At 34.1% G+C, this 199,934-nt stretch carries 184 protein-coding genes and 1 pseudogene; 58 read left to right on the forward strand and 127 right to left on the reverse strand.

Annotated features, from left to right (window positions below; genetic code table 11):
- Window positions 1-362 (forward strand): transposase (locus LY01_RS10560; protein WP_146080415.1); only part of this gene is annotated, 362 nt, incomplete at its 5' end.
- A gap of 47 nt (window positions 363-409) precedes the next feature.
- Here LY01_RS10560 and LY01_RS10565 read toward each other — a convergent pair.
- The 16 genes from LY01_RS10565 to LY01_RS10650 form a co-directional block, all read right to left on the reverse strand.
- Complete coding sequence (locus tag LY01_RS10565; protein ID WP_104515824.1) at window positions 410-1,345, reverse strand: two-component regulator propeller domain-containing protein; 936 nt, start codon at window positions 1,343-1,345, stop codon at window positions 410-412.
- Between the two features lie 512 nt (window positions 1,346-1,857).
- Window positions 1,858-2,244 (reverse strand): barstar family protein, encoded by a 387-nt coding sequence (locus LY01_RS10575; protein WP_211289295.1) that lies wholly within the window; start codon window positions 2,242-2,244, stop codon window positions 1,858-1,860.
- A 298-nt stretch (window positions 2,245-2,542) separates the two neighbouring features.
- On the reverse strand, window positions 2,543-3,460 hold the full coding sequence (locus LY01_RS10580; RefSeq protein ID WP_245890703.1) for an AraC family transcriptional regulator: 918 nt from the start codon (window positions 3,458-3,460) through the stop codon (window positions 2,543-2,545).
- A 267-nt stretch (window positions 3,461-3,727) separates the two neighbouring features.
- A complete protein-coding gene (locus LY01_RS10585) occupies window positions 3,728-4,399 on the reverse strand; it encodes a hypothetical protein (RefSeq protein WP_104515827.1) in 672 nt (223 codons plus the stop codon).
- Between the two features lie 77 nt (window positions 4,400-4,476).
- A complete protein-coding gene (locus LY01_RS10590) occupies window positions 4,477-5,079 on the reverse strand; it encodes a hypothetical protein (protein ID WP_104515828.1) in 603 nt (200 codons plus the stop codon).
- 227 nt (window positions 5,080-5,306) lie between these two features.
- A complete protein-coding gene (locus LY01_RS10595) occupies window positions 5,307-6,335 on the reverse strand; it encodes an MATE family efflux transporter (RefSeq protein WP_104515829.1) in 1,029 nt (342 codons plus the stop codon).
- 196 nt (window positions 6,336-6,531) lie between these two features.
- Window positions 6,532-6,885, reverse strand: a complete 354-nt coding sequence (locus LY01_RS10600) for a hypothetical protein (protein ID WP_104515830.1) — start codon at window positions 6,883-6,885, stop codon at window positions 6,532-6,534.
- A 102-nt stretch (window positions 6,886-6,987) separates the two neighbouring features.
- Window positions 6,988-7,215, reverse strand: a complete 228-nt coding sequence (locus LY01_RS10605) for a hypothetical protein (RefSeq protein ID WP_104515831.1) — start codon at window positions 7,213-7,215, stop codon at window positions 6,988-6,990.
- A gap of 638 nt (window positions 7,216-7,853) precedes the next feature.
- A complete protein-coding gene (locus LY01_RS10610; RefSeq protein WP_146080416.1) occupies window positions 7,854-8,477 on the reverse strand; it encodes a hypothetical protein in 624 nt (207 codons plus the stop codon).
- A 300-nt stretch (window positions 8,478-8,777) separates the two neighbouring features.
- On the reverse strand, window positions 8,778-9,203 hold the full coding sequence (locus tag LY01_RS10615; RefSeq protein WP_104515833.1) for a hypothetical protein: 426 nt from the start codon (window positions 9,201-9,203) through the stop codon (window positions 8,778-8,780).
- A gap of 589 nt (window positions 9,204-9,792) precedes the next feature.
- The gene (locus LY01_RS10620; protein ID WP_104515834.1) at window positions 9,793-11,679 is read right to left on the reverse strand and encodes a ligand-binding sensor domain-containing protein; all 1,887 of its coding nucleotides are present in this window, start codon (window positions 11,677-11,679) and stop codon (window positions 9,793-9,795) included.
- Window positions 11,680-11,825: 146 nt separating this feature from the next.
- Window positions 11,826-12,629 (reverse strand): hypothetical protein, encoded by an 804-nt coding sequence (locus tag LY01_RS10625; protein WP_104515835.1) that lies wholly within the window; start codon window positions 12,627-12,629, stop codon window positions 11,826-11,828.
- 378 nt (window positions 12,630-13,007) lie between these two features.
- The gene (locus LY01_RS10630) at window positions 13,008-14,270 is read right to left on the reverse strand and encodes a DUF6236 family protein (protein ID WP_104515836.1); all 1,263 of its coding nucleotides are present in this window, start codon (window positions 14,268-14,270) and stop codon (window positions 13,008-13,010) included.
- 1,082 nt (window positions 14,271-15,352) lie between these two features.
- Window positions 15,353-15,739: a hypothetical protein gene (locus tag LY01_RS10640; protein ID WP_104515838.1), complete on the reverse strand. Its 387-nt coding sequence runs from the start codon at window positions 15,737-15,739 to the stop codon at window positions 15,353-15,355.
- Between the two features lie 200 nt (window positions 15,740-15,939).
- Entirely contained in the window at window positions 15,940-16,713 is a 774-nt protein-coding gene (locus tag LY01_RS10645; RefSeq protein WP_104515839.1) for a S1/P1 nuclease, read from the reverse strand.
- A gap of 85 nt (window positions 16,714-16,798) precedes the next feature.
- Complete coding sequence (locus LY01_RS10650; protein WP_104515840.1) at window positions 16,799-17,584, reverse strand: M90 family metallopeptidase; 786 nt, start codon at window positions 17,582-17,584, stop codon at window positions 16,799-16,801.
- 285 nt (window positions 17,585-17,869) lie between these two features.
- Here LY01_RS10650 and LY01_RS10655 point away from each other — a divergent pair, with 285 nt between their 5' ends.
- The 3 genes from LY01_RS10655 (at window position 17,870) to LY01_RS10665 (ending at window position 20,342) form a co-directional block, all read left to right on the forward strand.
- Window positions 17,870-19,204, forward strand: coding sequence for a histidine kinase (locus LY01_RS10655; RefSeq protein WP_104515841.1), 1,335 nt, complete (start codon window positions 17,870-17,872; stop codon window positions 19,202-19,204).
- A gap of 3 nt (window positions 19,205-19,207) precedes the next feature.
- Complete coding sequence (locus LY01_RS10660; RefSeq protein WP_104515842.1) at window positions 19,208-19,498, forward strand: 2TM domain-containing protein; 291 nt, start codon at window positions 19,208-19,210, stop codon at window positions 19,496-19,498.
- A 61-nt stretch (window positions 19,499-19,559) separates the two neighbouring features.
- The gene (locus tag LY01_RS10665) at window positions 19,560-20,342 is read left to right on the forward strand and encodes a LytR/AlgR family response regulator transcription factor (RefSeq protein WP_104515843.1); all 783 of its coding nucleotides are present in this window, start codon (window positions 19,560-19,562) and stop codon (window positions 20,340-20,342) included.
- A gap of 120 nt (window positions 20,343-20,462) precedes the next feature.
- On the opposite strand, the gene LY01_RS10670 is transcribed toward LY01_RS10665, so the two are convergent.
- The 3 genes from LY01_RS10670 to LY01_RS10680 are packed head-to-tail and all read right to left on the reverse strand — an operon-like array spanning window position 20,463 to window position 22,844.
- Window positions 20,463-21,092 (reverse strand): superoxide dismutase family protein, encoded by a 630-nt coding sequence (locus LY01_RS10670; protein WP_104515844.1) that lies wholly within the window; start codon window positions 21,090-21,092, stop codon window positions 20,463-20,465.
- A 58-nt stretch (window positions 21,093-21,150) separates the two neighbouring features.
- Window positions 21,151-21,639, reverse strand: coding sequence for a YdeI/OmpD-associated family protein (locus LY01_RS10675; protein ID WP_104515845.1), 489 nt, complete (start codon window positions 21,637-21,639; stop codon window positions 21,151-21,153).
- The gene (locus LY01_RS10680) at window positions 21,639-22,844 is read right to left on the reverse strand and encodes a bifunctional alpha/beta hydrolase/OsmC family protein (protein WP_104515846.1); all 1,206 of its coding nucleotides are present in this window, start codon (window positions 22,842-22,844) and stop codon (window positions 21,639-21,641) included. Before LY01_RS10680 ends, LY01_RS10675 begins: the two co-directional genes overlap by 1 nt.
- Before the next feature lie 120 nt (window positions 22,845-22,964).
- On the opposite strand from LY01_RS10680, the gene LY01_RS10685 reads away from it, so the two are divergent.
- Entirely contained in the window at window positions 22,965-23,495 is a 531-nt protein-coding gene (locus tag LY01_RS10685) for a SixA phosphatase family protein (RefSeq protein WP_104515847.1), read from the forward strand.
- 721 nt (window positions 23,496-24,216) lie between these two features.
- A complete protein-coding gene (locus LY01_RS15275; RefSeq protein WP_262497520.1) occupies window positions 24,217-24,435 on the forward strand; it encodes a VF530 family protein in 219 nt (72 codons plus the stop codon).
- Between the two features lie 207 nt (window positions 24,436-24,642).
- Here LY01_RS15275 and LY01_RS10695 read toward each other — a convergent pair whose 3' ends face one another.
- The 7 genes from LY01_RS10695 to LY01_RS10725 all read right to left on the reverse strand — a co-directional run bounded on the left by LY01_RS10695 (window position 24,643) and on the right by LY01_RS10725 (window position 33,250).
- Window positions 24,643-25,218, reverse strand: coding sequence for a hypothetical protein (locus LY01_RS10695; protein ID WP_104515848.1), 576 nt, complete (start codon window positions 25,216-25,218; stop codon window positions 24,643-24,645).
- A 152-nt stretch (window positions 25,219-25,370) separates the two neighbouring features.
- Window positions 25,371-28,502, reverse strand: coding sequence for a WD40/YVTN/BNR-like repeat-containing protein (locus tag LY01_RS10700; protein ID WP_104515849.1), 3,132 nt, complete (start codon window positions 28,500-28,502; stop codon window positions 25,371-25,373).
- Window positions 28,503-28,584: 82 nt separating this feature from the next.
- The gene (locus LY01_RS10705; protein WP_104515850.1) at window positions 28,585-29,154 is read right to left on the reverse strand and encodes a hypothetical protein; all 570 of its coding nucleotides are present in this window, start codon (window positions 29,152-29,154) and stop codon (window positions 28,585-28,587) included.
- A gap of 68 nt (window positions 29,155-29,222) precedes the next feature.
- Window positions 29,223-30,479, reverse strand: coding sequence for a hypothetical protein (locus LY01_RS10710; protein ID WP_104515851.1), 1,257 nt, complete (start codon window positions 30,477-30,479; stop codon window positions 29,223-29,225).
- A 41-nt stretch (window positions 30,480-30,520) separates the two neighbouring features.
- Window positions 30,521-31,417: a hypothetical protein gene (locus LY01_RS10715; protein WP_146080417.1), complete on the reverse strand. Its 897-nt coding sequence runs from the start codon at window positions 31,415-31,417 to the stop codon at window positions 30,521-30,523.
- A 25-nt stretch (window positions 31,418-31,442) separates the two neighbouring features.
- Entirely contained in the window at window positions 31,443-31,817 is a 375-nt protein-coding gene (locus LY01_RS10720; protein ID WP_104515853.1) for a VOC family protein, read from the reverse strand.
- Window positions 31,817-33,250: a S41 family peptidase gene (locus LY01_RS10725; RefSeq protein ID WP_104515854.1), complete on the reverse strand. Its 1,434-nt coding sequence runs from the start codon at window positions 33,248-33,250 to the stop codon at window positions 31,817-31,819. Before LY01_RS10725 ends, LY01_RS10720 begins: the two co-directional genes overlap by 1 nt.
- Window positions 33,251-33,431: 181 nt before the next feature.
- Between LY01_RS10725 and LY01_RS10730 the strand changes: the two genes are divergently transcribed.
- From LY01_RS10730 to ychF, 5 genes are all read left to right on the forward strand, one after another.
- Window positions 33,432-33,941: an RNA polymerase sigma factor gene (locus LY01_RS10730; protein WP_104515855.1), complete on the forward strand. Its 510-nt coding sequence runs from the start codon at window positions 33,432-33,434 to the stop codon at window positions 33,939-33,941.
- Window positions 33,938-34,402: a hypothetical protein gene (locus tag LY01_RS10735; RefSeq protein ID WP_104515856.1), complete on the forward strand. Its 465-nt coding sequence runs from the start codon at window positions 33,938-33,940 to the stop codon at window positions 34,400-34,402. The genes LY01_RS10730 and LY01_RS10735 overlap by 4 nt, the downstream gene beginning before the upstream one ends.
- A gap of 40 nt (window positions 34,403-34,442) precedes the next feature.
- Complete coding sequence (locus LY01_RS10740) at window positions 34,443-34,973, forward strand: DUF4252 domain-containing protein (protein ID WP_104515857.1); 531 nt, start codon at window positions 34,443-34,445, stop codon at window positions 34,971-34,973.
- Window positions 34,974-35,017: 44 nt separating this feature from the next.
- Window positions 35,018-35,674: a DUF4252 domain-containing protein gene (locus LY01_RS10745; RefSeq protein ID WP_104515858.1), complete on the forward strand. Its 657-nt coding sequence runs from the start codon at window positions 35,018-35,020 to the stop codon at window positions 35,672-35,674.
- A 149-nt stretch (window positions 35,675-35,823) separates the two neighbouring features.
- Window positions 35,824-36,918 carry a redox-regulated ATPase YchF gene (gene ychF, locus LY01_RS10750; RefSeq protein ID WP_104515859.1) on the forward strand — a complete coding sequence of 365 codons (1,095 nt, stop codon included), beginning with the start codon at window positions 35,824-35,826 and terminating at the stop codon, window positions 36,916-36,918.
- Window positions 36,919-37,266: 348 nt separating this feature from the next.
- Here the strand turns inward: ychF and LY01_RS10755 are convergent, their stop codons facing one another.
- From LY01_RS10755 to LY01_RS10775, 5 genes are read right to left on the reverse strand one after another with little or no spacing between them, the layout of a single operon-like run.
- A complete protein-coding gene (locus LY01_RS10755) occupies window positions 37,267-37,758 on the reverse strand; it encodes a hypothetical protein (protein WP_104515860.1) in 492 nt (163 codons plus the stop codon).
- Between the two features lie 10 nt (window positions 37,759-37,768).
- On the reverse strand, window positions 37,769-39,463 hold the full coding sequence (gene gldG, locus LY01_RS10760; protein WP_104515861.1) for a gliding motility-associated ABC transporter substrate-binding protein GldG: 1,695 nt from the start codon (window positions 39,461-39,463) through the stop codon (window positions 37,769-37,771).
- Between the two features lie 2 nt (window positions 39,464-39,465).
- Window positions 39,466-40,194, reverse strand: coding sequence for a gliding motility-associated ABC transporter permease subunit GldF (gene gldF / locus LY01_RS10765; protein WP_104515862.1), 729 nt, complete (start codon window positions 40,192-40,194; stop codon window positions 39,466-39,468).
- Complete coding sequence (locus LY01_RS10770; RefSeq protein WP_104515863.1) at window positions 40,191-40,487, reverse strand: putative quinol monooxygenase; 297 nt, start codon at window positions 40,485-40,487, stop codon at window positions 40,191-40,193. Before LY01_RS10770 ends, gldF begins: the two co-directional genes overlap by 4 nt.
- Window positions 40,484-41,320, reverse strand: coding sequence for an SAM hydrolase/SAM-dependent halogenase family protein (locus LY01_RS10775; protein WP_104515864.1), 837 nt, complete (start codon window positions 41,318-41,320; stop codon window positions 40,484-40,486). Before LY01_RS10775 ends, LY01_RS10770 begins: the two co-directional genes overlap by 4 nt.
- 150 nt (window positions 41,321-41,470) lie before the next feature.
- Here LY01_RS10775 and LY01_RS10780 point away from each other — a divergent pair, with 150 nt between their 5' ends.
- The 3 genes from LY01_RS10780 to LY01_RS10790 all read left to right on the forward strand — a co-directional run bounded on the left by LY01_RS10780 (window position 41,471) and on the right by LY01_RS10790 (window position 45,330).
- Window positions 41,471-42,421, forward strand: coding sequence for a PhoH family protein (locus LY01_RS10780; protein ID WP_104515865.1), 951 nt, complete (start codon window positions 41,471-41,473; stop codon window positions 42,419-42,421).
- Window positions 42,422-42,582: 161 nt separating this feature from the next.
- A complete protein-coding gene (locus LY01_RS10785; protein ID WP_104515866.1) occupies window positions 42,583-43,548 on the forward strand; it encodes a phosphoribosylaminoimidazolesuccinocarboxamide synthase in 966 nt (321 codons plus the stop codon).
- Window positions 43,549-43,977: 429 nt separating this feature from the next.
- Entirely contained in the window at window positions 43,978-45,330 is a 1,353-nt protein-coding gene (locus tag LY01_RS10790; RefSeq protein ID WP_104515867.1) for an NAD-dependent succinate-semialdehyde dehydrogenase, read from the forward strand.
- Between the two features lie 120 nt (window positions 45,331-45,450).
- On the opposite strand, the gene LY01_RS10795 is transcribed toward LY01_RS10790, so the two are convergent.
- The 5 genes from LY01_RS10795 to LY01_RS10815 form a co-directional block, all read right to left on the reverse strand.
- A complete protein-coding gene (locus tag LY01_RS10795) occupies window positions 45,451-47,871 on the reverse strand; it encodes a M43 family zinc metalloprotease (protein ID WP_104515868.1) in 2,421 nt (806 codons plus the stop codon).
- 399 nt (window positions 47,872-48,270) lie between these two features.
- On the reverse strand, window positions 48,271-48,657 hold the full coding sequence (locus LY01_RS10800; RefSeq protein ID WP_104515869.1) for a hypothetical protein: 387 nt from the start codon (window positions 48,655-48,657) through the stop codon (window positions 48,271-48,273).
- A complete protein-coding gene (locus LY01_RS10805; protein ID WP_104515870.1) occupies window positions 48,654-48,911 on the reverse strand; it encodes a hypothetical protein in 258 nt (85 codons plus the stop codon). The genes LY01_RS10800 and LY01_RS10805 overlap by 4 nt, the downstream gene beginning before the upstream one ends.
- Window position 48,912: 1 nt before the next feature.
- Window positions 48,913-50,586: a CRTAC1 family protein gene (locus tag LY01_RS10810; protein WP_170034606.1), complete on the reverse strand. Its 1,674-nt coding sequence runs from the start codon at window positions 50,584-50,586 to the stop codon at window positions 48,913-48,915.
- A complete protein-coding gene (locus tag LY01_RS10815; protein ID WP_104515872.1) occupies window positions 50,579-51,241 on the reverse strand; it encodes a DUF6796 family protein in 663 nt (220 codons plus the stop codon). Before LY01_RS10815 ends, LY01_RS10810 begins: the two co-directional genes overlap by 8 nt.
- A 487-nt stretch (window positions 51,242-51,728) precedes the next feature.
- Between LY01_RS10815 and LY01_RS10820 the strand changes: the two genes are divergently transcribed.
- From LY01_RS10820 to LY01_RS10850, 7 genes are all read left to right on the forward strand, one after another.
- Window positions 51,729-53,585 (forward strand): DNA topoisomerase IV subunit B, encoded by a 1,857-nt coding sequence (locus LY01_RS10820; RefSeq protein ID WP_104515873.1) that lies wholly within the window; start codon window positions 51,729-51,731, stop codon window positions 53,583-53,585.
- Between the two features lie 21 nt (window positions 53,586-53,606).
- Window positions 53,607-53,831 (forward strand): hypothetical protein, encoded by a 225-nt coding sequence (locus tag LY01_RS10825; RefSeq protein WP_104515874.1) that lies wholly within the window; start codon window positions 53,607-53,609, stop codon window positions 53,829-53,831.
- A gap of 98 nt (window positions 53,832-53,929) precedes the next feature.
- Window positions 53,930-56,581 carry a DNA gyrase/topoisomerase IV subunit A gene (locus tag LY01_RS10830; protein WP_104515875.1) on the forward strand — a complete coding sequence of 884 codons (2,652 nt, stop codon included), beginning with the start codon at window positions 53,930-53,932 and terminating at the stop codon, window positions 56,579-56,581.
- A gap of 110 nt (window positions 56,582-56,691) precedes the next feature.
- Complete coding sequence (mscL, locus tag LY01_RS10835; RefSeq protein ID WP_104515876.1) at window positions 56,692-57,129, forward strand: large-conductance mechanosensitive channel protein MscL; 438 nt, start codon at window positions 56,692-56,694, stop codon at window positions 57,127-57,129.
- Window positions 57,130-57,292: 163 nt separating this feature from the next.
- The gene (locus LY01_RS10840) at window positions 57,293-58,600 is read left to right on the forward strand and encodes a hypothetical protein (protein WP_146080418.1); all 1,308 of its coding nucleotides are present in this window, start codon (window positions 57,293-57,295) and stop codon (window positions 58,598-58,600) included.
- A 323-nt stretch (window positions 58,601-58,923) separates the two neighbouring features.
- Window positions 58,924-60,216, forward strand: coding sequence for a hypothetical protein (locus LY01_RS10845; protein ID WP_104515878.1), 1,293 nt, complete (start codon window positions 58,924-58,926; stop codon window positions 60,214-60,216).
- A 173-nt stretch (window positions 60,217-60,389) separates the two neighbouring features.
- The gene (locus tag LY01_RS10850; RefSeq protein ID WP_245890704.1) at window positions 60,390-60,701 is read left to right on the forward strand and encodes an EF-hand domain-containing protein; all 312 of its coding nucleotides are present in this window, start codon (window positions 60,390-60,392) and stop codon (window positions 60,699-60,701) included.
- A gap of 79 nt (window positions 60,702-60,780) precedes the next feature.
- On the opposite strand, the gene LY01_RS10855 is transcribed toward LY01_RS10850, so the two are convergent.
- From LY01_RS10855 to LY01_RS10865, 3 genes are read right to left on the reverse strand one after another with little or no spacing between them, the layout of a single operon-like run.
- Window positions 60,781-61,596 (reverse strand): TerC family protein, encoded by an 816-nt coding sequence (locus LY01_RS10855; RefSeq protein WP_104515879.1) that lies wholly within the window; start codon window positions 61,594-61,596, stop codon window positions 60,781-60,783.
- 13 nt (window positions 61,597-61,609) lie between these two features.
- Complete coding sequence (locus LY01_RS10860; protein ID WP_104515880.1) at window positions 61,610-61,981, reverse strand: DNA topoisomerase IV; 372 nt, start codon at window positions 61,979-61,981, stop codon at window positions 61,610-61,612.
- A 38-nt stretch (window positions 61,982-62,019) separates the two neighbouring features.
- Window positions 62,020-62,475 (reverse strand): helix-turn-helix domain-containing protein, encoded by a 456-nt coding sequence (locus LY01_RS10865; protein WP_104515881.1) that lies wholly within the window; start codon window positions 62,473-62,475, stop codon window positions 62,020-62,022.
- Window positions 62,476-62,855: 380 nt separating this feature from the next.
- Here LY01_RS10865 and LY01_RS10870 point away from each other — a divergent pair, with 380 nt between their 5' ends.
- The 4 genes from LY01_RS10870 (at window position 62,856) to LY01_RS10885 (ending at window position 65,687) form a co-directional block, all read left to right on the forward strand.
- On the forward strand, window positions 62,856-63,941 hold the full coding sequence (locus LY01_RS10870; RefSeq protein ID WP_104515882.1) for a M14 family zinc carboxypeptidase: 1,086 nt from the start codon (window positions 62,856-62,858) through the stop codon (window positions 63,939-63,941).
- 83 nt (window positions 63,942-64,024) lie between these two features.
- Window positions 64,025-64,498: an Lrp/AsnC family transcriptional regulator gene (locus tag LY01_RS10875; RefSeq protein WP_104515883.1), complete on the forward strand. Its 474-nt coding sequence runs from the start codon at window positions 64,025-64,027 to the stop codon at window positions 64,496-64,498.
- The gene (locus LY01_RS10880) at window positions 64,498-65,019 is read left to right on the forward strand and encodes a DinB family protein (protein WP_104515884.1); all 522 of its coding nucleotides are present in this window, start codon (window positions 64,498-64,500) and stop codon (window positions 65,017-65,019) included. The genes LY01_RS10875 and LY01_RS10880 overlap by 1 nt, the downstream gene beginning before the upstream one ends.
- 119 nt (window positions 65,020-65,138) lie before the next feature.
- Window positions 65,139-65,687: a type 1 glutamine amidotransferase domain-containing protein gene (locus tag LY01_RS10885; RefSeq protein WP_104515885.1), complete on the forward strand. Its 549-nt coding sequence runs from the start codon at window positions 65,139-65,141 to the stop codon at window positions 65,685-65,687.
- Window positions 65,688-65,758: 71 nt separating this feature from the next.
- Here the strand turns inward: LY01_RS10885 and dnaN are convergent, their stop codons facing one another.
- The gene (dnaN, locus tag LY01_RS10890) at window positions 65,759-66,874 is read right to left on the reverse strand and encodes a DNA polymerase III subunit beta (protein WP_104515886.1); all 1,116 of its coding nucleotides are present in this window, start codon (window positions 66,872-66,874) and stop codon (window positions 65,759-65,761) included.
- 385 nt (window positions 66,875-67,259) lie between these two features.
- Between dnaN and LY01_RS10895 the strand changes: the two genes are divergently transcribed.
- Window positions 67,260-67,925: a DUF2461 domain-containing protein gene (locus LY01_RS10895; protein ID WP_104515887.1), complete on the forward strand. Its 666-nt coding sequence runs from the start codon at window positions 67,260-67,262 to the stop codon at window positions 67,923-67,925.
- Here the strand turns inward: LY01_RS10895 and LY01_RS10900 are convergent.
- Window positions 67,920-68,330 carry a glyoxalase gene (locus LY01_RS10900; RefSeq protein ID WP_104515888.1) on the reverse strand — a complete coding sequence of 137 codons (411 nt, stop codon included), beginning with the start codon at window positions 68,328-68,330 and terminating at the stop codon, window positions 67,920-67,922. The two genes, LY01_RS10895 and LY01_RS10900, sit on opposite strands and share 6 nt — an antisense overlap.
- Window positions 68,331-68,543: 213 nt before the next feature.
- Between LY01_RS10900 and priA the strand changes: the two genes are divergently transcribed.
- Window positions 68,544-70,997 (forward strand): replication restart helicase PriA, encoded by a 2,454-nt coding sequence (gene priA, locus LY01_RS10905; RefSeq protein ID WP_104515889.1) that lies wholly within the window; start codon window positions 68,544-68,546, stop codon window positions 70,995-70,997.
- Window positions 70,998-71,142: 145 nt separating this feature from the next.
- Here the strand turns inward: priA and LY01_RS10910 are convergent, their stop codons facing one another.
- Window positions 71,143-71,847 (reverse strand): LytR/AlgR family response regulator transcription factor, encoded by a 705-nt coding sequence (locus LY01_RS10910; RefSeq protein WP_104515890.1) that lies wholly within the window; start codon window positions 71,845-71,847, stop codon window positions 71,143-71,145.
- 439 nt (window positions 71,848-72,286) lie between these two features.
- Between LY01_RS10910 and rpsF the strand changes: the two genes are divergently transcribed.
- The 4 genes from rpsF (at window position 72,287) to LY01_RS10930 (ending at window position 73,972) form a co-directional block, all read left to right on the forward strand.
- Window positions 72,287-72,631: a 30S ribosomal protein S6 gene (gene rpsF / locus LY01_RS10915; RefSeq protein WP_104515891.1), complete on the forward strand. Its 345-nt coding sequence runs from the start codon at window positions 72,287-72,289 to the stop codon at window positions 72,629-72,631.
- Window positions 72,632-72,634: 3 nt separating this feature from the next.
- On the forward strand, window positions 72,635-72,931 hold the full coding sequence (rpsR, locus tag LY01_RS10920) for a 30S ribosomal protein S18 (RefSeq protein WP_104515892.1): 297 nt from the start codon (window positions 72,635-72,637) through the stop codon (window positions 72,929-72,931).
- An 18-nt stretch (window positions 72,932-72,949) separates the two neighbouring features.
- Window positions 72,950-73,399, forward strand: coding sequence for a 50S ribosomal protein L9 (rplI, locus tag LY01_RS10925; protein ID WP_104515893.1), 450 nt, complete (start codon window positions 72,950-72,952; stop codon window positions 73,397-73,399).
- A gap of 78 nt (window positions 73,400-73,477) precedes the next feature.
- Window positions 73,478-73,972, forward strand: coding sequence for a DUF6495 family protein (locus LY01_RS10930; protein WP_104515894.1), 495 nt, complete (start codon window positions 73,478-73,480; stop codon window positions 73,970-73,972).
- A gap of 82 nt (window positions 73,973-74,054) precedes the next feature.
- Here LY01_RS10930 and LY01_RS10935 read toward each other — a convergent pair whose 3' ends face one another.
- From LY01_RS10935 to LY01_RS10950, 4 genes are all read right to left on the reverse strand, one after another.
- On the reverse strand, window positions 74,055-74,645 hold the full coding sequence (locus tag LY01_RS10935; RefSeq protein ID WP_104515895.1) for an NUDIX domain-containing protein: 591 nt from the start codon (window positions 74,643-74,645) through the stop codon (window positions 74,055-74,057).
- A gap of 71 nt (window positions 74,646-74,716) precedes the next feature.
- The gene (locus tag LY01_RS10940) at window positions 74,717-76,021 is read right to left on the reverse strand and encodes an amidohydrolase family protein (protein WP_245890705.1); all 1,305 of its coding nucleotides are present in this window, start codon (window positions 76,019-76,021) and stop codon (window positions 74,717-74,719) included.
- 10 nt (window positions 76,022-76,031) lie between these two features.
- Window positions 76,032-78,992 (reverse strand): amidohydrolase family protein, encoded by a 2,961-nt coding sequence (locus LY01_RS10945; RefSeq protein WP_104515897.1) that lies wholly within the window; start codon window positions 78,990-78,992, stop codon window positions 76,032-76,034.
- Window positions 78,993-79,207: 215 nt separating this feature from the next.
- Window positions 79,208-80,266 (reverse strand): DUF3810 domain-containing protein, encoded by a 1,059-nt coding sequence (locus LY01_RS10950; RefSeq protein ID WP_104515898.1) that lies wholly within the window; start codon window positions 80,264-80,266, stop codon window positions 79,208-79,210.
- A gap of 96 nt (window positions 80,267-80,362) precedes the next feature.
- On the opposite strand from LY01_RS10950, the gene LY01_RS10955 reads away from it, so the two are divergent.
- On the forward strand, window positions 80,363-81,535 hold the full coding sequence (locus LY01_RS10955) for a GlmU family protein (RefSeq protein WP_104515999.1): 1,173 nt from the start codon (window positions 80,363-80,365) through the stop codon (window positions 81,533-81,535).
- A gap of 430 nt (window positions 81,536-81,965) precedes the next feature.
- On the opposite strand, the gene LY01_RS10960 is transcribed toward LY01_RS10955, so the two are convergent.
- Complete coding sequence (locus LY01_RS10960) at window positions 81,966-82,364, reverse strand: hypothetical protein (protein WP_104515899.1); 399 nt, start codon at window positions 82,362-82,364, stop codon at window positions 81,966-81,968.
- Between the two features lie 103 nt (window positions 82,365-82,467).
- On the opposite strand from LY01_RS10960, the gene LY01_RS10965 reads away from it, so the two are divergent.
- Both LY01_RS10965 and LY01_RS10970 read left to right on the forward strand, forming a co-directional pair.
- A complete protein-coding gene (locus LY01_RS10965; protein ID WP_104516000.1) occupies window positions 82,468-84,864 on the forward strand; it encodes a zinc-dependent metalloprotease in 2,397 nt (798 codons plus the stop codon).
- A gap of 211 nt (window positions 84,865-85,075) precedes the next feature.
- On the forward strand, window positions 85,076-86,116 hold the full coding sequence (locus LY01_RS10970) for a flavin-containing monooxygenase (RefSeq protein WP_104515900.1): 1,041 nt from the start codon (window positions 85,076-85,078) through the stop codon (window positions 86,114-86,116).
- A gap of 83 nt (window positions 86,117-86,199) precedes the next feature.
- On the opposite strand, the gene LY01_RS10975 is transcribed toward LY01_RS10970, so the two are convergent.
- The 9 genes from LY01_RS10975 to LY01_RS11015 all read right to left on the reverse strand — a co-directional run bounded on the left by LY01_RS10975 (window position 86,200) and on the right by LY01_RS11015 (window position 100,487).
- The gene (locus tag LY01_RS10975; RefSeq protein WP_104515901.1) at window positions 86,200-88,044 is read right to left on the reverse strand and encodes a PLP-dependent aminotransferase family protein; all 1,845 of its coding nucleotides are present in this window, start codon (window positions 88,042-88,044) and stop codon (window positions 86,200-86,202) included.
- A gap of 394 nt (window positions 88,045-88,438) precedes the next feature.
- Window positions 88,439-88,822: a DUF3037 domain-containing protein gene (locus LY01_RS10980; protein ID WP_104515902.1), complete on the reverse strand. Its 384-nt coding sequence runs from the start codon at window positions 88,820-88,822 to the stop codon at window positions 88,439-88,441.
- The gene (locus LY01_RS10985) at window positions 88,812-89,591 is read right to left on the reverse strand and encodes a HipA family kinase (RefSeq protein WP_104515903.1); all 780 of its coding nucleotides are present in this window, start codon (window positions 89,589-89,591) and stop codon (window positions 88,812-88,814) included. The genes LY01_RS10980 and LY01_RS10985 overlap by 11 nt, the downstream gene beginning before the upstream one ends.
- 157 nt (window positions 89,592-89,748) lie before the next feature.
- Window positions 89,749-90,510, reverse strand: a complete 762-nt coding sequence (locus LY01_RS10990) for a hypothetical protein (protein ID WP_104515904.1) — start codon at window positions 90,508-90,510, stop codon at window positions 89,749-89,751.
- Between the two features lie 149 nt (window positions 90,511-90,659).
- Complete coding sequence (locus LY01_RS10995) at window positions 90,660-91,397, reverse strand: SDR family oxidoreductase (RefSeq protein WP_104515905.1); 738 nt, start codon at window positions 91,395-91,397, stop codon at window positions 90,660-90,662.
- A gap of 8 nt (window positions 91,398-91,405) precedes the next feature.
- Window positions 91,406-92,203 carry a haloacid dehalogenase type II gene (locus LY01_RS11000; RefSeq protein WP_104515906.1) on the reverse strand — a complete coding sequence of 266 codons (798 nt, stop codon included), beginning with the start codon at window positions 92,201-92,203 and terminating at the stop codon, window positions 91,406-91,408.
- 55 nt (window positions 92,204-92,258) lie between these two features.
- The gene (locus LY01_RS11005; RefSeq protein WP_104515907.1) at window positions 92,259-92,861 is read right to left on the reverse strand and encodes a TetR/AcrR family transcriptional regulator; all 603 of its coding nucleotides are present in this window, start codon (window positions 92,859-92,861) and stop codon (window positions 92,259-92,261) included.
- A 222-nt stretch (window positions 92,862-93,083) separates the two neighbouring features.
- Window positions 93,084-98,678: a reverse transcriptase domain-containing protein gene (locus LY01_RS11010; protein ID WP_104515908.1), complete on the reverse strand. Its 5,595-nt coding sequence runs from the start codon at window positions 98,676-98,678 to the stop codon at window positions 93,084-93,086.
- A gap of 66 nt (window positions 98,679-98,744) precedes the next feature.
- A complete protein-coding gene (locus tag LY01_RS11015) occupies window positions 98,745-100,487 on the reverse strand; it encodes a sodium:solute symporter family protein (protein WP_104515909.1) in 1,743 nt (580 codons plus the stop codon).
- 116 nt (window positions 100,488-100,603) lie between these two features.
- Here LY01_RS11015 and pfkA point away from each other — a divergent pair, with 116 nt between their 5' ends.
- The 3 genes from pfkA to LY01_RS11030 all read left to right on the forward strand — a co-directional run bounded on the left by pfkA (window position 100,604) and on the right by LY01_RS11030 (window position 103,668).
- Window positions 100,604-101,590, forward strand: coding sequence for a 6-phosphofructokinase (gene pfkA / locus LY01_RS11020; RefSeq protein ID WP_104515910.1), 987 nt, complete (start codon window positions 100,604-100,606; stop codon window positions 101,588-101,590).
- Window positions 101,591-101,726: 136 nt separating this feature from the next.
- Complete coding sequence (gene gap, locus LY01_RS11025; protein WP_104515911.1) at window positions 101,727-102,731, forward strand: type I glyceraldehyde-3-phosphate dehydrogenase; 1,005 nt, start codon at window positions 101,727-101,729, stop codon at window positions 102,729-102,731.
- 70 nt (window positions 102,732-102,801) lie between these two features.
- Window positions 102,802-103,668, forward strand: coding sequence for an N-acetylglucosamine kinase (locus tag LY01_RS11030; protein WP_104515912.1), 867 nt, complete (start codon window positions 102,802-102,804; stop codon window positions 103,666-103,668).
- An 80-nt stretch (window positions 103,669-103,748) separates the two neighbouring features.
- Here the strand turns inward: LY01_RS11030 and LY01_RS11035 are convergent, their stop codons facing one another.
- The 10 genes from LY01_RS11035 to LY01_RS11080 all read right to left on the reverse strand — a co-directional run bounded on the left by LY01_RS11035 (window position 103,749) and on the right by LY01_RS11080 (window position 114,988).
- Complete coding sequence (locus tag LY01_RS11035) at window positions 103,749-104,264, reverse strand: CIA30 family protein (protein WP_104515913.1); 516 nt, start codon at window positions 104,262-104,264, stop codon at window positions 103,749-103,751.
- A 116-nt stretch (window positions 104,265-104,380) separates the two neighbouring features.
- Window positions 104,381-105,082 (reverse strand): hypothetical protein, encoded by a 702-nt coding sequence (locus LY01_RS11040; protein WP_104515914.1) that lies wholly within the window; start codon window positions 105,080-105,082, stop codon window positions 104,381-104,383.
- Between the two features lie 79 nt (window positions 105,083-105,161).
- Window positions 105,162-107,330, reverse strand: a complete 2,169-nt coding sequence (locus tag LY01_RS11045; RefSeq protein WP_104515915.1) for a DUF349 domain-containing protein — start codon at window positions 107,328-107,330, stop codon at window positions 105,162-105,164.
- Between the two features lie 64 nt (window positions 107,331-107,394).
- Complete coding sequence (locus LY01_RS11050; RefSeq protein ID WP_104515916.1) at window positions 107,395-108,186, reverse strand: shikimate dehydrogenase family protein; 792 nt, start codon at window positions 108,184-108,186, stop codon at window positions 107,395-107,397.
- Window positions 108,161-109,180: a DUF368 domain-containing protein gene (locus LY01_RS11055; RefSeq protein ID WP_104515917.1), complete on the reverse strand. Its 1,020-nt coding sequence runs from the start codon at window positions 109,178-109,180 to the stop codon at window positions 108,161-108,163. The genes LY01_RS11050 and LY01_RS11055 overlap by 26 nt, the downstream gene beginning before the upstream one ends.
- Window positions 109,181-110,140, reverse strand: coding sequence for a DUF368 domain-containing protein (locus LY01_RS11060; protein WP_104515918.1), 960 nt, complete (start codon window positions 110,138-110,140; stop codon window positions 109,181-109,183).
- Window positions 110,141-110,211: 71 nt separating this feature from the next.
- On the reverse strand, window positions 110,212-111,483 hold the full coding sequence (locus LY01_RS11065) for an adenylosuccinate synthase (RefSeq protein ID WP_104515919.1): 1,272 nt from the start codon (window positions 111,481-111,483) through the stop codon (window positions 110,212-110,214).
- Between the two features lie 2 nt (window positions 111,484-111,485).
- On the reverse strand, window positions 111,486-111,950 hold the full coding sequence (locus LY01_RS11070; RefSeq protein ID WP_104515920.1) for a Fur family transcriptional regulator: 465 nt from the start codon (window positions 111,948-111,950) through the stop codon (window positions 111,486-111,488).
- Between the two features lie 3 nt (window positions 111,951-111,953).
- Entirely contained in the window at window positions 111,954-114,155 is a 2,202-nt protein-coding gene (locus tag LY01_RS11075; protein ID WP_104515921.1) for a RelA/SpoT family protein, read from the reverse strand.
- Window positions 114,156-114,262: 107 nt separating this feature from the next.
- Window positions 114,263-114,988 (reverse strand): phosphodiester glycosidase family protein, encoded by a 726-nt coding sequence (locus LY01_RS11080; RefSeq protein ID WP_104515922.1) that lies wholly within the window; start codon window positions 114,986-114,988, stop codon window positions 114,263-114,265.
- Between the two features lie 146 nt (window positions 114,989-115,134).
- On the opposite strand from LY01_RS11080, the gene LY01_RS11085 reads away from it, so the two are divergent.
- Window positions 115,135-117,579 (forward strand): zinc-dependent metalloprotease, encoded by a 2,445-nt coding sequence (locus tag LY01_RS11085; RefSeq protein WP_104515923.1) that lies wholly within the window; start codon window positions 115,135-115,137, stop codon window positions 117,577-117,579.
- Window positions 117,580-117,670: 91 nt separating this feature from the next.
- On the opposite strand, the gene LY01_RS11090 is transcribed toward LY01_RS11085, so the two are convergent.
- The 3 genes from LY01_RS11090 to LY01_RS11100 form a co-directional block, all read right to left on the reverse strand.
- Entirely contained in the window at window positions 117,671-118,969 is a 1,299-nt protein-coding gene (locus tag LY01_RS11090) for an MFS transporter (RefSeq protein WP_104515924.1), read from the reverse strand.
- A 77-nt stretch (window positions 118,970-119,046) separates the two neighbouring features.
- Window positions 119,047-119,607: a hypothetical protein gene (locus LY01_RS11095; protein WP_146080419.1), complete on the reverse strand. Its 561-nt coding sequence runs from the start codon at window positions 119,605-119,607 to the stop codon at window positions 119,047-119,049.
- 563 nt (window positions 119,608-120,170) lie between these two features.
- Window positions 120,171-120,731, reverse strand: coding sequence for a DUF3244 domain-containing protein (locus LY01_RS11100; protein WP_170034608.1), 561 nt, complete (start codon window positions 120,729-120,731; stop codon window positions 120,171-120,173).
- A gap of 208 nt (window positions 120,732-120,939) precedes the next feature.
- On the opposite strand from LY01_RS11100, the gene LY01_RS11105 reads away from it, so the two are divergent.
- Window positions 120,940-121,809 (forward strand): AraC family transcriptional regulator, encoded by an 870-nt coding sequence (locus tag LY01_RS11105; protein ID WP_104515927.1) that lies wholly within the window; start codon window positions 120,940-120,942, stop codon window positions 121,807-121,809.
- A 61-nt stretch (window positions 121,810-121,870) separates the two neighbouring features.
- On the opposite strand, the gene LY01_RS11110 is transcribed toward LY01_RS11105, so the two are convergent.
- Window positions 121,871-122,920, reverse strand: a complete 1,050-nt coding sequence (locus tag LY01_RS11110; RefSeq protein WP_104515928.1) for a hypothetical protein — start codon at window positions 122,918-122,920, stop codon at window positions 121,871-121,873.
- Window positions 122,921-123,144: 224 nt separating this feature from the next.
- Here LY01_RS11110 and LY01_RS11115 point away from each other — a divergent pair, with 224 nt between their 5' ends.
- The gene (locus LY01_RS11115) at window positions 123,145-124,524 is read left to right on the forward strand and encodes an NAD-dependent succinate-semialdehyde dehydrogenase (RefSeq protein ID WP_104515929.1); all 1,380 of its coding nucleotides are present in this window, start codon (window positions 123,145-123,147) and stop codon (window positions 124,522-124,524) included.
- 160 nt (window positions 124,525-124,684) lie between these two features.
- Here the strand turns inward: LY01_RS11115 and LY01_RS11120 are convergent, their stop codons facing one another.
- Entirely contained in the window at window positions 124,685-125,683 is a 999-nt protein-coding gene (locus tag LY01_RS11120) for an NAD-dependent epimerase/dehydratase family protein (RefSeq protein ID WP_211289296.1), read from the reverse strand.
- Between the two features lie 61 nt (window positions 125,684-125,744).
- Window positions 125,745-126,314 (reverse strand): Crp/Fnr family transcriptional regulator, encoded by a 570-nt coding sequence (locus tag LY01_RS11125; protein ID WP_104515930.1) that lies wholly within the window; start codon window positions 126,312-126,314, stop codon window positions 125,745-125,747.
- Between the two features lie 431 nt (window positions 126,315-126,745).
- On the opposite strand from LY01_RS11125, the gene LY01_RS11130 reads away from it, so the two are divergent.
- Window positions 126,746-127,174 carry a hypothetical protein gene (locus tag LY01_RS11130; RefSeq protein WP_104515931.1) on the forward strand — a complete coding sequence of 143 codons (429 nt, stop codon included), beginning with the start codon at window positions 126,746-126,748 and terminating at the stop codon, window positions 127,172-127,174.
- Window positions 127,175-127,272: 98 nt separating this feature from the next.
- A complete protein-coding gene (locus LY01_RS11135; RefSeq protein ID WP_104515932.1) occupies window positions 127,273-127,632 on the forward strand; it encodes a hypothetical protein in 360 nt (119 codons plus the stop codon).
- A 516-nt stretch (window positions 127,633-128,148) separates the two neighbouring features.
- Here LY01_RS11135 and LY01_RS11145 read toward each other — a convergent pair.
- The 5 genes from LY01_RS11145 to LY01_RS11165 all read right to left on the reverse strand — a co-directional run bounded on the left by LY01_RS11145 (window position 128,149) and on the right by LY01_RS11165 (window position 136,618).
- Window positions 128,149-129,012, reverse strand: a complete 864-nt coding sequence (locus LY01_RS11145) for a hypothetical protein (RefSeq protein WP_104515933.1) — start codon at window positions 129,010-129,012, stop codon at window positions 128,149-128,151.
- 111 nt (window positions 129,013-129,123) lie between these two features.
- Window positions 129,124-132,765, reverse strand: a complete 3,642-nt coding sequence (gene purL / locus LY01_RS11150; RefSeq protein WP_104515934.1) for a phosphoribosylformylglycinamidine synthase — start codon at window positions 132,763-132,765, stop codon at window positions 129,124-129,126.
- A 117-nt stretch (window positions 132,766-132,882) separates the two neighbouring features.
- Window positions 132,883-134,115 (reverse strand): acyloxyacyl hydrolase, encoded by a 1,233-nt coding sequence (locus tag LY01_RS11155; protein WP_104515935.1) that lies wholly within the window; start codon window positions 134,113-134,115, stop codon window positions 132,883-132,885.
- Window positions 134,116-134,257: 142 nt separating this feature from the next.
- Window positions 134,258-135,349 carry an endonuclease gene (locus LY01_RS11160; RefSeq protein WP_104515936.1) on the reverse strand — a complete coding sequence of 364 codons (1,092 nt, stop codon included), beginning with the start codon at window positions 135,347-135,349 and terminating at the stop codon, window positions 134,258-134,260.
- 60 nt (window positions 135,350-135,409) lie between these two features.
- On the reverse strand, window positions 135,410-136,618 hold the full coding sequence (locus LY01_RS11165) for an RsmB/NOP family class I SAM-dependent RNA methyltransferase (protein ID WP_104515937.1): 1,209 nt from the start codon (window positions 136,616-136,618) through the stop codon (window positions 135,410-135,412).
- Window positions 136,619-136,755: 137 nt separating this feature from the next.
- Here LY01_RS11165 and LY01_RS11170 point away from each other — a divergent pair, with 137 nt between their 5' ends.
- On the forward strand, window positions 136,756-137,838 hold the full coding sequence (locus LY01_RS11170; protein ID WP_104515938.1) for a WD40/YVTN/BNR-like repeat-containing protein: 1,083 nt from the start codon (window positions 136,756-136,758) through the stop codon (window positions 137,836-137,838).
- A 312-nt stretch (window positions 137,839-138,150) separates the two neighbouring features.
- Here the strand turns inward: LY01_RS11170 and LY01_RS11175 are convergent, their stop codons facing one another.
- The 4 genes from LY01_RS11175 to ppk1 form a co-directional block, all read right to left on the reverse strand.
- Window positions 138,151-140,352: a B12-binding domain-containing radical SAM protein gene (locus LY01_RS11175; protein WP_104515939.1), complete on the reverse strand. Its 2,202-nt coding sequence runs from the start codon at window positions 140,350-140,352 to the stop codon at window positions 138,151-138,153.
- A gap of 83 nt (window positions 140,353-140,435) precedes the next feature.
- A complete protein-coding gene (locus tag LY01_RS11180) occupies window positions 140,436-141,383 on the reverse strand; it encodes a tRNA dihydrouridine synthase (RefSeq protein ID WP_104515940.1) in 948 nt (315 codons plus the stop codon).
- A 104-nt stretch (window positions 141,384-141,487) separates the two neighbouring features.
- Window positions 141,488-142,369, reverse strand: coding sequence for a substrate-binding domain-containing protein (locus LY01_RS11185; RefSeq protein WP_104515941.1), 882 nt, complete (start codon window positions 142,367-142,369; stop codon window positions 141,488-141,490).
- A 25-nt stretch (window positions 142,370-142,394) separates the two neighbouring features.
- The gene (ppk1, locus tag LY01_RS11190) at window positions 142,395-144,446 is read right to left on the reverse strand and encodes a polyphosphate kinase 1 (protein WP_104515942.1); all 2,052 of its coding nucleotides are present in this window, start codon (window positions 144,444-144,446) and stop codon (window positions 142,395-142,397) included.
- 138 nt (window positions 144,447-144,584) lie between these two features.
- On the opposite strand from ppk1, the gene LY01_RS11195 reads away from it, so the two are divergent.
- The gene (locus LY01_RS11195) at window positions 144,585-144,914 is read left to right on the forward strand and encodes a hypothetical protein (protein WP_104515943.1); all 330 of its coding nucleotides are present in this window, start codon (window positions 144,585-144,587) and stop codon (window positions 144,912-144,914) included.
- A 5-nt stretch (window positions 144,915-144,919) separates the two neighbouring features.
- Here the strand turns inward: LY01_RS11195 and LY01_RS11200 are convergent, their stop codons facing one another.
- The 5 genes from LY01_RS11200 to LY01_RS11220 all read right to left on the reverse strand — a co-directional run bounded on the left by LY01_RS11200 (window position 144,920) and on the right by LY01_RS11220 (window position 149,094).
- Window positions 144,920-145,786, reverse strand: coding sequence for a nucleoside phosphorylase (locus LY01_RS11200; protein ID WP_104515944.1), 867 nt, complete (start codon window positions 145,784-145,786; stop codon window positions 144,920-144,922).
- Window position 145,787: 1 nt separating this feature from the next.
- Complete coding sequence (locus tag LY01_RS11205) at window positions 145,788-146,186, reverse strand: Rid family detoxifying hydrolase (RefSeq protein ID WP_104515945.1); 399 nt, start codon at window positions 146,184-146,186, stop codon at window positions 145,788-145,790.
- A 138-nt stretch (window positions 146,187-146,324) separates the two neighbouring features.
- The gene (locus tag LY01_RS11210; RefSeq protein WP_104515946.1) at window positions 146,325-147,461 is read right to left on the reverse strand and encodes a peptidylprolyl isomerase; all 1,137 of its coding nucleotides are present in this window, start codon (window positions 147,459-147,461) and stop codon (window positions 146,325-146,327) included.
- Window positions 147,462-147,533: 72 nt separating this feature from the next.
- Window positions 147,534-148,085: a gliding motility-associated peptidyl-prolyl isomerase GldI gene (gene gldI / locus LY01_RS11215; RefSeq protein WP_104515947.1), complete on the reverse strand. Its 552-nt coding sequence runs from the start codon at window positions 148,083-148,085 to the stop codon at window positions 147,534-147,536.
- Entirely contained in the window at window positions 148,069-149,094 is a 1,026-nt protein-coding gene (locus LY01_RS11220; protein WP_104515948.1) for a DHH family phosphoesterase, read from the reverse strand. Before LY01_RS11220 ends, gldI begins: the two co-directional genes overlap by 17 nt.
- Before the next feature lie 139 nt (window positions 149,095-149,233).
- Here LY01_RS11220 and LY01_RS11225 point away from each other — a divergent pair, with 139 nt between their 5' ends.
- Window positions 149,234-149,653, forward strand: a complete 420-nt coding sequence (locus LY01_RS11225; protein ID WP_104515949.1) for a nucleoside-diphosphate kinase — start codon at window positions 149,234-149,236, stop codon at window positions 149,651-149,653.
- A gap of 111 nt (window positions 149,654-149,764) precedes the next feature.
- Here the strand turns inward: LY01_RS11225 and LY01_RS11230 are convergent, their stop codons facing one another.
- The 4 genes from LY01_RS11230 to LY01_RS11245 all read right to left on the reverse strand — a co-directional run bounded on the left by LY01_RS11230 (window position 149,765) and on the right by LY01_RS11245 (window position 152,670).
- Window positions 149,765-150,346 (reverse strand): Maf-like protein, encoded by a 582-nt coding sequence (locus LY01_RS11230; protein ID WP_104515950.1) that lies wholly within the window; start codon window positions 150,344-150,346, stop codon window positions 149,765-149,767.
- Window positions 150,347-150,351: 5 nt separating this feature from the next.
- The gene (locus LY01_RS11235; protein ID WP_104515951.1) at window positions 150,352-151,272 is read right to left on the reverse strand and encodes a geranylgeranylglycerol-phosphate geranylgeranyltransferase; all 921 of its coding nucleotides are present in this window, start codon (window positions 151,270-151,272) and stop codon (window positions 150,352-150,354) included.
- 116 nt (window positions 151,273-151,388) lie between these two features.
- Entirely contained in the window at window positions 151,389-151,922 is a 534-nt protein-coding gene (locus tag LY01_RS11240; RefSeq protein ID WP_104515952.1) for a KdsC family phosphatase, read from the reverse strand.
- Window positions 151,912-152,670 (reverse strand): Rossmann-like and DUF2520 domain-containing protein, encoded by a 759-nt coding sequence (locus tag LY01_RS11245; RefSeq protein ID WP_104515953.1) that lies wholly within the window; start codon window positions 152,668-152,670, stop codon window positions 151,912-151,914. Before LY01_RS11245 ends, LY01_RS11240 begins: the two co-directional genes overlap by 11 nt.
- Before the next feature lie 87 nt (window positions 152,671-152,757).
- Here LY01_RS11245 and ccsA point away from each other — a divergent pair, with 87 nt between their 5' ends.
- Window positions 152,758-156,090, forward strand: coding sequence for a cytochrome c biogenesis protein CcsA (gene ccsA, locus LY01_RS11250; protein ID WP_104515954.1), 3,333 nt, complete (start codon window positions 152,758-152,760; stop codon window positions 156,088-156,090).
- 38 nt (window positions 156,091-156,128) lie between these two features.
- On the opposite strand, the gene LY01_RS11255 is transcribed toward ccsA, so the two are convergent.
- From LY01_RS11255 to LY01_RS11300, 11 genes are all read right to left on the reverse strand, one after another.
- Window positions 156,129-156,851 carry a hypothetical protein gene (locus tag LY01_RS11255; protein ID WP_104515955.1) on the reverse strand — a complete coding sequence of 241 codons (723 nt, stop codon included), beginning with the start codon at window positions 156,849-156,851 and terminating at the stop codon, window positions 156,129-156,131.
- A 29-nt stretch (window positions 156,852-156,880) separates the two neighbouring features.
- Window positions 156,881-157,378 (reverse strand): YehS family protein, encoded by a 498-nt coding sequence (locus LY01_RS11260; protein ID WP_104515956.1) that lies wholly within the window; start codon window positions 157,376-157,378, stop codon window positions 156,881-156,883.
- 121 nt (window positions 157,379-157,499) lie between these two features.
- Window positions 157,500-158,003, reverse strand: coding sequence for a DUF6787 family protein (locus tag LY01_RS11265; protein WP_104515957.1), 504 nt, complete (start codon window positions 158,001-158,003; stop codon window positions 157,500-157,502).
- A gap of 14 nt (window positions 158,004-158,017) precedes the next feature.
- A complete protein-coding gene (locus tag LY01_RS11270; RefSeq protein ID WP_104515958.1) occupies window positions 158,018-158,431 on the reverse strand; it encodes a DUF6146 family protein in 414 nt (137 codons plus the stop codon).
- Between the two features lie 153 nt (window positions 158,432-158,584).
- Window positions 158,585-159,241, reverse strand: coding sequence for a DUF937 domain-containing protein (locus tag LY01_RS11275; protein ID WP_104515959.1), 657 nt, complete (start codon window positions 159,239-159,241; stop codon window positions 158,585-158,587).
- 119 nt (window positions 159,242-159,360) lie between these two features.
- The gene (locus LY01_RS11280) at window positions 159,361-160,446 is read right to left on the reverse strand and encodes a serine hydrolase (RefSeq protein ID WP_104515960.1); all 1,086 of its coding nucleotides are present in this window, start codon (window positions 160,444-160,446) and stop codon (window positions 159,361-159,363) included.
- 70 nt (window positions 160,447-160,516) lie between these two features.
- Complete coding sequence (locus tag LY01_RS11285) at window positions 160,517-160,912, reverse strand: hypothetical protein (RefSeq protein WP_104515961.1); 396 nt, start codon at window positions 160,910-160,912, stop codon at window positions 160,517-160,519.
- Window positions 160,913-160,961: 49 nt separating this feature from the next.
- Window positions 160,962-161,105: a pirin family protein gene (locus LY01_RS15395; protein WP_346222332.1), complete on the reverse strand. Its 144-nt coding sequence runs from the start codon at window positions 161,103-161,105 to the stop codon at window positions 160,962-160,964.
- A 160-nt stretch (window positions 161,106-161,265) separates the two neighbouring features.
- Window positions 161,266-162,219: a D-2-hydroxyacid dehydrogenase gene (locus LY01_RS11290; RefSeq protein ID WP_104515962.1), complete on the reverse strand. Its 954-nt coding sequence runs from the start codon at window positions 162,217-162,219 to the stop codon at window positions 161,266-161,268.
- A 156-nt stretch (window positions 162,220-162,375) separates the two neighbouring features.
- Window positions 162,376-163,437 carry a 3-phosphoserine/phosphohydroxythreonine transaminase gene (gene serC / locus LY01_RS11295; RefSeq protein WP_104515963.1) on the reverse strand — a complete coding sequence of 354 codons (1,062 nt, stop codon included), beginning with the start codon at window positions 163,435-163,437 and terminating at the stop codon, window positions 162,376-162,378.
- Between the two features lie 75 nt (window positions 163,438-163,512).
- Window positions 163,513-164,631, reverse strand: a complete 1,119-nt coding sequence (locus LY01_RS11300) for an acyl-CoA reductase (protein ID WP_104515964.1) — start codon at window positions 164,629-164,631, stop codon at window positions 163,513-163,515.
- 35 nt (window positions 164,632-164,666) lie between these two features.
- Between LY01_RS11300 and LY01_RS11305 the strand changes: the two genes are divergently transcribed.
- From LY01_RS11305 to LY01_RS11320, 4 genes are all read left to right on the forward strand, one after another.
- On the forward strand, window positions 164,667-165,017 hold the full coding sequence (locus tag LY01_RS11305) for a 4Fe-4S dicluster domain-containing protein (RefSeq protein ID WP_104515965.1): 351 nt from the start codon (window positions 164,667-164,669) through the stop codon (window positions 165,015-165,017).
- Window positions 165,018-165,142: 125 nt separating this feature from the next.
- Window positions 165,143-165,859: a DUF6503 family protein gene (locus LY01_RS11310; protein ID WP_104516002.1), complete on the forward strand. Its 717-nt coding sequence runs from the start codon at window positions 165,143-165,145 to the stop codon at window positions 165,857-165,859.
- A gap of 68 nt (window positions 165,860-165,927) precedes the next feature.
- Window positions 165,928-166,638 carry a hypothetical protein gene (locus LY01_RS11315; RefSeq protein ID WP_104515966.1) on the forward strand — a complete coding sequence of 237 codons (711 nt, stop codon included), beginning with the start codon at window positions 165,928-165,930 and terminating at the stop codon, window positions 166,636-166,638.
- A complete protein-coding gene (locus tag LY01_RS11320; RefSeq protein ID WP_104515967.1) occupies window positions 166,622-167,413 on the forward strand; it encodes a porin family protein in 792 nt (263 codons plus the stop codon). The genes LY01_RS11315 and LY01_RS11320 overlap by 17 nt, the downstream gene beginning before the upstream one ends.
- A gap of 5 nt (window positions 167,414-167,418) precedes the next feature.
- Here the strand turns inward: LY01_RS11320 and LY01_RS11325 are convergent, their stop codons facing one another.
- The 8 genes from LY01_RS11325 to udk all read right to left on the reverse strand — a co-directional run bounded on the left by LY01_RS11325 (window position 167,419) and on the right by udk (window position 174,896).
- Window positions 167,419-168,033: a hypothetical protein gene (locus LY01_RS11325; protein WP_104515968.1), complete on the reverse strand. Its 615-nt coding sequence runs from the start codon at window positions 168,031-168,033 to the stop codon at window positions 167,419-167,421.
- Between the two features lie 96 nt (window positions 168,034-168,129).
- Complete coding sequence (locus LY01_RS11330; protein ID WP_170034610.1) at window positions 168,130-169,254, reverse strand: OmpA family protein; 1,125 nt, start codon at window positions 169,252-169,254, stop codon at window positions 168,130-168,132.
- Window positions 169,255-169,437: 183 nt separating this feature from the next.
- A complete protein-coding gene (gene scpA / locus LY01_RS11335; protein ID WP_104515970.1) occupies window positions 169,438-171,564 on the reverse strand; it encodes a methylmalonyl-CoA mutase in 2,127 nt (708 codons plus the stop codon).
- Window positions 171,557-171,964 carry a hypothetical protein gene (locus LY01_RS11340; RefSeq protein ID WP_146080421.1) on the reverse strand — a complete coding sequence of 136 codons (408 nt, stop codon included), beginning with the start codon at window positions 171,962-171,964 and terminating at the stop codon, window positions 171,557-171,559. The genes scpA and LY01_RS11340 overlap by 8 nt, the downstream gene beginning before the upstream one ends.
- Before the next feature lie 49 nt (window positions 171,965-172,013).
- Window positions 172,014-172,436, reverse strand: coding sequence for a hypothetical protein (locus LY01_RS11345; protein ID WP_146080422.1), 423 nt, complete (start codon window positions 172,434-172,436; stop codon window positions 172,014-172,016).
- Window positions 172,437-172,561: 125 nt separating this feature from the next.
- Window positions 172,562-173,941 (reverse strand): methylmalonyl-CoA mutase subunit beta, encoded by a 1,380-nt coding sequence (locus LY01_RS11350; protein WP_104515973.1) that lies wholly within the window; start codon window positions 173,939-173,941, stop codon window positions 172,562-172,564.
- Window positions 173,934-174,269 (reverse strand): FtsB family cell division protein, encoded by a 336-nt coding sequence (locus LY01_RS11355; RefSeq protein WP_104515974.1) that lies wholly within the window; start codon window positions 174,267-174,269, stop codon window positions 173,934-173,936. The genes LY01_RS11350 and LY01_RS11355 overlap by 8 nt, the downstream gene beginning before the upstream one ends.
- 18 nt (window positions 174,270-174,287) lie before the next feature.
- On the reverse strand, window positions 174,288-174,896 hold the full coding sequence (gene udk / locus LY01_RS11360) for a uridine kinase (protein WP_104515975.1): 609 nt from the start codon (window positions 174,894-174,896) through the stop codon (window positions 174,288-174,290).
- Window positions 174,897-175,068: 172 nt separating this feature from the next.
- Here udk and ung point away from each other — a divergent pair, with 172 nt between their 5' ends.
- Window positions 175,069-175,734, forward strand: a complete 666-nt coding sequence (gene ung / locus LY01_RS11365) for a uracil-DNA glycosylase (protein ID WP_104515976.1) — start codon at window positions 175,069-175,071, stop codon at window positions 175,732-175,734.
- 199 nt (window positions 175,735-175,933) lie between these two features.
- Window positions 175,934-177,001 carry a methyltransferase gene (locus LY01_RS11370; RefSeq protein ID WP_104515977.1) on the forward strand — a complete coding sequence of 356 codons (1,068 nt, stop codon included), beginning with the start codon at window positions 175,934-175,936 and terminating at the stop codon, window positions 176,999-177,001.
- A 19-nt stretch (window positions 177,002-177,020) separates the two neighbouring features.
- On the opposite strand, the gene LY01_RS11375 is transcribed toward LY01_RS11370, so the two are convergent.
- Complete coding sequence (locus LY01_RS11375; protein WP_104515978.1) at window positions 177,021-177,236, reverse strand: hypothetical protein; 216 nt, start codon at window positions 177,234-177,236, stop codon at window positions 177,021-177,023.
- Between the two features lie 137 nt (window positions 177,237-177,373).
- The gene (locus LY01_RS11380) at window positions 177,374-178,237 is read right to left on the reverse strand and encodes a sigma-70 family RNA polymerase sigma factor (protein ID WP_101014111.1); all 864 of its coding nucleotides are present in this window, start codon (window positions 178,235-178,237) and stop codon (window positions 177,374-177,376) included.
- Window positions 178,238-178,566: 329 nt separating this feature from the next.
- Between LY01_RS11380 and LY01_RS11385 the strand changes: the two genes are divergently transcribed.
- Entirely contained in the window at window positions 178,567-179,250 is a 684-nt protein-coding gene (locus tag LY01_RS11385) for a DUF2490 domain-containing protein (RefSeq protein WP_104515979.1), read from the forward strand.
- 81 nt (window positions 179,251-179,331) lie between these two features.
- Here LY01_RS11385 and LY01_RS11390 read toward each other — a convergent pair whose 3' ends face one another.
- The 5 genes from LY01_RS11390 to LY01_RS11410 form a co-directional block, all read right to left on the reverse strand.
- Window positions 179,332-179,763 carry a hypothetical protein gene (locus tag LY01_RS11390; RefSeq protein WP_104515980.1) on the reverse strand — a complete coding sequence of 144 codons (432 nt, stop codon included), beginning with the start codon at window positions 179,761-179,763 and terminating at the stop codon, window positions 179,332-179,334.
- On the reverse strand, window positions 179,760-180,140 hold the full coding sequence (locus tag LY01_RS11395; protein ID WP_104515981.1) for a DoxX family protein: 381 nt from the start codon (window positions 180,138-180,140) through the stop codon (window positions 179,760-179,762). The genes LY01_RS11390 and LY01_RS11395 overlap by 4 nt, the downstream gene beginning before the upstream one ends.
- Entirely contained in the window at window positions 180,125-180,508 is a 384-nt protein-coding gene (locus LY01_RS11400) for an alkyl hydroperoxide reductase (RefSeq protein ID WP_104515982.1), read from the reverse strand. The genes LY01_RS11395 and LY01_RS11400 overlap by 16 nt, the downstream gene beginning before the upstream one ends.
- Window positions 180,509-180,627: 119 nt before the next feature.
- A complete protein-coding gene (locus tag LY01_RS11405; protein ID WP_104515983.1) occupies window positions 180,628-181,746 on the reverse strand; it encodes a GNAT family N-acetyltransferase in 1,119 nt (372 codons plus the stop codon).
- A gap of 3 nt (window positions 181,747-181,749) precedes the next feature.
- Window positions 181,750-182,730, reverse strand: coding sequence for a transporter (locus LY01_RS11410; protein ID WP_170034612.1), 981 nt, complete (start codon window positions 182,728-182,730; stop codon window positions 181,750-181,752).
- Window positions 182,731-182,813: 83 nt separating this feature from the next.
- Here LY01_RS11410 and LY01_RS11415 point away from each other — a divergent pair, with 83 nt between their 5' ends.
- Genes LY01_RS11415 through LY01_RS11430 form a run of 4 tightly spaced genes read left to right on the forward strand, consistent with a single transcriptional unit; the run spans window position 182,814 to window position 188,323 of the window.
- Window positions 182,814-183,083: a DUF4834 family protein gene (locus LY01_RS11415; RefSeq protein WP_170034614.1), complete on the forward strand. Its 270-nt coding sequence runs from the start codon at window positions 182,814-182,816 to the stop codon at window positions 183,081-183,083.
- A gap of 29 nt (window positions 183,084-183,112) precedes the next feature.
- Window positions 183,113-185,581 carry a YfhO family protein gene (locus LY01_RS11420; protein WP_104515985.1) on the forward strand — a complete coding sequence of 823 codons (2,469 nt, stop codon included), beginning with the start codon at window positions 183,113-183,115 and terminating at the stop codon, window positions 185,579-185,581.
- A gap of 4 nt (window positions 185,582-185,585) precedes the next feature.
- Entirely contained in the window at window positions 185,586-186,881 is a 1,296-nt protein-coding gene (locus LY01_RS11425; RefSeq protein ID WP_104516004.1) for a glycosyltransferase family protein, read from the forward strand.
- Window positions 186,872-188,323 (forward strand): oligosaccharide flippase family protein, encoded by a 1,452-nt coding sequence (locus tag LY01_RS11430; RefSeq protein ID WP_104515986.1) that lies wholly within the window; start codon window positions 186,872-186,874, stop codon window positions 188,321-188,323. Before LY01_RS11425 ends, LY01_RS11430 begins: the two co-directional genes overlap by 10 nt.
- A gap of 48 nt (window positions 188,324-188,371) precedes the next feature.
- Here LY01_RS11430 and LY01_RS11435 read toward each other — a convergent pair whose 3' ends face one another.
- The 11 genes from LY01_RS11435 to LY01_RS11480 all read right to left on the reverse strand — a co-directional run bounded on the left by LY01_RS11435 (window position 188,372) and on the right by LY01_RS11480 (window position 198,599).
- Window positions 188,372-189,601, reverse strand: a complete 1,230-nt coding sequence (locus LY01_RS11435; protein WP_104515987.1) for a hypothetical protein — start codon at window positions 189,599-189,601, stop codon at window positions 188,372-188,374.
- Window positions 189,602-189,826: 225 nt separating this feature from the next.
- On the reverse strand, window positions 189,827-190,477 hold the full coding sequence (locus LY01_RS11440) for a hypothetical protein (protein WP_104515988.1): 651 nt from the start codon (window positions 190,475-190,477) through the stop codon (window positions 189,827-189,829).
- A gap of 76 nt (window positions 190,478-190,553) precedes the next feature.
- On the reverse strand, window positions 190,554-192,017 hold the full coding sequence (locus LY01_RS11445; protein WP_245890706.1) for an FAD-dependent oxidoreductase: 1,464 nt from the start codon (window positions 192,015-192,017) through the stop codon (window positions 190,554-190,556).
- Between the two features lie 139 nt (window positions 192,018-192,156).
- Entirely contained in the window at window positions 192,157-192,630 is a 474-nt protein-coding gene (locus LY01_RS11450) for a hypothetical protein (RefSeq protein WP_104515989.1), read from the reverse strand.
- Between the two features lie 90 nt (window positions 192,631-192,720).
- On the reverse strand, window positions 192,721-193,095 hold the full coding sequence (locus LY01_RS15030) for a hypothetical protein (protein WP_146080423.1): 375 nt from the start codon (window positions 193,093-193,095) through the stop codon (window positions 192,721-192,723).
- 268 nt (window positions 193,096-193,363) lie between these two features.
- Window positions 193,364-194,278 carry a glutaminase gene (locus tag LY01_RS11455; RefSeq protein WP_104515990.1) on the reverse strand — a complete coding sequence of 305 codons (915 nt, stop codon included), beginning with the start codon at window positions 194,276-194,278 and terminating at the stop codon, window positions 193,364-193,366.
- 333 nt (window positions 194,279-194,611) lie between these two features.
- Complete coding sequence (locus LY01_RS11460) at window positions 194,612-195,031, reverse strand: S1 RNA-binding domain-containing protein (RefSeq protein ID WP_104515991.1); 420 nt, start codon at window positions 195,029-195,031, stop codon at window positions 194,612-194,614.
- 147 nt (window positions 195,032-195,178) lie between these two features.
- A complete protein-coding gene (locus LY01_RS11465) occupies window positions 195,179-196,147 on the reverse strand; it encodes an alpha/beta fold hydrolase (protein ID WP_104515992.1) in 969 nt (322 codons plus the stop codon).
- A gap of 9 nt (window positions 196,148-196,156) precedes the next feature.
- The gene (locus tag LY01_RS11470; RefSeq protein WP_104515993.1) at window positions 196,157-197,137 is read right to left on the reverse strand and encodes an alpha/beta fold hydrolase; all 981 of its coding nucleotides are present in this window, start codon (window positions 197,135-197,137) and stop codon (window positions 196,157-196,159) included.
- A gap of 89 nt (window positions 197,138-197,226) precedes the next feature.
- Window positions 197,227-197,973, reverse strand: a complete 747-nt coding sequence (locus tag LY01_RS11475; RefSeq protein WP_104515994.1) for an SDR family NAD(P)-dependent oxidoreductase — start codon at window positions 197,971-197,973, stop codon at window positions 197,227-197,229.
- Window positions 197,974-198,035: 62 nt separating this feature from the next.
- Complete coding sequence (locus tag LY01_RS11480) at window positions 198,036-198,599, reverse strand: TetR/AcrR family transcriptional regulator (protein WP_104515995.1); 564 nt, start codon at window positions 198,597-198,599, stop codon at window positions 198,036-198,038.
- 381 nt (window positions 198,600-198,980) lie between these two features.
- Here LY01_RS11480 and LY01_RS11485 point away from each other — a divergent pair.
- A pseudogene (locus LY01_RS11485) lies at window positions 198,981-199,934 on the forward strand (IS110 family transposase); the annotation flags it as partial.

Raw genomic sequence — 199,934 nt, forward strand, 5'->3', positions numbered from 1 at the left:
CTGCTTTAATGTTAGTTGTTTTAACCGATGGATTTGAGCGTTTTAAAAGTGGAAGTGAGCTATGCAGTTATGCTGGATTAACACCTATAATAAGGCAAAGCGGAACGAGCATAAATGGAAGAGCACGTATAAGTAAAATAGGTAACCAGAAGTTAAGAAACCTACTGTTTATGTGCAGTTTTAATGCTTGTAAATACAACAAAGCATGCAAGGCAATTTACGATCGAATAGTAGCCAAAGGAAAGAGTAAAAAACTAGCTTTAATAGCTGTCTGTAATAAGCTCTTAAAACAGGCTTTTGCTATAGCAAAATCAGGATTAATATATGATGACGGATATAGAAGTGTATTGGTTAGAAATTAAGTGAAATTCGCTTGTTTTTTACCACAGTTCTTTGTTGTAAAACGTTTTTATAATTCTATTTTAAACAATCCATAACCTGTAGCAATCCAGGCAATGTTATTTTCAATTGCTATGTCCATAATTGCATTTCCTCTTTGTCGGAAAAATATAGATTGTATTTTGTCGTTTGTAGCAATATTTAATCCATCGTTTGTCGCCATCCAATAATTTCCATTATCATCGATTTCGATATCTCTAACCATATTATTCGATAAATCAGAATTTTCTTTGTTCACGTGATTCCATTTATCATTTTTTAGGATTGAATATCCTCCAGTTAAATTTCCTCCATAACCAATGTAAAGTTCGTTGTCATCATATAATCTTAAAGCACGAACATATTGTTGCAATTCAGAATTTTCGGTTGTCAATGATTCCCATTTTGTATTTTTATAAATAAGCAATCCGCTATTATGTCCTACGTAAATTTCTTTGTCGCTTTTAACAGCCAATGCTCTTATGGTAACACTTTTCGGTAGTTTAATTTTTTTCCATTCAATACCATTGAAAGATGTCAATCCGTTAGAACCTCCAAAATATATTATTCCGTTTTCATCTTCTGTTATATCGATGATTGAAATTTTAGATAATTTGATTTCGCTTGAAGAATAGGTCGTCCAATCTTTTCCGTCAAATTTTGCTAAACCATTTGGTTGCGAAAATGATACCCAAATATTATCTTTTGAATCGATAAAAATTGGGGAAATGTATTTTCCTTTGATAACAGAATTATTGGCGTCAAAAGTTGTGAATTTTTCGCCATCAAATTTTATAAGTCCAGATTTCGCACTTCCTAGCCATTTATTTCCATCTTTATCAACTGCGATTCCCCAAAAATCATCATCTGTCAATTCAGAGTTTTCTTTTGTAAAATGCTCGATATTTTGTCCAAAACTAAATTGGATAAATAGAATTATTAATATGGTCGATAATGTTTTTCTCATATGTGCTACAACGTTGTTGTATATGGTTTGTTGCGTGGTTTAGCACGTAATTTAGTAAATAAAAACCGAATAGAAAATCCGCGAGGATTTTCGTAATTAGGCTAGAACTAGCAATAAATTATATATGGTGTTGTAAGTAGTTTTTTATTCAGTTTATAATGTATTTGTTATTTCCTTTTCGTAAAATTTTCCTCTATCGTCAGTCGCAATAACTTTTGGTCTTTTTCCATTTTCCCAAATTAGTTCAAATGATTTTAGAGAGTCAAATTCCACATTTTGTGATTTGAAATGCTCATTTATGTTATCATACTAATACCCAATTGATTTAGTAATTCGGTCAGAAATCATTGTCTTTGGTTGGAATTTTTTAGTTTTCCAATCAATTTTTATGTCATAATTCTTTCCACTTATTTTATTCAATTCATCAATTACGAAATCAGAATCAACATAATTTTCATAGCTTAAAAAACTATGTCCAAAATTGTGAATTGCTGAAGGAATATTTTTGTATTTCACACCTCTGATTTTTCCACTATTAAATCTACGAATTCAGCGTTTCTCAATAAATCTAGAATAAAATCAAAATCATCTTTCCCGAATACTTTTTCCAGTTTTTCAGTTCCGATTATTTCTATAATACAATCTCCTGGAAAACCTGGTCCTTCTGCTGTTATAGCGTCATTAAAAGCATCAAGATTTTTTCCAAAATGTTTTACCGATTCAGAGTCTATTTCCGCAACGTATTTATTCCAAAAATCTTGTTTAGATTCACAAAATTCTCCGTTTATAAATATTTTTCTCTTGTGTCTCGTTTTTCCATTTTCGTCTGTTACAATACTTACAAAAGTGTCTTTTCCATAAGCCATTTTATCAAAGACTTTAGAATAGCCAAGATTCAACCATCTTTTATAAATCAATTTTCCATTGAAATATAAGTAAAGTTCATTGTCATTCTTTATTTCCTTTCGTATTATCACGGTTTGTTTAAATTACTTACAACGGGCAAAGGTATAAGGCGTGTGAGGCGTTTTACACCTTTGCCTGTTCAGGCCAATTAGTAGTTTGGGAGTCTTAAAACAGGCTTTTGCTATAGCAAAATCAGGATTAATATATGATGACGGATATAGAAGTGTACTTGTTAGAAATTAAGTGAAATTTGCTTGTTTTTTACCACAGTTCTTTGTTGTACAGCGTTTTTTATTCAATCGGTATGCAAAAATCAACAATTGCTTTCTTTTGAGGGTGTTCGTTAAGGTTATTATGATAAATCTCAAAAGGATTTCCTTCGCCTTTTTTATAACCATTTTCGTTCATCCAGATGAATAACCCAGTCCAAGATTTTTCGAATTCGTTTAGTCCGATTTCAAAACTACCAACAATAAATTTTCCTTCTTTAATTGATGTAAGTCCAATTTCTCCATCAGTTTCAACAGACTGATTTAATAGGATACAAGCACTCATTCTTACTTTATTCGCTTCTGTGACTTTAAAACTATCGTGGTAAATCGTAACCATTTTAGTTTGTTCATTCATTAAACCTTTTGGTGTCGTCCATTGCATTAATTTTTGGTAAGCATTTCCAAGGTTTTGAGGACCAATACTTGATACATAAGCCAATTCCATTTTTGGCATTTCTTTAATTTCAATTTTTGCATTCATTTTTATCCAAATTTTAAGATTATTAATGACGCAAATATATTTGTCATAGTCAGGATACTCTTGACCATTCTTGCTTTCCAATTGACGTATCTTGCTAAACTTATTTGGATTTTGTTTTCTAAATTCAGTCGGACTTATTCCATAATATTTTTTAAAGGCTCTTGTAAATGAAGAATTATCGTTAAAACCACATTTAAGAGATATTTCTGAAATTCCAACATTTTTATGGATTAAATCTAATGCTGACTTTTCTATTCTTCGCCTTGTCACATATTCGTTCAAAGTTTCTTCTGTGATAAACTTAAATATTCTATGGAAATGGTATGGTGAAAAGAAAGCAATATCAGAAATAGTATTTAATGACAGGTCAGAATCTAAATTTTCGTCAATATATTGGAAAACTCGATTTATTCTGTTTTGGTAATCTATTTGTATTTCTTTATCTAAAATTTTCATTGGTTGTCAAATGCTGTACAACGGTCTTGTATATGGCTCGTAGCGTGTAAATTATGAACTTATTTTCGGTTAAGCACGAGCCAAATTTTTAATTTTCTTATTATCTTTTTTTATCAATAAGCCAAATTAAAAAATTTGGCGGACTAGCAAATATACCTTAACTTTGATTAAGCAACTAACTAGCTATGAGCTATATACGTTGTTGTGGTGCGTTTTTCCTGCGCTTAATTTACGTTTCCGATTTTTTAATTTCCGTAATAAGTGCTTTTATTTTCTAACTATTTTCCAAACAATAAATCCGACTAATAAAATTCCTAAAATTATTCCGATATATTTAATTGCATTATTATCGTTCAGATTGTTATTTTGAATTTGGTTTAAATGTTCGTCCACAATGCCTTTTGTTTCCGTAAATGTCTTTTGAAATTCGTATTTTTCTTTTATAATTTGTTCAGTTTGTGGGTCAAATCCAGTAAATCCGTTTTCGATAAGAACATTTGTAATAGTTTTTATCTCTTTGTTAATTCCGTCATTGCTATTCGAATCCCAATAAGGTAGAGAAATTGCTATTTGACTATTAAACATCGAAATTTGATAAGTCGGAAAATTCAGTTCAATATAATCCTCAGTTTTGCTTTCAAAAACTTCAAAACTCAATCCTTTTTCATTTAAGATTGTCTTAATTTCCAGCATTAAATCTTTAGACACAAAGAGTTCGTCTGATTCAGTTGGTTTCGCAGATTCCAGAATTGAATTAGCGTTTTCCGCTTTAAGGTCTTTCTTTTTTATGAAATATATATCGTAACTCACAATGTTTGTCTTAAATGCACCACAACGTTCAGTATAAGGAACGTAGGGCAGATGATAAGCTATACGTTTCGGTTTGGTACTAAGCCAAATATAATATTTTGCTTTTATCTTTTTTATTGAAAATGCCAAATTTTATATTTGGCGACTTTGTAAATAAACACAGACCTCTCGGTTTAGCACAAACTCCCTATGTTTTTTATACATTGTTAGCAGCTGTTTTTTAATCGTTTGTATTCATTTCCGCAACTTTCCTCAAAGTCTTTTAGATTCTCAAAAATATTCAGTCCAGCCATTCCTGTTCCGTGAGGTGCAGTTATTGTTTCGGTTATTATATTTCCGTTTTCTAATTCCAAAAAACCTGCAGAATCATAGTCCTCAAACATTATGAAATTCACGATTTTTAGATTCTGAAATTTTTTCATTTCGTTGTCAATAATCTCTGTCGATTTTGATTTATACTTTTTAGGAATTTCGTTTTTAATTCCGAGTTTATATTTTAGTCGCCCGAATAAAGTTGAGTTTTGATTCCTTTTAACATCTTCTCTTACGTCTTTCCAAGTTTTGCCCTCTGGAAAATTAAATTCAGTTGATTCAATTCGGATTTTATCACTTGATTTCATTACTAAACTTTCAGATTTAGCTATCGGTTTAGTCTCAATATTTTCAGATTCGAAATCCCAGGGAATCGAAACTGTTTTTCCATTAGTTAATTCAATAAAAACTTGTCCTTGGTCAAGTCCGCCAACTTCCATTTTTGACCAAACGAGAATATCTTTAATTCTTTCTCCAAGTAATTCTTTCGTGTTCATTTTTTCAAATTGATGCTAACGGTCTTGTATATGGCTCGTAGCGTGTAAATTATGAACTTATTTTCGGTTAAGCACGAGCCAAATTTTTAATTTTCTTATTATCTTTTTTTATCAATAAGCCAAATTAAAAAATTTGGCGGACTAGCAAATATACCTTAACTCCGATTAAGCAACTGGCTAGATATGAGTTATATACGTTGTTATACACCGTTTATTTTCGCAAGATATTATTTAGGAAGAAACCTTTGATGATCATACAATTTCTCCATTCCAATATAATGCTTTATCAGATCAGCTTTTTGATCTTCTGATAAATTTTTACCATATTTACTTTCTATAATAATTCTTAATCTTTTTAGTTCGCTGTCCGATAATTTCTCGTAATAAGAAAAAACTTGCTCCTTATTTTCTATTTCATCGAGATTTACAATTGGTGCAATTTCAAATATCATTTGTTCTTTTTTTTCAGCTTCATAAGTTTTATTTGATTGAGTAAAACTCTTTACATCATTTTCTTTTTGAGCTGACGGTAATTCAGTTATTTTAATTTTTTGCTTTAATTTATCAGCTTTATAGACCTTTTTAGATTCTAATTGTAGGTTAAGCTTGGTATAATCCATTCCATAAATCTTTCTTATAATTAAACCAACCAATATTGCTAAAATAGCTCTTAAAATAAAATGCAAAGTGTCATTTTCGATTACGAACATTATGAGAAATTCAACAATACCGTAAACTATAAAAACAAACCCTAAAATTCTGAATAAAGTTTGCTCAACTACGTCAATCTTTCGAAAATTATTACCTAGCAAAATACAAAACAAAATATTGATACCATTTGAAATAAATATTAAAGCAATACTTAAGAATGAGGAAATAGCAAAGGCAGATAAGGTATTAAATCCAACAGGATCCTGAAGTGAAAAATATAAGTTTACGGATTTATACATCACAATTCCCATCAAAATTGCTGGAATTACTAAAAAAATCATATAAAAATTGATTAATAAATTTGCTTTTTTATAGTTAATTACATTATTTAAAAAACGTTTAAAAAAAAACATAATTATTATCCATAAGAAACTACTAAATACCGCAAAGCCGTTAGCCGTAAATCCGTGAAACCAAGTTCCGTCAACGTAAAAGAACTGATTATAAATCGCCATTACGATTAATATTGCGGAATAAAAGAGTGCTATTACTCCAAAAACCTTATAAATTTTTGGAATAACTATTATTTGCTCGGAACTACTCATATATAATTTTCTTTAATGATTTGGTTTTAGCCGTAATGTTCTTTTTTAAATGGTGTATAACGATTTTGTGTATGATTAGTGGCGTGTTTAAGCACCTAATTTAGCAAATAAAAACCGAATAGAAAATCCGCGAGGATTTTCGTAAGTAGGCGAAAACTAGCCATTAATTATACACGTTGTTGCCATTTCGTTGTTTTTATTTTCTTAAATTCAAAAGTCCGATTATAATTAACGGAATGCTGAATGGTATCATAAATGCTAAAAGTTTTTTGTCGGGAATATAAATCCATAAAAAAGTTGTTGAAATCACAAAAATTATTATTTCTCCATATACATTTTTCAAATCGTATTTTTTGAAAATAGCACCAATTAATACAGGGATAATCATTCCTAGAGAAATTCCTGAAATCATCAGTCCAGATAGGAATAGTCCAGTTTCCATTCCGTTCATATAACTCACAAAAATAAACAATGGAATAACCCAAAGAAACCAGGAATTAGTTTTTAAAACTGACTTTAGTTTATTCCGATTTATTTCTGCTTTATTCATAATTTTTCAATTCCGTTCGAGTAAGTATTTCCATAACAGGCTAAATTCAGAATTTGAGTTATAATTCAACTTTTTATTTGTCAAAAATCAGTTATTGAAAGCCTATCGATATTGATTAAAAATATTTACATTAATATCCATAATCCCGTATTTTTCATTGGTCGAATATTTTTTCGCATCCAAGTCTGTTAATTTGAGATTAGGAATATCATCCGTGAATTTTTTATTTCCAATTGGGTCGTCAATAAAGTGTGGACACACAATTTTAAAATCACTTGAATTTTTGATTTGTTTTTCTGATTTGAGTTTTAATGCTTCTTCGAAATTCATATATAATTATTTTAAGCAAAGATAATTAGGGTGTTTCGAAAGAAAAATTCTGTCACAAAAACACAAATCCCATATCCTTTTTTCCATTCAGAGTGCGTTCCGCCAATGAATGGCAACGGGCAAAGGTATAAGGCGTGTGAGGCGTTTTGCTTTGTATCCCAATGTTAGAGATGTTAATTTAGGATTTTAAAGATAGACTAAATTTGAATTATACAGCCTCACAGGTAGCCTTTAAAACGCCTGATACGCTTTATGCTTTGTTCACGCCAGTTATTTGTGGCAGCATGACAAAAGCAAGTATGCACCGGATTTAAGACGAGGCGTTTTACACCTTTGCCCGTTCAGGCCAATTAGTAGTTTGGGAGTCTTAAAATTGTTAATTTGTTTATCCTAGAGATTTCTTTATATTTTTCATGGCTATGGAGTAGAGTAATTTTAGTTCGCAATAGGAATAAATTAAAATTTTATAGCGTAGAACTACGGCCGCAGGTAATTGGCCTGAACGTTGTTGTATAAGATTAGTTGCGTGATTTAAGCACTAAAGTTAGCAAATAAATCACAAATAGAAAGTCCGCGAGGACTTTCGTAAGTAGGCTAGAACCAGCAATTAATTTTATACGGTGTTGTACACAGTATTTTTAATTATTATAAGGGTCCATAATTCCAATTGGTTTATGACCTTGTTCTTTTTTCAATTGTCTTTTATTAAAACTACCTTCAAATTCATTCGAGTATATTGTCAAATTTTCATTAATGTAAAGTTCAAACCTGAACTTTGTTTTAATTTTCCCTTTCACGCAAGGTGCTGAAAAATCCCAGTATTCATTCGGTTTTATGTAAACACTATGATAACTATTTCCACACCAACTACTTGGTAGATATTCTATGTCTCTCCACTCATTTTTATAGAACACTTGTCTTTTCAAATATAATCTACTGTCTTGTGCTGGTAATTCTGATATTGAATCCGATTTATTAATAATAAATACTTTAAAACCTAAAATTCCTTTTTCAAATTCAGCAGTCAATTCAGGTTTTACAATGATTTCTAATTTGTTTGATTTTGAATATTCCGATATTTCAGATGTTAGGTTTTTAGGTGAATTTTTATCTTCGTAAAATCCACCAAGAGCAGTCGAGTCAACTTGACTTGTTCCAGCATAAAAATATCCACGTAGTTTAAACTTTACATTCAAACATTCTTGTCCAAATGATATTTGAGATGCGAATATTCCAAGTGCAATAAGAATTACTTTTTTCATAAGTTTAAGTTTTGATTCAAACATATTGGATTATTATTATCATTTCAAGTTGAATTTAGTCAAAGTACACTTTCGATGAGTGAGTGCGCCGATATTGTGTACAACGGCTCAGTGTATGAAACGTAGCGTATAAAAATACACTACATTTTGGGTTTATCACAGAGCCAATTTTTTATATTTTGATTTAACTACTCAGTTTTAAAGCCAAATTAAAAACTTGGCGGTCTCAGCAAATAAAACACAAACTTTTCGATTAAACACTTAACTAGCTATGTTTTATACACCGTGTTGTACCTAGTTTTATTTTGGAAGTGAAATATCAGCCACTTTTTTGATATCACAGCCAATAACGAATATTCGTGTCCTCATGTCTTCAAATCCTCCATATGGGATTTCGTCAGTCCAATATTCAATGTTGCGTTTTTTTAATTCAGATATTATTTCATTTAATCGATGCTTTTCTTTTATCATTCCGATATAATTCCGATTTGCATATTGGTCAGATTTTATTTGGTCAAATGCATAATTTACTGCTTCTTCCTCAGTTTTGAAGTATTTTAAGGTTCGTCTTTCACCACGCTCTGTATAATACCAAGAATATAAACCACCATTATTATCAAGTCCAAAACCATTGTGGATAAAACTTCCATTAATGCTATAACTGTTAAAAGTATAACAATTAGATTTCATCCATTGTTCAAGTTCTATTTCTGTCTCTATTTTCATTCAGTATTTAATTGGGTACAACGGGCAAAGGTATAAGGCGTGTGAGGCGTTTTGCTTTGTATCCCAATGTTAGAGATGTTAATTTAGGATTTTAAAGATAGACTAAATTTGAATTATACAGCCTCACAGGTAGCCTTTAAAACGCCTGATACGCTTTATGCTTTGTTCACGCCAGTTATTTGTGGCAGCATGACAAAAGCAAGTATGCACCGGATTTAAGACGAGGCGTTTTACACCTTTGCCCGTTCAGGCCAATTAGTAGTTTGGGAGTCTTAAAATTGTTAATTTGTTTAGCCTAGAGATAGCTTTATATTTTTCATGGCTATGGAGTAGAGTAATTTTAGTTCGCAATAGGAACAAATTAAAATTTTATAGCGTAGAACTACGGCCGCAGGTAATTGGCCTGAACGTTCAGTATAAGAAACGTAGGGCAGGTGATAAGCGATACGTTTCGGATTGATACTAAGCCAAATATAATATTTTGCTTTTATCTTTTTTGTTGAAAATGTTAAATTTTATATTTGGTGACTTCATAAATAAACACAGACCTTTAGGCAAGCCTAATCTGCCCTATGTTTTTTATACACTGTTATGTAGCGTTTATTTTTAGTCTAATTTTAGCTCCAAATCCTTTAACAGGTTTGTTTCTGTAACCTATCGCATTTTTATTTAATGTTTTGACGAAATAATCATTCAAGTCTTTTTTCGCAACATTTTCTCTGTTTCTCTTGACGTTTTTTGTTTCATTAAACTCAATGATTAAATCTGATTTACTAATTTTAATGATTACAGAATCAATATCTGTAACAAGTCTTTCGTTGGGTGATTTCGAAAAATCGTAAATATTAATTCTGCACATTGAACAGATTATATAACCATCATATTCTTTAGGAATCATTTTTTCAATTTGCTTTATTTCAAATTGTCTGTCTTTATTCGTTTCAAAAGTTAAAGCTTTTTTTATGTTAGAATTTATATTGTTAAACTTTAAATCATTTAATTTTATTCCAACCAAATTGTATGGAACATTTGTGTCTGTTATTTCGAAGGTAAATTTAGAATCTAAGAAATAGGTAATTATTGAAGATAGTAAAGCCCTAAATGCAGGTAATATTTTTTTATTAATCTTTTCCAGCACATCGGAACCTAAGAAACCAAGAGAATTTTGAATAATTTCGTCTATTTCAGATTCTGAAGTTATTTTTTCTTTTAATTCTTCTGTTAAACCAGATATAAGTCTTTCATATTGTTTTATTTCATTGTTTACGGTTTCCTTTATTTGATTTTCTAATATTTGACAAATATTAAAAATAAAAATAGGTAAGTTGTTTTTTTTGAATTTTTTGTCAATAAAGAAATCATAAACTTTTTCATTCGTTTTAGGATTGAAATCTAAAGAAGCTTCTACAGGATTACATTTCCGTTTTACTGTTTGAATATTTCTATATTCATTAAGAATAGATTTACGTTTTATATTATTTTCTTTGATTTTAAATCTAAAAAAATGTGTTAGTTCAATATCATCACTTTCCCTTAACCCTTTGTCAAATGCTTTTTCTAATATTTCTCTGTAATTCTTTTTTTTCGCAGGTAAAGATTTAATAAAATTAAGACTATTAAGTTCGTATTCTTTTTGTTTGGTTAAAACTTCTTTATTTAAATAAACTTCATTTATTAATACTGAAACTAAAGGGTCTAATACATTAAAGACACTTTTGTTTTTTAATTTACTTTCATAGACATCTACAGACATCAATGTAGATAATGGGTTTATAGTAAATGGAATATGTGTATTATGACCATCAATAGAAATTATAGCTATTTCTCTTGCGTAATAAGCTAAATGCTTAAGTAACTCTAACTTTGTTTGATTTACTCTTGTAGTTGTTTTACCTAATAAGAATAACTTATAAATTTTAATTATTTGCTTTTTCTTTGTGACACTTTTAATCTTTTTGTTAATTCTCCATAGAGTAAGGATGTGATGGAAATTAGGGTAATCAAATGAATCGATAACATTTAAAGCATAATCTTTTAAATCTTTATCATCTATACTATTAATCAATTCAGATTTAAAACCTCTTCTTTCATTAGTAAATAATAGAAGTGCTTTTTCGTCTCCAATGGTTTTAAAAGTATGACCGAAGTTTGAAAGTAAAAACCAAGTTTTGATAAGTGAGTTCCCAAAATATTCTTTTCCGTCAATTTTGATAGACCCGATTGCATTTGGTGTTCCTTTGTATGTGTTTTCAATTACGTCAATCAAGAAACATTGAAGCATTAAATATTCATATCTTGAATGGTTTGAACTTTCTAAAACATCAGCAATAACACCTAAATGTTTCATAGACTTTTGCCTCTCAAATTCTAATTCTTTTTCATAGATTTTAATTATTTCAGAGGATATTCCATAAAAGTTTATTCTAATATTACCAATAAAAGATAGGTTTATTTTTTTTGAATAAGAATTTTTCATAGTCTTTTTTGGTAATGCTACATAACGTTGTTGTATATGGTTTGTTGCGTGTTTTAAGCACCTAATTTAGCAAATAAAAACCGAATAGAATATTCCGCAGGAATGTTCGTAAGTAGGCTAAAACTAGCAATAAATTATATACGGTGTTACCACACGTTTTTTATTTTTTCAATTCGTTCGGGATATTTTCCGTTTTCTAAAAATTCGTTAAATTCTTTTCCAGTAAATTTTACATTCCCAGAATTTATTGTTGTGTTTTTCCAATTTGAAACTATTAATTGAATGGAATTAAACAACTCTTTATTTTCGTCTCCATTTTCAATTCCTATTCGTAATTCTCCATTTTCTAAACCGATAAATTTGAAAAACAAACCTTTTTGAGTTTCACTTATTTTATTTAGAGTTTGGATAAAATATCCACTATAATCTGGATATGGAACATTTTCGGATTGAATAAGTTCGCTCGCAAAATATCTAAAACCTGTTTTAAAACCATATTCTTCAAGTTTTTCAATCCAATAATTGGCTGTTGGAACTTCTTTTTCGGTTGTTGTGATATAAATCTCACGGTTACTAATCCAAGGTTTTGTATAGGTTTGAGTGATTTTCGGTTCGCTAATTTCTATGGATTCACAATTCAATTCAAACACACTTTCTGTATCGAATTTTAAACCAATTCCTTTTTCCGTTAAGTCAATTCCGTTAATACAAGATTCTTTTGTTGGTGAGAATTGTTCTTTTTTATAAGTCCAATTCGTAAGTCCGATTGGTTTTAAACTAAACTCCTTTAATTCTTGTTTTTCTCCTGCGACATATGTTCCAACTGTTTGATATCCGACGACAATTTCAAGTCCGCTTTTTGAATCATTAATTTCAGATATAAATCCGTCTTCAAACCAATAATTTTGGTCGAGCCATTTCTCTAATTTAGTTCTGTTTTCGATGTTCATTCAAATGTGTGGTAACGGGCAAAGGTATAAGGCGTGTGAGGCGTTTTGCTTTGTATCCCAATGTTAGAGATGTTAATTTAGGATTTTAAAGATAGACTAATTATGAATTATACAGCCTCACAGGTAGCGTTTAAAACGCCTGATACGCTTTATGCTTTGTTCACGCCAGTTATTTGTGGCAGCATGACAAAAGTAAGTATGCACCGGATTTAAGACGAGGCGTTTTACACCTTTGCCTGTTCAGGCCAATTAGTAGTTTGGGAGTCTTAAAACAGGCTTTTGCCATAGCAAAATCAGGATTAATATACGATGACGGATATAGAAGTGTACTGGTTAGAAATTAAGTGAAATTCGCTTGTTTTTTACCACAGTTCTTTGTTATTCGAAGTATTTTTTTGCTTTCAGTAGATAATATATTCCATCTTTTTTATTTTTTTTGTTATTAGAATAATATTCAAATGCTGTATTAAAACTAATTATTCCGATACTCACTAAATAAATTAGGGTATTTGATATATCGTTTGATAGTGTAAGTAGAAGTGGGGAATATGATCTTGGATCACGGATTTCAGTTATTAGAGATTTAGCAACTGTCAGCTTTGTATCACCAAGTTTCTCAGATAGATTTTCAATCAGAGGTTTGACTTTTAGTTCTACGATCTTTTGAGCGTTTAAAGAAATAAACTCTGAATCATAATTTGATAAAAGATTTAAAGTGATTTCCTCAAGAGTTAATTTAAATTCCTTCAACTCATCTTTAGATTTGTTTCTAAATTCTAATATTTCGTGTGTAGGTATATTACTTAAATTTGGAATTCCAATTTTTATAGCTTGATGTACTAAAAATGGATTTACCTGAAATTGATTCTGAAATTCATTTTTTACTTTCAAAAAATGGGCATCTTGTGATGTATTAAATATAATTTCATTCATTATATTACTCGTAGTAATTGTACTATGTCCTAAGCTGTTAGCATCTATGTAAGATTGAATTAATTTACCTAAATATTCTTTTACCTCAAATAAATCATCTTTGTAAGTTGATTTAATGTCTTCAAATGTATTAGAAGTAGCTGTTCTTCTAAGATGTGGACTATTTAAAATTAAATTATGGAAAGCTCTTTGCTTTAAAATTTCTTTTTTTAGATACGATATCTCAGAGCTAAATATATTGGAAGAAGTAAGAGAGTTTATTTGAGTATTTAATGCATCGTTATTTATAAAATATACTTGTTCATTAGGATTTTTTGGTAAGATCTTTTTGTCATCTCCATAAATTAACTTTGATTTTTGTACTGGCACAAACGGTTTGCGATTAACCTTATAGTATTTTGTAGGAATATTTATTAATTCGCCAAAATCAATACTGTACTCAATTAGATTTTCATCTTCAAGTGGTTTTAAATGAGTTTTAAACTCGTCACTTAAAAAATCACCTGATTTAATGATAGAATTCTGTTTGTAAAATTTCTTTTTGCCTAAAGAATCAATTTTTTCGATGATTTGAGAATTTTCATCTTCAACGGAATGTATATATGGCTGTTCTACGATATCAATACGATCGAAGTATAATGCTAAAGCTTTAACATCATTATAATCTTCATTGAATTTGTGAGAAATATATTTTACTTTATTATCCATATGAGTATTTTGATATTTCGCATAACGGTTAGGTATAAGAGCAGTAAGCAGATAATTCCGAAGGAATTGCTGCCACGCCCTAAAAATAGCAAAAGCGCAATGAATTTCGAAGAAATTCAGCAGTGCTTATTGCTTTTATGCGGTGTTATGCAATGGTGGCGCTCTCAATATTGTCACGTTTAGATTCCGCTGTTGGGGCGTTGCTAGTGTAATATTCCTCATTGCCGCTTTACTTGTCAATTCCGCCTGAGTGGGAGAGAACCGCTTAAATTTCGCAATCGTTTTCAGATCCGCAAAGTTTTTATAAATTCCGCCCGCATTCCATTTATTAGTTTGCTTGCGGTTTGCGAAATTGCAACTCACATTCTCATTTACAACGCCACAAAACTCCATCACAAAATCGCAATCCTGCCATCTTGCATAACGGTAAGGCTATGATTCGTTTCAGTCATCAAGCCTTACCGTAAATTCTTAATTGATGGCTCTAAAGATATTACTTTGATCTAAATTACTGTTCTATCTTTAAAATGAATTATAGCGAGTGTTGTGAAATGTCAAGCATTTGCCACACTGCCATACATAATAACAAAACTTCATAAGGAATCTATGCCCTTTATACCTGAGTATAAGGGACGTTGATTCCTGTAAGATCATTCTGTATCTGACATATTAACAGCATGTTACTTTGGAATTCAATACTGAAAATACTAACTTTCAAGTTGTTTGTACGTTCTTACGTTCTGAAAATACGAGTTTTCAACCATGCAATCGAAACAACTTGCAAGGTCTTTCAACAGTTTTTATATCCATAATAGCATAGCTATAATAAACCTAGTTATAAATGAATCGGTGAATTTCAATGTTGCGAAATCTTTGATTTTTTGCAACGGTTGAGCTATGAACAGTACGGGAGCAAACTGGCGTTTGCTTTCCGCCAAGCACATAGCGAAATCTTTTGGTTTTGTTTTTTCTTTTTTTGTTCAAAAGCGAAATCCCAAAGATTTCGCGACCTCATAAAAATACGCAAACCCTGCGATTAAGCCCGAAGCCCGTATTGTTTATAGGTTTTGTTGTAAAACGTTTTATTCCGCTTGAGTTATTAACGGTTTGCCATTATCTATAACACTTATACAATCATTTATTCCAAGAATCAAATATTCCGTGTTTTGGCTTGAGTGTCCACTAACAAATCCGTTTCGGCTTTTTTCTAGTTCAAACCACCCTCCGTGTTCTATTTCCCAAATCCATCCGCTGGCTCTTTTTTCATTATCCCAGAACTCGAGTAGGTCTCCTTCATCCAATACTCTGAATCCTATAATATTTTCAAAAGTCACGTAAACAGGCTCTTGTTGTTCCTCAAAATTTAAAGTTATAGTAAGTCTCCATAAATCGTAATTGATATTCACAATTTCAGGAACCCCTTTAGATTGAAGTTCAATTTTATGAGAGGATACTTTGAGAGGATTCATTTATGCGAATGTATTTTTAAATGTTTTACACCTTTGCCCGTTCAGGCCAATTAGTAGTTTGGGAGTCTTAAAATTGTTAATTTGTTTAGCCTAGTGATAGCTTTATGTTTTTCATTGCTATGGAGTAGAGTAATTTTAAGAATAGGTGGTGTTTAGGTTCCTCTTTCGCGAAAGCGGAAACCCCATCCAACTCTTTTCATTTATCCCAGTACTTCATTTAAAAGAGCTGCAAGACGCACGCCTCCTTTTTGTAACTGTCCACGTAATTTATTAAAATAGGCGTACATGTAACGGTAGCTTAGTTTTTCTCCTACCTCTGTATGTGCATAGATATCTTTTACAAGTACGCGGCTGTCTGCTAGCCACTCTCTATGGGTACCGCTGCCCATTGCTTTGCGTTCTTTTTTAGTTAATTGTGGCATGTTGCTAGCCAGTTCTGTATAAGACATGCCGTAGCTTTCTATCATTTGAGAATCCCAAACGCGGTGCAGGTTAGACCCATCTCTAAACCAGCGTACCTGAAAATCGTTACCACCTTTATCTTCACTTATACCGGTGTGTAATGGCTGGTGCAGGTCGCCTATAAAATGTACGAGCATGCGCAGTTGAAATGCTTTTTCTTCTTTACTAGCCGTTTTTGATTTAAGCGTTGCTATACAGGTGTCTATGGCTTTTATAATGTCGCCACGCTCACTTTTTTCATGACTGTCATAGTCTGCCTCAAAGGGTATGTTTACATAGTGATGTGGTCCATATTTTCTATAAAGGGTATCGCTCTTTATATCGTCTGCATAGGTAGAAACCAGTGCTAGAGACTCACCGTCTAGCAATTTTGAGATGGCTTTTCTAGCTTTTTTATTAAGGTACTGTTGTGCGATGGCACCAGTGGTGCGGTGGCCTGTTTTTCCCCAGTCGTCTGCAAGGGCAGGAGCGGTGGTACATAGAACTACTAGAATAAATAAGAAATGACGCATGATTATTTTTTTAATGGGGACTAAGGTAACTTGCAGGTCTGGTTTTAAGGTTATGTGGACGTTAAAATTAAAGGTCTTTTAAGTTTTAATTTTTAGGTTTTTTTCTTTTTTGTGGGTTAAAGCACAGGTCCAGCATATTATATAATTCTGGGTGTTTTCTTCTCATTAATTTGGGTCTAGAAAAAAAGTACTCTGCAGTAACAGCAAAGAATTCTGCCTGGTTAGTTGCCCCATAAGATCTTATGTCAGACTCATCTCGGTCTATGGCGTCCATCTCTTTGTGCATGAGATTGATCCACGGCAGTACATAAGATTTATCTAGAAATGCCTCTGGTATACCGTTAGTCTCTCCATCTATTTTATCTAGCAGGTGGACAAATTCATGGATGCCTGTGTTGTGTTTATCGGTATCGTTTTTAAAACCGTGATGCAGGGCTGTTCTAGAGAGTATCATTTGTTTTTCAAAACGTCCTGTACCTACCAGTCCACCTATCATGCGGTCTGGATGGTCATCTCCATAACCTAGGTCTTCATTAAAATTATCTGGATAGATTATAACGCCTGTAAGGTTGTTATAACTCCATTCTTTAAATTTAAAAACAGGTATGACGGCACTGGCCGCGACTAGAATTTTATCGAGTTCTTCTATCTCAAAACCTACGGCGTCTACATAGGTTTCTTCTAGAAAGGCTACCATGCGCTGTCTAAATATCTTTTGATCCTCTGTAGTAAGTTGCTCATAAAAAGAGACATACTTTTCTAGTGCAGCATGCCACGATGGATGGTCCTTTTTTCTTTGTGGAGCAGATTCTTTAAAGACTAAAAAATAAAGTACGACTGCTGCTATTAAAGGAATGATAAGGTAAAGCATGTAGGTAATTATGGTTAGTAATGTAAAATGGTAATAGAGGTGTAAAGTAAACTTAAATAGATCAAAGAAGGCGGCTACTGATGCATTTTTATATATTGTTTACTAGTATGCGTGGCGGCAGTTACGATTTTATTGTTTTATAAAGTAAACTGGGTTGTGCGTGGATAACAGTTGGGTGGCTGTTTATTACAATTGAGTTGTTTTGATTTTGGCTTTTTGTTTTCTGTTCTCATTTTTGTGGTGTTCTAAGGGAATAAATTACTTTTAGAATTCTAAAACAGATTCATGACTTTTAAAAGGTTCATAAAATTTATAATTGCGAGTATCCTTATCTCCATAGGGATTAACCTTATTACTGCCTACCTGCGTGGTGATTTTTTAGTATGGGAAAAAGAGTTAGAGGGTTTTGGTATCAACTTTTTGTTTGCCACGGTTTTAAGTATAGGTAACCAGTGGTGGTTTGATGTGATGACTAAAAAGTTTTCATGGCAAGAGAATATGATGAAACGTGTCGTGTACGGTGCTATAGGTTCTGTGTTACTTACTTGTTTACTGTTGTTTTTACTCAATGGCATTACCTATGTGTTTATTTATAATAACAGTTGGGATAGCTTTATAAAAGGGCAAAGGTTAAGTAGGTATCTATTCGGCATGATTGTAACGCTGGTGGTAACACTTATTTATCATGCGATATATTTTTATAAACTGTCGCAGACACAAAAGGTAAATGAGCAAAAGATAATTGCAAGAAGTGCCACAGCGCAATTTGACGCGTTAAAGAATCAGCTAGATCCACATTTTTTATTCAATAGTTTAAATGTATTGGTTTCTCTAATAGAAGAGAATCCTAAAGCCGCAACAAAGTTTACGACATCTTTATCAAAAGTATATAGGTATGTACTGGAACAGCGCAATAAAGAACTGGTCTCTGTAGAAGAAGAGCTGGCATTTGCCCGTACTTATGTAGGGTTGCTCAAAACCAGATTTGAAGATAGTATCACGATAGATATTCCAGATCATGGGTCGCGTACAGACGCTATGGTCGTACCGCTATCGCTACAACTGCTTATAGAAAATGCCGTAAAACATAATATAGTAAGCGATAGTAAACCGCTGCATCTCAAGATATATGAAAAAGATAACCTGCTGGTTATAGAAAACAACCTGCAAAAAAAGCAAGTCATTAAAAAGAGCACCGGTGTAGGACTGCAAAATATAGCCAGTAGATATGGACTGCTCACAGATCATAAAATGACCCTAGAAGAGACCAGTACTTCTTTTATAGTCAGCCTGCCTATTCTCACACAAGAAACCATACATATGAAGACTCTAGAATTTACTACAGAAAATCTAGAAGATAAAAAACTAGTACAGGCAAAAACGAAGGTCGCTGCCATAAAAGACCTTTATGATAGCGCGCTCAAGATGATTTTAATAATCGCTTTTCTAGCTGTAATTAATGCGTTTACAGGTGGTTTTCCTTGGGTTATATTTCCTGCTATAGGTATGAGTATAGGATTGTTTTTTCAGTACCAGCGCACCTATGATAAGAGTTTAATTTTAGGTAAAAAGTGGGAAGAAGAAAAGATCAATAGTTTAATGAACGATAAAAACTTTTAAGAGATGAAAAAAGAAGAAACCTACCAAGAGAGATATACCAGGGCAAAGGCTCGAGTAGAAGAGATAAAAGCATTTTACAGTCATTTAACGGTCTACATTATAGTTAATATAGGTATCGCAGGTTTAAATTATTACCAGAATGGTTGGGAAGAGCCATGGTTTCTATTTCCGCTAGGTGGTTGGGGTATAGGTGTGGTAGGGCATGCGATAGGCACCTTTGGTAGTAATCCGTTTACGAGTAAAAATTGGGAAGAACGCAAGATTCAAGAACTTATGGATAAAGAAGGATCTTAAATACCATTGCTCACCTTATTATACCTAACCAGCCATTAACACATCATTTACCTACCATCACATGAGTACATTTAAAGCCATTATCATAGAAGATGAAAAACCAGCAGCGCGACGTCTACACCGCATGCTAGTAGAAATAGGAGTAGAGCCAGAGGTCATGCTACACTCTGTACAGGAGTCTGTAGAATACCTACTCAATAATGAGGCGCCAGACCTTATATTTCTAGACATACAGTTAAGTGATGGACTCTCTTTTGAAATCTTTGATCAGGTAGACATACATAGTGCGATTATTTTTACTACTGCTTATGACGAGTATGCTTTGCAGGCTTTTAAATTAAATAGCATCGACTATCTATTAAAACCTATCGATCAAGAAGAGTTAGAAAAGGCAGTAGATCAATTTAGGTTACGCTTTCGCGAAAGCGAGAACAAAAACAATAAAGCTGCGACCATCAATTTTGAAGACATAGCAAAATTACTAGGCAATCCCATAGAGCGCAATTATAAAAAACGATACACAGCAAAAGTAGGCGAGCACCTAAAACTGTTTCATACCGACGATGTGAAACTGTTCTATTCTGAAAATAAAGGCACCTACTTGCATCTAGAAAATGGGCGCAACTATTTAATAGACTCAAAATTAGAATCTCTAGTAGAAGAACTGGACCCAGAGCAGTTTTATAGAGTCTCTAGGCAGGCTATAGTAAATATAAATGCCATAGATGACATGATTTCTTATACTAATTCTAGAATACAAATTAAAATAAATTCTTTTAAAGAAATGGATTTAATAGTTAGTAGAGAGCGAGTTAAGGATTTTAAAAGCTGGTTAGAACGCTAGTTTAAACGTTCAAACATATTATTTATTAAAACAACCATCACAGCAATTGTTTTTAAATATATAAACGCCTGACTATAAGAATAGTCAGGCGTTAAAGTTTTAAGTAATAGAATTAATACATTATTCAATCACACCACAAGCGACACGAGCACCAGCTGCACCACTAGGTTGAGATTTAAAATCGTCTGCACTAGCGTGTACGATAACTCCTTTTCCTACTATGTTTCTAGTCTCATCGTCACAGTCTATACACCATTTATCTGTTGTAAATTCTAGGGTAGCTTTACCGTCCTCAGCAACTTCTAGGTTACCTATGTCTCCAGAATGAAACATTCCTTCGCCCCATTTTCCATGATCTTCACTAGTTGGATCCCAGTGTCCGCCGGCGCTTTTACCATCGTCAGAACTACAGTCTCCATTCTGGTGTATATGAATAGCGTGTGTTCCTGCAGTTAATCCTGCAAGGTCTGCATTCATAGTAACACCTTCTTCGGTTTGCATAAACTCGATAACACCGTTTACATCGCTACCACTTTTTGCAGACATGGTTACCATAATCTCTTTACCTACCATTAAAGTAGTGTCATCATGATTTGCATGATCGTCGTGTTCTCCATGATCGTGAGAGCCGTCATCTGTGTGCTCGGTTTCATCAGTGATTTTTTCTGTTTCTTTACCTTCTTTACAAGATGTAACACCTAGACCTAGTGTTAAGGTAAGCGCGATTATTCCTATTGCAATTCTTTTCATAATTTGGTTATTTTAGGTTACTTAATACTTTAAAAGTAAGAAGTTAAAAATAACTTTATCATAAGAGTTTCTCAAATTTCATAGGGTTATGATTTCCTACCTTTAAATTTTCCATGGCATTTAATGCTAGATCTACTTTTTTCTGAGAGCCTTTTGCATTGTAAATCATAAAAATAATATTGCGCTGTTTACCAGGTAATAGACTTTCAAAAATCTCGTAGGCTTCATAATCACTTAATAAAACAGCCTCTAATTCTTCAGTCATAGGCGCTTGATATTTGCTCGTATCTTCTTGCATGATTACATTCATAGCGTCTCCATGATTGATAGCTAGTTTTTTCTGGTTAGCCTTTGAAAACATAAGATATACAGAGCCGTGTTTTTTTACTACACCAGCGTATAAAGTAATCTGGTTCTCACCAGTACTTATTTGTGCCACGACACGTTTAATTTTATCTAGTGCTAGCTGTCCGGCAATATCTTCAGGTATAGGCAGTGCACCCATGAAACCACCTGTATTAAGATAGGTGTCAAATTCAAAAACCATTAACTCATCAATTTAGTAACTACTTGTGTTTCTGAATGTAGCGTTTTATGCACAGGGCACTTATCTGCTATTTGTAATATTCTTTTTAATTGTTTCTCGTCTAGATCGCCAGTTATTTTAATTTCTCTTGTAAATGTGTCTATTTCCACACCATCTAGATTACCGTTTATAGGAAATTGTTTGTCATAATTCACGTGGCATTGTACGTTATCTACTTTCCATTCTTTGCGACGGGCATACATTTGTATAGTCATTACAGTACAAGCGGCTAGACCACTAGAAAGTAAATCAAAAGGAGTTGGGCCGAAGTTGTTACCACCTACGCTTTCTGGCTCGTCTGCGGTAAAGTAATGATTACCAGCTTTCATTTGAGTAGTGAACACGTCTTCGTGATTAAGACTAGCGGCAACGTTATCTTTAGAGTTTAGTACCTCTTCTTTAGGTTCTTCCATATATCTAGAAGCCCATTTTGCGATTACTTCACCTATATATTTAGAATCAGTTTTATTCATTAATAAATGGTCTGCACCATCTAGACTTATAAAACTTTTAGGATGTACGGCAGCGTGGTATAATTTTTCGGCATGTTTTATACCTACCGTATTATCTTGTGGAGAATGTGCAATTAGAATAGGTTTTCTCAACTCCTTTAATGTATTGGTCACATGTTGCTCGTTGATATCCTTGAGGAATTGTTCCTTAATTTTAAAAGGTCTACCGCTTAATTGTACGGTAGCTTCTCCATTTTCTGTAATGGCATTAATTTGATCTCCAAAAAGATGACTCACATGTTTAGTATCACTAGGTGCGCCTATAGTTGCAACAGCTTTTATGGAGCTCGCTTTCGCGGAAGCGAATATAACAGCAGCACCACCTAAACTATGACCTATTAATAGAGTAGGAGCTTTATAGTTAGTCTCTAGAAAGTCTATTGCAGCAAGAAGATCGTCCACATTTCCAGAAAAATTAGTATCTGCAAAATCACCGTCAGAATCTCCTAAACCTGTAAAATCAAAACGTAAAACACCATATCCAGCAGTGGTTAATGCTCTAGAAATATTCTTTGTGGCGCTGAAGTTTTTACTACAAGTAAAACAATGTGCAAAAACAGCATAGTTATGAGGATGGCGATTTGCAGGTAATTCTAGCCTACCGCTTAATTCATATCCTTGTGCGTTTTTAAAATTTATCTTTTCAAAGTTCATGATCGTGATTTTGTATAAAAATAATACCTTTTTATCACAGCAATATTGCATTAACTAATTATTGTAATAGTTACAGTCATTCTTTTTAGATTCTATACTTTTACAACAGATATATTTATTATGAAAAATCTATACTTTTTACTTGTTCTATCGCTGGTTTCCTGCATGAATAACTCATCTGATAAAACACCAGAAGAGCAACAGAAAGACCAGCTTACTACCTTTTATTTTATACGTCATGCAGAAAAAGCTGTAGATCAAGGTAGAGATCCAGAGCTTACTGAAGCTGGCAAAAATAGAGCAAGTCAGTGGGTAAATTATTTCTTCATTAAAGATGTAGATCACGTCATATCATCAGACTTTAAAAGGACTAGAGAGACCGCCGCACCACTGGCAAAATCTAAGAAACTGCCAGTAGAATTATATGATGTAAGCAAAGTAGATGGAGTATCTTTATTAGAAACTTATAGAGGTAAAACGGTTGCTTTATATGGACATAGCAACACCATAAATGTTTATGCAAACGCGTTGCAAAAAGATAGTATCTATAAAGAACTAGAAGAATCAGATTACAATCACTTTTTTATCGTGCGTGTCGATAAGGATGGAAATTCTAATGCTACAAAAGAGTCCATGGACTTCATGGAGTAAGCACAGTTAGTAAACCATCACCTATTAATAGTATCAACTACCTTTTTTATACCATATGAAAATTTTAAGCTGGAATGTAAATCGCCATGATGGGGATCTAGAACATCAATCAAATGCAACACGCAAAGAACTAATTCTTGAGCATGATGCAGACATAGTAATACTTACTAATACAAGGCTTAAATTTCATTTAGGAGATTCTTATAAGAGAATTTATACTACTGAGATGCCGCAAAGACACGACGGTATAGCGTATAAAGCTGGAGAGAATAGAGTAGCTATTTTTACTAAGTTTTCTTTTAAGAATAAAGTAAAAACCTATGACGATTATTCTAGTGTGTGTCAAATGCTAGAAACACCTCTAGGTAATCTTAATGTGTATGGTACTATAATCGGCGCTCAAAAAGATCTTTTTGAATCTGACTTTGTAGAACAAAAAGATGATCTAGAGCGCATACAAGGTGCTATATGTTATGTAGGAGATTTTAATATGTCCTTTGTAGAACCATTCTTACCTAGTGAGGATAAGGTAAAGGATATGAATAGCTTTATTGAAGAACAAAAAATGGCTGTCCTTACTGCCGATTTTGAAAATCTAAAGAACCATGTTGCAGTAAGTAAGTCTTTCTTAAAAGGTAATACCACACAGGTAGAGCTTTTTGAAGTACCTAAAGAAATCTCTGAAGAAGAAATAATCGTAGTAGAAATCAAAGAAAAAGAGATTAAAAAACAAGTTAACAACCCTTTACATGGTGTTAAACTAGCTTATATGTTAGAGAAACTTGTCGATCACTACGGTTGGGACGAGTTAGGAGATCGCATAAGAATCAACTCTTTTAATAGCAATCCTGGTATTAAATCGAGCCTTAAGTTTTTACGTAAAACAGACTGGGCAAGGAAGAAAGTAGAAGATATGTACTTGCGTACGTTTGTGGATTAGGGGTTTACCTTATTTATACAGAAAAGGGTGGAATTTATTCCGCCCTTTTTTTGATACAATAGATTCTGATTTAAACTCCAACCGTAAAACCCTTTTGGTTGCTTTTACGGTTGCGCCGCTATCGTCGCCAACCTGTTTACCCTTTAAAAAAGGGAAATGCTTTTTGTTGTGAGGTATTTTGGGTTAGGGGATTTTTTTTAAACTGTTTTAAGGTAACATCCAAAATCTCCAACCATTCCAGTAGTCACTATAGTTTTTACCAAATGTTTGGAATGTTTCTGGCATTGCTAGATGGTTAACACTAGCATGATGGATATAATCTTCTTCGCTTTTAAAAAACGTAACATAGTTAGTTTTTACATTCCATAAGAAATAGGGTAGTGGTCTATCAACTGGGCTTACAGCTGTTGTACCTACTACAACATCTTCCATGATAGAAAAGCTTTCTATACTCATAGCTCCATATGGATAATTTACAGGTTCAATATTAGTTTCTATCCAGTTGGTATTATCTATCTCTTGAAAGTGGGATAAAGGAATTCTAGCGCTATCGCCTAAACCATGATCTCCCCAAAAAGTAAATGAATAACCAAATAACAAAATAGAAATTATAAAGCCACTAGTGAACCACAACGACTTCTTATTTTTTAATAAATTTTCAAATATCCTATCAGGAAAGAACTTTGCGAGTATTATAATTATCAATACCACTAGTGTCGCATAAACACTGCCCAAAATAGCTATTTTAATAAATAAAGCTATTAAACCTACTAACGCTTCCATCTTAAAAGGATTTTATTTATAAAGGTTAAGATAAATATTGCATTGCATTTTGTTAAGAATATTTTACTCCATCTTTTAAATAAAGCACAAAAAAATAGGCAGAAATTATTCTGCCTATTTTTAAAATATAATTTTACTCACGAACTCAAAGACTATTCCTCAAACATATTCACAGTAACGAGTTTCATTTCTGCTACAAATGCTTTCCATTCTGTATTTAAAAAGTTTTGAGCTTCTATATTGACTTCTTTTGCAAGCGTTTCTGCTTGTTGGTACAATTGCTTCTCTGTTGCAGTTTGTACTCCCTGACGGCTTCTTATATAGCCAGACGCACTTCTCACACGATTTAAAACAGTAACCTCAGGATTGCGAGTGATTCCTTGACGCTTGTCAGGAGTACCGAAGTATTTATTCTGTAGTTTTTCTATTTGTTTTACTATAGAATCTGTAGTTTTTATTTGTTCTTTAAAAGCTTTTTTATCTTGAGATTTTAAAAGTTTTTTAAAGCTATCTGCTGTTTTTTTGTTTTTAGCCAGTTGACTAGTTACCACCTCGATATCACTCATTAAAGTCTGTAATTGATCTTGTGCAGCGCGCATTTCTTTGCGATTAGCTAGTGTGAATTCATCAATACGTGGGTCTTCTTTTACCTCGATCATGGTCTCACTGGTTAGGTCTCCATAATGCAATATGGCTTTGTATGTACCAGGTAAAACGCTATTGCCACTTGGTTCTCTTTTAGAATCATTTACACCTCGTGATGGAGATTTTGCACCTTTTTCATCCAGTCTCCAGGACCAGTTATGGATGCCTTTTTCTTTAGGAACTTTACGATTTAGTGTTCTGATTAACTCTTCTCCTTTATAGATTTTTAAGAATAAAGAATCTGTTTTTGTAGTGTCAGATTTTGCCTTTAGATCTTTATCAAAGAAGTATTTGAACTGTCCTATAGGTCGGCTTCTGTTCTCTCCACGGAACATAGCATCTGCGCCAAATCTACTACCTGTAGGTTGCTGGTAACGCGCAAAGTACGCTGTAGGAGGCTCGTATAATGCGATAGATTGTGTAGGTCTCGCTTTCGCGAAAGCGGTAAAAGGAGCAAGGTCATCTAGAACCCATGCAGCTCTACCGAAGGTACCTATGATTAAATCGTCCTCACGTGGGTGAATTACTAGATCTTTTACAGAAACGGTAGGAAAACCGTTAGTGTATTTAGTCCAACTATCACCAGCATCTATACTAACATAAAGCCCGTCATCAGTACCTAAAAAGAGTAGGTTGTTTTCTTCTGGATGCTCGATAATACAAAGTGCATAACTAATCACGTCGTCTTTATCCACGATGCGAGTCCAGCTTTTACCATAGTTAGTGGTGCGGTAGGCATAAGGCTCAAAGTTAAACCTGCGGTAATCGTTTGCAACGAGTAGGGCATGGCCTTTCTTAGTTTGAGAAGCTTTGATCTGTGTGATCCAGCTACCTTTAGGCAGGCCGCGTAAACCACTAGTGATATTATCCCAGCTATCGCCACCGTTTTTAGTTATATGAACAAGACCGTCGTCAGACGCAGCATAAAGCACATCTTTTTCTACAGCACTAGGCTCTATTACTAGTATGGTGGTGTGATTTTCGGCACCAGTGGCATCCATAGTTAAACCACCAGATTCTGATTGTTTTTGTTTTTCAGGATCGTTAGTGGTAAGGTCTGGAGATATTACCTGCCATGTAAGTCCTTTATCGGTAGATTTATGTACAAACTGACTACCAAAATACAGGGTAGAATTATCAAAAGGATCGATGTTAATGGCACTGTTCCAGTTGAAACGTAGTTTAACGCTAGCGTCTGGATGTGTAGGTTTTACACTATAGTTATTACCAGTTTGCCAGTCATAACGTTGTACAGAGCCTTGCTGGCTCATAGAATACCCATAACGGCTGTTATCAGGATCTGGAACGACATCAAATCCATCGCCAAAACTGATTTCTTGCCAGTAACTGTTTCTTATAGATTGTGCTCTCCATGAGTAAGCAGGACCGCGCCAGCTACCATTATCTTGCATACCACCATATACATTATAAGGAGTTTCCATATCTACATTGATATGGTAAAACTGTGCTACAGGTAGATTACCTATAAAACGCCATGTTTTACCACGGTCGCGAGTAATGTTTAAACCACCATCGTTACCATCAATTATGAATTTACCATTCTTAGGATGAATGTACCACGCGTGGTGATCTGGATGGACGCCATTATCAACACCGTAAGCTGGCATTAATTGGGTGAAGTTTTTACCACCATCTTCTGAAACGTTGATGTAAGTAAAAACAGAATACAGACGATTCTCGTTTTGAGAATCTACATAAATTTCAGAGTAGTAAAAAGGACGGTTACCTATGTCGCTTTTATTGTTGATCATTTTCCACTTAAAACCACCATCGGTAGATTTATACAATGCATTTTTCTTTGCCTCTACTAGTGCATACACTACACTAGGGTCGCTAGGAGCAATGGCAACACCTATTCTACCTAATTCACCTTTAGGAAGTCCTTCTTCACTAGTTATTTTTTTCCAGTTTTCTCCACCATCGTGAGTGATGTACATTCCAGAACCTTCACCACCAGATTTGAAAAACCATGGATCACGTTTGTGTTCCCAGATGGCAGCAATCAGTTTATTAGGATTTGTAGGATCCATAACAAGGTCTGCAGCACCAGACTTATCGTTAGTGTATAATATCTTTTTCCAGGTTTTACCGCCATCTATAGTTTTAAAAACACCACGTTCTGGATGCACGCCCCATGGAGAACCTATTGCTGCTGCATATACGATATTTGGATTTGTAGGATCGATAATCACACGATGGATGTTGCGTGTTTTTTCAAGTCCCATAAGTTTCCAGCTATGACCGCCGTCTAGAGATTTATAAATACCGGCACCACCGTTTAGTGAATTACGTGGGTTACCTTCTCCAGTTCCTACCCAAATAATGCTAGGGTTAGACTGTTGTACGGCAACTGCACCTACAGATGCTGTTGCCTCGTTCTCAAAAATAGGTTTCCATGTGATACCACCATTTTGAGAATTCCATAATCCACCACTGGCTGTACCTGCAAATATGTTTTCTGGATTTTCATGAACCACATCTATAGAGGTGACACGGCCAGACATACCGCCTGGGCCTATATTTCTAGGTTCTAGATTTTTTACAAGATCTAAATCTAGTTTCTGGGCAAATGCTTGAATGGATAGTAAGCACAATGCGAGCAGTAAAATACGTTTCATATTGGTTTTTGTTGAAACCATAAAGGTAAAACCTAAATATGGAACCTTGAAGAATTTAGCAGATTGTTAAGATTATCAAAATCTAAACCTGATCAAATAAATTAAATATTCCAATCATTATTCCCCATGCTAGACCATTAACTCCCAAAACTAATCCTACGATAGAACTTATTCTTTCTAAGATAGTAAGCCCGTCTTTGATACGTATTTTTAGAAACTGACTATCCGTAGGTTTACTGAATAAATTCTTAATTAATAATTGTGATTGATAAGACTTTACATCTGTTATATGTTCCATTTTTAAGGTGTAGGTACCTGGTTGACTAATTTTAAAGCTCCAATATTCAACTCCATAAATACCATTAGATCTAGTGACTATATTGGGAAAACTTACTTTGAGCGGTATAGATTCATTAGTTTTAGAATGAAACAAACTTATAGTTGTGCTGCCTATTTTAATATGTCTGCAGCCTATAAAGGATATTTTATAAAACCCTGCTGCGTTAAAAACGATATCATGAGCTTGAGTATCTAGCGCAAACTCTGCAATTTGTTTGCATCTATATACTTTGATTAAAATTTTAATCGAATAGTATAGCAGTAAAATGCTTATCAATCCTATTCCTAAAAAAAGTAGTTGTGTATTGCTCATTTAATCAGTTTTATAGTATACGGATCTCTTTGTAATCTCGCTTTCGCGAAAGCGGAATTATCCTAGAATTATTTTGAAGGATTAAAAATATTAGGAGGTTTTATCTCTTCTTTAGATAATAATAAGATGATAGGTTTTCTGTTGGAACTCTTACGAAGAAAACTCTCTTTACCATTCCTGAGTCGTCTTAAGTTTAAATTATCAGAATGCTCCTTATCTAAGGTATACAGCTTCCCATCTGGATATATTATAAGATTCACACCATTTACTGCAGGTCCGAAAGTGGAAACTCCTTTTCTTACGGCGTCCTTAATATCGTACACACAACCTTCAGGTATATACAGAGAACCGGCCTGTGCCATCCATACTAATTTTATAGAGTCATATTTATCTACCTTATCTTGTAATTGTTCACGAGTTTGATTTTCATTATAAAAGTCTTCGTAATCATTGGTATACAAATGAAAATCTAAAATTATCGTATCATTTCGTTTGATGGTTTGCCCAGTTAATTCAGTGAAGTATTGAGCATAAGAATTTCTTAATACGGTATCTATTTTTGTTTCTCTTTGATCTTCATGTATGACTTTAAATAGTTGTCCTTCATCAAGATTTAAATATTCTATTCTACTTATAGGTTTTGAAAACGTAGATAAATCTATTTTCTTCAGATTTTTATCTACCGTAACTAAACTGTCTGGGCTACTATCTTTTGTAACTCTCAGATACTTTTTGGTATTGATTACCGTATAATTCTGAATGAAATCTATAGGCTCAGTAAAGGTGTTTTCTTCAGAGATCCACAAAAAGGAATGTGTCGCAATGTTAGAATTGAAATAAGTGAGCTGAAAAAAAAGTAAATCGTCATTATAAATTCCAGGTAGTTCAATTCCATTACCGTTAGGTGCAGACACGATAAGTGTATTGCCTAGATTTTTTTTAATGCTTTTAAATATTATTGAGTTTTGATAGGTGTACCAGTGTTTTGAATACAATATTTCATCTCGTACTAAAGTTGCTTCTTCAATAGAAGGGTAATATAAAACGAGTAATGGTGTTTCTGTATCAAAATTATTACCAGTGATTTGATTTATAGAGATGATTTCATCTTTGGCACTTAAGATTTTTACAGGTTTCCTTTTTAGAAACAGTTCATTAATCTCTTGATCATAGGAAGAAATAGCCATCAAAGTATCTCTTCCTTTTCTTTTTAATTTCCTGAACTCTTTTTTAGTAATTTCCACACCATTCTGATTAAGGTACAAATTCTGGCTAGTTGCTATTGCTGTTAACAATACTATGATGAGAAATACTATTTTTTTCATGGCTATTTTAGAATTGAGGTTTTAAAATTAATGGACTTGGTTTATTTCTTAGCTTTTTCTTCTTGATGATCCATTATCTTATCCCATGCTTTTTTAGTAAGTATCAATAAAGTTTCTTCTTCTAGGTTTAAAATAGATACGTACTTTTTACTTACTACAATATGTTTATTTATACCAGTATAATCTTTGTAAAGTAACAGCGTGCATACATCTGTTACGTCTATAAAATCAGACACTACATGAGAATGAAAAGAAGATTCTACGTTTTCATTTTCTGTATAATCAAATGTCAAAATGCTCTTATGCAGTTTTTTACGATCCTTAATTTTGTTTCTCTTATTAAAAGTTATTTCGTAATCATTACCTATCAACATTTTAGGTTCATTGCTGCCAGAAATTATATATACTTTTTTCTTTCCTTCAAATATGATAGGTATTAAATTAGGATTTACTTTTTCATAGAAAGAATAGAATCCTTTTTTATTATCCACCATATCTTCAAATGCTGTTTTTCTCATTTCTAGTAAATCAGCTTCTAGATCGGTTATTTGTAAATTTTCGGTATCGACAAATAGACGCTCTGGAGATGGAATACCTTTAAATAAATATCTAGCTAGAATTAAGTCCTTACCTTCTCCATAGAATACAGAGACGAGGTCATTATCTTTATTTACATAAGAAAAATAGCCTCTAATTAAGTTTTTCTTATCTGGATAAGTGGCAAGAAAATTATCTGTAGCGTGCCAAGATGCTTGCTCCATTACCAGTAACTCTTTGGCTTCTTTTAAAATAGCATCTGCTTTTTCTTGCAAATTTTGAGAAGAAACAGAAAGACTGATAAATAAAAAGGCAAGGCTTAGAAAATATTTCATGAACTTAAATTTAGAATAAATTGTGTTGGTATTCCGCTTTCGCGAAAGCGGGAATTTACAATTCATTAATTTAATTTAAATATATGAAAGATTATTTCCTCCACGGCGGATTTTTTCTATTCTCACCTGCGCGATACAATACCAAATGATTGCCATCTGGGTCGTATAAGTGCGCCTCTCTCCATAACCAGGACTGATCTATGGGATCATTTTTAAACACCACTCCTTGTGTTTTTAAATAGGTGACCTTTTTATCTAGGTCATCACATTCAAAAAAGATTTTAATACCATCGCCTTGCGGCACTTGATTTACCTTAGAAAGACTAAGTGTAGCATCTCCATGAGGTAGTTCTAACCTAGCGTAAGAGTCATGGGTATGAACTATCAAATTTAAACCTAGAGATTCATAAAACGCAATGGATTTAGGAATGTCTAAAACAGGTACCGTGATTTGATTGAGGTTCATTAATTATTTGAAATTTCTTTCCACATCTCGTTACCAAAAGGTTTCAACTCATTACTACCCATAATCTCTTCATAAGTAGTAGTAGGGAAGGACTGTCTAGAAGCACGACCGTTTAACATAATGTCATCTAGACAACGTGCTAGAAGTGGTTCATTGATATCTCCTAAGATTCCTAAGTTTTCAAAATCTTCTCCTTGAGCTATATCTGGCGCAAGACCGTCAAAGTAATCTGTGTTTCCTACTGAGTTTAAGCTTTTAAGAATTAACGGTTGCATGGCATATCTGTGAGCAGGGTTTGCACCAGACCTTGCAAAGTTTGCACTATCGTATAAAGTAGTACTTGCTTGAAATTTACCAGCCGTATCATCTCCTACTTGAACTACGTTGATATAAGGATCTAAGGAGTTTATGACTAGTTCACTTGCACTAGCACTGTTACCAGTAGTAATAATATGAACCTGACTTAAGTTTAATGTGTTAAGTGTAGAGCCAGCACCAGTTTGATTTCTAAATAGATTGATTAATTGGTCAGGATTACTCGCTTGTAATTGTGCTTGTACATCTGGATTCCATTCTTCGGTAGAGTAGACGTCAGTTACTGGATTACCAGATATTAAACTACCTAGAATAATAGCACTGTTTACAGAGCCACCACCATTATATCTCAAATCAAGAACTAGATGAGTAACACCTTGCGCTCGAAAGTCTGCAAAAACTCCATTAAGTTGCTCGTCAAATTGAGATAAGAAACTGTTGTACATTAAATAACCTACTTTTTGAGTTCCTTGATCGATAACCTGACTTACTAGAATAGGGTTTTCTTGAATAACAGCTTTGGTTAATGTAATCTCATTACCGTTAGAAGTAGTTACTCCAGCACTTAAAGAAGCAAGGCCTATCGTATAAGTGTTTTGAGCTAATAAGGTAGCTACGTTAGTTCTGCTTAAACGTATACCGTTAATGGAGTTAAAAATCATACCACGCTGCACATTTTCTGTTGCAGCACTGGTATTAGGGTGCACATATCTTACATATCCATATACATCTGTGGAGCTACCTGTTTCACCTACCAAGCCAAATTCCATACCGTTGTTAAGCGTGTTACCAGATAAAATATTTTCTAGAGCAACATAATCACTGAAGATAACACTAAAACGATCTGTTCTAGGTCTATCAAAAACTAGAGATTCAAAAAACGTTTCAGGAGAATCAAACTGATCGTGAAAAGCTTCTAATTCTCCTTGGTTTGCAAAGCGATCATCAGCAAGAACATCAACGTCTGCTTTGTAAAGGTAAAAAGCATTCATACCTCTATATATAAAATTATTGACCTCACTTTTACCTGCAAACACGTCATCATTATCTTTGAAACAACTGGATAAAGTAGTGAATGCCACTAGAGCGAGTAATGTGTATTTAATAGACTTCTTCATGTTCTATGCTTTATTTGAATCAAAAATAGGGAAAAGGCGTCACAAAATAGTGTCAATATAATGATAGCTTATATTATTAGAACAGATAATAAGGTTTTGTATTTTATATGAAGCAGAAAAAAAATAACATAACCTTGTAACAATTAAAAAGCAGTCTCGTCATGAGAGTATAACCAACCCAATGAACCAGAAAACATTTGTAAATACCTTTAGGGACGTACAGCAAAAAATGTACTTTCTTTCTAAACGTCTTCTTACCTCACATGAAGAGGCGGCAGACGCAGTGCAAGAAGTCATGGTGCGACTCTGGGAAAAGCGTTTTAAACTAGAAGAGGTTAAGAATAAAGAAGCCTATGCCATGCAAATGGTAAAGAATTATTCTCTAGACCGATTAAAAAGTAAACAAGCTAGTCATTTAAAAATAGTACATACTAACTATGATAATGAAGAACGCAACGTAGAAGAAGAACTAGAAAGAATAGGCAAAGTAAAACTGGTACAGAAAGTGATTAATGAATTACCAGAACAGTATAAAATGATTATCCAGTTAAGAGATATACAGCGATATGATTTTGAAGCGATAGAAAAAATTATGGACATGAAGGCTACAGCAGTAAGAGTAGGGCTGAGCAGAGCAAGAAAAATGCTTAAGGAAAGAATAGAAGAACAATACAAAACAGAAATCGCATGAACGATTTATTAGAAAAATACTGGAACGGTGACACTACACTGGTAGAAGAGCAAAAACTTAGAACCTATTTCAGTTCTGAGAACGTATCTCCAGAGCATGAAGTGTACCGCAGCGTGTTCAACACTTTTGAGTTAGAACAAGTAATGGAAGAAGGAGATTTTGATGCTTTTGCAAAAGTGAAACAAAAACAATCTCAAGATAATAAATTCCAGAAAAAGACATGGAAAGGACTTGCTATAGCTGCTGGATTTGCTTTACTCATGACAGTAGGAGCAGGCTATTATAACAACCAGTCACAACCGCAACCTGACTTAGGAACTTATGAAACACCAGAAGAAGCTAGAGAAGCAGCATTAAACATGTTAGAACTAGTAAGTGCAAAATTCAATAAAGGCCGCAATAATATGGCACCTATAAATACACTAGATAATAAAACTGCTTCAGTTTTTAATCTTAAATAATAACAATAGAAATCTCAATCACAATTTAATAAAAGTCAACATGAAAAAAATAATCCTAACCCTAGTACTAGCAGTAATGGCAACACCATTATTTGCTCAAGATGCCTTTGAAAAAATGGGTAATCTTAAAAACATATCTGAAACAGTAGTTACTAAAGACGCCTTTGAACTCCTTGCCGAAATAGACATGGACATAGATGATGACGGTATAAAAGCTGGTAAAGGTCTTCTAGACAGCCTTAAAGATGCACGTTTCTATTCTACTTCTAATGCAGACAGTGCAAAGAAAATGATAGCCATGGCAAATTCTTACATATCTAGTAATGGACTTGTAAAATTAATGAGCGTTAAAGAAGATGATCAACTGTTCTCTTTTCACGTTAAGAAAGGCTCTAACTCTAAGAAGGTAAAAGTACTTGTAATGGTAATAGACGAGACTATGAATGCAGGTAATCCAGAGGCTCTAGTAATGAAAATTACAGGAGACATCGATCTAGCACAAATCTCTAAGATCACAAAAATGATCAACGTACCTGGACAGAAACAAATAGAAGACGCTACCAAAGAATAGTAGCGTCTTTTAAAACCTATAACTAACCCCATTAAACACTAACTATGAACAAGATCATTTTAAAAGTCGTTTTTTTAAGTATCGCTATTATGGCCGCACTTACTTCATGCGATGCAGACCCAACATTACAAAGTTATATAGTAGACAGTGGTGATAAAGAAGGATTTATCAGTACTTCTATACCTAAAACTATTCTAGGAATCGATGATAATCAACTATCACCAGACTCTCAAAAAGCATTTAGATCCATTAAAAAAGTAAATGTTTTAATGTACCCTAAAACAGACGAGAACACGGCGACATTTGAAAAAGAAAGCAAACAGTTGAGCAACATTCTTGATAATGAAGATTATAAATTATTGATGACTCATAATGGTAATGGAATGAAAGTGAAGTTTCTATATGAAGGTGATAAAGATTCTATCGATGAAATTATCGTTTTCGGTACTTCAGATCAAATGGGTATGGGCGTTGCTCGTATTTTAGGGGATAAAATGAACCTGTCTGGTGTAATGAAAATGATGAAAGAACTAGAAAAAGCAGATATTAACCCTGCAGGTATGAAGAGTATTCTAAGTGGTATGGGAGCTGATTTAGGTATGGATTTAAATAATGATGGTAAAATTGATCCTGATTCTACAAAAGCTATCCATGATTTAATAGGAATTGAAGATATTGAAGTTGATTCTGACGAAGAATAAAATCTCTAGTTTAAATAGAAAAAATCTGCATCATCTCGATGCAGATTTTTTTATGCTCAGCTCCTTCATTTTATCATATAAAAATGAATCGCAAAGAGTTATATTTGCACGCTTTCGCGAAAGCGGAACAATAACAAATAACATTACACATGAAAGCTGGAATCGTAGGACTACCTAATGTAGGTAAATCAACTCTTTTTAACTGTTTATCAAATGCAAAAGCGCAAAGTGCAAACTTTCCTTTTTGTACTATAGAACCCAACGTAGGAGTGGTAAATGTACCAGATCCTCGTCTTAAAAAATTAGAAGAACTGGTTAATCCAGAACGCGTGATACCTGCTACTGTAGAGATAGTAGATATTGCAGGTCTTGTAAAAGGAGCAAGTAAAGGAGAAGGACTAGGGAACCAATTTCTAGGTAATATACGTGAGACAGACGCTATTATTCATGTATTGCGTTGTTTTGATAACGATAACATTGTACACGTAGATGGTAATGTAGATCCTATACGTGATAAAGAAACTATCGATATAGAACTGCAATTAAAAGATCTAGAAGCTGTAGATAAAAAGCTGGAAAAAGTAAAAAGAGCTGCTAGAACTGGTAATAAAGAAGCCATAAAAGAAGAAGAGACTCTATTAAAACTTAAGGATGCTCTAGAAGCAGGTACTTCTGTACGTGCGGTAGAATTAAGTGATGAGGTAAAAGAAGAGTTTGTAAAACCACTTCAATTAATTACAGATAAGCCTGTAATGTACCTTTGTAACGTAGATGACGAGTCTGCAGTATCAGGAAATAAATATGTAGATTTAGTAAGAGAAGCTGTAAAGGATGAAAATGCTGAGGTTCTTGTACTAGCGGTAGGAACAGAAGCTGATATTACAGAATTAGAAGACTATGAAGAGCGTAAAGAATTTCTTGCAGACATGGGGCTAGAAGAGCCAGGTAGCGCAAAATTAATACGTAGTGCTTATCAGTTATTGAATCAACAAACATACTTTACTGCTGGTGTTAAAGAAGTAAGAGCATGGACAGTCAATATAGGTTCTACAGCGCCACAAGCTGCTGGTGTGATCCATACAGACTTTGAAAAAGGATTTATACGTGCTGAGGTGATTAAGTACGATACTTATGCAGAATTCGGTTCTGAAGCAAAAGTAAAAGAAGCTGGAAAGTTAAAAGTAGAAGGTAAAGAATATATCGTACAAGATGGTGATATCATGCACTTCTTGTTTAACGTGTAAATAGGGATGAGGTATGAGGAATGTGGGATGAGGTTTTTTACTCTTGCTCCATGATCATTCAATCACTTAGTCATAAACGATATTTAAAGCTCTTTTCTTTTAGAAAGGAGCTTTTTTGTTGCTCCTGTTTTCCCTAAGGGTAGAATTAATTCTACCCTTAGGGAAATGATATCAGATGTGAAAAGGTTTTGTTTTGATGGTTTTAGAGATCAACAGGCTAAGTTTTTATCTTGGCATGTTTGGTTGAAGTTGGGAACTTGTTTTCTTAAAATAGTATTTCAATTATCTATAGGTTCGGACTTGTGTCCGCAATTATAAATATGCGGCTAAATAATGAGGCGAAACAGTTTAATAAATAATCTCAATAAATGAATTTCCATCTTTCTTAAATAGAAATTCGTATTCAAGTCGTTCTGTTTGTTCGTTGTTAGGTTGATCTGTTCTAAATCTTCCAATGTAAGGTTTTAAGTTTTCTTTAGAAACAGCAGTACCGCTAGTACACTTAAAATTGTAATAAAATATAGTTGTTCCGTCTCTTACTTCAATACAAGTAATCGGGCTGAAATGTTCCGTCAAACTTGATTCCATCTTTGTTTTTAATAAATATAGAAAGTTATCGTTAGGATAATTTAAATCGATCCAACTTTCAGAACTTAAGCCAACGTACGTTTCCCCATCAATCTTAAATTTTGAAATAGCAATACTTCTAGAACCAATAGATTCTTGTAAAGCGATTATAGTTTTTTCGATTGTGTTATTAGAATCGGTTTCAAATATCTCATTTTGAGAAAATGAAAACTGACAGATCAAAACTGACACTATAGTAATGATGATTCTCATATCTTTTCATTTACGCATACTTCCTCTTCCTCAACCAAAGAAAAACAAACCCAAATCCAGCGACAAACAATAAGGGTAGCACCACATTAATCGCTTGCCATTTAAACTTTTCATCTATTACTTTTTCAGTATTTAGAAATGGTACGTTTATGTTCTTGTTGCGCAATTTGATTAAACCGGTATCATCTAGTAAATAGTTAATAGTATTCATTAAGAACTCTTTATTACCATACAGCTGTCCTGTTCTCATGTCATAACCTAGTTCTTGTGCTTGTCCACGATCTACTTGGTTTTTCATAATATCACCATCGGCTATAAGAACTATGGCTGCATCTTTTCCTTGATCTAGATTGCCTTTTAAATTGATAGGTTTTACACGGTTTTTATAAGCGCTGGTAAAAGAACCTTCGGCAAGAACGGCCAGTGGTAGGTTAGATCTATTATAGGTTTCTGGGTTTATTTCTTGTCCTATTTCGTTTAAAGAAACTACAGCAGGTAACGTGATTACTTGTGTACGGTCAGACGTGCTTAATAGAATAGTCTTTTTAATTCCGTTTTTTAAAGTATCTATTGTTCCTGTGTATTCAAATTTTACGTCTTCTAGATTTTTGGTAATAAATTGTGCTGTAGCACTTGTATCTAGAGATGTTTTTGAAATAGGGTAGTAGGGCCATGCATAAGCTTCGTACTGTGTATTTCTACCTTGGCCAGAAGCTAGAGCAATAGGACCATGATTCATATCTTTTACCAGTCCATTATTAAGACGTAAGCCGTATTTAAAAAGCATATCGTCTAGATTTAGTTTTCTAGGTAAAGGATAGGCTTTTGCTTCTTCATTGGACAGACTATCGTTTTCTATAACAATAGGGTCTGCCGCGAGAAGTAATTTACCGCCTTGCATTAAATACTGATCTAGAATATATTTTTTAGTCTCACTAAAAGCAACGGTAGGTTTAGGATCTACGACCAGATCAAATTTATTCAGTGATTCCAGAACCTGCTGTGGCTGTATAGAATCGCTAGTCGTTACAAACTCTATCCCAAAAGGCGCTGCACGATAATACTCCTGCACACCTTGTATAAAATCGCGAATTTTTAAATCGGATAACGTACCACTGTCTCTTAAAAACGCAACTGTTTTTGTTTTTTCTTGTGACGCTTTACGTAAACCGTCTGCAAATTGATATTCTAGTTGCTGTATGCTAGAATTAACACGTTCTTCCGTACTGGCACGAGCCACAGTTTTTAATAACGGTACGGCAGTTGTTTTTCCATCATATAAAACCAGTGCATATGGGAAAATAGTCACATTGGTACTTTTACCACCTTCTTGTATAGTGGCAACAGCGCCTTTTACACCGCTTTTTGCGAGTTGTGCTGTAATTTGATCTGCCTCTTGTTGCGATGTGTTTTCAATAGGATTTATAAAATCATATTTAAGATTAGGGTGTATCGCCGCCATTTCTTCTAGAAACTGTCCAGTCTCTAATTTCAGTTTGCGGAATTCTCCAGGAAGTTCACCATCTAGAAATACGTCTATTATTATAGGTTTATAAGCTTGTTCTAGAATTTTTTCAGTCTCCTTACTTACTGTATAACGACTGTCTTTAGTTAGGTCAAAACGTTTATAAATAGATCGTGATGCTACGTTCACAGCGATTAACGCTATTAAGATCACGACAAAGCTGGTGTAGGTTTTTTTCATGATTAACGTTTTGAGAAGATTGATTTTAGTGAAATTTCGCTTAAAGCGAAAAACAAAACAGCAACACTAACAAAGTAAATCACGTCACGAGTATCGATAACACCTCTAGCCATACTCTCATAGTGATATTTAAGACCTAGAGAGGCCAGAAAATCACTGTCAGATAAATAACTAGACAGACCATCAAAACCAAAATAAAGAATAAAACAAAGTACCGCAGCGAGTAAAAATGCCACGATCTGGTTAGATGTAACGGTAGAGCTAAAGATACCTATAGCCGTGTAACTAGTCGCTAACAATACAGCACCTAGGTAACTACCTAATGTACTACCATAATCTAGATTGTTAGTAATTTCTCCTAACTGTCCAACGCTTAACACGTAAATTAGGGTAGGAATCAATGCAATAATAATTAAAATTAAAGCAGCTAGATATTTACCACCTATAAGACCTCTAGTAGAAATAGGTCTGGTGGTAAGCATTTCTAAAGTTCCTAGATTGCGTTCTATAGTAAAACTGCGCATAGTAATGGCAGGAATTAAAAACATGAATAGCCAGGGAATAATTAGAAAGAAAGGAGCAAGGTCTGCAAATCCATAATCTAGCACGTTATACTCGCCTTTAAAAACAAATACAAAGAGACTAGTTATCAATAAAAATATACCTATCACTAGATAACCAGTCAGACTAGAGAAAAATCCTGTGAGTTCTTTGAGGAAAATTGCTTTCATAAAAGGCTGTGAATTTTCACCACAGAGTTGGCTTGCGGTTTTTCATCAAACATGGCTTTAGTCTGTGGCCATACTTCTTCAAATAACGTACTTTTTCTATATTTATTTAAAGCCTCTTCATTTTCCCAATAACTATAGGTGTAAAAGCGCTGTGCATCATCCTTATCTTGATATAATTCTAGAAAACTACAACCAGGCTGATTTCTTATTTGTTCTTTATATGCGTCGAACATATTTTGAAACTTACCTACAGAGGTTTCTTTAAAATGCATGTTTACTATACGTACTATCATTCTTCTATAAAAGTTATAATCACAGGAGCATTAATTTGTAGACCGAATAAGGTACTAGCACTGCCCACCGTAAGCGGATTTGATTTATATGTAGCCAGTTCTAAATAACCAGCACTGTTAAAAATAACGAGACCTTTACCATCTACATCTCGTTTCTTCTGTTCATCGTCAAAGTTAACGATATCACTATACTTTTTAAAGATCTTATTAAAATGCTCATTACGAGCAGATATCTCAAATTTGCGACCTTTTCCTACCTCATTAAAAATATCTTCGGTAATATTAGAAACAGAGTTTCCATAATTATCAATATAAATAACCTGACCATGGATCACGTTTTTATTATCAGAGATTTTAGGAGTAACACCAGATAGTGCTCTAATTCTAGAAATAGGTTTACCTATAACCTCAAGAGTACCGCCACGAGCTATGTGACACGCAGTACTTACAAAAGCGTTTAACGTCGTAAAATTAGAAGAGATGCGATCATGAATATTAATCTCTACTAGTTTTTCAGGATGTAGCTTATTCATGATTAATGCCAGCACACCGTTATCTGCACATATAAAATAATGGCCGTTAAGTAAAACGGCTATGTGTATATTTTCTACCGTATGCTCTGCATCAACACCTATAATATGTATCGTACCATCAGGAAAAGAATGGTAAGCATTTTTTATAATGTATGCAGCCTCAGCAATATTAAAAGGCGACACTTCATGAGAAATGTCTACTATGTTCACGTTTTCTATCTCTTTATAAATAGCACCTTTTACCGCACCCACATAAGGGTCTTTCCAGCCAAAATCGGTCGTAAGGGTTATTATAGGCATAAAGAATATAAATGTTGTTAATTAAATTATGGTTAAAAAATAGGCGAGATACCTATTTAACGATCGATTTTTTACTACTTTCAAGCTGTCTATCATCGATAAACAAAATTATAAAATTAAACACGTAATTACTTATATAATTTACTGCTTTTGAACGAACTTATCATTGACCTGTCAGAATCTAATCCAGGAGAATTTTTTGGAGTTAAAAATAAAAACCTTGCTTTCTTAAAATCTCATTTTCCAAAACTTAAAATAGTCGCTCGTGGTAGTACTATGAAGGTTTTTGGAGATGAGGAACAGTTAGAAGAATTTGATAAACGCATACAGATGCTTCTTGCGCATTTTGCAAAGTATAATAAAATGGACGAGAATGTCATCGAGCGTCTTCTTACTACTGATAGCAATGATGCAGACCTAAGTAAGAACCATGACGACATCTTAGTACATGGTAATTCTGGTATGTTGATACGTCCCAAAACACCTAACCAGCGCAGGCTAGTAGCACTTGCAAAGAAAAACGATATGGTCTTTGCCGTAGGACCTGCAGGAACTGGTAAAACCTATATAGGCGTAGCACTAGCTGTAAGAGCACTTAAAGAAAAGCGTGTAAAACGTATAGTAATCACTCGTCCAGCAGTAGAAGCAGGAGAGAATTTAGGGTTTTTACCTGGAGATCTTAAAGAAAAACTAGATCCATACATGCAGCCTATTTATGACGCATTGCGAGACATGATTCCTGCAGAGCGACTTGCTACTTATATAGAAAAAGGGACGATTCAAATTGCACCTCTTGCTTTCATGAGAGGTAGAACGCTAGATAATGCTTATGTGATTCTAGACGAATCTCAAAATACCACTCATGCCCAAATGAAAATGTTCTTAACTCGTATGGGTAAGGACGCAAAATTCTTCATTACCGGCGATCCAGGACAGATAGACTTACCTAGACGTGTAACTTCAGGACTTAAAGAAGCACTTCTTGTTCTCAAAGATATAAGCGGTATCGGTATGATGTACCTAGACGACAGCGATGTAGTACGTCACAGACTTGTTAGAAAAGTCGTTTCTGCCTACAAGAATATTGAGAATAGTAATTAATAGAATAATAATTAATAGAATAGTAATTCCGCTTTCGCGAAAGCGGAACTATTAAAAACCCCATTGCTCATATCTAGTAGATAACTTGATTAAAAAAATAGAGATACATACTCTAAAATCAAACTAATTGTAGAAATTTGCTTAAGACAAAATATCTAATCATGGCAACCAAAACAGCTGCAACTATTACCGATACTAATTTCAACTTTCCTAACCAGAAAAGTGTTTATAAAGGAAAAGTAAGAGAAGTTTACAATATTAATGACGAGTTGTTAGTAATGATAGCGAGTGATAGATTGAGCGCATTTGATGTAGTAATGCCTAAGGGAATACCTTTTAAAGGACAAATCTTAAATCAAATTGCTACTCAAATGATGGCAGCTACTGTAGATATAGTACCTAACTGGTTAATCGCTACTCCAGATCCTAATGTAGCTATAGGACATCTTTGTGAGCCATTTAAAGTAGAAATGGTGATACGTGGTTATATGTCTGGTCATGCAGCTAGAGAATATAAAGCAGGTAAAAGAATGCTTTGTGGCGTTGCTATGCCAGAAGGTATGAAGGAGAACGATAAATTTCCTACACCTATCATCACGCCAGCTACTAAGGCAGAGATGGGTGACCATGACGAAGATATTTCTAGAGAAGATATCATTTCTAAGAACATAGTCTCTCAAGCAGATTATGAAGTGCTAGAACAATATACTAAGGCTTTATTTGAACGCGGTACAGAACTAGCGGCACAAAGAGGTTTAATTCTTGTAGATACTAAGTATGAATTTGGTAAAACTAAAGATGGTAAAATAGTCTTGATAGACGAGATTCACACACCAGATTCTTCTAGATATTTCTATGCAGACGGTTATCAAGAACGTCAGGAAAAAGGAGAAGCTCAAAAGCAATTGAGTAAAGAATTTGTGCGTCAGTGGTTAATTTCTAACAACTTTCAAGGACTAGAAGGTCAGACAGTTCCAGAGATGAGCGATGAATATATAGAATCTGTAAGTGAACGTTATATTGAACTTTACGAGAACATAACAGGACAGAGTTTTGAAAAAGCAAACACAACAGACATTATGACTCGTATAGAGACTAATGTAGTGGAGTGGATGAAAAACAATTAATATTACCTCTATACCTTTTAACTTATCAGAATAACCTGTTTTCCCTTCGTCTGAAGGGAAAACAGGTTATTCTGTTTTGCTGAAAACCAAAAGGGTTAGATGCGATTTTTGAATCGATGATAAAATTGGTATTCTTTATAATTTCCATCACCGCAAACCCCTTATTTAATTCGCAAGCAAATTAAATTTCCCCCTTTACAAAAGGAGAAAGCTTTGGACTAAGGTTTTAAAAGCTTTTATTTTTTTGATGGTTATTTTTATCTGAAAGAGAACCGTTTAGGTTTCATGGTCAGAATTCAGAATTAAACAGAAAAAAAACATTAATTAACTGTTGACTATTCAGCTGTTAATTTATTTAAAATCTATAGTTAAACCCTTCTAAACATTTAGTTTCCAAACCGTTTCTATTTGTATTTTTAAAATAAAAAAATGATAACAACCATAAATCCATATACAGGTAAAGAACTTAAAGATTATCAAGAGCTTAGTAAAAAGGAAATAAAAGCAAAGTTAGATATAGCTCAGTTAGCTTTTGAAGACTGGAAAAATACGAGTTTTGAACATCGTGCTGAGCATATACGTAAGGTAGGAGAGTTGCTTAGAAAAAATACAGACAGCTATGCTGCTCTAATGACTGACGAGATGGGTAAGCCTATTGCACAATCTCGAGCTGAGTTAGAAAAATGTGCCTGGTTATGTGATTTCTATGCAGAAAAAGCAGAAGGTTACCTAGCTAAAGAACACGTAGAAACTGAGCATTTTAAATCATATGTAACTTTTGAGCCTATAGGTGTAGTACTAGCTGTAATGCCGTGGAATTATCCATTCTGGCAGGTATTCCGTTTTATTGTGCCTGCATTAATGGCTGGTAACGTGGGTGTTTTAAAACACGCTAGTAGCGTTATGGGTTGTGCAGAGTTGATAGAAGATATATTTCTAGAAGCTGGTTTTCCTGAAGGTTGTTTTCAAAACTTTGTTATTAATAGTGATGAGGTAGAAGCGATCATAGAAAGTAAAATTATAAAAGCGGTTACTCTTACAGGTTCAAAACCTGCTGGAGCAGCAGTGGCATCTACTGCAGCAAAAAACATTAAAAAAGCAGTCCTTGAATTAGGTGGTAATAATGCACTAGTCGTTTTTAATGATGCAGATATTGATAAGACAGTACAAACTTGTGTAGAAGCTAGATTTCAAAACACAGGGCAAAGTTGCATAGCCGGTAAACGCCTGTTACTACAAGAAAATATTGCTGACGAGTTTCTAGAAAAATTCACTAACAAAGTAAAGGAACTGACATCAGGAGATCCTAAAGATGAGGACACTTATATAGGAGTAATGGCTAGAGAAGATCTGGCTGAAGAGCTAGAAGAATTAATGAATGCCTCTATAGATAAAGGTGCAGAATTGCATTATGGTGGCTCTAGAGACAAGGCTTATTTTGCACCTACCATCTTAACAGATGTGACTAGTGATATGCCCGTTTTTAAAGATGAAACCTTCGGCCCACTTATGGCGGTAAGTACCTTTAAAACAGAGGCAGAAGCTATTAAAATGGTGAACAATTCAAAATTTGGTCTAGGAGCAAGTCTTTTTTCTCAAGATTTGAAAAAAATGGAAAGCCTAGCTACACAAATTAAGGATGGCGCTGTTTTTATAAATCATAAAGTAGCGAGTCATCCAGCATTGCCTTTTGGAGGTACTGGTATTTCAGGTTTCGGTAGAGAGTTGTCTCATTACGGTATCAGAGAGTTTGTGAATATCAAGACCGTAGTGATCGCATAGATTTTTAATAATTCCGCTTTCGCGAAAGCGAGATAATCATACATATCTCTTTAGAAAAGAGTAAAAAAAAGCCTGTCAAAATCAATTGACAGGCTTTCTGAATTTAAAAGATAATTAGAATTACTTCTTGATAAACTTTTTAGTTACTATTTGCTCACCGTCATTGATTTGAATAAGGTAAACATTTGATTGAAGAGCAGCCACATCGATAGACTTTTCATTTACCACGCCAGCAGCAACTCGCTGACCAGTTAAATTATAAATCGTATAAGTTACTTTTTCACCAGTCGCTGTGGTGAATAATTGAGAACCGCTTACAGGGTTAGGGTAGATGTTAATCTCATTACCTGGTATAGCGACTTTGCTTGCCGTTACCGCAGTTCTTGCTGTACCACATTCTCCTAAATTTACCCACGAAGAAACTTCTCTCTCAAAAAGAACATTTTGATATACTACTTGATCTCCTACAGAGTAGCTGTTTGCACTGTTGTAAGCTGGTACACCATCACACTTATCAGTAGACGCAGCACCATTAGTTATTTTAAGATCATCTACAGCGATATCACCTTGCCATGAAGTACTTGTGTTTACTGTTAATCTTAACTGTAAATTATCACCAGCGTAGGCTGCGAGGCTAACAGTTGCCGTTTTCCATGCCGCACCTTGATCACCAGACTGAGTGAATATAGTTGTATATGAACCACCTGTACTCGCTTCTACTTTTAAAGTACCTACGGCATTACCAGTCATTTGGTATTGAAAAGATAGTGTCGCATTACTCTCACTAGAAAGATCAAAACAAGGAGAGTCTAAAGAAGCTGTCTTACTGAAGTTAGGGTCAGATGCCTCAACATATATATAATAAGAACCTTGTGCAGCGGCACTAGGACCTGTGCTAGAAGATGGAGTTCCTCCAGTTCGTAACGACCAGTCTAGAGAATCACTTCCATTTTGAGACCACTGTCCAAGAGTATTTTCAAAACCTACAGAATAAGGGAAGGAAGAAACGCCATTTACACAACCGGTAGAACCACCGCCACCAGAAGTAGCTGTTGTAATGCCAAATGCATCTACCGCAATATCACCTTGCCATGAGCTTGCTGTATCTACTACGAGTCTTACTTGTGCTGTATTTGCTGATAAACCAGCACTAGCTGTTAACCAGGCTGCACCTTGATCACCAGATTTAGTAAATACAGTAGACCATGATGTAGAGCCACTTGCTCTAGCTTGTAATCTTAAAGTACCTACTGCGTCTCCAGTCATCTGGTATCTAAATGTAGCGGTAGGAGTAGAACCGCTAGCAAAATCTAAACATGGAGAGTTTAAAATAGCAGTTTTGTCAAAATTAGGGTTAGATGCCTCTACAAATACATAGAAAGAACCTTGGTCTGCAGCGCTAGGACCAGTACTGCTAGAAGGTGTCCCGCCAGACTGTCTAGTCCAGTCTAGTGAGTCGCCAGTGTCTTGTGTCCAGCCACCTAGAGAGCTTTCAAAACCGTTAGAGTATGGGAAACTATCTATAGTACTATTGCAACCAGTATCATTACCGCCACCACCAGATGGAGGTGTACATTTAGTTGATAATGCAAGAGCAGAATGAAAACCACCATTTAATAAATTAGCTCTCATACGTGCTTTTTGTCCTACCGTGAATAAGTTCATACAAGAGTCGTTAGAATAATCCATGTAATTTTGCACCATATCTACAGATCCACAAGAAACATGTCCTGTGTTACAACCGCCGTTAGAAGCGTCAGATTCTGGTGTGTCGCTTACAAAGTCATCAACACCACAACCACCGTCGCCCCAAATATGGCGCAATCCAAAAAGATGACCTACTTCATGAGTAGTCGTTCTACCACCATCAAAAGGAGCAGATACAGCACCTGTACGACCGAAGTAATTATAACCCATTACCACACCATCTGTTGCGCGGTTGCCACCAGGAAATTGAGCATAACCTAGAATACCTGCCTGACCGTTACTATTTAAGGCAGATACTGTCCACATGTTAAGATATTGTGTGGTGTCCCATGGTGTAACTCCACCTGTTGCCGAATTTTTCATTCTGTTTTGAGTAGTATTCCATGAAGTTACCGACGAAGCTTTTCTTGTTATACCATTTGTTGCATTTCCATTAGGATCTACTTGCGCTAGACAGAATTCTATTTGCATATCTGCAGCTTGTGACCAGGTATTATCTGCATCGCTATTTGTTCTTCTAAAATCTTCATTAAGAACATCTATCTGAGACTGTATTTGAGCAACACTAATGTTTTGAGTTGAATTTGCATAAAGTACATGAACGACTACAGGGATAGTGATCACGCTACCATTTACAGATTTTTGAGTGAGCAATTGGTTTGCTTTTTGTTGAGTAAACCGCTCTGCATTTGCTACGCTTCTTGCTAGTGCAGGGTCTTGGGACATAGCGAGAACCAGGTCGTTATGAGTCGAGCATTCTCTTTGTTGAGCAAAACTAACCGCAGTAAAAAGAACTGCTATTAGAAGTGCTAATTGAGTAAAGTTTTTTTTCATTATAGGGGTTTTAATTAGTATATATGTTGCCTAATGTATAACCTTTTGATAATAATGCAATGAAAGTATCTATTATGCTATGAATAGTGTATTAAATAAGCTTACTAATTATCAATTTGATATTGAAGCTGCGCGCTGTTTATTAACCTACTGATTTAGTAGGTTAATATGTTTGTTTTCAGTTTGTTAAATTTATATTAATAAACGTGTCTAAAACTCTGACTTTCAAAAAGAAGATAATATTCTACTCCATAATTAATTTAAATTTTAACTTTATCCGTGTGTATTTCATCGATGTATGATATCGTTTCATCTTGTTTGATTGATGAATTGACTTTGTGATGTAATGTTTGTTGTTGAGACTAGAGTTGTTGTAATCTCGCTTTCGCGAAAGCGGAACTACTTATATTGCAATGATACTTTTTGCTCTACGTATTTAAGTATGATCAGAGTAGAAAAAATAAGAAGTGAAATATAGCACATAGGAGTAAGATTTGCCATTTTAGGGCATTGTGCTAGATCGTTAAATTGTAGATATGATGCTACTGCGGCTATACCAAAAGCAAGTGCTGTGAAGAGGTAGTAAAATACTGTTTTCTTACTTGTTAAGTGAGATAGGGCTGGTATTAAAAAGCAGAAAAATATAATGATACAAGCTGGTATCAAGGCTATTTTAGGACAGCCGTTGCCCGTTTTTAACTCTTCTAAAACCAGTCCGCCTGCTCCCCATAATCCTATGAGTAGCAGGAGAGTGATAAGGTATGATAAGAATGTTTTGAATATCATTTACTTGAATTAATCACACAAGTTGGACATTCAGATCCATTAACGGTGCTTTTTAATTTAATACCATTAAGATGAGTAACCATAAACTCTTGAATAAATGCATATCTCTCGTTGTGGTTATTTACATCTATTTGAGAGTCTTTAAATTTTTTTCTTACAAGGTTACCATATTCTTGATCACCCCAGCAGTTAGGGCAATATCCTTCTAGAACTTCGTCTTTTTTACTACCTGTTAGTATCGATATCAAATTCATGTTATAAAGTGTTTTCGTTTAAATCTAAGTCTGTGTTTGAATCAGTGTCTTCTATATCTTGTACTTTTTGAAGTGCAACATTAACCACTGTATTTATAGCAGGATTGTTAACAGTATCTATAGTACCGTCTATGTATTCTATAGTTATTTTTTCTATTTGAGTGTCGTTTTTTAAACCAAAATGAACTAACGCTGTTTGATCACTTACGAGTCCTTCTCCGGTAACGAGCCAGTCTGTTAATTTTCTATCCTTAAGATATACGGTGATTTTTGCTCCTATTTCTTTACCGGTATCTGCAAGGTGTACTTGAACATAATTGTTTTTATTATTTCCTTTATTGATAAAGGCTTTGGCCTGATCATTAATGTTAACCCATATAAGATCTAAGTGTCCGTCTTTATTAAAGTCACTAACTAGTGGAGTGATAGCATATGTAGGATTAGTAGCACCACCTTTCTTAATACCTGGAGCAAACGTATGATCTTCTTTCTGGATTAAAAGACGTCCATCTAATTTAAAGATTTTACTCATAGGGAAATCTATGTAGTTTTCGGCAACCATTAAGTCTTGAAGACCGTCGTTATTCATATCGGCAAATGCCGCACCCCATGAAAATTCATAATCGGCTATTAAAGCTTCTTGGGCAACGTCTTTAAATTTAAAGTCGCCTTGGTTTTCAAATAAAATCCATTTCTCAGTGAATAAAGAGGCATCTTTTATATCTCCTTTTACTATAAAGACAGGAGCGGTACTACCTGTGTTAGAAAACATGAAATCTACAAGGCCATCATTATTATAATCTCCTATAGCAAGCCCCATAGGGTAAGCAAACCTATTTGTGATAGGGTTATCTACCATGGTATAAGTAAGATCTCCATTGTTTTTATAAGTTCTTACTTCTCCAGTGTCATGCACAGCGATTATATCTAACCAAGAATCATTATCGATATCAATCAAAGAACCTTGAAAAGTATTATGTATATAATCTAGTCCAGCTTCTTTAGTGATACTTTTAAAAGTATTGTCACCATTATTAAGTAGCAATTCACTTGTAGAACCATAGGTATAGTCTTCAAAAATGGTCTGACCTTCCATTAATTCTTTGCGTAAATAGGTAGACAAGAAAATGTCTAAGAGTCCATCTTTATTAATATCACCTACGGTAATACCTACTGGTGTAGATTTTTCATTAACAGGCGTGTCTATTACAGTCTCTGTGAATTTACCGTTTGTGTTGTAAAAAATTACCAATCCGTTTTCACGGCTTATCATTAAATCGGTAAAACCATTGTTGTCAAAGTCTGCACTAACTGCAGCTAGAGTAGTAGTGCTATCTATTTTTTTAGGTAGATTAACAGTTGCGCTTATTTCAACAAATTGTCCATCACGGTAAGCAAATAAAGCATCGTCTTGAGACATTCCACCACCGAAGAATAACTCATCTACATTATCATTGTCAATATCTATAAGAGCCGAAGATGCTAGAGGTAATGATTTCTCACTATTGTGTTTGTGAGTAAAATTTATGGCAACAGATTCAAATAGCGGTATTTGATCTTCAGCAATCTCTACATCATATTTGTCGGTAGTGGCATCGAGCCAAAACTTACCGAAAATGAAAATTAAAGCAATAACAATTATTGCGAGTAGGGATAAAGCTATTTTTTTAAACATGGCGATTGTTTTTGTAAAGTTGAATAAGTGAAATGGTAAATAATATGAAATGAGTAACATTCATGAGAATAGGGATGATATGCTGTCCTATACTAGGTAAAGCAAAGCCTATTAAAACGAGTGCAATTAATATGGTAATAGGGTTTAAGATGGCCATCCATTTTTTGTATTGCGTACTTCCTTTAAGTATGGCAATAATAAAGAGGATAGAAAGAAGAGCAATAACTATTCTCAGTACCTGAACCAGTACTTCCATGTGTGCCGTATAATGATCTATGAGATTTTTATAATCTGTAGGATTGATACTGTCTTGTAGGTGTACGATATTACCAATAGAAGCTCTAGATCCTATCCATACACCACCTATGGCAAATGCTATAAAACCTGTTGCAAGTACTAGTTGTGCGAGTAATTTATTACCAGTTTTAAGCATGTAATAAATATGAAAATACCCAGCAAAATAAAAAGGTAAACCTATCATAGCTAGGGTATGTCCTAAACTTAGATTACTTAAAGGGACGTAAGAGAAAAAGTTATAATTTTCAGATTCTCCCATAATTTGTGGAGAGTAATGAAGTAGGTATTCTCCAGCTCCTACAAGTATAGAGGCTAGAATACCTAAAAAGCCTAATATTTGGGCTGTTTTTGTAGTCATTTATTTGAATTTTAATTATTTAGTAATGATGAATTAATTACCACTACGCTACAATGATACAATAAAAATCAAAAGGTATTTGTATATACATGTAAAGCTAACCTACTTATAGAGGAGTTTTTAGATCAAATTTGCAATACATAATTCAACATATCACAAAGAGATCGCATATGTCGTTAAAAAAACGGTTTTTAGAGTTTTTTATCACAAAAACATAACAAATTTTGTGAATAAAAATTTACTATTTTTATTTTTAAAGTTGTCGTCTAGACGACTGTTGAATTCAAATGAAAAGGATTAATGACTATCTTTAAATCGATCAAATAGCAATTAAGTTGATTCTAAATCACCTCAAATTCCTAGCTATAATGATTAACTATTTTTATTCACAGTAATAACTTAAAATATGTTAATTAAAATAGCTTTTTAGACTAGGAATTAAAGCAGTACAATTCTTATATTTCCACATACCACAGATTTTACTTTAATGGACGGAACAACACAATATACCGAGGATAATATACGCTCACTCGACTGGAAAGAACACATAAGAATGCGTCCCGGAATGTATATCGGGAAGCTGGGAGATGGCTCTAGTGCAGATGATGGTATTTATATCTTACTTAAAGAAGTTATAGATAACTCTATAGATGAGTATGTCATGGGTGCAGGTAAAACTATCGAAGTATCCATACAAGGAGAACGTGTTATAGTACGTGATTACGGTCGTGGTATACCTCTAGGTAAGGTCGTGGATGTAGTTTCAAAGATGAATACTGGTGGTAAGTATGATTCTAAAGCATTTAAAAAATCAGTAGGTTTAAATGGTGTAGGTACAAAAGCTGTTAATGCTTTATCCTCTTATTTTAGAGTAGAATCTTCTCGAGAAGGTAAAAGTGCTAGTGCAGAATTTGAAAGAGGTGAGTTAACCGGAAAAGATTTTCTAGAAGAAACCACAAGACGCAAGGGTACAAAAATGACTTTTGTGCCAGATTCTGACATATTTAAAAACTTTAAATACAGGCCAGAGTACGTAGTACGTATGTTAAAATACTACGTATACTTAAATCCAGGTCTTACTATTATATTTAATGGTGAGAAATTCTTCTCAGAACATGGTTTAAAAGACCTACTAGGAGAGACTATAACAGAGACAGATAGATTATATCCTATCATACATTTAAGGTCTGAAGATATTGAGATCGCTATGACACATAGTAGAACTCAATATAGTGAAGAATACCACTCCTTTGCAAACGGTCAGAATACGACGCAAGGTGGTACACACCAGGCAGCATTTAGAGAAAGCGTGGTAAGAACCATAAGAGAGTTTTATAATAAGAGTTATGACGCTAGTGATATACGCAAGTCTATAGTTAGTGCCATTGCTATAAAGGTAATGGAGCCCGTTTTTGAATCACAGACTAAAACTAAGTTAGGCTCAACAGAAATGGGAGGAGATTTACCTACGGTAAGAACCTTTATTAACGACTTCATTAAAACAAATTTAGATAATTATTTACACAAGAATCCAGATGTAGCAGAGGCTTTACAGCGCAAAATTATACAGGCAGAAAGAGAACGTAAAGAACTGTCTGGAATTAGAAAGCTAGCTCGTGATCGTGCAAAAAAATCTAATTTACACAACAAAAAATTACGTGACTGCCGTGTACATTTAGGGGATACTAAAAAAGCAAATAATCTAGATAGTACTTTATTTATTACCGAGGGAGATAGTGCAAGTGGATCGATTACAAAATCTCGTAATGTAAACACTCAGGCAGTATTTTCTTTAAGAGGTAAACCATTAAACTCTTATAACATGAGCAAGAAAATTGTTTATGAAAACGAAGAGTTCAATCTATTACAGGCAGCCCTAAATATAGAGGAGAGTATGGAAGACCTGCGTTACAATAAAATAGTAATCGCAACAGATGCCGATGTAGACGGTATGCACATACGTTTGTTATTAATAACGTTCTTTCTTCAGTTTTTTCCAGAATTGATTAAAAAAGGACATTTATATATTTTACAAACGCCACTTTTTAGAGTAAGAAACAAGAAAGAAACTAGATATTGTTACACACCAGAAGAAAGAGCAGAAGCTCTTGCCGAGTTAGGTAAAAACCCTGAGATAACTCGATTTAAGGGACTTGGAGAGATAAGCCCAGATGAATTTGTGCATTTTATAGGAGAAGATATACGCCTAGACCCTATCATGCTGGACGACGGTATGAGTATTGAAGATTTATTAAAATTCTATATGGGTAAAAACACACCAGATAGACAGGAGTTTATTATTAATAACCTTAAGGTAGAGCTTGATGTTGTTGAAGATCAGTGATATATAACTTATTATTTAACAATGATTAAATATAAACACATAGTAATAGTCGCAGTGATAGCTGTATTGTTCTATATAATTGGAGCATTATTTAAGATATTGCATTGGGCATTTCCTTTAGGTGAAAACAGTCATTTTGGTGGGCCAGAATTAATTGTAATTTCAGTTATGTTTTGGGCTATTGCTGCTGGGCTGCTTATCTTTAAAGCAATTACTGCTAGAGGTGATGATTTTTTAAATAAATAGTGGTTTAATTAATTCCGCTTTCGCGAAAGCGGAACGATAATAGAATAAACAGTTATTAATTAACTGAAGAGAATTAACTGATAACGGACTAGTGTCCTATGAGTGAAGAAAACGAAGAGTTAGAAAATTTAGGAGAAAACGTAGAAGAGCAATCTACAGAAACCATAACACGTGTCACGGGCATGTACAAAGAATGGTTTCTAGATTATGCCAGTTATGTTATTCTAGAACGAGCTGTACCTGCTATAGAAGATGGTTTTAAACCAGTACAACGTCGTATCATGCAGTCTATGAAAGATTTAGATGACGGTCGTTATAATAAAGTAGCAAACATAGTAGGGCACGCAATGCAGTACCACCCACATGGTGATGCGAGTATAGGTGATGCGATGGTGCAAATAGGTCAAAAAGACTTGTTGATAGACATGCAAGGAAACTGGGGTAATATCCTTACTGGAGATCCTGCTGCAGCATCTCGTTATATAGAAGCCCGTATATCAAAATTTGGTCTAGAAGTACTCTTTAATCCTAAAATTACCGAGTGGCAATCTAGTTATGATGGACGTCGTAAAGAACCTATTAATTTACCTGTAAAATTTCCGCTTTTACTTGCCCAAGGAGCTGAGGGAATCGCCGTAGGATTATCTACAAAGGTCTTACCACACAACTTTAATGAATTAATAGATGCTTCTATAAAGCATTTACAAGGTAAGCGCTTTAAAATTTATCCAGATTTTCCAACTGGTGGAGAGGCAGATATCTCTAATTATAATGATGGTTTAAGAGGTGGAAAAGTACGCGTGCGTGCAAAAATGCATTCTCCAGAAAAGAATAGTATTGTTATTACTGAAATCCCTTTTTCCACAACGACTAGTTCTTTGATAGATTCTATTCTTAAAGCAAATGAGAAGGGAAAGATCAAGATCAAAAAAATAGAAGATAATACGGCTGCAAACGTGGAGATTATGATCCATTTACCAGCAGGTTTATCTCCAGATAAAACTATGGATGCTTTATTTGCATTTACTAACTGTGAGGTGAGTATCTCTCCTTTAAGCTGTGTAATTGAAGATAACAAACCATTATTTGTAGGTGTGTCAGAAATGCTGAGACGCAGTGCTGACCATACTGTAGAATTACTAAAAGCAGAATTAGAAATATTACTACATGAGGTAGAAGAGCAATGGCACTTTGCATCACTAGAACGTATTTTTATTGAAAACCGTATCTATAGAGATATAGAAGAGGAAGAAACTTGGGAAGGTGTTTTAAGTGCCATAGACAGAGGTTTAAAACCTCATATAGGTCATTTAAAACGTGAAATTACCGAAGAAGATATAGCAAGATTAACAGAGATACGTATCAAACGTATTTCTAAATTTGACATAGATAAAGCACAACAAAAAATAGATGCTTTAGAAGACCGCATTGCAGAGTTAAGACACCATCTAGAGCATTTGATCGATTTTGCTATTGATTATTTTGCTAAACTTAAAAAAGATTATGGTAACGGTCGAGAACGTAAAACAGAATTAAAAACCTTTGACGACATCGTAGCTTCTAAGGTGATTATACGTAGTACAAAGCTCTATGTGAATAGAGAAGAAGGTTTTGTAGGTACGGCACTTAAGAAAGATGAGTATGTAGGCGATGTGTCTGATATTGATGACATCATATGCTTTACAAAAGAAGGAACTATGATGGTTACTAAAGTAGATGCAAAAACTTTTATAGGTAAAAACATCGTTCATGTAGCTGTTTTTAAGAAAAAAGATAAGCGTACCATATATAATGTCATTTATAGAGATGGTAAAACAGGACCTAGTTATATAAAAAGATTTGCAGTAACTAGTGTTACTCGAGATCGTGAATATCCTATGGGTAAGGCAGATAAAGGTTCGCTCATGCATTATTTTAGTGCAAACCCTAATGGTGAGGCCGAGGTGGTGACGGTAAGCCTAAGGCAGCAAGGTAGCATCAAGAAGATCAAGTGGGATATAGATTTTTCGGACATCTTAATTAAAGGTCGTTCTTCAAAAGGTAATCTAGTAACTAAGTATAATATCAAAAGAGTAGATCTTAAAGAAGAAGGAGTTTCTACATTAAAACCACGTAAAATATGGTTTGATGATACAGTGCAACGTCTTAACGTAGATGGAAGAGGTGAGTTATTAGGTGAATTTAGAGGAGAAGATCGTTTATTGATTATAACTCAAAAAGGTATTATTAAAACTATTATTCCTGAGGTTACAGCAAGATTTGACGACGATACGATAGTTCTAGAAAAATGGATACCTAATAAACCACTTACCGCTATTTATTTTAATGGAGAGCGAGATTTGTATTATGTAAAACGTTTTTTAATGGAAAATGAAGAACGTGAAGAGTCCTTTATTCCAGATCATGAAGGGTCGTATCTAGAAGTAGTCTCGACAGATTATAAACCCATGGCCGAACTTGTTTTTAACAAGCCTAGAGGTAAAGAACAACCTGATAATGAAGAGATCAATCTAGAAGAATTTATTGCTATAAAAGGAATAGCTGCCCAAGGAAATATGCTTACTAAGGCTAAAGTAAAGCAAATAAATTTATTAGATCCCATACCTTTTACACCAGTAGAGGCTATTCCAGAAGAGGTCGTTGAGGAAGAAATAACTCCTAAAAGGGATACTACTGATAGTGATGTTCCTAAAGATCCTAATGCTCCAGATCCTGAAATAGATGATACTGGACAGTCTATTTTATTTTAAGATTATTATAAAATTTTTAAAAGCGATAAATTCTATATTTATCGCTTTTTTTATTTCAATACCGCTTTCGCGAAAGCGAGATAATTACAACTTATAAAACACTTACATTAATGGGGTTATTAAAAGAATTCAAGGAATTTGCAGTTAAGGGAAACATGATAGATATGGCGGTAGGTATCATAATAGGTACAGCCTTCAATAATGTAGTGCAAACTCTTGTAAAGAAAGTGCTATTACCACCCTTATCTTATTTAACAGATGGAGTAAATTATGAAGATAAAAAGTATGTTTTAAGAGAAGCTATTGAAGGAGCTACCGGAGATCGGGCTAAAGAAATAGCAATAAATTATGGAGAGCTAGTAAATGTGAGCATAGATTTTCTAGTAATAGGTTTTACGGTTTTTATAGTCATAAAATTAATGAATAGGTTACGTAATAATGCTCAAGATCCTAAAAATAAGAAAGTCGTAACTCCTAAGGATATAGAATTACTTAATGATTTAAAAGAGTTAATGAAGGAGCAGAATCAATTGTTGAGTAAAAAATAATTTAAAATGGTTTTTTATCTAGCTTTAAAAGTAGGAATACACTTATTATTAGTGATTTAAACTGTTAAATTAACATATTAACGTTTTTATGTTTTTTTTTAATTTGATTATCAGAGATTACTTAGTCTGTGCTGTAAGTTTGCATGCTATTAAATCTCAAAAAATGAAATTTGTATTAAAAGCTATACTTCTAATAATACCTTTTTTAAGTATAGGACAAGTAGGTGTAAATACTATAAACCCCAAAGCAGACCTTGATATAACGGCTACGGCGCCAGGTTCTCCGACTAGTGATACTGGAATGTTGTTGCCTAGAATATCTAATTTTCCTGCGGTAAACCCATCCACTGAGCAAAATTCTATGTTAATTTATCTAAGTACAGATATTACTAGAAATATAACCGGATCTAATGAATTATATAAAAAAGGCTTTTATTATTGGGATGATAATCTAGGAAATTGGTTACCTTTTAACAGTTCATCTTCTGAAGGCTGGAAAGTAAATGGAAATAATGGGTTAACTTCTGGAACAAACTTTATCGGTACCACAGATGATGTAGAGCTAGGTTTTAGAGTTAATAATCAAGAAATTTTCAGAATGTCGTCCAAAGGACAACTAGAAGTATTATCTATTGTTGATAACATCTTAATAGGTGAAAAAGCAGGAGAAACACTTTCTGGAGGTAGAGAAAATGTAATTATAGGTCAAGACTCAGATGTTAATGGGACAGGATTCAGAGAAACGGTAGTGGTAGGAAATGGTCTAACAGCTTATGGAGATAATGCAACTATTATTGGATCAAGTGGATCTAGAGCTACTACTGATGGTGTTTCAATAGGAAGAGCTGCAAAGAGTACAGCAACAGAAGCTATATCAATAGGTTACTTAAGTGAAGCGACTAGAAATGGTGCAATAAGTATAGGTAAAGGAGCTATTACTAAAACGTCAGAATCAATTTCCATAGGTGTAAATGCAAGAGTTGAATCAGGATTTGATAGATCTATTGCTTTAGGACCAAATGCAAACGTTACTAAAGATAATCAATTGATGTTATCTAATGATATTAAGGAAGTAAGTGCTGAACAGGCAACTATTAGAGCTAGAAGTTATGTAGCTACTGCATCTAGCACTACTTATGCAGATTACGTTTTTGATATCTATTACGATGGTGTTTCTGAGCTTAGTAAAACATATAGTTTTCCAACTCTAGAAGAAGCAGAAGCTTTTGTAAAAGCAAATGGACACCTAATAGGTGTAAAATCTATAGAAGATATTAAGAATCAAGGAATGACGGTTAATGTAACTGATACGGCTCTTAAAAATTTAGAAAAGTTAGAAGAGCAGTTTTTATATATTACAGAACTTAATTCTAAAATAAATAAGCAAAATCTAAGAATCGAAACTTTAGAAGCCCAATTAGATAAGGTAAGCGAATTAGAGAAACGTATAATGGCTTTAGAATCTAAATAAGGATTTCATTCTCTCAAAGAGAAAAGGACAGTATCATTCATCGATATTGTCCTTTTTTTTTGTTTCAAACCTTACGTGCAATTAATTAAAAGCAATCTGTTTGAAGATGAAAATAGTATAAAATGGATTGTTTTGAATTATTAAAATACAATACAATTATCTGATTGTACGATTTCTTAGTCTTTAAATGGTTTGATAAAAGACGAGATTAGATCATTTCAACCGATTAAAATCACGTTTAATCCCATCTTTATTTTTATAAATTCTCTTTTTTACCAAAAGTGTAAAAGGACAGTAAATTGCAGAGAATTAAAAATTTATAGATGAAAACTTTATTGAAATCTTTCTTGTTATTTATACCACTTTTAAGTCTTGGACAGGTGGGAATTAATACCATTGACCCTAAGGCAGATTTAGAAATAGTAGCTGCGATTCCAGGTTCTCCGACCAGTGAAACTGGTATGTTGATTCCTAGAATAAATAATTTTCCTAATACGAACCCTGGAGTTGCACAACATTCAATGCTAGTATATCTAAGTGATAATGTAACGAGGAATATAACTGGATCTAACCAATTTTATGAAAGAGGATTTTATTACTGGGATAACAATCTTGATAACTGGATACCCTTTAATAATTCTAGTGTAAGCGGTGATGGATGGCAAACAGAAGGGAACTCTGGTCTTTCCTCAAATTCAAATTTCATAGGTACAACGGACAATGTAGAATTAAATTTTAGAGTTAATAATCAAGAAATATTTAGAATGTCTAATAAAGGTCAATTAGAAATTTTATCAAATGTTAATAATATTCTTATTGGAAAAAATGCTGGAGAAACAATTTCTGGAGGTAGAGAAAATGTAATTATTGGTCAAGATTCAGATGTTAATGGGACTGGTTTTAGAGAAACGGTGCTGTTAGGAAATGGTCTTACTGCATACGGAAATAACGCAACAGTTATTGGATCTAATGATTCTAGAGCAACCACTGACGGTATTGCGATAGGAAGAGCTGCTAAAAGTACAGCAACAGAAGCTATATCGATAGGTTACCTGAGTGAAGCTACTAGAAATGGAGCTATAAGTATAGGTAAAGGAGCTATTACTAAAACGTCAGAATCAATATCGATAGGTGTGAACGCAAAAGTTGAATCTAATTTTGATAGATCTATTGCTTTAGGAGTAAATGCAAACGTTACTAAAGATAATCAATTGATGCTATCTAATGATATTAAAGAAGTAAGTGCAGAACAAGCAACTATTAGGGCTCGTCAATTTGTAGCAACCGCATCAAATTCTACCTATGCAGATTATGTTTTTGATATGTATTATGATGGTACTTCTGATCTTAATAAAACCTATAATTTTCCAACTCTAGAAGAGGCAGAGTCTTTTACCAAAGCTAATGGTCACCTAATAGGAGTAAAGTCTATAGAAGATATACAGTCTCAAGGAATGACGGTAGATGTAGCTGAGACGTCACTTAAAAATTTAGAAAAAATAGAAGAGCAGTTCTTGTATATAACAGAGCTCAATTCTAAAATAAAAGAACAAAATAAAAGAATAGAAGACTTAGAGGCTCTTTTAAATAAGGTTATTGAATTGAAACAACTTTAAGAAATAGAAAAATGAAAGTTTATTCTTTCTGAATATAAGTTAAGAGCGGTATCCTAGATACTGCTCTTTTTTTTATTTTAAAGTTTCGCTTTCGCGAAAGCGGAATATATACCAAACCTGTTTTAAACTTTACACTAATTAAAAAGTCTTAATTATAATAAAACACTCTAACTATGAAAATTTTAAAAATAACTATTTGTGCAGCTGCAGTAGCTATTATGACATCATGTGGCTCAAAAGATGAAGTAGCGTCTAAAACGGCCAACTCTAAGATTTCTAAAGCAACTACAGAATTAATGACTAAAATGGATGCCAATAAAGATGGTAAGTTATCTAAAGATGAAGTAAAAGGACCTTTATCAAATGACTTTGATAAAATAGATACCAATGAGGATGGTTACATAAGTCTAGAAGAATTAAATAATGCACCCAAGCCAGAACGTGGTGGCAACCGTCAGGGGCCGCCTAGAGGTGGTAGACAGTAGTGTGATAACTCAACATCATATCGCATAAAAAAAAGCGTCAGATACTATCTGACGCTTTTTTAGTTTAATGGAAAAGTATTTATGAAGAAATATTGTTCTTAGCTTCATTCTCTGCTATCAACTTCTTTTGATAGCGTCCTTGTACGACATCCACGATAACTAATACTACGATTACAAAGTAGAAAGTCGTCTTACTCATAGGGACTATTTCATTACCAAAGAATTCTAGATGAGCTAGATGGCCACCTTCAGTTACTAGCATGATACCTACTATAAAAAGTATAAATAACCCTAGTACTTCATACATTCTGTTTTTGTTTAAGAATATAGAAATTCTATCTGCTAAGAATAACATTAGTAAACCACTACATACTATCGCTATAGCCATAATAATAAATGCTACTACAGAGTTTTCAATATCACTAGTCAGTCCTATAGCGGCTAGAATAGAGTCAAAAGAAAAAACTAGGTTCATAATAACGATACTAGTAATTACAGCATTTGCGGTTTTCTTTGATTTGCCATCTGGATTTTCTCCTATAGATAAATCAGGAGAGGAGATCATGTGCCATATTTCTTTAATAGCGGTATAGATTATAAAACCACCACCAGCAAGAACTATAAGGCTATGACCATTAAAAGCAAAGTGCACGATATCATCTATTCCACCAGATAAGAATGAAAAAGGATCTTGGAAAAAGTCAATAATAGAAACCAATACAAAGAGTAAAACGATTCTTAAAACGATGGCTATAAGAATCCCCACTTTACGTACTCTTTTCTGGTCTGCCTGAGGAGCTTTCTTAGATTCTAATGAAATGTATAAAAGATTATCAAATCCTAAAACAGCTTGTAATAGGACTAACATAAGTAGGGTAAAAATGTTTTCTAACATTATATAGGGTTGTTTATTGTTTAACGGCAGTTCCTTTGTAAATCTGGTCGCGACCGGACTGCTTAAATTCAAAGGTATATGAATCTTTGCTAGTTGTCAATATTTTAAAGAGGTATGCACGACTTTCTGCATTTGATTTAGGGTCGATAGGAATGACTCTCCATTCACAATCATTAATCCACTCTATTCTCGATGTGTCTACTTTATTTTCAAATCTCTCGATTTGTAAATCTTTGGTTCTAGTAAATTCTGTCTTTAATAGTTTACCACCACTTTCTTGTTCCCATATAAAAGTACCTACTTGAAAATCTGTACAGTCTCTTGTGTTTTCATAACAGCTGGTTAAAGAAAATAGGAGTAGTAAAAATAGAGGTGCATACTTCATGTAATAATTTTTCACAAAGTTAATTCTTGGAAGGTGAGTTATGGTATAAAATATTCAAAACTTCCGTCGTCATATAGTAAAATTACCTTTTGTATATTTTTCCCTTTATTTTTTTTAATAGGTAAAGGGTTATTGTCTGTATAAGGAGCAGAGAACAGGTCGTTAGTCTCTGCAGGTATAGGTTCTGTTTTTGTAGTGCTGGGTTCTTTTTGTAAAGGTGTTGGAGCAGGATTGTTTCTTGTAGGTGGAGAGATAGGAGCCTCGTCAGATTTAGGATAAGTACCCTTACCGTTAAGTAACCAGTATAGGTCTACTTCTGGAAATTCCTTCACGGTATTTACTACAAAATCAAGACTAGGTTTGTTACGACCGGACAGTATATGAGAGATAGAACTACGTCCTACATTAATACGTTCTGCAAAGGATGAAGCGTTTAAATCGTTTCTATCCATGATTTTTTGCAATCTTTTTGAAAAATCTACTGAATTCACCATAGGTTACAAAAGTAAACTAAATCAAGTTTACAAATGTGTTTATTATTGTAAACATATCAAAAAGTTACATCTGTATCTATGTACTCATAGTTACTTATGTATAATGTATTACCTTACTTCAGATGCTATAATAAACTGAAAAATAGTAGTAAATGATTATTAAGAATATTGTTATTGTTAAAATATACTAAATAGAATCGATTGTTACATTAATCAACATCTGATATGTCTCCAATTGTAAACAGACTAAGGCTGGACATTGTTTACAATTGTAACAAGCGCGGTGTTTACATTTGAAAACAGTATAGAGTTTACATTTGTACAGTCCGATTACAGTTGTGTATAGGCGATTTTTCAACTCTTATAAACTTTTATCATTTATGCTATCTAGATACTACTCTTACCTTCAATTTGAAGATGCTTTAAAAACGATCTTAGAGACTCTTGGACAAAAAAGCTTGTCAGATATTGAGATAGGTAAATCAGTTAATGGACGTTCTGTATATGGTATAAAATTGGGTACTGGAAAAATTAAAGTGTTAGTGTGGTCGCAAATGCATGGTAATGAATCCAGCACTACTAGAGCGCTTTTTAAACTGTTTAAAAGCGATAGTTTTAATAGTTTACTTAAAAATATATCATTGTATATTATTCCTATTTTAAATCCCGATGGATCTGAAAAGTGGACACGTGTAAATGCAAATAATGTAGATCTTAATCGAGATGCGATAGATTTAACTCAGCCAGAAAGTCAAATTTTAAGATCTGTTTTTGATGATTTTGCTCCAGATTATTGTCTTAATCTTCATGGTCAGCGTACCATTTTTGGATCTTTAGATGGAGACCAGCCTGCTCAAATTTCATTTTTAGCCCCTGCAGGAGATTTAGAAAAAACCATTTCTCAGGCTCGTTTAAAGTCTATGCAGATTATTAATGCTATCCATGGCCAACTTAATAATAGGGTTAGTGGTATAATAGGTAGATACAGTGATGACTTTAATATTAATTGTGTTGGTGATTATATGACCAGTAAACAGGTGCCTACGGTCTTATTTGAAGCCGGTCATTCTGGAGATGATTATTCTAGAGATCAAGTTACAGACCTTATGTATGAGTCTTTAAAAATAGCTTTTAAGACTATTCAAGATAGTCTCGTTGTAAATGAATCTAATGTGGTAGATGCTTATAACTCTATACCGCATATGAGTAAAGCTTATGTAGATGTTCTAGTTAAGAACTATAGATCGGTATCTGGATTACAGACACTAAGTGTGCAATACCATGAACAGGTTAAAGAAGGTGTCCTTTACTTTGTACCTATATTAATAGGTATAAATAGAGAAGATGTTTTAAACGGTCACAGAGTAATAGATTTAAACGATTTCCCTCATTATAATGACGATTTAATCATTGAAGGAAACCTAGAAATAAGGTCTAAATCTTTGGATATCGAAATTTTTTACTAATAATTTGTGAAATCACGAATTTTGTTAGTTTATTATCAGCTTTTGTCTTTATTTTGCAGAAAATTGACAGTAAAAGACTAATTATGGCAAAGATTGATGATATAGATAAGCAAATTTTAGACGTGCTTATAGAAAATACGAGAACCCCATTTACAGATATAGCTAAAAGATTGAGTATAAGTGCTGGTACAGTGCATGTTAGAGTTAAGAAGATGGAAGAATCTGGTATTATCCATGGATCTTCTCTTACAGTAGACTACCACCAGTTAGGTTATACCTTTATCGCTTACATAGGTGTCTTTCTTGAGAAAACTAGTGCAACACAGTTTGTGTTGAGTAGAATTAAAGAGATTCCATTTGTAACAGTAGCACATATTACAACAGGTAAATTCAATATATTTTGTAAAATACGTGCTAGAGACACAACTCATGCAAAAAGAATTATCTTCATGTTAGATGATATTGATGGTGTGAGTCGTACAGAGACTATGATTAGTCTTGAAGAAAGCATTAATGATAAAAAGAGATTGTTACACAAAGTATTTCAAGATCTATAATGGTGTATTTAAAAGATATACCGTCTGACGAGTACACTTCATATTTTGATACTTACTTGAACCTTGTTGATAAAGAGAGTAACATAAATAATGTATTGCAACAGTCGTTAGATAAAACACTGGATTTTATAAATTCTATTGACAAGCCGCTAGACTATCGCTACGAATCTAGTAAATGGTCTATAGGGCAAGTAATCCAGCATAATATTGATACAGAGCGTGTCTTTGCATATCGTGCATTACGTTTCCTTAGAGGTGATGATACAGCGTTATCTGGTTTTGATCAAGATGTCTTTGTTGATAGTTTAGGAGATTACGCTTTCGCGAAAGCGGAACTTTTAAAAACAACAGAGAGTACTAGAAATGCAACTATAGCTTTATTTGAAAACGTAACTGCAGATTCTCTCTTATTCAAAGGAAATGCTAGTGGAAATATAATGACCGCAAGAGTGATCCCATTTTTAATAGCTGGACACAACTTACATCACGAGAATGTTATAAGAGATCGTTATTTAAGTTAAATTAAGAAAAACATCTCATATTTAAGAGCCTGCTAAGAATATCTTAGCAGGCTCTTGTTATTTAAAAGACTTCTATCTTTTCATCTTTGTACTATAATAATTTAAACAAATATATAGACATGAAAAAGAGAGTAGCAATTTTAGCCACAGACGGATTTGAAGAAATAGAGTTAACTAGTCCTAAAAAAGCTCTAGAAGACGCAGGAGTAGAGGTGGGTATTATAAGTCCTAAAAAGGATTCTATAAAAGCTTGGGATAATGATAACTGGTCCGATACTTACAAGGTAGATAAACAGGTGAGTGAGGCAAATGCAAATGATTATCATTCATTAATGCTTCCTGGTGGTGTTTTAAACCCAGATCAGTTGCGACAGGATAAGGATTCTATAGAGTTTATTAAAGCCTTTTTTAAGCAGAAAAAGCCTGTAAGTGCTATATGTCACGGTATACAGCCGTTAATAGATGCAGACGTGCTTAATGGACGTAAATTAACCTCATATCCTTCTTTACAAAGAGATGTAGAAAATGCTGGAGGTAATTGGGTAGATCAAGAAGTGGTAGTAGATGAAGGTTTTACCACTAGCAGGACGCCAGATGATCTAGATGCGTTTAATGCAAAAATGGTAGAAGAAGTGCGTGAAGGAAAACATGAATTACAACACGCATAATTAGAAATAGTTTTAAACTTAAAAAGGCTCGCAAATTGCGAGCCTTTTTTATTTTTATAAATTATGTCAGTTTACTGGTTAAGCATAACTGGCATTACAAGCATGGTTACGTTTTCACCTTCGTCTAGTCCATCTACAGGTGTTAAAATACCGGCACGGTTAGGTAGCGACATTTCTAGAGATACGTCGTCACAAGTTAGGTTATTTAGCATTTCTATTAAGAACCTACTATTAAAACCTATTTGCATATCATCTCCTTGATAGTCACAAGTTAGGCGCTCGTCTGCTTTATTGCTATAATCTAGATCTTCAGCACTTATATTAAGCTCTGCACCAGCCATTTTAAGTCTTATCTGGTGTGTTGTTTTATTAGAGAAAATGCTAACACGTCTTACAGAGTTAAGAAGTTGTGTTCTAGAAATAGTAAGTTTGTTAGGGTTTTCTTTAGGTATAACAGCCTCGTAATTAGGGTACTTTCCGTCGATTAGACGACATATGATAGTTGTACCATCAAAACTGAATTGTGCATTACTATCATTATATTCTACTAATACCTCAGACTCGCTTCCTTGCAGCATTGCTTTAAGCAAGTTAAGAGGTTTTTTAGGCATGATAAACTCTGCAGTTTCACTTGCAGCGATATCTTCTCTTTTATAACGTACAAGTTTATGTGCGTCTGTAGCGACAAATGTTAGTGAATCACTTGTAAACTGAAAGAATACACCACTCATTACAGGTCTTAAATCGTCATTACCAGCTGCAAATATGGTTTTGTTAACCGCAGTTGCTAGTGTATCACCCATTATGGTGGTACTGCTAGGCTCAGATATAGTTACTGCTTTAGGAAATTCTTCAGCAGCAGCGCAAGCTATTTCAGATTTACCTTTATCATGACTTACAGTAATCATAGTGCCTACTGCATGAAAAGTTAATGGTTGTTCTGGAAATGTTTTTAAAGTGTCTAGAAGTAATTTTGCTGGTAAGGCGATGCTACCGTCATCTTCACTTTCTACCTCTAGTTTACTAACTATGGTAGTTTCCATATCGCTGGCAGAAACCTTAAGCTCACTACCTGTTAATTCTAGAAGAAAGTTATCTAGAATAGGTAAGGTATTATTGTTATTAATTACTCCACCTAATAACTGCAGGTGTTTTTGTAAATATGAACTAGATACTATAAATTTCATCTTGGTGTTGTTATTTTGTGATGATAATTCCGGCTATTTAATTAAACGGAATTATTAAAATAGAACTCCATAAAATACGTGTATTCAATGTCTGTTCTGCAATTACAAAGATATTTTATATATAATTAGTAACATAACATACTTATTAACAATTAAGCCCTTTTTATAAATAAACTCATGACTTGCAAGGTGTCTTTACGAGATACAGTTCTTTTGCGATCATTTTTCTTGAACTTATGATTTTTTAATAGGTGGATTTTAAGAGGTCCACCTTGTGATTAAGCTGTATAGAAAGGAGTTTTTTATTATTACAAACTTGTTAAATAGACTTCTTACATTTTAAATAATCAATAACTTGCCATTTGTTAAGTAAAGTCTCTTTATTATGATAGATCCAGCATTATTAGAATTTTTAAAAGAACTAGCGCAAAATAATAACAAGCCATGGTTTGAAGAGCGCAAAGCAGATTTTAAAAAACTAGATAATGAGTTTAAGGATTTTACGGCTGCCGTAATGGTAGAGTTGAATCAAAACGATGTGATCGAAAAAGCAAAAAACTATAGAATTTATAGAGATATTAGATTCTCTAAGGATAAAACACCATTTAAAGCACATCGCAGTGTGAACTGGTTAAGAGCAGGAGCAGATAGGCGCGGTAGTTATTACATGCGTATAAAACCTAATGAAAATGTAATAGGCATAGGTTTTTTTGGACCAGAGAAAGAAGATCTTTTAAGAATAAGAAAAGAGCTAGAATTAGATGCTCAAGAAATGAGAGATATTATTTCTAGCCCTTCATTTAAATCTTGTTGGGGAGAATTACAAGGAGAGCAGCTTAAAACAGCACCTAGAAATTTTGATAAAAACCACCCAGACATTGATTTAATTAGGTTCAAAGCTTTTTATTTTATGAAAAGCTATACAGATAAAGAAGTTACATCTCCTGATTTCATGGATAAAGTCATAGAATCCTTCCATACTGGCCGTACATTTCTTGATTACATGACAGATGTACTTACTACAGATTTAAACGGAGAATCGCTGTTATAAATCTAATTGCGGCTTTTCAAATACTTGAATACTACTTATTAATCTTTCACGTACTAAATTCATCATGCGTTTATTCAATGCGCTAGAATTAGTGATGTAAGTACTGTATTCTGCAATAGTAAAATGTCCCATCATGATTCCTTTTAGAGAATTTCTAAATTTTTGGTCTCTATTTACTGCGTTTTCTATATAATCAATACGTTTATGAGCAGTCAGGCCATAAAAGACATTTTTGTGCTTTTTTATGTAGTTTCTAAAAACCGCAATGATAAGATCGTGTTGTAATTTTGCGATAGGACGCAAGGTTACATTTTGAAAACGTTCTTCTTCACTCATTTGCTCATCTACACGTATACTGGGTATTTCTGGTCTTAATGCGACTAGATACTCGTCTCGATTATTCATAGTTTTAGGGTTTTAATAAAGGTAGTAAAGCTGTGTTCTAATTGTATATGCTATCGATCTAGTTTTCTCAACATGTTTTTAACAGTGATATTTATAGTGTAAATAGTTTTGATGGAGGTCTCGCTTTCGCGAAAGCGGAACTATTAAAAACTACTATATAATTTTTCTTACTGTGGCTTTAAATGTAAAAAGAGCTTCTTATTTTTACATCTTATGCAACACTTCATTGATGTCATATTACCGCTTCCATTAGAGCGCTTTTTTACCTACACTATTAACCCTGCAGAATCTGAGTTTCTTAAACCTGGAATGCGAGTGGCTGTGCCGTTTGGTAAATCAAAAATCTATACAGGTATAGTGCATAAAGTCCATCAAGAAAACACAGCGACTTATGAGGTAAAAGACATAGAGTTTATAATAGATGAGCAGCCGGTGGTAACTGCAGGTCAACTCAAATTTTGGGAATGGATAGCCTCTTATTATTTATGCGCTGTAGGAGAAGTAATGAGGGCGGCGTTACCTAAATCTTTTCTATTAGAAAGTGAAACTATAATACTCAAGAAAGATTCTGGTTCTATAGAAGAACTAGATCTAGACGATCGTGAGTACTTGGTTATGGAGGCTCTTAATAATCGCAATGCATTAAAAGTGCAAGAGGTAATGGATATTCTGGACCGTAAAACGGTTCTTCCTATACTTCAAAAAATGATTAATAAGGACTTGATCCTCTTGCAAGAAGAACTTTACAGTACTTATAAAGCAAAAAAGAAAAAATTCATCTACTTACATCAGGATTTTAAAGAAGAAGATGCACTTAAAACCCTTTTAGATACGTTAAGTAGAGCGCCTAAGCAAAGGGATGCTGTCATGACTTTATTCATGATGCAAACTGGAGCGACTAAGGATATTGCAAAAAAAGATCTTATTGAGCGTGCAAATGTGACCAGTACTGTCATTAAAAGTCTTATCAATAAAGATATTTTAATAGAGATAGAAAAAGATGTAGATCGAGTTAAGGATGATGTAGAAGATGGTCAGGATTTATATAATCTTAATGAAGACCAGGTAAGTGCCCTAGCGCAAATTAAATCTAGTTTTAAGATTAATAAAACGGTATTGTTGCATGGAGTGACTTCTAGTGGTAAAACGCAGTTATATGTGCAGCTTATTAAAGAACAATTAGAAAAGGGGAATCAGGCACTTTATTTACTTCCTGAGATAGCGCTTACTACACAATTGATATCTAGGCTCAAAGCTTTTTTTAAGCACCAAGTGTTGGTTTATCATTCAAAATACAACCTTAATGAAAGACAAGAAGTCTGGCATCATGTTCTAGAACAAAAAGAACCTTATGTTATTATAGGAGCGCGTAGTGCGATGTTGCTGCCTTTTCAAAAATTAGGACTTATCGTTATTGATGAAGAGCACGAGAGTAGTTTTAAGCAATTTGATCCAGCCCCTAGATACCATGCAAGAGATGCTTCTATTGTTTTAGGGTACATGAAAAAAGCAAATATTCTTTTAGGTAGTGCTACACCATCTTTAGAGAGTTATCACAATGCAAGTACGGGAAAGTACCAGTTGGTAGAGCTTAAAAGGCGTTATGGTAATGTTCTTATGCCCGAAATTAATATGGTGAATATTAAAGAAAAGCATAAACGTAAAAGAATGAATGGTCATTTTTCTGATACGCTTATTGAGCATATGACAGAGGCTTTTAAGGATAAAAAGCAAGTCATTTTATTTCAGAATAGAAGAGGTTATGCGCCTATTATGGAGTGTGATACTTGTGGACACGCACCACAGTGTCCTAATTGTGATGTTAGTCTTACGTATCACAAATATAAAGGTCAGTTAAGATGCCATTATTGTGGTTACCACACATTTGTCCCTAAGGAGTGTCCTGCTTGTTCAAGTACAGCTATAGATACCAAAGGATTTGGGACAGAGCAAATAGAGCAGGAGTTTAGAATGTTGTTTCCTAATCATACGGTGGCGCGTATGGATCTCGATACTACCAGAGGTAAAAATGCCTATGAAAAGATAATTAATCAAATGGATTCTGGTGAGATAGATTGTCTGGTAGGTACACAAATGATTACTAAAGGGCTAGATTTTAGAAATGTAAGTCTCGTAGGTGTTCTTAATGCAGACTCTATGCTTAATTTTCCTGATTTTAGAGCGCATGAAAGGTGTTTTCAATTACTTACTCAAGTAGCTGGTCGTGCAGGTCGTACTAAAGAAAGAGGCAAAGTGTTGATACAGAGTTATAATCCAGATCATATGATTTTGCAACAGGTCAGTTCTTATGATTATGGTACTATGTATAGGGAGCAAGTAGAGGAGCGTTATCAATTTAAATATCCGCCGTTTCAACGGTTAATTAAAATCACTTTTAAACATAGAGATTATCAGACCACACTAGATTCTAGTCAGTGGTTCGTAGATGCTTTAAACCAGATACCACATGGAGTAGTGGTGTTAGGGCCAGAGTTTCCTGCTGTATCTCGTGTGCGCAATTTGTATAATATAAATGTGATTATTAAAATGAACAGACAGCAAAAACCTGATGTTATTAAAAACTATATCACCAGAGTTAAGAAGAGTTTTGAATCTATTAAATTGTATAGGTCTGTACGTTGTAATATAGATGTAGATAGTTACTAGGCTATTGGTTGTTGAGAGTCCGCTTCCGCGAAAGCGGAATTAAAACAAGTATCTTATAAAATAAAAAGCTTTCTAGATGGCATTTTTAATACAATAAAAAGCCACTCTAAAGAGTGGCTTTTTATTGTATAAATGAAATATGTAACTAGAATTGAGATAATGCCTCAACCAGTTCTGATTTTCTATTGCGACTTAAAGGAAGTACCTCAGAGCCTAATTCTACGGCTTTAGAGTTGAATTTTTCTACTTTTCTTAGATTTACGATATATGATTTGTGAATACGTAAAAAATCTTCGGATGGTAGAGTGCCTTCAAATGATTTCATAGTAGAAAGTACGATAAGGCTGTCTTCATCGGTAATTAGTTTTACATAATCACCTAGAGCCTGTATGTATCTTAGTTCTTTAAGGTATACTTTACGTTTTTTAAGGTTACTCTTTACAAAGATGAATTCACCACGATCTTCGATCATTTCTGTCTTCATCTTGTGAGATAGAAGAGCGCGCTCTACAGCATAAAGAAAACGATCTTTCTTAATAGGTTTTTGTAAATAATCTATTGCGGCATAATCAAATGCCTTAAATGCATACTTAGTCTGACCAGTAACAAAGATAACACCTGGTTTTTCAGTAATATCGTCTAAAAGATCAAACCCTGTCAGGATAGGCATTTCAATATCTAAGAAAATTAGATCAACGGTAGTTTCCTTTAAGGCGGCTTTAGTTTCTACAGCGTTACTAAATTCACCTACTAATTTTAAATTAGGGTGACCTTCTATCATCTTTACGATAGCTAGTCTCTGTATACTAGAGTCGTCAACTACAAAACAGTTAAGGATGGTGTTACTCATTATTATTTATCAATAGTTATAAGACAATATTAAACTGTTTACAGATGAAATACAAGTTAATTTATCTTTTTGTCGGATATTTTAACGACTTAGCGAATTTATCACGGTTTTAATAATATGTAAATATTTAGTTTGTAGTATTTTAGGTGTGTATTTCGTCGATGTTTTTAATGAAGATAATTTTGGTCTTCATTAAATGAATGTATGAAATTACTGAAAAACAAGTCTTTAGATAACTTTATATTTAACTTATGTTAAGTAAATAATCTTTTATCATTCTTTAAAAGCTGTTTAACTTTTGTTTTTAATTGTGTTTTGAAAGTTTTTTTTAAATGATGTTATAATAAGGTAATGAATAATAAGTAATAATGGTTTAAAGTAAAGTTGTGTGTATAAAGGAAAAAGAGTATTTTTGCAGCCGTTTAAAACAATATTAATTATGAATCAATACGAAACTGTTTTCATTTTGAATCCCGTTTTATCTGATGATCAGGTAAAGGAAACAGTAAAGAAGTTTGAAAATTTCCTTACTGACCGTGGTGCTAAAATGATAGCCAAAGAAGATTGGGGCCTAAAAAAACTGGCTTATGCAATCGAAAACAAAAAAAGTGGTTTTTACCACCTTTTTCAATTTGACGTACCTGGTGAGGTAATCAACGACTTCGAAGTAGAATTCCGTCGTGATGAGCGTATCATGAGATACCTTACTGTAAAACTTGACAAGTATGCTGTTGAGTGGGCAGAGAAGAGAAGAGTGAAAATGTCTAAAAAATCTAAAGCTTAAAACATGGCATCATTACAACAACAAGCTAAAGGAAAGAAAGATGGTGACATCCGTTACCTTTCTCCTTTAAAGATCGAGACTCAAGAAAGAAAGAAATACTGTCGTTTCAAACGTAGTGGTATCAAATACATCGATTATAAAGATGCTAATTGGTTATTCGGATTTGTAAATGAGCAAGGGAAATTACTTCCACGTCGCCTTACAGGAACTTCTTTAAAATACCAACGTAAAGTAGCAGTAGCTGTAAAACGTGCTCGTCACATCGCTATCATGCCTTATGTAGGTGATTTACTTAAATAATAAAATCAGATTAACAATATGGAACTTATATTAAAGAAAGATGTAGAACATTTAGGTTTTACTGACGATTTAGTGAGTGTTAAGCCTGGTTATGGTCGCAACTTCTTAATCCCTAATGGTATGGCTGTAATGGCTACATCTAGTGCTAAGAAAATGCTAGCCGAAACACTTAAGCAAAGAGCTCATAAAGAAGCTGCAAATGTAAAAGCTGCTCAAGAGCAAGCTGATCAACTTGCTGCTCTTGAATTAAAAATAGCTGCAAAAACTGGTGACGGAAACAAATTATTTGGTTCTATTACTACTGCAGATGTTTCTGACTTACTTGCAAAGAACGGTATCGAAATAGAGAAGAAATTCATCTCTGTTGCTGGTGGTTCTATCAAGAGATTAGGTCAGTATGATGCTGATGTACGTTTTCACAGGGATGTGACTGCTAAAGTTACTTTTACTGTTGTAGAAGATAAATAAGACTTATTCTTATCATTATAAAGCCGTTTCATTAGATTGAAACGGCTTTTTTAATTTCAACTTTTAATTAAGGGTTTTATGAAATATAGAAGACTTACTAAAGAACAACTGGATGAAATGCATCCAGAATTCATTAACTTCCTTGCTACTCAAACTATTACAGCCAAAGAATGGGATGATTTAAAAACTAATCAACCAGAAGTAGCAGAGCAAGAAATAGACGTATTCTCTGACCTTGTCTGGGAAGGTGTTCTAAACAAAGCAGAGTTTCTAGAACATATATCTGCTAGGACCATGAATTTATTCTCTCTAGGAGAAAAAGAAATGGAATTGATATCAATTATGGTAGGAGACGAGCTAATTGATATAACCACACCAGAAGGTTATCAGTGGCTTCAAAAAAACCTGCTCGATGATGAAGTGAAAATTTTTACTGCAAAAAAAGCGTATGGAGAAGATCCTAATGCTGATAAATTTAAACTGATTGAGTCTGGTGCAATTATTACCAAAGGTCAATTGTTCAACTACTTTGACGACCTGATGGAGCTAGGTAAAGAAACTAATGGTTTCTAAATATGAAAAGAATTTATTATAACAAAAGCCGACTCTCATGAGTCGGCTTTTGTTATTTAATAATGCTAGGTGTTTACTTATTCTACAAGTTGATTTTATTATACTGAACCTTATTCAACAAATACCATTGTAAACTTATAATACTTATAGAATTATTGAAAAATCGATTATTAAGCTTCTGTTTAATGTCGTTTCTAGGTATTTTAATTAATTCTATATCTTCATTTTCTGAAGTAGCGCCTCCACCTCGTAGTGTTTTTTGACTAGAAGCAACTTCACCATAAAAGATGCTTATTTGCTCTGACAGCATTCCAGGTGATGGAAAGTATTCTATTATAAACTCAAGGCTTTCTATTTCATAGCCTATTTCTTCCTTAACTTCTCTAATAGCAGCTTTCTCTGCCGATTCATTTTTATCAATAGCTCCGGCTGGTATTTCTACGATCCAGCCTTGATCACGACGCGAACTAGGATAGCGGAACTGACGTATAAAAAGAAAGCTATCGGTATCTTTTTCATAAAGTAACACAGCAACCGTATTACCACGGTCTAAGGCTAGGCGAGTGCTGTTAATCTCTTTTTTACCATCAAAGCTATCTTGAGTAACTTGAGCCTTATATATTTTAAGAAACTGATCAAATACTTTCTCTTCTTGGTTTATGGTATGTTTCATACTAGATAATTTTAAATAAAAAAATCGTCCATTAAATGAATAATGAACGATTTGATATACTATAAATGAGATTATCTTTTAATCTCAGCGCCAAATTTATTCATGTAACGCTCATATAATTCTGTTTGATGAGAATTAAGAGAAATGTCTCTACCGTCTATAAATGCACGTGTAATTTGGTTACCACGCATGTCTAGCGCATTTCCTTTAGAAATGAATAGAGTAGCACTTTTACCTTGCTCTAAAGAACCATATTCTTTATCGATACCTAATATTTGTGCAGGTGTAAGAGTGATCATTTTTAAAGCCTGTTCCATATCCATTCCATAACCAGCAACGGTACCAGCATAGAAAGGGAAATTACGTGTTTGGTGTCTTTCCATATCTCCAGAATTTTCTAGACCTACCATAACGCCTTTGTCAGCTAGTAGTTTAGGAAACTTATAAGGCATGTCAAAGTCTTCATCTTCACGAGAAGGAAGACCGTGTACACGACCTGCTAGAACAGGAATATTCATTGCAACAAGTTCTGTTGCTACTTTATCACCTTCACGACCACCTACAATAACAGGTTTCTTAATTCCGTTTGCTTTAATAAATTTCAAAACATCTCTGATGGCTTTTTCTCCATCTACATGGATGTAAAAATTCTCAGTACCATTAATAGCAGGTTGTAATGCAGCATATTTTAAGTTTAAACCAACTGGTTTTGTCGTTGCATTATAGGCCTTTGCATTATTTAAGAAATCTGTTAATTCAGTAACTTGCTTTTCGTAATCTTTACTAGGCTCTATAGGTCCTGGCTCATACCATGTACCAGTTCTTCTAAAACTAGATGGCCAGTTTACATGTACACCTTCATCCGTACGTATAGAAGCGTCTTCCCAGTTCCAAGCGTCTAATTGTACGACACTAGATTTTCCAGAAATACGACCTCCACGAGGTACGATTTGAGCGATAAGTACCCCATTAGGTCTCATAGACTCTATCACTTTACTCTCTGCATTATAAGCGATAATAGATCTTATGTGTGGGTTATAGGTTCCCATCTCACGCACGTCAGAACTCGCGTTTACCGCATCTATTTCTACTAGACCTATAGTGGCATTCATAGCAATTAATCCAGGATAAACATGCATGCCAGATGCGTCTATTCTTTCTCCTTTAATATCCATTTTAACCACTGTCGCGTCTGCAATTGCAGTAATAGTACCGTTTTCTAAAACTATTATAGAGTTATCTATAACCTCACCATTACCTATGTGGGCAGTGGCATTCATAATCGTGTAAATACCTGTTTGTGCAGGTGCTGGTGTCTGTTGTGCAGTTGCAGTCATGGCAAACAAGGCACAAATCGTATAAAATAAGTTTTTCATTGTCTTCATATTACCAGTGAATAGTTTCGCATTCATATAATGTTTTGTCTTTCTTTTTAGGCGTCTGGGTTTTCATCCCTTTGTTTTTGGCCATGATCATTTCATTAACAAGTTCTTGTCTTTCTGCTTTTATGCTTTCGCGAAAGCGTAAGTCACGTTCTTTATCAAAAAACACAATTCCATCTATCATTGTGATTTCTGGCCTAGCAGTCACGCTCAATGGATTAACATTCCATAAAACAAGATCTGCATCTTTTCCTTTTTTGATACTACCTGTACGGTCATCGATGTGTAAAAGTTTTGCAGGGTTTAAAGTCACAAACTTCCATGCATCTTCTTCACTAACGCCACCATATTTCACAGCTTTTGCAGCTTCTTGGTTTAAACGTCTAGACATCTCAGCATCATCAGAATTAAAAGCAACTACCACACCTTGCGAGTGCATAATGGCACCGTTATAAGGAATAGCGTCATTCACCTCATATTTATAAGCCCACCAGTCGCTGAAGGTAGATCCACCTACGCCATGTTCGGCCATTTTATCTGCTACTTTGTAACCTTCTAAAATGTGTGTAAATGTGTTGATACGGAAACCGTGTTTCTCTGCTACTTTCATTAACATATTGATCTCACTTTGTACATAAGAGTGGCAAGAAACAAAACGTTCACTTTCTAAAATTTCTAGAAGTACTTCCATCTCTTCATCATAACGGAAGTCTTTACTTCCTTTAGCATTTGCATAAGCACGAGCTCTTGAGAAATAATCTTCAAAAACTTGTTCTACACCCATTCTAGTTTGTGGGAAACGCACACCATTTTGATAACGAGATTGTTTTACATTTTCACCTAGAGCAAATTTGATAAATTTAGGAGAGTTAGAATAGATCATCTCGTCTGCTTTGTAACCCCATTTTAATTTAATGATAGCGCTACGACCACCTATAGGATTTGCACTACCGTGTAGTAGTTGTGAGGTAGTAACACCACCAGCAAGGTCTCTATAAATATTTACATCTTCATGGTCTACAACGTCTTCTATGGTAACCTCTGCAGTAGAGTTGTGACCAGCCTCATTTACACCATTATCTATAGCGATGTGACTGTGCTCATCAATTATACCACTAGTTAAGTGTTTTCCTGTAGCATCTATTACTCTTGCATTACCAGCACTTAGATTTTTACCTATTTTAGATATCTTACCATCTTTAACGAGTACATCCGTATTTTCTAAAATACCATCTTTCTCATTAGTCCATACTGTAGCATTGCGGTATAAGATAGTTTCTTCGGTAGGTTGGGTTTCACTACCGTAACCTACGTTAGGAAAAGTCATGCGACCCATTTTTTTGATTTCTTTAGAATCGCCTTTTTTATTTCCATCCTTACCATTTGTTTTTGAATCTGTAGGTTCTTTTACAGCTACAAAGGCAGGTTCCTGACCATTAGGTAGGTAAGCGATACCATGAAAATTATTATCATCACTTATTACACCTAATAATCTGGTATAAGATTTATCTTCTTTATCTTTTTGAGTAGTGATAATATTGATCCAGTTACCGTCATAAGTTATTTTAGAACCTAGAGTCGTACTGTCTATTTTTACCGTAGATTTTTTACCGTTTCCTTTAATAGATATATCATATTTTACTCCATTTAAGGTAGCTACATAAGAGCCATCAATATCTTTAATGCTTCTGTTTTTGATTACTTGTTTAGATCCTTTTACCCAGTTTTCATAGATTTCTGTGTCGTCTTCAAATAATTTTCCAGATGTAATAATGAAGTTTGCTAGTTTTCCTTTTTCAAGAGTACCTACCATATCATTTACTTTTAAGATACTTGCCGGAGTAGTAGTAAGAGCAGCTAAGGCTTGATCTTCAGTAAGACCATATTCCATAGCTATTTTTAATTTCTTCATTAATTCTGCAGGAGATTTTAAGTCCTTAGTAGTAATGGCATAAGTAATACCAGCTTGAGATAACATCATTAAGTTACCAGGAGCTTGTTTCCATTCTCTCATGTCACCTAGGTTTACAAACCACTCTAGATTAGGGTTAGAAACATCATATGCATTAGGGAAGTTAATAGGTACAATTAGTGCCGCGTTAGTTGCTTTTATATCTGCTATCATTTCATAAGCATCTTCTCCACCTACGATAACAAATTGTTTACCTACACGATCACCCAGTTTGTCTACTCTTAGTACATTCTTTTTATCTCCAGCTTCAATTATCTGAACAAGATTTTTCTTTGTGTTTAATGCTTCTAGAGATAGATCTTTTGTTTTAGAATGTCCATTTGCATACCAGTCTGCATCAAAATGTGTCTGACGTAATAAAGCCAGCGCACCCATAAGAGATGTAGGATAACTCTGTCTAGACTGACGGCTTTTACTCAATGAAAAGAAGTTACCACTCTCTTGTTTAAGAATACGGTCTGCATCAGTTCCTGTGTTATCTAGAGCGATTAACATACCATTACCACGAGCGATACCATCTTGAAAGTGAGTTTGTACGGTACCAAAACCGGCATCAATATACTTCTTAGCTTCTTTAGAGTCGTATTCAAAATGATCCATAGCGCTTTGTTCTGCTCTTATGTGATCATTCCAGTAATATCCTTTGCGACCTTCGTCATATTGCGCTGTTCTACTACCAGCAGCTCTTTTAGGAGATTTCATAGCTATGTTTCCATAAGACTCTATAAAAGAAGGGTAAATGTAATTACCTGCAGCGTCTTCAATAACAGCATTTTTAGGAATAGAAATACCACTACCTATAGCTTCTATCTTACCATTTTTAATGATAATAGTACCATTAGATATCATTTTACCAGGACTGGTTATTATGGTAGCGTTAGTAATTGCACGAGTGACATTGCTTACCGCACTTATGTCATCGTTGTTAGGAAAATACTCTTGAGCCTGCATGGAAAAACAAGCTAAAAGCATGAGAGATAATAATCTTTTCATGAATATAGGTTTAGTCCATAAAGATAGATCAAAGTCCTATAAAGTCGTTTCTTAAAGATTTCATAAAAAGCTAATAGTTATATGAGGTAATTAACAAATGTGTTCTGTATAATCTCTTCCGTTTTTTTTATGACGTTAAACGGTATAAAGTCCTTGTGTCTAACTTATACTTCATAACTTAAAGAGAGAAAACTCACCGATGCAGTAGTCTAGATTTACTTATAATAATTAACTAATAAGGCTACTACATAGCTATAGGTCTCCATACCACCAGGTTGATTATTAGCTTTTAAATAAGTATTGTAAGTAGCTTGTGATACATCTTCTATAACTCCTTCATATTGGACCCAGAAATCTCGCAACTCTTTATAATTCTTAAAAATACCATCTTTAATTATAGGTCTTATTTCTTCGTAAGCTGCTGGATCACGGCGGTACAAGTCATTAATACAATAGCGTAAGGCAAAAATACTCGCGCTGTATTGAAAATGAAGGTCGTCATGATTCATACCTGCTATTATGGCTATAAAATTGGCTTCGTTTTCCTTTGCAAACCCTAACTGGTGAGACATTTCATGTAAAGTAAGGACTGGTGTTTTATAGTTGTTGATCCAGGCATTAGTATGCGCCTCTCCAGTAATAGGGTTTAAATAACCGCTGTATCCCATGTAAGAAAGTGGCATGGTGAGCAATGATTTTTTAATACTCGCATTTCCATAATCCAGTGCAGGGTAAACATGATTTATCTTTTCAAAACCCTGTGGTGCGAGATCAAAAATTTCTGACTGAGAACGTGTAAATGTGACTGGTAAGGAATCTATTTTTTGTAATTGCTCGTGTAATTTATTAGAGGTGTAAACCAGTTGTTGTACCACGGTTTTCAGTTCTTCGGTAGTGTACTCGTTATCTAGTTCTAGTACTTTGTGCAGTGGTTCTCTGTAATAATTAAAACCCCACATGCAATGAAATAATGCGATAATTATATTTAGGGAAAGGAATAGTTGTGTGTACCGCTTTCGCGAAAGCGAGATCAAATCCTTCTTACTTATCCACAACCATCTTATGATCATGATAATAGCAATGCTGTACACAAGATCGCCAAAGGAGAACGGCAACCAGCCTAACCCAAATCTCATAGCTTTGGATATATAAGGATAAATACCTGTGCTATATAACGACTCTACTACAGCGGGAAAAAACCTTAAACTGTAATAAAATGCAAGTTGTGCTAATAGTAGAAATAGGGCAAGAAGTAAGGATCTATTTTTATGCATAGGGCTAAGTTATTAATTAAAGTAGAATAAGTAGGAAATGAAAATGTAAAATGAGAATAGTTTTACGACCTTTGAATTCTGAAAAGAATGACCATCATGAATTTTATCCTAGCAGACTTTAATAAACACCAAGCATTATTACCTTTTACTTATACACGACCTACTTGCGAGATACGTTGTGGAATTATTACACTACGTGAGAAATGGGAAAAGCAACTAGGAGAGAGCGTGAGTTTCCAGACAGAGGACTATTTACAGGCTAAATATCCACTGGTAGAGACAGATGATAATGTAGTAATCGCAGGAAATGTGTTTGCAACTGCTTCATTGTGTAAAGCTATTAAAGCATTAAAACCTCAACAGAAATTACTAGCAGGAGATGCTATAATCGCTTATAGAGTTAAAGATTTACATACCCCTACTATAGAGTTAGAACAGGTACTTTTCTTAGAAGAAGAGGTAGATGCTATTAATTTTACTTGGGATATTTTTTCTAAAAATGGAAAAGCTCTAGAGGCAGATTATGACCTTATTACACAAGGTAGAAAATCGCAGCCTATACCAGCAACGGTTCAGTCTATAAATGAAGACCGCATTTTTATTGAAGAAGGTGCAAAATTACAGTTTGCTATCTTAAATGCTTCTACTGGTTCTATATACATAGGTGAAAATGCAGAGGTTATGGAAGGTTCGATCATACGTGGTGCATTTGCTTTATGTAACAATAGTGCAACAAAGTTAGGGACTAAAGTATACGGACCTACTACGGTAGGACCACATTCTAAGATAGGTGGAGAGGTGAGTAATTCTGTGATTTTTGGTTATTCTAATAAAGGACATGAAGGTTTCTTAGGAAACTCTGTTCTAGGAGAATGGTGTAATATAGGTGCAGATTCTAACACAAGTAACCTTAAAAACAACTATGCCGAAGTAAAACTATGGAATTATGAAACCAGCCGTTTTGCAAAAACAGGATTGCAGTTTTGTGGTCTCATGATGGGTGATCATTCTAAGTGTGGTATCAATACTATGTTCAATACAGGGACTGTAATAGGAGTGAGCGCAAACATTTATGGAGCTGGTTATCCACGTAATTTTATTCCATCCTTTAATTGGGGCGGTCCACAAGGTAATATGACCTATAAAACTAATAAAGCATATGAAGTGGCCGATGTGGTTATGAAACGTCGCGGTCTTTCATTAGAACAAATCGATATCGATATTCTAGATCAAGTTTTTGAGAAAACTGCTCAGTATCGCAAGGATTAATTATGAATTTTATATAAATTGGAATTACTGATACACATACTATCGTGGATTTTTCTACTACTATTATCCGTAATTCCATTTTTAATTCTTCAAAGTATTTTAAAGAGAAATAATCTAAAATTTAAGTTTTGGATTTATTTTATATTCACTTTAATAGTAGGCTCGGTTATCATTTCATCTTTTGCTTATTATGTTCATTTATCAAACGGTTTTTTACTAACACATTACGGTTATAATAATGATGGCATATCAATATCTGAAAGATTTACAGATGTTTCAACGAACAATAATGAAGTCATTGAAAATCTATTGATTTCTCAATCAGGAATAGGATGGCCTTTGAAAGCAGTTTTTGGAATAATCTTTTATATGCCGTATTTACTGATAACTTACCTCTTTTATCTAATTTATTTTAGATATAGAAGAAGGATTAATTTACCCTAACATAGCGCTCACCACAAGGTTCAATGCACAAGTGTGAAATTTCTATCGTATCTGCATCAATAAAAATGTAGGTTCCTATACAATTTTCTACATCGATAGTTGTGGTCATTACGTCATAAGTACCGGTGCTTGTAGCTTGTGTCAAACTACCGAAGCAGAAACTTACATTACAATTCACAACACCTTGATCTGTAAAATTTAAACTTTTACCACTAGCTGGTTGAAAGGTACCGCTACCATCGCCAGGATCTGCAAGAGTTGCAGTTAGATTCCAGTTTCCTACTATACTTAACGGTGTTATACTGTCATTACCATCATCATTATTGCAGGAGATGAAAGCTATTGCAATAGTTAAGATCATTAAAATCTTCTTCAAGTATTTCATGGCGGTTGAGTTTATAATAAGATGCAAATCCTAATAATAGGTTGCGTGGTTAGATTCATTTTTTATTTTTATGATTTATCTTTCTGACCTTAAATACCTATACATGAAAAGCACCTGTTATATTTTCTCTTTGTTTTTATTTGTTTCCGCTTTCGCGAAAGCGCAATCTACATCTAACACTCAACAATTTACAGGCTATTATAACTTTACTTATCAAGAAGATAAAGGTAGTATAACGCTAGTGGTCAAAGATCTAGATAAAGAGTTTCTATATGTACATTCTTTAACTAGTGGTCTAGGATCTAATGATATAGGACTGGATAGAGGTCAATTAGGTGGTGGTGTCGTAGTAAAATGGGTGAAGAGTGGTAATAAACTATTACTCATGCAACCCAATTTAAAATACCGTGCGAGTTCTTCTAATGTTGATGAAAAAGCATCTATTGAGCAGGCATTTGCAAGATCGGTATTATTTGGTTTTGAAATTAAGGAATCTAAAAATGGTGCTTATACCATTGATTTGACACCATTTTTAATGCAAGATGCTCACGGCGTGGCAAAACGTTTAAAAGATCGCAGACAAGGAACATATAAACTTGATAAATCTCGTAGTGCTTTATGGATGGAGAATACCAAGAGTTTTCCAAAGAATTCAGAGTTTGAAGCTATGCTCACTTTTACAGGTACACCTACAGGTCGTGATGTAAGAAGTGTTGCGCCAGATGCGAGTAGTATATCTGTAATTCAACACCATAGTTTTGTAAAATTACCAGATGCTGGTTATGAACCTAGAGAATTTCATACACGTAGTGGTTCTTTTTATACCAGTTATATGGATTACAGTACACCAGTTTTTGAACCTATACAGAAACGATTTATTACCAGACATAGACTAGAAAAGAAAAACCCTAATGCAGCACAAAGTGAAGCTGTTGAGCCTATTGTTTATTATCTCGACCGTGGTACACCAGAACCTATACGTGCAGCATTATTAGAAGGTGCAGGATGGTGGAACGAGGCTTTTAAAAGTGCTGGTTATATAGATGCTTTTCAGGTAAAAATGTTACCAGAAAATGCAGATCCTATGGATTTGAGATATAACGTGATTCAGTGGGTACATCGCAGTACACGTGGCTGGAGTTATGGCGGTAGTATAACCGATCCACGTACAGGAGAAATTATTAAAGGTCATGTAAGTCTAGGTAGTTTAAGAATAAGACAAGATTTTTTAATCGCACAAGGTTTACTTAAAGAACCTTTTAAGAATAGTGATGATAATTATAAACCTATGATGGAAATGGCGCTGGCTAGAATCAGACAGTTAGGCGCTCATGAAGTAGGTCATACACTAGGTTTTGCACATAATTTTGCCGCAAGTGTAAACGATCGCGCTAGTGTTATGGATTATCCGCATCCTAAGTACGACATTCTTAACGGTGCGATTTCTCTAGATGATGCTTATGGAGTAGGTATGGGAAGTTGGGATGACCTGATCGTTCAATATTCTTATGGAAATCCAAATGGTAACCAGTCTGAGTCAGCTTATTTAAAATCTATTATTAAAAAGGCTGATTTTGCAGGTTTAAAATTCATATCTGACAGTGATGCAAGAGCTACTGGTGGTGCGAGTGCGAGTGGCCATTTATGGGATAATGGATCTAGCCCTAGTGAAGAGTTGGATCATATATTAAAAGTACGTGAAATTGCAATGAATCAATTTTCTATTCATAACATAAAGTCAGGTGAACCTCTAAGTGTTTTAGAAGATGTTTTTGTACCAGTTTATTTTGCACATCGTTACCAAGTAGAGGCTGCAGTAAAATTAATAGGTGGAGTAGAGTATGGGTATTTAACTAAAGACGAGTCACAAAATTTTAAAGTAGTAGATGTTACATTACAACGTCAGGCTCTACAAAGTATCTTGAGAAGTATAGAACCTGAAACATTAAAGATACCAAGTTCTGTTCTCCAATTATTCCCACCAAGAGCTTATGGGTATGGAAGAACTAGAGAAAGCTTTAAGTCTGAAACTGGTGTCAGCTTTGATGCACTTAATGCTGCAGCAACTAGTGTAGATATGACTTTTGATTTATTGTTCCATCCGCAACGTGTGAATAGAATAGCAACGCAGAATTCAACAAGAATGAGCGGCAATAATGATAATTACTTGGACTTATCTACTGTGATTAAAGGTGTATCAGAGATTGTTTTTGATTCTAATAATGGAATTGATTCTTATGAAACATCCATTGCACATAGAAGTCAAGAATTGTTCTTAAATCACTTAATGAATCTTATAGCAAGTACGCGAACTAATATAGAGGTAAAAGCTGCGGCAAGAAATGAGTTGAATTCTATTGAAAAAGAGTTGAATAAGCGTGATTCTTTTGAAAACCAACTACTTTCTCAAATTAAAAATTTCAACACGCATCCAGAATTATTTAAAGTAAAGCAATTACCTAGCATCCCTGATGGTAGTCCGATAGGATTTGATTACTAGAGTATTTTGGTTAACATGAGGTTTATGAACTGATCTTTTTGAAATATTAATCAATTCAAAAGGATGATTGTTTATTGTTGATTATTCAACTATTTCAACTTGTTGTTATCAATTTATTGTTTAATCTGCTTAAAATGTCTGTTTAATTAGGGTATCATCAAAGGATTCTTAATTTTGCAAGAACTTTTATAAAATTGTAATGAATAGTAAGATGTTAGATTATGTGATAATAGGTGGTGCACAAGCAGGTCTAGCTATGGCTTATCATTTAAAACAAATGAATAAAAAGTTCATAGTTCTTGATGGAGAAAATGAAATAGGTGCCTCCTGGTTAAATAGATGGGATTCCTTAAAGCTTTTTACCCCTACAGAATATAATCACTTACCAGGACTAGACTTTGACGCTCCTAAAAATCATTATCCTTCTAAATTTGAGGTAGCTAACTATTTTAAAAATTACGTAGATAAATTTGAAATTCCTGTTCAGTTAAACACGCTAGTTACTTCTGTAAAAAAGAAAGAGAAAACTTTTTGTGTAGAACATAAAGATGGTGTCATAGAAACTAAAAATGTAATCGTAGCAACTGGTCCTTTTCATATACCGTACACACCACCATGTCACGTAAAAGCATCAGACAGTATATTGCAAATGCACAGTAACTATTACAAAGGAATCGATCAATTACAAGATGGTGATGCACTAGTAGTAGGTGGTGGAGATTCTGGTTATCAAATTCTTAATGAACTATCTAAAGACGGCACGCGCAAGGTCTATTTTTCTGGTGATACGACTGTAAAATCATTACCGCAAAATTTCTTAGGTAAAACGCTATGGTGGTGGTTTACTAAAATAGGTTTTTTAAGCTATAACAAATACAGCTGGATAGGGAAGAAGATCAATTCTTCTACGCAACCAGTTATAGGTACTGACGTAAAGGGTATTCTAGCTAGAGAGAATGTATTTCCTGTAGGGAGAACAAAAGATGCTTTGAAGGAAAAGATTTTCTTTGAATCTAAAAACGTTTCTACCATTAAAAATATAATTTGGGCTACTGGTTACCGCCCTAACTTTTCATGGATAGAAGGTCTAGAACTCGATGCAGATAATTATCCTAAAAACTATAGAGGTGTCAGTAATATAGAAGGACTTTATTTTATGGGCTTGCCATGGATGTACACTCGTGGATCTGCAACACTAGGTGGAGTTTCTAAAGATGCTAGCTATCTGGCAGGTATCATGTCTAAAAAGTAATAAATAATCTTCTTATTAATAGAAAATAGAAACGCCGCTTCATTTTACATGAAGCGGCGTTTTAAGTAAAAGGTTAAAAACTCTTAGATAGAATCTACAAATTTAGAAAACACTTTTTTATGTAATTCAAGATCTAGGTTAGGAGATAGTGATGCACGTACGATGTAATCTTTATCACCTTCTTTAGTCGTTCCTTGTGTAGACGTTGCTGGTATAGTCCAGTAACAGCCTTTTAACTGTCCATAGCTCACACAAAATTTACTTTCGTCAGGAATCTCTGTAATCATCAAGTTAATTAACTTAAGGTTTAATTCCCTTTTATAAGCTTCTTTCTCTTCAGCATTAGCGCCTTTTGTAGGTAAGTCTAGTGAAAATACAGAAGGAGTAAATCCTTGCTGCGCTAATTCTTCTGATACAAAATTGATTTTTGCACCAGGTAGAGCCTCGTGAATATAATTTACAAATTCGCGAGTATTCTTATACGCATCTGTAATTCTTTGATTCATGGACGGCAGTTGCTCTGCAAGTATTTCATATTGAAGATCTGTAGCTTCATTATCACAAATACCTAGGTGCAATTCTATTTTTTCCATTAAAGCAGTAGTTTTCTTATTTCCTACACAGTAACCAGCCGTACAACGACCACCACTAGGAAATTTAGAACCACTAGCAAAAGATATAGTTCGCACACCTGATAGCATATCATCTTCTCCTAAAAAGTGAACATTAGGACAGAAGGTTTGATCAAGAATAAATACAGGATCTATCGCAAGATCTCCATGAGGTGTTTTACGTTCTTTAGTTAAAACCTCTTTTAATTGAACTAGGTCCGGTACCTCAACTCTAGGATTAGTAGGTATTTCGGCAATAATGTAAGGTATCGCGTCTTCCTTAGCAATTTGATTTAAAACGGTATCGATACTTTGTACCATATCATTATCACCATCTACTAGTAAATCTACAATATCTACATTATCAATACATGCCGCGACTCTTCTTGCCTGGTCATTTGTACCACCATAACAGTTAGGTGGTACAACTATTTTAATCGCTTTTCCTTTATGATTTTCCTTGGCATCGTTAATAAGCCCCATCATTATAGCATACTGAATCGATAAACCACTAGAACCTACTAGAGGTGTAGTACTCGATCTTGTAATCTCTTTAATAGAGTTTAAAACGCTTGCTTTGTCACTAACTACAGTAGTTTCTTCTACTTTAAAAGCAGTTTGTGATACTAAGGATTGTATAGCTATAACAGAGTTTGCAGGAGTCATCGCAATCGTTTCTCTTCTACGCACATGTTGTATGTCTGCAACATAACTTTCATTCTCCTGACCATTTATAACCAGTACACTACCTAACTTACCGTGCAGGCTTATATAAAAATCTATGTTTTCATGTAGCTCTATAGCACCTATTTGTTCTTCATTCTTGATAAAGATCGTACTACCGTCAAAGGCAGGAACATCTTTAATAGAATCTACCTTTTTTAATTCAAATTGGTATCCATAAACTCTTTCTATTGCTTGTGCATCAAAGGAGTCAGGTAAAGTACCAGTATAAATAATTTGGGTATTCTTATGGTCAAAAAGATTTTTTCTCAATACGGCTAGAACAGGTACTGTCTTTGAAGAAAAGCTAATTACGTTCTCAGATTTAAGTCCATCTAATTGTGCAATTCCCCATTCTAGAACACAAGATAATGGATGCCCTAATCTTATATAATCATAAGCTGTAGGTAATATTTCTAGTGCAGACTTCTCTGAATTATTATCATTATATAAAGCTTCAAATTGCTCTAGAAACTGAGTTTTTGCAAGTTCTTCATTATAAATATCTAGTCTATGCGTTGTAATATCCACCCAACCAGATGGCATATTATCTAATACGTCTTTAATATAACTTAGCATTTTATTCTTTTCCATAATTTTACCATATTAATGGTCAATAATATACGTTAATTTCAATTGTTACCATCCAGTATATAAGCTTTGAAATACTTATCATTACTCATTTTGATAGCCATTTATTTTACAAAGGGAAGCTAATTTATTTTAGTTACCCAGCGAGGACTTTTAAACTTTTCCTAATGTTTATTTTATCTAATCATCACCTGTCAAAACTAGTGTTTTAAATCATTGACTTATAGAGTCGTATTTAAACGTTAGACATAACTGCCTTTGCTCATCATACTGGTCTCTTAGTTGGTTTTAGATTCGCTTTCGCGAAAGCGGACCTCATAACAACCTTTTTTTATTAATTTAAAACTCATAACAGTAATCCAGTAGGGCAGTAGCATCATTTACCTAACGATATGATCTAGAGAACTTGTTTTTTAAATAATTCTTCTAGCGTCTGTTGTGGATCTTCACACAGTCCGGAGTGTGTATTTGAGCTTTGGATAATCGTGCTTCTACAAGCGGTTAACCATCTAAAACGGTCAGATAATTCCATTGCGCCTATTTTGCCACCAGCAGGCGAGCCATCGCATACTTTTATCCAAGCATTTAAATAATCCTCAAAAACTTCTATATCTACATCAGGAGAAAAAGCCTTTAATTTTTCTGGATTGATGTAATATTTCATGCCCACAAATTTCTTGCGTTTACAAAATAAAATAACACCTACATTAATAAACTCTTCTCGCTCTACCTTAGGTACCACTCTTATCGTAGCATACTCAAATGTAAATTTATCTTGCATCTTGAGCTTCTTTAATAAGTAAATCTATCTTAGATAGGCGCGTGTTTAAAAACAGGTTATACGCCTCTCTTATCTGGTCGCTAGTCATAGCGTCAGACTCATTTATAAGCCAGTCTTCTGGTATGTTAGAGATTATTTCATTAATTCTTTCTGGAGTAAAAAGCGGTATAATTTCTTTAGAAGCGTCTTCTAATTGGGTAGCTTTTTCTAAAAGCACATGATCTTTTATCAAAGGAAATGTTCTGGTCAAATGATTTTCCCATGTTTTCCAATCGTGATGAAAATAGAAACTAGCACCGTTATCAATAATCCACAGTTCTTTATTCCACTGCAATAGATTGGTATTCTTTGCGGTTCTATCGATGTTGCTTATAATGCTGTCCAGTAAAACGACTTTAGAAGCAGTTAAAGAATCTACCTCACTAACTAGTGGATCATAGGTTATAGAACCGGTTAAGAAGTGAAGCCCTAGGTTTAAACCTACGCTAAATTTTAATAAATCCTGTATCTCTTCATCTGGCTCGGTTTTACTAAAAGAGTCGTCTAGATTCATGAAAACTATTTCAGGAACGTGTAAGCCTAATGTGCGAGCTAGTTCACCACCTATAAACTCTGATATAAGTGCTTTTTTACCTTGTCCTGCGCCTCTAAACTTGATTACGTATAGAAAGCCATCGTCTGCTTTTACAATAGCAGGCAATGAGCCGCCTTCTCTTAATGGCTGTACATATTGCACCACATTTACAGTGCGAATATCAATTTTATTCATAGAAACCAAAATTACTAAATTTAGAAGTGCTTATTCTGATTTTTAGTATTCTTATAAGGCATAAAAAAACTCACCGTATCTAATAAAAGAAACGGTGAGTGATAAATTAAAATACTATGTAAAAACTAGAGAATTTAAAGCATTAATAATTTGCTCATTATTTACTCAAAGGAGCTTTAAACCAAAACTCTATAGAGACCGGTTCTCCTTGCGATTGTGCTCTATCGCCACGACTGCCGCCACCTTGACCACGACCACCTTGTCCGCGTCCACCGCCGCCTTGACCACGACCGCCGCCACCTTTGCCGCCTCTTTTACCTTGAGATGCACCTTCTTTATTTTGCCCTTCAGACTTTCTTTCCAGCTTATTAGTCATAACACCTATTAATAGTTGAGAAAAATCTGCTGTACCGTTAGCATCTATTCTTGTTTTAGGAATTTTTAAATCATATTCAAAAAGTTCTCCTGTAACCTTATAACCTAGTGCGATGTCATACGCATTAAGATCTTTATGAAACTGCTGTCTTTCTTCAAAGTAAACGTATTCAGCCTCACCAGGTAAGTCTGCTATGATGGTATTTAAATCTATAGATGGCTTTTCGTCACTGTCACTATCTTCTTTAGATGGTTTAGGCATGCGCACCGGTTTTGAATCGTATGGATACTTTACATAAACACCTTTATCTTCATTTCCTTTTACATCAAAGTAAATCGATAGACCATGTCTTAAAATAGACATAGAGGTTTTCTTATCCTCTGTACTTATGTTCACATAAACATAGTCTGCGTCATCATGTACTTTATAAACGACACGATCATTTGTAACCACTACAGGATCTGTAACTAGATATGTTTTATCACTTGTTTCAGGAGTTGTAAATGATGCTAAGGCAATAGATAGGAATAACAGAAACTTCATAAAATGTTTTTTATATTCTATGAGACCCTAGATTAATAGAAAGGTTTAAACAGTAGCGGTGATCTAATTAAAAAGCTCATAAAATCAAGGAAATGATTTTATGAGCTTACTAACTAAAATGGGTAAGAGCAGCCTACCTGAGATATCTATTACACTAAAGCGCCATTTGCACCTATCACTTGTCCAGAGATCCACTTAGAATCGTCAGATGCTAGAAATAAAACCACCTTTGCAATGTCCATAGGTTTTGCTAGTCTATTAAACGCATTCATAGAACTTAATTTATCAATTTGTTCTTGCGACTTACCGTCTAGAAATAATTTAGTTTCTGTAGCTCCAGGTGCTAGTGCATTAACAGAAATACCTCTTCCTATTTCTTTAGAAAATACACGAGTCATTTGCTCTACCGCAGCTTTGGTAGCCGAGTAAATAGAGTAGGTGGGCAACATTAATTTTGTAGTACTAGAAGAGAAGTTGATAATAATACCGTTATCAGCTAGTTTGCTATCTGCTTCTTGTAGTGTGTTAAAAATACCTCTCACATTAACGTCAAATTGTTTTGTAAAATCTTCCTGAGTAGTATCCTTTAATTTTTTAGAGATCATGGTACCAGCATTGTTTACCAGTACATCTATTTTGCCATATGCCTCAATCGCTTTGTCAAATAACATCGTTACCTGTTCTCTATCGCTTACATCTGCTTTAATCGCAATGGCATCACCACCATTTTTAATAATAGTAGCAACCGTATCATTTGCTTGTTCCTCACTGTTAGAATGATTAACAATAACTTTGGCTCCATTTTCACCTAATAGAATAGCTGTTTCTTTACCTATTCCTTTAGAAGAACCAGTAACTATAATTACTTTGTTTTCTACATCACTCATAATTTCTATTATTTTAATGCGATTAATTGATTTGTAATTAACTTTAAATCTTTTTCATTGAATTCAGGGTTAGGAGCAAGCGGATATAACTGTGCCCCAGGTCTACCTATAAAAGCACCTCTCCATTTTGCCCATAAAGCACCAGCAATATCCCAACCATGCGCCGCTATTAACATACACTCTTCAGGTTGTACACCCATCATTCTAGCTGCCCAATCATAAGCATCTGTATGCGGTTTATATTTACCTAGGTCTTCTATACTTAAACGCTCATCAAAATACTCTATTAAACCAGCATTTTCAAACTGTGTTTTTACACCTATGTTAGAAGAGTTAGTAAAAGAAACTAACTTATAACCAGCTTTTCTTAAACGAGCAAGAGATTCCTTTACCTCAGGATGTGCAGGTATAGAACGCAATGGGGTTAAAATAGCAGTTTTTGCCTCTTCTTCGCTTATCTTAATTCCATGGTTAGCAGCAACCATTTGTAAGGCTGCCGCACCTATAATACCAAAATCATTATACTGTCTCCCCACCGTAGTTACTAGAGAATACTGTAACATAGTCGTAAACCATAAAGGCAATAAATCTGGTCTATTACCTAGTGCATTTCCCACGCTAGTCTTCATGGTCGTTAAGTCTAATAATGTCTCGTTAACATCAAAGAATAACACTTTAGGTCTCGTTGTGTTTTCTAAGCCATTAGAGGCTGTTCTCGTTGAGGTAGCCGCCATTGCTGGTGCTGCTGCTAGACCCATTCCTAATACGGCAGTTTTCTTGATAAAATCCCTTCTATTGTTACTCATTTATACGCTGTTTTTTAAAACATACCTAGTGGTATGTTTTTAGTTAAAAAAAATATTAGACTTTAATTTGTTTTAGATACAGTTGTAAACCAGATAGATAGTCTACTAGAATAGCGTCGTTATCATATAGTTTTCTGATACCTCTTATACCTTCAAAAGAGCTTATCAAATACACCGCAACCGCCTGATTAGATATTTCTTGTTTTATACTATTCTCTCGCTTACCTCTTTCTATAAGTTCTATTAAGGCAGCCTTCCATTTTTCAATAATACTTTTAAGCGCAGTTTGATATAACACCTCGTTATCACCCAGTTCATTAATAAAATTATTCATGGGGCAACCATGCTGCTTATCATAAAAAGGAAACTCCTTAAGTCTATTGATAAAAACAGACTCTAAGATATCAAATGCGTTACCAGGCTCTTTTAAAGGAGCTATCATACCATCTACAACTCTCTTTTGTACCTTAAGCTGAATCACCTCTAGACCCAGTTCTTTTTTACTTTTATAATGATGGTAAAAAGCACCTTTACTCAATGCCGTTTCCTTCATTATTTTATCGATGCTCGTCGTTTTAAATCCATGTTCATAGAAAAGGTTAAATGCCTTATCTATAATAAGTTGCTTAGTAAACTCAGATTTTAATTCTTGTTGCATGCGGTAAAGGTATATAAAAATACCAGTTAGTATGTTTTTGTTATGTTAATTAAAATAATTTCGCTTTCGCGAAAGCGAGACCAAAAAAAACTCACAGAATCTAGTAATAGATTTTGTGAGTGGAATAGGGCGGAGGTAGTTGTTATTTTAGTTTTTGTTATTGGTTCTGTCTATATTTTCTCGTTGATCCAAAATAACTTTGACATTGTGGTTGGTAATTTGTTATCTCTTCCAATTTCCCACATAATCTAATAAAGGTAATGCACCATTTTTAGGCTTTAATGATAATAGTTGAATATGCCTTGAAGGTAAAGAACCAATTCTTAATAAAGTATTGCTTTCGTCTATAATATCATCTGATTTAACTCCATTTTTATAATTAGACCATTTACTATCACAATTAAAAATTTTTTTTAATAATTCACGGTCTTTAAGTAGTGTGTAAATTATTTTTTTGTGTCTTTCATTAAATGATTTTTTACCAATTGAATAATCCGGTTTTTCTAATATTTTATTTTGAACAAAATTTATATTACCATCAACTCCATATTCTTTTAATTTTTTAGATATGTTAGTTTTGAACTCTTTCGTAATGACAGGTGAAATGAATATTATTTCTTTTACTTTTATAAAGTTTTCTTTAAGAGTTTTAAGTTTATGTTCTTCGTTAATATAAAAATACTTTTCTTTTTTATCTTCTCGCTTCGCTGTCTCTCCTTTGAACTCTTCAAAATCAGTATATTCAGTTAGGTAATATTCTAAAGCCTTACTTGTTTGAGTACCACTAATTAAAATATCATTTGGTATGATTAATGTTTTATTACTACAATCTTCGGTGAAAATAATTTCAGCATACTTTTCAAAATCAATATCTCTTGGTTCTATAGAACATTTTTCTAATAGCCTAGCTAATCCATTTTTTCCATCTCTGCCAGTGTGTTTTAATGGAAATATAATAAAGTCATCTGATAAATGGTATTTTTCTAATTCTTTAGAGAAAAAGCTCACATCATCATTCGTAATAGGAATATGTTTCTTTAATAAATCAATAATAGCACTGTACAAATTCTCAATTTTATAATCATTTTCTTTTAAATCAAAAAAATCTTTTAATTTAGAACCTGCAATGTTTTCCTCATTAAATAGACTTAGCCAATTAATAATTCTCTCTTTTGTTTCTATAGAATCTTTATAGTGATTTTTAAGATTTGACTCTAGTTCCAATGTATCTTTTGCTTCATAGAATTCAGTTGCCTTTTCTAGAGAATTACTTTTGGGAAACAACAATAAAGCCTTTTGAATATCAAGGTCGTCACCCTCTTGAAGTGAATTATAAATCTCTATTCTATCTTGAATTCTATCAAAAGATTTATCTATTTCATTTTCGGCTATGTAAACATAATATTTATCGCCTTGTTCTTTAATAAAAGAATATTTATTATCAGTTAATAAAGGGATTTTGTCTTCATCTATATATTCGAAACAACTGGTTGAAGAATTATATAATAAGATATCGGCTAACGAGATATTAATGTCATTAATAACTATTTTATTTTCCCTTTTAGTAGTTGTAGCATTAAACACTTTAATGGTTGTGATTTTTTTATTAGAAAAATCCCTTGAAATTAATTTCTCTTGTGGAAAGTTTTCATTTTGCACTGTCAAAAGAGATTCTTCGATTGATTTTATATAATGATTAAAAGTTTTACTTATTAAAGAGCCTTGATTAGTCAACTGTAGTTCAAACTTTAGTATTGAATCATATATCGAATTAAAAAAACTTTTTAATGTTGTATCATTAGTATTTGAGTATTCATTTATGCAAAATAAAATATCTTTTATCTCATCTCCTTCTTTAAAATGAGTGAAATGTATATTGAGATACTTAGTAAGCAAAAATTTATCTTCTTTTAATAATTCTAAAATTGTTGTGGACCAGTAATATTGAAAATCATTAATTGATTCAATATTTGCATCTTTAACTATATCACTAAACTGTTTGATAAATTTTACCTTATCACTTCCAGAACCAGATTCTATTATTAATTCAGATTGAGGAAAAAAATTAGCATCAAAATACTTTACAGAAAAATTATAGTCGTTATCTTCTGATACTATTTTGATATTTGCATACCTACTTTCTTTCTTAATTATATAGAATAAGTTATGCCAATAATAATTAATATCATTTTCATTTATTTGCCCTTCTGCAGTTATCGCCTTATTATTCTTTATTGAATAAAAGGGAACTAATGGTTCTCCTTTTTTTAAATAAACAGGAGTGTAAAGTACTGGGTAATTGACCTTATAATCCTTTTTGAATTTTTCGTGTTTAGTGATTTTACTACTTAATGATGTTATAAATTTCGCAAAGCTAGTAGACTCTAATTTTTCATGAATCAATTCAAAATCTTCTTTTGAATATTCAAATTCTCCCTTGTCAGATTCTAAAGGTTTTATGAAGGCAAACATTGAGGGATCAATGTCATCATTAAGGCTTTTGATAAATATTTTTTTCTCTCTCCTGTTTTCTAAAACAATCAAACCATTTACAGCCAAGTTTTGCATACAGATTTTATGATCCTCAGGATATAATGTGACTTGTTTGTTTTTTAACCATTTGTAAAATAATGAGTCATTTTTGTAGACATCTATGTCGTCAATAAATTCATCAAATGAATCTTTCCCTGAGAAAAGCCTAAACATTAATACATTATTAAACTTTTTGACTAAACTACTAGTGCTTTTGTATTCTCCAAACGCACTTCCGGCAGTGTCAGCTAATAAAACATTATAGCTTCCACTTGAAAAATCAGAGTTTTTAAAATTATCCAATTTAGTTAGCCAATTAAACTCAACTTTTTCATCAATTTTTATCTCATCAGCTTTTGTTAATAATATTAACCAAGATTCACTTAAATTTTTATGTTCTTTAACATTGTAAAATAGCGTGAAATAAGAAATACAATGAAAGTAGATTAATAGATTTTTTTCATCATTTAAAAACAAGGTTTTGTCAGGAGATTCGCTCCATTCAGTCATTCTAGTAAAAGAATATTTAGCCAACTTATTTGCTACTTCTAAATCTAATTCATTGTGATTAATTATTTTGTACAGCTCTTTTATAAAATATTCACTATCGTTTATTTCTTTTAGTACACTCTCTAAATTTGAGTAATTCTGCATTGAATATTTAATATTTGGTGTTTCTATTGCTAATTTTTTAATATCTACCGGAAGTTTTTCTATAAAGATGTCAGGTAAACTTAAATTTTTCCTCATTGCTATTACAGTAATTAATAATTTGTCTGCACGACTGAGGTCTACTTTTTCTGTAGTTTTTTCAATTAGATTCGTGAAATCTGTTATAGTAAAATTAATTTTATCCCATTCTAATAGAATAGTATTGAGGTAGTGGGTAAGTGATAATCCTTTTACTTTATCTAAAATTTTAATTAAGTCAATAAAAACATTAGGTAATGTAGCTATTAGGTCTTTATAAAATATCATATATAATGTGCCTCGTCCTTCTTTAGAAAACGGTAAGATTTCAGCAAGTCTTTTGCGTATATATGTTAATCTATTATCATCTTTGAACTGGAAATAAAAAAAACGAAGATTATCTTTCAATCCGAATCTTGCATCTATTGTTAAATTGTCTAATAGTTTTATAGTATCATTTATTTCCTTATCTGATAATACGTTCTTAGTCTTATTAACTTTATTGATTGTGTATTTTACATCATCTTTGTATCGACTGAATCTATCTGATTCTCTGTATTCTTTAACATTACATATTTCAGTTTTAGATTGATTTAATAATAAATCATTAATATTAAGCCATTTTTCAATACTAGCGTATAATTCAATAGCTCTTTCTTCATCTTCAAGAAATATGTATGCGTCATCTACAAAACGATAATAAAATTCTCTTCCTTGATTTAAACTGATAAAATTTTCTATAATTTTATCTAAACCAAGTAAATATATTTCAGCAAGATATCTTGCATAAGCTGGTCCTTGTGGTAAACCTTTTTCATTATTATTAGTAGTTAACTTACTAAGATTAATAAGATAGCTTACTATGTTTTTATATTTGACTTGATCTTCAGGAGCCAATTCATTTAAGACTGTTTTTATATTTCCTGGAGCTTCTTCATAAAGTTTAATGGAGAGCCTTTGAATATTTACGTTATCGTAAAATCCTTTTATATCAATTTTAATAAGGAAATGATTGTCAAATTCTTGATTAAAAATTACTTGCTCAATATTTTTGGAAAACTTACCCCAATTAACGAACCAGTTAGTGAAAATATTCTCATTATAAAAACTTGGCGAAAGTTCGTAACCATATGAGAAATTAGATATTTCAGTATAAAAAAGATTATTTAATACAAAAGTAAAATATGTAGATATTATATTATTATGATGTTCTAAATTATATAAAATTCTTGTTTTTTTTCCTTCAATCCTCTCAAATTTAAAACCTTTATCTTCAATTGGAAATTGACCATTTAGCACTTCTTCTATTAAAGATTGAATTTCGAGTTCGCTAGTAAATTCAGTTTTTTCTATTTGAGTAAATAATGGAACTTCATCATTTGATCTAGAATATTTATTTAAAGCTTTTTTTAAATTATAAAAGAGTTTACTATCAATATTTTTTATTTCAAAACTTGGTTTATCTTCTAAGATTACTCCATCTATCAATTCAATGGGTGATTTTATGTTATTCTTTTGACAAGAATCACAATTGCCTAAAGACTTACAGGTAACAGGTGATAAGTATTTTATATTGGCTAGTTTCTTTATAGTAATCTCTTCATTAAATCCTTTAATCTTAGAAAATAATTCTAACAATATATTTCTTCCAAAATCTGGATCATTATGTGTCTTTAAGTTACCTAGTAAACCACACAATATATTTCGTTCCCTATTACCTAAACCTTTTTGATAATCAGTTAATATTATTTTTAGATGCTCACACTTCTTTAAAGAATTTAATATTTTATCAAGAGTTATATCTTCAGATAAATATGTATCTTTTTTCACTTGAGATTTCGAGTATTTTTCTTCTACTGAGTTGTTTAATTTAAAGTCAGATATTAAATTTTGAATGAACTTTTTAGAAACACTTTTATTATTATTTAATATTTGATATTGCCTCTCAAGAAAGTCAGCATTAGGTACAGACAACCATTTATTTTCATCAAAATTAAATTCATTTTTATCATCAATGAAAAAAGACAATTTATTAGACCCTTTATTTTGTGATAAAGGTAGTTTAACACCTTTTCCAATACCTTTTGAATTTTTACTCACAGTAGATGAAGCAGGGAACTTATCGGCAATAATATTTTTTTGTAATTGAGTATTTGATAAAATATATTGAATAAGATAATATCCATCTTCTTTACTTAACAATTCTTCAAATGTTATCCATATATGAAAGCCTCTTCTTCCTGAAAATTCTAATAAATATGGTATTTCAATTGTTTTTAGAAAAGAACAAATTTCATCAGCAGATTTTTTTACAAGTTTTAGATTCTCTTTATTGACCGTATTTAAATCAATCTCTTGCTTAGAGATGTCTAAATCAATACAAATCCATTTAATGTTGGCATCATTCAGTGTATGTAACTCCTGATAGGTTAAAAGACTTTTACTTTCTTTTAGCATATCTTCAATCGTGACTGATGTAATCCTTTGTTTTATTAACCTATAAGAACCGTCAGATAACTGCTTTCCATATTTGTAATCATCGACGTAGAACGTATTAAAAAGTTTTTCAGAAATTTTTTTTTGTATATCATCCATCTTTAATCGAAGATAATTTTTTAAGATTCAAATTTTGATATTTTATTATAATTTTCTTATTTTTTTCTAAAACAACTTTTTCCTTAATGCTATGACACTGGTGGCACATACAGTAAAAACGACGAGTAGGGACAGTCCCATGGTCAGGTCGCCATAGAGTAATTTACCGGTGGCAAATAAAAGGCTATAGATTCCTATAACGCCTAGTAAGAAACCGAGAGTCTTGTACTGGAAATTATGAAACTTAGATTCTGCCCCAAAGATGGCTGCTTGAAATTTATCTAGGGTATTCTGGTCGCTTTTTTCGGTGATGAAGGTAACGGCTAGCCATGCGATACTGGTAATAAGTACGTTAATGCATATCATGTGCCAGTTGAGCAACTCACCAAATAACTGTCCTTCTAGCCCTAATAGCTCGCTAGAATTAATAAAGAAAAGTACTGCCATGGTAAAGGATACTGCCATAGCGGTGATCTCTGACCATGGGTTAATGCGATACCAGAACCATCTAAGGATAAATAATAATCCTGATCCTGCGCCTATTTGTATAATAAGGTCAAAGGCAAATTTTGCTTCTTCTAACACAAAGGATAGTGCTGCTGCGGCTGCCATCATGATTATCATGGAGAGGCGTCCTGTGATTACTTTTTCCTTTTCGGTGGCGTCTTTATTTATAAATCGGGCATAATAATCGTTTACTACATAACTAGAACCCCAGTTTAAATGAGTAGAAATGGTGCTCATAAAGGCTGCGATTAATGAGGTAACGACTAGTCCTAATAGTCCTGCTGGTAAAAAGGTAAGCATGGCTGGATAACTGAGGTCGTCTTTTATGAAACCTGGTTCTAGTTCTGGAAATGCTATGGCAAGTGATTCTAGGTTGGGATAAATGATAAGTGACGCGAGTCCTATGATAATCCACGGCCATGGACGTAGGGCATAATGGGCTAGGTTAAAGAAAAGTACCGCCCAAGTGGCGTTTTTTTCATCCTTTGCAGCGAGCATGCGTTGTGCGATGTAACCACCACCACCAGGCTCTGCTCCAGGATACCAGGTGCTCCACCATTGTACGGCTATGGGAACTATAAATATACCCATGAGTAAATCGGTGTTTGAGAAATCTGGTAATAGATCTAGTTTGCCTTGTACATTAGGATGTGTGATAAGATTTGCCATTCCATTAATTTCTGGTAGGTCGAGTATGTACCAGGTAGCCCATATAGAACCTACCATGGCGATTATAAACTGTACAAAATCTGTTATTAGAACACCTTTTAAACCACCTAATAAGGAATAGGCTAGTGTAATGATAGAGGCAAAGGTAAGTGTGGTCCATGCATCAAAACCGAACATAACGTGTCCTATCTTAATAGCAGCAAGGCATACGGTAGCCATAATGATGATATTAAAGACTACACCTAGGTAAAGGGCTCTAAAACCACGTAGGAATGCAGCGCTCTTACCGCTATATCGCATTTCATAGAACTCTAGGTCTGTAGTGATACCGCTGCGACGCCATAATCTAGCATAAAAGAATACGGTAAGCATACCGGTAAGTAAAAATGCCCACCAGACCCAGTTACCAGAAACACCGTCTGATCGCACGAGACCTGCAACAAGGTTGGGCGTGTCTGCTGCAAATGTGGTTGCGACCATAGAAACTCCTAAAAGCCACCACGGCATATTTCTACCAGATAAATAAAAGGAAGAGCTGTCTTTGGAACTTTTTTTAGAGACTATTAAACCTATGGCTAGTGATATTAAAAAGAAGACAATAATGATGCAAATGTCGATTAATTCTAATTTCATGAATAAAAGTTATTAACGATAACGTTTGAATTTTATTAAAAAGCTAAATATAGAATAAATGACTGTTTATAATCGCAAAACTTTAATAGATTAGCGTAGTTATTATCAAAAAAACAATGGATATCAAGATAAATAAAATAGGTGTGATGACTTCTGGAGGTGATTCTCCTGGTATGAATGCCGCGATAAGAGCCGTAGTTCGTACGTGCGCATTTCATGAAATAGAATGTGTAGGTATTTACAGAGGTTATCAAGGTCTGATAGAAGGTGATTTTAAACAAATGAATGCTCGTAGCGTTAATAATATCATCAATAAAGGTGGTACTATATTAAAGAGTGCTCGTTCTAAAGAATTTATGACTAAGGAGGGACGTGTGACCGCTTACGCGAAAGCGAAAGAAGAAGAGCTGGATGCTCTAGTAGTAATAGGTGGAGATGGTAGTTTTACTGGTGCGATGGTATTCTCTCAAGAATTTGATTTTCCTGTAATGGGAATTCCTGGTACTATTGATAATGACATTTATGGAACGTCTTCTACTCTAGGATATGACACAGCACTTAATACTGTTGTCGAGGCGATAGATAAAATACGTGATACGGCTAGTTCTCATAATAGACTATTCTTTGTAGAGGTAATGGGTCGTGATGTAGGTTATATAGCTCTTAATGCTGGTGTAGGTGCTGGTGCTGAAGAGATTTTAATCCCAGAAGAAAATTTAGGTAAGGAACGTCTTATAGAAAGTCTTAAAAGATCTAGATTATCTGGTAAGTCTTCTAGTATAGTAGTCGTTGCCGAAGGTGATAAGACTGGTGAGAATGTTTTTGAACTTAAGGATTATGTAGAAGAAAATTTACCTGAGTATGAGGTAAGAGTATCTGTATTAGGTCACATGCAGCGTGGTGGTTCTCCATCATGTTGGGATCGTGTTCTTGCTAGTAGAATGGGTGTGAAGGCTGTAGAAAGTTTGCTAGAAGGTAAAACTAATTTTATGGTAGGTATAAAAGATACTAAAATGGTTTTATGTCCTATAGATAAGGCTGTAAAAGGTAAGACAGACATAAATCTAGAGTTATTGCGTGTAAGTGATATCATGACCACTTAAAAAAGGGGCTAATAACTAGTACAATGAATTAACAGACTCTAACTGTATAAAAAGGAGAAACTAAAAAAGTAAAAGGCAGTTTTGCTGCTTTATAGAGTACTTAAAAAAGATTGTTAAAAAATTTAAATATAAAAAGATGAGTAAAAAACTTAGATTAGGAATTAACGGATTCGGTCGTATAGGTCGTATCGTTTTTAGAGCTACATTAAAAAGAGAAAATGTAGAAGTAGTAGCTATCAATGACCTTGTAGATGTTGAGCAACTTGCATACTTACTTGAATATGATTCTGTACACGGTAAATACGGTGGTACAATAGAGATTAAAGATGGTAACCTAGTTATCGATGGTGTCGAAGTACGTGTTACTAGTGAGCGCGATCCTAAGAACCTTAAATGGAATGAAGTGGACGTAGATGTGGTTGCAGACTGTACAGGTATCTTTACAGATTTAGATAGCGCACAAGCTCACCTAGATGCTGGTGCAAAGAAGGTAGTAATATCTGCTCCATCAAAAACGGCTCCTATGTTTGTAATGGGTGTTAATGATTCTGAATTAACTGCAGACCATAAGATCGTTTCAAATGCATCTTGTACCACTAACTGTCTTGCGCCAATGGCAAAGATTCTTAATGACAACTTTGGTATCAAAGAAGCATTAATGACTACTATACACGCAGCTACAGCGACTCAACAAACTGTAGATTCACCTAGTAAGAAGAACTACCGTCTAGGACGTAGTGCTTTAAATAACATCATTCCTGCAACTACTGGTGCTGCTGTGGCAGTAACTAAGGTAATTCCAGAATTAGCTGGTAAATTAACTGGTATGGCTTTCCGTGTACCTGTAGTGGATGTGTCTGTTGTAGACCTTACTGTTAAATTAGAAAAAGAAACTAGCATAGAAGAAATTAATGCTGCATTTGAAAAAGCTTCTAAAGGTGATATGCAAGGTGTAGTAGGTTATACTACTGAGGCTGTTGTATCTCAAGACTTTGTAAGTGATGACCGCACAAGTATCTATGACGCAAGTGCTGCAATAGAGCTTAATCCTACTTTCTTTAAATTGGTAAGTTGGTATGATAACGAGTTTGGTTATTCTAACAAACTAGTTGACCTAGCAGAGAAAGTTAACTCTTTATAAAATAATTATCAAAGCTGTTAGGTAATCATCTAACAGCTTTTTTATTTTTACACAAAATTAAATATTACTTATGATCCTCATAACAGATAGTGGTTCTACTAAATGTGACTGGATAGCCATTAATAACGATGGTGAGCAGTTATTTAAAGTACGTACTCAAGGTTTAAATCCAGCTATTTTAACTGTTGAGCAACTACAAGAACGTATTCTGGCTAGTGATGAGCTAGTTGCTGTAAAAGAAAAGGTAGAAAGGGTTTACTTTTATGGAGCAGGATGTGGTACTGAAAAACCACGTGCTACACTAGAAGGTTTGCTACAGTCCTATTTTAATAAGGCAAGCGAGGTAGTCGTGAGAGAAGATACAGCTGCGGCCGTGTTTGCAGCGGTAGGAGACAAGCCTGGTATCGTTTGTATTCTAGGTACAGGATCTAACTGTTGTTACTCTGACGGTAAAAAAATCCATCAAAAGGTAGTATCTCTGGGATATACAATTATGGATGAGGCTAGTGGAAACTGGTATGGTAAAGAACTGATAAGAGATTACAGCTTTAAAAGAATGCCAGAAATTATTAGAGAGCGATTTGCAGCAAACTATAATCTAGAATGTGATTATATGAAACGCAATCTTTATAAAGAACCTAATCCTAATGCATTTCTAGCTTCTCATGCCGAGTTTATTTTTCAAAATCTAGACGAACCTTATATTAAAAAGGTATTACGTCGTGGTTTGAGAAAATTCTCTAGAAATATGATTCTTCAATTTCATGAAGAGATAAAACAGTATAAAGTTCACTTTGTAGGTAGTATTGCGCATTTTGCAGAGCGACGTATCAAACAAGTTGCAGACGAGTTTGATTATGAAGTAGGTAATATAGTACGTAGACCTATTGATGGTCTAGTAAAATACCATATCAATAAATTGAAAACAAAACAATAGTTTTCATACCTATTAAAAACAAAAGCCGTTTCTATTTTTAGAAACGGCTTTTGTTTTATAATGTATTGTAAATAGAGTGATTAGAAGAATTTAATAGACTCTATTTCTATTTTAAAATCACCTACTATTCCTTCGGCTACATAGAAATTATACCTAAGAATATGTTTTAAAACAGAAAGATCTACGTCATAATCTACTATTTCACCAAACTTTACATGTTGAAAATCTGCAATGGGAAAATGTACGGTAGTCCAGTTATCTGGTAAAGTATGTATCATGAAACCTATTTTTTCATGTTGCCATCCTTCATTGTATTCTATTTCAAACGCATAAGGACGTCCATCTGTCTTAAGTTTTATTTCTATAGAAGTGTACTGACTTAAATCTTGATCTATTTTATTAGACCTTATACAGCTCCATGCACTATTATTTATATTTCTTATGGTACCACTATAAGTAATGTGGTTATCATGCTGTTCTATTATACTAGAAGATTTACCTCCAGTTACTCGATCATCAAAGGGCAACCATTGATATCTCAATTGCTCCTTACCAAATGTAATCTCGGTAGGAACGATTTTATTAACTTTAATCATTCAGGGGAATTTAAAATTAGAGGTGTACAAAATTACTCCACAACTTCACATTATACAAGTCTAACGTTTATTAATCATCAATATTTTATGCCCTAGTTGTAAATTTCCTTAATAAACTATGCTTTTTGTTCCATTATTAATAGTTCTTGGGTGGTGAGATCTTTAAAAAAATAAATAGAGTATTCCTTTTCATTCACTCTATATTCCATTAAAAATTCTAGATTTTTTAACTTTCTAAAATCTACATCATTTACACGCCATTGAGGATAACCGCCCATTAAAACAGGTGCAGTGGTAGGTTTAAAAGTTTCTTTAACCTTTTTGTAAAGTGTCCATGGATGGTTAGGTTCCATAGTGGTTATAGCTTTATGTATATCTGGGAATCTGTGAATTACTTCTTCCCAAATAGGAAGACTTTCTTGTTCTATTTTCTCAATATTAGACAGCTCTTGTTTTAAGGTATCAGGTAGATTTTCTTTTTTATGTACCACATAGTCATATTTCTTTTTATCATTAAAACCTTTAGTTAGATCTATGTATAAACTTATAGCTACATTTTCAAATAGATAGGTACCTGTGTATAAAAATGCTATTTCTTTTTTATTCTGTGGGATAGGATAAATATCAGCGAGAGGATAGGAGTCAAAGGACATGGTTTCCTTTTCTAAGGCATATGCTTTTAGAACATGAGGTTTCAATGCATTCACTATGGTGTCTATCTCTAAAGCAGTAATCTCGGTATGTTCTTTTTTACTAGCCATTAAGTTTTCATAATACCTAATGGGTTTACCTAATAATTTTTCTAAATATTTAAACATAGTGATCTGCTTTAAGAGGTTTAAAACTAAAAAAAGCGCTGATGTAAATCAGCGCTTTTTGAAACATTTTTAATAAATATTACTCGTTTTCTTCTGAAGCTTCACTTTCGTTAGCTTTTTCTGCCGCTTCAGCTTCAGCAGCTGCGGTTGCTTCTTCTTCCTGTTTTACCATTTGTCTTTGAAGAATGTTCAATTGCTTTTGCTTTTCTTTGATAACATCTAGTTCTTTAGAAAGCTCTGCAATGTTTTTCTTAGTTTGAACTAAGAATGGATTCTTATCATCCTTTGCGTTGATAAACTGCAGGTTGTTATCCAGTTGTCTAACTTCATCCTGTATTTCATCACGTCTTTTCTTTAGGTAAAAACGCTCGTTTTTGAAATCATTTGCATCACCATTTTCTAGACTAGCTAGTTTATTTTGATACTTCAACATTTCAGCATCTACAGCATTTAAGCCGGCAGCTTTTAACTTTGCATGAAGCAGTTTTTCAAACTTTTCTTGAATCATGCGTTTGTTATAAGGTACACGACCTATAGCAGCCCATTGCGACATGTGTTGCTCAACATCTGCAAGCATTGCTTTTTTATCATCTTGAGGAATCATTTCTTTTAATGCATCATAGACTTTCATCTTTGCATCAAAGTTCTCAAGCTCTTCTTTACTGTCCTCTTTCTTTTGAGCACTTTTCTTATCAAAGAACCCATTACATGCCTTTTGAAAACGTTTCCAGATTTTATCACTGTCTTTTCTAGGGACATGACCTATTTGTTTCCACTCAGCCTGTATACGCTTCATGATTTGAAGTCCTTCAGCAAAATTCTCGTTATCTTGATGCTCTTCAGCGATCGCGATTAACTTCATTTTTGCGTCTAGATTATCTTGTTGCTCTTTCTTAAGACCTTTATAGAAATCATTTTTTGCTTTATTGAATTCTCTAGTACCGTTTCTAAACTGGTTCCATAATTCATTATTTACCGCTTTAGGTGCAGGACCTGTTTTAGTAAATAATTCTCTTAAAACATTAATTTCTTCTAGTCTGTCCTGCCATTCTTTATGATTTTTGGCACCTTGGTGCGTAATCTTCTGAATTTCGGCAACGATATTCTCTTTTACTAGTTGGTTTTGAGCACTCATTTTATCACGCTCTTCATAATAAGCTTGTCTCTTATCATGAATAATTTTTGTAGCAGCGCTGAATTCGTCCCATATAGGGTCACGCTCTTCCTTTGCAACAGGGCCTGCATCTTCTTTCCACATGCGGTGTAACTCTTGTAACTCTCTAAGTGCTTTGTGTATATTTTCTTCGGCACCTAATTCTACAGCACGAGCTATAATTTTCTTTCTGAAATCAAGATTACGTTCAAAATCTTTATCTCTTAACTCCTTACTTAGATCTATGTAATCATAGAAATTTTGAGTAGCAAGTCTGTAATCTTCCCAAGTAATGTTATAAGCATCGTGTGGTATGTTACCAGTAGCTTTCCATTCATCTTGATAATTATGGAACTTTTTAAATGTAGTCCCTATGTTTTCTTCTTGGTTGATCAATTGCTTGATTCCTTCAATGATCTGGCGACGCTTCTCAAGGTTATCTTCTTGCTGCTTGCGCTTATCTCTTTGAAATTGACCTTTTTGTTTTCTATATAAAGAATGCAGCTCATAAAATTGAGTTGCTAGTTCATTTTTGTATTCAAATACAGGTGCAGGCTCGTCTTCTACAGGAGGATTTTCTTCTGTAAATTTTGCTAGCGCTTCTTTTTTTGCATCAGCATCTGCAGTTTCAAATGCTTTTTTGATATCATCAGCTTGTGTTCTAAAACTGTTGATAGGGTATTCCTGCATTAACTCTCTAAGCTCTGCGATAAGAGCTGGCATTTCCATTGCATTATAATCCTTTTCAGGAATTTCTTTTATACTATCATCTTGTGGCTCGTTATCATCATCATCTTCATCCACTTCTACGATAGGATCTGTCGTGTTTGCAACAGTATCTTTTTCTTCTACAATAGCATCTTCATGAGTAGTAGAGACATCTTCTACCTTTTCTTCTACTTTATTACTACCTTCTTTAACAGGCTCGTCATTTAAGCCGTCACTGTCTGTTGTTTCTTGACCTTCAAGTGTTTGCCTAGGCGTGGTAGATTCTTCTACCATTGCATTTTCAAGAGAATCTTGTGCTTCCATATGTACATTATCCATTTCTGGTTGGTTTCCGTCTGCGTTGTGCAGGTTGTCATTCTTATCCATTATCTATTTTTTAATAGTAGTGGCAAGATAAATAGATTTTCTTGAACCACAATTCTATAGCTGTTTACTTATTCCATAGTTCCCAAGCTTTTTCTGCTTGGTGAACTAACATTTGATATCCATTAGTCACTCGAGCCCCTTTTTGCTGTCCCAATTTCATAAACATGGTTAACGCAGGGTTGTACACCAGATCATAAAGAACGTGAGATTCATTAAGGTATTCATAAGGAATATTAGGTCTTAATTCTACATCTGGTGTCACACCTAGTGGTGTTGTGTTTACTATTAGACTTACCATTTCCATAACTTCTTTAGTAATAGATTTATAATCTATAGTAAATTCGTCTTTTGGGTCTCTACTCACAAATAGATACGGTACTTGTAACGCCTCTAGAGTATAGGCTATTGCCTTAGAGGCACCGCCAGTTCCTAAAATCAGAGCATTTTTTTGTATAGGTAGAAAAGGTTCTAGACTTTTACCAAATCCATAACAGTCTGTATTATGACCAGTCCATACGTTATCTTCTATAGTGATAGTATTTATGGCGCCTATTGTCTTTGCCTCGTCACTTAGCACATCTACCACTTCTAGCATGTCTTCTTTATAAGGAATAGTCACATTGAGACCTCTTATAATTTCAGATTTGCTATTTGTGGTGCGAGATTCTTTGTTGTAGGTTACGCTTTCGCGAAAGCGAGACAGCAAAAACTCTCTACTCATTTCAAAATTTCTATAATGATGATCATCTAGTTTTAAATTCTCAAATTTTTCTGAGAAGTAGGCGCGTGAAAAACTGTAATCCAGTCGTTCTCCTACTAATCCAAAAACACTAGATGGGATTTGCTTTATTTCCATAACGGTCTAATATGTATACACTTAAAAACCCTATTATAACCATTATTATGGCTATCCAGGTTTGAGTTTCATTAATTTCTGGCCAGTAACGGCTGTAGTTTTCTAATATTTTTTCACCACTAGCATCTATGGCTATACTGCCAGAGTTAGTGAGCTGATATATTTCTTTTTTCCATGGCCATACTACGCCCAAAGATCCTGCTATAAAACCTATAATCATGGCATTAGTCTCATTGCGATAGTGTTTAATAGTCCAGCCTAAAAGATGGGAAAGGCTTATAAGGCCTACTATAGAACCTAGAACAAATGAGGTAAGTATAGCCAGCATATCCATGTGTGCTGTGTTATACCACCATGAAAAATCACCTTGTACAACAGCGACCATAGTGTCAAAAAAGGTGTTGATACTGTCTACTAATAATAAGACATAATTACCTAATAAAATTAGTATAAAGCTACCACTGAGGCCAGGTAGAGTCATCCCAGAAATACTCACCATACCGCAAAAGAAAACAAATATAAGATTGGGGTTTTCTCTAGCTGGGTCGAGTAGGGAAGTGCCTACACCTATGGCTATACCTATTATAAGAATGATTACATTATTGCGTGTCCACTCTCCATAACTTCTAGATATATAATAAATAGAGCCTAAAATCATACCGAAGAAAGTAGCCCATACGAGTATAGGATAATACTGTATCAATAGATCAAAACCTTTACTTACGGTAAAATAGCTTATTGCTTCTCCTAAAATTAAAAGAGTGAGAAAACGACCATTTATATAATGGAAGAATGTCGCATACCTTCCAGAAATAAGTAATTTAAAAGCTTTGAGATTGAGTTTTTGAAGAGAGTAGATAAATTCTTCATAAAAACCACCTACATAAGCTACTACACCACCGCTTATACCAGGAACCTTATTTGCGGTTCCCATGGCTACTCCTTTTAGAATAAGGAATAGTTTATCGGTAAAGCTTCTCGTGGATTGTCTCAATTAGTCCGTTTTTTTATGAGCCCATTTTTCTAGGGCAAGTATCAATAAAAAGCCAGTGATGGTAAGTAAAATTACATATAATATTTGTGGATCGCCATTAAATGAAGAAGGTGATATGCTTTTTTCTAAAAATGGTACTTCTACACCATGACTATCTATACGTGTCTTAATGACTTGTTTCCAAGGCCATAATTTATTTAGAGAACCTATCATAAAACCAGTAAGTAAGGCTAGAGTTAGGTTCTTCTGATTTTCAAATAGCCAGGTTAGTATTCTAGAAAAGACTTTTAATCCTACTATACAACCTATGGCAAATAGAAATAAATTTACAAAATAATTCCATGCCGCGGTCCAGTCTCCAGCAAGAATAGCTTCTAGAAAGCCAGATATAGAGCCTAAAACGGTTTTATAACTACCTAATAGTAATAGTAAAAAAGCACCAGAGACTCCAGGTAAAATCATAGCTATAATGGCTATGAAACCAGAAAAGATAATATACCACCAGCTATCTGGAGATCCTAAAGGCTCTGCAACGGTGATGTAATAAGAAATCGCGGTACCTATAATAATAGCTATTAACACGGTTATGTTCCACTTAGTAATTTGTTTACCTATATATAGCACACTAGCTAGCACAAGTCCAAAGAAAAATGCCCAAACTAATACAGGAAAGGTGTGTAGTAAGTAAGTGATAAGCTTAGAAAGGCTCAATATACTTATGGCTATACCTGCGAGAAGACTCAATAAAAAGCCGAGATTATATTTTACAAAGGTGTTCTTAATTCCTACTTTAAAGAGATCTTTAAACACATTAAAATCGAGTCCATCTATAGTTTTTATTAACTCTTCATAGATCCCTGTTATAAACGCTATGGTACCACCAGATACTCCTGGAACAACATCTGCCGCGCCCATGAGTAGTCCTTTTAATACGGTAGTGATATTTTTATTTAAAGACATAATGGTTGTTTAAAATGAAATCCCAAGTTTTGACGCTTGGGATTTAAAATAGTTATATAAGAAAGAACGGTTTATCTATGGATAGTTTGTGTTCTATCTGGACCTACACTTACTACTTTGATAGGAATTTCTAATTCTTTTTCTAAGAAGGCTATGTAGTCGTTTAATTCTTTAGGAAACTGAGAAGGTTCTCTCATTTTAGTAAGATCTTCTTTCCAGCATTCAAACTCAGAATAAATAGGTTTTACATTTTCTGGTTCTATGTTATAAGGTAAGTGATCGATTACTTCTCCTTTATATTCATAAGCCGTACAGATTTTAAGTTTATCAAAACCAGAAAGTACGTCACCCTTCATCATCATTAATTGAGTTACCCCATTTACTTGACAAGTGTATTTAAGAGCCACAAGATCTAACCATCCACATCTACGTGCACGACCAGTTACAGCGCCAAATTCATGACCTACCTTTGCCATTTCTGCACCTACTTCATCAAAAAGCTCTGTAGGGAATGGTCCACTACCTACACGAGTTGTGTATGCTTTAAAGATTCCATAAACTTCACCTATTTGATTAGGTGCAACACCTAGACCAGTACATGCTCCAGCAGCAGTGGTGTTAGAAGATGTTACAAATGGATATGTTCCAAAGTCTATGTCTAATAAAGATCCTTGAGCACCTTCGGCAAGAATAGTTTTACCATTCTTTTGTGCTTTTTGTAAATACTCTTCAGAATCTATGAAGGTTAGTTCTTTAAGCAATTCTACTGCTTTAAAGAATTCTTCTTCCATCTCTACAAGATTGTATTGAATATCTACGTTGTGAAAAGCGATAAGTTCTTCATGCTTGTTAGCAAGAGCTCTGTATTTTTCTTTCCAGCTGTCTAGTTCTAGATCACCTATTCTAATACCGTTACGACCAGTCTTATCCATATAAGTAGGACCTATTCCTTTAAGAGTAGAACCTATTTTTGCTTTTCCTTTAGATGCTTCAGATGCTGCATCTAGTAAACGGTGTGTAGGCAAGATGATGTGAGCTTTTCTTGAAATAATCAATTTACTCTTGATATCTAAATCAAATTGTTTTAACCCATCTAGTTCTTGTATAAAAACTACAGGGTCTATAACCACACCATTTCCTATCACATTAGTAGATTTCTCATGAAAAATACCTGAAGGAATAGTTCTTAATACGTGCTTAATACCGTCAAATTCTAGTGTGTGCCCAGCGTTTGGACCACCTTGGAATCTTGCAATAATGTCATAATTAGAAGTTAGAACATCTACAATTTTACCTTTTCCCTCGTCGCCCCATTGAAGACCGAGCAATAAATCTACTGCCATTTTTACTGTTTTTCAGTTGTGTTTTTAACGCCGTAAAAGTATAAAGAATGATTGGTAATCTTTACATTAAATACCTCTTCAATTGTCTTTTTTATCGACTCTATTCTTGGATCGCAAAATTCGATCACTTCACTAGTATCTGTAAGAATTAAATGATCGTGCTGTCTGTCAAAATATGACTTCTCATAATGAGATTGATTTTGACCAAATTGATGCCTTCTTACCAGTTTACTTTCTAATAATAATTCTATGGTATTGTAAAGAGTAGCGCGGCTTACACGGTAGTTTTGTTCTTTCATTTTACCGTATAATGACTCTACATCAAAGTGCTCTTCACTAGCATAAATCTCGTCTAGAATCGCATAACGTTCTGGTGTCTTGCGATGCTTGTTTTCACTTAGAAATTGAGTAAAAACATTCCTTACTATTTCCTGTTCTTTTTCCAGTGTGTTAATAATTTCACTCATATTTTATGATCTGGTTACCTTATCGATACCATTTATTTTATTTATGTTTTGTATAAGAGACGTAAGTAAATTCTTGTTAGGAACTACTACGGTGATTTCTCCTGTAAATATGCCATGATTACTATTAAAAGAAATGTTTCTAATATTCACATGCATACTCTCTGATATGAGCTTGGTAATTTCTTGTACCAATCCCATTCTATCTATACCTGTTAATTTTAATTCTGCTTTATACTCTCTTTGAGTAGAATCTATCCATTTTGCACTGATAATTCTGTAAGCAAATTTACTTTGCAAACTTATAGCATTAGGACAGTTATTCTTATGTACTTTTATCCCTTCACTTACTGTTGTGAAACCAAAAACAGAATCGCCAGGAATAGGGTTACAACACTTTGATAAGGTGTAATCTAGTGTAGCACCTTCTTTCCCAAAGACTAGAGCATCATAATTCTCTGTTACTTCTTCTTTATTAAGGTCAGGATTTTCTTTTGGTTTTCTAATCTTATTTTTAAGAAAGGAGTAAAGAGCATTGCTGCGGCTACTCGCATATTCTTTGATAGCTTTGTTATCTATCGTTCCATTTCCAACTCTGTAAAAAAGATCGTGACTGGTTTTTAACTTAAAGAAAGTAACCATCTGGTTCACACTAGTCTCATCTAGGTTGATTTTCTGAGATTTTAATTTTCTTGCTAAAATCTCTTTACCATCTGCCGCGATAAGCTTTTGATCTTCTTTAAGAGCACCTTTTATTTTTGCCCTAGCTCTTGCTGTTGTGGCATAGTCCAGCCAGTTCTTTGTAGGTTTTTGATTTTCGGACGTGATAATATCTACTTGATCACCACTCTTTAATTCATGCGATAGTGGAACTAATTTACCATTAACACGTGCCCCACGAGTGTGCAAGCCTACTTCTGTGTGTATAGAAAAAGCAAAGTCTAGTGGTGTAGAATTTTTAGGTAATGACTTTAATTCTCCCTTTGGTGTAAAGACAAATATCTCTTTACTGTAAAGATTCAATTTAAATTGTTCTACAAAATCTACTGCATTGCCATCTTGATTTTCTAGAGCTTCTTGCAGTCTGTTTAACCACTCTTCTAGACCGTCTTCTTTACTACCTTGTTTATATTTATAATGTGCAGCATAACCTTTTTCGGCTATTTCATGCATGCGCTCAGATCTTATTTGTACTTCTACCCATCTTCCATCAGGTCCCATTACAGTGATGTGTAATGCCTCATAACCTGTAGATTTAGGAGAACTTATCCAGTCTCTTAATCGTACCGGATTAGGTGTAAAGTGGTCTGTAACTACAGAGTATATTTTCCATGCAAGAAACTTCTCGTTTGCACGATCACTTCTAAAAATGATACGTACCGCAAACTTATCGTACACCTCGTCAAAGGTGACTCCTTGTTTCAACATCTTACGACGTATGGAAAAAACAGATTTAGGTCTACCAGAAATACGGTATTCTAGACCTTCTCTTTGTAAACTGTCATCTATAACGTGACTAAAATCTTCTATATATGCTTTTTGTTCTTCTTTACTCTCTACTATCGATTTTTGAATATCATTAAAAACCTCTGGTTCTGTATATTTTAAACCTAGATCTTCTAATTCTGTTTTAATATTATATAAACCTAGTCTGTGAGCAATAGGAGCGTAGATGTATAAAGTCTCACTAGCTATTTTAACCTGTTTATAATCAGGCATGCTGTCCATAGTCTGCATGTTGTGCAGCCTGTCGGCTATCTTAATAATAATAACACGTATGTCATCATTAAGAGTAAGCAACATCTTACGGAAATTTTCTGCCTGTTGCGATATATCTGCATCTTTCTTAAGGTGCGCTATTTTAGTAAGTCCGTCTACTATACGTGCTATGGTCTCACCAAATAGTTGTTCAATATCAGATAACGTGTACTTTGTATCTTCTACAACGTCGTGTAGTAACGCTGCAGCGATAGCAGTGGCATCTAGACCTATCTGTTTTGCAACTATTTTTGCAACCGCAATAGGGTGAAAGATATAGGCCTCTCCAGATTTACGGCGCTGTGGTGCGTGTGCTTCCACCGCGATGTCAAAAGCCTTTCTAATCAGCTTTTTATCTTCATCGGTGAGCATTTGATAACTTATCTTTAATAGGTCCTTATAACCTTTCGCTATCTGCTTGTTTTCCTCTTTAATCTCGACATCAGTCATATATAGTAAAGTTAAGCTACTTTGTGGATATGAGCAATTATTTTATGCTTTCTAGATAGGTATTTTTATTCCGCTTTCGCGAAAGCGGAACCGACATACTATTTATCTTATTTATAAACAGCTATCAGCACACCAAAATTACCATCCATTTGTTTTATGTTGTTATCTAAGTCGTAAACTCGTGACACATATCCATCTAGATACAAAGCATTTTTACAATCTTGTTTTTTAAAAAATGTAGCCAGGTCATAAAAGTTTATTTTTTCCTTAGAAAGAGCAAAAAGCAATTTGCCATCTGGTAAAATACCTACTGCATTGCGTATATGAACATTTTTTGAACCTTCATTAAATGCGTCATGTATTTTTCCATCTATCACAAGCATGGGACCAGATTGTGTGGCATATTTTAAATCTTCTATTTGAATAGCGGTGCTGCTTTGTATAATTGCCTTGCCATTTTTTTGAATCCCAAAAACTCCATTAGGTTGAAGATAAAAGTTACCAAAGGCTTTTTGAACAGTGTCGAGTGCTTTAATAATGCGACCGTTTTCAATGTACAAACCTTGCGGTGAGTGGTCTTTTAAGTACATACCACCATTCATGGCGTAGTTGAGTTTTTGATCTTTAAGTTTTAAGTGCTTTTCAAGATTGGTAAAAGTGTTGACCTTGTTTCCATTATCATCTTTCCAGAAAAAGGCTAGATTTTCATTATCTAGGTCTACTGTTTTCAAATGGAATCTAGGGTCTTTTATGGTTAGCTCTTCTTTTTCTTGGGCACAAGAGTATAATAGTAGGGTAAGACTTAGAATTAAAATGAAGTAGTTCGTTTTCATATCACAAGATCGAGGTTCTAAATTTATAAGAAAAATCTGCCAAATGGTAGAGCATTTCTTAGATTTTTGTTAAGCTTTTAACATCTCAAATTATAGATGAGATTTATGCTCTATTTTGTCATCCAATTAAACTTTACCCTATACAAATGAAAAGAACTATTATTACTAGTATGTTGCTATCGCTCATTTTATTATCGAGCAGTTGTAAAACGACTAGAGATGCTGTTGCTGCAAAAAGTAAACCATCTACCGAAAAAAGTAGTAAGAAGAAGCCTAAGTTTAAATCGTATTCTAAAGTTATTACGAGCGATGCCGTTACTGATGACGGTTTATTTAAAACGCACCAAGTAGATGAAGATTTTTTCTATGAGATCCCAACTGACTTATTAGAAAAAGACATGTTATGGGTTACTCGTATTGCACAAATTCCTTCTAACTTAGGTGGTGGTTATATGAATGCCGGTAGTAAAACTAACCAGCAGGTGGTGTCATGGCAGCGTTTTCAAGATAAGATTTTACTTAAAGTCAAGTCTTATTCTGAAGTAGCACTAGATGAAACTGCGGCGATTAACAACTCGGTTAAGGTTAATAATTATGAGCCTACTATGTATGCGTTTGATATACAGGCTTTCAGTAAAGATTCTACAGCTGTAGTAGTTAATGTGACTAAGTTTTTCAATTCTGATGTGCCATCTATAAGTGGTTTAAGTCCTAGATTGAGAAAACAATATAAAGTAAGAAGCCTGGATAAGAGCAGGAGTTTTATTAATTCGGTTAAATCATTTCCAGAAAATATAGAGGTAAAGCAAGATTTTACATTCACAGCTTCAGAGCCGCCATCTAATGGATCTGTAGGTTCTATAAGTATGCAAGTAAATCAATCTATGATTTTATTGCCAGAAGTAGCCATGCAGCCTAGATTATATGATCCTAGGGTAGGTTTCTTTACGGTAGGGCAAATAGATTACTCTAGCAAGGCTCTTAAAGCAGACGAGAAAACATACATACGTAGATGGAGACTAGAACCTAAAGACCCAGAGGCTTATGCTCGTGGTGAGTTAGTAGAACCTATTAAACCTATCGTTTATTATCTAGATCCTGGTACTCCAGAGAATCTTAAGGAATATATTAAACAAGGTATTGAAGACTGGCAGAAACCATTTGAAACTGCAGGATTTAAGAATGCTATTATAGCAAAAGATGCACCTACACTTGAGGAAGATCCTGAATTTAGCCCAGAAGACATACGTTACTCTGTAGTGCGTTATGTAGCAAGTACAACGCGTAATGCGGTAGGACCATCTGTAAGTGACCCACGTAGTGGTGAGATAATAGAGAGTGATATTATATGGTACCACAACCATTTAAGATCTTATAGAAATAGATATTTACTAGAAACTGGTGCTGCAAACCCAAGTGCAAGAACACTGGATACAGATGCTAAGGAAATAGGAGAGATGATGCGCCAGGTAATAGCGCATGAAGTAGGTCACGCACTAGGTTTTCCTCATAACATGGCAGCTAGTTATGCTTATGATGTAGAAGATTATAGAGATGGTGAGTTTACTCAAAAGAACGGTATCGCAGCAAGTCTTATGGATTATGCACGTTATAATTATATCGCACAACCAGGTGATAAGAACATAAGATTTGTGCGCCAGATGGGACCTTATGATCATTATGCAGCAAACTGGGGTTATAGAGTTATACCTAACGCAACGTCTCCAGAACAAGAAACGGCAACGTTAAATGGCTGGATTATGCAAAAGGCAAACGATCCTGTGTATAAATTTGGTCGTCAGAGCAGTAGATTTGATCCACAATCACAGACTGAAGCTATAGGTAATGATCCTATTAAAGCGAGTACTTATGGTGTGAAAAACTTAAAGTATGTAGCTTTAAATTTACCGCAATGGACATCACAAAAAACTGATAACTATGACGACCTGGAAGAGCTTTACAGAGAGCTTTTAGGTGTGTACTCTAGATATGTGGGGCATGTTGTGACTAATGTAGGTGGTGTAAATGAAGATCTTAAAAAACCTACACAGTCCGGTCCAGTGTACAGTACAGTAGATAAGAAAACTCAAAAAGAGTCTGTAGAGTGGATTAAAAATAATGTGATAGAAACACCTACGTGGTTAGTAGATAAGAAAATCGTTCAAAACATAAATCCAGATGGATATTTTGATGTACTTAGGTCTGTACAGGTAAGACATTTAAATAGTCTTTTGAGCCATGATCGTATAGGTAGATTGATCAACTCTGAGACTGTAGATACAGATTATTATAGCGCACTAGATATGTTACAAGATGTAAGAAAAGCAGTATTTTCTAGTTCTAAAGTAGATATTTATAAGAGAAATATTCAAAGAGCATACGTAGATAGATTGAACTATTTAATGACAGAAACGCCTAGACGTTCTACGTATAATGTAGCGCAAAGCGATGTGAGAGCGCTAGTAAGAGGAGAGCTTAAAGCATTACAGTCTACATTGCGTAGCAAAAGAAATGCTTCGTCGAGTAAGGTAAACCGTTACCACTATGAAGATTTATTAGCTCGTGTAGATTTAATTTTGAATCCTAGATAGAGATAAAAACTTATTTTATTATTTAAAAAGCAATCTGAGAAGGTTGCTTTTTTTTGTGTTCCGCTTTCGCGAAAGCGGAATAAACATCCATTTAACTAGACACTTTTTTAGTATTGATATAATGAAAAGCATAAGAGGCTATAAAACCAATGAGTGCAAATATGGAAAGCATTAAAAATACCTTTTGAAAACCGAGTTCTCCAGGAGAATTATCTATTAAAATCCCCATGATAGGGCCCATAAATATATCTGGAGTAAATCCTACTATAGACATTAAACCTACTGCAGTACCTGTGACTGCCATAGGTATCTTGCCTTCTTGTATAGCAGAGAAATATAGGGTTCTAAAGGCATAAACACCGGTTGCAACGGTGATAATGGTAAAACCAAATAGGAGCGTGGTATGAGGTTCTATCTGACCAGAAGCAAATATTAAAGCGCCTAAAATGGTTATGGCAAAGCTTATTATCATCATAAAGGAAGAACGAGTTTTATCTGCCAGTAAACCTATGATAATTCCTATAATAATACGTATACCTAAGAGGTTACTACCTATAGCAGCAGACTCTGTTTCACTATATCCCATGACCTCGTTTGCATATTGTGAGTATATGTCGGTAATTTTATAACCTGTGTAAGCACATAGAATAATGACCATTAATAACCATACCGATGGGATTTTTAATACGGCTATATAATTTTTAAGAATTTGTCTATTAGATATCTTAGGAGATCGTGCGGTATCGCTATCATTATCTTTTAAAATAAAAATTAATAAAATAGCTATTAGTGCGACAATTATGGAAGTTATAATGACTACATATTGATATGCGCTTTTACGTTCTAATAGACTTGCGGTTTCTGTTCCATCTATAAAAAGAATGGAGAATATAAGTATACCTAGCCAGCCGAATGCAAAGGAGACTAAACCACGACCGCCATCTAACAGTCCAAAAGCTAGTCCTTGTCTAGATGTACCACCCCAGACTCTAGTTGCTTTAATCATAGCTGCCCAGAATAAAAATATAGTGGTAAATCCCCAATATCCATAAAGAATGCTGAGTCCTAAATAGGAAGGATAAGTAGACATATAAATACCGCCTAGTGAGGTAAGGAGTAAAGAAATAGCCATGAGATAACGCGGCTGGTACTTATCTGCAAGGCTACCACCTATAAGATAGGATACAAATGCTACTATACCGTATATAGAGAAACAGGCTCCTAGTTCTAGGTTAGTGAGTTCAAAAACATCTAAGACGGTAGGTCTAAAAATACGTGCTAGTACAAAAGGAAGTATAAAGTTAGCTTCTCCTGCTAGAATGAGGAGAATGATATTAATTAATTTTTGTCCTTTACTTAAAATATGAATTCTATTTAGGGTAAATGTAATAAATAGTTATCACAGAAAATAGGGCACAAAAAAGGCTACTCATTACAAGTAGCCTTTTTTAAATGGATAATGTGTTCTTATAAAGTAAATGACTTATAAAAAGTATTTCCTGCAGATTTCATTATGATAAAGTAATCTCCTTTTTTATCTGGAGATAATTGAAATATACGCTTTAAATTAGAAGAGTTAGAAATCGCTTCTTGATGTATCAACTCATCGTTGTAATATATGTTTACATCAAGGACTTCGTCATTAGAGGCTAGTTGAGAGATAAATAATTGATTTTCTCTAGCAACTGCTACAGGCTTATAAAAAGTGTTTTCTACAGAGAATTTTACAATACCATTTGTTACATTAAAAGATTTAGTAAGGATCTCACAGTCTTTATTTAATTCAATACTATAAGTACCGTTTTCTAAAGTTGTTAAATCAAACTGTTGTGTATAATTACCGTTTTCTTTAATCTTCTCACTATATAAAGTAATATCAGCTGCATCTTTAATAGTCAGTTGATGTCCTTTTTTCACGTCGTTAAATTGTACTACAGTAACACTTTTAGGTGGTACGATAGATGTTGCGTTTGCTGCATAGCCTGTTAACACGGTTAACATAAGTGCTATAAATAATAGGTTTTTCATTGCTTTCATCTTGTTAATATTTTAATGATGATTTACATGACAAATGTAGAACAGTATGCAAGTTTAGAAAACATCGTATTTGATCTAATTATATGCTATATTAACTTTATTAAAACATCTATAACGTTATAGTGTGAATATAGTGTAATTAAGGGGCTGAAATCCATTTTTTTTAATGTTTAAATTGATAGTTTTATTCATTATTTTCTTAGAAAAAATCTTAATTATTTACGGTAAGATTAAGGTGTGTTTCTATTTAATAATGGAGAAATAAGGAAGGTGGATAAAGTGAAAGATGAACTATTATCTATATAGCTAAAAGAGCTAGCTCATTTACTAGATTAATTAGAGAAAAGAGTCGAGAAGAAAAGAAGGCGGGAAAGAGAGGTGTTAAATACAAATAGATGCTCAGTGAATAAAGAAGGTACAGTAAACTATTACTTATTTTCTATATGAACTAGGTAATTACTCTATAAGGTGGTAATAAATTTTAAACTCAAAAATATAGGCATAAAAAAAGGCTACTTAAAAAAGTAGCCTTCACCTAAAATTTTTATTATTTCCTATAAAGTAAATGTCTTATAAAATGATTTCCCAGCAGATTTCATTATAATAAAGTATTCACCTTTTTTGTCTGGAGATAATTGAAATACACGTTTTAGATCAGATGAGTCCGAAATAGCTTCTTTATGCACTAATTCATTATTATAGTAAATCAATACATCAAGAACTTCGTCATTAGAGCTTAATTGAGAAACAAATAATTGATTATTTCTTTTAGTTGCTACAGGCTTGTAAAATGTCATTTCTGTAGACAGGTTTACAATTCCGTTTTCTACATTAAAAGATCGAGTTAATACCTCACTATCTTTATTTAATTCAATAGTATAACTACCATTTTCTAGAGTAGTTAAGTCAAATTGTTTTGTATAGTTACCAGTAGACTTAATAGTCTCATTATATAAAGTAACGTTTTCTGTATCCTTAATAGTTAATTGATGACCTTTCTTTACGTTGTCAAATTGTACTACAGTAACACTTTTAGGTGGTACGATAGATGTTACGTCTGTTGCATAGCCTGTTAACGCGGTTAACATAAGTGCTATAAATAATAGGTTTTTCATTGCTTTCATCTTTTAATTATTTACTGATGATTTACATGACAAATTTAGAGCAGGAGTAAGGTTTAGAAAACAACATTTTTGTCCTAATTGTATACTATATTAACTTTATGAAAACAACTATAACGTTATAGTGTGAATATAACATAATTATAAAATTAAAAAACGATATTTGCAGTGGTATAATTGATCGTTTTAATCTAGATTTTACATGTTATATAAGAAAGCTACCTTAAAAAAAATACAACCAGAATTCGGTGGTTCTGTGTTTGTACAAAAAAGTACAACAGAAAGAGGTGAGAACAAGCCTTTCTGGCATTTTCATCCAGAGATAGAGCTGGTTTATGTAAACGAGGGAAAAGGAAAACGACATATAGGAAACCATATGTCCTATTATAATGACAGCCAGTTATTACTTATAGGCTCTATGTTGCCACATATAGGTTATACAGACAGACCTAATCATGGATCTGAATTACTGGTGCAGTTTCTTCCTGATTTTCTAGGAGAAGGTTTTTTCACCGTGCCAGAAATGATGCCAATTAAACAATTATTTGAACGTGCAAAGAATGGGTTGCTATTTAAAAAGGAAACAATAGAACGATTAGGATCTCAAATACACGATTTAAACGAGGTTCATGGTTTTGAAAGAACTATTCTGTTATTGAAAATCTTACATGATCTCGCTACTACTGATGATTATGAAATATTAAATGCAGAAACCTTCACTTTTGAAACAGAACTACAAGACAATTCTAAGACAGAAGTAATATATAAATACATCAATCAGAATTATAAAGAGCAAATACCTCTAGAAGAAATAGCAAGTAAGGTAAGCATGACAGTTCCTGCTTTCTGTAGGTACTTTAAAAAGACATCTGGTAAGACCTTTACTAAAATAGTAAATGAATATAGAGTAGTGCACGCCACAAAGTTATTATCTGAATCTCAAATGAGTATAACTGATATTTGTTTTGAATGTGGTTTTAATAACTTCTCGCACTTTAATAAAATATTTAAAGAGATAACTGGTAAGAGTGCTAGTAAATACCGCAAAGAATTAAAGCAGATTTTAAATTAATAAAAAAGCATGCTCAGTCTGTAGACCGAGCATGCTAATAATCGTTTACGTTTTAATTTAATTAAGGACAGGTTTCTACAGTAACACTTATTTCTACAACATAAAAGGTGTTTTCTACAGTATCATAAACTCTTACATAGAATATTTCTGTTTCTATACTGTTCATAAAAGGAACAGTACTATCTATTGGGTTGGTTTCCATATCAGCATCTGCCTCAGAACTGTAGTAGGTAATATCTATTAAGTTATCGTCTTCTTGTAAAATTTCATAGATACAGTTATCGTATTCACTCAAAGTCAATTCTGTAAAACCTGGTGTAGCAACATCTTCACACGCTGTAAAATTAAAGTCATAACAATCATCATTAGGTACGTTACAGTATTTGTGTATAATCAGTTCATCCAGTCCGTCAGTAAGCCTCATGGAATCTGAATCTAGAATTTCAGCTTTCCAGTTGCGGTTTAATTGTGTTTCTGTATCCACATCGCCATTTAAGCTTATGTTTACGTGTAATTGACTTTCTATCATGATAGATGTCCATGACCCTGTAGCGGTTTCAGAGTAGTAACTAAAGTTCATCACTCCATTATCTACAAAGAATGAGCCGCCTAGGTAGTCGTTAGAAGAGGTTTTAGAATATCCTACTTCCCAAACACATTCATCTAATAAGCCCTGACAGTAACGTATAAGTTCTAACTCTTCTTCAATACAATTATCTATACTTTCTTTTAATTGCTCGTTAGTGGTTATGTCTATAGAGCTTCCATCTGTTAATGTAGCAGCGATAGGGTAGCTTATACTTATAGAGTTAGTACTAGGTAGAACATCTAAAAAATCACGGAAGGCTTGATTTCCTATAATAAAGGTATTAGCGATTTCAATATCGTTGGAATCGTAGGTAAATATATTGATAGGATAAATAACCTGTATACAAGAGATCGTATCCTCATCAGTTTCAGGATCACTGGCAACATCTGTTAGCAATTCATATAATTCAGAGTCTACTGCTATTAAATCTTTTGATATGGAGTCGTCATAATCTTCATAAGTACAGGAAACGATACTTAATGCAGTTATGAATAAAATGATAATTTTTTTGAGGTTTTTCATAGCTTATAATTTAGGTTACATCTTATAGTATAAAACTCATTGTAATGGTTGCGTCCTAATTGTCCATGATTATACAGGATGAAATATTAAAACCATTAACGATTCACATCACCTTTGTTAATAGTCTTTTAATAGCTTGTTAATTAAAGACTATAATAAGAAGTCTTGATTTTTTATTAACGCTATTACCGCAATTCCACCCATACCTTTAAATAAAAAACAACATGAGTACTAACGTAACAACAATAAACCCAGCAACAGGAAAAGAGATTAAAACATATGAATTAATGACAGAAGAACAGACTTTAAAAGCTGTGGAAAAATGTCATGATGCTTTTACTAAGTGGAAAGCCACTCCTATAGAAGAAAGAGGTAAAATTATTCAGAACATAGGAGAAAAATTCAAAGAACAAAAAGAAGAGTTTGCACAATTAATGACCGAAGAAATGGGTAAGATTATAGCCCATGGAAATGATGAGTTAGATCTATGTGCAGCAATTTGTGAATATACCGCAGCAACAGGAGCAGAAGAACTTGCAGATGAAGAAAAGGAACTTGCCGGCGGTGGTAAAGGAATTGTTTCTTACTCACCTCTAGGCGTTATATATGGTATACAACCTTGGAATTTTCCAGCCTATCAAGTTGTGAGATATTCTATCGTTAATTTAATGGCAGGTAATGGTATACTACTTAAGCATGCAGCAAATGTTACTGGTAGTGCATTGAAACTGAAAGAGATTTATGAAGAAGCAGGATTACCTAAAGATTTATTTTCCGTACTAATTATTGATCATGATGTAAGTGAAAAAATAATTGAGCATGATCTAGTGAGAGGTGTGACCTTCACTGGTAGTGCAGGTGCTGGTCGTAAAATAGGGGAGCAAGCTGGTAAAAATATTAAGAAGACCGTATTAGAGTTAGGTAGTAACGATGCCTATATCGTACTAGAAGATGCAGACGTAGAGCTAGCTATTAAAACATGTACAGAAGGTCGTATCTATAACAACGGAGAAACCTGTGTTGCTGCAAAAAGATTTATTGTAGTAGATGCTGTGTATGATCAGTTTAAAAAAGGCTTTGTAGAAAGCATGAATAATATAAAGTTAGGTGATCCAACAGACGAGAACACGCAGTTAGGTCCTATGGCTAGAAAAGACTTGAGAGAGAAAATTCACAATCAAGTTAAAGAAAGTATAGAAAACGGCGCTGAGGTATTGTGCGGTGGTGAAATACCTGAAGGTGATGGATATTATTACCCATCTACAGTTTTAGGAAATGTAAAACCAGGACAACCAGCTTATGATGACGAGCTATTTGGACCTGTAGCTTCATTAATCAAAGCAAAAGACCAAGATGATGCCATGCGCATAGCAAATGACAGTCGTTTTGGACTAGGTGGCGGAATATTCAGTAAAGATGAAGATAAAGCAATAGAGTTAGCTCAAAATCACTTTGACACCGGTATGGTGTTTATCAATTCATTCGGTATCGCTCAAGTTGATATGCCATTCGGTGGAGTAAAAAATTCAGGTTTCGGTAGAGAACACGGAGGATTCGGTATTAAAGAATTCGTCAATGCAAAAGGAATCAGTATTTTAAAATAATGATTGCACATCAGTAATAGAAAAAACCACTGTGAGAGCAGTGGTTTTTTTTTGTGTTTATAATTTCGCTTTCGCGAAAGCGTAATCCGGTTATTTTATCACAACCTAATAGATAATTAAAACCATACCAGAAGTCTCTGTGATAATTACATTCCTAACTTTATTTCCAATCGGTTTTCAAATATTTCAAAGCATCTTCCAAAGCTTCTCTTGATGATTTTGGGTTGTAACCTAATTCTTTTCTAGATTTACTAATATCATAATCTTGTTTTAAGCCATAAAACATATCTACGTAATGTCTCATTAGTAAAGGTTCTTTTCCTGTCAACTTACTGCTAAATTCCATTAATCCAGCAACAGAATACAGTAGACATTTTGGTACTTTTTTAGGTGTTTTTAGTTTTAGTTCAGGGTATAATTCTGATGCTATTTTTACTGTTTCTTGCATCGTAGTGTGATGTTCGTTGGATAAAATATAACGTTCTCTATTTCTACCTTTTTGCATTGCTTGATAAGCACCAAAAGCAACGTCTTTTACATCCACCCAATTTAAAGTCATGTTTGTATCCACAGGAATCTCTCCATTTAAAGCTTGGTGTACTAAATTATTACTATAACTTAATTTATGAGCTTCACTTCCTATCATAGCAGAAGGCAAAATTACAACGGTTCTGATTCCGTATTTTTCACTCAATTCTAATGCTAATTTATCTGAATCATTTTTAGAGTTGTAATACCAGTTTCTTCTGTCTTTGTTATATCCATTGTCCACATTTGCTGGTAATTTTGTAAAATCCAAGCTAGCTACTGAACTTACATAAACAATGTTTTTAACACCACATTCTTTTGCCATTTGAAACACATTTTGTGTTCCTTGCATGTTGTTATTATAAATTTCCTCTTTTGGATTCTTAGCCCACATACTAAAGTTAGCAGCTACTGCGTATAAGTTGGTAACTCCTTGAAATGCTTTTTTAAGTGATGTTCTATCCATAAGATCTGCCTGTACCACTTCACAGTCTAACCCATTAAAAGGGTCAGTGTTATTTATGTTTCTTACAGTAGTTCTTACTTTTTGGTTTTCGGAAAGTAAAAGTCTAATTAGGTTGTTTCCTAAATGTCCATTTCCACCAGTTACTAATGAAATTTCTTCGCTCATAATTCTTGAATTTTGTTTAAACAAATTTCAATACCTCTCATGAGATTAAAAATAACATTTGTTAGAAAGTGATTTGTTTTCTAATACGGCTTAAAGATTGAGGTTCCATTCCTAGAAAAGAAGCGATATTATCAATAGATACATTCAAAGCTAATTTAGGAAACTGATTTACAAATTTTAGATAACGTTCTTTACCAGTTAAGGTTTGAAAATCTTTAACACGTTCTAATTTGCAACTTAAATGTTCGTTGGTTACTTCTTTGACAAAGATTGCCCAAAAATTTGTTTCCTTTTGTAAAATATCAAAATCAGGTTTCGATATTTTTAAGACTCTGGACTCGGTAATAGTTTCATAATAATCTAATGACGGTGTTTCTGTCATAAAACTATCTAAAGAGGTGAAAAGATCTTGTTCTGCTACAAGATGCTGCACAACTAGCTTTCCGTCAATATTTTGATATCCTTTTACAATTCCGGTGTCTAAGAAATAAATATACCGTTCCACTTTTCCTGCCTTTAATAGATTAGTTTTAGCTGAGACTTCTTCTGAAACAAAATATTTTTTGATTAGATCAATATCTTTTTGAGTTAAAAGAACTCTCGATTGTATGTAATTAATTAGATTTTCCATTTTGTTTTGTATTTAATGGCAATAGCACAAGATGAGTGAGTTCAATTTACACTCTCTAAAAAATGACTAGATCACAAATCATACAAATATTCCTTCTAGACGATTTTTCAAAAATAAACTAGTCTATAATCTATGCTCCATATTCTTTCTTATCATATCTAGAATCTAATCTCTTGATTCTTGACTCCCGTCTATTTTGTTATTTGTTTTTCTTCACCTTTTTTTGCCATTATCGTTACATAAGGTCGCAAAGGTAGTGGTTAAATAGGCAATTTTTTCTATTATCTTATGTAAGGTGATAGGAGTTGGACATTATTTGAAATATACCCTGAAAAGGGTATTTATCATCTTTTGAGAGTAGTTTTGTATCAGTTTTATATAATTTGACTTCAATTTTTTATAATATTGACATTATTAAAAATCTAGTTAATATGAAGTTTTTTCAAAAATTAAGTTTAGTAGTAGTTACATTTCTGTTGTTAAATTCATTTACAATTACCGGAGAAGATGTTCTTGTAGGTAAATGGAAAGGAACAGATAAAGGAGAGGTAGGTTATTTTGATTTTACTCCAGATGGATATGTTACTTTCGAACTAGGAGGACAAATTATGGGAGGAAAATCCTTTAGTCTTGAAGGGATGACAGCAAAATCGACTTATGTGGTAGATAGAACACAGTATCCTATGACTATCGATTTAATTTTTACTGATTTATCTACAGATAGCGAATTAGCGCGTTTATTAGGAATATTTGAGATGAACTCTAAAGATGAAATGCATATTGCTATTAATTTTTCAGGAACAATAGAACGCCCTGCAGATTTTAATAACAATGACTTAATCTTACATCGTGTAAAATAAGATCATTTAATAGCCTATTTGAGAGCAATTAATTAGATTTTCCACACCTTTCTTTCATACATTTAATAATTTATCGCGGTTATTTGAACTAAAATTATATGAACGTAGAAGACCTGGTAGGTATTTATAATATAAAAGGACACAATCAAGATGTTTCTCAAAGCAGGTATGAAGGGATCTTAGAATTATCGCTGGATCAACATAAGAGAATTATCGCCTCATGGATTATTAGCGGCAACCAGCTACAAAAAGGAACTGGCTTCTTTAAAGATAATATTCTAGTGATCAATTTCAATTACCAAAATGAGGAACAGGAAGTTTTTAAAGGCGTTGTGGTCTACAAATGCCTTTCTAAAGATGTACTCGATGGCTTCTGGTCAGAGAAGCATGGCCACCCTGCATTTTTAGGTCTAGAGCAGGCGTTGAGAAAAGAAAAGAATAAGTTGCATTTGAACTAGTTGGTTGAGGAGTCCGCTTTCGCGAAAGCGGAACACGTATCTGATTTCTCGAAAAAAAATAATGGAATATGTAACCTTTAAAAAGTCTGGTCTCTAAGAAATAGATATACCGTTCCACTTTTCCTGCCTCTAATAGATTAGTTTTAGCTGAGACTTCTTCTGAAACAAAATATTTTTTGATTAAATCAATATCTTTTTGAGTTAAAAGAACTCTCGATTGTATGTAATTAATTAGATTTTCCATTTTGTTTTGTAATGGTATTTAACGGCAATAGCACAAGGTGAGTGAGTCGTTTTAGCCGGTGCATGTAGACCCTTTAGGTAGTTCTTTAAAGAAGTAAAGTTACAGAAATTAACATACATATAAGTAGCGCTATAATTTCAAATTTATCGATACTAGAAAATTAAAAAAGACTCTAGAATTAATAAATCGATTCTATTGGCCTAGATATGAGTGTATACAATTAAAAAGAGGTTGCGTTGTTTTCAACTACTTTCTTTGTTACCCACAATTATTTATTTTAATTCACTCGACAATTTATTTATTGATTCAATTACTTTTTTTAGCTTCAAAGGTGCTTTAGCAAATGAATAATTATTTAATTCATATTGTTCAACCATATTGGTGATAACTAAAGATGTAATTCTTGAGCATAATAATATCACAGTCGAAAATGAACTTTCGTATTGAGAATTATCATCTATCGCAGATTTTAATTGACGAATGCTTATGTATTCCGAGTGAATATGATTTGAATACAAAGAATGAGTTCTTGATAAGTTACCAATTTTTATTAATGGATATATTTCGTACAATTTAATTAATCTTGCCAATGATGGATTTATAAATCTTTTTCTTTTAGAAAAAGGAACTCTTTTGAATTCATCCAACTTTCGAATTTTCCATAATTCTTCAGCCAGTTCATTCCTCATTTTTTTAATTGGATCAAAATCTTTTGGATGCTTTTTAGTGAGCTCAATTTGTTTCCTCAATCCTTGTATTTTGTATACATATGCTCTTATTTCTTTAGAATATTCAGAGTCAATAAAAAATATGTAGGATAGATTAATGAATGTTTCAATTTGAAGTCTTGCAATAGAGTAAACTGTAGTTAGGTCATTGATTTTTAGTTTCTTATCTTGAATTTTAATTAATTTCCCATTTGTAAGGCTTAAAAGTGTCTCATTATGAAATATTATTTGAAATAGCAATTTTTCACAAAGTCCTGCATCCTCAAATTTTATTCTATTATCATATAAATCTTGTGTGCATTCTGTAAGAAGGGAATTTAATTCAGTAAGAATTGCTTTTTGACTAGACAAAGACAAGTCATTAACTAATATTAAGGCTTCTATGCTTGTTCTTTGTTGTTCATTCATAAATATTTGTCAACTAGTTAAATCAACCCAAATATACTCTTTATCTAAAAAGAAAAACGGATAAGCCCTTACTTAAAAGCGACTTATCCGTTTCTCAAAAAGCTTAAAATATTACTTTTTACCTAACCAAACACGAGCATTTACAAATGCTTCTAACCATGGTGTTACTTCGTCGTTCTTGCGGTCAGTAGGGTAGTGTGCCCAGTTCCATGAGAATGTAGATCGCTCTAGGTGTGGCATCATGACTAGGTGACGTCCATCTTCACTATTCAACATTGCTGCGTTATAGTCAGATCCATTAGGGTTTGCTGGATAACCTTCATAAGCATAGGTTGCAGGGATTTGGTAATCGCTGCGGTCTTTAGGTAACTGGAATTTACCTTCTCCGTGTGCTGCCCATATTCCTAGTTTGCTACCTTCTAGAGATTGTAGCATGATAGAATTGTTTTTGGCAATCTCTACACTTGTAAAGTTACACTCAAACTTACCAGAATCATTATGTAACATCTTTGGCTTTACATCGTGATTTGGGTTAATTAATCCTAATTCTACAAATAGCTGGCAACCGTTACAAACACCTATACTCATGGTGTCTGGTCTTGCAAAGAAGTTCTTTAAAGCCGTATTTGCTTTTTCATTATATAAGAATGCTCCAGCCCAACCTTTGGCACTTCCTAGTACATCACTGTTAGAGAATCCACCTACTGCGGCTATAAATTGAACATCTTCTAGCGTTTCACGACCAGCGATGAGGTCTGTCATGTGTACGTCTACAACTTCAAATCCTGCTAGGTACATGGCACGTGCCATTTCTCTTTCAGAATTACTTCCTTTTTCACGTATTACAGCAGCTTTTACTCGTTTTTGAGGTAATTCTGGTAATTCACCTGTGAAATGTGTAGGGAATTTAAATTCTAACGGCTGGTTTTTATAGTTTGCAAAACGCTCGTCTGCTTTACCATTAAAAGATTGTTTTCTATCTAATAAGTGAGAAGTTTGATACCACTCATCTCTCAATGCATTGATATCTAGTTCTAAGTCATTAATCGTTAAAAATGGTTGATCTGTAGCTTCACCTAGGTGATAGTATTCAACATCTGCGGCTAGTAAGGCGCTTTCTACAGAGGTGTCTGTTACTTGTAAGATAACACCTGCATTTTCTGCAAATAATACTTTTACAAGATCTTCATTTACGTTTTCTAGATCAATGTCCATTCCCACATTTTGAGAAGGGAAACACATTTCTAATAAACTAGTAATAAGTCCACCACTAGCAATATCATGTCCTGCAAGTACTTTTCCTTCTTTTATTAGATTTTGGATGGTTGTCCACGCTTTCGCGAAAGCGAAACTATCAACAATATCTGGGCACTCTGAACCTATTTTATTTTGAGTTTGAGCAAAGCTAGAACCACCTAATTTATGGTCGTCACCACTCAAATTAATGTAATAAATAGGCGCTGAGGTGTTGCGCTGTAAAACAGGCTCTACTATATTACTGATGTTATCGCAAGAACCTACAGTACTTATAATCACCGTTCCAGGTGCAAGAACATCCATATCTGGATATTTTTGTTTCATAGAAAGACTGTCTTTACCTGTAGGAATATTGATGCCTAGGTCTATGGCAAATTTACTTACCGCTTCTACAGCAGCGTATAAACGAGCGTCTTCTCCAGGGTTATTGCAAGGCCACATCCAGTTGGCACTTAAACTAACACCTTTAAGTCCTTTTTCTAAAGGAGCAAAAACGAGGTTAGTTAGCGACTCTGCAATAGCGTTGCGAGAACCAGCCTCTGCATCTATTAATGCAGCAACAGGAGCGTGACCGATAGTGGTTGCTACTCCATTTTTACCGTTATAATCCATGGCCATTACACCTACGTTGTTTAACGGTAGTTGTAACTCGCCACAGGTCTGTTGTTTTGCAACGCGACCAGTAACGCATCGATCTACTTTATTTGTTAACCAGTCTTTACAGGCTACGGCTTCTAGCTGTAATACCTGAGAAATGTATTTTTTAATCTCACTTGCGTTATAAGTAACGGCGGCATACTTGCGTTCTATGGTTTTATCGTCCATGATAGTTTTAGGACTAGAACCGAACATGTCTTCTAGAGCAAGATCCATAGGACTGCGTCCATCTTTCTCGCTGAATGTGAATTTATTATCGCCAGTTACTTTACCGACTTTATATAATGGTGAGCGCTCACGAGCTGCTATTTCTTCTAGGATAGGAGTGTCTTTTGCATCCATAACTAGTCCCATACGTTCTTGTGACTCGTTACCTATCAACTCTTTACGAGATAGAGTAGGGTCTCCAGAAGGAAGTTTATCGGTATCGATAATACCACCAGTTTCTTCTACCAGTTCTGACAGGCAGTTTAAGTGTCCACCTGCACCATGATCATGAATAGATTTTATAGGGTTGTGCTCACTTTCTACTAGTCCACGTATGGCATTTGCAGCACGTTTTTGCATTTCTGGATTAGAACGTTGCACGGCATTTAATTCTAGACCAGAGTCTAGTGCGCCAGTGTCTGCACTACTTACGGCAGCACCACCCATTCCTATTCTATAATTATCTCCACCCATAACGATGATGTCATCGCCAGCGTCTGGAGTTTTCTTTAAAGCTTGTTCTTTTTTTCCATAACCTATACCACCAGCTTGCATGATCACTTTATCAAAACCTAGATTTTGATCACCTTCTTGGTGCTCAAATGTCAATACAGATCCTGTGATTAATGGCTGTCCAAATTTATTTCCAAAATCACTCGCACCGTTGGATGCTTTGATAAGAATATCCATAGGTGTCTGATACAACCACTTACGTGCGTCAAAACCATTTTCCCATGGGCGTTCTTCATTTAATCTAGAGTAACTAGTCATGTAAACTGCTGTACCTGCTAGAGGTAGAGAACCCTGTCCACCTGCAAGTCTATCACGTATTTCTCCACCAGATCCTGTTGCAGCACCATTAAATGGCTCTACGGTAGTAGGGAAGTTGTGAGTTTCTGCCTTAAGAGATATTACAGAATCGAATAAACTCGTCTGATAGACATCTGGCTTGTTTGCTGTTTTAGGGGCAAATTGCTCTGCCTTAGGACCTTCTACAAATGCTACGTTATCAGAATAAGCACTTACTATATCGTTAGGGTTTTGTTTTGAAGTTTCCTTAATTAATTTAAATAAGGAAGTAGGCATCTCCTCACCATCGATAATAAAAGTACCGTTGAATATTTTATGACGACAGTGCTCAGAATTTACTTGTGAGAAACCAAATACCTCACTGTCAGTTAATTTACGATCTAGTTTTTCTGAAAGAGCTATTAGATAATCGATTTCATCGTCGCTTAATGAGAGTCCTTCTTGCATATTATACGCAGCAATGTCATCTATTTCTAGAACACCTTGTGCTTGTACATTTACATCATATTGAGACTGGTCTAGTCCATCAAATTTTTGAAGTAACATTTTATCATAAGAAGAATCTTCTTCACATTTGTGAAATTCTTCAATACGTAAAATACCCTTAATTTCCATGTTTTGGGTAATTTCTACAGCATTTGTAGACCATGGAGTAATGGTAGTCGCACGAGGTCCTGTGAAATGACCAGATAAAGTACTGGCATCTAGTTTAGGAGCATCGGCAAAAAGCCATTGTAATTTAAGATCATCTTCTGCAGAGATCGGTGCTTGGGTTTGAACTGCGTAAACTGACTTGGACGGATTTCCGTAAAAATGGATCATTTGAGCGCTTTTTTGGGCTGCTGCAAAGATACTTTTTTAGTATGATAATTGTAGCTCTTCCGCTTGCGCGAAAACGTATTTATTAACGGACTTATTTACAATTTTATGATATTAATTTTATCTGATAAATTCGTAAACATACCCCAATCGCAATTCGGTAAAATCTGCCTGACCATAGTTGGCATTAATATGTGCGCCTATATAGAAATTATGATTTTTAAAATCATTGGTTCCTAATGGATAATAATTGATACCTACACGAGAATTGATAAGATGCCTCATTTTGTATCTCGTATCTAGATCGGCAAATTGCCATCCATCAGGAAATTCTCTTGGTGGATTATCCCAACCTTCATTTATAGAATAATCTATTTTATAAGCTGGTTTATAAAGATTTGCACCTATAGCTAGTTCTATGCCTATATAGTTTAATAATAATTCTCCTTTAAGATAAACGCCTATGTTAGTTGCATTAGAAAAAGCTTTTCCATTTATATCAGAAAACCGCTGATTTTCTCGTACTAGATATTCATTATCATTTATGTAATCGTGATAATGCTGGTAGAATCTGTAAAAAGCTCCTATTCCTAGTTTCCAATTTCTGTTATACGTTTTACCGTATTCAGCACCTACTGTATAGACTTCTTTCTTACGATTAAAATAAGGAAGATCACTGAAAACTTGAAGTCCTGTACCTTGGTAAACTGATAGATAAGATGTTTTTATACGTGATGAAGTAGTGGATTCTAGATGTAAGACATCTTCTTTAGGTAGGTAAGTAGCATTTATGGATACTAAGAAGGAATTAAATCCATTATTGGGTAATCTGGTATGACCGTTAGAATGATGCACGACACTTAAACCTGTGCTGTAATTCCATTTTTCAGTTTTAAGTAATTGATAATTAAGTTGAGCTCTAAATGTCCAAGTTACATCAGTACTTATGGCATGATTTAAAGGATTATCTACGGCATCATATTTCTTTGTAAAGTAAGAAGCCCCTAGACCTAAATAGGTTTTTAATCTGTTATTATTAAAGCTCTTAAATTTTATAAAAGGCAAAATGGAGTAGGAGCCACCTAGAATTTTATTATTTCCATAATTAGAATAACCTAAGCTTATCCCTGTTTCTGGAAACTGTAATTTTTGATGCCACTTAATTTCAGGATGGTTTTTCTGTTGTGAAACATGAAACCAAAGTTGAGATTGTAAAGCGCGATTAGGGAACTCTTTATTAGAAGGCAGGCTTTGACCCAAAGCGATTTCTCCACCATAAGAATATTTTTGTGCCGTAGTTGAAAAGCAGGAAATACAGAAGATTAAAAATGTAAAACGTTGTACCAGGCTCATTAAATTTATTAAAGTCGCTAAAATACATTTTAATAGAATAGGGTAAGTTGAAATTCCGCTTTCGCGAAAGCGAGATCAAAAGCAATCCATAAAAAAAGCCGCTTATTACAGCGGCTTTAAAATCTTGTTTCTTCAATAAGTATTAATTCACAATTACTTTAAATGACTTAGATTGATCACCGTTTCTTAAGCGAACTATAAATATTCCAGTAGAATTGATTCTGAACTGGTTGTTGTCTAGTTGTAGTTTTAACTGTCTTCCAGAAATATCAAAAATAGATATGTTTTCAATAGCTATTCCTGCATCTTTAATATAAAATGTACCGGTAGATGGGTTAGGATATATAGAGATGTTAGATAAAAGTACGTCTTCATTACTAGCTGTAGTAGTCCATATCATATTAACATACTGCGGATTATCTACGTATGGATTTCTATTTCCTTGATATACATAAATATCATTATTACGGTCTATTTCTTTCTGACTTACAGGATCTGCATTGTGCCATGAAAGTAAAAGATCTACGTACCACTGCTCATAATACTGACCTTGAGAACCATCTCTAGGATCGTTTAATGCTGTAGGGCTGTCCCAAGTACTATCATCGTATTCATTTTCATATCTAGTAGCAAAATAAAGCAACATTCTAGCGATGTCTCCTTTAAACTCGTCTATAGGTTCAAATACAGTAGTGGAAAAACCAGCAGTTGTATTAGGACCTACCTTACTACCATTACGAGATGTAAAGGTTGGACTGTTCACCTCTCCAAAAGGAAAGCTGCTTCTACGACCATTTACCTGACCATCTGTAGGTATTACATGATGGGCATCGGTACGCATAGGGGTTCTACTATTAAATCTACCTTGTGGGAAAACGTGTTCACGATTATAACAAAAACCTTCATTACTACTTACATTACCACATCTATCGGTAAAAGTAAAGTTATAAGGATCTGTCCCTGTAGGATTTTCAGAATACATATCTACTATGGTAGTAGTCTGGTCAGTTATACCTTCTCCTTGATTAGGATAATAGGTATCGTTATCAGACGTGTCGTATAAATTAAAAAGTGCACTGTAACCTTGATCTGTATGACCATTTTCTATAATGTTGCGCAACTCAGACTTTAATGGATAGCCGGTAAGGCCACTAGCGCTATTGTAATAACCTGCAGGTATTTGTGCAAAACCCACTGCAGATAGTAATAGTAATAATAGGGTAAAGTTTTTCATATATAAAAATTCTGTACGGTAATAGTATAAGGGGATAACTGTCCTCTACAGTAAAATAATTTATTTCTTTTTCATTCTAGCCATAAAGAATCCGTCAAAACCGTCTCTATGTGCATAAAGTGTTTGAGAGTCTTCTAGCTCAAAATCTGCACCAGCTTCTGACTTTAAGAAAGTGTCTACTTGTACCTCATTTTCTGAAGGGAAAATAGAACAAGTCGCATACACCATAGTACCGCCAGATTTTACCACACGGCTATAAGATTGTAAAATCTCTTGCTGTGTCGCTTTAATTTTATCAATAAATTCTGGTTGTAATTTCCATTTTGCATCTGGATTACGTCTTAAAACACCTAGACCGCTACATGGCGCATCGATAAGAAGACCGTCCATTTTACCAGCTAGTTTCTTAATGGTTTTAGTAGATTCTAATAAACGAGTTTCTATGTTGTGCACACCTGCGCGGCGTGTACGTCTTTTAAGTTCATTTAATTTGCTTTGATAGATATCAGTAGCGATAATTTGCCCTTTATTCTCCATCATAGCCGCTAGATGAAGTGTTTTACCACCGGCACCTGCACACGCATCCATGATACGCTCACCTGGTTTAGGATCTAAGTAAGATGCTATTAATTGAGAACCAGCATCTTGTACTTCAAATAAACCGTCAGTGAATAATTTTGTACGGAAAACGTTTGCTCGCTCATTAAGAATTAAAGCATCAGGAAAACGCTCGTCAGTAGTAGTCATGACTTCTTCACCTACTAGTTTTTCTTTAAGAGAGGCTACATCAGTTTTAAGAGAGTTTGCTCTCAATACTACAGACGCTTGTTTGTTAAGCGCAGTAATTTCTTGATCCCATAGACTACCTAATTCTTTTACACCCATTTCATCCATCCAGTCAGGAATAGACTCACGCATCTTGCGATTTTTTCTTACTTCGTCCAGTTTACCTCTTATACGCCTTACTGGTGTGTTGTAATACTCATCCCATGCAGGAAGATCATAACCTTTTAAAACTATCCAGACACTAGTTAGTCTCCATAGGTCTTCTTGTTTAAATGGCTCATTTACATTTGCAATAGAAGCGTATAATCTCTTGTATCTTACGATGTCGTAAGTAGTTTCTGCAATGAATCCTCTATCTCTAGAACCCCAACGTGTATCACGCTTTAGGATTTTTTGAATAGCTTGGTCAGCATACTTGCCGTCGTTGAATATATTGTGCAAAGCATCTACAGTAGCTTGCACTAAGTTATGGTGAAATCTCATTTTGCAAAAGTACAGCTATTCCTCAGTAAGTTATAGAATAGGGGCCTGTTTTTTCAATGATTTTTAATTGTTATCTCGCTTTCGCGAAAGCGGAATTTTAAATACCTTATTTATTAATTCTGACTTATTTTTACAACATGAAAAAATTACTATTTATGGCTTTGATTTTATCGATCACAGCCTGTAAAAACGATTCCCAAAAGGAAGAAATTAAAGAAGTTAAAACCTTAACACGCACAGATGTAGAACTGCAGTTAGAAACCGTTTCTAATGATTCTATAAGTGTGAGAGCGCTAGATTATGGAGATGGAGAGTACTGGTTCTCTGGTAGTAATGGGCAGTACGGTAGGATAGATGCTGCTACAAATGTGGTGACAAATTCTAGGGTTACTTTAAATGAAGATGAGAAAATAGAATTTAGATCCATCGCGGTGACACCACAATACACCTATATATTAAGTGCTGGTAATCCTGCATTAATTTATAAAATCACTCAAGCAAATGACGAGGTGAAATTAGTTTACACAGAATTTGAAGAGCGTGTTTTTTATGATAGTATGAAATTCTGGAATGATGAAGAAGGAATAGCCTTTGGTGATGCTACAGAAGACTGTCTGTCGGTTATAAAGACATTTGACGGTGGTGAGACTTGGGCAAAATGTAAATGTACTTATCTACCAGAATTTATTAAAGACGAAGCGGCATTTGCAGCAAGTAATTCAAATATCGCTATTTATGAAGATAATGTATGGCTTGCAACTGGTGGTGCAGCAGCACGTATTTTACACAGTCCAGATAGAGGTTCTACCTGGGAGGAGTATTCTACACCTATGATAGCAGGTAGTGAGATGACAGGTATTTATGCTATAGATTTTATAGATGCACAACATGGTGTTATGATAGGTGGTGACTGGAATAAGAAAGAAGATAATATGTATAACAAAGCAATTACTCGCGATGGTGGTAAAAGCTGGAAACTTATGGACAACGGTAACGGTCCTGGTTATAGTAGTGACATTATTTTTGTTCCAGAAACAGATGGTAAAGAGATTCTTGCAGTAGGTTCTCAAGGAATATGGTGGAGTGGTACAGAAGGAGATTCTTGGAAAAAACTATCTAACGAAGGCTTCTATACTGTTAAGATGATTAATAAGACTCAAGGCTACCTAGCAGGTAATAATGAAATAGCTAGTTTTACTCTTTCAGTACCAGCTATATAGTGTCGAGAGACATAATTAATCGATAAAATACATGTTTTGTGTATTTGCAAAACATTGTTAATGAATCATTTAACTTTTAATCGATAAAAATATCGTTTAAAAGTGTTTTTATTTTTCTTAAACCTAGAAGTATGTACTACTTTTAACACGGTTTAAGTAAATAAGCAAGTAGTTATAAAGACAAGTTGTTTATTAAAAATAAAGCGGTGGAGACTGCTTAAAAAAGAGAGGAGGAGTCTTCTCTTTTTTTTTGCACTAAACTTAAATGATGATTTATTTTCTAATTTATTTTTTGAATAGCCCTCTATAATTTTATAAAATTAATAATCCATTGGCTCTCAAAGTTTCTATTTCTTCTCCATACCAGAAAGGCTCAAAGGCATCAAATAAATTTTCATAAGAAGCTTTTACTTGAGAAAACGTTTGTATTTTAAGACTAGGATCCCATAATTCTAGTTGATCTAGTAGCCAGTTTGCGAGGTCTTCTGGCAGTTCTATATTAAAAGATGTCGATTTATCATGAAATATGAGATCTAGATAAGTAACTTCTATACCTTTTTTTACTTTGGTAAAAGAACCTACTAATGGAAAAGTACCTAACCACACTATTTTAGAATTGGACTTCATGGCTTTAAAGTTTTCTTTATTGAGGCAGTCTTCAATATAAAAAGGAGCGATAGAAGTACTAGGTATTTTAAAGTCAAACCATTCTTCTAAGGATAGATCAAAACCGATACCGTGCATGTAATTAAATAGCGATTTCTTTAAACCATCACTAAATTTACTGTGGTCTATACCGGTAGAATCGGCAAATTGCACATCGTTATTTGCAAACGTAATTTCTTTTAAATGTGGTGTTACTCCATAATCCTGCGTATTCATACCTACGGGACTATGTGCAGTAAGAGCAAACTGATGCCAGAAACCACTTTGAATAATACCTAATTCAAATAACTGTCTAGTCATTTCTAGACTGTCTACAGTTTCTTGAATAGTTTGTGTAGGATAGCCATACATGAGATAGGAGTGAACCATGATTCCAGAAGCAGTAAAATTTTTAGTTACTTGGGCTACTTGTTCTACAGTTACACCTTTGTCTATAAGTTTCAATAATCGATCTGAAGCTACTTCTAGACCTCCAGAAACAGCTATACAACCAGATGCTTTTAATAAATGACACAGATCTTGAGTAAAGTTTTTCTCAAAACGTATGTTGGTCCACCAGGTTACGGTAAGTTTTCTTTTAAGAATTTCTAACGCTACAGATCTCATTAAAGCTGGTGGAGCAGCCTCATCCACAAAATGAAAGCCACGTTCTCCTGTTTGCTCTATTAATTGCTCCATACGATCTACAAGAACGTTTGCCGCAACCGGTTCATAAAGCGCTATGTAATCTAGTGAGATGTCACAAAACGTGCATTTACCCCAGTAACAACCATGTGCCATCGTCAGTTTATTCCAGCGTCCATCGCTCCATAAACTGTGCATAGGGTTTGCTACTTCTATTACAGATATATATTTATCTAGTAATAAATCACTGTAATCTGATGTACCTACTTGTAACTGTTTATAATCTGCTTGAGTGGTATTATTTTTATAAACTACCACATCGTTTTCAAGAATAAAGGTTCTTTTTAATTCAATTTCTTGACTAGCTTTTGCAGGATGATTTAATACATAATCAGTTACCAATTCTAGAGGTAACTCACCGTCATCAAGACATATAAAATCTACAAATTCAAAAACACGTGCATCTTTTAAAGATCTTAATTCTGTATTAGGAAAACCACCACCCATGGCTATTTTAATATGAGGGAAGTGTTTTTTAATATGCTGACAGGATCTTAAACCACTGTATAAATTACCAGGAAATGGTATGGAAACTACGACTAGTTTAGGTTGCGTTTCTTTTAATTGCGCGTCTAAAATAGCAACGGTTATCTTATCTATATATGATAAAGGCTGTTGTAGCGCTTTGTACAGCTGGTCAAAGCTATTGGCACTCATCCCTAAACGCTCTGCATAGCGGCTGAAACCAAAGTTGTCATCTATACATTCTTTTATAAAATCAGAAAGGTCTTCTAGATATAAAGTGGCTAGATGTTTTGCCTTGTCCTGTAATCCCATATTACCAAAAGCCCAGTCTAAATCATCAACCTGATCAAAACGAGATGCTTGTGGTAAGAAATTATCAAGACATATCTGTCTCGCAAAGGTGTCGTTATTTCCCTGTAAAAAGGAAATAATTTCATCAAGTGGTTGTAAATAATGATCTTTTAATGCATAAATACGCTGGCTGTTCTCGCTTAGAATATTACCATTATCTATAGCATAATCAAATAATTGCGTCATTCCTTTTTTAGAAAAAAGCTCTAAAATGACCTCTATTCCTAAATCCATTTGAAATGATGTGATCTCTTTAGTATTTAAAAATCCTTTTATATAAGCCGTTGCTGGATACGGTGTATTCAGTTGGGTAAAAGGTGGCGTGAAAAGGAGTAGATCTTTTTGCATGGATATTTATGGAATGCAAATTTAAGGTTTGTGTTTGTTCCGCTTTCGCGAAAGCGGAATTCTTATTCTAAAACTTATAAAAGTTAAGACACTGTTTTCAGGTTATCATTAACCGCTTGTTGATAGGCGCGAGGGTTATTTGCTTTTTTAATGGCTTTAAAAGCTTTTTGCGGATTGGGAAATGTCAAAGCCCAATATTCCCAAAAACCTTGCATTTTCATCTTTATAGGTGTTGGACCTTGTAAAAAGTCATCATATTGCTGGTATATGGTGTCATGGAATTCTCTAAAGATCTCCCAACGATTTTCTGGATATACTTCAGTATCTGCCTTTATCATGCTGGGTAAAAAAGGATCGGCTATGAGGCCGCGACCTATCATCCAGTGATCTATTTTAGGAAATTGTTTTTGCATCGCTCTAAAACCGGCTACACTAGTTATGTCACCGTTGTAATACAGTTTGTGTTTTGAGGTGTCCAGACATTTTTGAAACGATTCGAGATCTACACCACCTTTATATAATTGTTTACCTATGCGTGCATGGATGGCGATGTTCTTAATAGGATATTTTTCTAGAATAGGGAAGGTACCTAAAATTTCTGTAGGTTCTAAATATCCCATTCTCATTTTCATCGAGACTACTACATCTGTCTCTGCATGAACTCGTTCTAGAATATGATCTATCTTTTCTGGATCACAAATAAGTCCAGATCCCATACCTTTTTTAGTCACCATAGGATAAGGGCAACCTAGATTCCAATTTAATTCTTTGTAACCTAATGATCTTATGTACTCTACAGCGATAAGAAACTCGTCTGCACTGTTAGTCATAACCTGTGGTATCAAATCTGGCACCTCGTTATTTTCTAACTGCAAGTCACGCTGGTATTTACTACTTATAACTGGCTTATTATTAAACCGGATATAAGGAGCATAAAAAGTATCGATACCACCAAAGTATTTATGTACCGCATTACGGAATCTAAATTCTGTAAAGCCTTGTAGTGGAGAAGAAAGTAGGGTAAATGACATGTGTTATAATTGCAGTGCAAAGTTAGTGTTTGCGCAAGTAGAAAATATAGCTTTCTACTATTATTAAATCAGCTCGCATTGCACAACTAAGATACTTATGTTATTTATTCCTCTTCGTCTATTTTGGGTAGGTTGTAGACTAAATCTTCTAGAGCAACCTTTTTTTCTATAATTCCTACTGCGGTAAATTCTTCTATAATCTTATCTACGGTACTTTCCCATAACTGGTCATCACTAAACTCTGTACGTAACAGCCATTGCTGTACATCACCTACTTGTAGGTCGTAATGTGATGCTATAGTGCGATCTATACTAGGTATGTGTTTAAAGTCTGATGTGTAGGTATTAATGATGTGAAGCATTTTTGCAAGTGCTTCTTCTTTTTCTGAAATACATTTTTCTGTCGCAGCGATTACAAAACTAGGCCATGGTGTGGCTATAGTTTCTAGGCGTTTAAAAACACCTTGATCTACTATGGGCTGTGTCATATAACGTTCCCATAGAAATAGTTGCGCTTTATTTGCACTTAAAGCTTCTACAGCGCCATCTAGTGTATTAATTAATTCAAATTCTATGTCTTCGGTATCCCAACCATGTCTTTTGGCTAGTAGATAACTCATTAAATGAGAGCCGCTTCCATAGCGACTTATGGCTATTTTACCATCTTCTAGTTGCTCTGTTCTATCTGCTTCTATATTACCAGGTGCATGCACGCCCCATAGTAGAGGAGAGGATACATATACTTGTAAAATACGCGACTTATTCCCAGCGATAATATCTTTTACGATTCCATCGGTTAGAATACAGGCTACGTCTAGTTGCTCTTCACGCAATAGTTTGCTCATGCGACCAGTTCCCTCTGGTACGTCTTGCCATTGTAGATCTATTCCCGCTTTCGCAAAAGCGTTATCCTCAATTGCTAGGTGCCATGGCAAATTAAAATGCTCTGGTACACCGCCTATTTTTATGGTTATCTTTTTTTCCATAGCTTACAAATATAGCACAGAAGCGTTAACTATGCTTTTGTTCTAGGTATTTATAAATTTCTTCTTGTGAGCGAATTTTCTTCTCTCCATCCTTGGCTTGCACCATTGGGTTGTTTTCTTGTGGCGTATGTATGCGTGCTTTTACATTATCTCTCAATTGAAGGTCTAGAATATCATCGAGCTCTGCATATATATCTGGATCATTGATAGGTGTTAACACTTCTATTCTACGATCTAGGTTACGACTCATCCAGTCTGCGCTACCTGTATACATAATAGGATCTCCTGCATTGTGAAATTTATAAATACGACCATGTTCAAGGAATCTGTCTACTATAGAAGTGATTTCTATATTTTCACTTATACCTTTAAGTTGCGGCACGAGACTAGAGAATCCTCGTACTATAAGACGTATATGTACACCAGCCTGACTGGCCTGGTACAATAGATGAATCATGCCACGATCTTCTAGCTGATTCATTTTTGCTGTGATGTAGCCACCTTTACCGTTTTTAGAATGTTCTATTTCTTGACGTATTAATGATTCAAAAGTACTTCTGGTAGTAAATGGGCTTATAAGCAGGCTACTGGCACGTGGTATAATTAAATCACCTTGCAAGACTTTAAAGGTTCTTAAAAGGTCTTTAGTTATTTTTTTATCTGCAGTAAATAATCCGTGATCACAATAGTTTTTAGAAGTTTTGGCATTAAAATTACCGGTACCTATGTAAGCATATCTTTTTTTCTTATCGTTTTCTCTACGTAAGATAAGCAGCACTTTGCTATGTACTTTTATACGTGGATAACTATAAATAACACGAGCGCCGTGTTTTTCAAATATGCGTCCCCATTTGATATTGTTTTCTTCGTCAAATCTAGCTTTTGCTTCTACAAAAACGGTTACTTTTTTACCGTTTTTAAGTGCTCTTAATAATGCATCTGTAAGCGCAGATTCGTTTGCAACGCGATATAAAGATATTTTTATTTCTTCTACTTGCTCATCTTGTGATGCTTGGTCTATAAATCGTTGCACATAATCAAAGGACATAAAAGGAAAATGTACGAGCTGATCTTTTTTTGCAATTACTTCAAAGTAAGAACTTTCCTTTTCTAATACTTTATGCTTTATAGTCTTTAAAGGAGCTGCCTGTAGCTCTTTGTTTTTAGTTGGGTTAGGGAAACCAAAGAAGTCATGGAAGTTATGATACGTACCGCCAGCTACCATATCTATTTTACCTAAGCCTAGACTTTTTCTTACGTTTTTCCTAACATCTTTAGGCATGCTCTCATCATAGAGCAATCTAGTAGCTTGTCCTACCTCACGTTGCGATAAAGATTTGTGAATCAAGTCTGCCAGAGTTCCATCTATCTCTTGATCTAGATATAATTCTGCATCTCTAGATAGTTTAATAGAGTAGGTATTTGATATTATATTTTCAGGGAAAATATCTTCAATATTAGCTTTTATGATATCATCTAAAAAGGTTATAACATGTTGATCACCTTCTTTTTTAAGTTCTATAAAACGACTAGTTTCTGATGATGGGATATTTACAATACCGTATTTTTTTTCATCCTGAAAGGTTACTAACAAATAGAGGTGTTGGTTTTCTAAAAATATATCACTGGACTTTGAAGCCTCTACGATATCGGTATGTAATATCTTTTTGAGATGTGTTTTATAATATTCATTGGCTAGCTGTAGGTGGTTGTTTTTAAGAGTTTTGAGATCTAATAAGTGGATGTTGTTATCCTTTAATTCAGGGACTATATGATCAAAGAAAATCGTACCTAACTCTTCTTGTTGAGATTTTACTTTAACCAGTAATTGCTTTACAAACTTAGAAGGACGTAACGCTAGTTTTTTTCTAATGCTTTTATCAACTCTTTTAAGCTGACGCATTTGAGAAACTCGTACTCTAAAATACTCATCTAGATTTGATGAGAAAATAGCGATAAATTTAAGACGCTCATAAAGAGGGTTGCTTTTATCTGCAGCTTCTTGTAGCACGCGGTCATTAAAACTTAACCAGTTGATGTCTCTATGCTGGTAAGGATATTTTTGATGTTTCTCCATCTGTTAAAATTAAGAGGTTCTAGGAGTTTGTTTTATCAAATTAAGGTTAAAAGTTCCTAATATGTTGTAGATTTAAAAACCAATCTACAATTCACTTAAACTATGAAAAAGTACTTTCCACTTATTGTCCTTTGTTTTTTGACCATTTCATGTTCTGATGAGTCCAATGATGATATCCAAGTAGAGAGAAATATGACCTTAAATATAAATGAAGAACATAACGAACTTCTAAGTCTTGAGAGAGATCAAAGAACTCATACTATAACGAGACAGGCTAACATATTTGAAACAAGTGAAATTATTCAAACTTTAAATGCCTCAGATGAGGAAATGTCATTCTTTACTTTCAAACCACAAGATTCGTTTACAGGCGAGGAAACAGTAATCATTACCACAATTGAAACCTCAAGCGAGAATGTAAATAACAGTCGTAAGATCACTACAACATATAACTTTACTGTACAGTAATAGTTTTAAGTAACAATAGAATCTAAAGTGAATTTAATTAGTTTCTCTACTAACTCTTTAGGCTTTGTAGAAAACTCACCAGTAGCTCTATTTGCAAGAATAGCATTTAAAGATACAGCTCTATGACCTAATAACTTTGACATGGCATATATACCAGCGGTTTCCATTTCTAGATTAGTTATTTTATGTCCTTCAAAATTGAAGTCTGCAATGTGTTGATTCAAATCATTTTCTGCAGGTTGTAATCTTATTTTACGACTTTGTGGCCCATAAAATCCTACATTAGTAATGGTATTTCCATTAATCATCTCTACGGTCTGAAATTTCTTTGCAAGGTCTGCATCGCAGTTTACTATGTAAGGGGTAGAATGTAATTTTGATCGTGGAATTTGTTGGGTAACCGCTTTCGCAAAAGCGAGATCACCACCATCACTTTCATACCAGTGCATTAAACTATCAAAACCTATCCCGCGTTGTGATAATAAAAAGCTGTCTATGGGAATGTCACTTTGCACCGCTCCACTAGTTCCAACACGTATGATATCTAGAGATTTAAGCTCTTCTTTTACTTCTCTAGTTTTAAAATCTACATTTACTAACGCATCTAACTCGTTAAAAACGATGTCTATATTATCCGTTCCTATACCGGTAGAAACCACGCTAATGCGTCTGTTTTTATAAACACCAGTATGGGTGTGAAACTCGCGTTTTCCTACTTTTAACTCTATAACGTCAAAGTATTTTGAGACTTCACTGACACGCTCTGGATCACCTACTGTGATTACTGTGTCTGCCAGTTGATGTGGTTTAAGATTTAAGTGATAGATGCTACCATCTGGATTTATGATAAGCTCTGAATTTGCTATAGGCATATTAAAAATCGTGTTTTGCGATGAGTGAAATTTCTACATTCACATATTTAGGCAGGTTTGCTACCTCTACAGTTTCTCTAGCAGGAGCTGTTTCTTCTTTAAAGTAACTTCCATAAACTTCATTAACCGTAGCAAAGTTGCCCATGTCACTTAAAAAAATACTTGTTTTAAGTACGTTTTCAAAAGTCATGTCTACCTGTTTAAGAAGGCTCTCTAGGTGCTTCATTACTAGATGTGTCTCTTCTTTAAGGTCGTCTATTTTAAGTTCTCCAGTAGCAGGATCTATCGCAATCTGACCGCTAGTGTATAATGTCTTTTCAAAATCATTACTGTAATATACAGCCTGATTGTAGGGACCTATAGGCTTAGGAGCAAGGTCTGTGTAGATAATTTTTTTCATGATACTAATTTAAGACTTATTAAAGAGCTTCTTGAAACTGTATAATAAGTTTTTATTTAAGAATATGTTAAATGAAAAAGCGCGTTGTGTAAAACAACGCGCTTTCTATTAAATATGGAACTTTAAGTTCTATATGATTTATTTTGTGATCTTCATTTCAAAAACAAGATCAGTGTTAGGAGGTATAACACCACCAGCGCCACGCTCACCATAAGCAAGGTCAGATGGTATAAATGCTACTATCTCGTCACCGTAATTCATAGATAACATAGCGTCTTTAAATCCTTGAACCATACCTACAGAAGAACTGTATTGAACTGGCATAGGGGCATAAGCATTCATTTGTGCTTTTCTCTCGTTTACGTTATCATATTTTTGAGCTATCTCTAATACAGAAGAGTCAAATAAAGTACCGTCCATAAAGAAACCACTATAATCCATCATTACAGAAACGCCATCAGCTGGTTTTTCACCGCTTCCTACTTTCTTTACATAAACCATTACATCGCTATTAGGTAATTTAGTAGCTTTAAGTTTTAGAGCAGCAAGGTCAGTTGCTTTAGCCGCTTTATTTGCAGGTGCAGAAGCTTTTCTTTCGGTAGCAATCTTTTCTGCTTCTTCTCTTTTTGCTTTTGCAGCACTTAATGCGTCTTCAAATGTTTTAACAGCATCCCATTTTCTAGCTTCTTTACCTTTACGGATTATAGATATTTTTTGCATGATCATATCTTCTACAGGCTTCTGTCCGTTTACTGGAGTAGTAGCAATAGAATCAACAACTTCAAGGCCTTTTACCACTTTACCGAATACGTTATAACGCATATCCAGTCCAGGGTTTTCTTTGTGCATGATAAAGAACTGGCTACCGTTAGTATCTGGTCCAGCATTTGCCATAGAAAGGATACCTTTAGAATCGTGCTTTAAAGAATCGCTTACTTCTTGATCAAATTTGTAACCTACATCACCACTTCCAGTACCAGTGATATCTCCACCTTGTATCATAAAGTCTTTAATTACTCTATGAAAAATAAGACCATCATAAAAAGGTTTACCTTTAAGAGAATCGTTCACTAATGGGTGTTTACCTTCAGCGAGAGCGACAAAGTTAGCACTAGACACAGGAGCATCCTTGTAATACAATTCTGCAAACATGGTTCCTTTATTCGTTTGAATTTCGGCATATACACCATCCTTAACGTCTGGATATTTGTCTTCACAAGAAGATGCCATAAATACTAGGGCAAGTATTGCAAGTAGTCCGTGGATTTTTTTCATTTTACTAATTTATTTTTTGTTTAAAATTATTTTGGATTTTGCTTTCGCGAAAGCGGAACACTTATCCCACTTTTAGTTTTCTACATTTATACCTAATAATCTTACACGACTTTTAAAAGGTGTGTTGGGTCCTATTAGATTTTGGTCTCCATAATAGCCATAAGCTGCATAAGATGGGAAAAATACGATCATCTCCTCATTGGTTTGCATTAACTTTAACGCTTCTCTCATACCTCTAAAAACACCATATTCTTGCTCTAGGCTCTTTGTGATAGGAGATAGGTCTTCTTTATTATAAATAACCTCTCCATTTAAAGAGGTAACATCATATTCAAAAGTAACTCGATCACCGAATTTAGGCTGGATACCGCTTACAGAATCTTTTTTAGTAAACATGTAATAAAACCCAGTTGAACCGCGCTCAAACTGTTGATCTAAATCCTTAATAATGGTTTCTATCGCCTCCTCTTCGGCAGCGTATAGTTTTTTATTAATTTCAATAGATTCTTGTATGGTAGAACTAGTCGTGTTAGTAATAGGTTTTCTAGGTTCTACTTTTTTACTACAACCGTAAAAAGAAACTAGAATAACAACTACTAAAACCGTTTTATATAACCACTTCATGGAGCTCTTTTTCATAAGAGGGCAAGATACTAATTAATTTTTTCACTGTATCGTCCATAGAAAGATCAGATTTACCACCGGCTGCATTTTTGTGGCCGCCACCTTCCCAGTTATCTCGTGCTAGTTGATTCACATCAAAGTCCCCCTTAGATCTTAATGATGTTTTAATGATAGACTCGCTTTTTTTCTCGATTAATATTTGTGCAAATACAATACCGTCTAGACTTAATGCATAGTTTACAAAACCTTCTGTATCACCTTTTTTAAAGTTATTGTCATCCAGTTCTTTTTGAGTAAGAGTGATAAAAGCAGTGCGGTATTTTTCTAAAATAACCATGTTATTAAGTGCAACACCTAGCAACTTCATTCTAGAAGGTGTGTTTACATCATGAATCTTGCGATTTATACCTTCACTATTAGCACCTTTATCTACCAGATTTGCAGCAACACGTAGGGTAGTAGAAGTGGTAGAACGGTATTTAAAACTACCAGTATCTGTTAATATACCTGTGTACATAGCAGTAGCCATGGCAGGAGTTATTTTTTCAGTGTCGCCTAGCATTTCTAGAAAGTGATAAATCATCTCGCAGGTAGAACTCATAGCTGTGTCACTATACATATAGGTAGCAAAATCATCTGGTTGCTGGTGATGGTCTATCATAACAAAGGTAGATTTTACCTCGCTAAGAATAGTTTCCATATTTCCTGCGCGGTGAAAAGCGTTGTGATCTAGGTTAAAAATAAGATCGGCTTCATTGATAAGAGCATCTGCTTTTTTACTTTCTTGTTCGTAATTGACAAATAAATCACTGTAATCCATCCATTTTAAGAAGGTAGGAAAATCGTTAGGACTTATCATAGTTACCTTGTGACCTAGCTGGATTAAATAACCGTAAAGCGCAGTTACAGAACCTACAGCGTCACCATCTGGATTTTTATGTGGTACAATAACAATATTTCTAGGAGAGGAAAGCTCTTTTTTCAGGCCTTCAATTTGATCTTTATTCATAGGGTAACAAAAGTAAAGTTTTCTCAGGCTTTAACAAGTATAATGGTCATTAAGCTAGAGGACAGTTTTATTTTTTATTTAGGAGGTATAATTTTATGTCAAAGTATTACTTTTGCAGCGCATTTTAAAAAATATAAAAATGGCTACTAATAGAACATTTACAATGATTAAGCCTGATGGCGTTGAAGACGGTCACACAGGTGCTATACTTGATAAGATTACAGCAAGCGGTTTTAGAATCGTTGCTTTGAAAAAAACTCAAATGACTGTTGCAGATGCACAGGCGTTTTATGAAGTACACAGTGAGCGTCCATTTTATGGTGAATTAGTAGAATTCATGAGCCGTGGTCCTATAGTAGCTGCAGTTCTTGAAAAAGAAAACGCTGTTGCAGATTTCCGTACTTTAATAGGTGCTACAAATCCTGCTGATGCTGCCGAAGGTACTATTAGAAAGATGTTTGCAAAGAGTATGGGTGAAAACGCTGTTCACGGTAGTGATAGTGATGAGAACGCTGCTATAGAAAGTGCATTCCACTTCTCTGGTCGTGAAATGTTCTAAGAAACAGACTCTTTATAGTAGTTTACTACTTTAAATTATATAGAAAAGCCACTTCATAAGAAGTGGCTTTTTTTGTTGGTTGTTTTTATCGCTTTCGCGAAAGCGAAACAATTAAAATTCTTTTAAAAATTTATACACTTTAGGTAATGGCAATCCCATGACGTTATAATAGCAACCTTCTAAACGTGTGACGGCTGCATACCCTAACCAGTCTTGTACACCATAGGCGCCAGCTTTATCAAAGGGTTTGTAATTAGTAACGTAGTAGTCTATTTCTTCTTCACTAAGAGGTGCAAAATGTACCTTAGTAACATCATTAATAACATGCTGACGTTGCGATGTTGTAAAGCAAACAGATGTGTAAACTTCATGAAAATCCCCACTCATAGAGTTTAACATCTCTCTAGCATGTGTAGCACTTTTAGGCTTTTCTAATGGAGCGTCATTAAACCATACTATGGTGTCACTAGTTATTAATAGTTCGTTTTCCTTTAAATCATTCTTAAAGGCGCTAGCTTTTAGAATAGAAAGGTAGTCTGTGATTTCATGACCTTTTAAACGGTCACTGTAAACCTCGTCTACAGGTCTGGTTTTTATTTTAAAATCTAGATCTAAACCTTTTAAAAGCTCTTGTCTACGTGGTGATTGAGACGCGAGAATGATCTCTGTATCTTTAAATTTATTTGCTAGCATAGCTGTTAATTGAAGTAATAATTGATTCTAAAAATTCCTATAGATAGTATTCCTAATAGTAAAACTACCTTGAGTATAGTAGACAGTATATGAAATTCTCTTTGAGACGCAGCTGTCCATAATTTGATCATGACATACATTAACGGTCCCATGATTAAGAATATGAAATAATAGGTAGCAATTTCATTTAAGTAAATATATTCATAAACGTACCAGCCTAATAGAACTAGAATAGCTATTATAAAAATAGAAGTAAACCTTGCTGCACGAGTTCTACCTAGAGCAATGGCCAGAGTGTTTCTACCACCAGCTTTATCACCATTTACATCTTCACAATCCTTAACCCATTCTCTAACTAGATTGATTAAAAATGCCATTAAGGCAAATTCTAATAATCGTGCCATGATAAATCTAAAAGCAACTTGTGTCTCTGGAGTGATGACAGGAAACATTTCAAATACTCCAGTGATTAATAGGACCAATGCAACTAATATAGAGATGATAATATTACCTACTAGTAGAATAGATTTAAGCGAGCTCGCATAAAGGTAAAGTACAAAAGCCACTGCAATAAATACACTAGAAAGCACAGGTTTCCCTAAACTGTTTGATAAAACAAATCCACAAATGACAGCAGTTATGGTAAGAGTAAAGTATAAATTATAAGCACTCTTTTCTGAGATGCTCTTTGTTACTAGTAGCTTTTCTGGTTTATTGACTCTGTCTATTTCTACGTCATGAATATCATTAATGACATTGCCACTTGCGGTGAGTAGGGCAGTCGCTGCTATTAATAGAAGCAATTGCCACCAGTTTAAAGCAGGTACCACATTAGATGGTATAAGCATGCCGTATATAATGACTAGTTGCGGTATAATAGTCATTAATACGTTGGGCCAGCGTATAATTTTAAGGAAAACAGTCATTTTAAATAGAAGGAAAATTTTAAAGCTATTGAGGTAAAACTAAGTGATTCCGCTCTATAGCGGAATCACGATGTCAACTTATGTATTTGTGTCTGATCTCTTAAAGTCCAAGATCATTAAGTAGATTTAACGCTTTTACCATCTTGTACGTTCCATTTACCTTGTACTTTCATGACTTGTTCTATGATGTCACGTACACAACTATCGCCACCATTTTTATGAGATATATATTGACTTACCGCTTTTACTTCAGGAATTGCGTCTTGTGGACAACAGCCCACACCAGCAAATTCTAGTGCTGGAACATCGGGCATGTCGTCACCCATGTAGACTATGTTTTCAGGCTTTAAATTATGTTTTGCAACATATTCGTGCATTTGCACCATCTTATCACTGGCATTTAGAAAAACGTCTGTAACGCCTAGACCTACTAGTCTAGATTTTACACCTTCATTTCTACCGCCTGTAATAATACATACGTTAAATCCATTATTAAGAGCTGTTTTCATGGCATAGCCATCTCTTGCATTCATGGTACGTAAAAGTTCTCCAGATTCAGAAATAAGCATGCGACCATCGGTAAGGACGCCGTCTACGTCTAGAATAAAAGTTGTGATATCGTGTAGTAATTCTTTATAGCTAGTTGCCATGTGTTTTTTGTATGGAGTTAGTAATAGATCGGTACATATCGCGATCTTCATTATCAAGCATTTCTAAATGCTTTTCTATAGTTTTTATGTCGTTTCTCATCGCTGGACCAGTCTGTGCCTTTTGAGGAGATAAATCTATTGCTTTAGCAAGTGTTTCTTGCATTAACGCGTTAAGCAATTGTGTGTCTATCGCGGCATCTTGCATTATTTGGTCAGCCTTAGTATAACAGTGATTTACAAAGTTATTCATGTAAACAGCCGCTAGATGGAGCTTTTTACGTTGATTAGAATTGATTTGTTCTCGCTTTCGCGAAAGCGTAACAGCCACCTGCTCTAACACATTATTTACAGCCTCACTGCTAGATTCTAAACATAAAGTAATGTCTTCAAAGTTAGGTTTTCTGGTCTTACTAAAGCTTTGTGGCATATAAAAAACGCCGTGATGTTCATGTTTTTCTAAGGCTGTAATGGATACACTACCGCTGGTATGAGCTACAATAGCTTGTGAAGTAGGTAATAGGTTTGCTGTTTTATTTACGGCATCATCTGGTACTGCGAGTATAATAAGATCGCAAGCGGGCAAATTTTCTATTTGAGAAAGTAAAGGGGCTTTTATATCTGATAGCTTTTTTTGAGCTCTATTATAATATCCTACAAGAGAAATTTTATTTGATAAAGTAGCTTTTTCAAAGGCATGACATAAGTGCATTCCTACATTACCGGTTCCTATAATAATAATCTTAATCATAATGTAAAAATACGTACTTCAAAGCGACTCACAATACATGGTGTTGCGGCTTTTGTGAAGTATCTTTGCAGCCTGTAAAAAAGTCCTATGAAAGATAGATTAATTGCCTTGCTTTTTGGTACTCGTACAATGACATTTTTGCTGCTAGCATTTGCAGCAAGTATGGCAGCGGGAACGCTTATAGAAAACTCCTATGATACTCCTACTTCTAAGCTTTGGGTATATAATACATGGTGGTTTTCATTAATCATGTTCTGGTTAATGCTCAATTTTATAGGGAACATAAAACGTTATGATTTATTACAGTGGAAAAAGTGGGCGACGCTTACTTTACACTTGTCATGGGTTCTTATTATTATAGGAGCAGGAATAACACGTTATATCTCTTTTGAGGGTATGATGTTGATACGTGAAGGGCAAACTGCAAATACTTTTTTAAGCGACGAGACTTATTTCAGTGCTATAATTCAAGGTGACGATGAAAACGGTAACCCTATGCAACGTAGTGTAAAGGAAGGTTTATTAGTCTCGCAATATGATTATAAGACTTCTAGGGATTTTGATTTTTATGACAAGAATGTAAAAGTAACTATAGACAGCATGATTTATGATGCTGTAGAAGGTTTAAAACCTGGAGATGAAAATAGCGATCGTTATTTAAAGATCGTAGAAGCTGGTGAGGGAACGAGACATGATCATTTAATTAAGGATGGAGAAGAAGCGAGTATTCACAATGTGCTCTTCGGTGTGAATATAGATCCTGTGGTAGCTGCTCAAAAAGGTCTTATTAATATCACAGAAAACTGGAACGGTTATACGATACAGACACCATATGCTGGAAATTACTTGCGCATGGCAGACCAGCTAGAAGGAGAAGTTTTTGGAGATTCTATACAAGAATTAAAATTAAGATCATTGTATTCTCTTGCTGGAATGCAATTTGTGATTCCTGAGCCTGTTACCCAAGGTGAGGTAGGAATAATTAAAAGCCCTGAACCTACTAAGGCAAAGGCACACGGTATTCTCGCTACGGTAACTAGTGGTGAAGAATCTCAAAAAATAGAATTATTAGGCGGTAAAGGGATTATATCAAATTTTAAAGACATCGATATTAATGGCCTTAAGTTATATTTAAAGTATGGCTCTATTGCGAGAGAATTACCTTTTAGTATACAATTAAATGATTTTATAGCTAGTAAACAACCAGGAACAGAAAAGTCGTACTCTGCTTTTGCAAGTGAAGTTACTGTTATAGATTCTATGGGTAAAACACCAGAACGCATTTATATGAATCACGTATTAGACAAAGAAGGTTATCGTTTTTTTCAAGCAAGTTTTGATCCAGATGAATTAGGTACACACTTATCTGTTAATCACGATTTCTGGGGTAAAACGATTACCTACATAGGTTACTTTTTACTTTATTTAGGTCTTATGGCATTGCTATTTGATCCTAATACCAGATTTGGTGAGTTAAGAAGATTAATTAACCGTGTTAAAAAACGCAAGGCAAAACAGCTAGTAATGATTGCGATGTTGTTTTCTATAAGTATAGCTGGTGCGCAAGTGCAAGAAGAAGATCATACTGGGCATAATCATGCTGCAGGAGAACATTCTACAGCTATAGATAGTAGAGAAGGTGTAAGTACAAATCAAGATGAGGCTGTTGTAGATACAACTGCACCAGATATAGATCTTGCAGATACTAAATTACCACCTATACCATTAAAACTAGCAGATAGTATTATAGTGGCTAATATGGTACCACTTGTACAAGCAGAACGTTTCGGTAGAATAGTAGTACAGGATAACGGTCGTATGAAGCCTATGTCTACACTTTCTAGTGAGATATTGCGTAGACTGTCAGAAAGAGATTATTATGAAGCCAAAGTAGGTGATAGTGTTGTAAGGTTAACACCAGAGCAAACGATGATAAGCATGATTCAAAATAGAGATCTATGGTTTGATGTGCCACTTATTAAATTGAATTATAAGAATGATTCTTTAAAAACTATTATAGGAGTAGATAAAAGTACCAGTTATGCTCGTGGTATGGACTTTATAAGAAGAAAAGACAGTACAATAGGTAGCTATAAAATAAGCCCTTATCTAGACGAAGCAAATGCAGCGGACGTGAAGTCGAGCATACATCAAGGTTTTATAGATATTAATTACTCTGTAGGTTTGCTAGATCAGGTACTAACAGGTTCGATATTCAAGATCTTCCCTAAAAAAGGAGCTGAGAATAATACTTGGTATTCTGCTCCAGATATAGAAAAGGCTGCTTATACAGAAGAACGTGATCATAACTTTGTTAGAGACTTCTTTCCTGCTTATAATGCTTTATTACATCAAGGAAATGCTACTGGTGACTATGTAAATGCAAATGCAGCATTGAACAGTTTATTTGAATTTCAACGTTATCATGGTGCTGATATAATTCCTAGTGAAGATAAAATTGAAGCAGAGATTCTTTACAACAAGTACAACGTTTTTAAGAGCTTGTATAAATGGTATGCATGGTTCGGTGTGATGATGTTGATTCTTTTAATAGTAGAGATTATCAAACCGATGAAAGAAATAAGATGGACTATTGAGTTTCATAAATGGGTCATCTTTGGATTATTCTTAGTACATACTGCTGCGTTAATCATGAGATGGTACTTAAGTGGTCATGCACCATGGTCCAATGCTTATGAATCGTTGATTTATGTGGCGTGGGCAACGATGCTCTTTGGACTCATGTTCGGTAGAAAGAGTCATATGACTATTGCTAGTACCGCATTTGTAGTAGCTATAATACTATGGGTAGCACAGTTAAACTGGTTAGACCCATCGATAGGTAATTTACAGCCTGTTCTCGATTCTTACTGGTTAATGATACATGTATCTATAATTGTAGGTAGTTATGGACCGTTTGCACTAGGAATGATTTTGGGTCTAGTGACTATGATTCTTATGATATTCTCTACAGAGAAGAATAAGAAAATTATGGATCTTAATATTAAGGAGCTTACTTATATCAATGAAATTTCACTTACCGTAGGATTAATAATGCTTACCATAGGTAACTTCTTAGGAGGTATGTGGGCAAATGAATCTTGGGGACGTTACTGGGGCTGGGACCCTAAGGAAACTTGGGCATTGATAACTATATTTATTTATGCTTTTGTATTGCACTTAAGACTTGTTCCAGGTTTAAAAAGTAGATGGACGTTTAGTTTATGGTCAGTACTAGCATTTATAAGTGTATTGATAACATATTTTGGAGTAAATTTCTACTTATCAGGGCTACATAGTTATGCAAGTGGAGATCAAATCATCTCTTATCAATTTGCAATGATATCGTTATCAGTGATTTTTGTTATAGCAGCTATTGCTAGATACAGAGAGAATAAAATTTACGGTAAAAAGAAATAGTAGTACAACTGCCGTTTTCATTAAAGCTCTATACAGAATTACTTATTTGTATAGAGCTTTAATTTTTTGATAGAATCTTTGCTCATGCTATAGTTTGCTATTGCTTTAATTATCATACCGCAACCTACTATAATTGCACCATAAAATATTAATGAAATATTATTACTAGCTAGAGTAGTAGATATACCTATTACAGCTAATAGCAAACCTAATAAGATCATTATATTTCTCCTAGATTTCATCTTTTTAAGGATCGAGTCTAATACTTCTATAACTTTAGCTTTGTAAGAAAGAGGAATTTGAAGATCACGATCATAAACACCTGCATATAGTGCTAGAAACTCTTCTTTAGAAAACTTATCTGTATTATGATGCTCATCTTTATTCTTTAAAAAGACATCAATTATAGAGGTGAATTGATTAAGTAAATCTTCATCATTTAAATGAAGTTGTTTTCTTGAGGTTTCTAAGCTGTGCTTTTTCTGTTGTTCAAAAGTAGATTCTTCTCTCAGTCTAGCTTGCTCGTCTGCATAGAGTTCGTCTAGGAGAGAGCTTTTCTCATCAACAGATTTGTGTTTAGGCGCATTGTCATACTCTCTTATTTCTTTCCATTGATTTACATCTATGGATCGTTTTTCTAAGGTAATTTGTGCAGCATTCCAGGCGACAGGAGTATATTTTTCTTTATCTATAGTAAGAATATGAATCAATTCTCGATCAGAAAAATCGGCATATAGTTTAAGAAGTTGCTCTTGATTCATTTAATTATTATGCTGATAGTTAGATCTCTTTAGTCTTTAAATGAATTCCTGTAAGCTTCTTTCTCACGTTGTGTTTTACGTTGTATCTGGAAACCTTTTAAGAATTTACGTAAATACTGATCATTTAAATATTTGAATTTAGGATGTGTTCTTTTTCTGAAGAAGGCACTCAATTCTGTTTCACTTATCACAACATCTGCCTTTTTCCAGATATAGAGTAATTCTTTAGATGTAAAATTAAAGGCAATTTTAAGTTTACGTAGGATAATGGTATTATCTAGTTCTGTCTCTGCGACAGGAATTTGACCATCTTTTTTACCTCTATGGTTAACTATAAGTCCATTAAGAAAAACAGCTAGATTTTCATCTACGACTACATCAAAGTCTTCATCTTCTTCTTTTTTGAGCCAGTTGCTTATTTCTGCTCTAGAAACAGGTTCACCACCTTTGGCATATATATCTATCATCGCATCATCACTCAAGTTTAGAGTAAATCTCAATCTTCTTAATATATCGTTGTTATCCATTTCTTTTATTTATAGACTAGTTTAAGGCTACAAAGGTACGATTATGATTGCCTTTAAGAATATTTTATTGGGTTTGTTCCACTTTTGCGTAAGCAGAAATCAATTAATAATGTTTTTACTTTTATAATTTAATACCAAATCTAGAGAGCATCTTCTTTTCAAATTTCCAGAAAAAGTCAAATTGACCAAATAACCAGCCCATTGCTACTAATAAAATTTGATAAATAGGGAAGAGTATAAGTATACGCAACGGCCAGAATAGCCATCCAGACATAGATTCTCTGCTCAAGCCTATGTATTCCATAAATGGGCCTGATAAACGTGCAGATAAGGAACCAGTGATGGCAAATACTATAAACATGGCAATTAATTCCCATCTATATGTAACTTCCCATCTGGTTTTTAATTTTGAAAACAACCACATGGTTATTTTGTAAAATATATAGGCTAGAATTAAAGTCACGATTATGGTAAAAGCATACTCGTAGGTAATGTCTTCAAATGTGGTAGGTAAAATGCGCACGGCTATAAAATAACCACATGCTAGTAAACCTATTATTCCTAAAAGGATGTAAATGAATTGCCAGTTTTGGGTAATCTCCCAATTCTTTTTTAGTTTTTGCATATTGCAAAAATAAGTTACTTCAACTTCTGATTATATTTTTGTTCAAAGAAAAGGAAGTAGTTGTACAGTAAATAATTCACCTCATAGCCATAATCTGTTCTACGATTGTAATCTATGGCAAATGGGTAAAGATGACGGCCATATTTTATAGGGTTTCTAGATCTAATATTATAAGTAGTAACTTTAAAAGCATTACTTATTTCCATAGCAGATTGAGAATAATAACCTCTAGGTGGTTGTGTACCTAACCAAGAATTAAATCCAGGTTCAAAAATTATAATCTCGTATTCTAGACTATCGTTTACGATACGTATTGTGTCGTTTTTTACAGAACTATTAGAAGTTAGTTTTTTATTTTTTCCTGTATCCATGGTGCTGCATCCTACGATAGCTACTATCACAAAAATGCTGTATATAAATGTTTTCATAGGATAAAAATAGAGTGCTTGTTTCCTTAAATGAAGTAAGAATGAGTTAACGATGCAACTCGTTGAGTAAACAAGTACTTACTACATTAAAGGTACAAAAAAAGCGATCACTAAAGGAGTGATCGCTTTTATAATAATAAAGAGTTGGGATTGTTATTTGAATAAACCTCCTAAAATACCACCTATACCGCCACTTTGTTTTTTATCACCACCTAGAACCATTCCAGCAACGTCGTCTATAATGCTACCATCACCGTCTGCATCTAGAATTTTTTCAATAAAGCTTTGTTCTCCTGCTGCAGCACCAGACTGACCACCTAGAACAGAACCTATAAGGTCACCTATACCATTAGATCCAGAAGCAGTTGTTTGAGATTGATTTTGTTTTGCAAGTACACCCATAACTACAGGAGCAGCCATTTTAATAATTTGACTTACAGATCCCATGTCCATACCACTAGTTTGTGATAACGCACTTTCTACCTGAGTTTGTTTTGAACCTAAAACATGATTTAATATTCCAGCACCATCAGACTCTAATTGCTCTGGGCTACCTGCACCATCACCAAAAATACCACCCAACATATCCATTACACCACCACCGCTATGACGTGGGTCGTTTAATGCATTGTTAAGAGATTCTGCACCTTCAGGAGTAGCTGCATTACGTTGCATAGCTCCTAAAATAAGAGGCATTGCTTGAGATAATAGACCAGAAGTTTGGTCTGCTGATTGTCCTGTTTTTTGAGAAAGTCCTTGGATTAAAGTTTTTCCAGTATCAGATTGTAGTAAGTCTAGTATTGATGACATAAGTAGTTGTTTATTTTAATTACAGCACAATTTACATAATTTTATTGGTAGTATTAAAAAAGGCTAGATTTTAGTTTCGCTTTCGCGAAAGCGCAATTATTACCGACCAATAACCTTAATTAATCGGTATAATACATTTTTATGGATTCTGTCATTTTGCGATTTCTGAGTACGGCACGATCAAAATCATGCATAGACATGGTTAGTTTTTTACGTTCTTGAGCATTTAAGTCATTAAAGAAATAAGCCATCTCTGTAGTGTTACCCTTTTTATCTGTCGCATAGAGTGACATATTCATTATAAATAAGGTAGAGCCACCCTTGCTACCTAAATGCTCATAATACTCCTTAGTAGAATTATAGACCATACTAGTTTCTATAATATCATCTAGGATAACTTGTGTAGTTGTATCGAAGTAGGTTTTAGAATTGAGCTTTTTCATTATAGAGATATAGTCACTCACACTGCCGGCGGGCAACCTGTCGGACCATATACGTTGTATCGCTTCATTTAAATCCAGTTTTTGATTTCTATATTCAGTATCTTTCTTCAACTTTTCATGAATACGAAGAGAATGAATGGTGTATTCATTCATGGATAACGAGTTTACTTTTTTTACAACAGCATCAGTTTCTAGATCAGGAAATAAATCTGTAGTAATAAATAAGGAGGAAACAAAAGGATAAATCTCTGTATGGTCTTTTAATTCTAGCTTTTCTAATTGCTTATTAATATTTACCAGACCAAGCTTTTCCATTAACCATTCAGAATTTGCATTAGAGCTGTATTGCATCATCCCTTTGGCTATGTGTTGTAAAGGAATGCTATCTCCATATTCTAGAGTTTCATCACTGTCTGACCACTTTTCATGAGCACCGCCGTCTGTGTTAGGAACATAGTAATTAAGAAGATCACTTTTCAATATTTTTTCTTGAGCATCTATGGTTCCATTAGAAGCTTGCTCTGCAAATTCAATAGCAATAATAAATTTTACCGTACTAGCCAGAGGCATTTTCTTGTGTATGTTGCGCTGTGCGATAACGGTATCGTTGCGCACTAGCATAAAGGCCGCTTTATCTGGATGGTTTAAGGCAAACGTTGCTACATGATCATCTTCAGGAAAAAAGGAGTAAATAGCATATCCACCTGCGGCAATGGCTATTATAAGAATGAAGACCATTCCTAATATTATCTTTTTAAGCATCTTATTTAGTTTTGGGTATGCTTATGTGACGAGTATTGGGGTATAATTGTTACATAAATTTTAATTAAAACTAGAAGTAACTGGCTATTTTTATAAAGGTTAGAATTAAAATACTCAACAGTAATAAGAAAATTCTAAAGTTCTTTTGCTGCCTAGCCTTACGATCAAATCCATCTTTTTTTAATTCCCATGAAAAAATAATTTCTATGAGTGTCAATGTCGGTGAAAATATAAAATCAAATATATTATAGCTTTCTTTTTCTTTTTTTAGAGCTTTAATTTTTTCTTTTTTTGATTCTAAGTAAGTAGCCATCTCGATTTTTCTAGATGGAATTTTTCTAGATTTCAGTTCGATAATTGATAGGTTTACAGCGTCAGTTGTCCATTTTTGAGGTGCACCAACTATTTGCAATAGCTCTTGGTCTGTTCTACTTTTTATAGGTGGTATAAAATGGTCTTCTAACATTTATGAGTGAAATTGAGAAAAATCTATGTACAATAATAAAATGATAATTTTATTTCATAGGCACTTCCATTAATAAAACTTCAACATTGTCTGACATGGACTTCATGTTAAATGATGGTGTATCCCAAATTTCAAAACCATCTTGACTACTTAATTCTTGATCATTTGCAAAACTAAATTTTTTATAACTGATTAACTAGCATTGATTTGCATGACCACGAGAATCTGCTTTATATAGTATTGTTTTAATAGCTGCAAATTTATTGTAGGTACTAGTATTGTTGTGTTAATAGAATCAAAAAAACCGCAATCGATAAGATTGCGGTTTTTTTTTAATGAATATCTAGAACGTATTACCCTAATATCTCAATAATCTGATCAGCCAGCTCAGTTCCTATACGGTCCTGTGCTTCATTAGTTGCAGCGCCTATATGTGGACTTAATGAAAGTTTATCATTCATTAACAAGACTATTTCTGGTTGTGGTTCTTTTTCAAAAACATCTAGTGCAGCAAAAGAAATATGCTCTGTCTCTAGCGCATTTACTAGAGCAACCTCGTCTAAAACACCTCCACGAGCAGCATTAACTATAGCAGCTCCTTGTTTCATTTGTGCTAATTCTTCTGCGCCTATCACATAATTCTCTTGTGCAGGAACATGAATAGTAACGAAGTCTGCAGTTTTAAGTAATTCTTCTTTTTCTACAAGAGGAATTTCTACTTGTACTGTCTGTCCATCAAAAAGATCCCAAGATACAGTAGGAGCCTTATCGGCAAAACTATCATGAGCAACTACTTTCATACCTACACCTGCTGCAATTTTTGCAACTTCTTGCCCTATGCGACCTATACCTATAATTCCTAAAGTTTTACCACGTAATTCAGAACCTTTTGCATATGCTTTCTTTAAACCTTTGAAGTTACTATCTCCTTCTAGGGGCATGTTTCTGTTTGCGTCATATAAGAACCTTACACCACCGTAAAGGTGACCAAAAACTAACTCGGCCACACTGGCGCTACTTGCCGCAGGAGTGTTAATTACTTTAAGTCCTTTTTCACGTGCATAAGCCACATCTATATTATCCATACCAACACCACCGCGTCCTATAATCTTAAGACTTGGGCAGTTGTCAATTAACTCTTTACGAGCCGTAGTTGCAGATCTTACTAAAAGTACTGCTACTTCATTTTTATTTATATATTCTTCTAATTGTCCTTGTGCGACATTAGTAGTAATTACCTCGTGACCAGCTGCGGTTAATTTATCAATTCCGCTTTGTGAGACACCGTCGTTTGCTAGTATTTTCATTTTAGTTTCTTTTGTTTCCGTTTCCTAACCTTAAAAGGGTGCAGAAACAGTTGACTTATTATATTAAACTTTGAGTCAAATTTAAGTTCTAATGAAATCTCACCCTTTAGGGTTGGAGAAAAGATTTCGTTATTAAAAATCTATGATTATTAATTCTTAAGCATTTTTTTCTAACTGCTGCATTACATCTACAAGAGTTTGTACGCTCTCTAGAGTTAATGCGTTATACATGCTTGCACGATAACCACCTACAGATCTATGACCGTTTAAACCATTGATTCCTGCTTCTTTCCACATAGCATCAAATGCTGCAGTGTGTGCGCTATCATTTAAAACAAATGTAGCATTCATAGCAGATCTGTCTTCTTTCTCTTTTACAAAACCATTGAACAACTCATTGCGATCTATTTCATTATAGATTAATGCGGCTTTCTGGTTATTTAATTTTTCTATAGCATCTATACCGCCATTTTCTTTTAACCATTCTAGTGTAAGCATACTTACATAAATAGGAAATACTGGTGGAGTATTGAACATAGAATCTTTTGAGATATGTGTTCTATAGTCTAACATAGAAGGTATTTGTCTAGAGACTTTACCTAAAATATCTTCTTTTACAACGATTAAAGTAGTTCCTGCTGGACCCATATTTTTTTGAGCACCTGCATAAATCAAATCGTATTTTTCAAAATCACGTTGTCTTGAAAATATATCACTACTCATATCACAAATTAATGGAACAGACACATCTGGAGTGTACTGCATTTGAGTACCAAAAATGGTATTATTAGTCTGAAAATGGAAATAATCCACATCTTCAGGGATTACATAACCTTTAGGAATGTGATTATAATTATCTGCTTTTGAAGAAGCTACTTCTATAACCTCACCAAACATTTTAGCTTCTTTAATAGCCTTATCTGCCCAAGTACCAGTGTTTAAGTAAGCTGCTTTTTTCTCTAAAAGGTTATAAGCAACCATTAAAAACTGCATACTTGCTCCACCACCTAAGAATAATGCTTTATAACCTTTGCCAGTTAAACCTAAGTGTTCCAGCGCTAGGGATTGAGCTTTTTCCATGACCGAAACAAAATCCTTACTACGGTGGGAAATTTCTAGGATACTTAAATCGTTGAAATTAAGAACAGCTGCCGCTGCTTTTTTAAAAACTTCTTGTGGCAGTATGCATGGTCCTGCGCTAAAATTGTGCTTAAGCATTGTGTGTCATCTTTTGAATGAATTACAAAAATGCAAAATAGAACGCCAAATTATGTTATATAATCGATAAGGTTTTTAAGATAATGTCAACAAAAAATGAATCGTATCCACACCGTCTGCATAGTCTTGTAATCCAGGTGTTTGTGTAGAACCGAATTCTACTATCTGTGGTGCAGTCAGTTCTCCTAACGAATTACTTACAGTACTGGCTGCTGGTCCAGATGCTACAACGCATTGTAACTTATCTGCATTTTCTTGAAACTCTGTCGCTAGGTCTTCTAAATTATCGTAATAACTATAGCCTAAACTAGCAATAGGAGAGGAGTAGCTGTCATTTTCTTCTTTGATTAATAAGAACTCGTTATCTAATAAATCAAACTCGCTCATTAAATAAACGGCTTTGTTATAGTCGTAGTTATTTAGGTATTTTTCATTTTTAATAAGTTCTTTTCTAACGAACATGCCATTAAAAAACAGATCAAAATTATATCCTTTGGGCACTTTTAAATGACTCACACTTCTGCAACCTAGACCAAAATAAAGAAACACATCTTTACTAAGCGCTTCCATTTGTTCTAGTGTTTCATTTCCTGTTAAAACGGCAACACTATTTCTATTTTTACGTATGATATTAGGCTTTTTACCAAAATAATGTTCAAAGTATCGAGCTGTATTATTACTTCCGGTAGCGATTACCGCGTCATAATTTTCTAATTTACCGTTTGCATAAGAGTAAGATGTAGCCAGTTCTGGACAGTAAGAAGTTGCTATTTCTAGTAATAAAGGAGTGAGTACGTCATCATTGCTAGAATTTTTAATCATCGCATGATGTCCTGAAATAATGACACATAAAACATCATGAAAACCTACTAGTGGTAAGTTACCAGCCGTAATAAGTGCTACATTTTTAGAGCTTATTTTTTCTAGCTCATAGGCTTGTGTCCAGTTAGTTAGATTCTCTACGGTTAAGGCATTTGCCCATTCCTGAATGGAAAAATGTAAAGTGTCTTCTGTAAACCATGAGTTCTTACGTTCTGCTAGTTCCAGTCTTTGTTTTATGATATCTTGCCAGCTTGCACCTGAGTCTGTGAGAGACTCTAGGGTACCTTTTAGGTAAGAAGATAGTTGGGATCCCGCTTTCGCGAAAGCGGAAATACGATCATTTAACGTGGTATTTATTGACAATGTGTTCACAAGGCACTATTTTTGCACAAAAGTAAAGAAAAGCTATGGCAATCATCATAACAGACGAATGTATTAATTGTGGAGCGTGTGAACCTGAGTGTCCTAACACGGCAATTTATGAAGCAGCAGATGACTGGCGCTATGCAGATGGTACAGATTTAGATGGAAATGTTGTTTTACCTAACGGTAAAGAAGTCGATTCTAATGAGACGCAAGAACCAGTAAGTGACGAGTTTTATTATATAGTCCCAGATAAATGTACCGAGTGTGTAGGTTTTCATGAAGAGCCACAATGTGCTGCGGTATGTCCGGTAGATTGTTGTGTGCCAGATGATGACGTCGTAGAGACTAAAGAAGTGCTGTTAGAAAAGCAGGCTTTTATGCACAAAGACTAAGTTATATTTCAAACTATAATTACAATTTTTAAAACTCTCAAGAGCCATCGCTTTTGGGAGTTTTTTGTATTTATGATTTTATGGAGCAACTGGTTATTAGTTATATTAGCTTAAAATTTATAGCCATGAAATATCTTTTCTCACTTTTATTTATAGGAGCTTTTTTTAATGGAGTTGCGCAAGAAATTACAGGACAGCAACTACTGGATAAAGCAATCAAAGTTCATGACCCTAGTGGAAACTGGAATAGTTTTAAAGGAAATTTACAGGTTACGATGTCTACGCCAGATAAACCAGCTCGTGTGAGTGATATTTTAATAGACTTACCTGCTCAAAAATTTAGTGTAGCCGCAACTCGTGATAGTGTCATAACTATTTATGCGGTAGATAAAGAAAATACCTCAGTAGATAAAAAGGATTTGAGATCTCCTGAAACTAAAGCGGTGAGTACTGATAAAGACAATGAAAGAGCTGTTTTTATGAAAAACTATTATACCTATTTGTACGGTTTACCGATGAAATTAAAGGATGAAGGAACTCATATAGATCCTAAAGTAGAACGTAAAACCTTTAAAGGCAAAGAATACTTAGTAGTAAAAGCTTCTTATAATGAAGCGGTAGGAAGCGATGTGTGGTTCTTTTATTTTGATCCAATTTCTTATAAAATGGAAATCTATCAATTTTTTAGAACAAATGAAAAAGGTAATATAAAACCTGATTCTGGAGAGTACATTTTATTATCTGATAGCCATTTAATCAATGGAATACACATGCCTAAAGTACGTAAATGGTATTATAACAAAGATGATAAATTTCTAGGCGCAGACGTGATTACAAAATAATTGTACTTTTCTTTATAATGATAAGCAACCTTTTTTAAAATTCTACATCTATCTATAAACCAACCTAGATGAAGAAGTTACTTTTTCTGTTACTACCCATTCTTTTAATTTCTTGCGAGGCCAGACTAGACGACGATAAGCGTGCATTTTTTAAAACTAGAATAGTTGATTCTAGTGGTTTGCCACTTGTCAACGCATCGGTAGAGGTAACGACTTATAGATCTTATGATTTCTTCTCAATTAACGGACAGAATCTAACAAAAACTTCAGAGCCTGACAGAGATTTTTTATTAGGTAAAGGAACAACCGATGAGAATGGAGCCGTTTCTTTTACCATGTTGTTTGATACTGCCTATAGATATTATGTTCATATAAAAGGAGTTGATGATTCTAGTAAAATACTAGCTGTAGCAAGTGATAGTTTTAATCAAGATCTTACTCTAGATATTCCATCAATTACTATGACAGATATGGCAAATGTGGAATTAGAGTTTATAAATACATCAGGTACTACAACTGTCTATGATGTAACCATTAATTATTTTGCGATTTATTGTGACGAATTGTACGAGAATAACTCTTTTGTAAGAGATGAAAATTGTGAGTTTGAAGATGAGATCATCGATTTGGTAAATCAAACAACAGATGATGGTTTATTTGAATTTAGAGCCTTTTATCCATCTGTTATAGATGTGAATTATAGAGATGCTGCCGGAAACGAAGTAAATGAACAATTTACCATTAACAATCCTACAGAGCGTTATGAGATTAATTACTAGAAAAATACTTATAATAGCAACTGTTTTATCAGGTTATTATTCTTATAGTCAAGAAAATACAACAGAAAAGTCTCATAGCTTACCAGATCGTGTTTTTGCAGTAGATTTTTATTTGCAACGTGCTTTGCCTAGCGGCGATAACTTCATAGGTAACGGATTATCTGACGGTACTGGCTACGGAATAAGAATGCAATTTGACATTTATAAAAACATTTATGTAGGAGGTGCACTGAGTCAAGACTTTTTCAGTGTAAAAAATACAGATGTGATAGGAGAGTTTAATAGAGCTACTAAGTTCAATGCTTATCTGTTTCTAGGTTATGATTATCAATTAAATGACGACTGGAATATCACTGCAGATCTAGGTTATGGATACAGTCAAAATAAGAATAGACAAAGTACAGAACAAGGTGGTGGTAAATTTAGAGATACTGGAAATGTATTTAGAATAACGACTAGCATAGAATACAATTTGTCTAGTGCTACATCCATATATTTAAGTCCCAGTTATGAATCTATCTCCTATAATATAAATAGTGCTCCTGCATTAGGAGATACTTTTGATAAAGGTAAATTTATAAATCTAGCTTTAGGTATCCGTTTTAACGTTAGAGATTATAGAAATGTACCTCTTAAAGATGCCGATAATCAAGAGCTTATTGATTTGCAAAATAGAGATCGTGATGATTTAAGTATTTCAGAGAAAAGAAAACTTTATTTTTTAAAGAAAAAAGAAGCTAGAAGATTGCGACGTGAGAGAAGAAGGAGTAAGTAAACTACTTAATCAGTTAACCGCTCAAACTCATAAACAGTATCAGAGCTAGATCCGGCACTCATTATAAAAATGGATCCATGAGATTCTGAAGATCTCTGAACCAGTAAGTGATTATCGTTACTTAAACCTATTCTTACTTGTGATTTTGAATAGGTGTAAAAGATGAATGGCACGCCTTTTCTTTTTATATTTTTATTATCCAAATATAGAAATCCATCTTTTACGGTATAAGGAATGGTAGCGGTAAATTGAGATGCTTTGTTATGGTAATCAGTGATCTGCAAGACCTGATCTTTTGTATTTACTTCTACATGAACTGTAATATCTCTAATTTGTTCTATTAGATCCAAAGCATTTAAAGGTTTATTATCTAATGGTTGATTAAGCAACATCTTATCTAGCGTATGCTGTAATCTATTAACTTTTACTACGGATAATTTCCCATATCTAAAATTATATTTCTTCTCCGGATTGCATTTATAGATTCCAGATATACTGTTTGCGGTATTATCAGTTACTTCTTTTATGTTCCTTTTAAGTTTTGCGCTATTTATTCCAGCAGCAAAACTACTTACTAAAAGGTATAATATAACAAGTCGTAATAGGATTATAATTCTCATAATACTGATTTATAGTACAATATTAGGATCATTTGCAATAACAAACTTGTGATAACTACCAACTAAGGATAAGATGTTTGTGATTATCGCAAATTACTATTTTCTCAACACAAACTCCACACGTCTATTTTTTGCTTGCGCATCTTCTGGCTCGTTAGGATCGATGGGTTGTGATTCTCCATAGCCTCTGTAGTTGATTCTATCTTTTGATATTCCTTTATTGATGAGATAGTTTGCAACACTTTTTGCTCTGTCTTCAGATAGTTTTTGATTGTATGCAGCGTTTCCTAAATAGTCGGTATGACCGTTTATAGTCACTTTTAAATCAAGATGTGATTTCAAATAAGTTACTAGTTCATCTAGTTCTTGAGTAGTTTTCTCAATCAATGTTGCTTTATCAAAATCAAAAAGCACTGATTTTAAGGTGTAGATGGAATTGAGTTTAAAGGTATTCTCAACTTTTATTTCCTCTTCTATTTCTTCTATACTTACGTCATCTATATAATAATAAGATGAAGGTCCTTCAACTCTTGATCTAGTCAGTTTATATTTAGTTTCTAGATTGCTTTTAAAGTTACCTATAGTAAAATATTTTTCTGTTCCATTTGCTATGAATTCAGTTTCAACTAAGGTCCAGTTTTTAGAATCTTTGAAAGTTTCTACCGTTGATAAGTCTACTAGGTAAGAAAAATCATCTTTTTTCTTTTGTTCATTAAAGTCAATATTATTTACACTGTTTTTGGTTTCTGTAATTGTTAATCCATCAAAATTTTTATAGGTAGTAAAGTTTTCTCGATTTGAGTTAAATAAGACCCCTATAGAGTTTGTGCTTAGTCCTGACTTTTCTGCGAGTGAGATAAAAAACTTTATTTTGTAATTTTGACCTTCGATTAATTTTTTTTGCAAAGAACCAGTGATATATTCTCTATAATTTTGGTGGTTTAATAAAATTATACCTGCATAGCTATTTCCTTCTTTTGCTTTTTGCCATCCGTTAACGTTATTAGGCACGCCAGCAGGACTAAATTTATTACATGACGAATAGAAGTCTGGAGTTGCTAGGGTAGGAACTATCCAATCTTTTACATTACCATTAAATTGGGAGTAATCATCTGGACATTTTTCAAACTCCTCAAAACTTCCATTTAAAACAAGGTTTTGTGAGAAGCAAATGTTAGTTATCAAAAAAACAAATAGGACAGATGCGAGGTTAGATTTCAAGAGATAAAGGTTGGTTACTTTTATAAAGTGGATTTTGAAAAAATATTGTTTAAAGCTATTATTTAATATCCAGAATTTAATAATGCTTGTTATATCAATCCAAAAAGCCAAGCATAACACCTGGCTTTTCAATAATTTGATGATCTATTGGTCTAAAAATTTCAATGTTGTTTTTTATGAGAATTATTCTTCTGGCATCAATAATCCTAAAATATCAATTGCTGCCTCACTAATTTTAGTTCCAGGGCCGAAGACTGCGGCTACTCCAGCATCAAAGAGAAACTGATAATCTTTTCTCGGTATAACGCCACCAACTACTATCATGATGTCCTCACGGCCATATTTATTAAGCTCTTCCATTACTTGCGGCACAAGTGTTTTGTGACCTGCTGCAAGAGAAGAAACACCCAAAACGTGTACATCGTTTTCTACGGCTTGTTTAGCTGCTTCTGCTGGTGTTTGAAACAATGGACCTATATCTACGTCAAAACCTACATCTGCATAACCAGTAGCGACTACTTTGGCGCCTCGATCGTGTCCGTCTTGTCCCATTTTTGCGATCATTATTCTAGGTCTACGTCCTTCGATTTTGGCAAATTGGTCTGCTAGTTGTTGCGCTTTCGCGAAAGCGGAATCATTCATAATCTCTTTCTTATATACTCCTTGTACACTTTTTATAGTCGCTCTATAACGACCGTAAACCTCTTCTAAAGCATCTGAAATTTCGCCTAGTGTAGCTCGTTCTCTTGCCGCATTTACAGCAAGTTCTAGTAAATTACCTTCTTTAGTTCTAGCGCAATTTGTCAGCGCTTTTAAAGCTTTTTCTACTTTTTGAGTGTCTCTCGTGGCTTTAATATCGGTTAACCTATCGATTTGCTCAATACGTACTGCGGCGTTATCTACCTCTAGAGTGTCTATGTTATCCTCGTCTGGGCTAGGATATTTATTCACTCCTACAATGGTATCTATTCCAGAATCTATACGTGCTTGTTTCTTTGCAGCGGCTTCTTCTATGCGCATTTTAGGAATTCCTGCCTCTATGGCTTTGGTCATTCCACCTAGTTCTTCTACTTCTTCAATAAGTTCCCAAGCCTTATCAGCAATTTGATCTGTAAGGGATTCTACATAATAAGAACCTGCCCATGGATCTACGGTTTTTGTAATACCAGTTTCTTCTTGTAAAAATAACTGTGTATTTCTAGCTATACGTGCACTGAAATCCGTAGGTAAAGCAATTGCCTCATCGAGTGCATTAGTATGTAAACTTTGTGTACCACCGAATGCGGCTGCACTAGCCTCAATAGCAGTTCTAGCCACGTTGTTAAATGGATCTTGCTCTGTAAGTGACCAACCAGATGTCTGACAGTGTGTTCTTAATGCAAGAGATTTGGCATTTTTAGGCTTAAATTGTTTGATCATTTTTGCCCAAAGCATACGTGCTGCACGCATTTTGGCAATTTCCATGAAATGATTCATTCCTATTGCCCAAAAGAAAGATAGGCGAGGAGCAAAGGTATCGATGTCCATTCCTGCAGCTAGTCCTTTGCGTACATATTCTAGACCATCTGCAAGTGTGTAGGCTAGTTCTATATCACTAGTCGCGCCTGCTTCATACATGTGGTAACCAGATATAGAAATCGAGTTGAACTTAGGCATGTGTTTACTTGTGTACTCAAAAATATCTGAGATAATTTGCATACTAGGAGTAGGCGGATAGATATAGGTGTTACGTACCATGAATTCTTTAAGAATATCATTTTGTATCGTACCACTCAACAGTTTTTGATCCACACCTTGTTCCATTGCTGCAACTATGTAGAATGCCATGATAGGTAAAACCGCACCATTCATGGTCATAGAAACCGACATTTTATCTAGCGGAATAGAGTCAAAAAGGATTTTCATATCCTCAACACTATCTATGGCAACACCTGCTTTTCCTACATCACCTACCACACGATCGTGGTCACTGTCATAACCTCTATGCGTTGCCAGGTCAAAGGCTACAGAAAGTCCTTTCTGTCCAGCAGCGAGATTACGTTTATAAAAAGCATTAGATTCTGTCGCACTAGAAAAACCTGCATACTGTCTTACTGTCCAAGGTCTACGCACGTACATAGTAGAATAAGGTCCACGCAAGTTGGGTGCTATACCAGCTACAAAATCGAGATGTTCCAGATTTTCAACATCTTCTTTTGTGTATTCTTTTTTTATAGAAATCCCTTCAGATGTTTCATAAACAGCGGTTTCTGATCGCTTAGTATGAAAATCGTAGTTAGGTTTTATGTTGGAGATGTCTTTTCTACTCATTTCGTATTTTTTCTAATTCAACTTTTGAAAAATCAAATAATTCTCTATTTTTTTTAGCTAAAATTAATTCTGAAGGAATCATGTCTTTAGATTTGTAAAATCTTAGCATATTTCCTTCGACTCGATAAAAGCTAGCATTTAAATTCGTAAAAGATTCTTTTTGAATTAGTGAACCATCACTTTCAAATTCCCACTCTAAATTATAATAAAAAATATCATCTAACATTTGTGAATCAAATGCAGAAGGTGAATTATTTAAGGTTATGTTTTTTACCTTCCATTTACCAATGATAGTATTCGAGTCCAATTTTGAAGAGCATGAAGTACATAGGAAACAAAAAATCAAAGCCGTTTTCAATAGGGTAGAGTTAATTCTACTCTTAGGGAAATATTTATTCATAGGTGCGGACTTAAGTCCGCACCTATGAATAAATGATGTAAGCTCGATTTTATTCATTTTTGAGTCTTATCAAAGTTACTTGCGCATTTTCTTGTTTTCCATCACTTATGGATTGCAGCGTCATGTTATCTTTATCTATTTCTATAATTTGAAACTTTACCAATGGTTTCATATCTTGATTAGAATTAGGGTTTCTTAGGAAAAGTTGTAGCTCTTTATCTTTACTAATATTATAAAATCTGGCTTGTGGCCAGGTTCTGAATTCGCTTGAAATGGTCAATTCTCTTTTTAGTTGAAATTGATACACATCTGTTTCATGGAAATGAGTTTTTATGAGTCCTTCATTTCCTCTTCTTGGAATGTTTATGATGCCTTCTTGAGAGTCCACATGTATAATGCTGGTTACTTTCCAGTTACCAATAAGTGTTTCGTCGGGACTTTGAGGGTTACAAGAAGTCATTATCAAAAACATAAAAAGAAACACTATGTTCCAAAGGGCAGCATTAATTCTCCCTTTTGGAAATAAAAAATCACAGGTATCTATAGGTGCGGACTTAAGTCCGCATCTGTGAATACATATTTGTGAGTTAAAAGACATTACAACTTCTTGATTTCACTCTTTTCCAGCTCTTCTGTAATTCTTTTGGTAACGATAGGTTGGATCAATGTTTTACGAGGCTCAATTTTTCTAAAAGGTAATATTTCGTACTCTTTTTGTAAAGGTAATGCCGCATTAGGATGCTTATTTGCTCCTATAAGAACACGTTTTCCTGTATTGAAATCTTCTTGCTCTTGTTGTGCACTTTCCTTGATCTTACGCTGTATAGTGCCATCAAAAAGGGACTGTGTAAAACCACCTGCGTTCTCTATATCTTTAAAAATGTCAAGTGCTTTTTCTACCAGTTGCTTGGTAATGGTATCAATGTAGTAAGAACCGTCAGCTGCATTTCCTATTTGATTAAGATAAGCCTCATCTTTTAGAATTCTCAACTGATTGCGTGCTATGCGATCTCCAAATTCATTTTCTTTGTTAAAAAATGTATCATATGGAATGTTGCATAAAGTGTCTGCACCACCTAAAATTGCGCTCATACACTCGGTAGTTGTGCGCAGCATGTTCACATTATAATCCATTAAGGATTTATTGCGCAGGCTAGGAGTTGCCGTAATATAACAACCTAAATCGATTGCGTAAACATCTCCCAAAGTTTTGGTTAAAATGCGATAGGCACGATATTTTGCGATCTCAAAAAAGTAATTGCTACCTATAACCGTGTCTATGTTGATTCTTTTTCCCGCTTTCGCGAAAGCGGATAGCGTACCACCTTCATTTAAATGATTTAAATACTCGTTAAGATGAGCTGTAAAATAAGCTAGTTCTTGAGTAATGGTAGCACCAGCTTGTTGATAGGTAGATGTGTTAATAGTGATATTTGAGAAATAGCCATCAAACTTATCAAGAAATGAATCTAAGTTTTTATAATCATGATTTTTATTCTTAAACCAGTTTCCATCACTCGCTAATTGATGAATGATATCTATGTGAACATAAGCATGCGGTGCAATTTGATGAATGGATTTTATATAATCCAGGTCAAAAAATTGAGTGTGAATCTGTACACCTACTTTAGGTAGATCTTTAAACAATAGAGTAGGATCTATGCTAGGATTAGGAATGATAAATATAATTCCTTCACCACCACGATTTAATATATCTAGAGCTTTTTTATTTGCAGCTGCAGCATTACCAGCATATACTTTTTGAGATATATACCAGTCATTAGTCTGTGTAGAACGATTAGTGATATTAATATCTGGCGCACTCTCGCTATGATAAAAAGGCTTTATATGAATACCTTCTCTGGTAGCGGTAATAAGAGTTTCATTATAGTCTGCACCTTTAAGGTCCATCTGGATTTTCTGTTTCCACTGTGCTTCAGAAACAGCATCAAAATCTTTAAAAAGTTCTTTACTCATTTTCTTCAGTTTTTACAGAATCTGCGTGTTGAATGATGAATACTTCTTCATTTTCGCGCTTCATTAAATAACGTTCTCTAGCATATTTTTCTAGCCCCAAGCTATCTTGTAGTGAAGCTATTTTTGCCTTATCACGAGCAATACCTTTCCTATAGAAATCGGCATTTTCTTGTTTTTCGGCAAGTTGCTTGTCTATCTCTCTATGAGATGTCATCCATGCATTTGCATCTAGAAAACATATCCAGATGGCAAAGAAGATGGTGATGAGTGTGTATTTATTACTAAAAAACCTCCACCACGGATTAGCTTTTAATTTTTTTAATCCCATAAGTGGAAATTTAAGAAATTATCCTAGCTTTTGATCGATAATAGTACGCAAGATTTTAACACCTACGGTATTAAATCTATTTGTAGGTATAATCACGTCTGCATAGGCTTTAGTGATTTCTATAAACTGTTGGTGCATAGGTTTTAACGTCGTTTGGTAACGTTCTAAGACTTCATTAAGATCACGACCACGGTCTGCAATATCACGTTTTAATCTTCTAATCAATCGCTCATCGCTATCACAGTCTATGTATACTTTTATATCAAATAACTTGCGTATGCGCGGCATGGTAAGTATAAGAATACCTTCTACGATAACTACTTTACTAGGTGCTGTTTTTATGGTCTCACCAGTACGATTGTGCTCCACAAAGCTATAAACTGGTTGGTCTATAGTATTACCTTTTTTTAATTCTAGCAGGTGTTTTTCTAAAAGATCAAAGTCTATGCTTTCTGGATGATCAAAGTTGATTTGTGTGCGTTCTTCATATGTAAGATCGCTAGTATCTTTATAATAAGAATCTTGAGATATTACGGTTACTTCGTGATCAGGGTATTCATGTACCATTTGTTCTACCACTGTAGTTTTACCGCTACCTGTTCCACCGGCAATTCCTAATATAAGCATGAGATATTTTTGTTTTTGCAAAAGTACGGATTTAGGTTTGAGTTTCTAGCTTTTGATTTGTGCAGCTGTTGTTTTAGTTTCTTCTTTATGATCTATACTAAATGGAAAGTAATTGAATAGCACAGGTATAATTTATATTAGGTATTTCTAACTTTACAAAAAAAAAGAATTCATGAAAATGCAAATGGAGTCCACATGGAAAGAGGTATTGCTAGACGATTTAAGTCAACCTTATTATGAAGAATTGAAAAGCTTTGTTAGTGAGGCTTATAAGCGATATACTTGCTACCCACCAGAGGACAAAATTTTTGCCGCTCTTAATCGTACTCCGTTTGATAAGATAAAAGTGGTTATCATAGGTCAAGACCCATATCATGGTGCTGGACAAGGAAATGGTCTTTGCTTTTCAGTTTCTGATGGGGTAAAACACCCACCTAGTTTGATCAATATTTTTAAGGAAATAGCAACAGATTTAGATAAGCCATATCCAGATTCTGGTAATCTAGAACACTGGGCAGATCAAGGTGTGTTGCTTTTAAATGCAGTGCTTACTGTAGAAGAAGGTAAGGCTGGAAGCCACCAAAAAAAGGGTTGGGAGAAATTTACAGATGCTATTATTAAAAAAATATCTCAAGAACGTAAAGATGTCGTGTTTCTATTATGGGGTGGATTTGCTAAAGGAAAAGCAAAACTCATAGATAAGAATGCGCATCTTATACTAGAAAGCGGTCATCCATCACCGTTAAGTGCAAACCGTGGGTACTGGTTTGGGAATAGACACTTTTCAAAGACTAATGAATATTTAAAAGAAAAAGGAATGGAACCAATTATATGGTAAAATCTTGTGCCCTAATTAATAGTAAATAGACTTTTATAAAGATCTTGTCCTACAGCTAGGAGAAACCACTATACAAGTTTTTAATAGACTACTTTTATCCTCATACATACGACTGAATAACAAAGTAATTTTTTACTCTTTTAATATGAGTTTCTTTGTTTTTTTAATGGTGTAAAACTTTAAAAATCAAAACTATATAATGATTAAAGATATTCAATTAAACAAGCCAGAAGCTATAGATGTAACAGAAAGACCTGCATTTTATAATGCAGATTCTAATCTAGTTACTACCATGAACAACTTAGAAGAAGGCAAAGTAGTTTTAATAAGGTCATTTTATAGTAACGGTTTACATTTACTTAAGGAATTGCATACGCATCTTAAAAAGAAGTTACCTAATAAAACATACCAAGAACAGCAAGTATATCGCGATACCTATCGCAAATTATCTAACCTTATTTTATTAGAAATAGTAGATAATAAGTTAGAAGTTGCAAAGGCGCCATCCATAGGTTGGTTAGAAAAACTGTACCCTGAGATTCAAAATTTTCATCTTACTTTACCACAAGTTCAAGGACTTAACAGTTCATGGCAGTGGTATAAAAAAGGAATTTCTATACCTGTATTGCGCAACAAAATACATCCTTTTTATGGTGTTTATTTTCCAACAAGATTTGAGCATCTAGAAGTTTTTGATAATTACTTAAAACGTTATGAAGGTCCTAAAAAAGCTGCTATGGATGTAGGAGTAGGCTCTGGAGTTTTATCACTACAAATGGTAAAGCACGGTTTTCAAAAAGTATATGGTACAGATGTTAATCCTAACGCTATAGTAGGTCTTACGGAGTTTATGGGAGAGACTAAACTATCACGTAAGATAGAATTAGACTACGCACCGCTTTTTGGTAAATTTGATACACCTGTAGAACTTATTGTTTTTAATCCGCCGTGGTTACCGGCAGATAAAGATGTCGATGGTATAGATGAAGCTATTTATTATCCTGAAGAAATGTTTCCAGCGTTTTTTGAGGCTGCAAAAGAACGTCTATTACCTGATGGTAAATTGGTTATTATATTTTCTAACCTGGCTCAAATTACTAATGTTACAACCGAGCAGCCTATAGAGAATGAAATAGCAAATAAAGATAGATTTGAACTAGAGAGAACTTTTAAAAAGAGAGTTAACTCTGCGTCAGAAAAAACAAAACGTAATCCACACTGGAGAGATTTAGAAGAAGTAGAGCTTTGGGAGCTGAAGCTTAAATAGATTCTCCAATTTTAAAAGGCTATTTAATCTTGCGTTGTTCATCTTCAGTGCGAGTAAAATACCAATAGATTACATAAAATATACTAAAAACGCCTGCTATAAATGCCCATAGTAGGCTTCTATTTCTGGTCCAAGAACAAACAACTGCCATAGAAGAGAAAATGGCTGTACCTGTAGATATTCCTGTAGAATAATTAGTTGAAATAGCTTCATGTAGGGTAGTTAGTAATATCATAGTGTTAGTTTGTAATAATCATTAAATATAAAATTGTATTTATTATAAATAACTATTAAAATTCTAATGTAAAATAATTGCATAAAAAAAGCACCACAATAAAGTGGTGCTTTTGATACTTATTTTAAGATAGAGGACTATCCTAAATATGATTTAAGGATCTTACTTCTTGAATTCTGACGTAATCTTTTGATACCTTTTTCTTTAATCTGGCGCACGCGCTCACGAGTTAAATCAAAAGTTTCACCGATTTCTTCCAGACTCATAGGTTGTTGATTACCGATACCGAAGTAAAGAGAAATCACGTCTGCTTCTTTTTGAGAAAGAGTTTCTAACGCACGAGTAATCTCTAGAGTAAGAGATTCATGCATTAATTCTCTATCAGGGTTAGGCGACTCACCACTACGTACAACGTCGTAAAGGTTAGAAGTTTCACCTTCTTTAAGAGGCGCATCCATCGATACGTGACGACCTGCATTCTTAAGAGATTGTTTCACATCACTTACCGTCATGTCCAGTTCTTTTGCAAGTTCTTCTGGAGATGGAGGACGCTCATGCAATTGCTCAAGATGAGAAAAAGCCTTATTAATCTTGTTAATGGATCCAATCTTATTTAATGGAAGACGCACGATACGTGACTGCTCTGCTAGTGCTTGTAAGATGGACTGTCTAATCCACCATACCGCGTAGGAGATGAATTTAAAACCACGAGTCTCATCAAATCTTTTTGCAGCCTTTACGAGTCCGGCATTACCTTCATTAATAAGATCTGGAAGCTTAAGCCCTTGATTTTGATACTGTTTTGCAACAGAAACCACAAAACGTAAATTTGCAGTGGTCAACTTCTCAAGAGCTCTCTGATCACCTTTCTTAATGCGCTGTGCTAGTTCTACTTCTTCCTCTGCAGTGATTAGATCAATTTTAGAGATATCTTGTAGGTACTTATCAAGCGATTTTGATTCACGGTTTGTAACCTGTTTGGTGATTTTGAGTTGTCTCATTTAGATAATAAAGATTAAAAAATTAATGACCTGACAGCTTTTGTCAGATGTTAATAGTATAGCAAAAATCATACCAAAAGCGTTTTTTATGACACCTTATCAGGCTAGTAATACTGTGACTTGTGCTACAATTTATTAGTCGTTACAAGTACATTTTTGTTACACTATTTATAGCTAGCTAGTAGTAAAATGTTGGGTTAATTGATCTTACTACTAGTGTAATAAGGAGGTGTGGAGATAAGTTGTTTAAAAAATAAAGTATACTATTTGTTAAAATAGTCGTGATTTAATAAGTAAAATTATATTTTGTCCTAACTCAAAAAACTTTTATGAAATTATCACACGTCATTCTATTTTTTATTTTGTCATGTTTTTACTGTCAGTCACAGATAGTAGTTAGTGAAACCGGTTTATGGTCGCAGTACATTTATAAAAAAGCATTTAATGAAAAGTGGGCTATAGCTGGTGATTTTCAATACCGCACTTATGAAGTAGGTAACGATTTCCAGCAGTTTATCGCTCGAGCAGCAATTTCTTATCAGCCTGAAAACACGGCGATAGATTTTCAAGCTGGTTATGGTTATTTTACAGGACAACCATTTGGCATAAGCGATACTTCTACGACAGAGCATAGATTACATCAAGATCTTTGGTTTTCTAGTAAGGTAAGTAACCGTTTTGAACTTAAACATCGCTTGAGAATAGAAGAACGTTTCATTGAAAATCAAGATTTTAGATCAAGATTGCGTTATACTTTATTTCTTAATGTTCCACTTAATAATAAAACCATAGTTGACAACACCTTTTACGTTGCCTTATGGAATGAGATTTTCATTAATGGACAGACAGATACCGGTACTGGAACTGTAGAATATTTTGATAGAAACTGGGCATTTGCTGGTTTGGGTTATAAATTAAACTCAGCTCTTAAATTTCAAGCAGGATATATGCGAGAAGTAACGCCAGGAATAAGTAAGGGACAGGTAGTTCTTACTGTATTTCATAGTTTGTAATATATGGTTATTAGTAATAGGTGTTCCGCTTTCGCGAAAGCGGAATTAACAACATTCCAGTGCTTAAATTAAGTATTCTAACTAGTTCAAATACTTACATATATGTATGACGTTGAACATAAATATAGAGCAGAATAGAATTACACGCACCCAGTTGTATTTAACAAGTTTAGTCTGGATATCACGATCTGTACTGTCGAGATCTATTTTTTCATGAAGAGAAATAAATACCAGCATAGTTAACAGCCAGTTGGTGGCTATTAACAATAAATCTATGATCTCAAAGAGGGAATAAGTCTGTTGAGTGACCATTATATAAACAGATAAGCCTAGTTGGGCAACCATTAAAGGAGCAACAATAGAAGTGATTTTACGAGTATATAAAGGATGCCATACAGATAGTTTCTCGCTTGTGTAGTGTAAAAAACTAGGGTAAATAATGATCTGTACCATCCAGATAAGTACGACTAGACCAAAATCTATCAGTAATTTAGTGAGAATTATAGCATTCATATTTTAGTAATTTTATAGGCCCAATAAATTAGAATAGGGTGAATGATTAGTAATCTAGACCAGCCTATCCATGAAGGTATGCATAAATCTCCAGCACAACTGCCATTAAGTAAAAAGTAAACGTGTGAAATAATGAAGGCTAGTAGCATAGCGATAGTTAAATAACCTGCCATTTTTCTAGTTTTAAAAAACACCGCCATGGAAGCCACTATTAATTCTGCAATACCTGCTATGTAGTTAATAAGCAATTTATTACCTAGCCAGTCAGGAATGACCTCTAGGTAGATATCTGGCTTTATAAAATGCATGATTCCTGCAACTAGATAAACAGCTATAAATGTAAACAGTGATAGTTTATGTATTATTTGAGTTGCCATTTATAATCGGTATGAACTCTTTTAAGTATTAGGAAGAATGGTATCCACCATATAAAATCGTTAGTTATTAAGGTGTAAATAAACTCAAATGGTACAATGTCTTGCGCATAATTAAATATAAACCCTAACGGGCCAAATATTTTACCTAAGAATCCTACAGCTACTATAGGCCAGTGTTTCATAGGGTTATAACTAGCCCACCAGTAACCTAGTCCATAAACACCTATTACCATTCCCATGCCTTGCCACACCATAGGATGATTAAGCGGTTCCATACCTACTATTTCAAAGAAATGATTTGGGAATAATATAACCCAAGCTCCCCAAATAAGATTATAAACGGCAGCAAGTTTTAAGGTAAATTTCATTTGTTCTTTATGTGGTAAGTCTGCAGTGATAGGATATCATTACAAACATTTTCTATCTATTAGAAATAGATTATTTAAAGAAACTTACCTATAAATAAATGGATGATTAAAAGTATGTTTTACAAATTTTTACGATAGGTTCTTCTTCTTTTATGAAGAATAGGATTATAGTTTTTCCAAGATGCTTGGACCGCCATGTTATCTTCTAACTCTGGATTAGTCTCACATTTTGAAATACCATAATTCATGAAGTTCTGAGTGATGTTTCTAAACATCATCGCCGTAACTCCTTTACCTTGATATTCTGGATCGATACCTATTAGATAGAATGCCGCCTCTGTATTTTTCTTTTTAGCTTTTAATAAATGTAAAAAACCAAATGGGAATAATTTTCCATTTGCTTTTTGAAGTGCCTTAGAAAAAGAAGGCATCGTTATGGCAAATCCTACTAGCTTATCATCCTGATCTGTTACTAATTCTATGAAATCAGGATTTATAAAGGGTAAGTATTTATCTTTATAGAGCTCTATTTGATACTGTTGTATAGGTACAAATGTTACGAGGTTACTGTATGTTTTATTAAGTAAATCAAACATCGCGTCTACATAGGGTAAAATCTCTTTAGTTGTTTTAAAACGTAAAGATTTAAGATCATATTTACGAGCGATAATATCTGCAAAGCGGTTTATTTTATCGGGAATAGGGTTGGGTGGTTTAAATTTAAATTCCACCCATTCGGCAGCTTTTTCATAACCTAATTGTTCTAGATGTTCCATGTAATAAGAGTGGTTGTACCAGGTAATCATTGTACTCACCTCATCAAAACCTTTGATAAGCATTCCAGCCTTATCCATATTAGAAAAGCCTACAGGACCTTCTGTAAATTCTAATTTTTGTTCTCTACCTAACTCGTCTACTTTATTAAGAAGCGCTCTAGTAACTTCTATGTCGTCTATCATGTCCAGCCATCCAAAACGCATTTTAGATTTTTTCTGTTCATTAATTTCTATATGATTAATTAATGCTGCAACGCGACCTACGATTTTATGGTCTTTATAAGCTAGAAACATCCAGCACTCTGCATTTTTGAAAACCTGATTTTTATCACGATCAAAAATATCAATTTCGTCTTTTATAATAGGTGGGACAAAATAGGCATTGTCCTTATAAAGGTCCAGTGGAAATTGGACAAACTTTTTTATGTCTTTCTTAGACTCAATTTTACGTACTTCAATCATAATTTATATTCCGCCTTCTTCTTCAAGATTGAGCTTATTCTTCTTTTTACCTTTTTTATTTTTCTTACCGCTACCTTGACCATTTGAAGTCTGCTTGATAGGAGAGTCCTTGTGAAAATCAAGTCGGTAAGACATTCCTACATTTACTTGAAAGACACTAGGTGTATCCTTAAAGTTCAACGTACCACTAGCATCTATTTGCCAGTCTTTGTTTACTAAATAAGCAACACCACCACGCGCTAGATCATCACTATAAAAGTCAGATTTGATCCCTTGATATTCTGCAAAGATCGCCCATTTATTATTTACACTGTGCGTCATGGTTAAGAACAACTGATAAGAAGGGAAGTCGGTACTTATTCTATCTGCTACTATATTAGTTACAAATACCCAACGACCCCAGTTATTTTGAGTTATTAATTCTATTCTAGGTGATACAGTAGGGTCATTAGGCGGGACTAATGGGTTAGTAGTACTACCAAAATTTAAATTTGCTCCTGCATAAATAGATACAGCAGGAATAAGGTCTTTCCAGTTCAGTCTATTGTTTGCTTTCCAGCTTAATAAATTCACTTTTTTTTCACCAAAGAATTTAAGCGGATCAAAAACAAGGTATTTAGCACCTAACGTACTTCTAGAAAAATTAGAAAATGAGGTTTCTGAAGATACAGAACCATTAAAATCTGTTTGATCTACTGTCGCATAATTACCTATGTAAGAAAACTCAAGACGTTCAAGAAAAGCCCCATAGCGCAATTGAAAATTTGCTCCTATATGATCTCGGTCATAACGCTGTAAATCATGTTCTTCTGTTCTATAATATAAAGAGCCTTCAACTTGTGCAACACCTTTACCTACCGCAAATGCTCCCTGCGATCTTCCAGGACTATTTGTGTTTATTGTTTCTGTATATTGAGCATTTGCAAATTGAGTTGTAACAAAAAGCAATATGAGTAGACCAATACTTTTAAATGTGTGATTCATATATCATTATTCTAGATCAAATTTAATATTTCTTATAGAGTATCATGGATTAGACATATTATTTTTACATAAAAGATTATCATTTGGAATTTTTACAGACAGTATTAATCATATTAATAGTTCTAGTTGCCATAAGGTTATTATGGAAAGCATTTGGGAAAACGGTGCTTAAATGGCTAGGAATGAAAGCGATGCAGCGCGTTCAAAAGAGTTTTGAAAAACGTACTGGGTTCAATACGGGACAGAATCCTTTTCAGACGCAACAATCAACTTCTACTCAAAAATCAACACCGTTAAAATCAAATGAAAAGAAAAAGGTAGGTGAGTACATCGACTTTGAGGAAATTGATTAATTTTCCTAATTCATTTATTTAACGTCTTCATGAAGTTTGATTTTAAGAAATTATTGCCACATCTAGCTGTATTTGTGGTGTTTATTATTGCTGCACTTGCATATTTCCATCCTGTTTTAAGTGGTAAAAAAGTGTATCAAAACGACATAGTTCAGTATAAAGGTAACGCTAGGCAGCTTATCGATCATCGAGCAGAGACTGGTGAAGAGCTTTATTGGACAGATGCTGTTTTTGGCGGGATGCCTACTTATCAGTTAGGAGCGCGTTATGATTATGATTTTATCGATAGTCTAGATAGAACGATAAGATTCCTACCTCGCCCAGCAGATTATCTGTTTTTATACTTTGCGTCCTTTTATGTGCTTATGCTAGTAATGCGTGTAGATTGGAAAATAGGATTACTGGGAGCGCTTGCTTTTGGTTTTTCCACATACCTCATCATTATTCTCGGTGTAGGACATAATGCAAAAGCACATGCAATAGCATATTTCCCGCTAGTGCTAAGTGGAATTATTTTAGTTTTTCAAAAACGTTACCTATTAGGTTTCATAGTTACCGCACTGGCTATGGCTCTAGAATTACAGGCTAACCATCCACAAATGACTTATTATTTGTTACTAGCCGTAATAATTCTAGGTATCGCATATTTTATAGATGCAATTAATAAAAAAGTAGTGCCTCATTACTTTAAATCCATAGGTATTATGACCGCAGCTGTAGTTCTTGCACTGGGAACAAATGCTGGTAATTTACTTGCTACAAGTGAATATTCAAAAGAAAGTACTCGTGGAGCTTCAAATATTACGGTTAACGCTCAAGGCGAAAACGTGGAAGTTAAAGAAGGTCTGGACTATGATTATATCACCGATTACAGTTATGGACTGTCAGAAAGTTTTAACCTTATTCTGCCTCGTTTTGCAGGTGGTGGTAGTGGTGATGCTTATGAAGAAGATAGCAATAGCCGTCAACAGTTATTAAAAATAGATCCGTCTTCATTAAATGAAGAAGAAATGGGATACTTAAATCAGTTGGTATCTTTAAGTCAGCGCAAGTACTGGGGTGACCAGGCAATTGTAGAAGCTCCTGCCTATCTAGGTGTTAGCGTTGTTTTTCTTGCTTTACTTTCTTTATTTTTAATAAAAGGAAGATTAAAATGGTGGACACTTACCGCTATTGTTCTAACCTTACTACTTTCTTATGGTAAGAATTTAAGTTGGCTTACAGAGTTTTTTATCGATTACGTTCCATTTTACAATAAATTTAGAGCCGTTACATCTATTCAAGTAATTATAGAAATGTGCGTACCTATTCTAGCAGCTATAGGGTTGTGGCAATTCTTTAATGAGAAGACTGCTATTGATAAAAAACGCAAAGCTTTACTTTATGCAGGAGGTGGCTTTGCAGGTGTATTAGTTGTTATCGCTTTGTTAGGTTCTTTCTTATTTAACCTTACAGGACCTTATGACGAGTATTTACTAGATTTCCCACAATTAGGTGCTCGATATGTAGACGCTTTAAAAGCAGACCGTTTTGCTATGATCCAAAGCGATGCTTTAAAAGCATTACTTTATGTAGGTATTATTTGTGGTGCTTTATATTTATTACTGTCTGATAAAATAAAAGAAACCGTTGTATTAGTAATTTGTGGTGTGGTTATATTATTTGACCTGATCAGTTTTGATACACAATATGTAAATGATGATGATTATGTGTCTGCTAGAGAGTATGCTTTACCTTTCTTAAAGACAGAGGCAGACGATTTAGTCCTTAAGGATAAATCACATTTTAGAGTTTACGACCAGTTAGCAGATCCTGTTAATAGTGGTAGGGCAGCTTACTTTCACAATGCAATGGGTGGATATCATGGAGCAAAACCTCGCAGATTTCAAGATCTGATAAATTTTTATTTTGCCGGTCAGGAAGGAATTACTCGCGAGCAACTAGAAATCCTGGGTATGTTTAATACAAAGTATATTCTAGGCCAAAACGCAAATGGTACCGTAGCTCAACAAAATCCTATTTTATCAGGTAATGCATGGTTTGTTACAGATGTTAAAGTCGTAAAAGATCAAAATCAAGAGATCTTATCTATTAAAGAATTAAATGCAGATTCTCTTGCAATAATTACTGCAGATCAAAAAGAACTAATAGGACTTAAAACTATAAGTAAAGATTCTACAGCATCTATAGAATTAACAAATTATAAAACTGAAGAGCTTACTTACACTAGTACGAACACTCAGGCTGGTCTTGCTGTGTTTTCAGAGATGTATTACCCTCATGGCTGGATAGCGACTATAGATGGAAAAGAAGCACCTATTGCACGTGTTAACTATGCATTGAGAGGACTGTCAGTTCCTGCAGGACAACATGAGATAGTTTTCAAGTTTGTACCTAGTGTAGTTAAAACAGGATCTACCATTATGTTGATCAGTAATATTCTATTATTACTCGTTATCTTAGGTGGATTATTTATCGCCTTAAAAAAGAAAATTTAAGTTGTTGAAAAAGCCTGTATTGATTATAAGTTATTACTGGCCTCCAGCAGGTGGACCAGGTGTGCAACGATGGTTAAAGTTTGCAAAATACCTACCTGAAAATGGGTATGACGTAACCGTTGTTGTTCCTGAAAATCCAGATTATCCTGTCTTGGACACTTCTCTTATGGAAGAAGTTCCTAAATCTATTCATCTCATAAAGGTTAAAATTAAAGAGCCTAGTAGGATGGCAGGTAAGCTTTCGCGAAAGCGTACTAAAAACCTACAACGCGGTATTTTAAAGAAAGACGCTGGCATTTTAGAACGTGCTATGGTGTGGATGCGTGGTAATTTATTTGTTCCAGATGCACGAGTAGGATGGAAACACCGTGTTCTAAAAGATATAGAGCCTTATTTAACAAATAATCCTACAGCTACTGTTATTACTACAGGACCGCCGCATTCTGTGCATTTAATAGGTTTAGAATTAAAGTCTCTTGTGCCTTCTGTAAAATGGCTGGCAGACTTCCGTGATCCATGGACCACTATAGGTTATCATAAAGATCTTAAATTAGGTAAACGTGCACAAAAACGTCATGTAGATTTAGAAAAAGAGGTGTTAAACACTGCAGATTTATTAATAGTAACTAGCCCGCATACAGGTAAAGAATTTAAAAGTAAAACATCACGACCTATACAGTTGATTACAAACGGATTTGATATCTTACCTAATATGCAGATGCGACAGCCAGAAGGTAAATTTGTACTATCTCACATAGGTACTTTATTATCAGATCGCAATCCGCAATTATTATGGGAATCATTACAGGAATTATGTAAAGAATCAACCGATTTTGCTGCAGATTTTCAATTACAATTGGCTGGTAATATAAGTGATGAAATTCTAGAGAGCCTTACTTATTTTAAATTAGATACTTATGTAGATAATAAAGGTTATGTGTCTCATGAAGAGTCTGTTGCGCTTATGTTTAAAGCTCAAGCCTTGTTGCTTATAGAAATAAACTCTGAAGAGACTAAAGCGATTTTACCAGGTAAGATATTTGAATATTTTGCGAGTCGCAGACCTATCATTGCAATAGGACCTAAAGAGGCAGATATAGAGCTGTTAATAACAGATACACATTCTGGGGAATTCTTTAATTACCAGCAAAAAACGGCTCTTAAGAAACACATTATCCATCTATATGATCTCTATAAAAAGGGAACTAATGATGGAAACTCTAACGATTTAATAGATCGATATAAAAGATCTTATTTAACTAAAATCCTTGCTAAAACCATAGACTACGTATGGGAATAGTCATTAAACAGTCAGGATGGAATCTCGTTATAACAGGCTTAGGCTTCGTGTTAGGTGCTTTGAATGTTTTAATTCTAGCACAGGTATATCTCTCTGACGATTATTATGGATTATGGAATTATGTACTGTCCTCGGCATTTTTGTATTTTCCATTAATGTCATTTGGTATTCATAATACCATTGTAAAATATTATTCTAGCTATTCTACAAAGCAGGAGCGCGATGCCTTTTTAACGCAAATGCTGTTGTGGCCATTATTTATCATTGTACCTGTTTTAGTTCTTATTTATATAGCGCAAGAACCTATTGCAACATTTATTTCTGACAAAAACATCATTACCGGTAAATACTTGTGGTGCATACCGTTAGTGTCTATTTTTCAAGCTTATTTTGAGATCTTTTATGCTTGGGTAAAAGTACATATGAAGACTGTGACAGGTAATTTTCTCAAAGAAGTATTCTATCGTGCTGCGGCTACGGTAACACTCTTATTACTCGCTACAGATGTCATTAATCAGCATCAGTTTATTTATAGTCTTGTTGTTATATATGCGTTGCGAGCGTTGTTAATGAAGATCATTGCGCTTAAAACCTATATGCCTCATTTTAGATTAAGTAAAATAGTCAATAGAGTTCAAGTTTTAAATTACTGTATTTATATGATTATCGCAGGTTCTATATCTACGGCTTTAATAGATCTAGATAAATTTATGCTGAATCAATATGTTGCTATTGATAAAATAGGGTTTTACGGTATAGCCGTTTTTATTGCTACGGTAATAGCTGTCCCAGCTCGTGGTATGGCGCAAATTACACATCCATTAACGGCAGGACATTTTAATAGAAATGAAATGAATCAAGTGCAAACTCTTTATAAAAGAAGTTCACTTAACCTGACCATTATAGCAGGATTTCTATTAGTGATTATAACATGTAATCTTAATGAGTTTTATGAGTTAATGCAGCCAGAAACACGTGTTGCCATTCCAGTTGTTTTTTTAATTGCGATAACAAAGTTTTCTGAAAATGTTTTAGGTAGTAATAATGCGATTCTTTATAACAGTGACTTGTATAAAGTGACGCTTTGGATGGGACTGGTGTTAACCTTTGTGGCGATAGGACTGAATTGGATTCTTATTCCAGAATTTGGTTTAATAGGTGCTGCTATTGCTACTTGTGTGGCTTATTTGTGTTACGCTTTCGCGAAAGCGTACTACGTTTACTACAAATTAGACATGCATCCATGGACCGCAAAAACGTGGAGTTCTTTACTCATGATTGCAATAATTATTGGGTTGTTTTATTTCTGGGATTTTCCATGGAATCCGTATATAAATATTGCGGTTAAATCTATAATAATTGGGACCACATATTTGATAACTACTTATAAATTACATCTTTCTACAGAAATCAATCATATTATAGAAAAATACATACCATAAAAAAATCCGATCATTATGATCGGATTTTTGTGTTTATATAAGTTTATTTTATCCTCTTCGGGCGCTTCTAGAACTTGTACTGCGACTAGTTTTTTTATTAGAAGAGCTGGTAGATCTCGTACTTCTAGCTTGTGTGTTTCTAGAAGAAGTACCTCGTGAAGTAGCTCTACTATTTGTACTGCGAGTAGAACGTGTACTTACTGTATTTCTACTAGGTGTAGATCGAGTGGTAGTTGCTCTACTAGTTCGTGCAGGAGCAGTCGCTCTAACGGTACGGCTTCTATTACTAGTCGTTGCTGTTGTGCTGCGAGTAGTTCTATTACTTCTAGGAGTAGCAGTGGTAGATCTAGTCGTACTTCTGTTAGAAATAGCTCTAGTGTTTGCAGGTCTAGAAGTTCTAGTCGTTGCTCTATTAGATCTACTGTTGCTTGTGGTATTGCGACGTGTAGCAACTCTAGTAGAAGTAGCAACATTTCTACCACGAGTGGTTCTAGTTACCTGACTTCTACCTGTAGAGATAGACTGTCTATTTCTATTTACTCTATTGTTTACAGCTACAGCTCTACCACGAGAATTGCGACGTCCTCTTTCAAAACTTCTATAAGTCACTCTATCATTAGGTCTGTAGAAACTTCTACGTGCGTTTGCTCTTCCATAACGACCATTATAATAGGTAGGCGTGTTCCAGTAATTTACATGATATGACCATGCATAACGAATAGGGAAATAAGATGCTCTATAAGGTGTGTTATAAATCACACATCTGTTTACCACCGGTACACGGTAATAATTGTGCCATGGTTGATACACATAACGTCTATTATAAGAATTGATGTAACCGTCGTAGTAATTAATTACTCCTGGGCTACTATAATAAACTCTTAAATCACCTAGACGATTAATGAATCCATTGTTATAGTAAATATCTACAGTACCTATTTGATTTACGCGACCATAAGAATCATAGTAAATAGGGATTTCTTCTATTTGAATTACAGCTCCATAAGAATCGTACTGTACATAACGGTCATAATCATATCCTGAATTAAAAGAAACTTGAACGTTTCCTGTATTCACAAATACATTGACACCACTTCTATCTTGCAAATAATTGAAATCAAACTGACCGTCTGGAAAAACAGCAAACTCGATTCCATCTTGATTAAAAATAAAGTTCTTACTGTAATTACGGTAGCGTGTGTCGTCCTCTGAATTTTCGGCACTTGAGAATCCTAATCCTAGGATAAAAACAAGTGTTAGGGTAAATAGCTTTTTCATAATTTATAGTATTAATATCAGTAATTATGTCTACCGATGTTATATACTAATCAACCAGCGTGCCAAAAGTATAAACGCCTCGTTTTACCACCTATGTAATAAGTAGGATTTTAGATATAAACACTTTAAATTCAGTGTAATAAAAAACACCTGCTTTATAAAGCAGGTGTTGTATAAGTTAGTTTACATTAAAATAATATGTATAATTTATTGCTTTAAAATAAATTATTTAAAGCTCAGGTATTTTATTTTAGATGTTAACGGAGCATCATATACTTCGTTAATTCCATGATTTACATTTAGCGTAAAAACTACATTATCTACAGTTACTGTAACTCTAGATTCTACCTCGCTACCCATAGCTTTTGCATTGGGATAAACGCTTAATAAATCTGCATAAGTATTACCTATTCCTATCATTTTAGGTGGTGTAGCATTTTTATGAGTTAGTGCAATGTCGGTAACCTGGTCAGCAGTATAATAAATGTCTACCATAGGAAAACCACTTTTAGTAATCTGGTAAATAGGAATTTGCCCATCTCCAGATACTTTAATAGTCGGTTCCATATTCTGATTTGCTTTAATATTTACATTTTGCAATTCTTCTAGGTTCATTTCTGGTTTTAAACCTTCTAGCTCTATGTATTTCAAAGCTTCTAGGCCGTTAAAAGCAATTAAATCTTGTGCTATTGCTGGAGTAGATTTAGTTTTATCCACCACGGTTACGTTACCACTTGATTTTACACTAGTTTTTACATTGCGTGTATTTGATGGTATCATATGAGAAGAATCACCGGTAGTAGTAGGTGCTTTTGTATCTTCTTTACAACTAGAAATTGCAAAAATAACGGCTATTAAAACGATTAACTTTTTCATAATTGAGTATTAGTTAAGTCAAATCTACAATTAGTCCACGGTTATAACCTACACTTTAAGAAAGAAATAGCTAGTTCTATTCTTCCGTTTCTTTTCTTTTAAGAATACGTCCTCTAGGTTCATCTCCTTTGTGTAAAACTACATCAGAGTGTAAGAATTGAGCTGCCTGAGCAGAATCTTTTACTTTGCTAGCTGTGCGTTCTAACATAGCCTTTTCAAAATCATTAAGAACAGCATCTCTTAATCCTGTTTCTTTCCAGTTAGATTGTGGACGGCAGCCTATAGATATGGCACGTGCTAGTGATAATGCATCTAGTAACGCCTGGTTTGCTCCCTGACCCTTAAAAGGACTCATAGGGTGCGCTGCATCACCTATAAGTGTCGTGTCGTGATTATTTTTTAATTCTTCTGGATCGAGTAAAGATCTATCATAGACAGGATAACCAGAAATTTGTGATTCTTGTGTAGCATTCATTATTTCTGGAATAGGTGAGTGCCATTGTGTTCTCAATATAGCTTCCTTTTTAAGAGCTGCAGGACCTAATTTACTTAGTTTTTTAGCATTATTTTCTGACATTGGGAAACTAAGTTGCCACATGATCGTGTCAGATGAGAATGGCATCATGTATATGCGTTCTTTTCCATTTGCTGTTTGAAATACAGTAGCATTATCTAACAAATCATGTTCTAAACCATTAAGACTACTTAGTGGACAGATACCTAAAATAACAATACAATCTAGATAACGCAATGGAGTAGGAGCGTGACCTATTAACAGTTTGCGCGTGGTACTACGTATACCGTCTGCTCCCACGACTAAGTCGGCAGTTTTTATTATCTCTTCTCCATTTACTAGAAAGTTAAGATCTATAGCATCATTTTTATTTCTTTTAAAACCTATTAATTGGTGTCCCCAGGTGACCTTATTATCACCGCCCAATTGATCGAGTAATTCTTGACGTAAAGACTGTCGCGCGATATGTACGTTAGTCCGTTTTGAATAGGTGTTTTCTTTGCTATCTAGCCATTTTCTGATTCCCCATTCTCCTATGACAGTGCCATCTGGTGTGTGTACTATATGTTTAGTAGATGTAATTCCTTCTTTTAAACGAGTAATACCTAAGCCTTCTATAGCTTTACTAGCTTGTTGTAAAGTAAGGCCATAACCTTGTGAACGTTCATTAAAACTAGCATCACGTTCATACAGAGTAAAAGGAATACCGCGATGCAAGCAGGCTACAGCAAGTGCTGTACCACCTATACCACCACCTATAATAGCGACATGTGGATAGTTATCTACAGCGGCAACAGGAAATGAGTCTGCGGGAAGGAGTCCTTTTCCTTCACAACTTAAACAGTTGTATTGGTGTGCTTTAGGTCTCTCAGGTGCAGGACCGGTATTATTTGATTTTTCAAATTGTTCTACGGCTCTTAGATAACTTAAACGCATTTTTTTGCGCAATCTTCTGCTTTTTTTTCCACGACCTAAACAGTCTGGACAGCTGGTCCATGCAGTGCTATTATGTTGCTCGTTTTTCAATTCTAATGATCATAAATGAGGTGTAAAGATAAAAAAGCTGATAGAATCAAGGGTTAGATTCTACCAGCTAGATCAACTGTAAGTTGTAAAAGAGTTCATACCACTCTTTTATTTAACTTATTTTATAAAGTCAAAGTTGTTATAACAAGTTACTTACCTTTTTTTTCCAGGTAGTAGCTAGAGCAATTTCTCCATTTAATTGAGAACTTATATCTTCATTATACAACTCAAACTCTTCTATTTTAGAACCTTGTCTAGGTGTAAAAACTAGCGCGACACGTTGCACAACCTCATAACTAGAGCTGTCGTTTTTAATACGATTAGTATTCTTTTTTACCTCACAAGATTTTATGTCGTTAAGATCTATTTGTTGAAATAACTCTTTGTCCTTTGTTTTATGATAGCAATATATTTTATTGAGGCTATCTAGTCCCAGAGCAAAGTCGTTGTGAACAACATAATCTACTAGGGTTGCACGATTTTTTGCAATGTGTTGTTGCAAGGTTTCTTTAAGGTGTTTTTCTCTTTTTTTAGTTGCGCTGCTTATGATTACAAATGGTGTAATACAAACGATTAATAATATAGCGATAACCATAATCATTCCTGTATCCATGATATTTTTTTTTGATAATGTGTATAGTGAGTTGACATGATTTTTTAAAAACCATGCGCATTTTAATTAAATAAGTAAATCACTAATTAATTACCAGAAAGAATGAAAGGGAAATATAATATCCTTAATAAAGGAATGATGAATAAATATGTAATCGTACTTTATAGTTTTACTACCTTGATTTAAAGTAAGGTAGCTACTTCTATTAAGTAATCCAGTGGTATGGAAATAATAATGATCTGTAGTTAATCGCGATCTTTCTGGAGCAGATAAATGCACGACAGATGCCACATTTGCTCCTATAAATAGATGGTGATGGTAACTAGATGCAGCTTGTACTGTAGCGGTGTCCTCTATGGGATACTCGATTAAATGATCAGAAAACGTTACATTTCCAGCACTAACGGATACTATAAAAAGTACCGATATGACTATGAAATTAATGAAATGTTGAATCGTTTTCAAAATAAAATAAATGCTTGATTATAAACTTTTTACCTATAGAAAATAGTGTTTTCTAACAGAACAACAAATGAATAACAAAATCTGATATAGAAAATGGAATTTTAGTTAAATTATTCCCATGTTTCAAATTCTTTTGAGAATGAGATTGCTGGTTCTGGTATGTTTTATTTTTAAGATTCCGCTTTCGCGTAAGCGAGACCCATATCCATCTCCATATAATTTTATAAAGGTAATTCTAATGTTAAGGTAAGCGCATGTCCTACTAAATTTAAAAAATGGACACCTCAGATAATGTGGTAAATGCTTCTAGAAATTTCATACCTCTATAAGAATTCCCTTTTAAATTTAATTTGGGACTCCACACAGCTATGGTATATTCATTAGGGTAAATAGCAATAATCCCACCACCTACACCACTTTTACCAGGTAAACCTACTTTAAAAGCAAAATCTCCTGACTCATCATAAAAGCCGCAGGTAAGCAAGAGTGCATTAATCCTTTTAGTCTGACTTCTAGTGAGTATTTCTAGTTGATCATGTACCGTTTTTCCTTTATTGGATAAAAATAAAAACAGCTTAGATAAATCTTTACAACTTAATTCTAGAGAACAAATATCAAAGTAAAAATCCAGCACCTCATTAGGGTCATTTTTAATATTACCTAATGATTTTATAAAATTACATAGAGCGATATTGCGGTAACCTATCGTTTTTTCTGAAGATGATATTTTTGCACAATAATCTACCGTTTTATTAGGAGACATACTCCTTATAAATGCTAGTAGATCTTCTTTAGGATGGTCTAGATGGCTTATTAAAATGTCTGCAACAACTATAGCACCTGCATTTATGAATGGATTTCTAGGTATTCCATTATCGTTTTCTAATTGTATCAAAGAATTAAAACCGGTACCAGATGGTTCTACACCGACTCTTTCCCATATACGCTCTCCCAGTATTTTATAGGCCAGACACAAGGACAGTACCTTTGCTATACTTTGTATAGAAAAATTTTCATCAAAGTCACCTATACCGTAGGATGCTCCAGAATTAGTTGCGATATGAATACCAAATTTTTCTGCATCTATGGTTGCTAGTTCTGGTATATAAGAGGCTAGATTACCTATGTTTTCCATCTTAGATACCTTCTCAAAGACCTTTTCTATCACCTCATTATTATCCATATACTCGACTTTATTTTCATTATTGTAGCAAAGATAATAGGGGAGCACCGCGTTTTAAGTCTCTATTACTATTTTTAAAAATGCCTTTCTATATTCTTGCTATTTATCTCACTGTAAGATAGTAGATTTTTTAAGCTCGTTATTTAGGTAAAATAACTTACTATTTATAATTGATTAAGTGTGGTTTTAGTTCCGCTTTCGCGAAAGCGAGATAACAAAAAAGCTCATAAATCAAAACACTCTTGATTCATAAGCTTTTAAATATTTAAGTACTTTTCTAGAATTAATAGAGAACAAATCGTTTTCTATATCCATAAAATAGACTGTATAGAACTAGTTGATTAACTCTATTCTGTCTGAGGTAATGTTGATCAATTTCTCTTTATAAAGGTTACCGAGTGCTTTTTTATAAGACTTTTTACTCATGTTAAATTGAGCACGTATAGTCTCTGGCGCACTTTTATCAGTAACTAGTAAATAGCCATCTGGACTTTCTCTCAGCGATTCTAGAACAATATTTGCGTCATGATCTATAACATTAAGATAGCCTTGAGGTCTAAGAGATACGTCTATCTTACCGTCTTCTCTTATGTTTTTAATAAAACCTATACCTTCCATGCCTTCTTCCATTTCAGAAAAAACATCACTTCTATAGAGTAATCCTTCTATCTCGCCCTCAATTAAAACATTATAACCTAGAGGTGTTTCTCTCTCTATGATTAATTTTACTTTATCACCTACCTGTAAATCCATTACTGTATAAATTTAAATACTCTTTTATTCTCTTATTTGTAAAAATGCAAAGGTAGGTCTTATATAAAGATTTAAAATTTGAGTAGTTAATATATATAATCACATCTTAAATCAAGATGGAGTAGTGGAATAGGTGGTTTTAAAGTTCTATTCTATTTCATTTTTAGCTAAAAACTTTAGAATAAGCGTTGCAATTTCACTTGTTTTTTCTTCGGCCGCAAAATGACCAGCATCTAGAAGGTGCAACTCTGCCTTGGGTAAATCTTTTAAATAAGCTTTGGCACCATTTGCATTAAATTTTAAATCCTTTTTACCCCAGGCTATTAAGGTTTTAGGTTGTTGCTCTTGTAGCATTTTTTGCCATTTAGGATATCTTATCAAGTTAGTATTATAATCTTTAAATAACTGTACCTGAATCTCTCTATCTTTCTTTGACGTTAAGAAGGCCAGATCATGTGTCCAAGCATCTGGACTTTGAATATTCCTATTTGTACTGTCTAGGTCAAATAAATACTGCTTATTTATGATAGCGTCTTTACCAGTTAGGCTGTATAAAAAATCATGCTTTGCTGTCGAGGTATCTGTTTGTGCTGTCCTAAAAAAGTCTTGTCGTTGAGGAGTAAGTCCTTCTAGATATGCATTTGCATTTTGAACGATTAAAGCATCCACACGTTTAGGGTTATTCATCATCATACGATAACCTACAGGTGCGCCAAAGTCTTGCATATACATAACGTAATTCTCTATATCTAGTTTATCGACCAGTTTTTCCATGTAAGAAGCCAGTAAATCAAACGTATAGTTAGTAGTGCTAGGGTCAAAATGTGTACTGTAACCAGATCCTAAATTATCTGGTGCAATAACATGATACCTAGTTGCTAGCATGGGAATTAAGTTTCTATAAGAATGTGAGGAAGAAGGGTAACCATGTAATAATACTATGGTGGGATTATGTTTATCTCCTGCCTCTCTATAAAAGAGTTTTGCACTATCCACTTCTACATAATTATAGGTTGTTGCTGGTGGTAAATAGAATTCTTTTTCGGTGATTTTTGTGGTGTCCTGACATCCAAAAAATGCTGTGATCACCACTATGATTAGTGCAAATTTTCTCATCTTAAATTGCTATTTATTTTGATTTTTCATGAATTCTCTTATTTTTTTAATTATCGCATTACCATCTTCTTCAAGTGCAAAATGACCTGTGTCATAAACATTATAATCTATTGTTTTTACGTCTTTTTTAAACGCTTGGGCACCACTTTCAGGGAAAAAGGCATCATTCTTACCCCAAACTATTAATAACGGCGGTTGATTATCTCTTAAATACTGTTGCCACTGTGGATATAGTTTTACATTATTTTGATAATCATAAAACAAATCTATGTTAACGGCATGTGCATTAGGTCTAGATAATCTTAAATAATCTAAATTATAACTATCAGGATCTACAGTTTCTACATCTCTAACTCCATGTGTGTATTGCCATTTTAAACCTTCTAAAGTAAATGCAGGTAATAAGGCATCTTCGGTTTCTTCGGTTCTGTTTTCCCAGAGAGCTCTTATTCCAGCCCAGGCTTCTCCTAGACCTTCTTCATAAGCATTTCCATTTTGATTTATGATAGCCGTAATTCTTTCTGGATGTGCTGTTGCAAGTCTAAAACCTATAGGGGCACCATAATCTTGAATCATGATGGCATAAGAATTAATTCCTTTTTTTTCTAAAAAGGAATCTACGACAGTCGCGATATTGTCAAATGTGTAATCAAATGCTTCTGATTCTGGAAAATCACTGTTACCAAAGCCAGGATAGTCAGGAGCGATTAAATGATACTCATCAGATAATTGTGATAGTACTTTTCTGTACTGGTAAGATGAGGCAGGAAAACCATGCAATAAAACGATGGTAGGATTATTAACATTACCTGCTTCTCTATAAGCTATGTTGATACCGTTAACTTCTAGTGTTTTATATGCTACGCTCGTTTCTTGATGTGGAGTACTAGATAATGTAGCGCTAGTTGCAGTGTCTGTTATTAATGGTGTTTCTTGTTTACAAGAGGTAAGTAATAAAACAATACTTAATGATAGAATAATATTTTTCATGATTTTGATTTAAGTCTCCGTATAATTAAGGAGGTATGTAAAAAGTCATCACCGATACTTGTACCGGTGATGACTTTTATTCACATTATTTAGTTTCTACCAGCCATAACGCCACCATCTGTATCCCAAATAGCACCTGTTACCCAAGCAGCTTTGTCAGATAATAAAAACACTATACTGTTTGCTATATCTTTAGATTCTCCAAAACGACCTATAGGGTGAAAACCATTAAAACCTACTAAGGCTTCTTTTGCAGCTTCTTCACTTCCAAAAACGCTATGATAAACAGGTGTGTTTACTAAAGCTGGAGAAACAGCATTAACACGTATGTTATCATCTGCTAGTTCCATAGCTAGATGTTGTGTTAAGGAATGTAGTCCTGCTTTTTGCATAGAGTATGCGGTAGATGGTGTTGCTTTTACAGCTTGTTTTGCCCACATAGAACCTACGTTTACGATGGAACCTCCTTGTGTTGCTTTCATTTTTTTAGCTGCACTTTGTGTAATAAAGAAGAAACCTCTGTTTAAGTCTAAATAAGAGTTATAATCTTCCATAGTGTGATCTAAAAATGGTTTAGGTCCAAAAATACCTGAAGCATTTACTAAATAATCTAAGTTGTCTAAACCATCTATACTTTCAATAAGTGATGCTACTTCGGTAGTATTAGATATGTTAACTGTGTGTTTAATTAGATTATCAGCGTCGGCTATTTTATTAGTGTTTCTTCCTACTACGTGCACTGTAGCACCACCTTCTAATAAAGCATTTGTTGTTGCATTACCGATTCCACTTGTTCCACCTATTACTAAGGCTACTTTGTTTGCAAATTCTTTCATTTTGTTTACTTTAATTGTTAATTAAAGACAGACAGGTCTGTCTATTTGTTTATAAATTTTTTTTAAGCTATTATTTTTTCACACAAATTTTTTGACTCTATAATAGGCCAGTCTTGTTGATGTAGATGACTTTCTCCCACAGCACTTTCATAGAGTAAATAGATTTGTCTAGATAAGGAATTGACTTGTTCTCCATTAATACCTTCTATATTGTGTTTTACTAATTGAGTAATGATGGCAATAAAGCTATTTTTTTGAGATTGTATCTCGTTTCTTATAATTTCATTATCCTTAGGGATTTCTGAAACTGTTTTAATACACCAACAACCATTAAAGTCTTTATCTTGATAGAATAATTTAAGAAAATCAAATATGGCGAGTATTTGGTCTTTGCCTTTCTTTCTAGACTGAGTAAAACTTTGAAAATCTGTCAAAAAGTTAATGTTTTTGAATTTAAGGTAAGCCAGACAAATTTCTTCTTTTGATTTAAAATGATTGTATAAAGTAGCCTTGGCAATTCCAGCTTCGGCAATTATTTGATTGATACCAGTAGAGTTATAGCCATTTTTATAAAATAAAAAGGAAGCTGTTTCTATAATTCTATTTTTTACTTCGGCATGTTTCATAATACAAATTTACTTTAAATTCACAAATACAGACTAGTCTGTCTGTTTTTATATTAAAGTTAACATCATAGATTTTATAAAAGTATTGTTTTTGGGAAAACTAATAATATGTAACGTATTGTATTTAAATGAATTAAGTGAAATTCGCTTGTTTTACCACAGTTCTTCTTAAGTTTGAAATCACTAAATTAAAGACTTATAAATAGAAAGAACAAAAGAGAGGAATAAGGTTATTATATACGTAGAGACTTCAGATCTCGTCAACATTGAAAATCCCCTCTCTTTTCTACACAGATTTCGTACAGTTCTATGAGGCTTTTAAGACCTCGATTTTAAGTTGTTGAAACTCGCGTAGGTTGTCCTTTCCAAAAACATATTATAATGAATAAAGATATTAAATATTTCGGAATAGACATCAGTCATTTGGTATTTGATGTTACCGACTCAGATGGTAAATACTATCAGTTTAAAAACAGTATTTCAGGCTTTAAAAAGTTGGTAAAGTTGTTAGATGATAACAGTCATTGTGTAATGGAAGCTACTGGATATTATCATTACCAACTGGCTTATTACCTATTAGAATCAGGTAAGAAAGTGTCGGTTGAGAATCCTTTATCTGTGAAACGATTTAAACACTTGACTTTTACGAGTTCGCTTTCGCGAAAGCGGAATTATAGGAAGACATCTGTCTAAAATAAAGACAGACAAAAGTGATTCTAAATTGATTTGTGCTTATGCAAAACAGGTAGAATTAAAGCTATGGCAAGGTAATTCTAAACATCAAATAGAATGCCTTCAAATGACTAGACTACTGTCCATGCTGACTAAACAAAGCACTATGTATAAAAATAAACTACATGGAGAGGCTGTTTTAGGAAATCCAAGCAAAGTAGTTGTCAGTTCTATAAAACGAAGTTTAAAACAAGTACAGAAAGAAATAAAATTAATAGAGGATAAGTTGCTAGCCTTAGTAAAACAAGTGCATCAAGATGTCCTAACACGTTTAAAAAGCATTCCAGGGATAGGAGACAAGACTGCTTTAATGTTAGTTGTTTTAACCGATGGATTTGAGCGTTTTAAAAGTGGAAGTGAGCTATGCAGTTATGCTGGATTAACGCCTATCATAAGGCAAAGCGGAACGAGCATAAATGGAAGAGCACGTATAAGTAAAATAGGTAACCAGAAGCTAAGAAACCTACTGTTTATGTGCAGTTTTAATGCTTGTAAATACAACAAAGCATGCAAGGCAATTTACGATCGAATAGTAGCCAAAGGAAAGAGTAAAAAACTAGCCTTAATAGCTGTCTGTAATAAGCTCTTAAAACAGGCTTTTGC

It is taken from the genome of Nonlabens xylanidelens (assembly GCF_002934445.1).
GTDB classification, from domain to species: domain Bacteria; phylum Bacteroidota; class Bacteroidia; order Flavobacteriales; family Flavobacteriaceae; genus Nonlabens; species Nonlabens xylanidelens.

What these genes read in the sequence shown, in the direction of transcription:
- LY01_RS11040 (WP_104515914.1), bottom strand. Translation starts at nt 105,082, where the DNA reads ATGTTTAAATATTTAGAAAAATTATTAGGTAAACCCATTAGGTATTAT.
- LY01_RS10595 (WP_104515829.1), bottom strand. Translation starts at nt 6,335, where the DNA reads ATGAGTAGTTCCGAGCAAATAATAGTTATTCCAAAAATTTATAAGGTT.
- LY01_RS10995 (WP_104515905.1), bottom strand. Translation starts at nt 91,397, where the DNA reads ATGAGTGATGTAGAAAACAAAGTAATTATAGTTACTGGTTCTTCTAAA.
- LY01_RS11240 (WP_104515952.1), bottom strand. Translation starts at nt 151,922, where the DNA reads ATGGCAACTAGCTATAAAGAATTACTACACGATATCACAACTTTTATT.
- gldG (WP_104515861.1), bottom strand. Translation starts at nt 39,463, where the DNA reads ATGAAAAAAACCTACACCAGCTTTGTCGTGATCTTAATAGCGTTAATC.
- LY01_RS11440 (WP_104515988.1), bottom strand. Translation starts at nt 190,477, where the DNA reads ATGAAAAAGTTAATCGTTTTAATAGCCGTTATTTTTGCAATTTCTAGT.
- LY01_RS11185 (WP_104515941.1), bottom strand. Translation starts at nt 142,369, where the DNA reads ATGGAAAAAAAGATAACCATAAAAATAGGCGGTGTACCAGAGCATTTT.
- LY01_RS11225 (WP_104515949.1), top strand. Translation starts at nt 149,234, where the DNA reads ATGGCTACTAATAGAACATTTACAATGATTAAGCCTGATGGCGTTGAA.
- LY01_RS11010 (WP_104515908.1), bottom strand. Translation starts at nt 98,678, where the DNA reads ATGGATGATATACAAAAAAAAATTTCTGAAAAACTTTTTAATACGTTC.
- LY01_RS10815 (WP_104515872.1), bottom strand. Translation starts at nt 51,241, where the DNA reads ATGACTACAAAAACAGCCCAAATATTAGGCTTTTTAGGTATTCTAGCC.
- LY01_RS11060 (WP_104515918.1), bottom strand. Translation starts at nt 110,140, where the DNA reads ATGTCTTTAAATAAAAATATCACTACCGTATTAAAAGGACTACTCATG.
- LY01_RS11205 (WP_104515945.1), bottom strand. Translation starts at nt 146,186, where the DNA reads ATGAAAAAAATTATCTACACAGACCTTGCTCCTAAGCCTATAGGTCCC.
- LY01_RS11430 (WP_104515986.1), top strand. Translation starts at nt 186,872, where the DNA reads ATGGGAATAGTCATTAAACAGTCAGGATGGAATCTCGTTATAACAGGC.
- LY01_RS10800 (WP_104515869.1), bottom strand. Translation starts at nt 48,657, where the DNA reads ATGATATTCAAAACATTCTTATCATACCTTATCACTCTCCTGCTACTC.
- LY01_RS11280 (WP_104515960.1), bottom strand. Translation starts at nt 160,446, where the DNA reads ATGCTTAAAAAGATAATATTAGGAATGGTCTTCATTCTTATAATAGCC.
- LY01_RS11100 (WP_170034608.1), bottom strand. Translation starts at nt 120,731, where the DNA reads ATGAAAAACCTATTATTTATAGCACTTATGTTAACCGCGTTAACAGGC.
- LY01_RS10605 (WP_104515831.1), bottom strand. Translation starts at nt 7,215, where the DNA reads ATGAATTTCGAAGAAGCATTAAAACTCAAATCAGAAAAACAAATCAAA.
- LY01_RS10730 (WP_104515855.1), top strand. Translation starts at nt 33,432, where the DNA reads ATGAACCAGAAAACATTTGTAAATACCTTTAGGGACGTACAGCAAAAA.
- LY01_RS11270 (WP_104515958.1), bottom strand. Translation starts at nt 158,431, where the DNA reads ATGAAAACATTTATATACAGCATTTTTGTGATAGTAGCTATCGTAGGA.
- LY01_RS10630 (WP_104515836.1), bottom strand. Translation starts at nt 14,270, where the DNA reads ATGGATAATAAAGTAAAATATATTTCTCACAAATTCAATGAAGATTAT.
- LY01_RS11265 (WP_104515957.1), bottom strand. Translation starts at nt 158,003, where the DNA reads ATGCAAAAACTAAAAAAGAATTGGGAGATTACCCAAAACTGGCAATTC.
- LY01_RS10680 (WP_104515846.1), bottom strand. Translation starts at nt 22,844, where the DNA reads ATGAACTTTGAAAAGATAAATTTTAAAAACGCACAAGGATATGAATTA.
- LY01_RS11375 (WP_104515978.1), bottom strand. Translation starts at nt 177,236, where the DNA reads ATGATATTACTAACTACCCTACATGAAGCTATTTCAACTAATTATTCT.
- LY01_RS10775 (WP_104515864.1), bottom strand. Translation starts at nt 41,320, where the DNA reads ATGCCTATAATAACCCTTACGACCGATTTTGGCTGGAAAGACCCTTAT.
- LY01_RS10675 (WP_104515845.1), bottom strand. Translation starts at nt 21,639, where the DNA reads ATGGTTTTTGAATTTGACACCTATCTTAATACAGGTGGTTTCATGGGT.
- LY01_RS10735 (WP_104515856.1), top strand. Translation starts at nt 33,938, where the DNA reads ATGAACGATTTATTAGAAAAATACTGGAACGGTGACACTACACTGGTA.
- LY01_RS10580 (WP_245890703.1), bottom strand. Translation starts at nt 3,460, where the DNA reads ATGAAAATTTTAGATAAAGAAATACAAATAGATTACCAAAACAGAATA.
- LY01_RS11180 (WP_104515940.1), bottom strand. Translation starts at nt 141,383, where the DNA reads ATGTCATTTACCCTACTTTCTTCTCCACTACAAGGCTTTACAGAATTT.
- LY01_RS10665 (WP_104515843.1), top strand. Translation starts at nt 19,560, where the DNA reads ATGAGTACATTTAAAGCCATTATCATAGAAGATGAAAAACCAGCAGCG.
- LY01_RS11380 (WP_101014111.1), bottom strand. Translation starts at nt 178,237, where the DNA reads ATGAGACAACTCAAAATCACCAAACAGGTTACAAACCGTGAATCAAAA.
- LY01_RS10870 (WP_104515882.1), top strand. Translation starts at nt 62,856, where the DNA reads ATGCTATCTAGATACTACTCTTACCTTCAATTTGAAGATGCTTTAAAA.
- LY01_RS11120 (WP_211289296.1), bottom strand. Translation starts at nt 125,683, where the DNA reads ATGAGCGAAGAAATTTCATTAGTAACTGGTGGAAATGGACATTTAGGA.
- LY01_RS10880 (WP_104515884.1), top strand. Translation starts at nt 64,498, where the DNA reads ATGGTGTATTTAAAAGATATACCGTCTGACGAGTACACTTCATATTTT.
- LY01_RS11315 (WP_104515966.1), top strand. Translation starts at nt 165,928, where the DNA reads ATGAAGAAGTTACTTTTTCTGTTACTACCCATTCTTTTAATTTCTTGC.
- LY01_RS10615 (WP_104515833.1), bottom strand. Translation starts at nt 9,203, where the DNA reads ATGAAAATAGAGACAGAAATAGAACTTGAACAATGGATGAAATCTAAT.
- LY01_RS10970 (WP_104515900.1), top strand. Translation starts at nt 85,076, where the DNA reads ATGTTAGATTATGTGATAATAGGTGGTGCACAAGCAGGTCTAGCTATG.
- udk (WP_104515975.1), bottom strand. Translation starts at nt 174,896, where the DNA reads ATGCTTATATTAGGAATTGCCGGTGGAACAGGTAGCGGTAAAACTACA.
- LY01_RS10790 (WP_104515867.1), top strand. Translation starts at nt 43,978, where the DNA reads ATGATAACAACCATAAATCCATATACAGGTAAAGAACTTAAAGATTAT.
- LY01_RS11230 (WP_104515950.1), bottom strand. Translation starts at nt 150,346, where the DNA reads ATGCTAGCAAATAAATTTAAAGATACAGAGATCATTCTCGCGTCTCAA.
- LY01_RS10565 (WP_104515824.1), bottom strand. Translation starts at nt 1,345, where the DNA reads ATGAGAAAAACATTATCGACCATATTAATAATTCTATTTATCCAATTT.
- LY01_RS11305 (WP_104515965.1), top strand. Translation starts at nt 164,667, where the DNA reads ATGGCAATCATCATAACAGACGAATGTATTAATTGTGGAGCGTGTGAA.
- ppk1 (WP_104515942.1), bottom strand. Translation starts at nt 144,446, where the DNA reads ATGGAGAAACATCAAAAATATCCTTACCAGCATAGAGACATCAACTGG.
- LY01_RS11395 (WP_104515981.1), bottom strand. Translation starts at nt 180,140, where the DNA reads ATGGCAACTCAAATAATACATAAACTATCACTGTTTACATTTATAGCT.
- LY01_RS11045 (WP_104515915.1), bottom strand. Translation starts at nt 107,330, where the DNA reads ATGGATAAGAATGACAACCTGCACAACGCAGACGGAAACCAACCAGAA.
- gap (WP_104515911.1), top strand. Translation starts at nt 101,727, where the DNA reads ATGAGTAAAAAACTTAGATTAGGAATTAACGGATTCGGTCGTATAGGT.
- LY01_RS10755 (WP_104515860.1), bottom strand. Translation starts at nt 37,758, where the DNA reads ATGAGAATCATCATTACTATAGTGTCAGTTTTGATCTGTCAGTTTTCA.
- LY01_RS11085 (WP_104515923.1), top strand. Translation starts at nt 115,135, where the DNA reads ATGAAAAGAACTATTATTACTAGTATGTTGCTATCGCTCATTTTATTA.
- LY01_RS11035 (WP_104515913.1), bottom strand. Translation starts at nt 104,264, where the DNA reads ATGATTAAAGTTAATAAAATCGTTCCTACCGAGATTACATTTGGTAAG.
- LY01_RS10640 (WP_104515838.1), bottom strand. Translation starts at nt 15,739, where the DNA reads ATGAATCCTCTCAAAGTATCCTCTCATAAAATTGAACTTCAATCTAAA.
- rplI (WP_104515893.1), top strand. Translation starts at nt 72,950, where the DNA reads ATGGAACTTATATTAAAGAAAGATGTAGAACATTTAGGTTTTACTGAC.
- gldF (WP_104515862.1), bottom strand. Translation starts at nt 40,194, where the DNA reads ATGAAAGCAATTTTCCTCAAAGAACTCACAGGATTTTTCTCTAGTCTG.
- LY01_RS11465 (WP_104515992.1), bottom strand. Translation starts at nt 196,147, where the DNA reads ATGAGAAAATTTGCACTAATCATAGTGGTGATCACAGCATTTTTTGGA.
- serC (WP_104515963.1), bottom strand. Translation starts at nt 163,437, where the DNA reads ATGCTTAAGCACAATTTTAGCGCAGGACCATGCATACTGCCACAAGAA.
- LY01_RS11275 (WP_104515959.1), bottom strand. Translation starts at nt 159,241, where the DNA reads ATGTCATCAATACTAGACTTACTACAATCTGATACTGGAAAAACTTTA.
- LY01_RS11420 (WP_104515985.1), top strand. Translation starts at nt 183,113, where the DNA reads ATGAAGTTTGATTTTAAGAAATTATTGCCACATCTAGCTGTATTTGTG.
- LY01_RS11200 (WP_104515944.1), bottom strand. Translation starts at nt 145,786, where the DNA reads ATGCCTATAGCAAATTCAGAGCTTATCATAAATCCAGATGGTAGCATC.
- LY01_RS10590 (WP_104515828.1), bottom strand. Translation starts at nt 5,079, where the DNA reads ATGAACACGAAAGAATTACTTGGAGAAAGAATTAAAGATATTCTCGTT.
- LY01_RS11235 (WP_104515951.1), bottom strand. Translation starts at nt 151,272, where the DNA reads ATGACTGTTTTCCTTAAAATTATACGCTGGCCCAACGTATTAATGACT.
- LY01_RS11015 (WP_104515909.1), bottom strand. Translation starts at nt 100,487, where the DNA reads ATGAAATTAGAATTAATCGACATTTGCATCATTATTGTCTTCTTTTTA.
- LY01_RS10840 (WP_146080418.1), top strand. Translation starts at nt 57,293, where the DNA reads ATGAAATTTGTATTAAAAGCTATACTTCTAATAATACCTTTTTTAAGT.
- LY01_RS10720 (WP_104515853.1), bottom strand. Translation starts at nt 31,817, where the DNA reads ATGAACCTCAATCAAATCACGGTACCTGTTTTAGACATTCCTAAATCC.
- LY01_RS10600 (WP_104515830.1), bottom strand. Translation starts at nt 6,885, where the DNA reads ATGAATAAAGCAGAAATAAATCGGAATAAACTAAAGTCAGTTTTAAAA.
- LY01_RS11245 (WP_104515953.1), bottom strand. Translation starts at nt 152,670, where the DNA reads ATGATTAAGATTATTATTATAGGAACCGGTAATGTAGGAATGCACTTA.
- LY01_RS10940 (WP_245890705.1), bottom strand. Translation starts at nt 76,021, where the DNA reads ATGAAAAACTTATTTTATACGATTTGTGCCTTGTTTGCCATGACTGCA.
- LY01_RS10685 (WP_104515847.1), top strand. Translation starts at nt 22,965, where the DNA reads ATGAAAAATCTATACTTTTTACTTGTTCTATCGCTGGTTTCCTGCATG.
- LY01_RS10770 (WP_104515863.1), bottom strand. Translation starts at nt 40,487, where the DNA reads ATGATAGTACGTATAGTAAACATGCATTTTAAAGAAACCTCTGTAGGT.
- LY01_RS11285 (WP_104515961.1), bottom strand. Translation starts at nt 160,912, where the DNA reads ATGTTAGAAGACCATTTTATACCACCTATAAAAAGTAGAACAGACCAA.
- LY01_RS11320 (WP_104515967.1), top strand. Translation starts at nt 166,622, where the DNA reads ATGAGATTAATTACTAGAAAAATACTTATAATAGCAACTGTTTTATCA.
- LY01_RS11030 (WP_104515912.1), top strand. Translation starts at nt 102,802, where the DNA reads ATGATCCTCATAACAGATAGTGGTTCTACTAAATGTGACTGGATAGCC.
- LY01_RS11220 (WP_104515948.1), bottom strand. Translation starts at nt 149,094, where the DNA reads ATGAATAAAGATCAAATTGAAGGCCTGAAAAAAGAGCTTTCCTCTCCT.
- LY01_RS11115 (WP_104515929.1), top strand. Translation starts at nt 123,145, where the DNA reads ATGAGTACTAACGTAACAACAATAAACCCAGCAACAGGAAAAGAGATT.
- mscL (WP_104515876.1), top strand. Translation starts at nt 56,692, where the DNA reads ATGGGGTTATTAAAAGAATTCAAGGAATTTGCAGTTAAGGGAAACATG.
- priA (WP_104515889.1), top strand. Translation starts at nt 68,544, where the DNA reads ATGCAACACTTCATTGATGTCATATTACCGCTTCCATTAGAGCGCTTT.
- LY01_RS11080 (WP_104515922.1), bottom strand. Translation starts at nt 114,988, where the DNA reads ATGAAAACGAACTACTTCATTTTAATTCTAAGTCTTACCCTACTATTA.
- LY01_RS10805 (WP_104515870.1), bottom strand. Translation starts at nt 48,911, where the DNA reads ATGAATTTGATATCGATACTAACAGGTAGTAAAAAAGACGAAGTTCTA.
- LY01_RS10785 (WP_104515866.1), top strand. Translation starts at nt 42,583, where the DNA reads ATGGCAACCAAAACAGCTGCAACTATTACCGATACTAATTTCAACTTT.
- LY01_RS11110 (WP_104515928.1), bottom strand. Translation starts at nt 122,920, where the DNA reads ATGAAAAACCTCAAAAAAATTATCATTTTATTCATAACTGCATTAAGT.
- LY01_RS10740 (WP_104515857.1), top strand. Translation starts at nt 34,443, where the DNA reads ATGAAAAAAATAATCCTAACCCTAGTACTAGCAGTAATGGCAACACCA.
- LY01_RS11075 (WP_104515921.1), bottom strand. Translation starts at nt 114,155, where the DNA reads ATGACTGATGTCGAGATTAAAGAGGAAAACAAGCAGATAGCGAAAGGT.
- LY01_RS10945 (WP_104515897.1), bottom strand. Translation starts at nt 78,992, where the DNA reads ATGAAAAGATTATTATCTCTCATGCTTTTAGCTTGTTTTTCCATGCAG.
- LY01_RS11155 (WP_104515935.1), bottom strand. Translation starts at nt 134,115, where the DNA reads ATGAGCCTGGTACAACGTTTTACATTTTTAATCTTCTGTATTTCCTGC.
- LY01_RS10980 (WP_104515902.1), bottom strand. Translation starts at nt 88,822, where the DNA reads ATGCAAGATAAATTTACATTTGAGTATGCTACGATAAGAGTGGTACCT.
- LY01_RS11385 (WP_104515979.1), top strand. Translation starts at nt 178,567, where the DNA reads ATGAAATTATCACACGTCATTCTATTTTTTATTTTGTCATGTTTTTAC.
- dnaN (WP_104515886.1), bottom strand. Translation starts at nt 66,874, where the DNA reads ATGAAATTTATAGTATCTAGTTCATATTTACAAAAACACCTGCAGTTA.
- LY01_RS10845 (WP_104515878.1), top strand. Translation starts at nt 58,924, where the DNA reads ATGAAAACTTTATTGAAATCTTTCTTGTTATTTATACCACTTTTAAGT.
- LY01_RS11145 (WP_104515933.1), bottom strand. Translation starts at nt 129,012, where the DNA reads ATGAATGAACAACAAAGAACAAGCATAGAAGCCTTAATATTAGTTAAT.
- LY01_RS11390 (WP_104515980.1), bottom strand. Translation starts at nt 179,763, where the DNA reads ATGAATGCTATAATTCTCACTAAATTACTGATAGATTTTGGTCTAGTC.
- scpA (WP_104515970.1), bottom strand. Translation starts at nt 171,564, where the DNA reads ATGAGTAGAAAAGACATCTCCAACATAAAACCTAACTACGATTTTCAT.
- LY01_RS10985 (WP_104515903.1), bottom strand. Translation starts at nt 89,591, where the DNA reads ATGAATAAAATTGATATTCGCACTGTAAATGTGGTGCAATATGTACAG.
- LY01_RS10960 (WP_104515899.1), bottom strand. Translation starts at nt 82,364, where the DNA reads ATGAAATACTTGAAGAAGATTTTAATGATCTTAACTATTGCAATAGCT.
- LY01_RS10705 (WP_104515850.1), bottom strand. Translation starts at nt 29,154, where the DNA reads ATGAGCAATACACAACTACTTTTTTTAGGAATAGGATTGATAAGCATT.
- LY01_RS10795 (WP_104515868.1), bottom strand. Translation starts at nt 47,871, where the DNA reads ATGAAAAAAAACTTTACTCAATTAGCACTTCTAATAGCAGTTCTTTTT.
- ccsA (WP_104515954.1), top strand. Translation starts at nt 152,758, where the DNA reads ATGAAAGATAGATTAATTGCCTTGCTTTTTGGTACTCGTACAATGACA.
- LY01_RS11290 (WP_104515962.1), bottom strand. Translation starts at nt 162,219, where the DNA reads ATGAAAATACTAGCAAACGACGGTGTCTCACAAAGCGGAATTGATAAA.
- LY01_RS10850 (WP_245890704.1), top strand. Translation starts at nt 60,390, where the DNA reads ATGAAAATTTTAAAAATAACTATTTGTGCAGCTGCAGTAGCTATTATG.
- LY01_RS11005 (WP_104515907.1), bottom strand. Translation starts at nt 92,861, where the DNA reads ATGCAACAAGAATTAAAATCTGAGTTTACTAAGCAACTTATTATAGAT.
- LY01_RS11125 (WP_104515930.1), bottom strand. Translation starts at nt 126,314, where the DNA reads ATGGAAAATCTAATTAATTACATACAATCGAGAGTTCTTTTAACTCAA.
- LY01_RS11310 (WP_104516002.1), top strand. Translation starts at nt 165,143, where the DNA reads ATGAAATATCTTTTCTCACTTTTATTTATAGGAGCTTTTTTTAATGGA.
- LY01_RS10935 (WP_104515895.1), bottom strand. Translation starts at nt 74,645, where the DNA reads ATGAAACATACCATAAACCAAGAAGAGAAAGTATTTGATCAGTTTCTT.
- LY01_RS10745 (WP_104515858.1), top strand. Translation starts at nt 35,018, where the DNA reads ATGAACAAGATCATTTTAAAAGTCGTTTTTTTAAGTATCGCTATTATG.
- LY01_RS10965 (WP_104516000.1), top strand. Translation starts at nt 82,468, where the DNA reads ATGAAAAGCACCTGTTATATTTTCTCTTTGTTTTTATTTGTTTCCGCT.
- LY01_RS10700 (WP_104515849.1), bottom strand. Translation starts at nt 28,502, where the DNA reads ATGAAACGTATTTTACTGCTCGCATTGTGCTTACTATCCATTCAAGCA.
- LY01_RS11475 (WP_104515994.1), bottom strand. Translation starts at nt 197,973, where the DNA reads ATGAAAGAATTTGCAAACAAAGTAGCCTTAGTAATAGGTGGAACAAGT.
- LY01_RS11105 (WP_104515927.1), top strand. Translation starts at nt 120,940, where the DNA reads ATGTTATATAAGAAAGCTACCTTAAAAAAAATACAACCAGAATTCGGT.
- LY01_RS10910 (WP_104515890.1), bottom strand. Translation starts at nt 71,847, where the DNA reads ATGAGTAACACCATCCTTAACTGTTTTGTAGTTGACGACTCTAGTATA.
- LY01_RS10820 (WP_104515873.1), top strand. Translation starts at nt 51,729, where the DNA reads ATGGACGGAACAACACAATATACCGAGGATAATATACGCTCACTCGAC.
- rpsR (WP_104515892.1), top strand. Translation starts at nt 72,635, where the DNA reads ATGGCATCATTACAACAACAAGCTAAAGGAAAGAAAGATGGTGACATC.
- LY01_RS10715 (WP_146080417.1), bottom strand. Translation starts at nt 31,417, where the DNA reads ATGAATTGTAAATTCCCGCTTTCGCGAAAGCGGAATACCAACACAATT.
- LY01_RS10930 (WP_104515894.1), top strand. Translation starts at nt 73,478, where the DNA reads ATGAAATATAGAAGACTTACTAAAGAACAACTGGATGAAATGCATCCA.
- LY01_RS11170 (WP_104515938.1), top strand. Translation starts at nt 136,756, where the DNA reads ATGAAAAAATTACTATTTATGGCTTTGATTTTATCGATCACAGCCTGT.
- LY01_RS11070 (WP_104515920.1), bottom strand. Translation starts at nt 111,950, where the DNA reads ATGAGTGAAATTATTAACACACTGGAAAAAGAACAGGAAATAGTAAGG.
- LY01_RS10655 (WP_104515841.1), top strand. Translation starts at nt 17,870, where the DNA reads ATGACTTTTAAAAGGTTCATAAAATTTATAATTGCGAGTATCCTTATC.
- LY01_RS10895 (WP_104515887.1), top strand. Translation starts at nt 67,260, where the DNA reads ATGATAGATCCAGCATTATTAGAATTTTTAAAAGAACTAGCGCAAAAT.
- LY01_RS11340 (WP_146080421.1), bottom strand. Translation starts at nt 171,964, where the DNA reads ATGAATAAATATTTCCCTAAGAGTAGAATTAACTCTACCCTATTGAAA.
- LY01_RS10885 (WP_104515885.1), top strand. Translation starts at nt 65,139, where the DNA reads ATGAAAAAGAGAGTAGCAATTTTAGCCACAGACGGATTTGAAGAAATA.
- LY01_RS10810 (WP_170034606.1), bottom strand. Translation starts at nt 50,586, where the DNA reads ATGTTTAAAAAAATAGCTTTATCCCTACTCGCAATAATTGTTATTGCT.
- LY01_RS11450 (WP_104515989.1), bottom strand. Translation starts at nt 192,630, where the DNA reads ATGGATACAGGAATGATTATGGTTATCGCTATATTATTAATCGTTTGT.
- LY01_RS11255 (WP_104515955.1), bottom strand. Translation starts at nt 156,851, where the DNA reads ATGAATCAAGAGCAACTTCTTAAACTATATGCCGATTTTTCTGATCGA.
- pfkA (WP_104515910.1), top strand. Translation starts at nt 100,604, where the DNA reads ATGGATATCAAGATAAATAAAATAGGTGTGATGACTTCTGGAGGTGAT.
- LY01_RS10670 (WP_104515844.1), bottom strand. Translation starts at nt 21,092, where the DNA reads ATGAAAAGAATTGCAATAGGAATAATCGCGCTTACCTTAACACTAGGT.
- LY01_RS11165 (WP_104515937.1), bottom strand. Translation starts at nt 136,618, where the DNA reads ATGAGATTTCACCATAACTTAGTGCAAGCTACTGTAGATGCTTTGCAC.
- LY01_RS11095 (WP_146080419.1), bottom strand. Translation starts at nt 119,607, where the DNA reads ATGAAAAACCTATTATTTATAGCACTTATGTTAACCGTGTTAACAGGC.
- LY01_RS11160 (WP_104515936.1), bottom strand. Translation starts at nt 135,349, where the DNA reads ATGAAAAACTTTACCCTATTATTACTATTACTATCTGCAGTGGGTTTT.
- LY01_RS11350 (WP_104515973.1), bottom strand. Translation starts at nt 173,941, where the DNA reads ATGAGTAAAGAACTTTTTAAAGATTTTGATGCTGTTTCTGAAGCACAG.
- LY01_RS11355 (WP_104515974.1), bottom strand. Translation starts at nt 174,269, where the DNA reads ATGGGATTAAAAAAATTAAAAGCTAATCCGTGGTGGAGGTTTTTTAGT.
- LY01_RS10860 (WP_104515880.1), bottom strand. Translation starts at nt 61,981, where the DNA reads ATGAAGTATGCACCTCTATTTTTACTACTCCTATTTTCTTTAACCAGC.
- LY01_RS10900 (WP_104515888.1), bottom strand. Translation starts at nt 68,330, where the DNA reads ATGAATAATCGAGACGAGTATCTAGTCGCATTAAGACCAGAAATACCC.
- LY01_RS11000 (WP_104515906.1), bottom strand. Translation starts at nt 92,203, where the DNA reads ATGAGTAACAATAGAAGGGATTTTATCAAGAAAACTGCCGTATTAGGA.
- LY01_RS11050 (WP_104515916.1), bottom strand. Translation starts at nt 108,186, where the DNA reads ATGGAAATAAAGCAAATCCCATCTAGTGTTTTTGGATTAGTAGGAGAA.
- LY01_RS10830 (WP_104515875.1), top strand. Translation starts at nt 53,930, where the DNA reads ATGAGTGAAGAAAACGAAGAGTTAGAAAATTTAGGAGAAAACGTAGAA.
- LY01_RS11460 (WP_104515991.1), bottom strand. Translation starts at nt 195,031, where the DNA reads ATGGATTTACAGGTAGGTGATAAAGTAAAATTAATCATAGAGAGAGAA.
- LY01_RS11135 (WP_104515932.1), top strand. Translation starts at nt 127,273, where the DNA reads ATGAACGTAGAAGACCTGGTAGGTATTTATAATATAAAAGGACACAAT.
- LY01_RS10725 (WP_104515854.1), bottom strand. Translation starts at nt 33,250, where the DNA reads ATGAAGAAGTCTATTAAATACACATTACTCGCTCTAGTGGCATTCACT.
- LY01_RS11470 (WP_104515993.1), bottom strand. Translation starts at nt 197,137, where the DNA reads ATGAAAAATATTATTCTATCATTAAGTATTGTTTTATTACTTACCTCT.
- LY01_RS11325 (WP_104515968.1), bottom strand. Translation starts at nt 168,033, where the DNA reads ATGAGAATTATAATCCTATTACGACTTGTTATATTATACCTTTTAGTA.
- LY01_RS10625 (WP_104515835.1), bottom strand. Translation starts at nt 12,629, where the DNA reads ATGAACATCGAAAACAGAACTAAATTAGAGAAATGGCTCGACCAAAAT.
- LY01_RS11210 (WP_104515946.1), bottom strand. Translation starts at nt 147,461, where the DNA reads ATGAAAAAAATCCACGGACTACTTGCAATACTTGCCCTAGTATTTATG.
- LY01_RS10950 (WP_104515898.1), bottom strand. Translation starts at nt 80,266, where the DNA reads ATGCATAAAAATAGATCCTTACTTCTTGCCCTATTTCTACTATTAGCA.
- rpsF (WP_104515891.1), top strand. Translation starts at nt 72,287, where the DNA reads ATGAATCAATACGAAACTGTTTTCATTTTGAATCCCGTTTTATCTGAT.
- ung (WP_104515976.1), top strand. Translation starts at nt 175,069, where the DNA reads ATGAAAATGCAAATGGAGTCCACATGGAAAGAGGTATTGCTAGACGAT.
- LY01_RS10620 (WP_104515834.1), bottom strand. Translation starts at nt 11,679, where the DNA reads ATGAAAAATTCTTATTCAAAAAAAATAAACCTATCTTTTATTGGTAAT.
- LY01_RS10875 (WP_104515883.1), top strand. Translation starts at nt 64,025, where the DNA reads ATGGCAAAGATTGATGATATAGATAAGCAAATTTTAGACGTGCTTATA.
- LY01_RS10825 (WP_104515874.1), top strand. Translation starts at nt 53,607, where the DNA reads ATGATTAAATATAAACACATAGTAATAGTCGCAGTGATAGCTGTATTG.
- LY01_RS10990 (WP_104515904.1), bottom strand. Translation starts at nt 90,510, where the DNA reads ATGAAGTTTCTGTTATTCCTATCTATTGCCTTAGCATCATTTACAACT.
- LY01_RS11130 (WP_104515931.1), top strand. Translation starts at nt 126,746, where the DNA reads ATGAAGTTTTTTCAAAAATTAAGTTTAGTAGTAGTTACATTTCTGTTG.
- LY01_RS10710 (WP_104515851.1), bottom strand. Translation starts at nt 30,479, where the DNA reads ATGAAAAAAATAGTATTTCTCATCATAGTATTGTTAACAGCAATAGCA.
- LY01_RS11260 (WP_104515956.1), bottom strand. Translation starts at nt 157,378, where the DNA reads ATGGATAACAACGATATATTAAGAAGATTGAGATTTACTCTAAACTTG.
- LY01_RS11345 (WP_146080422.1), bottom strand. Translation starts at nt 172,436, where the DNA reads ATGTTTTTGATAATGACTTCTTGTAACCCTCAAAGTCCCGACGAAACA.
- LY01_RS11435 (WP_104515987.1), bottom strand. Translation starts at nt 189,601, where the DNA reads ATGAAAAAGCTATTTACCCTAACACTTGTTTTTATCCTAGGATTAGGA.
- LY01_RS10650 (WP_104515840.1), bottom strand. Translation starts at nt 17,584, where the DNA reads ATGCTTTACCTTATCATTCCTTTAATAGCAGCAGTCGTACTTTATTTT.
- LY01_RS11455 (WP_104515990.1), bottom strand. Translation starts at nt 194,278, where the DNA reads ATGGATAATAATGAGGTGATAGAAAAGGTCTTTGAGAAGGTATCTAAG.
- LY01_RS10695 (WP_104515848.1), bottom strand. Translation starts at nt 25,218, where the DNA reads ATGGAAGCGTTAGTAGGTTTAATAGCTTTATTTATTAAAATAGCTATT.
- LY01_RS10855 (WP_104515879.1), bottom strand. Translation starts at nt 61,596, where the DNA reads ATGTTAGAAAACATTTTTACCCTACTTATGTTAGTCCTATTACAAGCT.
- LY01_RS11400 (WP_104515982.1), bottom strand. Translation starts at nt 180,508, where the DNA reads ATGAAATTTACCTTAAAACTTGCTGCCGTTTATAATCTTATTTGGGGA.
- LY01_RS11480 (WP_104515995.1), bottom strand. Translation starts at nt 198,599, where the DNA reads ATGAAACATGCCGAAGTAAAAAATAGAATTATAGAAACAGCTTCCTTT.
- LY01_RS10955 (WP_104515999.1), top strand. Translation starts at nt 80,363, where the DNA reads ATGAATTTTATCCTAGCAGACTTTAATAAACACCAAGCATTATTACCT.
- LY01_RS11370 (WP_104515977.1), top strand. Translation starts at nt 175,934, where the DNA reads ATGATTAAAGATATTCAATTAAACAAGCCAGAAGCTATAGATGTAACA.
- LY01_RS10865 (WP_104515881.1), bottom strand. Translation starts at nt 62,475, where the DNA reads ATGGTGAATTCAGTAGATTTTTCAAAAAGATTGCAAAAAATCATGGAT.
- LY01_RS11405 (WP_104515983.1), bottom strand. Translation starts at nt 181,746, where the DNA reads ATGATTGAAGTACGTAAAATTGAGTCTAAGAAAGACATAAAAAAGTTT.
- LY01_RS10610 (WP_146080416.1), bottom strand. Translation starts at nt 8,477, where the DNA reads ATGAAAAAAGTAATTCTTATTGCACTTGGAATATTCGCATCTCAAATA.
- LY01_RS11065 (WP_104515919.1), bottom strand. Translation starts at nt 111,483, where the DNA reads ATGGCAGTAGATTTATTGCTCGGTCTTCAATGGGGCGACGAGGGAAAA.
- ychF (WP_104515859.1), top strand. Translation starts at nt 35,824, where the DNA reads ATGAAAGCTGGAATCGTAGGACTACCTAATGTAGGTAAATCAACTCTT.
- LY01_RS10975 (WP_104515901.1), bottom strand. Translation starts at nt 88,044, where the DNA reads ATGGAAAAGAATAAAATGCTAAGTTATATTAAAGACGTATTAGATAAT.
- LY01_RS11175 (WP_104515939.1), bottom strand. Translation starts at nt 140,352, where the DNA reads ATGCAAAAAGATCTACTCCTTTTCACGCCACCTTTTACCCAACTGAAT.
- LY01_RS10645 (WP_104515839.1), bottom strand. Translation starts at nt 16,713, where the DNA reads ATGCGTCATTTCTTATTTATTCTAGTAGTTCTATGTACCACCGCTCCT.
- LY01_RS10660 (WP_104515842.1), top strand. Translation starts at nt 19,208, where the DNA reads ATGAAAAAAGAAGAAACCTACCAAGAGAGATATACCAGGGCAAAGGCT.
- gldI (WP_104515947.1), bottom strand. Translation starts at nt 148,085, where the DNA reads ATGAAGTGGTTATATAAAACGGTTTTAGTAGTTGTTATTCTAGTTTCT.
- purL (WP_104515934.1), bottom strand. Translation starts at nt 132,765, where the DNA reads ATGATCCATTTTTACGGAAATCCGTCCAAGTCAGTTTACGCAGTTCAA.
- LY01_RS11410 (WP_170034612.1), bottom strand. Translation starts at nt 182,730, where the DNA reads ATGAATCACACATTTAAAAGTATTGGTCTACTCATATTGCTTTTTGTT.